At 73.0% G+C, this 230,686-nt stretch carries 197 protein-coding genes, 1 tRNA gene and 3 pseudogenes (2 of these 201 cut by a window edge); 120 read left to right on the top strand and 81 right to left on the bottom strand.

The window, feature by feature from the left end; translation table 11 throughout:
* The 5 genes from DDW44_RS03035 to DDW44_RS03015 all read left to right on the top strand — a co-directional run.
* Nucleotides 1–354, top strand: partial view of an MHYT domain-containing protein gene (locus DDW44_RS03035; RefSeq protein WP_240800378.1) — the final stretch only. The gene continues 522 nt to the left of window position 1, outside the view; only the last 354 of its 876 coding nucleotides appear in the window; its start codon lies off the left edge, out of view; the stop codon is at nt 352–354.
* Nucleotides 355–510: 156 nt separating this feature from the next.
* Nucleotides 511–2,670, top strand: coding sequence for an excinuclease ABC subunit UvrB (gene uvrB / locus DDW44_RS03030; protein WP_108905440.1), 2,160 nt, complete (start codon nt 511–513; stop codon nt 2,668–2,670).
* A 129-nt stretch (nt 2,671–2,799) separates the two neighbouring features.
* Nucleotides 2,800–3,414, top strand: coding sequence for a TerD family protein (locus tag DDW44_RS03025; RefSeq protein WP_017947572.1), 615 nt, complete (start codon nt 2,800–2,802; stop codon nt 3,412–3,414).
* A gap of 117 nt (nt 3,415–3,531) precedes the next feature.
* A complete protein-coding gene (locus DDW44_RS03020) occupies nt 3,532–5,487 on the top strand; it encodes a TerD family protein (RefSeq protein ID WP_108905439.1) in 1,956 nt (651 codons plus the stop codon).
* Nucleotides 5,488–5,880: 393 nt separating this feature from the next.
* Nucleotides 5,881–6,894: a TerC family protein gene (locus DDW44_RS03015; RefSeq protein ID WP_026281728.1), complete on the top strand. Its 1,014-nt coding sequence runs from the start codon at nt 5,881–5,883 to the stop codon at nt 6,892–6,894.
* A gap of 160 nt (nt 6,895–7,054) precedes the next feature.
* Here DDW44_RS03015 and DDW44_RS03010 read toward each other — a convergent pair whose 3' ends face one another.
* A complete protein-coding gene (locus tag DDW44_RS03010; protein ID WP_108905438.1) occupies nt 7,055–8,335 on the bottom strand; it encodes an MFS transporter in 1,281 nt (426 codons plus the stop codon).
* Between DDW44_RS03010 and DDW44_RS33135 the strand changes: the two genes are divergently transcribed.
* Nucleotides 8,334–8,459: a hypothetical protein gene (locus DDW44_RS33135; RefSeq protein ID WP_276323245.1), complete on the top strand. Its 126-nt coding sequence runs from the start codon at nt 8,334–8,336 to the stop codon at nt 8,457–8,459. The genes DDW44_RS03010 and DDW44_RS33135 overlap by 2 nt on opposite strands.
* Before the next feature lie 223 nt (nt 8,460–8,682).
* Here the strand turns inward: DDW44_RS33135 and DDW44_RS03005 are convergent, their stop codons facing one another.
* Both DDW44_RS03005 and DDW44_RS03000 read right to left on the bottom strand, forming a co-directional pair.
* Nucleotides 8,683–9,339: an MBL fold metallo-hydrolase gene (locus DDW44_RS03005; RefSeq protein ID WP_108905437.1), complete on the bottom strand. Its 657-nt coding sequence runs from the start codon at nt 9,337–9,339 to the stop codon at nt 8,683–8,685.
* 21 nt (nt 9,340–9,360) lie between these two features.
* On the bottom strand, nt 9,361–10,050 hold the full coding sequence (locus tag DDW44_RS03000; protein ID WP_017947582.1) for a maleylpyruvate isomerase family mycothiol-dependent enzyme: 690 nt from the start codon (nt 10,048–10,050) through the stop codon (nt 9,361–9,363).
* Nucleotides 10,051–10,275: 225 nt separating this feature from the next.
* On the opposite strand from DDW44_RS03000, the gene uvrA reads away from it, so the two are divergent.
* Complete coding sequence (gene uvrA, locus DDW44_RS02995; RefSeq protein ID WP_108905436.1) at nt 10,276–13,293, top strand: excinuclease ABC subunit UvrA; 3,018 nt, start codon at nt 10,276–10,278, stop codon at nt 13,291–13,293.
* A gap of 211 nt (nt 13,294–13,504) precedes the next feature.
* Here uvrA and DDW44_RS02990 read toward each other — a convergent pair whose 3' ends face one another.
* The gene (locus tag DDW44_RS02990; protein WP_108905435.1) at nt 13,505–14,422 is read right to left on the bottom strand and encodes a carbohydrate kinase family protein; all 918 of its coding nucleotides are present in this window, start codon (nt 14,420–14,422) and stop codon (nt 13,505–13,507) included.
* A 132-nt stretch (nt 14,423–14,554) separates the two neighbouring features.
* Here DDW44_RS02990 and DDW44_RS02985 point away from each other — a divergent pair, with 132 nt between their 5' ends.
* A complete protein-coding gene (locus DDW44_RS02985; RefSeq protein ID WP_017948787.1) occupies nt 14,555–14,983 on the top strand; it encodes a Rieske (2Fe-2S) protein in 429 nt (142 codons plus the stop codon).
* Nucleotides 14,984–15,209: 226 nt separating this feature from the next.
* Here the strand turns inward: DDW44_RS02985 and DDW44_RS02980 are convergent, their stop codons facing one another.
* On the bottom strand, nt 15,210–16,154 hold the full coding sequence (locus DDW44_RS02980) for a hypothetical protein (protein WP_018890253.1): 945 nt from the start codon (nt 16,152–16,154) through the stop codon (nt 15,210–15,212).
* 609 nt (nt 16,155–16,763) lie between these two features.
* Between DDW44_RS02980 and uvrC the strand changes: the two genes are divergently transcribed.
* From uvrC to DDW44_RS02900, 15 genes and pseudogenes are all read left to right on the top strand, one after another.
* Nucleotides 16,764–18,857 carry an excinuclease ABC subunit UvrC gene (gene uvrC / locus DDW44_RS02970; protein WP_017948789.1) on the top strand — a complete coding sequence of 698 codons (2,094 nt, stop codon included), beginning with the start codon at nt 16,764–16,766 and terminating at the stop codon, nt 18,855–18,857.
* Nucleotides 18,854–19,795, top strand: coding sequence for an RNase adapter RapZ (gene rapZ, locus DDW44_RS02965; RefSeq protein WP_026165429.1), 942 nt, complete (start codon nt 18,854–18,856; stop codon nt 19,793–19,795). Before uvrC ends, rapZ begins: the two co-directional genes overlap by 4 nt.
* Nucleotides 19,792–20,826, top strand: a complete 1,035-nt coding sequence (locus DDW44_RS02960) for a gluconeogenesis factor YvcK family protein (protein ID WP_018890251.1) — start codon at nt 19,792–19,794, stop codon at nt 20,824–20,826. The genes rapZ and DDW44_RS02960 overlap by 4 nt, the downstream gene beginning before the upstream one ends.
* Nucleotides 20,817–21,806: a DNA-binding protein WhiA gene (gene whiA, locus DDW44_RS02955; RefSeq protein ID WP_017948792.1), complete on the top strand. Its 990-nt coding sequence runs from the start codon at nt 20,817–20,819 to the stop codon at nt 21,804–21,806. The genes DDW44_RS02960 and whiA overlap by 10 nt, the downstream gene beginning before the upstream one ends.
* 662 nt (nt 21,807–22,468) lie before the next feature.
* Nucleotides 22,469–25,417, top strand: coding sequence for a M14 family metallopeptidase (locus tag DDW44_RS02950; RefSeq protein WP_108905433.1), 2,949 nt, complete (start codon nt 22,469–22,471; stop codon nt 25,415–25,417).
* A 193-nt stretch (nt 25,418–25,610) separates the two neighbouring features.
* Nucleotides 25,611–26,615 carry a type I glyceraldehyde-3-phosphate dehydrogenase gene (gene gap, locus DDW44_RS02945; protein ID WP_017948794.1) on the top strand — a complete coding sequence of 335 codons (1,005 nt, stop codon included), beginning with the start codon at nt 25,611–25,613 and terminating at the stop codon, nt 26,613–26,615.
* A gap of 111 nt (nt 26,616–26,726) precedes the next feature.
* Complete coding sequence (locus DDW44_RS02940; protein ID WP_017948795.1) at nt 26,727–27,938, top strand: phosphoglycerate kinase; 1,212 nt, start codon at nt 26,727–26,729, stop codon at nt 27,936–27,938.
* Nucleotides 27,939–27,945: 7 nt separating this feature from the next.
* Nucleotides 27,946–28,722 carry a triose-phosphate isomerase gene (gene tpiA, locus DDW44_RS02935; RefSeq protein WP_018890249.1) on the top strand — a complete coding sequence of 259 codons (777 nt, stop codon included), beginning with the start codon at nt 27,946–27,948 and terminating at the stop codon, nt 28,720–28,722.
* Nucleotides 28,723–28,905: 183 nt separating this feature from the next.
* Nucleotides 28,906–29,142: a preprotein translocase subunit SecG gene (gene secG / locus DDW44_RS02930; protein WP_170813917.1), complete on the top strand. Its 237-nt coding sequence runs from the start codon at nt 28,906–28,908 to the stop codon at nt 29,140–29,142.
* Nucleotides 29,143–29,251: 109 nt separating this feature from the next.
* Entirely contained in the window at nt 29,252–29,587 is a 336-nt protein-coding gene (locus DDW44_RS02925; protein WP_078503510.1) for an RNA polymerase-binding protein RbpA, read from the top strand.
* 173 nt (nt 29,588–29,760) lie between these two features.
* Nucleotides 29,761–31,425: a glucose-6-phosphate isomerase gene (pgi, locus tag DDW44_RS02920; protein WP_026165430.1), complete on the top strand. Its 1,665-nt coding sequence runs from the start codon at nt 29,761–29,763 to the stop codon at nt 31,423–31,425.
* A gap of 13 nt (nt 31,426–31,438) precedes the next feature.
* Nucleotides 31,439–31,963 carry a PH domain-containing protein gene (locus DDW44_RS02915; RefSeq protein WP_018890247.1) on the top strand — a complete coding sequence of 175 codons (525 nt, stop codon included), beginning with the start codon at nt 31,439–31,441 and terminating at the stop codon, nt 31,961–31,963.
* Nucleotides 31,960–33,558 carry a PH domain-containing protein gene (locus tag DDW44_RS02910; RefSeq protein ID WP_108905432.1) on the top strand — a complete coding sequence of 533 codons (1,599 nt, stop codon included), beginning with the start codon at nt 31,960–31,962 and terminating at the stop codon, nt 33,556–33,558. Before DDW44_RS02915 ends, DDW44_RS02910 begins: the two co-directional genes overlap by 4 nt.
* A 57-nt stretch (nt 33,559–33,615) precedes the next feature.
* Entirely contained in the window at nt 33,616–34,467 is an 852-nt protein-coding gene (locus DDW44_RS02905; RefSeq protein ID WP_199787361.1) for a poly-gamma-glutamate hydrolase family protein, read from the top strand.
* A gap of 325 nt (nt 34,468–34,792) precedes the next feature.
* Nucleotides 34,793–36,032, top strand: a pseudogene (locus DDW44_RS02900) (IS110 family RNA-guided transposase).
* A 36-nt stretch (nt 36,033–36,068) separates the two neighbouring features.
* Here the strand turns inward: DDW44_RS02900 and pgl are convergent.
* The 5 genes from pgl to tkt are packed head-to-tail and all read right to left on the bottom strand — an operon-like array spanning nt 36,069 to nt 42,814.
* Complete coding sequence (gene pgl / locus DDW44_RS02895; protein ID WP_018890244.1) at nt 36,069–36,875, bottom strand: 6-phosphogluconolactonase; 807 nt, start codon at nt 36,873–36,875, stop codon at nt 36,069–36,071.
* Complete coding sequence (opcA, locus tag DDW44_RS02890; RefSeq protein ID WP_018890243.1) at nt 36,872–37,978, bottom strand: glucose-6-phosphate dehydrogenase assembly protein OpcA; 1,107 nt, start codon at nt 37,976–37,978, stop codon at nt 36,872–36,874. The genes pgl and opcA overlap by 4 nt, the downstream gene beginning before the upstream one ends.
* Nucleotides 37,975–39,507: a glucose-6-phosphate dehydrogenase gene (gene zwf / locus DDW44_RS02885; protein WP_017948805.1), complete on the bottom strand. Its 1,533-nt coding sequence runs from the start codon at nt 39,505–39,507 to the stop codon at nt 37,975–37,977. Before zwf ends, opcA begins: the two co-directional genes overlap by 4 nt.
* Nucleotides 39,508–39,512: 5 nt before the next feature.
* Nucleotides 39,513–40,655 (bottom strand): transaldolase, encoded by a 1,143-nt coding sequence (tal, locus tag DDW44_RS02880; protein ID WP_108905431.1) that lies wholly within the window; start codon nt 40,653–40,655, stop codon nt 39,513–39,515.
* Between the two features lie 35 nt (nt 40,656–40,690).
* On the bottom strand, nt 40,691–42,814 hold the full coding sequence (tkt, locus tag DDW44_RS02875; protein WP_108905430.1) for a transketolase: 2,124 nt from the start codon (nt 42,812–42,814) through the stop codon (nt 40,691–40,693).
* Nucleotides 42,815–43,175: 361 nt separating this feature from the next.
* Here tkt and DDW44_RS02870 point away from each other — a divergent pair, with 361 nt between their 5' ends.
* From DDW44_RS02870 to DDW44_RS02860, 3 genes are all read left to right on the top strand, one after another.
* Nucleotides 43,176–44,123, top strand: coding sequence for a heme o synthase (locus DDW44_RS02870; protein WP_018890240.1), 948 nt, complete (start codon nt 43,176–43,178; stop codon nt 44,121–44,123).
* A 92-nt stretch (nt 44,124–44,215) separates the two neighbouring features.
* Nucleotides 44,216–44,557, top strand: coding sequence for a hypothetical protein (locus tag DDW44_RS02865; RefSeq protein ID WP_108905429.1), 342 nt, complete (start codon nt 44,216–44,218; stop codon nt 44,555–44,557).
* A 115-nt stretch (nt 44,558–44,672) separates the two neighbouring features.
* Complete coding sequence (locus tag DDW44_RS02860; protein WP_108905428.1) at nt 44,673–45,755, top strand: amidohydrolase family protein; 1,083 nt, start codon at nt 44,673–44,675, stop codon at nt 45,753–45,755.
* A 73-nt stretch (nt 45,756–45,828) separates the two neighbouring features.
* Here the strand turns inward: DDW44_RS02860 and DDW44_RS02855 are convergent, their stop codons facing one another.
* The 3 genes from DDW44_RS02855 to DDW44_RS02845 form a co-directional block, all read right to left on the bottom strand.
* Nucleotides 45,829–46,797, bottom strand: coding sequence for a COX15/CtaA family protein (locus DDW44_RS02855; RefSeq protein WP_108905427.1), 969 nt, complete (start codon nt 46,795–46,797; stop codon nt 45,829–45,831).
* An 80-nt stretch (nt 46,798–46,877) separates the two neighbouring features.
* Nucleotides 46,878–47,594, bottom strand: coding sequence for an ABC transporter permease (locus DDW44_RS02850; RefSeq protein ID WP_166802831.1), 717 nt, complete (start codon nt 47,592–47,594; stop codon nt 46,878–46,880).
* Between the two features lie 98 nt (nt 47,595–47,692).
* The gene (locus DDW44_RS02845; protein WP_108905425.1) at nt 47,693–48,619 is read right to left on the bottom strand and encodes an ABC transporter ATP-binding protein; all 927 of its coding nucleotides are present in this window, start codon (nt 48,617–48,619) and stop codon (nt 47,693–47,695) included.
* A 375-nt stretch (nt 48,620–48,994) separates the two neighbouring features.
* Between DDW44_RS02845 and DDW44_RS02840 the strand changes: the two genes are divergently transcribed.
* The 12 genes from DDW44_RS02840 (at nt 48,995) to DDW44_RS02785 (ending at nt 58,532) form a co-directional block, all read left to right on the top strand.
* Nucleotides 48,995–49,837, top strand: coding sequence for a helix-turn-helix transcriptional regulator (locus DDW44_RS02840; protein ID WP_108905424.1), 843 nt, complete (start codon nt 48,995–48,997; stop codon nt 49,835–49,837).
* Complete coding sequence (sufB, locus tag DDW44_RS02835) at nt 49,834–51,255, top strand: Fe-S cluster assembly protein SufB (protein WP_017948815.1); 1,422 nt, start codon at nt 49,834–49,836, stop codon at nt 51,253–51,255. The genes DDW44_RS02840 and sufB overlap by 4 nt, the downstream gene beginning before the upstream one ends.
* Nucleotides 51,256–51,318: 63 nt before the next feature.
* Nucleotides 51,319–52,533, top strand: coding sequence for a Fe-S cluster assembly protein SufD (gene sufD, locus DDW44_RS02830; protein WP_017948816.1), 1,215 nt, complete (start codon nt 51,319–51,321; stop codon nt 52,531–52,533).
* Entirely contained in the window at nt 52,533–52,850 is a 318-nt protein-coding gene (locus tag DDW44_RS02825; protein WP_017948817.1) for a non-heme iron oxygenase ferredoxin subunit, read from the top strand. The genes sufD and DDW44_RS02825 overlap by 1 nt, the downstream gene beginning before the upstream one ends.
* A 7-nt stretch (nt 52,851–52,857) precedes the next feature.
* Nucleotides 52,858–53,622: a Fe-S cluster assembly ATPase SufC gene (sufC, locus tag DDW44_RS02820; RefSeq protein ID WP_017948818.1), complete on the top strand. Its 765-nt coding sequence runs from the start codon at nt 52,858–52,860 to the stop codon at nt 53,620–53,622.
* Nucleotides 53,619–54,875 carry a cysteine desulfurase gene (locus DDW44_RS02815; protein WP_018890232.1) on the top strand — a complete coding sequence of 419 codons (1,257 nt, stop codon included), beginning with the start codon at nt 53,619–53,621 and terminating at the stop codon, nt 54,873–54,875. Before sufC ends, DDW44_RS02815 begins: the two co-directional genes overlap by 4 nt.
* Nucleotides 54,876–54,885: 10 nt before the next feature.
* On the top strand, nt 54,886–55,341 hold the full coding sequence (gene sufU / locus DDW44_RS02810) for a Fe-S cluster assembly sulfur transfer protein SufU (RefSeq protein ID WP_026165434.1): 456 nt from the start codon (nt 54,886–54,888) through the stop codon (nt 55,339–55,341).
* Nucleotides 55,338–55,733: a metal-sulfur cluster assembly factor gene (locus DDW44_RS32315; RefSeq protein WP_017948821.1), complete on the top strand. Its 396-nt coding sequence runs from the start codon at nt 55,338–55,340 to the stop codon at nt 55,731–55,733. Before sufU ends, DDW44_RS32315 begins: the two co-directional genes overlap by 4 nt.
* 420 nt (nt 55,734–56,153) lie before the next feature.
* The gene (locus DDW44_RS02800) at nt 56,154–56,474 is read left to right on the top strand and encodes a DMT family transporter (protein ID WP_017948822.1); all 321 of its coding nucleotides are present in this window, start codon (nt 56,154–56,156) and stop codon (nt 56,472–56,474) included.
* The gene (locus DDW44_RS02795; protein ID WP_018890231.1) at nt 56,474–57,055 is read left to right on the top strand and encodes a TetR/AcrR family transcriptional regulator; all 582 of its coding nucleotides are present in this window, start codon (nt 56,474–56,476) and stop codon (nt 57,053–57,055) included. Before DDW44_RS02800 ends, DDW44_RS02795 begins: the two co-directional genes overlap by 1 nt.
* 43 nt (nt 57,056–57,098) lie before the next feature.
* Nucleotides 57,099–58,100, top strand: coding sequence for a 2,3,4,5-tetrahydropyridine-2,6-dicarboxylate N-succinyltransferase (gene dapD / locus DDW44_RS02790; RefSeq protein WP_027731661.1), 1,002 nt, complete (start codon nt 57,099–57,101; stop codon nt 58,098–58,100).
* Between the two features lie 228 nt (nt 58,101–58,328).
* Nucleotides 58,329–58,532: a hypothetical protein gene (locus DDW44_RS02785; protein WP_017948825.1), complete on the top strand. Its 204-nt coding sequence runs from the start codon at nt 58,329–58,331 to the stop codon at nt 58,530–58,532.
* Here the strand turns inward: DDW44_RS02785 and dapA are convergent.
* On the bottom strand, nt 58,517–59,461 hold the full coding sequence (dapA, locus tag DDW44_RS02780) for a 4-hydroxy-tetrahydrodipicolinate synthase (RefSeq protein ID WP_108908711.1): 945 nt from the start codon (nt 59,459–59,461) through the stop codon (nt 58,517–58,519). The genes DDW44_RS02785 and dapA overlap by 16 nt on opposite strands.
* 526 nt (nt 59,462–59,987) lie before the next feature.
* Nucleotides 59,988–61,832 carry an endonuclease/exonuclease/phosphatase family protein gene (locus tag DDW44_RS02775; RefSeq protein ID WP_018890228.1) on the bottom strand — a complete coding sequence of 615 codons (1,845 nt, stop codon included), beginning with the start codon at nt 61,830–61,832 and terminating at the stop codon, nt 59,988–59,990.
* Between the two features lie 209 nt (nt 61,833–62,041).
* On the opposite strand from DDW44_RS02775, the gene DDW44_RS02770 reads away from it, so the two are divergent.
* Complete coding sequence (locus DDW44_RS02770) at nt 62,042–63,496, top strand: hypothetical protein (protein ID WP_108905423.1); 1,455 nt, start codon at nt 62,042–62,044, stop codon at nt 63,494–63,496.
* 276 nt (nt 63,497–63,772) lie between these two features.
* Nucleotides 63,773–64,000 (top strand): hypothetical protein, encoded by a 228-nt coding sequence (locus tag DDW44_RS02765; protein ID WP_017948829.1) that lies wholly within the window; start codon nt 63,773–63,775, stop codon nt 63,998–64,000.
* A gap of 61 nt (nt 64,001–64,061) precedes the next feature.
* On the opposite strand, the gene DDW44_RS02760 is transcribed toward DDW44_RS02765, so the two are convergent.
* Nucleotides 64,062–65,267, bottom strand: coding sequence for a TerD family protein (locus DDW44_RS02760; RefSeq protein ID WP_108905422.1), 1,206 nt, complete (start codon nt 65,265–65,267; stop codon nt 64,062–64,064).
* Nucleotides 65,268–65,593: 326 nt separating this feature from the next.
* Between DDW44_RS02760 and DDW44_RS02755 the strand changes: the two genes are divergently transcribed.
* Entirely contained in the window at nt 65,594–67,015 is a 1,422-nt protein-coding gene (locus tag DDW44_RS02755; RefSeq protein ID WP_108905421.1) for an NCS2 family permease, read from the top strand.
* Here DDW44_RS02755 and DDW44_RS02750 read toward each other — a convergent pair.
* From DDW44_RS02750 to DDW44_RS02740, 3 genes are all read right to left on the bottom strand, one after another.
* Nucleotides 67,008–67,427, bottom strand: a complete 420-nt coding sequence (locus DDW44_RS02750) for a hypothetical protein (protein WP_108905420.1) — start codon at nt 67,425–67,427, stop codon at nt 67,008–67,010. The two genes, DDW44_RS02755 and DDW44_RS02750, sit on opposite strands and share 8 nt — an antisense overlap.
* Before the next feature lie 105 nt (nt 67,428–67,532).
* Nucleotides 67,533–68,981 carry a peptidoglycan D,D-transpeptidase FtsI family protein gene (locus DDW44_RS02745; RefSeq protein ID WP_108905419.1) on the bottom strand — a complete coding sequence of 483 codons (1,449 nt, stop codon included), beginning with the start codon at nt 68,979–68,981 and terminating at the stop codon, nt 67,533–67,535.
* 120 nt (nt 68,982–69,101) lie between these two features.
* On the bottom strand, nt 69,102–69,572 hold the full coding sequence (locus tag DDW44_RS02740; protein WP_108908710.1) for a GNAT family N-acetyltransferase: 471 nt from the start codon (nt 69,570–69,572) through the stop codon (nt 69,102–69,104).
* 168 nt (nt 69,573–69,740) lie between these two features.
* On the opposite strand from DDW44_RS02740, the gene DDW44_RS02735 reads away from it, so the two are divergent.
* Nucleotides 69,741–70,784, top strand: coding sequence for an aminotransferase class V-fold PLP-dependent enzyme (locus DDW44_RS02735; protein WP_018890223.1), 1,044 nt, complete (start codon nt 69,741–69,743; stop codon nt 70,782–70,784).
* A 236-nt stretch (nt 70,785–71,020) separates the two neighbouring features.
* Here the strand turns inward: DDW44_RS02735 and DDW44_RS02730 are convergent, their stop codons facing one another.
* Nucleotides 71,021–71,593, bottom strand: coding sequence for a MarR family winged helix-turn-helix transcriptional regulator (locus DDW44_RS02730; protein ID WP_108905418.1), 573 nt, complete (start codon nt 71,591–71,593; stop codon nt 71,021–71,023).
* A gap of 167 nt (nt 71,594–71,760) precedes the next feature.
* Between DDW44_RS02730 and DDW44_RS02725 the strand changes: the two genes are divergently transcribed.
* The gene (locus DDW44_RS02725; RefSeq protein WP_108905417.1) at nt 71,761–72,840 is read left to right on the top strand and encodes an alkene reductase; all 1,080 of its coding nucleotides are present in this window, start codon (nt 71,761–71,763) and stop codon (nt 72,838–72,840) included.
* Nucleotides 72,841–73,099: 259 nt separating this feature from the next.
* On the opposite strand, the gene thpD is transcribed toward DDW44_RS02725, so the two are convergent.
* The 5 genes from thpD to DDW44_RS31915 all read right to left on the bottom strand — a co-directional run bounded on the left by thpD (nt 73,100) and on the right by DDW44_RS31915 (nt 76,901).
* Nucleotides 73,100–73,990, bottom strand: a complete 891-nt coding sequence (gene thpD / locus DDW44_RS02720) for an ectoine hydroxylase (protein ID WP_108905416.1) — start codon at nt 73,988–73,990, stop codon at nt 73,100–73,102.
* A 2-nt stretch (nt 73,991–73,992) separates the two neighbouring features.
* Complete coding sequence (locus DDW44_RS02715) at nt 73,993–74,421, bottom strand: ectoine synthase (protein WP_018890221.1); 429 nt, start codon at nt 74,419–74,421, stop codon at nt 73,993–73,995.
* A gap of 58 nt (nt 74,422–74,479) precedes the next feature.
* A complete protein-coding gene (gene ectB, locus DDW44_RS02710; protein WP_018890220.1) occupies nt 74,480–75,748 on the bottom strand; it encodes a diaminobutyrate--2-oxoglutarate transaminase in 1,269 nt (422 codons plus the stop codon).
* Nucleotides 75,749–75,869: 121 nt separating this feature from the next.
* On the bottom strand, nt 75,870–76,364 hold the full coding sequence (gene ectA / locus DDW44_RS02705; protein ID WP_208647928.1) for a diaminobutyrate acetyltransferase: 495 nt from the start codon (nt 76,362–76,364) through the stop codon (nt 75,870–75,872).
* A gap of 294 nt (nt 76,365–76,658) precedes the next feature.
* Nucleotides 76,659–76,901, bottom strand: a complete 243-nt coding sequence (locus tag DDW44_RS31915; RefSeq protein ID WP_167455472.1) for a hypothetical protein — start codon at nt 76,899–76,901, stop codon at nt 76,659–76,661.
* A gap of 44 nt (nt 76,902–76,945) precedes the next feature.
* On the opposite strand from DDW44_RS31915, the gene DDW44_RS02695 reads away from it, so the two are divergent.
* On the top strand, nt 76,946–78,034 hold the full coding sequence (locus DDW44_RS02695) for an amidohydrolase family protein (protein ID WP_108908709.1): 1,089 nt from the start codon (nt 76,946–76,948) through the stop codon (nt 78,032–78,034).
* Between the two features lie 311 nt (nt 78,035–78,345).
* A complete protein-coding gene (locus tag DDW44_RS02690; protein ID WP_108905413.1) occupies nt 78,346–79,266 on the top strand; it encodes an SCO1860 family LAETG-anchored protein in 921 nt (306 codons plus the stop codon).
* A 184-nt stretch (nt 79,267–79,450) separates the two neighbouring features.
* On the opposite strand, the gene cobC is transcribed toward DDW44_RS02690, so the two are convergent.
* The 8 genes and pseudogenes from cobC to DDW44_RS32310 form a co-directional block, all read right to left on the bottom strand.
* Nucleotides 79,451–80,500, bottom strand: coding sequence for an Rv2231c family histidinol phosphate aminotransferase CobC (cobC, locus tag DDW44_RS02685; RefSeq protein ID WP_027731677.1), 1,050 nt, complete (start codon nt 80,498–80,500; stop codon nt 79,451–79,453).
* On the bottom strand, nt 80,497–81,291 hold the full coding sequence (locus tag DDW44_RS31910) for a sirohydrochlorin chelatase (RefSeq protein ID WP_166802832.1): 795 nt from the start codon (nt 81,289–81,291) through the stop codon (nt 80,497–80,499). The genes cobC and DDW44_RS31910 overlap by 4 nt, the downstream gene beginning before the upstream one ends.
* A 201-nt stretch (nt 81,292–81,492) precedes the next feature.
* Nucleotides 81,493–81,816 (bottom strand): annotated as a pseudogene (locus DDW44_RS32510) (cobalamin biosynthesis protein); the annotation flags it as partial.
* 253 nt (nt 81,817–82,069) lie between these two features.
* A complete protein-coding gene (locus DDW44_RS02675) occupies nt 82,070–83,515 on the bottom strand; it encodes a cobyrinic acid a,c-diamide synthase CobB (RefSeq protein ID WP_108905411.1) in 1,446 nt (481 codons plus the stop codon).
* Nucleotides 83,516–83,534: 19 nt separating this feature from the next.
* On the bottom strand, nt 83,535–84,143 hold the full coding sequence (cobO, locus tag DDW44_RS02670; RefSeq protein ID WP_017948848.1) for a cob(I)yrinic acid a,c-diamide adenosyltransferase: 609 nt from the start codon (nt 84,141–84,143) through the stop codon (nt 83,535–83,537).
* The gene (locus DDW44_RS02665) at nt 84,143–86,311 is read right to left on the bottom strand and encodes a putative cobaltochelatase (protein ID WP_244224180.1); all 2,169 of its coding nucleotides are present in this window, start codon (nt 86,309–86,311) and stop codon (nt 84,143–84,145) included. Before DDW44_RS02665 ends, cobO begins: the two co-directional genes overlap by 1 nt.
* 38 nt (nt 86,312–86,349) lie before the next feature.
* A complete protein-coding gene (locus DDW44_RS02660; protein ID WP_244223949.1) occupies nt 86,350–88,143 on the bottom strand; it encodes a cobyric acid synthase in 1,794 nt (597 codons plus the stop codon).
* Entirely contained in the window at nt 88,140–89,033 is an 894-nt protein-coding gene (locus DDW44_RS32310; protein WP_244223948.1) for a CobD/CbiB family cobalamin biosynthesis protein, read from the bottom strand. Before DDW44_RS32310 ends, DDW44_RS02660 begins: the two co-directional genes overlap by 4 nt.
* Here DDW44_RS32310 and DDW44_RS33455 point away from each other — a divergent pair.
* Nucleotides 88,914–89,195, top strand: a pseudogene (locus DDW44_RS33455) (hypothetical protein); the annotation flags it as partial. The gene DDW44_RS32310 and the pseudogene DDW44_RS33455 sit on opposite strands and share 120 nt — an antisense overlap.
* 281 nt (nt 89,196–89,476) lie before the next feature.
* On the opposite strand, the gene DDW44_RS02640 reads toward DDW44_RS33455, so the two are convergent.
* Together DDW44_RS02640 and DDW44_RS02635 are read right to left on the bottom strand one after the other, a co-directional pair.
* On the bottom strand, nt 89,477–90,793 hold the full coding sequence (locus DDW44_RS02640) for a tetratricopeptide repeat protein (RefSeq protein ID WP_240800503.1): 1,317 nt from the start codon (nt 90,791–90,793) through the stop codon (nt 89,477–89,479).
* Nucleotides 90,790–92,316: a DUF4331 domain-containing protein gene (locus tag DDW44_RS02635; RefSeq protein WP_108905407.1), complete on the bottom strand. Its 1,527-nt coding sequence runs from the start codon at nt 92,314–92,316 to the stop codon at nt 90,790–90,792. Before DDW44_RS02635 ends, DDW44_RS02640 begins: the two co-directional genes overlap by 4 nt.
* A 280-nt stretch (nt 92,317–92,596) precedes the next feature.
* Here DDW44_RS02635 and DDW44_RS02630 point away from each other — a divergent pair, with 280 nt between their 5' ends.
* The gene (locus DDW44_RS02630) at nt 92,597–92,863 is read left to right on the top strand and encodes a hypothetical protein (RefSeq protein WP_170815049.1); all 267 of its coding nucleotides are present in this window, start codon (nt 92,597–92,599) and stop codon (nt 92,861–92,863) included.
* A 255-nt stretch (nt 92,864–93,118) separates the two neighbouring features.
* Here DDW44_RS02630 and DDW44_RS02625 read toward each other — a convergent pair whose 3' ends face one another.
* The 4 genes from DDW44_RS02625 to hmgA all read right to left on the bottom strand — a co-directional run bounded on the left by DDW44_RS02625 (nt 93,119) and on the right by hmgA (nt 98,131).
* A complete protein-coding gene (locus tag DDW44_RS02625; RefSeq protein ID WP_017945362.1) occupies nt 93,119–94,342 on the bottom strand; it encodes a CaiB/BaiF CoA transferase family protein in 1,224 nt (407 codons plus the stop codon).
* Nucleotides 94,343–94,622: 280 nt separating this feature from the next.
* Complete coding sequence (locus DDW44_RS02620; RefSeq protein ID WP_108905406.1) at nt 94,623–95,819, bottom strand: type ISP restriction/modification enzyme; 1,197 nt, start codon at nt 95,817–95,819, stop codon at nt 94,623–94,625.
* Complete coding sequence (locus DDW44_RS02615) at nt 95,816–96,565, bottom strand: GntR family transcriptional regulator (protein WP_017945364.1); 750 nt, start codon at nt 96,563–96,565, stop codon at nt 95,816–95,818. Before DDW44_RS02615 ends, DDW44_RS02620 begins: the two co-directional genes overlap by 4 nt.
* A gap of 237 nt (nt 96,566–96,802) precedes the next feature.
* Nucleotides 96,803–98,131: a homogentisate 1,2-dioxygenase gene (gene hmgA, locus DDW44_RS02605; protein WP_108905405.1), complete on the bottom strand. Its 1,329-nt coding sequence runs from the start codon at nt 98,129–98,131 to the stop codon at nt 96,803–96,805.
* A 451-nt stretch (nt 98,132–98,582) separates the two neighbouring features.
* On the opposite strand from hmgA, the gene DDW44_RS02600 reads away from it, so the two are divergent.
* The 4 genes from DDW44_RS02600 (at nt 98,583) to DDW44_RS02585 (ending at nt 104,350) form a co-directional block, all read left to right on the top strand.
* A complete protein-coding gene (locus DDW44_RS02600) occupies nt 98,583–100,823 on the top strand; it encodes a molybdopterin oxidoreductase family protein (protein ID WP_108905404.1) in 2,241 nt (746 codons plus the stop codon).
* 169 nt (nt 100,824–100,992) lie between these two features.
* Nucleotides 100,993–101,340, top strand: coding sequence for a hypothetical protein (locus DDW44_RS02595; RefSeq protein WP_240800504.1), 348 nt, complete (start codon nt 100,993–100,995; stop codon nt 101,338–101,340).
* Nucleotides 101,341–101,858: 518 nt separating this feature from the next.
* Entirely contained in the window at nt 101,859–103,250 is a 1,392-nt protein-coding gene (locus DDW44_RS02590) for an aldehyde dehydrogenase family protein (RefSeq protein WP_108905402.1), read from the top strand.
* Nucleotides 103,251–103,267: 17 nt separating this feature from the next.
* Nucleotides 103,268–104,350 (top strand): Zn-dependent alcohol dehydrogenase, encoded by a 1,083-nt coding sequence (locus tag DDW44_RS02585; RefSeq protein WP_108905401.1) that lies wholly within the window; start codon nt 103,268–103,270, stop codon nt 104,348–104,350.
* A 101-nt stretch (nt 104,351–104,451) separates the two neighbouring features.
* Here DDW44_RS02585 and DDW44_RS02580 read toward each other — a convergent pair whose 3' ends face one another.
* Nucleotides 104,452–105,033 carry a putative glycolipid-binding domain-containing protein gene (locus tag DDW44_RS02580; protein ID WP_017945370.1) on the bottom strand — a complete coding sequence of 194 codons (582 nt, stop codon included), beginning with the start codon at nt 105,031–105,033 and terminating at the stop codon, nt 104,452–104,454.
* Between the two features lie 143 nt (nt 105,034–105,176).
* On the opposite strand from DDW44_RS02580, the gene DDW44_RS02575 reads away from it, so the two are divergent.
* On the top strand, nt 105,177–106,511 hold the full coding sequence (locus DDW44_RS02575; RefSeq protein ID WP_108905400.1) for an MFS transporter: 1,335 nt from the start codon (nt 105,177–105,179) through the stop codon (nt 106,509–106,511).
* 147 nt (nt 106,512–106,658) lie between these two features.
* Here the strand turns inward: DDW44_RS02575 and DDW44_RS02570 are convergent, their stop codons facing one another.
* Nucleotides 106,659–107,345, bottom strand: a complete 687-nt coding sequence (locus DDW44_RS02570; RefSeq protein WP_108905399.1) for a TetR/AcrR family transcriptional regulator — start codon at nt 107,343–107,345, stop codon at nt 106,659–106,661.
* A 259-nt stretch (nt 107,346–107,604) separates the two neighbouring features.
* On the opposite strand from DDW44_RS02570, the gene DDW44_RS02565 reads away from it, so the two are divergent.
* The gene (locus DDW44_RS02565) at nt 107,605–108,228 is read left to right on the top strand and encodes a TetR/AcrR family transcriptional regulator (protein WP_017945373.1); all 624 of its coding nucleotides are present in this window, start codon (nt 107,605–107,607) and stop codon (nt 108,226–108,228) included.
* Nucleotides 108,229–108,361: 133 nt separating this feature from the next.
* Here the strand turns inward: DDW44_RS02565 and DDW44_RS02560 are convergent, their stop codons facing one another.
* The 4 genes from DDW44_RS02560 to DDW44_RS02540 all read right to left on the bottom strand — a co-directional run bounded on the left by DDW44_RS02560 (nt 108,362) and on the right by DDW44_RS02540 (nt 112,509).
* The gene (locus DDW44_RS02560) at nt 108,362–108,823 is read right to left on the bottom strand and encodes a MaoC family dehydratase (RefSeq protein WP_108905398.1); all 462 of its coding nucleotides are present in this window, start codon (nt 108,821–108,823) and stop codon (nt 108,362–108,364) included.
* Between the two features lie 150 nt (nt 108,824–108,973).
* A complete protein-coding gene (locus tag DDW44_RS02555; RefSeq protein WP_018891502.1) occupies nt 108,974–109,687 on the bottom strand; it encodes a YoaK family protein in 714 nt (237 codons plus the stop codon).
* A gap of 244 nt (nt 109,688–109,931) precedes the next feature.
* A complete protein-coding gene (locus DDW44_RS02550) occupies nt 109,932–110,543 on the bottom strand; it encodes a hypothetical protein (protein ID WP_167455471.1) in 612 nt (203 codons plus the stop codon).
* Between the two features lie 715 nt (nt 110,544–111,258).
* Nucleotides 111,259–112,509 (bottom strand): exo-beta-N-acetylmuramidase NamZ family protein, encoded by a 1,251-nt coding sequence (locus DDW44_RS02540; RefSeq protein WP_108905395.1) that lies wholly within the window; start codon nt 112,507–112,509, stop codon nt 111,259–111,261.
* 168 nt (nt 112,510–112,677) lie between these two features.
* Here DDW44_RS02540 and DDW44_RS02535 point away from each other — a divergent pair, with 168 nt between their 5' ends.
* The 3 genes from DDW44_RS02535 (at nt 112,678) to DDW44_RS02525 (ending at nt 115,754) form a co-directional block, all read left to right on the top strand.
* A complete protein-coding gene (locus DDW44_RS02535) occupies nt 112,678–113,439 on the top strand; it encodes an SDR family oxidoreductase (RefSeq protein ID WP_018891500.1) in 762 nt (253 codons plus the stop codon).
* A complete protein-coding gene (locus DDW44_RS02530) occupies nt 113,436–115,091 on the top strand; it encodes an AMP-binding protein (protein ID WP_244223947.1) in 1,656 nt (551 codons plus the stop codon). Before DDW44_RS02535 ends, DDW44_RS02530 begins: the two co-directional genes overlap by 4 nt.
* Before the next feature lie 69 nt (nt 115,092–115,160).
* A complete protein-coding gene (locus DDW44_RS02525) occupies nt 115,161–115,754 on the top strand; it encodes a TetR/AcrR family transcriptional regulator (RefSeq protein ID WP_108905393.1) in 594 nt (197 codons plus the stop codon).
* 350 nt (nt 115,755–116,104) lie between these two features.
* Here DDW44_RS02525 and DDW44_RS02520 read toward each other — a convergent pair whose 3' ends face one another.
* Both DDW44_RS02520 and DDW44_RS02515 read right to left on the bottom strand, forming a co-directional pair.
* The gene (locus DDW44_RS02520) at nt 116,105–117,319 is read right to left on the bottom strand and encodes an acyl-CoA dehydrogenase family protein (protein ID WP_108905392.1); all 1,215 of its coding nucleotides are present in this window, start codon (nt 117,317–117,319) and stop codon (nt 116,105–116,107) included.
* A gap of 5 nt (nt 117,320–117,324) precedes the next feature.
* Nucleotides 117,325–118,347 carry a phosphotransferase family protein gene (locus tag DDW44_RS02515; protein ID WP_108905391.1) on the bottom strand — a complete coding sequence of 341 codons (1,023 nt, stop codon included), beginning with the start codon at nt 118,345–118,347 and terminating at the stop codon, nt 117,325–117,327.
* Nucleotides 118,348–118,653: 306 nt separating this feature from the next.
* On the opposite strand from DDW44_RS02515, the gene DDW44_RS02510 reads away from it, so the two are divergent.
* A complete protein-coding gene (locus tag DDW44_RS02510; protein WP_017945383.1) occupies nt 118,654–119,592 on the top strand; it encodes an NADP-dependent oxidoreductase in 939 nt (312 codons plus the stop codon).
* A 57-nt stretch (nt 119,593–119,649) separates the two neighbouring features.
* Here the strand turns inward: DDW44_RS02510 and DDW44_RS02505 are convergent, their stop codons facing one another.
* From DDW44_RS02505 to DDW44_RS02495, 3 genes are all read right to left on the bottom strand, one after another.
* Nucleotides 119,650–119,967 (bottom strand): DUF202 domain-containing protein, encoded by a 318-nt coding sequence (locus DDW44_RS02505; protein ID WP_208647927.1) that lies wholly within the window; start codon nt 119,965–119,967, stop codon nt 119,650–119,652.
* Nucleotides 119,964–120,353 (bottom strand): YidH family protein, encoded by a 390-nt coding sequence (locus DDW44_RS02500; RefSeq protein WP_017945385.1) that lies wholly within the window; start codon nt 120,351–120,353, stop codon nt 119,964–119,966. The genes DDW44_RS02505 and DDW44_RS02500 overlap by 4 nt, the downstream gene beginning before the upstream one ends.
* 217 nt (nt 120,354–120,570) lie before the next feature.
* Complete coding sequence (locus DDW44_RS02495) at nt 120,571–121,131, bottom strand: NUDIX hydrolase (protein WP_108905389.1); 561 nt, start codon at nt 121,129–121,131, stop codon at nt 120,571–120,573.
* A 199-nt stretch (nt 121,132–121,330) separates the two neighbouring features.
* Between DDW44_RS02495 and DDW44_RS02490 the strand changes: the two genes are divergently transcribed.
* The 5 genes from DDW44_RS02490 to DDW44_RS02470 all read left to right on the top strand — a co-directional run bounded on the left by DDW44_RS02490 (nt 121,331) and on the right by DDW44_RS02470 (nt 127,508).
* A complete protein-coding gene (locus DDW44_RS02490; RefSeq protein ID WP_018891494.1) occupies nt 121,331–122,986 on the top strand; it encodes an FAD-binding dehydrogenase in 1,656 nt (551 codons plus the stop codon).
* Between the two features lie 284 nt (nt 122,987–123,270).
* Nucleotides 123,271–124,227, top strand: a complete 957-nt coding sequence (locus DDW44_RS02485; RefSeq protein ID WP_026281906.1) for a hypothetical protein — start codon at nt 123,271–123,273, stop codon at nt 124,225–124,227.
* Nucleotides 124,228–124,261: 34 nt separating this feature from the next.
* Complete coding sequence (locus tag DDW44_RS02480) at nt 124,262–125,827, top strand: APC family permease (RefSeq protein WP_108905388.1); 1,566 nt, start codon at nt 124,262–124,264, stop codon at nt 125,825–125,827.
* A 63-nt stretch (nt 125,828–125,890) separates the two neighbouring features.
* On the top strand, nt 125,891–126,901 hold the full coding sequence (locus DDW44_RS02475) for a molybdopterin-dependent oxidoreductase (protein WP_108905387.1): 1,011 nt from the start codon (nt 125,891–125,893) through the stop codon (nt 126,899–126,901).
* Nucleotides 126,843–127,508, top strand: coding sequence for a cytochrome b/b6 domain-containing protein (locus tag DDW44_RS02470; RefSeq protein WP_108905386.1), 666 nt, complete (start codon nt 126,843–126,845; stop codon nt 127,506–127,508). Before DDW44_RS02475 ends, DDW44_RS02470 begins: the two co-directional genes overlap by 59 nt.
* Nucleotides 127,509–127,593: 85 nt before the next feature.
* On the opposite strand, the gene DDW44_RS02465 is transcribed toward DDW44_RS02470, so the two are convergent.
* Together DDW44_RS02465 and DDW44_RS02460 are read right to left on the bottom strand one after the other, a co-directional pair.
* Nucleotides 127,594–128,991 (bottom strand): GntT/GntP/DsdX family permease, encoded by a 1,398-nt coding sequence (locus DDW44_RS02465; protein WP_108905385.1) that lies wholly within the window; start codon nt 128,989–128,991, stop codon nt 127,594–127,596.
* 9 nt (nt 128,992–129,000) lie between these two features.
* Nucleotides 129,001–129,510: a gluconokinase gene (locus DDW44_RS02460; protein ID WP_108905384.1), complete on the bottom strand. Its 510-nt coding sequence runs from the start codon at nt 129,508–129,510 to the stop codon at nt 129,001–129,003.
* Nucleotides 129,511–129,666: 156 nt separating this feature from the next.
* On the opposite strand from DDW44_RS02460, the gene DDW44_RS02455 reads away from it, so the two are divergent.
* The 4 genes from DDW44_RS02455 to DDW44_RS02440 all read left to right on the top strand — a co-directional run bounded on the left by DDW44_RS02455 (nt 129,667) and on the right by DDW44_RS02440 (nt 134,018).
* Nucleotides 129,667–130,368: a FadR/GntR family transcriptional regulator gene (locus tag DDW44_RS02455; RefSeq protein WP_017945394.1), complete on the top strand. Its 702-nt coding sequence runs from the start codon at nt 129,667–129,669 to the stop codon at nt 130,366–130,368.
* Between the two features lie 242 nt (nt 130,369–130,610).
* A complete protein-coding gene (locus DDW44_RS02450) occupies nt 130,611–132,074 on the top strand; it encodes an amino acid permease (RefSeq protein WP_108905383.1) in 1,464 nt (487 codons plus the stop codon).
* A gap of 232 nt (nt 132,075–132,306) precedes the next feature.
* Nucleotides 132,307–133,392, top strand: coding sequence for an S-(hydroxymethyl)mycothiol dehydrogenase (locus tag DDW44_RS02445; RefSeq protein ID WP_017945396.1), 1,086 nt, complete (start codon nt 132,307–132,309; stop codon nt 133,390–133,392).
* Nucleotides 133,389–134,018, top strand: a complete 630-nt coding sequence (locus tag DDW44_RS02440; RefSeq protein WP_108905382.1) for an MBL fold metallo-hydrolase — start codon at nt 133,389–133,391, stop codon at nt 134,016–134,018. The genes DDW44_RS02445 and DDW44_RS02440 overlap by 4 nt, the downstream gene beginning before the upstream one ends.
* Here DDW44_RS02440 and DDW44_RS02435 read toward each other — a convergent pair.
* From DDW44_RS02435 to DDW44_RS02420, 4 genes are all read right to left on the bottom strand, one after another.
* A complete protein-coding gene (locus DDW44_RS02435; RefSeq protein ID WP_108905381.1) occupies nt 133,991–134,908 on the bottom strand; it encodes an RluA family pseudouridine synthase in 918 nt (305 codons plus the stop codon). The genes DDW44_RS02440 and DDW44_RS02435 overlap by 28 nt on opposite strands.
* A 243-nt stretch (nt 134,909–135,151) precedes the next feature.
* A complete protein-coding gene (locus DDW44_RS02430) occupies nt 135,152–135,910 on the bottom strand; it encodes an MBL fold metallo-hydrolase (protein WP_108905380.1) in 759 nt (252 codons plus the stop codon).
* Between the two features lie 147 nt (nt 135,911–136,057).
* Nucleotides 136,058–137,044, bottom strand: coding sequence for a GlxA family transcriptional regulator (locus DDW44_RS02425; protein WP_108905379.1), 987 nt, complete (start codon nt 137,042–137,044; stop codon nt 136,058–136,060).
* Between the two features lie 373 nt (nt 137,045–137,417).
* Nucleotides 137,418–137,505: transfer RNA gene (locus tag DDW44_RS02420), tRNA-Leu, on the bottom strand.
* A 210-nt stretch (nt 137,506–137,715) separates the two neighbouring features.
* Here DDW44_RS02420 and DDW44_RS02415 point away from each other — a divergent pair.
* The 3 genes from DDW44_RS02415 to DDW44_RS32305 all read left to right on the top strand — a co-directional run bounded on the left by DDW44_RS02415 (nt 137,716) and on the right by DDW44_RS32305 (nt 140,452).
* On the top strand, nt 137,716–139,041 hold the full coding sequence (locus DDW44_RS02415; protein ID WP_018891484.1) for a M20/M25/M40 family metallo-hydrolase: 1,326 nt from the start codon (nt 137,716–137,718) through the stop codon (nt 139,039–139,041).
* 245 nt (nt 139,042–139,286) lie between these two features.
* Nucleotides 139,287–139,520, top strand: a complete 234-nt coding sequence (chpH, locus tag DDW44_RS02410; RefSeq protein ID WP_017945402.1) for a chaplin ChpH — start codon at nt 139,287–139,289, stop codon at nt 139,518–139,520.
* 137 nt (nt 139,521–139,657) lie between these two features.
* Entirely contained in the window at nt 139,658–140,452 is a 795-nt protein-coding gene (locus tag DDW44_RS32305; protein ID WP_108905378.1) for a chaplin, read from the top strand.
* A 67-nt stretch (nt 140,453–140,519) separates the two neighbouring features.
* Here the strand turns inward: DDW44_RS32305 and DDW44_RS02400 are convergent, their stop codons facing one another.
* Entirely contained in the window at nt 140,520–140,708 is a 189-nt protein-coding gene (locus DDW44_RS02400; RefSeq protein WP_017945404.1) for a DUF5703 family protein, read from the bottom strand.
* A 47-nt stretch (nt 140,709–140,755) separates the two neighbouring features.
* On the opposite strand from DDW44_RS02400, the gene DDW44_RS02395 reads away from it, so the two are divergent.
* A complete protein-coding gene (locus DDW44_RS02395; protein WP_027733012.1) occupies nt 140,756–141,415 on the top strand; it encodes a hypothetical protein in 660 nt (219 codons plus the stop codon).
* Nucleotides 141,416–141,975: 560 nt separating this feature from the next.
* On the opposite strand, the gene DDW44_RS02390 is transcribed toward DDW44_RS02395, so the two are convergent.
* Together DDW44_RS02390 and DDW44_RS02385 are read right to left on the bottom strand one after the other, a co-directional pair.
* Complete coding sequence (locus DDW44_RS02390) at nt 141,976–144,456, bottom strand: helix-hairpin-helix domain-containing protein (protein WP_108908708.1); 2,481 nt, start codon at nt 144,454–144,456, stop codon at nt 141,976–141,978.
* A gap of 44 nt (nt 144,457–144,500) precedes the next feature.
* The gene (locus tag DDW44_RS02385) at nt 144,501–145,484 is read right to left on the bottom strand and encodes an aldo/keto reductase (RefSeq protein WP_108905377.1); all 984 of its coding nucleotides are present in this window, start codon (nt 145,482–145,484) and stop codon (nt 144,501–144,503) included.
* Between the two features lie 200 nt (nt 145,485–145,684).
* Here DDW44_RS02385 and DDW44_RS02380 point away from each other — a divergent pair, with 200 nt between their 5' ends.
* Nucleotides 145,685–146,734 carry an LLM class F420-dependent oxidoreductase gene (locus tag DDW44_RS02380; protein ID WP_017945408.1) on the top strand — a complete coding sequence of 350 codons (1,050 nt, stop codon included), beginning with the start codon at nt 145,685–145,687 and terminating at the stop codon, nt 146,732–146,734.
* Nucleotides 146,735–147,035: 301 nt separating this feature from the next.
* The gene (locus DDW44_RS02375; protein WP_108905376.1) at nt 147,036–147,821 is read left to right on the top strand and encodes a hypothetical protein; all 786 of its coding nucleotides are present in this window, start codon (nt 147,036–147,038) and stop codon (nt 147,819–147,821) included.
* 81 nt (nt 147,822–147,902) lie between these two features.
* On the opposite strand, the gene corA is transcribed toward DDW44_RS02375, so the two are convergent.
* Nucleotides 147,903–148,892 carry a magnesium/cobalt transporter CorA gene (corA, locus tag DDW44_RS02370; RefSeq protein ID WP_018891478.1) on the bottom strand — a complete coding sequence of 330 codons (990 nt, stop codon included), beginning with the start codon at nt 148,890–148,892 and terminating at the stop codon, nt 147,903–147,905.
* Between the two features lie 212 nt (nt 148,893–149,104).
* Between corA and DDW44_RS02365 the strand changes: the two genes are divergently transcribed.
* The 4 genes from DDW44_RS02365 (at nt 149,105) to mshC (ending at nt 152,904) form a co-directional block, all read left to right on the top strand.
* On the top strand, nt 149,105–149,812 hold the full coding sequence (locus tag DDW44_RS02365) for a histidine phosphatase family protein (protein WP_018891477.1): 708 nt from the start codon (nt 149,105–149,107) through the stop codon (nt 149,810–149,812).
* An 86-nt stretch (nt 149,813–149,898) separates the two neighbouring features.
* Complete coding sequence (locus DDW44_RS02360) at nt 149,899–150,489, top strand: DUF3090 domain-containing protein (RefSeq protein WP_017945412.1); 591 nt, start codon at nt 149,899–149,901, stop codon at nt 150,487–150,489.
* On the top strand, nt 150,453–151,283 hold the full coding sequence (locus DDW44_RS02355; protein ID WP_208647926.1) for an SCO1664 family protein: 831 nt from the start codon (nt 150,453–150,455) through the stop codon (nt 151,281–151,283). Before DDW44_RS02360 ends, DDW44_RS02355 begins: the two co-directional genes overlap by 37 nt.
* A 391-nt stretch (nt 151,284–151,674) precedes the next feature.
* Entirely contained in the window at nt 151,675–152,904 is a 1,230-nt protein-coding gene (gene mshC / locus DDW44_RS02350) for a cysteine--1-D-myo-inosityl 2-amino-2-deoxy-alpha-D-glucopyranoside ligase (RefSeq protein ID WP_108905374.1), read from the top strand.
* Nucleotides 152,905–152,991: 87 nt separating this feature from the next.
* On the opposite strand, the gene DDW44_RS02345 is transcribed toward mshC, so the two are convergent.
* The 6 genes from DDW44_RS02345 to DDW44_RS02320 all read right to left on the bottom strand — a co-directional run bounded on the left by DDW44_RS02345 (nt 152,992) and on the right by DDW44_RS02320 (nt 161,092).
* On the bottom strand, nt 152,992–154,149 hold the full coding sequence (locus DDW44_RS02345; protein ID WP_108905373.1) for a PAC2 family protein: 1,158 nt from the start codon (nt 154,147–154,149) through the stop codon (nt 152,992–152,994).
* 1,027 nt (nt 154,150–155,176) lie between these two features.
* A complete protein-coding gene (locus DDW44_RS02340) occupies nt 155,177–155,851 on the bottom strand; it encodes a FadR/GntR family transcriptional regulator (protein WP_108905372.1) in 675 nt (224 codons plus the stop codon).
* Between the two features lie 117 nt (nt 155,852–155,968).
* Nucleotides 155,969–157,579, bottom strand: a complete 1,611-nt coding sequence (locus DDW44_RS02335) for a glycerol-3-phosphate dehydrogenase/oxidase (RefSeq protein WP_108905371.1) — start codon at nt 157,577–157,579, stop codon at nt 155,969–155,971.
* A 16-nt stretch (nt 157,580–157,595) separates the two neighbouring features.
* Nucleotides 157,596–159,125, bottom strand: a complete 1,530-nt coding sequence (glpK, locus tag DDW44_RS02330; RefSeq protein WP_017945418.1) for a glycerol kinase GlpK — start codon at nt 159,123–159,125, stop codon at nt 157,596–157,598.
* Nucleotides 159,126–159,162: 37 nt separating this feature from the next.
* On the bottom strand, nt 159,163–159,948 hold the full coding sequence (locus DDW44_RS02325; protein WP_017945419.1) for an MIP/aquaporin family protein: 786 nt from the start codon (nt 159,946–159,948) through the stop codon (nt 159,163–159,165).
* A 376-nt stretch (nt 159,949–160,324) separates the two neighbouring features.
* Nucleotides 160,325–161,092, bottom strand: coding sequence for an IclR family transcriptional regulator (locus DDW44_RS02320; RefSeq protein WP_018891470.1), 768 nt, complete (start codon nt 161,090–161,092; stop codon nt 160,325–160,327).
* Nucleotides 161,093–161,333: 241 nt separating this feature from the next.
* On the opposite strand from DDW44_RS02320, the gene metH reads away from it, so the two are divergent.
* The 4 genes from metH (at nt 161,334) to DDW44_RS02300 (ending at nt 169,411) form a co-directional block, all read left to right on the top strand.
* Nucleotides 161,334–164,885, top strand: a complete 3,552-nt coding sequence (gene metH / locus DDW44_RS02315; RefSeq protein ID WP_108905370.1) for a methionine synthase — start codon at nt 161,334–161,336, stop codon at nt 164,883–164,885.
* Between the two features lie 104 nt (nt 164,886–164,989).
* Nucleotides 164,990–165,691: an HAD family hydrolase gene (locus tag DDW44_RS02310; protein WP_017945422.1), complete on the top strand. Its 702-nt coding sequence runs from the start codon at nt 164,990–164,992 to the stop codon at nt 165,689–165,691.
* A gap of 472 nt (nt 165,692–166,163) precedes the next feature.
* Nucleotides 166,164–167,765 carry an ABC transporter substrate-binding protein gene (locus tag DDW44_RS02305; protein ID WP_108905369.1) on the top strand — a complete coding sequence of 534 codons (1,602 nt, stop codon included), beginning with the start codon at nt 166,164–166,166 and terminating at the stop codon, nt 167,763–167,765.
* Between the two features lie 59 nt (nt 167,766–167,824).
* Nucleotides 167,825–169,411: an ABC transporter substrate-binding protein gene (locus DDW44_RS02300; protein ID WP_027733000.1), complete on the top strand. Its 1,587-nt coding sequence runs from the start codon at nt 167,825–167,827 to the stop codon at nt 169,409–169,411.
* Between the two features lie 146 nt (nt 169,412–169,557).
* Here DDW44_RS02300 and DDW44_RS02295 read toward each other — a convergent pair whose 3' ends face one another.
* Nucleotides 169,558–170,229 carry a response regulator gene (locus DDW44_RS02295; RefSeq protein WP_017945425.1) on the bottom strand — a complete coding sequence of 224 codons (672 nt, stop codon included), beginning with the start codon at nt 170,227–170,229 and terminating at the stop codon, nt 169,558–169,560.
* A gap of 158 nt (nt 170,230–170,387) precedes the next feature.
* Nucleotides 170,388–171,446 carry a RecB family exonuclease gene (locus DDW44_RS02290; RefSeq protein ID WP_108905368.1) on the bottom strand — a complete coding sequence of 353 codons (1,059 nt, stop codon included), beginning with the start codon at nt 171,444–171,446 and terminating at the stop codon, nt 170,388–170,390.
* Between the two features lie 107 nt (nt 171,447–171,553).
* Between DDW44_RS02290 and DDW44_RS02285 the strand changes: the two genes are divergently transcribed.
* The 3 genes from DDW44_RS02285 (at nt 171,554) to DDW44_RS02275 (ending at nt 174,606) form a co-directional block, all read left to right on the top strand.
* Complete coding sequence (locus DDW44_RS02285; RefSeq protein WP_108905367.1) at nt 171,554–172,801, top strand: site-2 protease family protein; 1,248 nt, start codon at nt 171,554–171,556, stop codon at nt 172,799–172,801.
* 43 nt (nt 172,802–172,844) lie between these two features.
* The gene (locus DDW44_RS02280; RefSeq protein WP_108905366.1) at nt 172,845–173,732 is read left to right on the top strand and encodes a tRNA (adenine-N1)-methyltransferase; all 888 of its coding nucleotides are present in this window, start codon (nt 172,845–172,847) and stop codon (nt 173,730–173,732) included.
* Between the two features lie 298 nt (nt 173,733–174,030).
* Nucleotides 174,031–174,606, top strand: a complete 576-nt coding sequence (locus DDW44_RS02275) for a hypothetical protein (RefSeq protein ID WP_108905365.1) — start codon at nt 174,031–174,033, stop codon at nt 174,604–174,606.
* Nucleotides 174,607–174,635: 29 nt separating this feature from the next.
* Here DDW44_RS02275 and DDW44_RS02270 read toward each other — a convergent pair whose 3' ends face one another.
* A complete protein-coding gene (locus tag DDW44_RS02270; protein ID WP_017945431.1) occupies nt 174,636–174,914 on the bottom strand; it encodes a ferredoxin in 279 nt (92 codons plus the stop codon).
* A gap of 256 nt (nt 174,915–175,170) precedes the next feature.
* On the opposite strand from DDW44_RS02270, the gene arc reads away from it, so the two are divergent.
* The 5 genes from arc to prcA all read left to right on the top strand — a co-directional run bounded on the left by arc (nt 175,171) and on the right by prcA (nt 180,914).
* Nucleotides 175,171–176,937 (top strand): proteasome ATPase, encoded by a 1,767-nt coding sequence (gene arc, locus DDW44_RS02265; protein ID WP_026164890.1) that lies wholly within the window; start codon nt 175,171–175,173, stop codon nt 176,935–176,937.
* Between the two features lie 271 nt (nt 176,938–177,208).
* Nucleotides 177,209–178,720, top strand: coding sequence for a depupylase/deamidase Dop (gene dop / locus DDW44_RS02260; RefSeq protein ID WP_078509248.1), 1,512 nt, complete (start codon nt 177,209–177,211; stop codon nt 178,718–178,720).
* 132 nt (nt 178,721–178,852) lie between these two features.
* Nucleotides 178,853–179,071 (top strand): ubiquitin-like protein Pup, encoded by a 219-nt coding sequence (locus DDW44_RS02255; RefSeq protein WP_026164891.1) that lies wholly within the window; start codon nt 178,853–178,855, stop codon nt 179,069–179,071.
* A gap of 173 nt (nt 179,072–179,244) precedes the next feature.
* Nucleotides 179,245–180,090, top strand: a complete 846-nt coding sequence (prcB, locus tag DDW44_RS02250) for a proteasome subunit beta (RefSeq protein ID WP_017945435.1) — start codon at nt 179,245–179,247, stop codon at nt 180,088–180,090.
* Nucleotides 180,091–180,152: 62 nt separating this feature from the next.
* Entirely contained in the window at nt 180,153–180,914 is a 762-nt protein-coding gene (gene prcA / locus DDW44_RS02245; protein ID WP_078503324.1) for a proteasome subunit alpha, read from the top strand.
* Between the two features lie 529 nt (nt 180,915–181,443).
* Here the strand turns inward: prcA and DDW44_RS02240 are convergent.
* Nucleotides 181,444–182,481, bottom strand: a complete 1,038-nt coding sequence (locus DDW44_RS02240) for a LacI family DNA-binding transcriptional regulator (RefSeq protein ID WP_027732993.1) — start codon at nt 182,479–182,481, stop codon at nt 181,444–181,446.
* 139 nt (nt 182,482–182,620) lie between these two features.
* Here DDW44_RS02240 and DDW44_RS02235 point away from each other — a divergent pair, with 139 nt between their 5' ends.
* The 11 genes from DDW44_RS02235 (at nt 182,621) to DDW44_RS02185 (ending at nt 194,282) form a co-directional block, all read left to right on the top strand.
* Entirely contained in the window at nt 182,621–183,892 is a 1,272-nt protein-coding gene (locus tag DDW44_RS02235; protein WP_108905364.1) for an MFS transporter, read from the top strand.
* A gap of 9 nt (nt 183,893–183,901) precedes the next feature.
* Nucleotides 183,902–185,263: a Pup--protein ligase gene (gene pafA, locus DDW44_RS02230; RefSeq protein ID WP_017945439.1), complete on the top strand. Its 1,362-nt coding sequence runs from the start codon at nt 183,902–183,904 to the stop codon at nt 185,261–185,263.
* Between the two features lie 504 nt (nt 185,264–185,767).
* Complete coding sequence (locus DDW44_RS02225) at nt 185,768–186,700, top strand: FKBP-type peptidyl-prolyl cis-trans isomerase (protein ID WP_027732991.1); 933 nt, start codon at nt 185,768–185,770, stop codon at nt 186,698–186,700.
* Nucleotides 186,701–186,743: 43 nt separating this feature from the next.
* A complete protein-coding gene (locus tag DDW44_RS02220) occupies nt 186,744–187,118 on the top strand; it encodes an FKBP-type peptidyl-prolyl cis-trans isomerase (protein ID WP_017945441.1) in 375 nt (124 codons plus the stop codon).
* A 114-nt stretch (nt 187,119–187,232) separates the two neighbouring features.
* Nucleotides 187,233–188,189, top strand: coding sequence for a helix-turn-helix transcriptional regulator (locus DDW44_RS02215; RefSeq protein ID WP_018891459.1), 957 nt, complete (start codon nt 187,233–187,235; stop codon nt 188,187–188,189).
* A 17-nt stretch (nt 188,190–188,206) separates the two neighbouring features.
* Entirely contained in the window at nt 188,207–189,175 is a 969-nt protein-coding gene (locus DDW44_RS02210) for a helix-turn-helix transcriptional regulator (RefSeq protein WP_018891458.1), read from the top strand.
* Nucleotides 189,176–189,192: 17 nt separating this feature from the next.
* On the top strand, nt 189,193–189,447 hold the full coding sequence (locus DDW44_RS02205) for a CpXC domain-containing protein (protein ID WP_108905363.1): 255 nt from the start codon (nt 189,193–189,195) through the stop codon (nt 189,445–189,447).
* Between the two features lie 148 nt (nt 189,448–189,595).
* The gene (locus tag DDW44_RS02200) at nt 189,596–189,793 is read left to right on the top strand and encodes a hypothetical protein (protein ID WP_017945445.1); all 198 of its coding nucleotides are present in this window, start codon (nt 189,596–189,598) and stop codon (nt 189,791–189,793) included.
* 210 nt (nt 189,794–190,003) lie between these two features.
* On the top strand, nt 190,004–190,294 hold the full coding sequence (gene tatA / locus DDW44_RS02195; protein WP_017945446.1) for a Sec-independent protein translocase subunit TatA: 291 nt from the start codon (nt 190,004–190,006) through the stop codon (nt 190,292–190,294).
* Between the two features lie 42 nt (nt 190,295–190,336).
* Nucleotides 190,337–191,284, top strand: coding sequence for a twin-arginine translocase subunit TatC (tatC, locus tag DDW44_RS02190; RefSeq protein ID WP_017945447.1), 948 nt, complete (start codon nt 190,337–190,339; stop codon nt 191,282–191,284).
* 169 nt (nt 191,285–191,453) lie between these two features.
* Nucleotides 191,454–194,282 carry a DEAD/DEAH box helicase gene (locus DDW44_RS02185; protein WP_108905362.1) on the top strand — a complete coding sequence of 943 codons (2,829 nt, stop codon included), beginning with the start codon at nt 191,454–191,456 and terminating at the stop codon, nt 194,280–194,282.
* 245 nt (nt 194,283–194,527) lie between these two features.
* Here the strand turns inward: DDW44_RS02185 and DDW44_RS02180 are convergent, their stop codons facing one another.
* The 4 genes from DDW44_RS02180 to DDW44_RS02165 form a co-directional block, all read right to left on the bottom strand.
* Nucleotides 194,528–195,340 (bottom strand): anti-sigma factor, encoded by an 813-nt coding sequence (locus DDW44_RS02180; RefSeq protein ID WP_108905361.1) that lies wholly within the window; start codon nt 195,338–195,340, stop codon nt 194,528–194,530.
* Nucleotides 195,341–195,578: 238 nt separating this feature from the next.
* A complete protein-coding gene (locus DDW44_RS02175) occupies nt 195,579–196,163 on the bottom strand; it encodes a sigma-70 family RNA polymerase sigma factor (RefSeq protein ID WP_017945450.1) in 585 nt (194 codons plus the stop codon).
* A 503-nt stretch (nt 196,164–196,666) separates the two neighbouring features.
* The gene (locus DDW44_RS02170; protein ID WP_206307366.1) at nt 196,667–197,503 is read right to left on the bottom strand and encodes a siderophore-interacting protein; all 837 of its coding nucleotides are present in this window, start codon (nt 197,501–197,503) and stop codon (nt 196,667–196,669) included.
* A gap of 47 nt (nt 197,504–197,550) precedes the next feature.
* The gene (locus DDW44_RS02165) at nt 197,551–198,471 is read right to left on the bottom strand and encodes a 5'-3' exonuclease (RefSeq protein WP_108905359.1); all 921 of its coding nucleotides are present in this window, start codon (nt 198,469–198,471) and stop codon (nt 197,551–197,553) included.
* 402 nt (nt 198,472–198,873) lie between these two features.
* Between DDW44_RS02165 and DDW44_RS02160 the strand changes: the two genes are divergently transcribed.
* From DDW44_RS02160 to DDW44_RS02145, 4 genes are all read left to right on the top strand, one after another.
* On the top strand, nt 198,874–199,974 hold the full coding sequence (locus DDW44_RS02160; RefSeq protein ID WP_108905358.1) for a quaternary amine ABC transporter ATP-binding protein: 1,101 nt from the start codon (nt 198,874–198,876) through the stop codon (nt 199,972–199,974).
* A complete protein-coding gene (locus DDW44_RS02155; RefSeq protein WP_108905357.1) occupies nt 199,967–201,787 on the top strand; it encodes an ABC transporter permease/substrate binding protein in 1,821 nt (606 codons plus the stop codon). The genes DDW44_RS02160 and DDW44_RS02155 overlap by 8 nt, the downstream gene beginning before the upstream one ends.
* Before the next feature lie 165 nt (nt 201,788–201,952).
* Entirely contained in the window at nt 201,953–202,504 is a 552-nt protein-coding gene (locus DDW44_RS02150; RefSeq protein ID WP_017945455.1) for a helix-turn-helix domain-containing protein, read from the top strand.
* A gap of 59 nt (nt 202,505–202,563) precedes the next feature.
* A complete protein-coding gene (locus DDW44_RS02145) occupies nt 202,564–203,226 on the top strand; it encodes a helical backbone metal receptor (RefSeq protein ID WP_244224179.1) in 663 nt (220 codons plus the stop codon).
* On the opposite strand, the gene DDW44_RS02140 is transcribed toward DDW44_RS02145, so the two are convergent.
* Nucleotides 203,147–204,469: an SLAC1 family transporter gene (locus tag DDW44_RS02140; RefSeq protein WP_108905355.1), complete on the bottom strand. Its 1,323-nt coding sequence runs from the start codon at nt 204,467–204,469 to the stop codon at nt 203,147–203,149. The genes DDW44_RS02145 and DDW44_RS02140 overlap by 80 nt on opposite strands.
* Nucleotides 204,470–204,539: 70 nt before the next feature.
* On the opposite strand from DDW44_RS02140, the gene DDW44_RS02135 reads away from it, so the two are divergent.
* Complete coding sequence (locus DDW44_RS02135; RefSeq protein WP_026164893.1) at nt 204,540–205,463, top strand: LysR family transcriptional regulator; 924 nt, start codon at nt 204,540–204,542, stop codon at nt 205,461–205,463.
* Nucleotides 205,464–205,559: 96 nt separating this feature from the next.
* On the opposite strand, the gene DDW44_RS02130 is transcribed toward DDW44_RS02135, so the two are convergent.
* The 3 genes from DDW44_RS02130 to DDW44_RS02120 all read right to left on the bottom strand — a co-directional run bounded on the left by DDW44_RS02130 (nt 205,560) and on the right by DDW44_RS02120 (nt 209,085).
* Nucleotides 205,560–206,237 carry a gamma-glutamyl-gamma-aminobutyrate hydrolase family protein gene (locus DDW44_RS02130; protein WP_108905354.1) on the bottom strand — a complete coding sequence of 226 codons (678 nt, stop codon included), beginning with the start codon at nt 206,235–206,237 and terminating at the stop codon, nt 205,560–205,562.
* A gap of 282 nt (nt 206,238–206,519) precedes the next feature.
* Nucleotides 206,520–207,971 carry an ethanolamine permease gene (eat, locus tag DDW44_RS02125; protein WP_018891447.1) on the bottom strand — a complete coding sequence of 484 codons (1,452 nt, stop codon included), beginning with the start codon at nt 207,969–207,971 and terminating at the stop codon, nt 206,520–206,522.
* 385 nt (nt 207,972–208,356) lie between these two features.
* Nucleotides 208,357–209,085, bottom strand: coding sequence for a FadR/GntR family transcriptional regulator (locus DDW44_RS02120; RefSeq protein ID WP_017945461.1), 729 nt, complete (start codon nt 209,083–209,085; stop codon nt 208,357–208,359).
* A 78-nt stretch (nt 209,086–209,163) separates the two neighbouring features.
* Between DDW44_RS02120 and DDW44_RS02115 the strand changes: the two genes are divergently transcribed.
* Genes DDW44_RS02115 through DDW44_RS02105 form a run of 3 tightly spaced genes read left to right on the top strand, consistent with a single transcriptional unit; the run spans nt 209,164 to nt 212,708 of the window.
* Complete coding sequence (locus DDW44_RS02115) at nt 209,164–210,528, top strand: glutamine synthetase family protein (RefSeq protein ID WP_108905353.1); 1,365 nt, start codon at nt 209,164–209,166, stop codon at nt 210,526–210,528.
* An 8-nt stretch (nt 210,529–210,536) separates the two neighbouring features.
* A complete protein-coding gene (locus tag DDW44_RS02110) occupies nt 210,537–211,907 on the top strand; it encodes an aldehyde dehydrogenase family protein (RefSeq protein WP_018891445.1) in 1,371 nt (456 codons plus the stop codon).
* A gap of 6 nt (nt 211,908–211,913) precedes the next feature.
* On the top strand, nt 211,914–212,708 hold the full coding sequence (locus tag DDW44_RS02105) for a 3-oxoacyl-ACP reductase (protein ID WP_017945464.1): 795 nt from the start codon (nt 211,914–211,916) through the stop codon (nt 212,706–212,708).
* A gap of 289 nt (nt 212,709–212,997) precedes the next feature.
* Here DDW44_RS02105 and DDW44_RS02100 read toward each other — a convergent pair whose 3' ends face one another.
* A complete protein-coding gene (locus DDW44_RS02100) occupies nt 212,998–214,200 on the bottom strand; it encodes an amino acid deaminase/aldolase (protein ID WP_027732975.1) in 1,203 nt (400 codons plus the stop codon).
* A gap of 1,371 nt (nt 214,201–215,571) precedes the next feature.
* Between DDW44_RS02100 and DDW44_RS02095 the strand changes: the two genes are divergently transcribed.
* From DDW44_RS02095 to DDW44_RS02030, 13 genes are all read left to right on the top strand, one after another.
* Nucleotides 215,572–216,414, top strand: coding sequence for a hypothetical protein (locus tag DDW44_RS02095; RefSeq protein WP_108908707.1), 843 nt, complete (start codon nt 215,572–215,574; stop codon nt 216,412–216,414).
* Nucleotides 216,411–217,604, top strand: coding sequence for a type VII secretion-associated serine protease mycosin (gene mycP, locus DDW44_RS02090; RefSeq protein ID WP_108905352.1), 1,194 nt, complete (start codon nt 216,411–216,413; stop codon nt 217,602–217,604). The genes DDW44_RS02095 and mycP overlap by 4 nt, the downstream gene beginning before the upstream one ends.
* 333 nt (nt 217,605–217,937) lie before the next feature.
* Nucleotides 217,938–218,669 (top strand): SseB family protein, encoded by a 732-nt coding sequence (locus tag DDW44_RS02085; RefSeq protein WP_108905351.1) that lies wholly within the window; start codon nt 217,938–217,940, stop codon nt 218,667–218,669.
* A gap of 120 nt (nt 218,670–218,789) precedes the next feature.
* Nucleotides 218,790–219,170, top strand: coding sequence for a DUF1844 domain-containing protein (locus tag DDW44_RS02080; protein ID WP_017945469.1), 381 nt, complete (start codon nt 218,790–218,792; stop codon nt 219,168–219,170).
* Nucleotides 219,171–219,654: 484 nt separating this feature from the next.
* Entirely contained in the window at nt 219,655–220,302 is a 648-nt protein-coding gene (gene infC / locus DDW44_RS02070) for a translation initiation factor IF-3 (RefSeq protein WP_078503326.1), read from the top strand.
* A 104-nt stretch (nt 220,303–220,406) separates the two neighbouring features.
* Nucleotides 220,407–220,601, top strand: coding sequence for a 50S ribosomal protein L35 (gene rpmI / locus DDW44_RS02065; protein WP_017945471.1), 195 nt, complete (start codon nt 220,407–220,409; stop codon nt 220,599–220,601).
* 106 nt (nt 220,602–220,707) lie between these two features.
* Entirely contained in the window at nt 220,708–221,094 is a 387-nt protein-coding gene (gene rplT, locus DDW44_RS02060) for a 50S ribosomal protein L20 (RefSeq protein ID WP_017945472.1), read from the top strand.
* 152 nt (nt 221,095–221,246) lie between these two features.
* Complete coding sequence (locus DDW44_RS02055; protein WP_018891441.1) at nt 221,247–222,104, top strand: TrmH family RNA methyltransferase; 858 nt, start codon at nt 221,247–221,249, stop codon at nt 222,102–222,104.
* Nucleotides 222,105–222,378: 274 nt separating this feature from the next.
* Nucleotides 222,379–223,575, top strand: coding sequence for a sensor histidine kinase (locus tag DDW44_RS02050; RefSeq protein WP_108905350.1), 1,197 nt, complete (start codon nt 222,379–222,381; stop codon nt 223,573–223,575).
* Nucleotides 223,576–223,701: 126 nt separating this feature from the next.
* Nucleotides 223,702–224,838 carry a phenylalanine--tRNA ligase subunit alpha gene (gene pheS, locus DDW44_RS02045; protein WP_017945475.1) on the top strand — a complete coding sequence of 379 codons (1,137 nt, stop codon included), beginning with the start codon at nt 223,702–223,704 and terminating at the stop codon, nt 224,836–224,838.
* Complete coding sequence (gene pheT, locus DDW44_RS02040) at nt 224,838–227,372, top strand: phenylalanine--tRNA ligase subunit beta (RefSeq protein ID WP_108905349.1); 2,535 nt, start codon at nt 224,838–224,840, stop codon at nt 227,370–227,372. The genes pheS and pheT overlap by 1 nt, the downstream gene beginning before the upstream one ends.
* 545 nt (nt 227,373–227,917) lie before the next feature.
* A complete protein-coding gene (locus DDW44_RS02035; RefSeq protein ID WP_027732967.1) occupies nt 227,918–229,258 on the top strand; it encodes an NsdA family TPR-like regulatory protein in 1,341 nt (446 codons plus the stop codon).
* Nucleotides 229,259–229,344: 86 nt separating this feature from the next.
* Nucleotides 229,345–229,875, top strand: a complete 531-nt coding sequence (locus tag DDW44_RS02030) for an NUDIX hydrolase (protein WP_017945478.1) — start codon at nt 229,345–229,347, stop codon at nt 229,873–229,875.
* 60 nt (nt 229,876–229,935) lie between these two features.
* Here the strand turns inward: DDW44_RS02030 and DDW44_RS02025 are convergent, their stop codons facing one another.
* Nucleotides 229,936–230,193: a hypothetical protein gene (locus DDW44_RS02025; RefSeq protein ID WP_018891436.1), complete on the bottom strand. Its 258-nt coding sequence runs from the start codon at nt 230,191–230,193 to the stop codon at nt 229,936–229,938.
* Between the two features lie 304 nt (nt 230,194–230,497).
* Nucleotides 230,498–230,686 carry the final stretch of a 3-hydroxybutyryl-CoA dehydrogenase gene (locus DDW44_RS02020; protein WP_027732966.1) on the bottom strand. 672 nt of this gene lie beyond the right edge of the window, so 189 of the gene's 861 nt are visible here — the last part of the coding sequence; its start codon lies off the right edge, out of view — the gene reads right to left on this strand; its stop codon occupies nt 230,498–230,500.

Here is a 230,686-nt window from a genome sequence, read left to right as displayed (position 1 = left end):
CTCGGTGCCGGCCTGGTGATGGGCGTGGCGGTGAGCGGCATGCACTACACCGGCATGGCCGCCGTCACCGTCCATGTGCACGCCGCGCCGGCACTGCCGGCCGGGGACGACGCCCCTGCCACGCTGCTCGCGCCGATGCTGGTCGGGGCGGTGGTGTTCCTGGTCCTGGCGGCGGTGATCGTCATGTCCGACCGTGCGCTCCTGACGCCCGGCCCGGCGCGGCACGCCGACGCCGCGGGGCGCGTGGCGGCGGGTGTGCCCGCGCAGCGCCGGCCCTCCCACCGCGGGCCGGTGGAACGGTCCGGGACCGGCCGCGCGGCCCGCGGCGTGTCCCAGCGCGCGCGCCGGCCCTGACCGGCCGTCCGCCGGTCGCCGCGCCCCTCGCCGGTCGCCCGTCGCCTCGCCGTCCGCCGGTCGCCGTCCGCCGCGCCCGGCGGCCGTCCACGCCGCCGGTCCCGGCCCACGAGCGGTCCGGTCCGGTTGTCAGTGGGGGGTCGTACGGTTGATGGCATGCGGCCCGTTACCGAGATCCAACGCACCATGGCGCCCTTCGAGGTCGTCAGCCCCTACCGGCCCAGCGGCGACCAGCCCGCGGCCATCGCCGAACTGGACCGGCGCGTCCGCGCGGGGGAGAAGGACGTCGTCCTGCTCGGCGCGACCGGGACCGGCAAGTCGGCCACCACGGCCTGGATGATCGAGAAGCTTCAGCGCCCGACCCTGGTGATGGCGCCGAACAAGACACTGGCCGCCCAGTTGGCGAACGAGTTCCGCGAGCTGCTGCCGAACAACGCGGTCGAGTACTTCGTCTCGTACTACGACTACTACCAGCCCGAGGCGTACGTCCCGCAGTCGGACACCTACATCGAGAAGGACTCCTCCATCAACGAGGAGGTGGAGCGGCTGCGCCACTCCGCGACGAACTCGCTGCTCACCCGCCGGGACGTCGTGGTGGTCGCCTCCGTCTCGTGCATCTACGGCCTCGGCACCCCGCAGGAGTACGTGGACCGCATGGTGCCGCTGAGGGTCGGCGAGGAGATCGACCGGGACCGGCTGCTGCGCCGCTTCGTGGACATCCAGTACGCGCGCAACGACCTCGCCTTCACCCGCGGCACCTTCCGGGTCCGCGGCGACACCGTCGAGATCTTCCCGGTGTACGAGGAGCTCGCCGTCCGGATCGAGATGTTCGGCGACGAGATCGAGGCGCTCTCCACGCTCCACCCGATCACGGGCGAGGTCATCAGCGACGACGACGAGCTGTACGTCTTCCCGGCGAGCCACTACGTCGCCGGCCCGGAGCGCATGGAGAAGGCGATCACCGGCATCGAGCGGGAGCTCGGGGAGCGCCTCGCGGAGCTCGAGAAGCAGGGCAAGCTGCTGGAGGCCCAGCGGCTGCGCATGCGCACCACGTACGACATCGAGATGCTGCGCCAGATCGGCACCTGCTCCGGTGTCGAGAACTACTCGATGCACTTCGACGACCGCCTTCCGGGCAGTGCGCCGAACACCCTCCTCGACTACTTCCCGGAGGACTTCCTCCTGGTCATCGACGAGTCCCATGTCACGGTCCCGCAGATCGGCGCCATGTACGAGGGCGACGCCTCCCGCAAGCGCACCCTGGTGGAGCACGGCTTCCGCCTGCCCTCCGCGCTCGACAACCGCCCGCTGAAGTGGGAGGAGTTCCAGGAGCGCATCGGGCAGACGGTCTACCTGTCGGCGACCCCGGGCACCTACGAGCTCTCCCGCGCCGACGGCTCCGTCGAGCAGATCATCCGCCCCACCGGCCTGGTCGACCCGGAGGTCGTCGTCAAGCCGACCGAGGGCCAGATCGACGACCTCGTGCACGAGATCCGCACGCGCACCGAGAAGGACGAGCGGGTCCTGGTCACCACGCTCACCAAGAAGATGGCCGAGGACCTGACGGACTACTTCCTGGAGCTCGGCGTCCGGGTCCGCTATCTGCACAGCGACGTCGACACGCTCCGCCGGATCGAGCTGCTGCGCGAACTGCGCGCCGGCGAGTACGACGTGCTGGTCGGCATCAACCTCCTCCGTGAGGGCCTGGACCTCCCCGAGGTGTCGCTGGTGGCCATCCTCGACGCCGACAAGGAGGGTTTCCTGCGCTCCGGCACCTCGCTGATCCAGACCATCGGCCGCGCGGCGCGCAATGTCTCCGGACAGGTCCACATGTACGCCGACAAGATCACTCCGGCGATGGAGAAGGCGATCGAGGAGACCAACCGGCGCCGGGCCAAGCAGATCGCGTACAACGAGGCGAACGGCATCGACCCGCAGCCGCTGCGCAAGAAGATCAACGACATCGTCGCCACCATCGCCCGCGAGGAGGTCGACACCGAGCAGCTGCTCGGTACCGGCTACCGGCAGGGCAAGGACGGCAGGGGCGCCAAGGCGCCTGTTCCGTCGCTGGCCGCGCACCCGGTCAAGGGCGCCGACGCCAAGGGCGCCAAGGCGGGCAGGGCGGGCAAGGCGGGCAAGGGCGCGATCACGGGCGACCGGCCGGCCGCCGAACTGGCCGGGATCATCGAGGAGATGACGGACCGGATGCGCGCAGCGGCGGCGGAGCTCCAGTTCGAGGTGGCCGCACGGCTGCGCGACGAGGTCGGCGAGCTCAAGAAGGAGCTGCGTCAGATGAAGGAAGCCGGTATCGCCTGAGTCGTGCCCAGTGTCTCAACACCGACACAAAAACACACCAAGCCTGCTGCGCCGCCGGGGCGACTGCGTAGGGTGCAGGCAACCGCACACACGGACGGTTGCGGGGGAGCCATGGAGAGGGGACAGCGCGTGGTGGACGTATCCAAGGGCAATGCGCCCGGGGGTCCCGGCGTCAATCTGACCAAGGGACAGGCCATCAGCCTGGAGAAGAAGGACGGCGGCACCCTCACCGCGGTGCGGATGGGGCTGGGCTGGCAGGCGGCGCCCCGGCGGGGACTGTTCGGGTCGCGCACCCGGGAGATCGACCTGGACGCCTCGGCGGTGCTCTTCGCCGACAAGCAGCCGGTGGACGTGGTGTTCTTCCGGCACCTGGTGAGCGACGACGGCTCGGTCCGCCACACCGGCGACAATCTGGTCGGCGGCGCCGGCCAGGGCGGCGACGACGAGGCCATCCTCGTCGACCTGCAGCGGGTGCCGGTGCACATCGACCAGATCGTGTTCACGGTCAACTCCTTCACGGGCCAGACCTTCCAGGAGGTGCAGAACGCGTTCTGCCGGATCGTCGACGAGACCAACGGCCAGGAACTCGCCCGCTACACGCTGGACGGCGGCGGCCAGTACACCGCCCAGATCATGGCCAAGGTGCAACGCGCCGGCTCCGGCTGGCAGATGACCGCCCTGGGCAACCCGGCCAGCGGCCGGACCTTCCAGGACCTGATGCCGGCGATCCTGCCGCACCTGTAGGCAGCGGGCACGGCCACCGGGCCGGGGACCGCGGCGGCGTGGGCCGTGACCCCGCGGTTCCCGGCGGCGGCGGACCGCCGGGAGCCGATCCGCACACCACCGAGGGGGACAGAGGCGATGACGGCCGAGCTGGTCAGGGGGCAGAACCATCCCTTGCCCCACACCCGACTCGACATCGGGGTGTCGGCCGGCAGACCGGTCGTGGCCGCCGTCACATTGAGCGACGAAGACGGGCGGGTGCCGGGCACCGAGTGGGTCGCCCACCCGGCCCAGCCGGCCCTGCCCGGCGTCGAGGTCTCCCGCCAGGCCACCGCCGACCATCTGCTGGCCGTCGACCTGAACGCCGTGCCCGCCTCGGTGCACCGCGTGACGGTGCTGCTGGCGCTGCCGATGGGGCCCGGCTGCCCCGTCCGCTTCGGGGCCGTCGCCGCGCCCTTCGTCTCCGTAGGCGCCCCGGACGGCCCCGAGACCGCCAGCTACACCGTCACCGGCCTGGACTCCGAATCCGCCGTCGTGGCCATGGAGTTCTACCGCCGCCAGGGGGGCTGGAAGGTCCGCGCGGTCGGCCAGGGGTATGCGGGCGGCCTCGCCGCCTGCCTCGCCGACCAGGGACTCGACCGCGCCGGTGAACTCGCCGCCGTCGTCCACGAGGCCGTCGCGCCCGGCCTGTCCCGCACGGTCGGCACACCCCCGCCCCGCACCGCCGAGGTGCGGCGCAACGCCGCCGCGGCCGCCACCACGGGGGACCCGGGCCCCTGCGCCGACCACGGTCCGGCTCTCGGCACCACCTCGGACACGGGCCCGCGGCCCGTGGACCCCGCGAACCCGCAGCCCCCGGCCGGGACGCACGGCGGACCCGTCGACTACACCCACCCGCGCAGGCAGTCCGCCGCCCCGCCGCCGCCCCCGGCCGTGCCGCCCGCCGCGCCCGGCAGACCGCCGGTGCCCGTCGCGGGCGACGCCACCGGCTGGTCCATGGAGGAGCGGCTGTACAACCAGGTGTGGGGCATGTTCGAGGATCTCGCCCGGACGACGGCCGCGTACCGCAGCGCGGTGGACTTCGCCGACTCACGGCTCGACCAGGAGCTCGACCGCGCCCTCTCCGACCCGCACAGCCGCATCGCCGGCACCGCGGGCGGCGCCCGTGAGGCGGCCCGTGCCCGGCACGGCGAGCTGACGGGACGCGCCCGCGAGGTCCTCGACCGCGACCTCGACCAGCTGACCGCCGAGTCCGAGGTCGTCGAGCCCGCCCTGCCGCCGGCGTTCGCGCGCTGGGACAGCCCGGTCTGGCAGAGCTACCGCGTCCCGACGGAGATGCCCATGGCCCTCCGCCTCGGCGATCTCCACCTTCCCGAGCGACCCGGCCTCCGGATCCCCATGCTGGTCCGGCTGCCACTGGAGCGCGGCCTGTGGGTGGACAGCGGCCGGAGTGCGCCGGAGTCCGCCGTGGTCCCGGACGGTACGCGGCTGCGCGCGCTCGCCATGGACACCGCGGTCGCCCACGCGACCCGGCTGCTCGCGGTCCATCCGGCCGGGGAGTTCACCGTGCGGGTGATCGACCCCGCGGGCGCGGCGGCACGCTCGCTGACCCCGCTGGTGCGGTCGGGTGTGCTGGACGAGCCGCCCGCGGCGGGGGCCGGGGGCGTGTCCGCGGTGCTGGCGAAGCTCACACAGCGCGTGGACCTGGTGCAGATGGCCGTTCGCGGGGGCGCCGCCGACGCACTGCCGCCGGACCTCGACACCGCCCGGCAGCTGCTGGTCGTCAACGACTTCCCGCACGGCTTCGACGACCGGGCCGTGACACAGCTTCGCTACCTCGCCGACGAGGGCCCCGCGGTCGGCGTCCACCTGCTGATGGTCGCCGACCGGGAGGACGCCTCCGCCTACGGGCCGGTGCTCGATCCGCTGTGGCGCTCGCTGCTGCGGATCACCCCGGTTCCGGACGACCATCTGGCCGACCCGTGGGTCCAGCACCTGTGGACGTACGAGCCGCCCGCGGTCCCGGAAGGCCGCGATGTGCTCGGGCCGGTGCTGGCGAGGGTCGCGGAGGCACGGCGGACCTGGCGTCGCTGACCTCCGCACGGCAGCGCCCTCCGAGACCGCGCGCCGCCGCCCGGCTCCTCGCCGTACCGCCCGCTCCCCGCCGTACCGCCGGTGCACGGCCGGGTGCCCCTCGCCGGGCCCGGGGCCGGGGACGGTTCGGGGCCCGGGACGAATTGGGCCTTCACGCGCTGATCTGTGATTTTGACCCTCGTTTACCTCCGTCTTTACCTTCCTTTGGGCTTTCGGGTAGGGTTCCTCGGACGGAGGGGAGTACTCCCACCTGCGGCGTGCCCGTCAGTACGGACCGACAGACCAGAGCGGTCCCGGGGCGCCGGCCCGCGGTCCGGCGCACAGCCGACCCGGGTGGAAGAGACCTCCGGCAACGACGACGCTGGTGAGTAGCCGTACGACGCCGGAGGCGCAATGGACGTTTCGTTGACCATGTGGCTGGTGACCATTCTCGGTCTCCTCGCCCTGATCGCGGTCGACTTCTTCATCGGGCGCAAGCCCCATGACGTGTCGATCAAGGAGGCGGGAATCTGGACGATCGTCTGGATCGTCCTCGCCGCGATCTTCGGCCTCGCACTGCTGCTGGCGGGCGAGAGCCAGGCGTCGGGCGAGTTCTTCGCGGGCTACATCACCGAGAAGTCCCTCAGCGTCGACAACCTCTTCGTCTTCGTGCTGATCATGGCGAAGTTCGCGGTGCCGTCGCAGCTCCAGCAACGGGTGCTGATGTTCGGCGTGCTCATCGCGCTGGTGCTGCGGGCCGTCTTCATCGCCGCGGGCGCCGCGATCATCGCCAACTTCTCCTGGGTCTTCTACATCTTCGGCGCGTTCCTGATCTACACCGCCTGGAAGCTCATCCAGGAGGCGCGCTCCGACGAGGACGAGGACGACTTCGAGGAGAACCGGCTCCTCAAGTCCATCGAGCGCAAGTTCGGCGTCGCCGACAGGTACCACGGCACCAAGCTCTTCATCCGCGTCAACGGCAAGCGGGTTCTGACGCCGCTGATGGTCGTCATGCTCGCCATCGGCACCACCGACGTGCTGTTCGCGCTGGACTCGATCCCCGCGATCTTCGGTCTCACCCAGGACCCGTACATCGTGTTCACCGCGAACGCCTTCGCGCTGATGGGTCTGCGGCAGCTGTACTTCCTGATCGGCGGACTGCTCACCAAGCTGGTCCACCTCAGCTACGGCCTGTCGGTGATCCTCGGCTTCATCGGCATCAAGCTGGTGCTGCACGCACTGCACGAGTCCGGGGTCCACGTCCCCGAGATCTCCACCCCGTTCTCGCTGGCGTTCATCTGCGGTGTCCTCATCGTCACCACGATCACCAGCCTGCTCGCCTCCAGGAAGCAGGAGAAGAAGGCCGGGCAGGACAAGCCGGAGGCGGAGCCCACCGCCGACACCGAGAAGGACAGCATCGAGGCCTGAGTTGCCGCGGTGCGCTTCCCGTGGCGCACCGCGGAAGCGCACCGCACACCTCGGCACCGGCCGGGTCCGACCGGACCCGGCCGGTGCCGTCGTGTCCGCTACCCGCGGGGCGGCGCGGTCGCGAGAGACCGCGGGTGGCGCCCGGCGGGGTCCGGGAGCCTCACACGGCCGCCGCGTCCCCGGAGGGGCGGCGCGCCCGCTCACGTGCCGGTGCCGTTTCCGGCAGCAGCGCGAAGCAGCCGAGGCTCAGCACGGCGATCCCGCTCAGATACGCGGCCACACCCCACGGAGGTCCGCCGCCGCCCGCCACGACCGTGGCGACGAGCGGGGTGAGCGCGCCGCCGAGCACTCCCGCCAGGTTGTAGCCGACCGCCGCCCCGGTGCACCGCACCCTGGGCTCGTACAGCTCCGGCAGATACGCCGCCACCACCGCGAACATCGTGATGAACGCCAGCAGGGCGCCCGCGAACCCGGTGAACATCAGCAGCGGTTCGGCGGTGTGCAGCAGTTCCACCATCGGGAACATCCACAGCGCGCTCGCCGCGCATCCGGCGAGACAGAGCGGTTTGCGCCCGTAGCGGTCCCCGAGCATCGCCGCGAACGGTGTGACGGCCCCCTTGACGGCGACCGCAGCCATCACGCAGACGAGCATCACCGTGCGGCTCACCCCGAGCCGCTCGGTGCCGTACGCCAGCGACCAGGTGGAGACGGCGTAGAAGACCGCGTAGCCGACCGACAGCGCGCCGGCGGTGAGCAGCACCAGCCGCCAGTGCCCGCGCAGCACCTCGGCCAGCGGCAGCCGGGCCCGCTCGGTGATCCGCTCGAACTGCGGGGTCTCGGCCAGTGAGCCGCGCAGCAGCAGCCCGCCGGCCGCCAGCAGCCCCGCCGCCCAGAACGGGACCCGCCAGCCCCAGTCCCGGAACTGGGCATCGGTCAGCCCCGCGGACAGCGCCAGCATCACCCCGTTGGCCAGCAGGAAACCCACCGACGGGCCGATCTGCGGAAAGCTCGCCCACAACGCGCGCCGCCCGGGCGGCGCGTGCTCGGCCGTCAGCAGCACCGCCCCGCCCCACTCGCCGCCGAGGCCGAGCCCCTGGAGGAAGCGCAGCACCAGCAGCAGCACCGGCGCGGCCACCCCGATCGTCGCGTACGACGGGACGCACCCCACGCCGACCGTGGCCAGCCCCGTCAGCAGCAGTGAGGCGAAGAGGACGGGGCGCCGCCCGTGGCGGTCGCCGATGTGCCCGAAGAGCACCGAGCCCAGCGGGCGGGAGACGAAGCCGACGGCGAATGTTCCGAAGGCGGCGAGCGTCCCCGCGAGCGGGGAGAACTCGGGGAAGAACAGCGGCCCGAGCACCAGCGCCGCGGCCGTGCCGTAGACGAAGAAGTCGTAGAACTCCACGGCGGTCCCGGCGAGCGAGGCGGCCGCGAGCCGGGGCATGGAGACGGGGGCGGCGGGCGCTGCCGGACGCGGCGACGGTGAGTCCGCCGGCGGGGAGTCCACCGACGGCGAGTCCGCCGACAAGGGGTCCGCCGGCGGGGAGTTCTCCGGCGACGCGGTGTGACCATGGTGCATGTCGCGCCAACTACCCGTGCTCGGCGGCGGTTACGGGGGCGCGTGGACGCATGATCGGCGACGAGGTACGCGCCGGGTGCACGGCCTGTGCGCCCCGCGTGTGCGCCTCTCTCGTACGGTCGCCCTGAGCGGTCACCGGTGGTGGCCGAGCCCGTGGCCGTCGCCGGCGTGGTGGCCACGGGCCGTCCCGCAGCGGACGCCCGGGTCCGTCCTCACCAGCCGCGCGCGTGCCACTCGGGAAGATGGGGCCGCTCGGCGCCGAGCGTGGTGTCGTCGCCGTGGCCGGGGTAGACCCAGGTCTCGTCCGGCAGCACGTCGAAGAGCTTCGTCTCCACGTCGCGGATCAGCGAGGCGAAGGCCTGCGGGTCCTTCCAGGTGTTGCCCACGCCGCCCGGGAAGAGGCAGTCTCCCGTAAAAACGTGCGGGTGGCCGTGCGGGTCGTCGTAGACGAGCGCGATCGATCCGGGTGTGTGGCCGACCAGATGGCGGGCGGTGAGCTCGACATGGCCCACCCGGATGGTGTCGCCGTCGTCGACGAGCACATCGGTCGGCACCGGGATGCCGGCGGCGTCGTGGCGTCCCGCGTAGGTGCGCGCGCCGGTCGCGCCCACCACGTCCGCCAGCGCGCCCCAGTGGTCGCCGTGCCGGTGGGTGGTGACGACGGACGTGATCCCGTCGTCGCCGATCAGCCGGAGCAGGGTCTCGGGCTCGTCGGCCGCGTCGATCAGCAGTTGTTCGTCGGTGGCGCGGCAGCGCAGCAGGTAGGCGTTGTTGTCCATGGGGCCGACGGCGACCTTGGAGATCATCAGGGCCGCCAGTTCGTGGACGTCCGCAGGGCCGCCGACCTTCACCGCTCCGCTGTAAGTCATGGAGCCAGCGTACTCAGCCGGCTACAGCGGCGGCAGCACCGGCAGGGGGCCGCCGGTGACCTCGAGTGCCGCTCCGTCGCGCCGGCCGGCGAGCCAGCCGAGCAGGTCCGCGGCGGTTCCCCGGACCGTCACCGGACCGCCCGCAGCCCCGCCTCCCGTGGTCCAGGTCCGTCCGCCCCCGGCGACGACGGTGGTGGCCGGTACGTCCCGGTGCCCGTCGAACCGCTCCGCGAGGAACCCGGTCTCGCGCTCGGTGAAGCCGGCCGGGAGGTCCTCCAGCTCGTAGCCGATGCCGAGGTCCACGTGGTGCAGTTCGACCTCGATCAGCCGCCGGAACGGGACACGGGCCGCGGCGTCCTTCACGCCGTTGCGGAGCTCCACGGTCCGGGACCAGTCCGCGTCCGCCGCGGCCGCGGCCTGGAAGCGCTCACCCGATGCGCGCACGTCGTCGAGCTGGGCGGCGAGCGGCCGGGGCGCGTCGCGCTCGATGTCCGCCTCGCGGGCGTCGGCGCTCGGGTACATGGGGCGGCCCTCGAGGACGTTGACGAGGGCGTCGGCGTTGCGGGCGAGATGGGCCAGGACGTGCCCGCGGCTCCAGCCGGGGAGCCGTGACGGCCCGGCGGCCGCCGCGTTGTCCAGGGCGGCGGCCGCCCCCAGCAGCCGCTCGGTCGCTTCACGTACGGAGGCCAGGTCGTCCACGGGATCGATCATGGGGAAGACGATAGCCCCGCCACACGTTCGGGTGAAGGTGGGAGCGGACCGGCGTTAATCGAATACGCGTGCTATAGGCTCGGGGTGGAGGCATTCTGGAAGACCGGGCGTTCACCCGTCCGGCAGCCGTCGATCCCGTGGTCGTCCTAGCCTGGAGCAGTCCGGGCCGGGGGCAGTGCCCCCGATGCTTCTCACGACCTGTCTCAAGAAAGGTGCGGACCCGGCGTGGCCGACCGTCTCATCGTCCGTGGCGCTCGCGAGCACAACCTGAAGAACGTCTCGCTCGACCTCCCGCGTGACTCACTCATCGTCTTCACCGGGCTCTCGGGGTCGGGCAAGTCGTCGCTCGCGTTCGACACGATCTTCGCGGAGGGGCAGCGCCGCTACGTCGAGTCGCTGTCCTCCTACGCCCGGCAGTTCCTGGGCCAGATGGACAAGCCGGACGTGGACTTCATCGAGGGCCTCTCCCCGGCCGTCTCGATCGACCAGAAGTCCACGTCCCGCAACCCACGGTCCACGGTGGGCACGATCACCGAGGTCTACGACTACCTCCGGCTGCTGTTCGCCCGGATCGGCAAGCCGCACTGCCCCGAGTGCGGCCGCCCCATCACCCGCCAGTCCCCGCAGGCCATCGTCGACAAGGTGCTGGAGCTGCCCGAGGGGAGCCGCTTCCAGGTGCTGTCGCCGCTGGTCCGGGAGCGCAAGGGCGAGTTCGTCGACCTCTTCGCCGACCTCCAGTCCAAGGGGTACGCGCGGGCCCGGGTCGACGGGCGCACGATCCAGCTCACCGAGCCGCCGAAGCTCAAGAAGCAGGAGAAGCACACCATCGAGGTGGTCATCGACCGCCTGACCGTCAAGGAGAGCGCCAAGCGCCGGCTCACCGACTCCGTGGAGACCGCGCTGGGCCTGTCCGGCGGCATGGTGGTGCTGGACTTCGTCGACCTCCCCGAGGACGACCCCGAGCGCGAGCGGATGTACTCGGAGCATCTGTACTGCCCCTACGACGACCTCTCCTTCGAGGAGCTCGAACCCCGTTCGTTCTCCTTCAACTCGCCCTTCGGCGCCTGCCCCGACTGCACCGGCATCGGCACCCGGATGGAGGTCGACCCCGACCTGATCGTCCCGGACGAGGACCGCTCCCTCGACGACGGCGCCATCCACCCCTGGTCGCACGGCCACACCAAGGAGTACTTCGGCCGGCTGATCGGCGGGCTGTCCGACGCGCTCGGCTTCCGCACGGACATCCCGTGGGCCGGGCTGCCGCAGCGTGCCAGGAAGGCCCTGCTGTACGGCCACAAGACCCAGGTCGAGGTCCGCTACCGGAACCGCTACGGGCGGGAGCGCGCCTACACCACCCCGGCGTTCGAGGGCGCGGTGTCCTTCGTGAAGCGGCGCCACAGCGAGGCGGAGAGCGACTCCAGCCGCGAGCGCTTCGAGGGCTACATGCGGGAGGTGCCCTGCCCCACCTGCGACGGCACCCGGCTGAAGCCGATCGTCCTGGCGGTGACGGTCATGGACCGGTCCATCGCCGAGGTCTCGGCCATGTCGATCAGCGAGTGCGCCGACTTCCTGGGCCGGCTGACGCTGAACGACCGCGACAAGAAGATCGCCGAGCGGGTGCTCAAGGAGGTCAACGAGCGGCTGCGGTTCCTGGTCGACGTCGGCCTGGACTACCTCTCCCTCAACCGGGCCGCGGGCACCCTGTCCGGCGGCGAGGCGCAGCGCATCCGGCTGGCCACCCAGATCGGCTCGGGGCTCGTCGGCGTGCTGTACGTGCTGGACGAGCCGTCCATCGGCCTGCACCAGCGCGACAACCACCGGCTGATCGAAACCCTGGTGCGGCTCAGGGACATGGGCAACACCCTGATCGTCGTCGAGCACGACGAGGACACGATCAAGGTCGCCGACTGGGTCGTGGACATCGGCCCGGGCGCCGGTGAGCACGGCGGCAAGGTCGTCCACTCCGGACCGCTGAAGCAGCTGCTGGCCAACAAGGACTCGATGACCGGGCTCTACCTGTCCGGGAAGAAGTCCATCGCGACGCCGGGCATCCGGCGCCCGGTGGACCCCGCGCGGCAGCTCACGGTGCACGGAGCCCGGGAGAACAACCTCCGGGACATCGACGTGTCGTTCCCGCTCGGTGTGCTCACGGCCGTCACCGGCGTCTCCGGCTCGGGCAAGTCGACGCTGGTCAACGACATCCTGTACACCCACCTGGCCCGCGAGCTCAACGGCGCCAAGTCGGTGCCCGGCCGGCACACGCGGGTGGACGGCGACGACCTCGTCGACAAGGTCGTCCACGTCGACCAGTCGCCCATCGGCCGTACCCCGCGGTCCAACCCGGCGACGTACACCGGTGTCTTCGACCACGTCCGCAGACTCTTCGCGGAGACGATGGAGGCGAAGGTGCGCGGCTATCTGCCGGGCCGCTTCTCCTTCAACGTCAAGGGCGGACGCTGCGAGAACTGCTCCGGCGACGGCACCATCAAGATCGAGATGAACTTCCTGCCGGACGTGTACGTCCCGTGCGAGGTCTGCCACGGTGCGCGCTACAACCGGGAGACCCTGGAGGTCCACTACAAGGGCAAGTCCATCGCCGAGGTGCTGGACATGCCGATCGAGGAGGCGCTGCACTTCTTCGAGGCCGTGCCGACGATCTCCCGCCACCTCAAGACGCTGAACGAGGTGGGCCTCGGGTACGTCAGGCTGGGCCAGCCCGCGCCCACCCTCTCCGGCGGTGAGGCGCAGCGGGTGAAGCTGGCGAGCGAGCTGCAGAAGCGGTCGACCGGCCGCACCGTCTACGTTCTGGACGAGCCGACGACCGGTCTGCACTTCGAGGACATCTCGAAGCTGATCAACGTGCTGTCCGGGCTGGTCGACAAGGGCAACACCGTGATCGTGATCGAGCACAACCTCGATGTGATCAAGACCGCCGACTGGGTCGTCGACATGGGGCCCGAGGGCGGCAGCGGCGGTGGCCTGGTCATCGCGGAGGGCACGCCCGAGCAGGTCGCCGGGGTGCCGGCGAGCCACACCGGCAAGTTCCTGCGGGACATCCTGGGCCCGGAGCGCGTCAGCGACTCGGTGCCGCCCCAGTCGCGCAAGGCGGCGGCGAAGAAGGCCGCGTCCAGGAAGCCGGTGGTCTCCGCCAACTCCACCTCGGTGAAGAAGACGGTGACGGCCGACGCGACCCCGGTCAGGAAGAAGGCGGCCGCGTCGCGCAGCCGCACCCGCAAGGCCTGACCCGGGCTCCGGGCCCGCCGCCGGGGCCCGGCCCCGCCTCACCGCCGTCGTCCCGTCACCGGCCCCGGACGACGGCGGTGAGGCGTTCCCGTGCCCCGGACGGCGTTTCCGGGTGCCCCGGCCGCCGCGCCCCCGCGCCCCCGGGGCAGGGAACCCGGACGGCTTCCGGTGCACCGCCGTACCGGGTTCTCCGGCGGCTCGCGGCGCGGGGTCAGCCCAGTTCGGAGGCGTACGGAGGCTCCGCGCCCGCACGGGAGCAGGTGACGGCCGCGGCACGGGCGGCGAACCCCAGCACCTCGGTCCAGCCGTCGGCGTCCAGGGCGAGCAGACCGCGGTGGGTGAGGGCGCCACGCCGGTCCAGGTCGTGCAGCAGTGCCGCGTTCACGGTGTCGCCCGCACCGATCGTGTCGGCCACCGTCACGTCCACCGCGGGGACGGCCACCTCCACACCCGCCCGGGTGCGCACCGTGAGACCGCGGTCGCCGTGCGTCATGACCACCGCGGCGGGCCCTTCGGCAAGCCACCGGCCCGGGGAGCCGCCGAGCCACGCGGCGTCCTCCTCCGAGAGCTTCAGCAGCGACACCGAGGGCAGCCATCCCCGGAACCGTGCCCGGTGGGCACCGGCGTCCGGGATCAGCCCCGGCCGGATGTTGGGGTCGAGCAGCGTGAACACCCCGCGCCGCGCCTCGCGCCGCAGCAGGGCCTCATAGGCGCTCGCACCCGGTTCCAGCACCAGCGAGCAGGTGCCGAGGGCCAGCGCCCGTACCCCGTCCGGCAGTTCCGCGGGCAACGCGAACAGCCGGTCGGCGGTACCGGTCACATGGAAGCGGTAGCCGGCGGAGCCGTCCGCGCCGACCTCGGCGACCGCGAGGCTCGTCGGCTCCGGGCCCCGCTGCACCAGCGACGTCCGTACCCCCGCGGTACGCAGTCCCTCCAGCAGCGCCTCACCGAAGCGGTCCGCCGAGACACGGGAGCAGAAGGCCACGGGTGAACCCAGGCGGCCCAGGGCCACCGCCGTGTTGTACGGGCCGCCGCCGGGCCGGGGCAGCAGCGGCGGCAGCGGTGCGTCCGCGGCGGCCGTCCGCAGCGGGACCAGGTCGATCAGGGACTCACCGGCGACGACGATCACGGCTGAGAAGGTAGTCCATCGCTCCGGGGCGCGACAGTCCCGTCCCGGCCCGGCGGACCCGCCCGGAAGGGCCGCGATCTGCGCCGGTATCGTCGGTTTGGCCACCCGCGCCCCTCATCCGTGGAGATCCTCATGTCCGGCCGCCCCGCCGCCCGCCGTACCGTGCTGAAAGGCGCCGCCCTCGCCGGAGCGGCCGGGCTGGGGGCCGCCGCCTGCTCCACCGAGTCCAAGGTGGGTCACGCCCGGGTTCCGACGCCGACCGGGCCGGTCGACCTCGGCACCGCCGCGGAGGTCCCCGTGGGCGGCGCCCGGCTCTACCGCGAGCAGCGGCTCGTCGTCCACTGCCCGGCCGAGGGCCGGTACCGGGCGTTCAGCGCCCAGTGCACCCACGCCGGGTGCGTCCTCGACAAGGTGGAGGGCACGGAGGGCAACTGCCCCTGCCACGGCAGCCGGTTCGACGTCACCACCGGCACGGCACTCCAGGGCCCGGCGACCGTGCCGCTTCCGGAGGTCCCGGTGCGGGTGCGGGACGGGAAGCTGGTGGCGGGCCCGGAGGCCTGAGCCCGCTCGTACCGCCACGGTGCTGCCCGTACGCACCGCGCGACGCACCACGCGGCGCCCCGCGCACGGGCAGCCGGAAGCACCGGCGGTCCCGGCACGCCGTCCGTGCTGCCCGCAGGACCGCGCACGCCGGTCCGGGCCGGCCGCTCCGGCGCCCGGACCGCCCGCCGCGGCGGGTACGGACGTGCTCCCGACCGCGCGCGGTACCGCACGCGCCGGGCCCGCGTCAGCGTTCCCACTCCCAGTCGATCCCCTGGATGCCCGGCCGGACGCCCTGCTCGACCACGTGCACCGAGGGCTGCCGGCCGCTCGGCGTCAGTTCGGCCCGGCAGATCCGCGCCGCGCCGGGGGAGTTCTGGGCGAAGTGCCGGCACCGCACCGGCAGCGCCGCCGCGTCGAAGCGGACCTGCAGCACGTACTGGCCGCCGGACTCGCGGAAGCCGCGTACGTACTCACCGCTCGGTCCCGCCGTGCCGTCCTCGAACCCGTAGCAGAGGAGATACGTCTCCCCGGACCGCAGCCGGGCGTCGAGCAGCAGCTCCGCGACCAGCACCCCCGCGTCCCGGTCGTACCGGACGCGCCCCGGGCGGCAGTTCTCCGTCGCGCGCACCGCCACCCGCGCCGGGTCCCACCCGGCATCCCCGCGATGGACGGCCAGCAGGCGGTCGACGCCGTCGCGGTGGGCACGCACGATCTTCTGGGAGTCGCGGCCGAGCAGTTCGCGGCCCGGCCCGATCCGCACCCGCTCGTGGTGCCCCACGGTGTGCAGCCCGCCGTCCGCGGGCCGGCCGAGCGCGGTCAGCAGCCGCTCCACCGCACCGGACACCGCGGCGGGCGTACGCGGCGAAGGGGCCGCGGGGCGCTGGGGGCCGGACCCGCCGTCGCCGGGAAGGAGCCGCAGCAGCGAGTTCTCCGGCAGCCGCAGCACGTCCTCGAGCGCCCGGACCGCGCGCAGTGACTCGGGGCGCCGGGGCCGGCGGGCCCCTTGCTGCCAGTAACTCAGACTGGTCACCCCGACCTTGATCCCCCGGTGGGCGAGATGGTGCTGCACCCGCTGGAGCGGCAGCCCGCGCACCGCGAACGCGGCGCGCAGCGCGAGATGGAAGGGGCCCGTGAGCAGCACGCGCTCCAGTTCGGCCCGCGTGTGCCCGGGATGCGCGGCGTGCCCCATGGGACTCCTCGATGGACGTGCACGGCCCCCCGCTGGGCCCTCGCGCCGAGGGGCGGGGCAGGGCGTGCGGACACGACCGATGGCGGCGCTCCGGGCCCTCCCGGGCCACCGGCACGGCCGCGGGTCACCCCGCATTGAAGCGTGTCGGCCCTCTCCGGACAATGGCTGTCCGGGTACCGGTCCGAAAGGCGCGGGAGCCCGGCCGGGGCGTCCGGAACGCGCCGCCGGGCGGTGGGGGACCGCACACCGGGCGCAGCGGCGGGTCCCTTCCCCGGCTTCCTCCGGCTTCCTCCGGCTTCCTCCGGCTTCCTCCGGGTTCCGTCCTTCCCCGGGTGCCCGGCTTTCCGGTTCTCCCGGTTCTCCCGGTTCCCCCGAGTCCCTCGAGCATCTTCCGGCCGCTCCCGTTCCCTTCGGGGCTCGTCGTTCTTCATCCGGCCTCGTCCGGCTCCTTCCACCCGCTCCCGGCGCAAGCCGGGGTCCAGATCCTCCAGATCCTCCAGATCCTCCAGATCCTCGTGGTCCTCCAGCCCCGGAGCAGCGGCGCGACGGCTGGTCGTCCGCGCCCCTCGGACGGCCCGGCTGTCCGTGCCCGCCAGTAGGGTGGGCGGCATGGCAGACCCCTCCAGCTACCGCCCCAAGCCGGGACAGATCCCCGACTCGCCGGGGGTCTACAAGTTCCGCGACGCGCATCGCCGGGTGATCTACGTCGGCAAGGCGAAGAGCCTGCGGCAGCGGCTGGCGAGCTACTTCCAGGACCTGGCTGGTCTGCACCCGCGCACCCGCACGATGGTCACGACCGCGGCCTCCGTCGAGTGGACCGTGGTCTCCACGGAGGTGGAGGCGCTCCAGCTGGAGTACTCCTGGATCAAGGAGTTCGATCCCCGGTTCAACGTCAAGTACCGGGACGACAAGAGCTATCCGTACCTCGCGGTGACCATGAACGAGGCGTTCCCGAGGGTCCAGGTGATGCGCGGCGCCAAGAAGAAGGGCGTGCGCTACTTCGGCCCGTACGGGCACGCGTGGGCGATCCGCGAGACGGTCGACCTGATGCTCCGGGTCTTCCCGGTGCGCACCTGCTCCGCCGGGGTCTTCCGGAACGCGGAGCGGACCGGCCGGCCCTGCCTGCTGGGCTACATCGGCAAGTGCTCCGCGCCCTGCGTCGGCCGGGTCGGCGAAGGGGAGCACCGCGAACTGGCCGAGGAGTTCTGCGACTTCATGGCCGGCCGCACCGGCACCTACATCCGCCGCCTGGAGCAGGAGATGACGGCCGCGGCCGAGGACCTGGAGTACGAGCGGGCCGCCCGGCTCCGCGACGACATGGAGGCGCTGAAGCGCGCCATGGAGAAGAACGCGGTGGTGCTGGCCGACGCGACCGACGCGGACCTGATCGCGGTCGCCGAGGACGAGCTGGAGGCCGCCGTCCAGATCTTCCACGTACGCGGCGGGCGGGTGCGCGGCCAGCGCGGCTGGGTCACCGACAAGGTCGAGGCCGTCGACACGGCCGGCCTCGTCGAGCACGCACTGCAGCAGCTGTACGGGGAGGAGAGCGGCGACGCCGTCCCCAAGGAGGTCCTCGTCCCGGCCCTGCCCGACGACCTCGCCGCGGTCACCCAGTGGCTCGGCGACCGGAGGGGCTCGGCCGTGTCGCTGCGCATCCCGCAGCGCGGCGACAAGAAGGACCTGATGGCGACGGTCGGGCGCAACGCCCAGCAGGCCCTCGTCCTGCACAAGACCAGGCGCGCCAGCGATCTGACCACCCGCTCCAGGGCCCTGGAGGAGATCGCCGAGGCGCTCGGCCTGGACTCCGCGCCGCTGCGGATCGAGTGCTTCGACATCTCGCACCTGCAGGGCGAGGACGTGGTCGGGTCCATGGTGGTGTTCGAGGACGGGCTGCCCCGGAAGAGCGAGTACCGGCGCTTCCAGATCAAGGGCCGTGCCGGGGACACGCAGCTCTGGCACGGCGAGGGCCAGGACGACGTCCGCTCGATGCACGAGGTGATCAGCCGCCGCTTCCGGCGGTATCTCGCGGAGCGGGAGCGGACCGGCGAGTGGGCGGTCCCGGAGGACGGCGGGTCCGGCACGGGAGGCGAATCCGTGGCGGGAGGCGGGTCCGTGGCCGGGGGTGAGGTCCCGTCGGCCCCGGCGGACGACGGCAGGCCCAGGCGGTTCGCCTACCCGCCGCAGCTGGTGCTCGTCGACGGCGGGCAGCCGCAGGTGGCGGCGGCCCAGCGGGCCCTGGACGAGCTGGGCATCGACGACGTCGCCGTCGCCGGGATCGCCAAGCGCATGGAGGAGGTGTGGCTGCCGGGCGAGGACGACCCGGTCGTGCTGCCCCGCTCCAGCGAGGGGCTGTACCTGATCCAGCGGGTCCGGGACACCGCCCACGACTTCGCCATCCGCTACCAGCGCTCCAAGCGCACCAAGCGGCTGCGGACCAGCCCGCTGGACTCCGTGCCGGGCCTGGGCGCCGCCCGCAAGCAGACACTGATCAAGCACTTCGGCTCGGTGAAGCGGCTGCGGCAGGCCACGATCGAGCAGATCTGCGAGGTCCCGGGCTTCGGCAGGAAGACCGCCGAGTCCGTGGCCGCCGCCCTGGCGCAGGCCGCTCCGGCCGTCCCGGCGGTGAACATGGCGACAGGCGAGATCATTGAAGAGGATGACGGGGCAGCAGTGACGGAAGGGAACGGGGGAACCACGCAATGACCGAGCAGAACAGAGCAGAACACGGAGCAGGAGACGTGGATACGGGCACGACCGAGGCCGGGCAGGCCGCAGAGGCGGCCATCCCCGAGCTGGTGATCATCTCCGGAATGTCGGGCGCCGGCCGCAGCACCGCGGCGAAGTGCCTGGAGGACCTCGGCTGGTTCGTCGTCGACAACCTGCCGCCCGCGCTGATCCCCACCATGGTGGAGCTCGGCGCACGCTCCCAGGGCAATGTCGCCCGGATCGCCGTCGTCGTGGACGTCCGCGGCCGGCGGTTCTTCGACAACCTCCGCGAGTCCCTCGCGGACCTCGACGCCAAGCAGGTCACCCGCCGGATCGTCTTCCTGGAGTCGTCCGACGAGGCCCTGGTGCGCCGGTTCGAGTCGGTGCGCCGCCCGCACCCGCTGCAGGGCGACGGCCGGATCGTCGACGGCATCGCCGCCGAGCGGGACCTCCTCCGGGAGCTGCGCGGCGACGCCGACCTGGTCATCGACACATCCAGCCTCAACGTCCACGAGCTGCGCGCCAAGATGGACGCCCAGTTCGCCGGTGACGAGGAGCCGGAGCTGCGGGCCACCGTGATGTCGTTCGGGTACAAGTACGGCCTGCCCGTCGACGCCGACCTCGTGGTGGACTGCCGCTTCCTGCCGAACCCGCACTGGGTCCCGGAGCTGCGCCCCTTCACCGGCCTGAACGAGGAGGTGTCGGGCTATGTGTTCAACCAGCCCGGCGCCAAGGAGTTCCTCAACCAGTACACCGAGCTGCTGCAGCTGATCGCCGCGGGCTACCGCCGCGAGGGCAAGCGGTACGTGACGATCGCCGTCGGCTGCACGGGCGGCAAGCACCGCTCGGTGGCGATGTCCGAGAAGCTCGCCGCCCGGCTCGGTTCCGAGGGGATCGAGACCGTCGTCGTCCACCGGGACATGGGGCGCGAGTGACCGCACGCAATCCCCGGCTGCGCCGGCTGCGGGGCGGCGACACGCTCCGCACCCACCGCAGACGCGGAACCCAGCCCAAGGTCGTCGCGCTCGGCGGCGGCATGGGCCTCTCGGCCTCGCTCGCCGCGCTGCGCCGCATCACGGGCGACCTCACCGCCGTCGTCACGGTCGCCGACGACGGGGGCTCCAGCGGGCGGCTCCGCAAGGAGCTCGGGGTGCTGCCGCCCGGCGATCTCCGCAAGGCGCTGGCGGCGCTGTGCGGGGACGACGAGTGGGGCCAGACCTGGTCCCGGGTCATCCAGCACCGCTTCCAGTCCCAGGGCGAACTGCACGAGCACGCGGTCGGCAATCTGCTGATCGTCGCGCTGTGGGAGCAGCTCGGCGACCATGTGCAGGCCCTGGACCTGGTCGGCAGGCTGCTCGGCGCCCACGGCCGGGTGCTGCCCATGTCCGCCGTGCCGCTGGAGCTGCAGGCGCTGGTGAAGGGGCACGACCCGGCGCGCCCCGACGAGGTGGGCACGGTCCGCGGCCAGGCGACCGTCGCGCTGACGCCGGGCGAGGTGCAGTCCGTGCACCTGGTGCCGAACGACCCGCCGGCCGTCCCGGACGCCGTCGACGCCGTACTCGACGCGGACTGGGTGGTCCTCGGGCCCGGCTCCTGGTTCTCCTCGGTGATCCCGCACCTCCTCGTGCCCGACCTGCTGGACGCGCTCGTCGAGACCAAGGCCCGGCGGGTCCTCTCGCTCAACCTGGCTCCCCAGCCCGGAGAAACGGAGGGCTTCTCTCCGCAGCGTCATTTGGAGGTTTTGGGGCGACACGCCCCTAAACTCGCCCTGGACGTGGTGCTGGCCGACGAGGCCGCCGTGCCCGACCGCGAGTCCCTCGCCGACGCGGCGAAGCGGCTCGGTGCCGCGGTCGAGCTGGCGCCCGTGGCCAGACCCGACGGGGCTCCGAAGCATGATCCGGAGCTGTTGGCCGCCGCGTACGACCGTATTTTCCGGATGCATGGAAGGATCGGCCCATGGCGATGACGGCAGCGGTGAAGGACGAGATCTCCCGGCTCCCCGTCACCCGGACCTGCTGCAGAAAGGCGGAGGTCTCGTCGATCCTGCGGTTCGCGGGCGGGCTGCACCTGGTCAGCGGGCGCATCGTGATCGAGGCGGAGCTGGACACGGGTATCGCTGCGCGCAGGCTCCGCAAGGACATCCTGGAGATCTTCGGGCACTCCTCGGATCTCGTGGTGATGGCTCCCGGCGGGCTGCGGCGCGGTTCGCGCTACGTGGTACGCGTCGTGGCGGGCGGTGACCAGCTGGCCCGGCAGACCGGGCTGGTCGACGGCCGGGGCCGTCCCATCCGGGGGCTGCCGCCCCAGGTCGTCTCGGGTGCCACGTGCGACGCGGAGGCCGCCTGGCGCGGCGCGTTCCTCGCGCACGGCTCGCTGACCGAGCCCGGTCGCTCCTCCTCCCTGGAGGTGACCTGCCCGGGCCCGGAGGCCGCGCTGGCCCTGGTCGGTGCCGCGCGCCGGCTGTCCATCGGCGCGAAGGCCCGCGAGGTGCGCGGGGTGGACCGGGTCGTGGTGCGCGACGGCGACGCGATCGGTGCGCTGCTGACCCGGCTCGGGGCGCACGAGTCGGTGCTGGCCTGGGAGGAGCGGCGGATGCGCCGGGAGGTCCGCGCCACCGCCAACCGGCTGGCCAACTTCGACGACGCCAATCTGCGCCGCTCGGCCCGGGCCGCGGTCGCCGCCGGCGCGCGGGTCCAGCGCGCCCTGGAGATCCTGGGCGAGGAGGTCCCCGAGCACCTCGCCGCGGCGGGCCGGCTGCGCATGGAGCACAAGCAGGCGTCCCTGGAGGAACTGGGCGCCCTGGCGGACCCGCCGCTGACCAAGGACGCGGTCGCGGGCCGTATCCGCCGGCTGCTGGCGATGGCCGACAAGCGCGCCCAGGACCTGGGGATCCCGGGTACGGAGTCCAATCTGACGGAGGAGATGGCCGACGGCCTCGTGGGCTGAGCCCGCGCCGGGAGCGAGTGCCCTCCTCCGGGTCCCGGTGAGCGTCCGCCCCCGGTCTCCGGGGCGCCGCCTTCCCGGGCTCGCCCGTCCCGCGAGCCCCGCCCACCGCACCGCGTCCCCCGAGGGGCCCGCCGCGCCCGCGCGCCGGGGCCGCCCGTCCCGCGCACCCCGTCCCGCCCCGACACCGTCGTGCGCGGCACCCGTGTGCGCGGCCCCGCCGAGCCCTCCGAGAGCCCGCAGCGCGCCGCACCCCGTCCGCGCGCCGCGCCCCGTCCTGCGCGCGGCCGCGGGCAGCACGGCCCGTCCGGGTGTCCGCGTCCGGCGCCGGACGGGCTTCGCCCCGCCCTGCGGTCCCGCCCGGTTTGCACCGCCTCCTTCTCTGCCCGCCCTGCCCTGCCGCGCCGCGCCGCGTCGTCCGGCCCTTCCTGCCTGCCCCGCCGCTGCCCTCCCCGCCCCGTCCCGCCGCGGCCCCGCCCGCATGGAGTCCCGCATCGATGTCCCCCGATGCGCCCCGCGATCCCTCCCGGGACGTCCGCCGCCCATCCCCGCCCGTTCCGCTCCATCCCCGCCCGCCTGGCCGCCGGGCGCATCTTGACATGATCATGAAGTGTCATGAACCTGGCATCTGCTTCTTTCGCGACAGACGAAAGCAAGGGGGGCTCATGAGACGACGAGCGAGATCGATCCTCGCCGCGACCTCACTCCTGGTGGCCGGCCTGGCCGCCGCGCCGCTCGCCCGGGCGGACGGGGGTGCCGACGGCGCCGACGGCGCCGGACTCGCCGTATGGCAGGCCGAGGTCACCAGGGAGCAGGTGCCACTGCTCCTCCAGGCGGGTGCCGACGGTCACGAACTGACCGAGCAGGTACCGGCCAGGGGCACCGCCACGGTCGAGGTGTTCCTCACCGAGGACCAGGCGGGCGCGCTCCGCGACAAGGGCGTGAGCCTCACCGAGCACACCGTTTCCGGCGCGGCGAAGAAGCGCGTCGCCGCCGCCGGAGACGGCGTCTTCCGGCCGTACAGCGGGGAGGGCGGCCTCCGCGAGGAGATCCTCGCCGTCGCCGCCGCCAACCCGTCGATCACCAAGGTCGTCAGCATCGGCAGGACCGTGCAGGGCAAGGACATCCTCGCCCTCAAGCTGACCAAGGGCGCCAAGAAGCACCGGGACGGCGCCAAGCCGTCCACCCTCTACATGTCCAACCAGCACGCCCGCGAGTGGATCACCCCCGAGATGACCCGGCGGCTGCTCCACCACTACGTGGACGGCTACGGCAAGGACCGCCGCATCACCCGGATCGTGGACCGCACCGAGCTGTGGTTCCTGATCTCCGCCAATCCGGACGGCTACGACTTCACCCACGCCGCCGACGGCAACCGCCTCTGGCGCAAGAACCTGCGCGACAACAACGGCGACGGCAGGATCACCACCGGCGACGGCGTCGACCTGAACCGCAACTTCTCCTACAAGTGGGGATACGACAACGAGGGTTCGTCGCCCAACCCCACCGGCGAGACCTACCGCGGGCCCGGCCCCTCCTCCGAGCCCGAGACCGTCGCCCTGGACCGCTTCCAGAAGCGCATCGGTTTCGAGTACGGCATCAACTACCACTCCGCCGCCGAACTGCTGCTGTACGGCGTGGGCTGGCAGGTCGCCACCCCCACCCCGGACGACGTGATCTACAAGGCGCTGGCGGGCACCCCGGACAACCCGGCCGTCCCCGGCTACCACCCCCAGGTCTCGTCCGAGCTCTACATCACCAACGGCGAGGCGAACGGCCACGCGGCCAACGTCAACGGGACGATGATGTTCACCCCGGAGATGACGACCTGCCAGACCGTCTCGGCCGCGGACCCGAACGACCAGTGGCGGCCCGAGGACTGCCGCTCCGGCTTCAACTTCCCCGACGACGAGCGGCTGATCCAGGCGGAGTTCGCCAAGAACGTCGAGTTCGCGCTGTCCGTCGCCGAGACGGCCGCCCACCCCGACCAGCCGTCGTCCCCGGTCGGTCTGGAGGCCCCCGACTTCACCGTCGACCCGTTCACCACCTCCTACGCCCGCGGCGGTCACCAGGAGGTCTCCGTCGTCGCCCGCAAGTCCCTGCGGGACAAGGAGCTCAAGTACCGCGTCAACGGCGGCCGTACCCACGACATGGCGCTCAGGCCGTGGAAGGGCGGCGAGACCTACGGCGGCGAGGACAACATCCGCTTCGACGAGTACCGCGCCAAGGTCAAGGACGGGGGCGTCGGCGACCGGGTCGAGGTCTGGTTCACCGGCGAGACCAGAAGCGGCAAGCGCACCTCCAGCGAGCGCTTCACCTACACCGTCGCACCCCGGCCCAAGGCCGACACCCTGGTGGTGGCGGAGGAGGGCGCACCCGCCCGGCATGCCCAGGTGTACGTCGACGCCCTCCGGGCGAACGGCCGCAAGGCCGTGGTCTGGGACGTCGCCACCCAGGGCGCACCCCACCCGCTGGGCGTCCTCGGCCACTTCACCACCGCCGTCCACCACACCGGCGCGCAGGCACCCGGCGGACCCACCCAGCTCGCCCTGCGCGACTACCTCAACGAGGGCGGCAAGCTGATCGAGGCCGGTGAACTGGCCGGCGGCAGCGCCCAGGTCGGCAGGGCCCTGACCAACGACTTCAGCCAGTACTGGCTGGGTGCCTACGGCCGCGCCTCCGCGCCCGGGGCCAGCGGGTTCTCCGGGACGGGGGCACTGGCCGGGTCCGGCGGGCCGCTGTCCGGCGCGGACGGGAACCCGCTGAACGCGCCCGGCACGTACACCGTCACCTCCGACACCCTTCCGGCCGCGCAGTTCCCGCAGTTCGCGAGCGCGCAGGCGGGCCGCTACGCCGGTGTCACCAACCCCTACGCCCCGTACGCGGGCTCGTCGATGGCCTCGGCGACCCACGACGACAACGACTGGAAGCGGCTCACCCGCACCGTCGACCTCACCGGGGTCGGCGCGGCCGACGGTCCGCGGCTGAGGCTCGCGCTCAGCTGGAACACCGAGCCGGGCTACGACCACGCGCTCCTGGAGGCCCGCACCGCCGGCGCCGGGGACTGGACGACACTGCCGGACGAGGGCGGCCTCAGCGGCACGGCGGTGCCCGAGGACTGCGAGGCCGGGTACTTCCTCAACGGGCATCCCTTCCTGCGCCACTACCTGACCCGGGAATCCGGCGGCTGCACCGCGTCCGGCTCCAGCGGGTCCTGGAACAGCTTCACCGGCTCCTCCGCCGGCTGGAAGCAGGTCTCCTTCGACCTGAGCGCCTACGCGGGCAAGGAGGTGGAGCTCTCCCTCGCGTACGTCACCGACCCGGCCAGCGGCGGACGCGGGGTGTTCGCCGACGACGCCACCCTGGTCGTCGGCGGCGCGGAGAAGGAGATCGAGGGCTTCGAGACCTCGCTCGGCCCGTGGACCACCCCGGGGGCGCCGGAGGGCAGTCCCGTGCTCGGAGGTGACTGGGTGCGCACAGGTGAGCTGTTCGCCTCGTACGCGGCCGTCACCACCCGGGACACGGTCCTGCTGGGCTTCGGCCTGGAGCACGTCACCGCGCCCGCGGACCGCGCCGACCTGGTCGCCAGTGCGCTCGCCGCGATCCGGCGCTGACCCTGCGTAGCCGCCGAAAAGCGCCGGTGGCCCGTACTTGTCGGTAGGTACGGGCCGCCGGTTTTCGGCTCGATCCGGGGGCGTGCTCGATGCCACTCCGGCTGTCCCGGGGAGGTAGGGTCGTAAGCGGTCGGGGACATCCCATATCAGCTCGCCGGTGTCGAAACCGGCGTACCACTGAGGAGATCGGTTCGTGACGATCCGCGTAGGCATCAACGGCTTTGGCCGCATCGGTCGTAATTACTTCCGCGCGCTGCTGGAGCAGGGTGCAGACATCGAGATCGTGGCTGTCAACGACCTGGGTGACACCGCGACCACCGCTCACCTGCTGAAGTACGACACCATCCTGGGCCGCCTGAAGGCCGAGGTCAGCCACACCGCAGACACCATCACCGTCGACGGCCGCACCATCAAGGTGCTCTCCGAGCGCAACCCGGCCGACATCCCGTGGGGCGAGCTGGGGGTCGACATCGTCGTCGAGTCCACCGGCATCTTCACCAAGAAGGCGGACGCCGAGAAGCACCTCGCCGGCGGCGCCAAGAAGGTCCTCATCTCGGCTCCGGCCACCGACGAGGACATCACCATCGTGATGGGTGTGAACCAGGACAAGTACGACCCGGCGCAGCACCACGTCATCTCCAACGCGTCCTGCACCACCAACTGCGTGGCCCCGATGGCCAAGGTCCTCGACGAGAACTTCGGCATCGTCAAGGGCATGATGACGACGGTCCACGCCTACACCAACGACCAGCGCATCCTGGACTTCCCGCACAAGGACCTGCGCCGGGCCCGGGCCGCCGCGGAGAACATCATCCCGACCTCGACGGGTGCCGCGAAGGCCACCGCCCTGGTCCTGCCGCAGCTCAAGGGCAAGCTGGACGGCATCGCCATGCGCGTCCCGGTCCCGACCGGCTCCGTCACCGACCTCGTCCTGGAGCTCGACCGCGAGGTCACCAAGGACGAGATCAACTCCGCCTTCCAGAAGGCCTCCGAGGGCCAGCTGAAGGGCGTCCTGGAGTACACCGAGGACCCGATCGTCTCCTCGGACATCGTGAACTGGCCGGCTTCCTGCACCTTCGACTCGAAGCTGACCATGGTCCAGGGCAAGCAGGTCAAGGTCGTCGGCTGGTACGACAACGAGTGGGGCTACTCCAACCGCCTCGTCGACCTCACGGTCTTCGTCGGCGACCAGCTCTGATCACCTGCCGGTAAGCACCCCGATGTGAGCGGAGCAGGGCTCGGGCAGCGCAACGGCGCGCTGCGCGGGCCCTGTCGCTTGTCCCCGACCCCCCTCTAGGAGTCATCAAGCATGAAGACGATCGACGAACTCCTCGCCGAAGGCGTCTCCGGCAAGCGGGTTCTCGTCCGCGCCGACCTGAACGTGCCCCTCGACGGCACCACGATCACCGACGACGGCCGTATCCGCGCCGTGCTGCCGACCGTGAAGGCCCTGGCCGGCGCGGGCGCGCGGGTCGTCGTCGCCTCGCACCTCGGCCGCCCGAAGGGTGCCCCGGACCCGGCCTTCTCCCTCGCCCCGGCCGCCGCCCGGCTCGGTGAACTGCTCGGCGCCGACGTGGCGTTCGCGACCGACACGGTCGGCGAGTCCGCCCGCGCGACCGTCTCCGGCCTCGGTGACGGCGATGTCGCCGTCCTGGAGAACCTGCGCTTCAACGCCGGGGAGACGTCGAAGGACGACGCCGAGCGCGGCGCCTTCGCCGACCAGCTCGCCTCCCTCGCCGATCTGTACGTCGGCGACGGCTTCGGGGCCGTCCACCGCAAGCACGCCTCGGTGTACGACCTCCCGGCCCGGCTGCCGCACGCCGCCGGCTACCTGGTCGCGGCCGAGGTGGCCGTGCTGCGCAAGCTCACCGAGGACGTCAAGCGGCCGTACGTGGTCGTCCTCGGCGGCGCCAAGGTCTCCGACAAGCTCGCCGTCATCGACTCGCTGCTTGGCAAGGCCGACCGCCTGCTGATCGGCGGCGGGATGGCGTACACCTTCCTCAAGGCCCAGGGCCACGAGGTCGGCACCTCCCTCCTCCAGGAGGACCAGGTGCCGGCGGTGCGGGAGTACCTGGAGCGGGCCGGGAAGAACGGCGTCGAGCTGGTGCTGCCGGTCGACGTGGTGGCCGCGCCCGAGTTCCCGGACCTCAAGACCAAGGCGCCCGCCGAGCACGGCACGGTGGACGCCGACGCCATCCCCGCCGACCGGGAGGGGCTGGACATCGGCCCGAAGACGCGCGAGCTGTACGCGTCCAGGATCGCCGATGCCGGCACGGTGTTCTGGAACGGCCCGCTGGGCGTCTTCGAGCACCCCGACTTCGCCGGCGGCACCCGGTCCATCGCCCAGGCACTCGTGGACAGCACGGCCTTCACCGTCGTCGGCGGCGGCGACTCGGCCGCCGCGGTCCGCACCCTGGGCTTCGACGAAAACGCATTCGGCCACATCTCGACCGGTGGCGGGGCGAGCCTCGAGTACCTCGAGGGCAAGACCCTTCCCGGCCTCGCCGCACTGGAGGACTGAACCCCACATGAGCACCCGTACCCCGCTGATGGCGGGCAACTGGAAGATGAACCTCAACCACCTCGAGGCCATCGCCCACGTCCAGAAGCTCGCCTTCGCGCTCACCGACAAGGACTACGACGCCGTGGACGTCGCGGTCCTGCCCCCCTTCACCGACCTGCGCTCCGTGCAGACCCTGGTGGACGGCGACAAGCTGAAGATCACCTACGGCGCCCAGGACCTCTCGGCGCACGACTCCGGCGCGTACACCGGTGAGATCTCCGGCACCATGCTGGCGAAGCTGAAGTGCGCCTACGTGGTCGTCGGCCACTCGGAGCGACGCCAGTACCACGCAGAGTCCGACGAGCTGTGCAACGCCAAGGTGAAGGCGGCGTTCCGGCACGGTCTGACCCCGATCCTCTGCGTCGGCGAGGGCCTCGACGTCCGCAAGGCCGGCCAGCAGGTCCAGTACACGCTGAACCAGATCGACGGCGGCCTGAAGGACGTCACGGCCGAGCAGGCCGAGACCCTGGTGATCGCCTACGAGCCGGTCTGGGCCATCGGCACCGGCGAGGTCGCCACCCCCGAGGACGCCCAGGAGGTCTGCGGGGCCATCCGCGGCCGGCTCGCCGAGCTGTACGGCCAGGAGGTGGCCGACAAGGTCCGGATCCAGTACGGCGGCTCGGTGAAGTCGAACAACGTCGCGGCGATCATGGCGCAGCCCGACGTGGACGGGGCCCTGGTCGGCGGCGCGTCCCTCGACGTGGACGAGTTCGTCAAGATCGTGCGCTTCCGGGACCAGTGAGCGGAAGGTAGCGCCGGTCACCCGCCTCGTCACCTTCGGTGAGGTGGTCCGGTCGGCGGCGAGGGTCGTGGAAACGGGCAACCTCGTCGTACGCTTGCGGGGGCCGAGGCTTGCGGGCCCGGCCCCCGTTCTCCTGATCAGTTGTTCAGTCTGATTCGTTCGTCCGAGGAAGTTGGTCCAGCCGTGGTTATGGGGTTCTCGATCGCCCTGATCGTCTTCAGCCTGCTGCTGATGCTGCTGGTGCTGATGCACAAGGGGAAGGGCGGCGGCCTCTCCGACATGTTCGGTGGCGGTATGCAGTCGTCCGTCGGCGGCTCCTCGGTCGCCGAGCGCAACCTGGACCGCATCACCATCGTGGTCGGTCTGATGTGGTTCGCGTGCATTGTCGTACTTGCTCTGCTGATGAAGCTGGGCGGCTGACCCACCGAGAGCGTCCCGGGGGTGGGGTGTAACTCCAATCACTGGACGAGCGTTGGGCCTTACGTAGACTGGGGCATCTTCGAGCACCATCACGCAGGGAGTTACGACCGTGGCAAGTGGCAACGCGATCCGGGGAAGCCGGGTCGGCGCGGGGCCGATGGGGGAGGCCGAGCGGGGCGAGTCCGCGCCGCGTCTGCGCATCTCCTTCTGGTGCTCGAACGGGCACGAGACTCAGCCGAGCTTCGCCAGTGACGCACAGGTTCCGGACAGCTGGGACTGCCCGCGCTGCGGGTTCCCGGCCGGCCAGGACCGGGACAACCCGCCGGACCCGCCGCGCACCGAGCCGTACAAGACGCACCTCGCGTATGTGCGCGAGCGGCGCAGTGACGCGGACGGCGAGGCGATCCTCGCCGAGGCGCTCGCGAAGCTCCGGGGCGAGATCTGAGCAGCTGACGCCGGGCCCGGCCGGCGGCGGAATCCAGGATTCCGCCGCCGGCCGGGCCCGATGCGTTCCCGTTCCGCCCGCACGCCGTTGCGTCGCGCCGACCGCCCTTCCGATCAACTAGGTTGGTGGGGCAGCGGGGCATGCAGTCAGGTACGAGAAGAAGTGGGCTGAAGATGAACGCAATCCGGCTCAACCGGAGGCCCGAGTGGGCTGCTCTGACCAAGCACCGGGAGCAGATGGCGGACACGCATCTGCGGGAGCTCTTCGCCGCGGATCCCGAGCGCGGCAGCCGGTACACCCTGAGGGCCGGCGATCTGCACCTCGACTACTCCAAGCACCGGGTGACCGACGAGACGCTGGCGCTGCTGCGGGACCTCGCCGCCGCCACCGGGGTCGCCGAGCTGCGGGACGCCATGTTCCGCGGCGAGAAGATCAACATCACGGAGGACCGGGCGGTGCTGCACCTCGCGCTCCGCGCGCCCCGCGACGCGGTCATCGAGGTCGACGGCGAGAACGTCGTACCGGCCGTGCACGCCGTGCTCGACAAGATGAGCGCCTTCGCCGAGCAGATCCGCTCGGGCCGCTGGACCGGGCACACCGGCAGGCCCATCAGGAACGTCGTCAACATCGGTATCGGCGGCTCCGACCTCGGCCCCGCGATGGCCTATGAGGCGCTGCGCGCCTACACCGCGCGGGACCTGGCGTTCCGCTTCGTCTCGAACGTGGACGGGGCCGACATCCACGAGGCGGTCCGCGACCTCGACCCCGCGGAGACGCTGTTCGTCATCGCCTCCAAGACGTTCACCACCGTCGAGACCATCACCAACGCCACCACGGCCCGCGAGTGGCTCCTCACCGGGCTCGGAGCGGGCCAGGAGGCCGTGGCCAAGCACTTCGTCGCACTGTCCACCAACGCGGACAAGGTCGCCGGCTTCGGTATCGACGTCGCCAACATGTTCGAGTTCTGGGACTGGGTCGGCGGCCGCTACTCCTACGACTCGGCCATCGGGCTGTCGCTGATGATCGCCATCGGCCCGGAGCGGTTCCGCGAGATGCTGGACGGGTTCCACCTCGTCGACGAGCACTTCCGCACGGCGCCGCCGGAGCGGAACGCGCCCATGCTGATGGGCCTCCTCGGCATCTGGTACGGCGACTTCCTCGACGCCCAGTCGCACGCGGTCCTGCCCTACTCGCACTACCTGAGCAAGTTCACCGCGTACCTGCAGCAGTTGGACATGGAGTCGAACGGCAAGTCCGTCGACCGCGAGGGCGAGCACGTCGACTGGCAGACCGGCCCCGTCGTCTGGGGCACCCCGGGCACCAACGGGCAGCACGCCTACTACCAGTTGATCCACCAGGGCACCAAGCTCATCCCGGCCGACTTCATCGGCTTCGCCGATCCCGTCGACGAACTGCCGGCCGGACCGGCGGGACACCACGACCTGCTGATGGCCAACTTCTTCGCCCAGACCCAGGCGCTCGCCTTCGGCAAGACCGCGGAGGAGGTACGGGCGGAGGGCGTGCCCGAGGAGCTGGTGCCGCACAAGACCTTCCGCGGCAACCACCCGACCACGACGATCCTCGCCGGCAAGCTGACGCCCTCCGTCCTCGGTCAGCTCGTCGCGCTCTACGAGCACAAGGTCTTCGTCCAGGGCGCCGTCTGGAACATCGACTCCTTCGACCAGTGGGGCGTCGAACTCGGCAAGGTCCTGGCCAAACGCCTGGAGCCGGTGCTCACCGAGGGCCGCGGCGGCGGCGACCTCGACAGCTCCACCGCCGCGCTGGTGTCCACGTACCGCACGCTGCGCGGCCGGAGCCCGCTGGGCGGCGGGGCGTAGGGGCGGCGGTCCGATGACGGGGGACCTGCCCGGGGAGGGGCCGGGGGAGGGGGCCGTCCGGCTGAGGCCGCCGAGGAACACGCTGAACGCACGGGCCGTCTGGTGGTGGCGCGCCCGGTGCCTGCTGACGACGGCCGTGCCGGTGGCCGTGCTCGCGGCCCTGGGCGCGTTCGCCGGGCCCGCCGGGACCTGGCTGTGGTACGCGGCCGGGGTCCTGGCGGTCCTCGGCCTGGCCGGCACGGCCTTCCTCCCGTCCTGGTGGTACCGGGTGCACCGCTGGGAGATCACGGACGAGGCCGTGTACCTCCGTACGGGCGCGCTCTGGCAGGAGTGGCGGATCGCGCCGATGTCCCGGATCCAGACCGTCGACACCGTACGCGGCCCGCTGGAGCAGCTCTTCCGGCTGGCCTCGGTCACCGTCACCACCGCCTCCGCCAAGGGCGCGCTCCGGATCGAGGGCCTGGACCACGAGGTCGCGGCCCGGCTGGCCGAGCGGCTGACGCGGATCACCCAGGCCACCCCCGGGGACGCCACATGAGCTCCGAGGACGGGCCGGACGGGGGCTGGCGGCGGCTCGACCCGCGCACCGTGCTCGTCACCGCCGCCGTGACGGCGGGGGTGGCGGGCGGTGCCGGGCTGCCCGTGCTGCTGGGGCTCACCGGGAGCATGCCGTGGTGGCAGGCGCTCGGCTGGGTGCTCGCCGGGGCGCTGGTGCTCGTCGCCGGGGCAGCGGGCGCGGACTGGCTCCGCTGGCGGCGCACCCGGTACCGCATCGGACCCGAGCGCGCCGAACTCCGCACCGGGCTGCTGCTGGTGAAGCGGCGCTCCCTGGCCCGCGAACGCATCCGCACCGTCGATCTGACAGCCCGTCCGCTGCTGCGGATACTCGGCCTGGTCAAGGTGCGGATCGGCACCGGAGAGCACACCGGCGGCGGGGAGTCCACACTGGAACTCGACCCGGTCACCCGGACCGAGGGCGAGCGCCTGCGCCGGGAACTGCTGGCCGGGCGGTCCGCCCTGGCACCGCAGGCCGACCGGGACGGGGTGCTCGCGGCCCTCGACCCCCGCTGGGTCCGCTACGCGCCGCTGTCCTTCGTCGCCCCCCTGCTCGGCGGTGCCGCGGTCGGAGCGGTCATGCAGGTGAGCCAGTGGTTCGGCGTGCAGGCCGAGGTGGTCGGCTGGGTCGGCGAGCGGTTCCGGGACACCCCGCTGCTCTGGACGGCCGTGGTGCTGGGCGCGCTGGCGCTGGCCGCCGGGGCCGCCGGGGCGCTCGGACTCTGGGTGGAGATGTGGTTCGGCTACCGGCTGGAACGCGAGCCGGGCGGCACCCTGCGGCTGCGCCGGGGGCTGCTCACCTCCCGCTCGCTGTCGATCGAGGAGCGCCGGCTGCGCGGAGTGGAGCTCGTCGAGCCCCTCGGCGTGCGGCTGTGCGGTGCCGCACGGGTGGACGCCGTGGCGACCGGCCTGGTGAAGGACGACGAGGGCAGGAACGCCGACCACCGCACGCTGCTGCCGCCCGCGCCGCGGCCGGTCGCCGACGGCGTCGTGGCCCGGGTGCTGCGGGAGCCGGTCCCGCCGACGAGCGCGCCGCTCACCGCACATCCCCCCGCGGCGCGCTCCCGCAGACTGCGCTGGGCCCTGGCCGCCGCCCTCGCGCCCGTCCTGCTGCTCGTCGCGCTGGGCCTGCTGGTGACGGACGTGCCGCTGTACGCCGCCGCGGTGTGCGGTGCGTTGTCCGTGCCGCTCGCGGTGCCGGCGGCGCTGGACGCGTACCGGAGTCTCGGCCACGCCCTCGACGGCGACTACCTGGTCGCCCGCTCCGGGACCGTCCGGCGGGCCACGGTGGCGCTGCGGCGCGACGGGGTCATCGGCTGGACGCTGAAGCAGTCGTGGTTCCAGCGCCGTGCCGGGGTGCTCACCCTGATCGCCACCACGGCGGCGGGCGACGGCGCGTACCCGGTGTACGACGCCGACGAGCACGAGATCCTGGACTTCGCCTCCCGGGCGGTGCCGGGGCTGCTGGAGCCGTTCCTCGAACGACCGGGCGGGCACGGCGGTTACGGCGAGCGCGGAGACCGCGGCGGCCACGGCGGGCACGGCGACCGCGGTGGTCACGGCGGGCACGGGGAGTGAGCGATACCACGTCCGGAACGGGCAGTTCCGCCCACCGGGACCGTGATCATGACTCTCATGAACATCTCAGCAGATCGCCGTTCGGTGCTCACCGCACTCGTCGGGGCCGCCGTCAGCGGCTCCGTGCTCGGCGGATTCGGGGCCTCGCCCGCGTACGCCACCGGAGAGAACGACGTCTACGTCTCCAACACCGACCTCTACACCAAGCTCGCGGGCAAGGAGGGCACCGAGTTCGGCCGGCGCTGGAAGCGCCATCAGTACGCCGACGAGAGCCGGACCGGGACTGCGCCGTTCAGCCGGACGACGATCATGGCGCTGCACGGGGGCGGCATCGAGGGCGGCACCTCCGAACTCTGCCTCGCCATCGCCGGCTACCACCCCGCCACCCTCGAACCCGTGCAGGACGGCCGTCCCGTACACGACTACTGGATGTTCGAGGGACTGCGCTCCTCCGGCAACCGGGAACTGCATGTCACGTCCACCAACTGCGACGACCGGGTCGCCCTCTCCCTGGCCGGGGGCAGTCTCAACGTGCTGAGCCTGCACGGCTGTACGGCCGCTCAGGCCGGCGCCCCGGCCTCCTCTCCTGAGGCCGTCGTGGTCGGCGGCGGCAGCACCGACTTCAAGGCAGCCCTGCACCTGGAGCTCGGGAACGCCGGGTTCACCACGATCGACGGGTCCACAGTGAAGGACCTCGCGGGCGTCCAGGCAAACAATCCCTGCAACCGCACCGTGCTCGGCGAGGGCGGCCAGCTGGAGATCACCGCGGAGCTGCGCACCGCCATGTTCGGGGTGTACACCAACGCGGGACGCCCCGGGAGCACCACCGAGGTGTTCTGGCGGTTCACGGCCGCCGCGCGGGCGGCGGTGGCCCGCCTGGAAGCCGAGCCGGGCCAGGTCCTGCTGTGACGGCCCGCGCGCGCTGAGACGGCGCACGGCCCGGTCCGCCGGTGGGGGCGGACCGGGCCGTGTCGCACCGGGCGGTGAGGCCGGGTCAGTAGTCCGGTCGCCTGACGGCGACACCCTGTGTGCGTGAAAATCGGTGCGTGGTCGTCCGGCGGACGTCGTCTCGCCTTGGCGCGTTCCGAGCCCGTGGGTCAGTAGGACGCTGGGGGTCCACCGACAGGCACCCGGATGTGTTGCTCCGAGCACGTGAATCAGACTCTTCCGCCTGCCGGACCCCCGCCGGACGGTCGCGTGCTCGCGGCCGACGACTGGAGGGGGTGCTGACGGGATGGAAGTGATCCACGAACGCTGCGCAGGAATCGACATCAGCAAGATCGACGTGAAGGTCTGCATCCGCGTGCCCAGCGGCACCGGCACGAGGCGCCGCAGCGAGGTGCGGACCTTCTCCGCGGTGACCTCCAGTCTGCTGGCGATGCGGGACTGGCTGCTCGCCGAGGGCATCACCGTGGTCGGCATGGAAGCCACCGGCGTGTACTGGAAACCGGTGTTCTACCTGCTGGAACACGACATGGAGTGCTGGCTGCTCAACGCCCGGCACATGAAGTCGGTGCCCGGCCGCAAGACCGACGTCAAGGACTCCGAGTGGATCGCCACGCTTGTCGAACACGGCCTGGTCCGCCCCAGCTTCGTGCCCCCGGAGCCGATCCGGCAGCTGCGGGACGTCACCCGCTACCGCACCGAGATCATCCGCGAACGCACCCGGGAGACCCAGCGGCTGGAGAAACTGCTGGAGGACACCGGCATCAAGCTGTCCGCCACCGTCTCCAACATCCTGGGCGTCTCCGGCCGCGCGATGCTCGAGGCCCTCATCGCCGGCGAGCGCGACCCGCACGACCTCGCCGACCTGGCCAAAGGCAGCATGCGCCGCAAGACCGACGCCCTCGTCGAGGCCCTCACCGGGAACTTCACCGCCCACCACGCCTTCCTGGCCCGGGCGATGCTGGACCGGATCGACGCCTGCACCGCCACCGAGACCAAGCTCAGCGAGCACATCGAGGTGATGCTGCAGCCCTTTCGCCGCCGCATCGAACTCCTCGTGACCATCCCCGGCGTCGACACCCGGGCAGCACAGGTGATCCTCTCCGAGATCGGCGCCGACATCACCCGCTTCCCCAGTGCGGCCGACCTGGCCTCCTGGGCCGGGGTGTGTCCGGGCAACCACCAGTCCGGCGGCAGAACCGGCAGCGGCAAGACCCGCCGGCGATCCCTGGCTGAAGGCCGCTCTCGGCCAGGCCGCCGTGTCCGCATCGCGGACCAAGGACACCTACCTCGCCGCCCGCTACCGGCGCATCGTCGCCCGCCGCGGCAAGAAACGCGCGCTGGTCGCCCTGGAGCACTCGATCCTGACCGCCGTCTGGCACATGTTCACCCACGACGCCGAATACGCCGACCTCGGCGGCCACTACTTCATCGAACGCACCGGCCGGGCCAGGCAGACCCGACGCCTGGTGAGCCAGCTCAACCAACTCGGCTACCAAGTCACCCTCCAAACAGAAGGAGCTGCCTGACCAGCAGGTACAGACACGGGACGGTGGATTTTCGAATCAGGCGGAGGCGGGCGGGTAGAGGTCGCGCGGCAGCTGGGACGCGGCCGCCGCGTCCAGCAGCCACAGCGTCCTCGACCTGCCGTACGCGCCGGCCGCCGGGGCCTGGATCTCGCCCGCGCCCGACAGGGCGATGCGCGCGGCGCCCGCCTTGTCCTCGCCGGCCGCGAGCAGCCACACCTCGCGCGCCGACCGGATCGCCGGGAGCGTCAGGGAGACGCGCGTCGGCGGGGGTTTCGGCGCCCCGTGGACGCCGACGACCGTGCGCTCGGTCTCCCGGACGGCGGGAAGCTCGGGGAACAGCGACGCGACATGGGTGTCCGGGCCGACGCCCAGCATCAGCACGTCGAACGCCGGCACGCCGCCGCCCCCGGGGGCGGCTTCCGATCGGTAGTGCTCGGGCCCCGCGGCGGCGGCCAGCTCCGCCGCGTACGCCGCGGCCGCGGCGTCCGGGTCGTTGCCGTGCGGCCCGTCCGACGCGGGCATCGGATGCACCCGGGCCGGGTCGAGCGGCACCGAGTCCAGCAGGGCCTCGCGGGCCTGGGTGACGTTGCGCTCCGGGTCCCCTTCGGGGAGGAAGCGCTCGTCGCCCCACCAGAGGTCCAGCCGGGTCCAGTCGACGGCGTCCCGCGCGGGCGCGGCGGCGAGCGCGGCCAGCAGGCCGTTGCCGTTGCGCCCGCCGGTGAGGACCACCGACGCCGAGCCCCGGGCGGCCTGGGCGTCCACGATCTTCGTGATCAGCCGTGCCGCCGCGGCCTGGGCCATCAGCTCCTTGTCGCGGTGGACGACCAGTTGCGGGGTGCTCACTTCGACGCCGCCTTCCTCGCCGGGGCCTTCGCGGACGTCTTCGCTCCGCTCTTGTCCCCGCCCGCTGCCGCGCCCTGCTCCCCGGACCGCTCCGCGGCCGCCGCCGGGCGCCTCCCGGCGCTCCCCGCCGCGGTCTTCCCCGCGGCGGAGCCGCCGCCGGTGGCCGCCCCGGCGGTCTGCTCGTTGAGCCGGTCGACCCCGAACCGCAGCGTCGTGGCGTATATGTCGTCAGGGTCCAGCCGCCGCAGCTCCTCGGCCAGCAGCTCGGCGGTGTCACGCCGCTTCAGCGCCACCGCGCGGTCCGGCTGGCCCTCGATGGACAGCGTCGCCAGCGACCCGTCGGCGCGGTCCAGCACGATGGTGCCGCTGTCCGTCGCCAGCCGTACGGCCGTGAGGCCGGGACCGCCCGAGGCCGTGCGGCTGACGGGCACGTCCAGCCGGTCGCCGAGCCACATCCCGAGCAGCTCGCAGCTCGGGTTGAACTCCTCGCCCTCGACCTCGGCCCCGGTGATGCGCCAATCCACCTGGTCCAGCGCCGCCGCGAGCATCGAGCGCCACGGGGTGATCCGGGTCCAGGACAGATCCGTGTCGCCCGGGGTGTAGGCGTCGGCGCGCGCGGTCAGCTCGGCGACGGGCTGCTCGCAGGCGTAGGTGTCGGTGACCCGCCGCTGGGCCAGTGCCCCGAGGGGGTCGCCGGCCGGGTCCACCGGCGCGTTCACCGGCCACCACACCACCACCGGGGCGTCCGGCAGCAGCAGCGGCAGCACCACGGACTGGGCGTGGTCGGCGACCTCGCCGTACAGCCGCAGGACGACGGTCTCGCCGGTGCCCGCGTCCGCACCGACCCGCACCTCGGCGTCCAGGCGCGCCTTGGCCCGGTCGCGCGGCGAGCGGGAGACCCGCTTGATGACCACGAGCTTGCGCGAGGGGTGCTCGCGGGCCGCCTCGTTGGCCGCCTTCAGCGCGTCGTAGGCGTTCTCCTCGTCGGTGACGATGACGAGGGTGAGGACCATGCCGACGGCAGGGGTGCCGATCGCCCGCCGGCCCTGCACCAGCGCCTTGTTGATCTTGCCGGAGGTGGTGTCCGTAAGGTCGATCTTCATGGCCGGCGCCAGCTCCGTCCGTCTCGTGCGAGCATGTCGTCCGCCTCGACCGGACCCCATGTCCCGGCCGGGTAGTGCGCGGGCCTGCCGTGCTTGTCCCAGTACTCCTCGATCGGGTCGAGGATCTTCCAGGACAGCTCGACCTCCTCGACCCGGGGGAAGAGGTTCGAGTCGCCGAGCAGCACGTCGAGGATCAGCCGCTCGTAGGCCTCCGGGCTGGACTCGGTGAAGGACTCGCCGTAGGCGAAGTCCATGGAGACGTCGCGGACCTCCAGTGAGGTGCCGGGCACCTTCGAGCCGAAGCGCAGGGTCACGCCCTCGTCCGGCTGCACCCGGATGACCAGGGCGTTCTGCCCCAGCTCCTGGGTGGCCGTGCGGTCGAAGGGGGAGTGCGGCGCACGCTGGAAGACGACCGCGATCTCGGTGACCCGGCGGCCGAGCCGCTTGCCGGTCCGCAGGTAGAACGGCACTCCGGCCCAGCGCCGGTTGTCGATCTCCAGTTTTATCGCCGCGTAGGTGTCGGTCTTGGAGTGGCCGTCGATGCCGTCCTCCTCGAGGTACCCGACGACCTTGGCGCCGCCCTGCCAGCCGGCCGCGTACTGGGCGCGCACGGTGCCGGCGGCCAGGTCGCGGGGCAGCTTCACGGCTCCCAGCACCTTGGTCTTCTCCGCGGCCAGCGAGTCCGCCTCGAACGAGGCGGGCTCCTCCATCGCGGTCAGCGCCAGCAGCTGGAGCAGGTGGTTCTGGATGACGTCGCGCGCCGCGCCGATGCCGTCGTAGTAGCCGGCCCGGCCGCCGATGCCGATGTCCTCGGCCATGGTGATCTGGACGTGGTCGACGTACGAGCGGTTCCAGAGCGGCTCGAAGAGGGTGTTGGCGAAGCGGAGCGCCAGGATGTTCTGGACGGTCTCCTTGCCCAGGTAGTGGTCGATGCGGAAGACCTGGTCCGGTTCGAACACGTCGTGGACGAGCGAGTTGAGCTCCATCGCGGACGCAAGGTCGTGGCCGAACGGCTTCTCGATGACGGCGCGCCGCCATGAGCCGTCCTTCTGCTCCGCGAGCCCGTGCTTCTTCAGCTGCTTGACGACCTTGGGGAAGAACTTCGGCGGCACCGACAGGTAGAAGGCGAAGTTGCCGCCCGTCCCCTGCACCTGGTCGAGCTCCGTGATGGTCTTCTTCAGGTTCTCGAACGCGTCGTCGTCGTCGAACTCGCCGGGGACGAAACGCATGCCCTGGATGAGCTGCTGCCAGACCTCCTCCCGGAAGGGGGTGCGGGAGTGCTCCTTCACCGCCTCGTGGACCTCGTGTGCGAAGTCCTGGTCGTCCCACTCGCGCCGGGCGAAGCCCACGAGCGAGAAGCCCGGCGGCAGCAGCCCGCGGTTGGCGAGGTCGTACACGGCCGGCATCAGCTTCTTCCGTGACAAATCGCCCGTGACGCCGAAGATCACCAGACCCGACGGCCCCGCGATGCGCGGGAGCCGTCGGTCCGCGGCGTCACGGAGCGGATTCGCTCCGTGTGCGGAAGTCACGGTGTTCAGCCCTCCGAGGGAGCGAGGCGCTCGAGCTCCGCCTCGGTCGACTTGAGCAGGTCGTTCCAGGACGCCTCGAACTTCTCGACGCCCTCGTCCTCGAGCAGCTGCACGACGTCGTCGTACGAGATCCCGAGCGCCTCGACGGCGTCGATCTCGGCCCGGGCCTGCTCGTACGTCCCGTGCACCGTGTCGCCGGTGATCCGCCCGTGGTCGGCGGTCGCCTCCAGGGTGGCCTCCGGCATGGTGTTGACCGTGCCCGGGGCGACCAGCTGGTCCACGTACATCGTGTCCGGGTACGCAGGGTCCTTGACCCCGGTCGAGGCCCACAGCGGGCGCTGCGGGTTGGCCTGCGCCTTGTCGAGTGCGGCCCAGCGCTCCGACGGCGGCGTCGACGTGTCGGCCGAGCCGAACACCTCCTCGTAGGCCTGGTAGGCGAGGCGGGCGTTGGCGATGGCCGCCTTGCCGCGGAGCTGCTTCGCCTCGTCGGTGCCCAGGGCGTCCAGCCGCTTGTCGATCTCGGTGTCCACCCGGGACACGAAGAACGACGCCACCGAACGGATCTTGGAGAGGTCCAGGCCCGCGGCCTTCGCCTTCTCCAGGCCGGCCAGATAGGCGTCCATCACCTCGCGGTAGCGCTCCAGCGAGAAGATCAGCGTGACGTTGACGCTGATGCCGAGGCCGATGACCTCGGTGATCGCCGGAAGGCCGGCCCGGGTGGCCGGGATCTTGATGAACGTGTTCGGCCGGTCCACCAGCCAGGCCAGCTGCCTGGCCTCGGCGACGGTCGCCGCCGTGTGGTGCGCCAGCCGCGGGTCGACCTCGATCGACACCCGGCCGTCCTGGCCGCCCGTCGCGTCGAACACCGGGCGCAGCACGTCCGCGGCGTCGCGTACGTCCGCGGTGGTGATCATGCGGAGGGCTTCCTCCACGGTCACCCGGCGGGTGGCGAGGTCGGAGACCTGCGGCTCGTACCCGTCGCCGGACGAGATGGCCTTCTGGAAGATGGACGGGTTGGTGGTGACGCCCACGACGTGCTGCTGGTCGATGAGCTCGGCCAGGTTGCCGGACGTGATGCGCTTGCGCGACAGGTCGTCGAGCCAGATCGCGACGCCTTCGTCGGAGAGGCGCTTGAGTGCGTCTGTCATGAGAGTTGCATCTCCTACTGGTCGTAGTGACGGCGTCAGCCCGCGGTGGCGGCGGTCCCGGTCGTCGTCGAACCGAGCACGGCCCGCGCGGCGGCGGCCACCGCCTCGGGGGTGAAGCCGAACTCGCGGAACAGCACCTTGCCGTCGGCCGAGGCACCGAAGTGCTCCAGCGACACGATCCGGCCGGCGTCGCCGACGAAGCGGTGCCAGGTGAGCCCGACACCGGCCTCCACGGCCACCCGTGCCTTCACCGAGGGGGGCAGCACCGAGTCCCGGTACCCCTGGTCCTGCTCGTCGAACCACTCGACGGACGGCATCGAGACGACCCGCGTCGCGATGCCCTCGGCCTGGAGCTGCTCGCGGGCCTCCACGGCCAGGTGCACCTCGGAGCCGGTGGCGATCAGCACGACCTGGGGCTCCGCGCTCTCCCCGCCCGGGCCCTCGGCCTCGAACATGACGTAACCGCCCCTGGCCGCGTCCTCGTTGGGCTCGTACGTCGGCACGCCCTGGCGGGTCAGCGCCAGACCGTGCGGGGTGCCCACGCGGAACTCCTTCGTCCAGCGACGCAGGATCTCGCGCCAGGCGATCGCGGTCTCGTTGGCGTCGGCCGGACGGACCACGTTCAGACCCGGGATGGCGCGCAGCGAGGCGAGGTGCTCCACCGGCTGGTGCGTCGGGCCGTCCTCGCCGAGGCCGATCGAGTCGTGGGTCCAGACGTACGTCACCGGCAGGTGCATCAGCGCCGACAGCCGGACCGCGTTGCGCATGTAGTCGGAGAAGACGAGGAACGTACCGCCGTAGACACGGGTGTTGCCGTGCAGCGTGATGCCGTTCATGATCGCGGCCATCGCGTGCTCGCGGATACCGAAGTGGATCGTGCGGCCGTAGGGGTCCGCTTCCGCCAGCGGGTTGCCCTTCGGCAGGAACGACGAGGTCTTGTCGATCGTGGTGTTGTTCGAGCCCGCGAGGTCGGCGGAACCGCCCCACAGCTCCGGTACCACGCCGCCGAGCGCCTGCAGCACCTTGCCGGACGCGGCGCGGGTCGCGACCGCCTTGCCGGTCTCGAACACCGGGAGCTTCTCCTCCCAGCCGGCCGGCAGTTCGCCCGCGCGGATCCGGTCGAACTCGGCGGCGCGCTCCGGGTTGGCGGCGCGCCACTCGGCGAACGCCTTCTCCCACTCGTCGCGGGCGGTGCGCCCGCGGTCCAGGGCCTCGCGGGTGTGGCGGATGACCTCGTCGGAGACCTCGAAGGTCCGCTCCGGGTCGAAACCGAGGACCCGCTTGGTGGCCGCCACCTCGTCGTCGCCCAGCGCGGCGCCGTGCGCCGCCTCGGTGTTCTGCGCGTTCGGCGCGGGCCACGCGATGATCGAGCGGGCGGCGATGAAGGACGGACGCCCGGTCTCCTCCTTCGCCGCCTTCAGCGCCTCGTACAGCCCGACCGGGTCCAGGTCGCCGTTCGGCAGCTGCGCCACGCGCTGGACGTGCCAGCCGTACGCCTCGTACCGCTTCAGGGTGTCCTCGGAGACCGCGGTCTCGGTGTCGCCCTCGATGGAGATGTGGTTGTCGTCCCACAGCAGCACCAGGTTGCCGAGCTTCTGGTGCCCGGCGAGCGAGGACGCCTCGTGGGAGATGCCCTCCTGGAGGCAGCCGTCACCGGCGACGACCCACACGGTGTGGTCGAACGGGGAGGTGCCGGGAGCGGCGTCCGGGTCGAACAGGCCGCGCTCGTAGCGGGCGGCCATGGCCATGCCGACGGCGTTGGCGACGCCCTGGCCGAGCGGGCCGGTCGTCGTCTCCACGCCCGTGGTGTGCCCGTACTCGGGGTGGCCCGGGGTCCTGGAGTCCCACGTGCGGAAGGACTTGAGGTCGTCGAGCTCCAGGCCGTACCCGGCCAGGTAGAGCTGGATGTAGAGGGTCAGGCTGGAGTGACCCGCGGAGAGCACGAATCGGTCACGGCCGGTCCAGTCCGCGTCGGCCGGGTCGTGCCGCATCAGCTTCTGGAAGAGGACGTACGCCGCGGGGGCCAGGCTCATCGCCGTACCGGGATGGCCGTTGCCGACCTTCTGTACGGCGTCAGCGGCGAGGACGCGGACGGTGTCCACGGCCCGCTGGTCCAATGCGGTCCACTCGAGGTCTGTGGTGGTCGGCTTGGTGCTCACCCTGGGTCAGGGCTCCTCTCCACATGTTCAGGTCCCGGTGACAAGGGGTACCGGGCGGTGTCGAGCCTACCCTCGCAGCAACGTGCGTCCTTTCGGGTGCACGTCTCTCCAATCGGACACATCAACCAGCCTGCGGGTACCGGCGCGACTTCGCCTGTTGTCGACGGCTGACTCCGGTGATTACGGACGCGGCGGCGGCAGCGCTCAACACGACCCACCCCCGCGAAGATCGGCATGGGGCCAACGTCTAGAGTGGCGTGGTACGCGCAAGCCTTCACCGGGCATTCACGCCTCCACGACCCTCCCGGGTACGAGGGATGCCCCCGCGAAGCTTGCTGGGAATTCTCTGTCAGGGGTGTGCGTGACGGCCGTCGAGTCCCGACCCGCCGGGGTCGTCTTGACTCCCAGCCCGGGGGGCCGCCGGCCGTTCGGGGCCCGCGTCAAGGCATTCGTGGCGCTGACCAAGCCGCGGATCATCGAGCTGCTTCTCATCACCACCGTACCGGTGATGTTCCTGGCCGCGCAGGGCGTGCCGGACCTCTGGCTCGTGGTCGCCACCTGCGTCGGCGGATACCTCTCCGCGGGCGGTGCCAACGCGCTCAACATGTACATCGACCGCGACATCGACGCCCTGATGGACCGCACCGCGCAGCGCCCGCTGGTCACCGGCATGGTGTCGCCGCGCGAGGGCCTGGTCTTCGGCATCACCCTGGCCGTGGTCTCCACGCTCTGGTTCGGACTGCTCGTCAACTGGCTGTCGGCGGCCCTGGCGCTCGGCGCACTCCTCTTCTACGTCGTCGTCTACACGATGCTGCTGAAGCGGCGCACCGCGCAGAACATCGTCTGGGGCGGCATCGCGGGCTGCATGCCGGTGCTGATCGGCTGGTCCGCCGTCACCGACTCCGTGTCGTGGGCCGCCGTCGTCCTCTTCCTCGTCATCTTCTTCTGGACCCCGCCGCACTACTGGCCGCTGTCGATGAAGGTGAAGGAGGACTACGCGCGCGTGGGCGTGCCGATGCTCCCCGTCATCGCCTCCAACAAGGTCGTCGCCCGGCAGATCGTCGTCTACAGCTGGGTGATGGTGGGCGTCTCGCTGCTGCTGACCCCGCTCGGCTACACCGGCTGGTTCTACACGGCCGTGGCCCTGGCGACCGGCGGCTGGTGGCTCTGGGAGGCGCACGCCCTGCAGGGCCGCGCCAAGGCCGGCGTGACGGGCGGGAAGCTCAAGGAGATGCGGCTCTTCCACTGGTCCATCACCTATGTCTCGCTGCTGTTCGTCGCCGTCGCCGTGGACCCCTTCCTGCGCTGACCGGCCGCCCGGGGCCGACCCGGGCACGGCGTGGCCGAGGCCACGCGACCGGACGGTCGCCCGGCGATCTACCCGGGAGTAGCATCCTGGTCATGGCAGACACCCAGGTTGACGAGAAGCAGTCCGCGAAGGCCGAGCGGAAGGCCGCGAAGCTCGCCCGGCAGATCGGCGCCTTCGCAAAGGCGCACGGCGGCGCGGAGGGCCAGCTCGCCTACATCGGCCAGACGGGCACCCGGATCGTGCTCGTCGGCGAGGACGGCGGCTGGGGAGACCTGGTCGCGCCGACCCACGAGATCGCCGTCAGGGCCGCCGAGAAGTCCGGCATCACCCTGCACGAGTCCTTCGACGGCGAGTTCGCCCTGAAGGTCCGCACCGGACCGTACGAGTGGACCCGGATGGCGGGTATCCAGCTCGGCGGCCCGTCGAACGGCTGACCGCTCCGTGCCCGGTGAGGGCACCGGAGCACGGCCGTCGCGGCCCGGGGCAGCACCTCGCGCGGGGCTCACCCGTTAGGACGGGTGCAACGACGTCCTGCGCTGGGAGCCCCGGATGATCGACACCCCGTCCCTGGTGGATCAGTACTGCCACGGCGTCCTCCGCACGGAGCTGGGCCTCGGCACCTTCGAGGCCCACCTCGGGGGGACGGGCGGGCCGCCCGCGCCCGGCACCACCTTCTTCGACACCCAGACCGGCTTCGCCGTGCGCCGCTGGTGCCCGCCGCTGCTGGGCCTCGAACCCCACTGCCCGCCCGCGCGCTACCTCGCGCGCCGCCGGGAGCTCGGCGTCCTCGAATCCGGCAGACGGCTGCTGCGGGCGACCGGGATCTCCACCTACCTCGTGGACACCGGTCTGCCCGGCGACCTCACCTCGGTGCCCGAGACCGCCGCGGCGGGCATGGCGGACGCCCATGAGATCGTGCGCCTGGAACTGCTCGCCGAGCAGGTCGCCGACACCTCGGGCACCGTCGACGCGTTCCTCGCCAACCTCGCCGAGGCCGTGCACGGCGCGGCCGACTCGGCCGTCGCCCTCACCTCGGTCGCGGCACTGCGGCACTGCGCCTCCGTCGCCCCCGAGCCGCCGGGGCCGGGCGAGGTGCGCGGCGCCGCCGGGCGCTGGCTGGACGGGCGGACGGTCGGCGGCCGGCTCACCGACCCCGTCCTGCTCGGTCACCTGCTGTGGATCGCCGTCGCCGCGGGACGGCCGCTGCAGATCCACGTCGGGGTGGGCGATCCGCTGCCGCTGACCGGCTTCGCGGCGGCCACCGCCGGCCTCGGCACCGATCTGGTGCTGCTGCACGGCTACCCGTACCACCGCCACGCCGCGCATCTGGCGAGCGTCTTCCCGCATGTGTACGCCGATGTCGGGCCCGCCCTCGCCCGCACCGGCGCGGGCGCGGCCGCCGTCCTCGCCGAGACCCTGGAGCACGCCCCGTTCGGGAAACTGCTGTTCGCCAGCGGGTCCCGGGGGCTGCCCGAGCTCCATGTCGTCGGGGCGCGGATCTTCCGGGAGGCACTGGAGCGGGTGCTCGGCGGCTGGGTGCGCGACGGGGCCTGGTGCCGGGCGGACGCCCAGCGGGTCGCCGGGATGATCGCGGCCGGCAACGCCCGCCGCGTCTACGGCCTCGCCGGCTGAACGGGCCGGCTCAGGCCGCCGTGACCGCCTGAACGGGCCGGTCCAGGCCCGCCGTGGGCGCGTACGGGCCGGCTCAGGCCGCCGTCAGCGCGGCGTCCGGAGCGGCCGGCGCCCCCGGCGCGGCCACCGGACGCTCCCGCAGGCTCAGGGCCAGCCGCAGCACGGCGATCCACATCAGCGAGGAGCCGAGCATGTGCGCGCCCACCAGCAGCTCCGGAACGTCGGTGAAGAACTGCACATAGCCGACGGCGCCCTGCGCGACCAGCACGCCGATGAGCTCCCGCGCGCGCGCCCGGGTGTCGTCGGGCGCGTCCACGATCCGCAGCGCCAGCCACATCGCCACGCCGAGCAGGCACACCAGCCAGGCCAGCGCCGCGTGCACATGGGCCGCGTCCACCCAGTCGAACGGCATCCTCGGCACGTCGCTGCTGTCGCCCGCGTGCCGGCCGGAGCCGGTCACGGTGGTGCCCGCCGCGATCAGCAGCCCCGCCGCGCCGGTCAGAGCCCAGGACAGCCGCCGTACCGGGCGGGGGACCCGGGGGCGGGGCGCGGTGTCGCCCTCACCCGCCCGGATCCAGGTGACGGTGGCGACGGTCAGCAGCGCGTTGGCCGCCAGGAAGTGCCCGGCCACCGACCACGGGTTGAGGCCCGCCCACACGGTGATGCCGCCGAGGACCGCGTTGCTCATGACCACCCAGAACTGCGCCCAGCCGAGCCGGGTGAGCCCCCGCCGCCACGGCTTGGTGGAGCGCGCCGCGACGATGGCCCAGCCGACCGCCGCGCACAGCACGTACGTCAGCATCCGGTTGCCGAACTCGATGGCGCCGTGGATGCCCTGCTCGGGTGTCGCGAACAGGCTGTCGTCCGTGCACTTGGGCCAGGTGTCGCAGCCGAGACCGGATCCGGTCAGCCGGACCGCGCCGCCGGTGACGATGATGACCACGCTCATCACGACGGGTGCGAGCGCGGCACGCCGGAGGGCCTTGGGTGACGGCGTCCAGCGCCGGGCGATGGAGGCGAGGGGGGTCTGCACGGCGACCATCGTAGAGGGGCGCTTGTGCGCGTTTTCACGAGGGGCCCCCGGGGAGGCACCCCGGGCCGCGCCCGCGGCCCGGGAAGCGCTCACTCCCAGCGGAAGAACCTCGCCGCCGCAGCGAGTCCCAGCACCGCCCAGCCCGCCAGGATCCCCAGCGCGCCCCACGGCATCGCCGCGCCGTGCTGGAGCACGTCGCGCAGCCCCTCGGACAGCGCGGAGATCGGCAGCAGCGCCAGGGCCGGCTGCGCCGCGTCCGGGAACCTGTCCAGCGGCACGATCACCCCGCCGCCGGCCAGCAGCAGCAGGAAGACCAGATTCGCCGCGGCGAGCGTCGCCTCGGCCCGGAGCGTGCCGGCCATCAGCAGGCCCAGGCCCGAGAAGGCCGCGGTGCCCGCGACCAGCAGCAGCACCACGGCGACCGGACCGCCCCGCGGCGACCAGCCCAGCCCGAAGGCGATCAGCGTGAGCAGCGCGACCTGCAGGATCTCCGTGACCAGGACGGAGAGCGTCTTGGCCGCCATCAGCGCCCAGCGGGGGAGCGGGGAGGCGCCCAGCCGCTTCAGCACGCCGTAGCGGCGCTCGAAGCCGGTGGCGATCGCCTGGCCCGTGAACGCGGTGGACATCACGGCCAGGGCCAGCACCCCGGGGGCGAGGAAGTCGACGGCCCGGCCCTCGCCCGTGTCGACGATGTCGACCGCGGAGAAGAGCACCAGCAGCAGCGACGGAATGATCACCGTCAGCAGCAGCTGCTCCCCGTTGCGCAGCAGCATCCGCGTCTCCAGCGCCGCCTGTGCCGCGATCATCCGCGCGACGGGTGCGCCGCCGGGCCTCGGGGCGTACGTACCCGTGCCGCGGGGCGAGCCCGGCCCGCCGGGCGCCCTGTCCGTGGTCACCTCAGCGGTCACGACCGCAGCTCCTTCCCCGTGAGCTCCAGGAAGACGTCCTCCAGCGTGCGGCGCTCCACCGAGATGCCGTCCGGCATGACCCCGTGCTGCGCGCACCAGGAGGTGACGGTGGCGAGCAGCTGGGGGTCGACCGTGCCGCCGATCCGGTACGCGCCCGGTACCACCTCCGCCGCGGCGCTGCCGTCCGGCAGCGCCTTCAGCAGGGAGCCGAGGTCCAGGCCGGGACGGCCGGTGAACCGCAGCGTGTTCTCCGCGCCGCCGCGGCACAGCTGCTCGGGGCTGCCCTGGGCGGCGACCCGGCCCCCGTCGATGATCGCGACGTCGTCGGCGAGTTCCTCGGCCTCGTCCATGAAGTGCGTGGTCAGGACGACCGTCACCCCGTCGGCTCGCAGCTCGCGCACCAGGTTCCAGGTGGCGCGGCGGGCCTGGGGGTCGAGTCCGGCGGTCGGCTCGTCCAGGAAGACCAGTTCGGGGCGGCCGACGACGGCCATGGCGAGCGCCAGCCGCTGCTGCTGCCCGCCCGAGAGCCGCCGGTACGCCGTCCGTCCGCACGAACCGAGGCCGAGCCGTTCGATCAGGGCGTCCACGTCGAGGGGGTGGGCGTGCAGTCTCGCCGTGTGGCGCAGCATCTCGTCGGCGCGGGCGCCCGGGTAGACGCCGCCGGACTGCAGCATCACGCCGATCCGGGGGCGCAGCCGCGCCGCGTCGGCGACCGGGTCGAGGCCGAGGACGCGGACGGTGCCGGAGTCGGGGCGGCGGTAGCCCTCGCAGGCCTCGACGGTGGTGGTCTTCCCGGCGCCGTTCGGTCCGAGGACGGCGGTGATGGTACCGGTGCGGACGTCGAGGTCGAGCCCGTCCACCGCGGTCCTGGCGCCGTACCGCTTGACCAGGCCCCGTACCCGGACGGCGGAGTCGCTGTTCATGCCGGGGACTCGTTGTTCATGCCGGGCAGTCTAAGGAGGGGCGACGGGCCGCCGGGGCCCCGGGGCGGGATCCCGCCCCGGCGGAGGGGACCGATCCGGCCACCCGTTCGGGTGGGTGCGGGGGAGCGGCGGCGGTTCGGGCGAGCCCGGCGGGGACGGCCGCCCGGCGGGGACGAATCGCCGGTCAGGCGGGGTGGGCGGGGTGCGCGGGAGCCCTTGGGGGGACGGCCGGGGACCTGCGGGGCCGCTCCGGAATTCATCCCACGACTGATCGTTTCCGCAGGTCAGGTTAGGTTTCCCTAAGTGATGCACGGCACCGTCCGCCGGATGGGACGCGGCTTGTCAGTCTCTCCGGAATTACGCAACAATGGCGTTGTGAAAAACGGCGGAGCTGTGGGGGAGACCCCCCAGGAGGAGCTCGCGACCGGGGAGCGGTCCACCCGCACCCGGGTCGCGCGGTCGATCCTGGACCACGGCCCGTCCACCGTCGCCGATCTCGCCGGGCGCCTCGGGCTCACCCAGGCCGCCGTGCGCCGTCATCTGGACGCGCTCGTCTCCGACGACGTCGTCGAGCCCCGCGACCAGCGCGTGTACGGCACGCGCACCCGCGGCAGGCCCGCCAAGGTGTTCGCGCTCACCGACTGCGGCCGGGACGCCTTCGACCAGTCCTACGACGTGCTCGCCGCGGACGCCCTGCGCTGGATCGAGGAGAACGCGGGAGGCGAGGCCGCCGTCGCGGCGTTCGCCCGCGACCGCATGGAGGCCCAGGCCGGGGCGTACCGCCGGGCCGTGGAGGCCGCCGATCCCGCGGCGCGCACCGAGGCCCTGGCCAAGGCGCTGACCGCGGACGGGTACGCTGCCACGGCGCGTAACGCACCGGTCGGCGAGCAGCTGTGTCAGCACCACTGCCCCGTCGCCCATGTGGCGGAGCGGTATCCGCAGCTGTGCGAGGCGGAGACCGAGGTCTTCTCCCGTCTGCTCGGGACCCACGTCCAGCGTCTGGCCACCATCGCCCACGGCGACGGCGTGTGCACGACCTTCATCCCGAAGGCCGCCCACCGGCCCACCCGCCGGTCCGGCGACCGGCCGGGCGGCGGGCCCGGAGGGGCCGGCACGACCGGCGACCCCGTCAAGAGCGGCAAGAACGTCAAGACCGACAAGACCGACAAGACCACTTCGCAAGCATCTGCAAGCACGGCCGGGAGGAACCCCGCATGACTCTCCCCACGGAGACTGCCCACCCTGAGCTCGAGGGCCTGGGCAAGTACGAATACGGCTGGGCCGACTCCGACGTCGCGGGCGCCGCAGCGAAGCGCGGCCTCTCGGAGGACGTGGTCCGGGACATCTCCGCGAAGAAGTCCGAGCCCGAGTGGATGCTGAAGATGCGTCTCAAGGGCCTGAAGCTCTTCGAGAAGAAGCCCATGCCCAACTGGGGCTCGGACCTCTCCGGTATCGACTTCGACAACATCAAGTACTTCGTGCGGTCCACGGAGAAGCAGGCGGAGTCCTGGGAGGACCTGCCCGAGGACATCAAGAACACCTACGACAAGCTGGGCATCCCCGAGGCCGAGAAGCAGCGCCTCGTGGCCGGTGTCGCCGCGCAGTACGAGTCCGAGGTCGTCTACCACCAGATCCGCGAGGACCTGGAGGAGCAGGGCGTCATCTTCCTGGACACCGACACCGCGCTCAAGGAGCACCCGGAGCTCTTCAAGGAGTACTTCGGCACGGTCATCCCGGCCGGCGACAACAAGTTCGCCTCGCTGAACACCGCGGTGTGGTCCGGCGGCTCCTTCATCTACGTGCCGAAGGGCGTGCACGTCGAGATCCCGCTCCAGGCCTACTTCCGGATCAACACCGAGAACATGGGCCAGTTCGAGCGGACGCTGATCATCGTCGACGAGGACGCCTACGTCCACTACGTCGAGGGCTGCACCGCCCCGATCTACTCCTCGGACTCGCTGCACAGCGCCGTGGTCGAGATCATCGTCAAGAAGGGCGCCCGCTGCCGCTACACGACCATCCAGAACTGGTCGAACAACGTCTACAACCTGGTCACCAAGCGCGCCGTGGCGTACGAGGGCGCGACCATGGAGTGGGTCGACGGCAACATCGGCTCCAAGGTCACGATGAAGTACCCCGCCGTGTACCTGATGGGCGAGCACGCCAAGGGCGAGACCCTGTCCATCGCCTTCGCGGGCGAGGGGCAGCACCAGGACGCCGGCGCCAAGATGGTCCACATGGCCCCGAACACCTCGTCGAACATCGTCTCCAAGTCGGTGGCGCGAGGCGGCGGCCGCACGTCCTACCGCGGCCTGATCGAGATCGGCGAGGGCGCCCCCGGAGCCAAGTCCAACGTGCTCTGCGACGCTCTGCTCGTCGACACGATCTCCCGGTCCGACACCTACCCGTACGTCGACGTCCGCGAGGACGACGTCTCCATGGGCCACGAGGCCACCGTCTCCAAGGTCTCCGAGGACCAGCTCTTCTACCTGATGAGCCGCGGCCTCTCCGAGGACGAGGCGATGGCGATGATCGTGCGCGGCTTCGTCGAGCCGATCGCCAAGGAGCTGCCGATGGAGTACGCCCTGGAGCTGAACCGGCTGATCGAGCTGCAGATGGAGGGCGCGGTCGGCTGACGCCGCCGCCCCCGCCCGCAGCGACGCAGATCTCTCACGTAGGAAGCGAGCAACACGACAGCCATGGCTGAGGCTCAGAACTCCCCCGCCCCCGACTCCGCCCGGGCGGGGGCACTCCCACCGGTGGGCTCCACCACCGCCGGCTCGATCGCGGTGGCCGCGGAGTCGACCGTCGCCACGCGCATGAGCGCGCCCCCGTCCTTCGACGTGGCGGACTTCCCGGTCCCGCACGGCCGCGAGGAGGAGTGGCGGTTCACGCCGCTGGAGCGCCTGCGGGGCCTCCACGACGGCAGCGCCACGGCGGACGGTTCGCTCAGGGCCGAGGTGAACGCCCCCGACGGCGTCACCGTCGAGTCCGTCGGCCGCGACGACGCGCGCGTCGGCAGGGCGGGCACGCCCGTCGACCGGGTCGCCGCGCAGGCGTTCTCCTCGTTCGAGAAGGCCACCGTCGTCTCGGTCCCGAAGGAGACGGTCCTGACCGAGCCGGTGCGGGTCACCCTGCACGGCGAGGGGGGCACCACCTTCGGGCACACGGTCTTCGAGATCGGGGCCTTCGCCGAGGCCGTCATCGTCATCGACCACACCGGCGACGCCGTGCGCGCCGCCAACGTGGACTTCCTGATCGGCGACGGCGCCAAGGTCACCTTCGTCTCCGTCCAGGACTGGGACGACACGGCGGTGCACTGCTCGCAGCACAACGCGCTGGTCGGCCGTGACGCCACCTTCAAGTCGGTGGTGATCACCTTCGGCGGCGACGTCGTGCGTCTGCACCCCCGCGTCGCGTACGCCGGCACCGGCGGCGAGGCCGAGCTGTTCGGCCTGTACTTCACCGACGCCGGCCAGCACCAGGAGCACCGCCTGCTGGTCACCCACAACACGCCGCACTGCAAGTCCAACGTCGTCTACAAGGGCGCGCTGCAGGGCGACGACGCGCACGCCGTATGGATCGGCGACGTCCTCATCGAGGCCGCGGCCGAGGGCACCGACACCTACGAGATGAACCGCAACCTGGTCCTCACCGACGGCGCCCGGGTCGACTCCGTGCCCAACCTGGAGATCGAGACCGGTGAGATCGTCGGCGCCGGCCACGCCTCCGCCACCGGCCGCTTCGACGACGAGCAGCTCTTCTACCTGATGGCCCGGGGCATCCCGGCGGCCGAGGCCCGCCGCCTCGTCGTCCGCGGATTCTTCGCCGAGCTGGTCCAGCAGATCGGCCTGCCGGACGTGGAAGAGCGCCTCATCGCCAAGATCGAGGCGGAGCTGGAGGCGTCCGTCTGATGGCCTTCGTCCGCGCCTGTGGGCTGAGCGAGCTGGAGGAGGACACCCCGAAGCGGGTGGAACTCGACGGCACGCCGGTCTCCGTCGTCCGCACGGAGGGCGAGGTGTTCGCGATCCACGACATCTGCTCGCACGCGAACGTCTCCCTCTCCGAGGGCGAGGTGGAGGACTGCCAGATCGAGTGCTGGCTGCACGGCTCCAGCTTCGACCTCCGCACCGGAAAACCGTCCGGCCTTCCCGCGACGCGCCCCGTCCCCGTGTACCCCGTAAAGATCGAAGGGGACGATGTGCTCGTCTCCGTCACCCAGGAGTCCTGAGTCACCCATGGCAACGCTTGAAATCCGCGACCTGCACGTCTCCGTCGAGGCCGAGAACGGCCCCCGGGAGATCCTCAAGGGCGTCGACCTGACCGTGAAGCAGGGCGAGACCCACGCCATCATGGGCCCCAACGGCTCCGGCAAGTCGACCCTCGCCTACTCCCTCGCGGGCCACCCCAAGTACACGATCACCGGTGGCACCGTGACCCTGGACGGCGAGGACGTCCTGGAGATGTCCGTCGACGAGCGCGCCCGCGCCGGCGTCTTCCTCGCCATGCAGTACCCGGTCGAGGTCCCCGGCGTCTCGGTCTCCAACTTCCTGCGCACCTCCGCCACCGCCCTCCGCGGCGAGGCCCCCAAGCTGCGGACCTGGGTGAAGGAGGTCAAGGAGACCATGGAGCGGCTCCAGATGGACCCCTCCTTCGCCGAGCGGAACGTCAACGAGGGCTTCTCCGGCGGTGAGAAGAAGCGCCACGAGATCCTGCAGCTGGAGCTCCTCAAGCCGAAGATCGCAATCCTCGACGAGACCGACTCCGGCCTCGACGTCGACGCGCTGCGCACGGTCTCCGAGGGCGTCAACCGCGTCCGGGAGACCGGTGAGGTCGGCACCCTGCTGATCACGCACTACACGCGCATCCTGCGCTACATCAAGCCCGACTTCGTCCATGTGTTCGCGAACGGCCGCATCGCCGAGTCCGGTGGCGCCGAGCTCGCCGACAAGCTCGAGGCCGAGGGCTACGAGGCATACACGAAGGGTGGCGTATCCGCGTGACACAGCTGCCGGGCCTCCTCGACACCGAGGCGATCCGCAAGGACTTCCCGATCCTCGACCGCGTGCTGCACGACGGCCGGAAGCTCGTCTACCTGGACAACGCGGCGACCTCGCAGAAGCCCCGCCAGGTGCTGGACGCCCTCGCCGAGTACTACGAGCGCTACAACGCCAATGTCCACCGCGGTGTGCATGTGCTCGCCGAGGAGGCCACGGCACTGTACGAGGGCGCGCGCGACAAGGTCGCCTCCTTCGTCAACGCGCCGAGCCGCAACGAGGTGATCTTCACCAAGAACGCCTCCGAGTCGCTGAACCTCGTGGCGAACATGCTGGGCTGGGCCGACGAGCCCTACCGCGTGGACCGCGAGACCGAGATAGTCATCACGGAGATGGAGCACCACTCCAACATCGTGCCGTGGCAGCTGCTCGCGCAGCGCACCGGCGCGAAGCTGAAGTGGTTCGGACTCACCGACGACGGCCGCCTGGACCTCTCCGACATCGAGGAGGTCATCACGGAGAAGACGAAGATCGTCTCCTTCACGCTGGTCTCCAACATCATGGGCACGGTCAACCCGGTCGAGCAGATCGTCCGCCGGGCGCAGCAGGTCGGTGCGCTCGTCCTGGTCGACGCCTCGCAGGCCGCCCCGCACATGCCGCTGGACGTCCAGGCCCTCGGTGCCGACTTCGTCGCCTTCACCGGCCACAAGATGTGCGGCCCGACCGGTATCGGCGTGCTCTGGGGCCGCCAGGAGCTGCTGGAGGACCTCCCGCCGTTCCTGGGCGGCGGCGAGATGATCGAGACCGTCTCGATGCACTCGTCGACGTACGCCCCGGCGCCGCACAAGTTCGAGGCCGGTACGCCCCCGATCGCCCAGGCCGTAGGCCTCGGCGCCGCCGTGGACTACCTCGGCGCGATCGGCATGGACAAGATCGCACAGCATGAGCACGCGATCACCGAGTACGCGGTCCAGCGGCTGCAGGAGGTCCCCGACCTGCGGATCATCGGCCCGGTCACGGCCGAGGACCGCGGCGCGGCGATCTCCTTCGTGCTCGGGGACATCCACCCGCACGACGTGGGTCAGGTGCTGGACGAGCAGGGCATCGCCGTCCGGGTCGGCCACCACTGCGCACGGCCGGTGTGCCTCCGGTACGGAATTCCCGCGACCACGAGGGCGTCGTTCTATCTGTACTCCACGCCGGGCGAGGTGGACGCACTGATCGACGGCCTGGAGCACGTCCGCAACTTCTTCGGCTGAGGGGCCTGACGTGAAGCTTGATTCGATGTACCAGGACGTCATTCTGGACCACTACAAGCACCCGCACGGGCGGGGCTTGCGGGACGGTGACGCCGAGGTGCACCACGTCAACCCCACCTGCGGCGACGAGATCACGATGCGGGTGAAGTACGACGGCACACGCATCGCGGACGTCTCCTACGAGGGCCAGGGCTGCTCCATCAGCCAGGCGTCCGCCTCCGTGCTGAACGAACTGCTCGTCGGCAAGGAGCTCGCCGAGGCGCAGAAGATCCAGGCGACGTTCCTCGAACTGATGCAGTCCAAGGGCCAGATCGAGCCGGACGACGCGATGGAGGAGGTGCTGGAGGACGCGGTGGCGTTCGCCGGCGTCTCCAAGTACCCGGCGCGCGTGAAGTGCGCCCTCCTGAGCTGGATGGCATGGAAGGACGCGACGGCGCAGGCGCTGTCCGAAGGGAAGACCGCATGACTGAGAACCCCGAGACCACGGCGGAGAAGGACTGGCCGGACGAGGAGACCTTCTCCTCCAAGGCCGCGGCGCCGACGAGCACCAAGGCGTCCGAGGAGGAGGTCCGGGAGGCCCTGTACGACGTCGTCGACCCCGAGCTGGGCATCGACGTGGTCAACCTCGGGCTGATCTACGGCATCCACATCGACGACGCCAACATCGCCACTTTGGACATGACACTGACGTCCGCGGCCTGCCCGCTGACGGACGTGATCGAGGACCAGGCGAAGGCGGCGACGGACGGCATCGTCAACGAGCTGAAGATCAACTGGGTCTGGATGCCGCCGTGGGGACCGGACAAGATCACGGACGACGGCCGTGAGCAGCTGAGGGCGCTCGGCTTCAACGTCTGACGGCGCCCGGCTCCGGCGTCCCCCACCGGGGCGGCGTCGTGATCGGGAGAGCCCGGGGCGGGGCGGTTTCCGGGCGGGGCGGGTTCCGCAGTGGACCGCCCGCCGTGGGAGCACCGCCCGTCGCGGGAGCACCGTCCGTCGCGTGGAGGGATCCGGTACGTCCGCGGCGCGGAGTGTCCGGGACCCGAGGCGTCCGCCGGGTCCCCCGTACCGGCCCAGGGAGTTCGGGAACGGCCGTGCCCGCCAGGCAGACTGGCGGGCACGGCCGTTCGCGTGGTGCCGCCCGGCCGGCCGGCGTCCGGGCCCTTCCCGCGTCCGGTCGCGCGGGGCGACCGGGCCACGGTGACCGCGCCGCGTTCCGTGGACGGCGTGCCCGCGCGCCGTGTACGGCCGCACCCCTCGTTGTGTACGGTCGTACACATGGCTTACGGACTGCTGGCCGCGGCGATCGCGGCCGAGGTCGCCGGCACCACGGCGATGAAGTACAGCGAGGGCTTCACCCGGCTCTGGCCCTCGGTGGGCACCGTCATCGGGTACGTGATCGCCTTCGCGCTGCTCGCGCAGACGCTCAAGACGCTCTCCGTCGGCACGGCGTACGCGATCTGGGCCGGGGTCGGGACCGCCGCCGTCGCGGCGATCGGCATGGTGTTCCTGCACGAGTCCACCAGCCTGGTGAAGATCACCGGGATCGCCCTGGTCGTCGCGGGCGTGGTCGTGCTCAACCTCGGCGGCGCGCACTGATGGTGCGCCGGCACGACCCCGAACGGCGCCGGCGCATCATCGACGCCGCCATACGGGTCGTCGGACGCCGGGGTATCGCCGGGCTGAGCCACCGCACGGTCGCCGCCGAGGCGCAGGTCCCGCTCGGCTCGACGACCTACCACTTCGCCTCGCTGGACGAACTGCTGGTCGCCGCGCTTCGCCAGGCCAACGAGGGCTTCGCCGCCGCCGTCAGGGACAGCGCGGTCCTCGCCGACCCCCGCAGTGATCCGGCGGGGGAACTGGCCCGGCTGCTGGGGGAGTGGCTCGGGGGCGAACGGAGCGGAGTGGAGCTGGAGTACGAGCTCTACCTCGCCGCCCTGCGCCGCCCCGCCCTGCGCCCCGTCGTCGCGGAGTGGACCGAGGGCGTCACCGAGGCGCTCGCCCGCCGCAGCGACCCGGTGACGGCGCGGGCCCTGGTGGCTTTCATGGACGGGATCTGCCTCCAGGTCCTGCTCACGGACACCGCCTACGACGAGGAGTACACCCGCGCGATGCTGGCCCGCATCCTGGCCGGGGGAACGACGGCAGACCCGGACGCGGACGCCGCGACCGGCACCTGAGACCGGTTCGCCCCCGCCCGCCCCCGCCGGTTAGGTTCTCCTCATGACTGACTCGCCCGACAGCACCACCGCACCCCGCCCCACCGGCGCCGTCGCCGCCGGCCTCGCCACCATCGCCGGCGACGGCACCGTGCTCGACACCTGGTTCCCCGCCCCCGAGCTCTCCGCCGAGCCCGGCCCGGCCGGGACCGAGCGGCTCACGCCCGACCAGGCGGTCAACCTGCTCGGTGAGGGCGCCGCCAGGGCCGTCGGCGTGGACGCCCGGCGCGAGGTCGAGATCGTCGCCGTCCGTACGGTCATCGCCTCACTCGACGAGAAGCCGATCGACGCGCACGACGCCTACCTGCGTCTCCACCTGCTCTCCCACCGGCTCGTGCGGCCGCACGGCCAGAGCCTCGACGGGGTCTTCGGCCTGCTCGCCAACGTCGCCTGGACCTCCCTCGGCCCGGTCGCCGTCGACAACGTCGAGCGGGTGCGGCTGAACGCCCGTGCCGAGGGCCTTCACCTCCAGGTGACCTCGATCGACAAGTTCCCGAGGATGACGGACTACGTCGCGCCCAAGGGCGTCCGTATCGCCGACGCCGACCGGGTCCGGCTCGGGGCGCACCTCGCCGACGGCACCACCGTCATGCACGAGGGCTTCGTCAACTTCAACGCGGGCACGCTCGGCACCTCCATGGTGGAGGGCCGCATCTCCGCGGGCGTCGTGATCGGCGACGGCTCCGACATCGGCGGCGGCGCCTCCACCATGGGCACCCTCTCCGGCGGCGGCAATGTGATCATCTCCGTCGGCGAGCGCTGCCTGATCGGCGCCGAGGCGGGCGTCGGGATCGCGCTCGGCGACGAGTGCGTCGTCGAGGCCGGCCTGTACGTCACGGCGGGCACCCGCGTCACCATGCCGGACGGCCAGATCGTCAAGGCCCGTGAGCTCTCCGGCGCCTCGAACATCCTCTTCCGCCGCAACTCGGTGACCGGTGCCGTCGAGGCCCGCCCGAACAACGCGGTCTGGGGCGGCCTCAACGAGGTGCTGCACAGCCACAACTGAAGTCCCGCGCGCCGCCCCGGGGCCGGCCCGGCCCCGGGGTCCGCCTGCTCCGGGTCCGGCCCTGGGCCCGGCCCTGGGCCCGGCCCTGGGTCCGGCCCGCCCCGGGTCCGGAGGACCGCTCCCCGGGGCAGCCGACGCTTTCGTGTGACTCCGCGTGACCTCCGGCGCCGCCGGACGGATAAGCAGGTGACCGTGGAGTCGGACGACATGCCAAGGCGAGGAGAAGACATGAGGACCAGGGTGGCCGCGATCGGCATGCTGACGCTGTGGGCGTCGGCGGGCCCGTGCGGACTCGCGTACGCCGACGAGACGCACACCGACTCGCACAACGCCCCGGTGGTGGCGCTGGTCTCGACCGGCCAGATCGACGATCCGCTCGAGGACGTCCTGGAGCATGCCGCGGTGCTCGGCACGACCTACGTGTACGACTGAGCCGGGCCGGGGCCCGCCGGGAACAGCCCGGCCAGTTCCCCGTACGCCGCCAGCAGCCCGTCCGCCGTCTCCCGGCCGGCGGGCCGCAGCGGTTCCCGGACCGGTCCGGCCGGCAGTCCCATCGCCTCCAGCAGGGCCTTCGCGGTCACCGTGCCCGGCAGCCCCGACGCCGTCATCAGCTCGGCCAGCGGCAGCGTGAGCCGGTTGAGCGCGGCGGCCTCCGCCGTCCGGCCGGCGTCGAAGGCGTCGAGGACGGCCCGCATCGGGCGCGGGGCGGCGTTCGCGACGGTACTGACGAACCCGGCGGCGCCCACGGCGTAGAGGGGGAGGTTCGTCTCCTCGCAGCCCGAGTAGTACGCGAGCGAGGTCCGGGCGATCACCTTGGTGCTGCCGAGGAGGTCGTACGCGCAGTCCTTCACCGCCACGATCCGAGGATGGGCGGACAGGCGCACCAGGGTGTCCGGCTCGATACGGGTGCCGGTGCGGCCCGGGATGTCGTACAGCATCAGCGGGATGCCCACCGCGTCCGCGACCTGCCGGAAGTGGGCCGCCAGGGCGTCCTGCGGCGGCCTGCTGTAGTACGGGGTGACCACCAGCAGACCGTCCGCCCCCGCGTGTTCGGCGGCCCTGGCCAGCTCGACGGTGTGCCGGGTGCTCGCACTGCCGACTCCGGCGACGACGGCCGCGCGATCGCCCACGGCCTCGCGCACCGCCCGCACCAGAGCGGTCTTCTCGGCGTCGGTGGTGGTGGGCGACTCGCCGGTGGTGCCGTTCAGCACGAGTCCGTCACAGCCCTCGGCCACCAGGTGGGCGGCCAGCTTCCGGGCGCCGTCCAGGTCGGGCCCGCCGGTCGCGGTGAAGGGCGTGATCATCGCGCAGAGCGCGCGGCCGAACGGGCGTGGCCGTGGCCGTGGCCGGAGTCGTGGCATCGTCATGACCGGAGTGTCCGCCCTGATGACGGTGAAGGTCTACTTAGACCTGCTAGGGGTCATGGGAAAGCATCGCTGAAGAGTTCCGGTGCGGGAGGCGGAGGCCGCCGGCGATGGCGGCTGCCGATGCCGATGCCGATGCCGGTTGCGGATGTCGAGCTACGCGGTGCCCATGCCGGTTGCCGATGTCGACGTACGCGGCGGCGGTGGAGGTGGAGGTTGCTGGTCGCGGTCGCGTTCGCGGGCCGTGGACGGCACCCGCGTCCTCGGCGACACCGTGCGGGAGCGTGGGCGGGCCCCGTCGGGAGGCGCGAGAGGGCCCGGCACCGGGCAGTGCGAGCGGTGCCGGAGCCGCCGTGGTCTCAGGAGCCTGGGCTCAGGGGTGTCCGGGTGACACGCCGGACGCCCGCGCTCGGGGAGAGCGCGGGCGTCCCCGGCCGCCGTGGCCGGCTCGCGGTGCCGCCGCAGCGGCACCGCGAGGGGCGGACGGCCCCGCCGTCCCTACGGGCGGGCCTGCCGCCGGGCCCTACGGGCGGAAGCGGAGCACCTGCGGGTCGTGGTCGCTGTTCTGGTCCGCGAACTCCGCGTTGATGTGGACGCTGTCGTAGCTGAAGTCGTCGATCGACGGGCTGACCAGGATCTGGTCCAGCACCTGGCTGTTGCCCTGGTACACGTACGAGTAGCGCTCCGCGCGCGGCAGCGACTTGATGGCCGGGTACAGCGCACCGCCGTCCGTCAGCGCCTTCGTGGTCTCCGAGAACTCGAAGTCGTTGATGTCCCCGAGCACCACCACGTCGGCGTTGCGCTGGGCCTTCAGGATGTCCTTCACGAAGGCGTTCACGGTCTGCGCCTGCTGGAGGCGCTTGACCTCGGAGGAGCGGGCCGGCGGCTGGTGATGCGAGGTCAGGCTCTCGTCGCCGCCCTTCGACCCGAAGTGGTTGGCGATGACGAACACCGTGCGGCCGCGGAAGACGAACTCCCCCGCGAGCGGCTTGCGGCTGCTCTCCCAGGCGGCGTTCGCCGGGTCGACCCGGCCGGGGGAGAGGGTGAGGGCGGCCCGGCCGTACTCCCGGACGACGCCGGTCGCCGCGGTCGCGCTGCCGCCCGCACGGTCGGTGAAGGAGACCCGCTCGGGGTTGAAGAGGAACACCTGGCGGATGTTGCCGCCGGGCTGGCCGCCGTCCTTGTTGTCCTCCGGGTCGACCGAGCGGAAGTCGTACGCCGGTCCCCCGGCCGCGACGATCGCGTCCGTGAACTTGCGGACGGTCTCGTCCGCCGCGACCACGCCGTCGTTCTTCGTCCCCGTGTTGTCCTGGATCTCCTCCAGGGCGATGATGTCCGGCGTCGCGAGGTTCTCGACGACGGCCGCGGCCAGCGCGTCGAACTTCTCCTGCGGGTCGGACGGGTCCAGGTTCTCGACGTTGTACGTGGCCACGGACAGTTCGCCGCGGCGCTCCTGGCGGGTGCGCTCACGCTCCAGGCCGCGGTCCTGCACCGTGCCGAGGGTGCGGGCCGTGAGGGTGTAGCCGCCGTACTGGCTGAAGTCCAGCGGGCCCTCGGTGGTGCCGGACAGCACGTCGCCGACGTTCGCCTTCGGGAACGGCTGCTGAGCGGTCGGCACCAGCGACTGGATCTGCAGCCGGCCGGGGTTCTGGGAGGCGTACGAGCCGTAGCGGGTGCCGCCGCGCGCGGTGGGGTTCTCCCACGGCTTCACCGTGACCCACAGCTCCGCGTACGGGTCGGTGGCGCCGACGATCCGCGAGGACCCGATGCGGACGTTGCTGCCCTCCAGGGACTCGTAGTAGTCCAGGGCGTAGCTGCGGGGCCGCAGCGGCAGCGCGTTGATGCTGTTGCCGGCGGCGGGGTCGCCCTCGGGCGCGTACGCCGACGGCACGGACCAGCCGGTGATGGTCACGGGCGCGGGCAGCGCGTTGCCCGAGGAGACCACGGTGACGGCCGGCTTGGAGATCTGGGTGATCGACTGGTTGCCGGAGTTGAGACCGCCGGGGACGTACTCGCCGACCGTGCCCGAGACCTTGACCGCGTCGCCGGTGGCGACCGTCGGCGTGGAGCCCGTGTAGACGAAGACGCCCTCGCTGGTGGCCGGGTCGGCGTCGGGCTGTGGGTCCTGCATCCAGAATCCGCGTGAGGAGCCGTAGGTGCGGACACCGATGACGATGCCCTCGACGTCCGTGACCTGCCGGCCGACGAGCGGGGAGGTACGGGTCGTGCCCTGGATGTCGTGAACGCGGACGGCCGGGTCGGCGTTCTCGGCATCGGCGGCGGCCGAGGAGGAACCGGCGAGCAGACCCGCGGCCAGTGCGGCGGCCACGACGGCCGCGACGGCGGCGGATCTCGGTATGGAAGGCATCAGGGAACTCCGGTCTGAGGGTTGGGGGGTGGCTTTGGGACCACTGATGGTTCTACGCGCGTCAATGTCTTGTGTGGACGCACGGCTTGTCAAGAGGTGCCGGGTGTACGGGGATTGACGGGTCCATGAATCGGAAGGCATCGGGCGAATTGCGTCTACGCTGGGGGCCGCCACGAGCCGGAGACGACCAGAGCCGAGGAGAGCCCCACATGCCAGAAGACCGCCCCGCCGGACGCCGTGCACTGCCGCCGGTGCGACTGCCCTCGGATGCGGAACTGGCGCGGGACGCCCTCGGCGCGCCCCTGCTCGCCCGGGCCGTCCGGCTGGCGCGCTGGGCCGGGCCGGAGACCAGGGTCGGCGCGGGGGGCGAACTCGCCGACGAGCAACTCGCACCGGCGGCCGAGTCGTTGGGCCTGCCCTCGGACGAGGACGGCCGGGCGTACGCGAGCGAGGCCTGGCGGATCGCCGTGGACACCGGGCTCGTCGAGGTCACGGATCCGGAGGACGACGGCGCCGAGTACGGCACGGCCACCGCCGGCGGCGCGCTGCCGCTGGTCACGGGCGGCGGCCCGCAGGACGTGCTGGCACTCTGGCAGGACGCCTTCGACGCGGTCTTCGCCGACGCCATCGCCCCCGTGCTGGAGGACCCCGACGCGATCATCGGTCCGGACGGCGAGATCGACTTCGACGCGCTCGGCTGGGATCCCGAGGCGGAGACCGAGTTCCTCGACGGCGTCCTCGGCAATCTCTACCTGCTGACCGTCGGCGAGACGGGCGCGGTGGAGGGGCAGGTCCCGCTGCCGGCGCTGGCCGCCTCGATGATCGTGCCCGACGACATGCGGGAGCCCACGGACGCCGTGCTGGAGCAGGTGTCCGACGCGATGATGCGCCTGGACGACCAGTTCCGGGTGCTGGAGCCGATCGGACTGGTGGAGTACCGGCCCGTCGACGAGGCGCTGATGGTCGAGGAGGGCGCCGAGTCCGCGCTCCCGGCCGAGGAGGAGGACTTCTCCCGCTACGGGCTGGTCAAGCTCACCCCGCTCGGGCTGTACGGGGTCCGGAACCGGCTGATCGAGGGCGGGGAGTCGGTGCCGGCCCTCGGCGACCTCGCGGACAAGGACGCGGACGCGCTGCTCGACGGGGTCGCCCACTACCCCGACGGCGCGGCGCAGGCGGAGACCGCGCAGTGGCTCGACGGGCGCGCCCCGCTGCAGGCCGCGCGCGAGCTGCTCACCGCCGCCCGGGGCGCCGACCCTGGCGCGCCGCTGCGCCGCCTGCGCTGCCAGCAGGCGCTGGCGCTGGCCGGCCCGGAGGCGGAACCGGCGGTCCGGGACGTCCTGGACGATCGCGAACTCGGCGGTCTGGCCCGGGTCTGGCTGGCCGAGCGCGGATCCCCGGACGTGCCGCCGCCGCCGGAGGCCATGGTCTTCTGGCTCGCCGTCGACACCATCGCGGCCCAGCTCGACGCCGAGGTCGACCTGGCGGAGCTCCAGGACCTGATCGTGGGCCTCGCGGGCCGGCACGGCGGCTTCTTCGACGCGGTCTGGCGCGTCGACCACCCGGCCACCGTCGACGTCCTCGAGGCGATGGGCCGCCTCCACCCCGACAAGAAGACGGCGAAGGACGCCCGCAAGGCGGCGTTCAAGGCCCGATCGCGGCGCTGACACCGCCGCGATCGGGCCGGGCGTTACCGGGGCCGCACCGGGCGGCCCCCGCGCGTGGCGTGTGGGCGGTGCCTTCGTGGGGGCGCCGCTCCGCGCGGGCGACGGTGTGAGGTGCGGGCCCCGCCGCCGGGCCCCGCCGCCGGGCGCCCCGCAGCCGGCCGTCGGCCGGGCCGGAGGTGGACAAAACGCCCATGCGGCCCGTCGCGAGGACGGGAACCACGCGGACCGGCCGGGGGGATTGAACAGAGGGCGGGGGGAGGGCACATACTGCAGGCGATGACTGAATCCTTCGCCTCCCGGCGTCACCTGCCCACCAGCCCCTTCCACCGCCCCGGCCCGGCCGCCCCACCGATCGAGCAGTTCGAGGTCGGAGACCGGGTGTCGCATGATCAGTTCGGACTCGGAAGAGTCACCGGAGTCGAGGGCGCCGACGCCGTCCTCGTCGACTTCTCAGGGCGGCAGGGGAGGATCCTGAGCCCGTTCACCAAACTGGTCAAGCTCTGATCCCACCCGCCCGGGCCGCCGCGGTACCGGCGGCGGCCCGGACTCAGGCGTGTGCCGGGACTCACAGTGCCTGGGCCGCCGGCTTGACCATGCCCCGGACCGTGCGCGACTTCACGAACTCGCCCATCGCGGTCATCTCCCACTCGCCCGAGAACTGGCGGATGAGCTTCGCCATCATCACCCCGGTCTGCGGCTCGGCGCTGGTGAGGTCGAAGCGGACCAGCTCCTCGCCCGTCGCGGCGTCGATCAGCCGGCAGTACGCCTTCGCGACCTCGGTGAACTTCTGGCCCGAGAAGGAGTTCACGGTGAAGACCAGTCCCGTGGCGTCGGCCGGGAGCCTGCCGAGATCCACGACGATGACCTCGTCGTCGCCCGCCCCCTCGCCGGTCAGATTGTCGCCGGAGTGCTTGATCGCGCCGTTCAGGATGGACAGCTTTCCGAAGTAGCAGCTGTCGAGGTGGTTGCGCTGCGGGCCGTACGCGATCACGGAGGCGTCCAGGTCGATGTCCCGGCCCCGGTAGGCGGGCTCCCAGCCCAGACCCATCTTGACCTGGGAGAGCAGCGGGCGGCCGCCCTTGACGAGCGAGACGGTCTGGTTCTTCTGGAGGCTGACCCGCCCCTTGTCGAGGTTGATCTTGCCGGAGCCGGGCGCGGGCGCGGGCGCGGCGGGGGCGGGGGCGGCCGCTGGAGCGGACGCGGGGGCAGGGGTTGCCGCGGCCGCCGGAGCCGGCGGCGCGACCGCCGGTGCGGCCGGAGCGGGCGCGGCGGCCGGCTCCTCGTCGACCGAGACCCCGAAGTCGGTGGCGATACCGGCCAGCCCGTTCGCGTACCCCTGGCCGACGGCACGCGCCTTCCAGGCCCCGTTCCGCAGGTAGATCTCCACGACGACCAGGGCGGTCTCCGCGCCCAGCCGCGGCGGGGTGAAGGTCGCCAGCGCCGTGCCGTCGTCGGCGTTGCGGATCGTGGCGGTGGGCTCGATGCCCTGGAAGGTCTGCCCCGCGGCGTCCGGGCTGGCGGTGACGACGATCTTCTCGATGCCGGACGGAACGGCTGCGGTGTCGACGACGATCGCGTCCGGCGCGGAGCCGCCGCCTGACCGGTATGTCACCCCGGGGCCCGAGGGCTGGTTGTAGAAGATGAAGTCGTCGTCGGAGCGCACCTTGCCGTCGGCGGTGAGCAGCAGGCCCGATACGTCGAGCCGCACCGGAGCGGCGACGTCCACCGCCACGCGGGCGGCGGCCAGGGGGATGTTCGAGCCGGGGGTCATAGCTGTCATGACTGGGGTAACGAGCGAGGTCGCTTTGCCGTTCCCTTACCTTGGGCCGAACCGGTGCCGGTACCTTGGGCCGAACCGGTGCCGGCCCCGGGCGGAGTCCTCTCCTCCGGTTCGGCCGCCCCATCGACGCCGCCCCGAACCCGGACACGGGCGGCCCCTGTTCCGGCGCGTTCCCACGCTGTAGGCTCCGGCGCCCCCGGGGGTCCGGTCGGGTCACGCCACGGCCGGGTAACGTGGCGAAAACCCGAGAGGCCCTCCCGGCGGGCACAATCCAGCCGTCCGATACGCGCGGAACCGCCACCCGTCGAGGAGTGCCCATGCCGGAAACGCAGACGCGAAACGCGCTCGACCGCTACTTCCGCGTCTCCGAGCGGGGATCGACCGTCGCCCGCGAAGTGCGGGGCGGAATCGCCACGTTCTTCACGATGGCCTACATCCTGGTACTCAACCCGATCATCCTCGGCAGTGCCCAGGACAAGTTCGGCAACCAGCTCTCCGCTCCCCAGCTGGCCACCGTCACCGCACTGGTCGCCGCCGTGATGACCGTGATCATGGGCGTCGGCGGCAACGTCCCCATCGCCATCGCGGCCGGCCTCGGCCTCAACGCCCTGGTCGCCTACCAGATCGCACCCTTGATGAGCTGGCCCGACGCGATGGGCCTGGTGGTGATCGAGGGCATCGTGATCTGCGTCCTGGTCGCCACGGGTCTACGGGAGGCGATCATGCACGCCATCCCGCAGCAGCTCAAGCAGGCCATCAGCGTCGGCATCGGGATGTTCATCGCCTTCGTCGGGTTCGTCGGCGCCGGCTTCGCGACCCGTATCCCCGGCGAAACGGGTACCGTGCCGGTCCAGCTCGGCTCCACCGGCCATCTGACCGGCTGGCCGGTGCTCGTCTTCTGCCTCGGGGTGCTGCTGACCGTCTCCCTGGTGACCCGGAAGGTCCGCGGCGCGATCCTGCTGTCCATCGTCACGATGACCGTCGTCGCCGTCGTCGTCGACGCGATCGCCGACATCGACCCGGCCGCCTGGGGGCTGACCGTCCCGGCCGTCCCGGACGACCTGGTGGCCCTCCCGGACTTCGGGCTCGTCGGCTCCTTCAGCCTCTTCGGAGCCTTCGAGCAGGTCAGTGCCGTCACCGTCGTGTTGCTCGTCTTCACCCTGGTGCTCAGCGACTTCTTCGACACCATGGGCACCGTCGTCGGCGTCTCCAACGAGGCCGGGCTGCTCGACGAGAAGGGCGACGTGCCGCACCTGGGCCGCATCCTGCTCATCGACGGCGCGGCCGCGGCCGCCGGCGGTCTGGCCTCCGCCTCCTCCGCCACGTCCTACGTCGAATCCGCCGCCGGTGTCGGCGAGGGCGCCCGCACGGGCTTCGCCAACGTGGTCACCGGCGCGCTGTTCGGTCTGGCACTGCTCCTCACCCCACTGGCCACGATCGTGCCCGCCCAGGCGGCCGCACCCGCCCTGATCGTGGTCGGCTTCCTGCTGATGACCCAGGTGCGGCACATCGACTGGCTGTCGTTCGAGATCGCCATTCCGGCGTTCCTGACCATCGCCGTGATGCCGTTCACGTACTCCATCACCAACGGCATCGGCGCGGGCTTCATCGCCTACGTCGTCCTCAAGACGGTGCTGGGCAAGGCGCGTGAGGTGCACGCGCTGCTCTGGGCCACGGCGGCCCTGTTCGTCGTGTACTTCGCGATCGACCCGATCGAGCAGCTGATCGGCCTCAGGTAGCCGCGCGCCGTGCGTCGGCGCGGAGGGCCAGGCCCGTCGCGAGCGCGCCGAGGCCCTCCCAGAGGGCCACGCCGAGGAACGGGGCGGGCGCGCGGCCGGCGAGCACCGCGAGGCCGAAGACCAGGAAGGTGAGCAGCCGGAACGGAACGGTCCAGCGGAAGAAGGGCTTCCAGTCGGACAGGGCCGCGAGTACGTAGTACACGCCCATGTTGAGCGCGGCCATCGAGGAGGCGGTGACGAACGCGGCCGTGTGATCGCCCGCGGCGCTGCGCACCGGCTCCCTGCCGGAGCCGAGACCGAGGACCGCGAGCTGGAGGTCCGGCGAGACGAGCCCCACGAGGCCCATGACCGCGGCCATCGCACCGAACACCGCCATGGTCCAGCCGGCCAGGGAACGGGGCAGCCGTCGCACGAGGTCCTCCCCGGAGCCGGGACACGTAATCGATGAAGGACCCTGCATACCGCGCCCCGTGCCCCGTCCGCCAACCGGATTCGGTCCTTCCGGCGCCGCTGCCCGCTATGCCAGTGCCGCCCGCATCATCTTCGCCGCGATCGGCGCCGCGAGTCCGTTGCCGCTCACCTCGGAGCGCGCCGCCCCGGAGTCCTCGACGACGACGGCGACCGCCACCTTCGTGCCGGACCCGCCGTCCTCGGCGTACGAGGTGAACCAGGCGTACGGCGTCGCGCTGTTGTTCTCGCCGTGCTGGGCCGTGCCCGTCTTGCCGCCGACCTCGGCGCCGTCGATCCGGGCGTTGCTGCCCGTGCCGTCCTCGACGACCGTGACCATCGCGCTGCGCAGCTGCTCCGCCGTCCTCGACGACACGATCCGCTCGGTGTCGGAGTCCGGGTACTCCCGCAGGGTGTTCCCGTCCGCGTCCACGACCTTGGACACCATATGCGGCGACGCCATGAGCCCGTCGTCGGCCAGGGCGGCCGACACCATGGCCATCTGCAGCGGAGTGGCCGTGACCTCGAACTGCCCGATGCCCGTCAGCGCCGTCTGCGCCTCGTCCATGTCCGACGGGTACACACTCGTGGCGGCACGCACGGGGACGTCCTGCTCGGAGTCGTTGAAGCCGAACTTCTCCGCCGTCGCCCGGAGCTTGTCCTTGCCGAGCTGCTCCGCCATCCTGCCGAAGACGTTGTTGCAGGAGTACCGCAGAGCGGTGCGGATCGTGGCGTTCTCGCAGGGCGCGGACTCGTTCTCGTTCACCAGCACCGTCCGGGTGTTCGGCAGCGTGTAGGGCTGGGGGCTGTCGGTCGGCTCGTCGACCGACGAGTACCAACCGTCCTCCAGCGCCGCGGCGGCGACCACCAGCTTGAAGGTCGAGCCGGGCGGCAGCGGCTGCCGCAGAGCCCGGTTGAGCATCGGCTGGTCCTCGTCCTCGGTGAGCTGCCGCCACGCCTCGCCGTCCGTGGTCCCGCTGATCCGCGACGGGTCGTACGACGGGGTGCTCACCACGGCCAGGATCCGACCGGTCACCGGGTCGATGGCGACCGCGGCGCCCTTCTTGCCGCCGAGCGCCTCGAAGCCGGCCTTCTGGACCGCCGGGTCGATGGTGGTGAGGACGTCCCCCGGCGGCGCCTGCTTGCCGGTGAGCACGTCCAGCGGGTTCTTCAGCCGGTTGTCCGTGCCGTCGAGCACGTCGCCGTAGATGCCTTCGAGTTGAGTGGCCCCGTACGCCTGTGAGCTGTAGCCGGTGACGGGTGCGTACAGCGCGCCCTCCGTATACGTGCGCTGGTACGCGAGATCGCCTCCCTCCGTCCGCTGCGAGCCGGTGACCGGGGAGCCGGCCACGACGATGTCGCCGAGCGGCTGCGCGTACTGCGCGATGGTGTTCCGCCGGTTGTGCTGGTCGTCCGCGAGTGCCTTGGCCTCGTAGGCCTGCACCCAGGTCGCCCGCAGCAGCAGGGCGAACACCAGGAGCAGGCTGAAGACCGCGGTGCGCCTGATCGTCTTGTTCATCCCGCATGAGGACGAACGGCACGGGGAGCGCCGTTCCGGACGGGCCGGTTTTCTCACCGAACCCTCATCCGGCCGTCCGGCCGTCCGGCCGTCCGGCCGGAGGAGCCGGGCCCGCGGGCCTCAGCCGTCGAGCCGCAGCAGCAACTCCTCGGTCTCCCCGCCCCGCGCGTGCGCGAAGCCGGAGTCCCGCCCGGTCACGGTGAACCCGCACTTGGCCAGCACGCGCAGGGAACCCGCGTTGTCGGCTGCCGCGCGGGCGTGCAGCGGCCGTTCCGGCACGAGCAGCAGCAGTGCGCGCAGCGCCGACGTCGCCACACCGCGCCCCCAGAAGGCACGGTCGATCCAGTACGTCACCTCACGCTCGCCGGGCGGCCCGTACACGGCGGCGTGCCCCGCCACGACGCCGTCGGCGACGACGGTGCGGTGGACGCCGTCCGTGCGCAGGACCCGCTCCCAGTGGGCGTCGAACCGTGCCCGGTCGCCCGGGTCCTCGGGGGTGAACGCGGCCATCCGCACGGCCTCCGGGTCCTGCATCAGCGCGAAGAAGGTGTCGAGGTCGGGGTGCCGGACCTCGCGGAGGACGACCTCCATCGGAGCCATCAGAGCCTCCTGGCGACGGAGCAGGCCGGTCCCGGGCGCGAACGGCGCGTCCTTGACCGTCTGCTCGTGGGCGGGGGCCGGCCGGGCCGCCCCGGAGCGCGCGGGCCTGGTGCACGGCCGTCATCCGGCGCGGCCGGACGCCCCGTTAGGGTACGGGACATGGAGACCCTGGGAGGCGCCGAGTTCGCGCCCACGTCGACGTATCTGAACACCTCCTTCTGCGGTCTGCTGCCGAGGCGTTCGGTGGAGGCCGCCGGCAGGCTCGCCCGGGAGCTCGCCGAGGGCCGCCCGGAGGGTTCGGGGAGCACGGCGGCCGTCGAGACCGCGCGAGCGTCCTTCGCCCGGCTGATGGGCGTGTCCGCGGACCGGGTCGCGCTCGGCGGTTCGGTCGCCGTCCATGTGGGGCTGATCGCGGCCTCCCTCCCCGCCGGTGCCGAAGTCCTGGTGCCCGAGGGCGAGTTCAGCTCCATGGTCACCCCCTTCACCACCCGGGACCTGAAGGTGCGGTACGCCCCGCTCGACTCGCTCGCCGAGGCGGTGGGGCCCGGTACCGCGCTGGTGGCCCTGTCCGCGGTGCAGTCCGCCGACGGCCGGGTCGCGGATCTGCCGGCGGTGCGGGCCGCCGCGGCCGTGCACGGCGCGCGCGTGCTGCTGGACGCCAGCCAGGCCGCCGGCTGGCTGCCGCTGGACGCGGGACGGTACGACTACACGGTCACGGGCGGGTTCAAGTACCTGCTGTGCCCGCGCGGCGCGTCCTTCCTCACCGTCACCGAGGAGGCGCAGGAGTCGCTGGCCCCGGTGCACGCGGGTCTGTACGCGGCGGAGGACCCGGAGGGGAGCACCTACGGGCCCGTCGAGGAGTTCGCCCGCTCCGCCCGGCGCTACGACGAACCGCCCTCGTACCTCTCCTACCACGCGGCCGCGCAGTCCCTGCCGCTGCTGGAGGAGACCGGCATCGCGGCGGTCCATGCGCACGACACCGCGCTGGCGGCCCGGTTCCGGGCGGGGCTGGTGGGACTCGGGCACGAGCCCGTCCCCGGCGACTCGGCGATCGTCGGGGTGCCCGGACTCGGCGAGCGCAAGTCCCTGCTCGCCCGTGCGGGAATCGTCGTGTCGGCCCGCGCGGGCAATCTGCGGGCCTCGTTCCACCTCTACAACTCGGCCGCCGACGTCGACCGGGCCCTCGACGTGCTGTCGGGCTGAGCGGGCGTGCCCGGCGGGCGGGGGCCGGTGCGCCCGCCGGCCGGGGGAGGCCGTGCCTGTCGGCGAGGGGAGGGCCTGCCCGCCGGCCGGGGAGGGCGTGCCCGTCGGCCGTGGAGTGGGCGTGGTCCCGGGCCGGGTGCGGTCCTCCCGGGCTCGCCGCCGGTGTGTCCGCGGGCGGGCCGGGCGGGGATCCTCGCGTCCGGCCGTGACGTCCCGTTCCGGCGCCCGATGCGGCACTAGCGCCGGGTGCGGTCCCCCTCCTGCCGGTCGGGCGTGCTGCCGGGGCGGGCCGGCCGCGCCGTCGGGAGATCGCGGCACTCCGCCAGGGCCTCGGTGCAGAGGTTGCCCTCGACCTTGGCCAGCAGCCGGGCCAGTTCCGCGCGCTCGGCCGGGTCGAGCCCGGCCAGCGTCACCTCCTCCAGCGTGCTCCAGGCCCGGCTGACCTCGGCGAGCAGCGCACAGCTGCCCTCGGTCGCCTCGACCAGCACCGCACGCCGGTCGGCGGGGTCCGGGCACCTGCGGACATGGCCGGACTGCTCCAGGCGCTGGAGCATCTTGGTGACGGTCGACGGGTCGAGCTCGCTGGCCTTGATGAGTTCGGACTGCCGGACCGGCCCGGCCTCCCAGAGGTACATCATCACCATCTCCTGGCCCGGATAGAGCCCCGCCTGCCGCAGCAGCCTGCCCGCCGCGACGCGGTGGAGCCGGGCCACCCGGGAGACGGCATGGCTGACCGGGCCGCCGCGGGCGGCGGCCGGCAGCTGTCCGCCCCCCGCCCCGGGACAGAAGGAGCCGGCCTCCGGGTTCATCGGGCCTCCTCGGTGCTCTCGCTGCGGATCGCGTGGACCGCCCCGACGGTCCCACACATCCACCGGACCAGATTACCTTGGTCGGCCAATCAATGCGTTACAGTGGCAGCCGCGGCCAATGCTTGGCCGACCAACATTGTCTTGCGTCCGTCCCTGTGGGAGCTGTCATGACCATCGCCTTCGACCCGATCGACCTCCGCGGCACACCGCTCGCCAACCGCATCGCCATGGCGCCGATGACCCGCAGCCGCGCCTTCGGCCCGGGCCTCACCCCGACCGACTCCACCGTCGAGTACTACACGCAGCGCGCCTCCGCCGGGCTCATCATCACGGAGGGCATCCAGCCCTCCCCCGTCGGCCAGGGCTACCCGGACACTCCCGGACTGCACTCGCGGGAGCAGGTCGCGGCCTGGCGCCGGGTCACCGACGCGGTGCACGCGGCGGGCGGGCGGATCTTCGCGCAGCTCATGCACGCGGGCCGGATCGGCCACCCGTCGCTGCTGCCCGACGGGCTCGTACCGGTCGGCCCCTCCCCGGTGGCCGCCGCGGGTCAGGTCTTCACCCACGAGGGCCCCCTGGACCTGGTCACCCCGCGCGAACTCACCGCGGACGAGGTACGCGCCACCATCGCCGACTTCGTCACCGCCGCGCGCAACGCGATCGAGGCGGGCTTCGACGGGGTGGAACTGCACGGCGCCAACGGCTACCTCATCCACCAGTTCCTGGCGCCCAACACCAACCTCCGCGAGGACGAGTGGGGCGGCTCACCCGAGTCCCGCACCCGATTCGCCCTCGAGGTCACCCAGGCCGTCGCCGCCGCGATCGGCGCCGGGCGCACCGCCATCCGGATCTCGCCCACCCATGGGTACAACGACATCGCCGAACCCCTGGAGGAGGCCGAGCTGGCCTACCCCGCGCTGGTCCGCGGGCTCGACTCGCTGGACCTGGCGTACCTGCACGTCCTGGAGGGCGGGCCGGAACTGCGGGAGCTCACCCTCGCCCTGCGCAAGGAGTACTCCGGCACCCTCGTCCTCAACGCGGCGACCGAGGGGCCGACCGGACCGGACGCGCTCGGCCTGATCGAGGACGGGGTGGCCGACATCGTGTCGTACGGCGCGCTGTTCCTGGCCAACCCCGACCTGCCGGCCCGGCTGAGGGCGGGCGGCCCGTTCAACACCCCCGACCCCGGCACCTTCTTCGGCGGCGGCGACAAGGGCTACGTCGACTACCCGGCGCTGGGCGGCTGACCGCGGTCCGGGCACGGCCGGGCGGCTGACGGCGGTCCGGGTACGCGCGGGCGGCTGACCGGGGTCCCGGCACGGGGTGAGGGGCCCGGGCCGCGGTCCGGGCACGGCCGGGTGCCCGGACACCGAGGCCCGGGCGCGGGGAAGGGGCCGGCCGCATAAGCGGCCGGCCCCCTGCCCGCATCTCACGGCGGCCCACCGAGGTGCGGCCACCGCGCTCCGACGCCGTGTTCCGGGGCGTCCCCCGGAACCGGCCCCGAGCTCACCTCACCGGCGTGAAGTCCCGCGCGCCGATGAACGCCGGACGCGGCACCGGTGCCGCGAACGGCTCCCGCGCTGCGTTCTCCACGCTGTTGAACACGATGAAGACGTTGCTGCGCGCGTACGGGGTGATGTTGTCCCCGGAGCCGTGCATCGCGTTGCAGTCGAACCAGGTCGCCGAGCCGGCCTTGCCGGTGAACAGCCGGATGCCGTGCCGGTCCGCGAACGCGGTCAGCGCCTCGTCCGAGGGGGTTCCGGCGTCCTGCATCTGCAGCGACTTCTTGTAGTTGTCCTTGGGCGTCTCACCGGCGCAGCCCAGGAACGTCTTGTGCGAGCCGGGCATGATCATCAGCCCGCCGTTGGTGTCGTAGTTCTCGGTGAGCGCGATCGACACCGACACGGTCCGCATGTTCGGCAGCCCGTCCTCGGCGTGCCAGGTCTCGAAGTCCGAGTGCCAGTAGAAGCCCGACGCCCCGAAGCCCGGCTTGACGTTGATCCGCGACTGGTGGACGTAGACGTCCGAGCCGAGGATCTGCCGCGCCCGGCCCACGACGCGCTCGTCGCGCACCAGGGCCTCGAAGATCTCGCTGATCTTGTGGACCTCGAACACCGAACGGACCGACTGCGACTTCGGCTCGACGATCGAGCGCTCGTCGGCGCGGATCAGCGGGTCGTTGACCAGCCGGTCCAGCTCGGCGCGGTAGACCTCCACCTCGGCCGGGGTGAGCAGCTCCGGCATCGCGAGGAAGCCGTCGTGCTCGTAGCCCTGGAGGTCGGCCGCGGAGATCGGGCCCGGCGCTCCGGGCGCCGACCACACCACGGGGTCCCGGCGGGGGACGGCCGTCTCCGTGGCGCCGCGGGTCGGGTAGAGATCGGTGATCGCGGTGGTCATCGTCAGCCCTCCTCGGTGTGCTGGGGGTCCCCCCAGGCCTCGGGCTCTGGGGGAGGGTAGGTGCCGTTCTCGTCGTGGTCCTCGCGCCCGGTGACGGGCGGGTTGAAGACGCAGACGCAGCGGAAGTCCGTCTTGGGACGCAGTGTGTGGCGCTCGTGACCGTCCAGCAGGTACATCGTGCCGGGCTCGATCCAGTGCGCCTCACCGGTCTCGTCGTTCGTCAGCTCCGCCTCGCCCTCCACGCAGAGGACGGCCTCGATGTGGTTCGCATACCACATCGACGTCTCCGTACCCGCGTACAGCACGGTCTCGTGGAGGGAGAAGCCCGCCTTCTCCTTGGCGAGCACGATCCGCTTGCTCTCCCAGGTGCCGGACTTCGACCGGACATGCCGGTCGGTGTTCTCGATGTCCTTGAGCGATCGGACGATCACGGTGCGTTCAGAACCTTTCTTTCCTCGCCGTACGGGGTGGGGCGGCGCCGCGGGGGCGTCAGGCCGTCTCGCGGACGGAACGGGCCAGCGTGCGCAGGCCCTCGTCCAGTTCGTCGGGCGTCACGGTCAGCGGCGGCAGCAGCTTCACCACCTCGCTCTCCGGACCCGAGGTCTCCAGCAGCAGGCCGAGCTCGAACGCCCGCGCGCAGACCGCCGACGCACGGCTCTTGTCGGTGAACTCCAGGCCCCAGACCAGACCGCGGCCGCGGTAGTGGGCGCCGAGGGCGGAGTTCTCGTCGCAGATGCCCAGGAGGGCCTGCTCGACCTGCTCGCCGCGGGCGATGGTCTGCTTCTCCATCTGCCCGTCGGCCCAGTAGGCGTCCAGCGCGGCGGCCGCCGTGACGAAGGCCGGGTTGTTGCCGCGGAAGGTGCCGTTGTGCTCGCCGGGCTCCCAGAGGTCCAGCTCCGGGGCGAACAGGCAGAGCGACATGGGCAGGCCGTAGCCGCTGATGGACTTCGACAGGGTGACGATGTCCGGGGTGATGCCCGCCTCCTCGAAGGAGAAGAAGGCACCGGTGCGGCCGCAGCCCATCTGGATGTCGTCGACGATGAGCAGCATGTCCTGACGCCGGCAAAGGTCGGCCAGCGCCCGCAGCCACTCGGCGCGGGCGACGTTGATGCCGCCCTCGCCCTGCACGGTCTCGACGATGACCGCGGCGGGCTTGTTCAGCCCGGACCCCTGGTCCTCGAGCAGGCGCTCGAACCAGAGGAAGTCCTGGACCTGGCCGTCCAGGTAGTTGTCGAACGGCATCGGGGTGCCGTGCACCAGCGGGATGCCGGCGCCGGCGCGCTTGAAGGCGTTGCCGGTCACGGCGAGGGAGCCGAGCGACATCCCGTGGAAGGCGTTGGTGAAGGAGACGATCGACTCGCGGCCCTTCACCTTGCGGGCCAGCTTCAGCGCGGCCTCGACGGCGTTGGTGCCGGTCGGGCCGGGGAACATCACCTTGTACGGCAGGTCACGCGGCCGCAGCACGACGTTCTGGAAGCTCTCCAGGAAGGCCCGCTTGGCGGTCGTCGCCATGTCCAGGCCGTGGGTGATGCCGTCGCGCTCCAGGTAGTCCAGCAGCGCGCGTTTCAGCACGGGGTTGTTGTGGCCGTAGTTGAGCGACCCTGCGCCGGCGAAGAAGTCGAGGTAGGTGTGGCCGTCCTCGTCGGTGAGGCGGGCGCCCTGCGCGCGGTCGAAGACGGCGGGCCAACCGCGGCAGTAGCTGCGCACCTCCGACTCCAGGGTCTCGAAGACACTCAGGGCGGGCGGGGTGATGGTCACAGCGTTTCACTCCTGATGTGGGGTCGGACGGAGCTGGGATGCGGGTCGTGCGGGGGTCGCGCGGGCAGGCCGGAGGCGGCCCGCGCGGAACGGGTGTCCGGGACCGGCCGGTCCACCGGTCTCAGTCGCCGATGGGGCCGATGCGGTACAGCACCTCGGGCTGGTGTCCCCCGTCGGGGAAGAGCCCGCCGTCGAACAGGACCTCGCGGTCCAGTGACGCGCCGTGCCGGGTCGCATACGAGGTGAAGAGGCGGTCCGAGGCGGTGTTGTCCGGGGTGACGGTCGTCTCGATCGCGCGGATGCCGCGCGGGACGACCCGGTGGGTGAGCGCGTCGAGGAGCGTGCCGGCCAGTCCGCGGCCGCGGTGCTCCCCGTCGACGGCGACCTGCCAGACGACCAGCACATCCGGGCGCTCGGGCCGGATGTAGCCGGTGACGAAGGCGATCGGCTCACCGCCCGGGCCGCGGGCGACCACGGAGGTCGCGGCGAAATCGCGGCACCACAGCAAATAGCTGTACGAGGAGTTGAGGTCCAGGACCTCGGAGTCGCGGGCTATGCGCCAGATGGCGGCTCCGTCCTCCACGCTCGGGCTGTCGATGCTCAATGCGGTGGTCATGCGGATTTAATTTACCGAGCAAATTCATAAATTGCATCGTGGAGAGGGGTTGGCGAGTCTCGCTCGATGTGTTATCGCGCGGGCGCGCACCCTGGCGTGAGGACGAGGTGAATTATGCGCTTTTGACCGGGAGTTATCGGACAGAACGACGTTTGTGTGGTGTCTGTCACATCGTCTTGACGCCCGTGGAATGACTCGTGGATCTCATCCCAACTGATGCGTTTAGGCTCTCGGGAATCGGGCAGACGAACTCAGGAAGCGACTCTCGGAAAAGCGACTCCCCGCATTCTCTTATTAATGCACTGTTTGCTTTCCGGTGTGGTTGGGGGAATGGGTTCTGGTGAGCATTCGAAGGCCGTGCTGCATGCTGCGCGAGGCCGGCGTCGGCGATATCCGCGATGTGGACGGCACCACGGACGTGTGCCGGTCCGCGGCGTTCGCGATGTCTGCGGTGTCCGCGGCGCTCGCGGTGTCGTCGATGTCGTCGGCGTCGGCGTCGGCCTCGGCGTCGACGTCGGCGGCGGCCTCGGCGGCCACGGTCGCGGGACGGCCCTCGGGGCGGGGCTCGTAGAGTGCTCGTCATGAGCGATCACGCGGTGCTGCACGTGAAGGGGCGGGTGCTCGTCGGACCGGACGACGTACGGGACGAGCTGTGGGTGGTCGGCGGGCGGGTCACCTACCGGCGCCCGGCCGCCGGGGACGTGCGCACCGTCCGGGGCTGGGCGCTCCCCGGCCTGGTCGACGCGCACTGCCACGTCGGGCTCGACCGGCACGGCGCGGTGGACGAGGCGACCAGCGAGAAGCAGGCGCTGACCGACCGCGACGCGGGGACCCTGCTCATCCGCGACGCCGGATCCGCCGCCGACACCCGCTGGATCGACGACCGCGAGGACCTGCCGAGGATCATCCGCGCCGGGCGCCACATCGCGCGCACCCGCCGCTACATCCGCAACTACGCCCACGAGATCGAGCCCGAGGACCTCGTCGCCTACGTGGGCCGGGAGGCCCGGCGCGGTGACGGCTGGGTCAAGCTCGTCGGCGACTGGATCGACCGGGAGGTGGGCGACCTCACCGCCTGCTGGCCGCGCGGTGCGGCCGAGGCCGCCATCGCCGAGGCGCACCGCCTCGGCGCCCGGGTCACCGCGCACTGCTTCGCCGAGGACTCGCTGCGCGACCTCGTGGAGGCGGGCATCGACTGCATCGAGCACGCCACCGGACTCACCGAGGACCTGATTCCGCTGTTCGCCGAACGCGGCGTGGCCATCGTCCCGACGCTGGTCAACATCGCGACCTTCCCGCAGCTTGCGGCCGGTGGCGAGACCAAGTTCCCGCGCTGGTCGGACCATATGCGACGGCTCCACGCACGCCGCTACGACACCGTCCGCTCGGCCTGGGACGCGGGCATCCCCGTCTACGTCGGCACCGACGCCGGGGGCTCCCTGCCGCACGGGCTGGTGGCCGCCGAGGTCGCCGAACTGGTCAAGGCCGGGCTCCCGGCGGTGGCCGCGCTCTCCGCGACGACCTGGGGCGCACGGGACTGGCTCGGGCGGCCGGGCCTGGAGGAAGGCGCCCCGGCGGACCTGGTCGTCTACGAGGCCGACCCGCGGGCGGACGTACGGGTGCTGGCGGCGCCGAGCGCGGTGGTCGTGCGGGGGCGCGTCGTCGGCTGACGGACCGCGGCGCGCACCACGCCGCCGCACTTCCGCCGCACGCACCCCGCTGACGACCGCGCGCAGGCACCACCCCGCCGGAGACCGCCCTGCGCCCTTCACGCCCACCCCACGGGGGACACGGGGGAACGCCAGTGCGCCGGCAATCGAACGTGGGCGCGGAAATGTCACTTTGGAGTGAACCCGCTTCGGGTGTCTGACGGTTCACTCCCGGTGGGCGAGTATTCCGGTGTTCCCGGTCGCCGCCGCCCGCACCGGTCCCCGTCGTGGGCGTGCGGCGCCGTCGTGTCTCCCGTGGGGGTTCCACCACCGTGAAGAGCAACACCTTCCGCATGCCCGTACGCCGTGCGACGGCCGTCGCGGCCGCCGCCGCACTGGCCGTCGGACCCGTGGCGCTCGCCGCTCCGGCCCGGGCGACGGGCGGCGGCGACGGGCGAGCGAGCGCGGTCGTCCTGCGGACCGGCCTGGACGTCTCCCTGCTCGACAAGAGCGTCCGGGTACCGCTGAAGGCGTCCCTCAACGAGGTCCAGGCGCCCGCGAGCGCCGAGAGGACCGCGCTGACCGTGCAGCTCGAAGGTGTCGACCAGGGCAGGCCGTTCAGCGTGCTGCAGGCGGAGGTGGCCACCGCCGAGGCCACCGCCGACCGGGACGGCGCGGCGGCCCGCGCCGAACTCGCCGGGGCCAGGGTGCACATACCCGGGCTTCCGCTGCTACCGCTCGTCGAGGTCGGCCAGGTCACGTCGGAGGCGGTCTGCGAGGCGGGGAAGAAGCCGGTCGCCCGCGCCGACGTGCCCGGTTCCGTCACGGTCCTCGGCAGGAAGACCACGCTGACGGCGGGCGGGACGACCGCGGTCGCCGTGCCGGGTGTCGGCGTCGTCACCCTCGGCCTCTCCCGTACCGCCACGGCCTCAGGCACGGCCGCGGCCACGGCGCTCGAACTCGAGGTCTCCGTGAACCCGCTGAAGCTGAACGTCGCCGAGGTCGACGGCACGCTGACGCTGGCGGAGGCGACCTGCGCGACGCCGGCGGGCGAGCCCGTCGCCGAACCGTCCGTGAAGACGGCGCCGCCCGACGTCCGGCCCCAGACCGGCGGGGAGGCGGCGGAGCCGTCGGACGACCTGGCGGCGACGGGCGGGGACACGTCGACGCCGTGGTTCGCGGCGGGCTCGGTGGTCCTCCTCGCCGCGGGCGCCGCGGCGGTCGCCCTGTCCCGCCGCCACGCGCCGCACTGAGGGCCTGAGGGGCAGCGGCACCCCGGTTCCCCGCAGGCCCTGGAGGGACTGCGGGCCCGCCGGTGCGGCCCGACGGCCCGCGGGTGCGCGGAGGCGCCGCGCCCGCCGTGGCGAGTCCCCGCCCGGACGCGCCCCCATCCACCCGCGCGCCGCCCTGCCTCGCCCTCGCCCCGTCGCGTGGCGGCTACGCTCCGACGAGGGTCAGGGCCTGGTCGAGTGCCTGCAGGAAGCGGTTCGTCGTGGCGCGGTCGCGGACCGCGAGCCGCAGCCAGTCGCGGTCCAGCCCCGGGAAGGTGTCCCCGCGCCGGGCCGCGAACCCGAGTGCGCGCAGCCGTCCGCGCACCTCGTCCGCGCGGTCGATGCGGACGAGGACGAACGGACCCGCGGCCGCCGGCACCGTCCGTACCTCGTCGAACTCCGCGAGCCCGGCGAGCAGATGTGCCCGGTCCGCCGCGATCCGGTCCGCCGCGCGGGCGGCCTCCGCGAGCGCCCGCGGCGACATGCACGCCTCGGCCGCGGCGAGCGCGGGGGTCCCCACCGGCCAGAGCGGCTGGGCCCGTTCGAGCCGGGCGACCGTCCCCGGCCCGGCGAGCACATAGCCGATCCGCAGCCCCGCGAGCCCCCATGTCTTGGTGAGGCTGCGGACCACCACCAGCCCGGGCACGTCGGTACGCGGCGCGAGGGCTTCCGGTTCGCCGGGAACCGCGTCCATGAACGCCTCGTCGACGACCAGGATCCGCCCGGGCCGGGCGAGCCGGGCCAGTTCGGCGGCCGGGTGCAGGACCGAGGTCGGATTGGTGGGATTGCCGACGACGACGAGGTCCGCGGACTCGGGCACGGCCGCCGGGTCCAGCCGGAAGCCGTCCTCGGCGCGCAGCACCACGCGCCCCACCTCGTACCCCGCGTCCCGCAGCGCCGCCTCGGGCTCCGTGAACTGGGGGTGCACCACCACCGGCCGGCTCACCCGCAGGGCCCGCGCGATCAGTACGAAGGCCTCCGCCGCGCCCGCCGTCAGCAGCACCCGCTCCTCCGGCACCCCGTGCCGCGCCGCGACCGCCGCCCGTGCCGCACGGCCGTCCGGGTAGGCGGCGAGCGACATCAGCGACGCCGCGATGCGCTCCCGCAGCCACACCGGAGGCGTGCCGGTGCGGACGTTGACCGCGAGATCGGTCAGTCCGCCCTCGCGGACCTCCGCGTCACCGTGGTGCCGCAGGTCGTGGAAGTCGGCGCTCATGGCCGCCCCGCCCGGGCCGGGACCGGCGAGGCCACGGCCTCCCGGTAGCGGTCGACGACCAGATCGGCCAACTCGTCCACCGGGCCGATCACTTCGGCGCAGCGGACCTCCGTGTCCGGGTGCGCCGCTGCCCACCCCTCGGCGTGCAGCCTGGCCCGCTCGGCCGGGCCGCCGTGGAACAGGGCGTACGGCAGCACCACGATCCGCCGTGCGCCGAGCCGTTCGCACCGGTCGAGCCCCGCGGGCACGTCGGGCGCGGCCGTCGACACGAACGCCGTCTCCACCCCCGCGTACCCCCGGCCTTCCCAGAGCAGCCGGGCCGCCCGGTGCACCTCCGCGTTGGCCTGTGGATCCGCGGAGCCGGGTCCGACCAGCAGCACGGTCACCCCGGCGCGGTCGCGCGGTGAGCGCGCACCGCCGCCCAGCACCTCGTCGAGCCGTCGCTCCAGCAGTGCGAGCAGCGCCGGTCCGGGGCCGAAGGCACCGCTCACGGTCACGGCGAGCCCGGGCCGGTCCCCACGGACGGCGTCGAGCGCGGCGGCCAGGGCGTCCTCGGCCCGCCGGTCCGGTGCCAGCGCCAGAGGGACGGCGGCCAGCCGGTCCGCTCCGGCGGACACGAGCTCGCCCACGGCCGTCGCGAGCGGCCACCGGCCGTCGCCGACGAGCCCGGCCGCGACGGGGATTCCGGGATGGCGGCTGCCCAGGTGCTCCACGAAGTCCAGCAGTGCCTCGGCGCCGGCGTCGTCCAGAGCGCCGTCCGCGGCGATGAGCAGTGCGGGCGGGGAAGTCACACATTCTCCTTGCGGTGGTGGCGATGCCGCCGGTGCTGTCCGACCGGTCCGCCGTCGTTCACGTCGGGGATCAGATCCGGCGCCACCGGCTCCCCTTGCGGCGGGGACCGGTGCCGGAGCCGAAGGATCCGCAAGCCGCACGATGGCACAGGTCACCGCGCCCGGTCGCCCCTGACCTCCGGATTTTCGTTTCCCCACCACGAGTTCTCCCCCCTCGGCGAGGGCCGCCGCCTCCGCCACCGACGGGGTGCCCACCGCGACGGCCGCCGCGGACGGGTTCGGCACGGGTACGCGGGCGAGCTCCGCGGCGGGGTACGTGCGCAACGGGACGCCGAGCGCGGCCGCCGCGGCCGCGACACCGGGCTCGTGCGCCTTGGCGGCCACGGTCGCCACGGCCACGACCGAGCCCGCCGCCGCCCCCGCCTCCCGCAGCGCGTCCCGGACCAGACCGAGCACCTCGTCCGCGGGCGCGCCCCGGCGTGCCCCTACCCCCACGACGAACCGGCCCGCACGTCGGCCGGTCATGGCGCGGCACCCGGCGGGGCGGGCCCGGTCGGGACGTGGTGCGAGGGCAGGGTCGTTCGCCCGCGAGGTGGGGGCACGGAAGTCGTCCGGTGCGTACGGTCCCGGGCCGGCCGGACTCGCCGTGCACGGTCCCGGGCCGGTCGGACTCGCGGTGCAGGGTCCCGGACCGGCCGGACCCGCCGTGCACGCTCCCGGGCGCGCCGTTCCTCCGGCCGGCGACGGGCCCTGGGGAGCGCCCCCGGACCACCGGTACCTATGCCCGCGCGTCCCACGCCGCGCACCCCTCCGTGAACCGGCGTGCCGCGCCCGGCGCACCCGCCCAGTGCGTGTGCACATAGCTCGCGTGCACACCGCCCTGTACGAAGCCCTCGACCCGGGGCTCCGGCTGCCTGAGCCCCCAGGCCGGGGTCGCTCCCGCGCCCGGCTCCGTCACGGTGCGGTGGAACTCGTGGCCCCGCATCCGGGTCCCGGCGGGGGCGAGGACGCCGTCGCTCACCGCCACGGCGTCCCGGTAGCCCAGCGTCAGCCGCTCGGTCATCCGGGCGTCCGCGTCCAGCACCCCGCACATGGGCGTGCCGTCCAGGGAGCGCGCGAGGTACAGCAGCCCGGCGCACTCGGCGGCGACCGGCGCCCCCGAGCGGGCGAACTCGGCGACCGTCTTGCGGAGGCGGGAGTTGGCGGACAGCTCCGGGGCGTACACCTCGGGGAAACCGCCGCCGATGACCAGGCCGGCCGTACCGTGGGGCAACTCCTCGTCGCGGAGCGGGTCGAAGGCGACGACCTCCGCGCCCGCGGCCGTCAGCAGCTCCGCGTGCTCGGCGTACGAGAACGTGAACGCGGCGCCTCCGGCCACGGCGACGACGGGCCGCCGGTCCCGGGCCCCGACGCGCGCGCGGTCGCCGGTCCCGGCGGGCGGCCGCTCCCGGGCCCCGAGGGGCCTCTGGTCCGCGGCGCCGGCGCCGGGGGAGTCCAGTGCCGCGCCGGGGTCCCAGGGGTCCCCCGCGAGCGGCGGCGCGCTGCGCGCCAGGGCCAGCAGCGCCCGGAGGTCGCAGCCCGCCCGTATCTGTTCGGCCTGCGCGGCGACCGCGTCCACCGCATCGGTCCGCCGCTCGGCGACCGGCACCAGTCCCAGGTGCCGTGACGGCGTCGCCACCGCGGGCGCACGGCGCAGCACTCCCAGCACCGGCACCCCGGACTCCTCTAGGGCGTCCCGCAGCAGGGCCTCGTGGCGGTCGGTTGCGACCTTGTTGAGGATCACCCCGCCGATCCGTACCTCCGGGTCCCAGGACGCGAACCCGTGCACCAGCGCCGCCACCGACCGGGACTGCGACGAGGCGTCGACGACCAGCACCACCGGCGCCCGCAGCAGCTTGGCGACCTGGGCCGTCGAGGCCAGTTCACCGGCTCCCGCCGCCCCGTCGTACAGCCCCATCACGCCCTCGACGACCGCCAGGTCGCACCCGCGCGCGCCGTGCGCGAACAGCGGGGCGATCAGCTCCGTGCCGCACATGTACGCGTCGAGGTTGCGGCCCGGCCGCCCGGTGGCGAGCGCGTGGTACCCGGGATCGATGTAGTCGGGCCCCACCTTGTGCGGCGACACGGTGAGACCGGCGGCCGTGAAGGCCGCCATCAGACCGGTCGCGACGGTGGTCTTGCCGCTGCCGGACGCCGGCGCGGCGACGACGAGGCGCGCTACCACGTTCTGCCTGCCGACCGCGTCACCACTCGATGCCCCGCTGACCCTTCTGGCCCGCGTCCATCGGGTGCTTGACCTTGGACATGTCGGTCACCAGGTCGGCGAACTCCACGAGTTCCCGCGGGGCGTTGCGGCCGGTGACGACGACGTGCTGGGTCCCGGGCCGGTCGCGGAGCACCTCGACCACCTCGGCCGTGTCGATCCAGCCCCAGTGCAGCAGGTAGGCGAACTCGTCGAGCACGTAGAACCGGTACGTCTCGGCGGCCAGATCCCGCTTGACCTGCTCCCAGCCCTCGCGCGCCTTGTCCTCGTGGGACTGCTCGCCCTCGGCCGGAGGGCGCTGGATCCAGGACCAGCCCTCGCCCATCTTGTGCCAGTGGACGGTGCCGCCCTCGCCGCTCGCGCCGAGGACCCGGAGCGCGTTCTCCTCGCCGACCCGCCACTTCGCCGACTTGACGAACTGGAACACCCCGACCGGCCAGCCCTGGTTCCAGGCGCGCAGCGCCATCCCGAAGGCGGCGGTGGACTTCCCCTTGCCGATGCCCGTGTGCACCATCACCAGCGGCCGGTTGCGGCGCTGGCGGGTGGTGAGACCGTCGTCCGGGACGACGTCCGGCTTTCCCTGCGGCACTACGCTGCCCTCCTGTCGCGGACCCTGCTGCCCGTTGCCGTTGCCTTTGCCGTTCCGGTTCCGGTTCCGGTTCTCGGTCCGGTTCCCGTTCCCGCCGCCCGTACGTCCCGGACCAGCCCCGCGATGCTGTCGGCGCGCAGCTCGTCCAGGGTGACGGCGGTGCCGCCGAGGTCACGGGCGAGACTCCCGGCGAGGCCGAGCCGCACCGGGCCCGCCTCGCAGTCCACGACCACCGCGGCCGTGCCCTCGGCGGCGTGCAGCCGGGCGGCGCGCCCGGCGAGCGCGAGGGCGTCGCCGCCGCCCGCCCCGGTGGCGCGGCCGTCGGTCACGACCACCAGGAGCGGGCGCCGCGACGGGTCGCGCAACCGCTCCACCCGCAGCACGTCGTGGGCCCTCAGCAGTCCGGCGGCCAGCGGGGTCCGGCCGCCGGTCGGCAGCTCCCCGAGCCGTGCCGCGGCGGCGTCCACGGACGAGGTCGGCGGCAGCGCCACCTCCGCCCCGGCGCCCCGGAAGGTGACCAGACCGACCTTGTCCCGGCGCTGGTAGGCGTCGAGCAGCAGCGACAGCACCGCCCCCTTCACCGAGCCCATGCGCCGGCGCGCCGCCATGGAGCCGGAGGCGTCGACGACGAAGAGCACGAGATTGCCCTCGCGGCCCTCGCGGGTGGCCTGCCGCAGATCGTCCCGGCGCACCACGAGGCCCGGTCCGGAACGGCCCCGGGCTCGCTGGTGCGGCGCCGCCGCCCGTACGGTCGCCGCCAGGTGCAGCCCGGTCAGCGCCCCCCGCGGCCGGCGCGCTCCGGTGGTCCTGCCGTGCTCGGTTCGGGCCCGGGAGCGGCGTCCGGCGGCGCCCTCACCGAGACCGGGCACGCTGAGGGTCCTGGTACGGAACGGCTCCCCGGCCCGTTCGGCGGCCCGCTCGGCCGCGCCCGCGGCGGGCGTTCCGGAGGGCTCCGGCTGCCCGGCGGGCGGCGCGGACGGCTCGGTCGGTTCGGACGGCCCGGACGGCCCGGACGGCTCCGACCGCTCGGGCTGTCCCGCGGAGGCGGCGGAGTCCGGCCCCTGGCCCTGGGGCGGGACGCCGTTGCCGCCGGGGCCGCCGGGGCCGCCGTCCGGGCCGGACGGGTCCGTGCCGGGATCCGGGTCCGGATCGGGGTCCGGATCGGGGTCGGGATCGGCGTCCGGCCGGTCGTCCCCGCCGAACCGCTCCAGGGTCTCGTCGAGTTTGCCCTCGTCGAGGCCGGGCGCGTCGAAGGGGTTGCGCCGGCGCCGGTGGGGGAGCGCGAGGAGCGCGGCCTGCCGCACGTCCTCCTCGCGTACGTCCGTACGGCCCGCCCAGGCGGCCAGGGCCGCCGCGGTACGGGCCATCACGATGTCGGCGCGCATGCCGTCCACCTCGAACGCCGCGCAGGTGGCGGCGATCTGCCGCAGCGCCGCGTCCCCGAGCTCCACCCGGGGCAGTGTCGCCCGCGCCGCCGTGATGCGTGCGCGCAGCGCGGCCTCCTCCGCCGCCCAGCGGGCGGCGAAGGCCGAGGGGTCGTCGTCGTACGCGAGCCTGCGCCGCACCACCTCCACCCGCTGCTCCGGCTCCCGGGAGGCGGCGACCTCCACCGTCAGCCCGAAGCGGTCCAGCAACTGCGGCCGCAGCTCGCCCTCTTCGGGGTTCATCGTGCCGACGAGCAGGAAACGCGCCGCGTGCCGTACGGACACGCCCTCCCGTTCCACGTAGGAGGCGCCCATCGCGGCCGCGTCCAGCAGCAGGTCGACCAGGTGGTCGTGGAGCAGGTTGACCTCGTCGACGTAGAGCACGCCCCGGTGCGCGTCGGCGAGCAGGCCCGGCTCGAACGACTTCACCCCGTCCGCCAGGGCCCGTTCGATGTCGAGCGCGCCGACCAGCCGGTCCTCCGAGGCGCCGACGGGCAGTTCGACCATCCGGGCCGGGCGCGCCGTGCCCGGGGCGGCCTCGTGCGGTCCGTCCGGGCACTCCGGGTCCGGCGCGCCGGGCGCGCAGGAGAACCGGCAGCCCGCGACCACGTCGACATCGGGCATCAGCGCGGCGAGGGCGCGCACCGCCGTCGACTTGGCGGTGCCCTTCTCCCCGCGCACCAGCACACCGCCGACGGCGGGGCTGACCGCGTTCAGCAGCAGGGCGAGCCGCAGGTCGTCCATGCCGACGACCGCCGTGAACGGATAGTGGGGTGCGTTGCTCACTGTGCGGCTCCTGGGGTTCCGGCGGCGTTCGCGGCGTTCGCAACCTTCGCGGCGTTCGCAACGGTTGCAGCGGTCGCGGCGGTTGCAGCGGTTGCGGCGGTTGCAGCGGTTGCGGCGTTCGCAGCGGTTGCAGCGGTCGCGGCGTTCGCAACGGTCGTGGCGGTCGTGGCGGTCGTGGCGGGGAAGTCGGGTGCGCCCGGCGGGATGAACGGAAGGCCCGAGGGCGCGCCGCCCTCGATGAGGCGGAGCAGCGCGTCGGTGTCCGCGTGCTCCTCGACGAGGTCGCCCAGCCGGTCGAGCTGGGCCTCGCGCAGATCGGCGAAGGAGGTGTCCGGGGCGGGGACGAAGCGGCGCCCCGCCGCCGCGGCGACGGCCCGCAGGAAGGCCCGGCGGAACCCGTCGCTCTCCAGCGACCCGTGCCAGTGGGTGCCCCACACCTCACCGACCCGGCAGCCGTCGAGGAAGGGCTCGCCGCCGAGCACCTCGGCGACGCCGTGATGGATCTCGTACCCCTCGACGGGCTGCCCCAGCGCTTCGCCCGACGGGCGGGCGAGGGTCTTCTCCGCGGCGAACCGCACCCGGACGGGGAGCAGTCCGAGCCCCGGCACCGCTCCGGCCCGCGACTCGACGTCATCGTCGATGTGCTCACCGAGCACCTGGAAGCCGCCGCAGATGCCGAGCACGGGCCGGCCCTCGGCCGCCCGCCGGGCGAGCGCGCCCGCGAGGCCCCGCTCGCGCAGCCACTCCAGGGCGCGCACGGTGCCGCGGGTACCGGGCACGATCACCAGGTCGGCGTCGGCCAGCTCCTCGGGGCGGTCGACGAAGCGCACGATCACGCCCGGCTCGGCCGCCAGCGCGTCCACGTCGGTGAAGTTGGACATCAGCGGCACGGCGCAGACGGCCACCCGCAGCACGTCCTCGCCGACCGGCGGCGCCACCACCGACTCGCGCACGGCGCCGCGCAGGGAGACCCGCAGCCCGTCCTCCTCGTCGATGCCGAGCCCGTGTGCGTACGGCAGCACGCCGTACGTCCGCCGTCCGGTGAGCCCGTGCAGCATCTCCAGCCCCGGCTGCAGCAGCGAGACGTCACCGCGGAACTTGTTGACGAGGTAGCCCGCGACCAGCTCCTGGTCCTCGGGGGCCAGCAGCGCCGTGGTACCGAAGAACTGGGCGAAGACCCCGCCCCGGTCGATGTCGCCCACGACCAGCACGGGGAGGCGCGCGGCACGGGCGATGCCCATGTTGACGATGTCCGTACGCCGCAGATTGATCTCCGCGGGGCTGCCGGCGCCCTCGCAGATCACCGCGTCATAGGTGCCGCGGAGCTCCTCGAGGCAGGCCATCACCGGTTCGAACAGCGCCTCCTGGCGCCCTCCGCGGAGCATCCCCCCGGGTGGGCCCCCGGTCCCGCCCGGCAGGCCCCCGGGGGCCTGCGCACCGTGCTCCGGCCGCGCCGCGGGTCCCGGCCTCCCGAAGAACCCGCGTGCGCTCAGCTCACCCACCGGCCTGCCCATCAGCACGACCTGGCTGGAGCGGTCGCCGCCGGGCTTCAGCAGCACCGGGTTCATCAGGGCCGTCGGCTCCACCCGGGCGGCCTGCGCCTGCATGGCCTGCGCCCGGCCGATCTCGGCGCCCTCACGCGTGACGAAGGAGTTGAGGGACATGTTCTGCCCCTTGAACGGCGCGACCTTCACGCCCCGGCGCACCAGCCAGCGGCAGATCCCCGCCGTCACGACGCTCTTGCCGGCGTCCGAGGTGGTGCCGGCGACCAGCAGTCCGCCCCCGTTCATGCGCGCCTCCGCCGCAGGGCCCGGGCCGCGAGGCGCCCGCCCGCGCACACCGCGAGGGCCAGCACTCCCACCCGCCGGGAGAGCCGCACCGCCCGCTCGATGTCGGCGAGCTCGACGGCCCGCCCGCCGTCGCCGTTGAGCACGGGCCGGTGCTCTACCCGTCCGCCGTACGACAGCGTCCCGCCGAGCCGTACGCCGAGGGCCCCGGCGAACGCGGCCTCCACGGGCCCCGCGTTGGGGCTCGGGTGCTTCGCGGCGTCCCGGCGCCAGGCGCGGGCCGCGCCGCGCGGGTCGCCGCCCGCGACGGTCGCCAGCGCCGCCGTGAGCCTGGCCCCGGGCCAGCCCGCGAGGTCGTCGAGCCGGGCCGACGCCCAGCCGTACCGCCGGTAGCGCGGTGACCGGTGACCGACCATCGCGTCCAGGGTGTTGACGGCGCGGAACCCGAGCAGGCCCGGGACCCCGCCGATCGCGCCCCAGACGAGAGCGCCCACGACGGCGTCCGAGGTGTTCTCGGCGACGGACTCGACGACGGCGCGGGCGATGCCGGGGCCGTCCAGTGCCTGCGGGTCGCGTCCGCACAGGTGCGGCAGCCGCTCCCGGGCGACGTCGAGGTCCCCGGCCGCCAGCGCCCCGGCGACCGCGCGGGCCTCCCGGCCCAGCGAGGTGCCGCCGACGACGGCCCAGGTGGCGGCCTGCCGCACTGGTTCGGCAGCACGGGGAAGGGCCCGGTCGAGGTCCTCAGCATCTTCGGCCGCCAGGGCGAGCGGATCCCGAAGCCGCTGCGGGAGAAGTTCCCCGAGGCCGTCGACGGCCATGCGCTGCGCCGCGAGATCGTCACCACCGTGCTGGTCAACGACACCGTCAACACGGGTGGTTCGACCTTCCTGCACCGCCTTCGCGAGGAGACGGGGGCGTCGATCGAGGAGATCGTCCGGGCGCAGACCGCGGCCCGTGCGATCTTCGGCCTCGGCGCGGTGTGGGACGCCGTGGAGGCGCTGGACAACAAGGTCGCCGCCGACGTCCAGATCCGGATGCGGCTGCACTCGGGGCGGTGCGCGTGCCGGTCACCGCCGCCCCCTCCCGCGCGCCGGCGGCTTCCCGCGCCGTGGCCGGCACCGCCCGCCCGGAGCCGGGCGCGGGGACGCGGGTCAGGCACCCCCGTGCACCGGCGGCCAGTGCCAGGAGCGCGAGCAGCGCCGCGAGGGTGCCGAGGATCGGATCGGTCATCGGGAACCTCCGAGGAAGCCCCCGGCTTCGGGCGGGGGAGGGGCCGGACTCCTGCGGAGCAGGGCGTGGGAGGGCGCATCGCCGCCGGGCCGGCCCGGTGTCCGGGTCATGTCGCCTCCAGTCCGTCGAGGGCGCGGCGCGCCTCGCGCGCGCCGAGGGGGGAGAAGGCGGGATTGAGCTCCAGGGCACGGGACAGCGAGGCACGCGCGGCTGCCCGCTCGCCCGCGGCGCGTTCGATCATGCCGCGGTGATAGAGGAAGGTCGCGTCCCGGTAACCCGTCGCGGTCGCCGCCCGCGCATGGGGCAGGGCCTCCTCGGAGCGCCCCGCGCGATGCAGCGCCCAGGCGAGGGCGTCCTCGGTGTGCACGGTGCGGCGGCGCTGCCATTCGGCGCGGGCCGCCCGCAGGGCCTCGGCGCGGTCGCCGTGGTCGGCGGCGGCGAGCGCCGTGTCCAGGTCCGGGTTCACCCCGCCCGCCTTGGCGAGCCCGGCCCAGGTGCCGAGCACCTCGTACTGGCGACGGGCGGGCCCGGGCCTGCCGCTCGCCTCGTAGAGCTCGCCGAGCGCGACCAGCCGCCCCGGCAGCGGGGACCGGTCGACGATCTCCTCGAACTCCGCGATGGCGGCGGCAAGCTGCCCCTTTCCGGTGAGGGCCCGGGCACGGCACTCGCGGGCCTCCAGATGGTCCGGTTCGGCCTTCAGGGCCTGGCCGCACTGCCGCAGCGCCTCGTCGTACCCGCCCTGGGACCAGGCGAGCCGGCCGAGCGCCGTCGCCGTGTAGGCGACGTCGGCCCGGGTGGTCGCCGCGTTCCGCGCCAGCTCCAGCACGCGCCGCGCCTCCTTGGTGTCCCCGCGCAGTTCCCGCACATAGGCGAGCCGGGTGAACACCGGGATGCCCGGCCGGCGGGCGTCCGCCCGGCGCGCCGCGTCCAGCGCCGCCGGATAGCGGCCGAGTTCGACGAGCGCGTCGATCCGCACGGCGAGGCCGTGCTCGCTGTACGGGTTGACCACCAGCGCCCGGTCGGCGTCCCGGAGCGCCGCGGGGAAGTCGTGCCGTGCCGCCGCCAGGGCCGCCCGGCCGGCGAGCGCGTCGGCGTTGCCGTCGGGCCGCAGCCGCAGCGAGCGGGCGAACGCCTCTGCGGCCTGCGGATACCGCGACGGGTCGCCGCCTGCCCGGGCTTCCTCGACGTAGGCCGCGCCGAGCGCAGCCCAGGCGCCCGCGTCCTTGGGCTGCGCCTTCAGCCGGGCCTGGAGGGCGCGCACCCCCTGCCCGGGAGCCGCCCCGGGGGTCACCGCCCCCGCGGCGGCCGGGGCCGCGGGCACCTCGTCCGGGCCGCCCAGCACCGCTCCCGCGGCGGTCAGCACGAACGCCAGTCCCACCACCCCGGCCCCCAGGCGCCACCCGGACCGCATGGTCCGCGTCATGACCACCTGCCGCGACGCCGCGTCCGCCACCACACGAGTCCGAGTACGGCGAACACGGCGCCCGCGCCTCCGGCTCCGGCCCAGACCGCCATCATCGTCCGGTCGTCCGCGATACCGCCCGAGGTCAGCTCGGCGCCGTCGAGCTGGGTGCGGTTGCCGCCGGCCTCGGCCAGGGGCCCGTCCGAGCCCGATGTCGGCAGTGCCACGTACGGGAAGGCCTTCTCGAACTCCACGTCGTTCTTGTCCACGGCGTCGCCCAGGTCGTTCTTCTTGCCGACGAGTTCGCCCTCGACGACCTGGAGCGCGATGTCCAGGACGTCGTCGGTCAGCCGGCGCCCGTTCGGGAAGCCCGCGTTGTCGCCGTCCAGCACGCCCAGCCGCTTCGGCGCCCCCGTGGGCGGCACGGCCGTGTTCAGCCGCAGTGCCTCGGCGGGGCGCACGTGCGGCGGCTGGTTGAGGTCCTTCACCCCGGTGAGGAACACCGACACCAGGTCGTCGCGCGGCTCCTCGGGTGCTTCGATCTTGAAGATGCCCTCGATGAGCTTGGGGAGCTCCGGGTTGGTGACGGACTTCAGGAAGTCCCCGTCGTTCAGCGGGTTGGACGCGTTGAACTTGTCCTTGTCCTTGAGCGGGATGACGACCTCGTTCACCAGCGGCATGCCCAGCCGGGAGACCTGCGTCCAGTCCCCGCCCGCGGTCCTGCGGTGCGTGGTCGTCCAGATCCCGACCACGGGCTGGCCCACCGACTGCCGGATGTGCTCGGAGGGCACCTGCAGGGCGATGCTGTTGACGTTGTAGCCCTTCAGGGTGTCGCGCCCGACCTCGGACAGGTCGCCTCCGTACAGCAGGTCGAACACCCGGAGGTCGAGGAAGAACGGGTCGTCGGCCTGGCCGGCGAAGACGGTGGTGCCGCCCTTCAGCTCGCGTACCGCCTCCTTCCGGAGCTTCGCGTAGTCCGGCATGGACGCCTTGCCCACGTTGGACGGGGCGACCGGCACATCGTTCGCGATCTTCGTGGTGGAGACCACGCGGTGGCCCCGCAGCCGGATCATCTCCAGGTCGTAGGTCTGGGTGATGTTGAGGTCCGGGTCGTCCAGGCTGGTCACCGGGCCCGTGTTGAACAGGAACGTGTCGCCGTTCTTGACCTGGTCGTGGAAGGTCCAGCGGTAGAGCAGGTCGGCCCGGGCGTCGCCGTCGGAGTCGATGTTGACGTCGTAGCGGGCGTCGTTCGCGAAGCGGTAGAAGTTCGGTCCGCCCGCCGGCTCCTCGAACGGCAGCCAGTTCGCGATGATCGTCGTGGTGTCCGGCCGGTCGGGGCTGACGAACGCGTACACGTCCGTCGTGTCGTACTGCGGCTGCCCGGAGATCAGCGGGGCCTCCCGGTGGCTGGACGCGCTGGCGGTGCCCGGTGCGAGTGCGGAGCTCACTCCGGCGGCCGCGAGCCCCCCTGCCGCCAGCGCACCACACACGAGCGCGGCGAGGTTCCTGCGCCCCTGTGTGCTCCTGATGAGATGAGAGAACATGTCTCGGTCCCGTCCTGTCGTGGACTCTCGTCGACTGCGTGGACTGTCGTGTACGAGGCGGTCCTTGCTGCCTGGTGACAGGTGTTCGGGGCTGTGCGGCCGGAGGTTTGGTCGACTTCACGGAGTGTCCAACTCGCCCTGGAATCAGGTGGATTCACGCCGATGTCGTCAACCCCCGTACGTGTGTGCTGAATCGCTCAGGCGGGATACACGAGTGTGAGGCCGGGGCGATAGGGTTAATCTGCCCGGGCCGGGTGCCCTCGTACGGGTGGGGAGTGACATGGAACAGATAACGATGCGCAGCAGGGCGCGGGTCCCTGCGATCACCTGCGGGACGAGCACGACCAGCTCGCGTCTCGACCGCCATCTCGCGGTGCTCGGCGGACCTGCCGTGCCGCAGCGCGAAGCGGCCGAGGCGACCTCCCTGATGCGTGAGCTGACCACGCGTGACGTCGCGCACAGCCGCGGCAGCAAGAGCGCGCGCGTCTCGCTCTTCGCGCCGCTGCGGCGGCTGCGCCGTTCGCTGTTCGGCAGCCGAGGCCTGTGACCGGCGGGGTGGCCGGCCGGCGGACCGGGCACGCGTGATTCGTTCACGCGCACCCGTCCCCCTCGCTCCCGTCCGGTCACCGTAGGCCCGACCACCCCGCCGAGCCACACCTCGCGCCGCTTGTCCGCGCCCCGGTCCCGGCCGGGGTCCGCGTGCGTACGCCACGGGCTCCGGTCCGCCCCGCACCGGCCCAGGGGCCACCGGCCGGGCCGTCGCGTCCCGTACGGAGCCGCTGGTCCGCCGCGCGAACCCGGGTCACCCGAGGTGCCCGCCGGGCGGGTGCTCCGCCGGCACCACCCCGTCCCGATGCAGCTCGGCGACCTCCGCCGCGGTCAGTCCCGCCTCGCGCAGCAGGGCGCCGGTGTGCTCGCCGAGCGCGGGCACCGCGCCCATGCCCGGCTCCGGCCCGTCCGGGAAGGTGATCGGCGGCAGCATCGCCCGCAACGGGCCGGCGGGCGTGGCCACGTCCCGCCAGCGGTCCCGGGCCGCCAGTTGCGGGTGGGCCGCCAGGTCGGCCACGCTGTTCAGCCGGGCGCAGGCGATGCCCGCCTCCTCCAGCGCCGCCACCGCCCCCGCGGTGTCCAGCCGGGCCAGCGCCCGTGCGACCACCGCGTCCGTCCTGCCGCGGTTCGCCGTCCGCGCCTTGTTGGTCGCGAAGGCCGGGTCCTCGGCCAGCTCGGGCCGGCCCAGTACCCGCTCGGCCAGCCGCTGCCACTCCCGGTCGTTCTGCACCGACAGCAGCACCTGGCCGCCGTCGGCCGTGGGGTACGCGTCGTAGGGCGCGATGACCGCGTGCGCCAGACCCGTGCGCTCCGGGGCCTCGCCCCCGTGCATCCCGTGGTGCAGGGGGTGCCCCATCCACTCCGCGAGCGACTCCAGCATCGAGATCTCCACCGGGCCGCCGCGTCCGGTCGTGCCCCGCCGCAGCAGGGCCGCCAGCACCCCCGAGAAGGCGTACATCGCCGCCGCGACGTCCGCCGCCGGAATGCCCGCCTTCACCGGCTGCTCGGCGGTGCCGGTCACGGACACCAGTCCGGCCTCGCACTGCACGAGCATGTCGTAGGCCCGTTTGTGGGCGTACGGGCCGTACCCGCCGTACCCGGAGATGTCCACGGCGACCAGCCGCGGGTGCGCGGCACAGAGTGTGGCGGCGTCCAGTCCGAGCCGGGCGGCCGCGCCCTGGGCGAGGTTCTGGACGAAGACGTCGGCCCGCGCGACCAGCCGGCGGACCGCGTCCAGGCCCCGGGGGTCCTTGAGGTCCACGGCGAGGGACTCCTTGCCGCGGTTGCACCAGACGAAATGCGAGGCGAGGCCGCCCGCCGCGGTGTCGTAGCCGCGGGCGAAGTCGCCGCCGTCGGGCCGCTCCACCTTGATCACTCGAGCGCCGAGGTCGGCGAGCTGACGGGTCGCGAACGGGGCCGACACGGCCTGTTCGACGGCGACGACGGTGATGCCTTCCAGAGGCGGCGGCTGGCTCATGCCAGCCGTTCATACCGTGTAGACGCCATCCGTGTCACCCCGGTACGGGAGGCGGCCGGCCGGCCATTGGCCGACCCGGGGGCCGGGGCGGCGCCGGGCGACCGGGCGGCAAGGCGGTACTGCGACCGGACGGCAAGGCGGTAGGGCGCCGGAGTCTTCGTGCGGCGGCGCGGGTGTGCGGGGCGGTCGGGTGGGAGCTCCTGCGGCCCGCGGTCCGCCGGGCCCCGGGCCACCGGCGGAACCTGCGCGTGGCGGCGCGGGTTCCCCACGAGGGCAGGTCTCAGAGCAGCACGAACTGCCCGCCGGGCCCCTCCTCGCGGTGGTCGAGCACGGAAGCGGGGGCGCGGGCGGACCTCGGTGCCGGGGGTACGCGCAGGTCGTGCCAGCCGGTACGGGCGATGTCCGCTCCCAGTTCCGCGCGCGGCTGGTCCAGTTGCCCGAGCAGCGCGAGCACCGTGACCAGCTCCAGCAGCTCCGAGGTCCACTCCTGCGGCCAGGCGGACGGTCCGAGCGCCTCCAGCGTGCCCGCCGCGGGCTCCGCGGTCCGCCGGGCGAACCAGTCCTCGAGCACCCGGACACCGCCCACCCGGAAGTCCCAGGCCCCGGCCGGCACCGGTGCGATCCGTCCCCCGTCGAGGAGCAGGGCCTCCTCCTGCGGGTCGTAGACCAGCGTCGCCGGCCGGGAGGGGACCGCGGCCCGGACGTACGGCCGCCGTCCGCCTGGCAGCCGGGGCCGCTCGCCGTCCCGCGCGCCCCTGAGCTGGATGCCGATGAGCCGCCGGCCCAGCCGCACCCCTCGCTCCCACACGCCGGGGTCCGCCGTGAACGGCACCTCGCAGCCCCCCGCCGTGGGCCGTCCCGCCGCGGCCACCCAGGCGAGGACGTCGCCGGGTTCGGCCGCGTCCGGGAAGCGCTCGCGCAGCGCGGCCAGCAGCCCCGGCGCCAGGTTGGGCTCCCGTGCGCCGGGCCGCCGGTACAAGGGCCGTATGCGGCCGGGTCTCCCGGTGCCGCGGCCCTCCGGGAGGGCGCCGGTGACCAGTACGGCGGGGCCGCCGTCGCCCGGGACGCGGCCCTGCTCCACCGCGAAGAGCTGCCGGCCGTCGGCGACCCGCCACAACTCCGGCCGTGCCACGTCGATCAGCCGGTGGTCGGGGATGATCCACTGCTGGTCGAACGGCGCGTGCGCGATGCGCACCGGTTCCGGGCAGGTCCCGCGCTCCGCGGCGAACCGGCCGGTCCCGGTCGCCTGCCCGGGCAGCGCCGCGACCGAACTGCCCAGACCGCGGGCCCGGGTCTGCTGGAAGAGGGCGGCCCGTTCCCGGCCGCCGGCCGCGACCAGCGCGTCCCACCGGGCCCGCAGCGTCCCGGCGTCGGGCGCGACGATCCAGCCGCGGCCTAGCCGCAGCGGCCCGGTCGACCACGGCATGACGTCGTCCAGCGGGACGGCGCCGCCCGCGCCGCCCTCCTGACCGCTCACTCCGCCTCGATGGTCACGGAGAACGAGAACCGGTCGCCCCGGTACCGGATCCGTGCCACGTCCACCACCCGCCCCTCCGCGTCGTAGGTCACGCCCGTGTAGTGGAGGATCGGCGACAGCAGCGGCACCTGCAGCAGTTCCGCCGTCTCCGGGTCGGCGAGCCGGGCCTCCACCGTGTCCGTGATGCGGCTGATCCGTACCCCGACGACGTCCCGCAACACCTTGGTCATCGGCCAGCGCTCCAGGTCCGCCACGTCCAGCCGGGCCGCGACATCGGGCCGTACCGCGTTCTCCGCCCAGTTCGTGGGCTCGCCGCTGTCGCCGTCGCACCGCAGCCTGCGGTAGGTGACGACCTCGTCCCCGTCCGGGAAGTACTCGGCGAGCTCGCCCGGCACGGGTTCCGCGGCGTGGCCGAGGACCGTGGTCCGCTCGCCGGACTGCTGGGCCACGATCGCGTCGATCGAGCCCAGCAGCCTCCGGGGCGCACTGCGCCGGGCGCCCGGCTCGATGAAGGTGCCGCGCCGCCGGTGGCGGCTGATGAGCCCTTCCGACTCCAGCTCCTTGAGCGCCTGCCGCATGGTCAGCACGCTCACCCCGTAGTGCTCGGCCAGCTGCTCCTCCGTCGGCAGGCGCAGCGGGTCGTGCGGTCTGCGCCCGAGTATGGAGGCACGCAGCGACTGCGAAACCTGGTACCAGAGGGGCAGCTTGCGATTCAGGACGAGCGAGTCGGGGGCGAAGGCGGTCACCGGTTTCCTCCGAGGACGCCCCGGCCTTCCGGCCGGAGAGAGTCGTGCACCGCGTGCGGAGCCGTGTCCCCCAGGGGACCGGAACTCCGCCCGCGTGATGCTCGTCCGGGCTGGTCTCAGCCCGGCTGGTGCTGATCGTGCAGGCCCTGCCCCCTTCCGGGCCGGGCGATGTGAACCGGGAATCCCGGGTCCTGTGCGGCAGGGAGGACGTCAGGACACTCCGTACCAGATCCGGCCTCAGGACCGGAAGTGGCGCTCCAGACCCTGCCACACGTCGTCGTACCCCGTCTGCAGGTGGTCGGCGTTCGCCGCCTGGGCGGTGGCGGTCACCGGCCAGCGCGTCTCGAACATGAACGCCAGCCCGTCGTCGATCCTCTGCGGCACGAGGTCGGCGGCGCTCGCCCTGTCGAAGGTCTCCCGGTCGGGTCCGTGCGCGGACATCATGTTGTGCAGCGAGCCGCCGCCCGGGACGAAGCCGCCCTCCCCGGAGGTCTTCGCGTCGTAGGCGCCCTCGATCAGACCCATGTACTCGCTCATCACATTGCGGTGGAAGTACGGCGGCCGGAAGGTGTCCTCACCGACGAGCCAGCGCGGCGCGAACACCACGAAGTCGACGCCCGCGAGCCCCGGGGTGTCGCTGGGCGAGGTGAGCACGGTGAAGATCGACGGGTCGGGGTGGTCGTACGAGATGGTTCCCATCACGTTGAACGTCCGCAGGTCGTAGACGTACGGCACATGACTGCCGTGCCAGGCGACGACGTCGAGCGGCGAGTGGTCGTAGGTGGCGGTCCACAGGTTGCCGCAGAACTTGTTCACCACCTCGACGTCGCCCTCGACGTCCTCGTACGCCGCGACCGGGACCCGGAAGTCCCTGGGGTTGGCGAGCCCGTTGGCCCCGATCGGGCCCAGCTCGGGCAGGGAGAAGGGCTGTCCGTAGTTCTCGCAGACATAGCCGCGGACGGTGTCGTCGAGCAGTTCGACCCGGAAGCGCACACCGCGGGGGACCAGCGCGACCTCACCGGGCCGGACGGACAGCAGGCCCAGCTCCGTACGCAGCAGCATGCCGCCGCGCTCGGGCACGATCAGCAACTCGCCGTCCGCGTCGCCGAACACCCGCCGCTCCATGGAGGTGTTGGCGTGGTACAGGTGCACCGCCATGCCGGTGCGCTGGGTGGCGTCGCCGTTGCCCCCGAGGGTCCACAGGCCGGACAGCCAGTCCGTGCCGGGCGCGGGCTCCGGCAGCGGGTCCCAGCGGAGCCGGTTCGGGTCCGGCACGGTCTCGGTGAACGGCGCGGTGCGCAGGGCGCCGTCGCCGGTTCGGACGAACGGGGGGTGGGCGGCCGACGGCCGGATGCGGTACAGCCACGAGCGCCGGTTGAGCGCGCGGGGCTCGGTGAACGCGCTGCCGCTCAGCTGCTCCGCGTACAGCCCGAGGGGGGCGCGCTGCGGTGAGTTCCGCCCGAGCGGCAGGGCGCCCGGGACGGCCTCCGAGCTGTGTTCGTTGCCGAATCCGGACAGGTACTCCAGCCCTTCGGCCGCCTTCCTCGCCTGCTCGATGCCGCTCATCCGCACTCCCGATGCGTCCGGTCCAAGGAATCCTATGCTGAACAATAGGATTCCTGGTGTACCCAGTCAACGGCCTCGCCCGGCCGCGTGGCGCGGGCGCGGGCCCGGGCCCGGCTCCGGGCGGGGTGGGCGACGGGCGGCCGGGCCGGCGGTGCGCGCGGGGCCGATCGCGCGGGGGAGGGTCGCGCGGGGCGGGGTGGGGCGGCGCGGCTGCGGGCGGGCGCGGTCGATGTGCTTGCGGGCTCGGCCAAGGCGCTCGCGGGCTCGGCCGAGGCGCTCGCAGGGACGGCCAAGGCGCTCGCGGGGACGGTCAAGGCGCTCGCGGGGACGGCCAAGGCGCCGGCGGGCGCCGGCGGGGTGCTGCGGGACGGCCCCTCCACAACGTGCGTACCGGTCGGTATGCTCTGGGTGCCCGTGCGCCACCGCTGCCGCCGCCCCGGGGAGGACCCCCATGCCAGGAACCGACGCCACCCGTACCGCCCTGCGGATCTGCCCGCTGTGCGAGGCCACCTGCGGACTGGTCCTGACCGTCGAACGCGACGGCGCCGGGGAACGGGTCGATACCGTCCGCGGGGACCGCGCGGACGTCTTCAGTGGGGGGTTCATCTGCCCGAAGGGCGCCTCCTTCGGCGAACTCGACTCCGATCCCGACCGGCTGCGGACCCCGCTCGTGCGCGACGCGCACGGCGAACTGCGCGAGGCGGGCTGGGACGAGGCGTTCGACGTCATCGCCGCCCGGATACGCCCGCTGATCGAGGAGCACGGGCCGGACGCGGTGGGCCTCGTCCTCGGCAACCCCAACGTCCACACCATGGCCGGCGGGCTCTATCCGCCCGTGCTGCTGTCCACGCTGGGCACCCGCAACCTCTTCACGGCCAGCACCCTCGACCAGATGCCCAAGCACGTCTCGAGCGGACTGCTCTTCGGCAACCCCCTGGCGATCCCCGTACCGGACCTGGACCGCACCGACCACCTGCTGCTCCTCGGCGCCAACCCCCTGGACTCCAACGGCAGCCTGTGCACCGCGCCCGACTTCCCGGGCCGGCTCAAGGCGCTGCGCCGCCGCGGCGGCCGGCTCACCGTGGTCGACCCGCGCCGCACCCGCACCGCGCGGCTCGCCGACCGGCACGTGGCCATCCGCCCCGGTACGGACGCGCTGCTGCTCGCCGCCCTCGTCCACGTGCTGTTCGAGGAGGACCTCACCGCTCCCGGCGCGCTCGCCGGGCAGGTCGACGGCATGGACGGAATACGCGAGGCGGTACGGGACTTCACCCCCGAGGCCGCCGCCGCGGCCTGCGACATGGACGCGGCCGTCATCCGCACGATCGCGCGCGAACTCGCCTCCGCGCCGACCGCCGCCGTCTACGGCCGCATCGGCAGCTGCACCGTCGAGCACGGCACCCTCGCCGGCTGGCTCGTCGACGTGCTCAACATCCTCACCGGAAACCTCGACCGGCCCGGCGGAGTCCTCTTCCCGCTCGCCGCGCACGACCGCGCCCCCCGGCCCGCGACCGAACCCGCCCGGCCCGGCAAGGGCTTCGCCCTCGGCCGCTGGACCAGCAGGGTCGCCGGACACCCCGAGGCCAAGGGCGAACTGCCCATCGCGGCCCTCGCCGAGGAGATCGAGACACCCGGCGAAGGGCGGATCCGCGCCGTCATCACCATCGCCGCCAACCCGGTGCTGTCCGCCCCCGACGGCGACCGCCTGGACCGGGCGCTCGGCGGGCTCGACCTCATGGTCAGCGTCGACCCCTACCTCAACGAGACCTCCCGCCACGCCGACGTCGTCCTGCCGCCGCCGCCCCCTTCGCGCAGCGGGCACTACGACTTCTCCTTCAACGGACTCGCCGTCCGCAACCAGGTCCGCTACACCCCTCCCGCCATCCCGCTCGACGAGGGCGCACTGGACGAGTGCGAGATCCACGCCCGGCTGATCCTGGCGGTGGGCGGTATGCACGGCGCCGAGCCCTCGGCGGTCGACGACATGGTCGTCTCGGGCTCCCTCGCCAGGGCCGTCGCCGACCCCCGTTCACCGGTGCACGGCCAGGACGCCGAGGAGCTGGCCGCCCGGCTGAACGGCCGTAGCGGCCCGGAACGGCGCCTGGACATGATGCTGCGCCTCGGCCCGTACGAGTTGACCCTGGACGATCTGCTCGCGCACCCCCACGGCATCGACCTCGGGCCGCTGCGGCCCCGGCTGGCGCAGGTGCTCAGGACCCGCAGCGGACGCGTGGAACTGCTGCCCGGCCCGATCGCGGCGGACCTGCCGCGGCTGCGGAGGGCACTCGGGGTGCGGGGTGACGGGCTGGTCCTCGTCGGCCGCCGCCATCTGCGGTCCAACAACAGCTGGATGCACAACATCCCGGCACTCCAGGGCGGCTCGAACCGCTGCACCCTCCAGGTCCACCCCGACGACGCCGCCCGGCTGGGGCTCGGCGACGGCGCCCTCGCCCGGGTCAAGGCGGCCGGGGGAGAGCTGGAGGTCCCGGTCGAGATCACCGACGAGGTGCGTACGGGGGTGGTGAGCCTTCCGCACGGCTGGGGGCACGACCGCCCCGGCACCCGGATGCGGGTGGCGGCGGCCCGTCCCGGGGTCAACGTCAACCAGCTGCTCGACGGTTCGCTGCTCGACCCGCTCTCCGGCACCTCGGTGCTCAACGGCTTCGCCGTGGAGGTGGCCCCGGCCCGCTGAGGTGGTCCTGGAGATCGCACCGGCCCGCTGAGGTGGTCCGCGCTCCCCTCGCGCGTTCCCTTCGGCTCTCCGTGGTCCGGGCGGTCCGCGGTGAACATCCGGAGGGGGCGCTGCGTACTAGAGGGCACCCGGGAACTCGAGCGTCTGTGCCTCAACGACAGGAGCGGCAATGACTGATGGTGACGGGCCGATCATGAGGGGGCTCGCCGACGGCGGGGCCGAACTCGCCGTGGTGCTCAGGCTGCGGTGGGACGACGTCGCGGCGCTCGGCCGCGAGGCGAGCCGGCTCGCGGAGCAGCGCGGGGCGCCGGTGACTCTCGACGAGGCGGCCAGTCACCGGCTGCGCACCTGGTCGTCGGTGTCCAAGTCCCAGGAGGAGAAGGGCCAGCAGGCGCCCGCGGCGATCAGCGGGGGCCAGCAGGTGGACCGTACACGTTCCCAGGTCGCGTCCATCTCGCCGCCGACCGTCCGCCCGCCGCAGCACAGCCCGACGGCACTCGGCCAGACCCCGGCCTGAACGCTCCCGCGGGTACGGGACCCCCCACCCTCGTATCCGCGGGCCCGGCCGCCGGACGGGCCTGGCCGCCCGACGGCGCCGGAGAACGGTCCGGCGTGCGGCAGGCGTCGCCGCTGCGACCTCGGCCGGCCCTGCGCTGGAGCGGCGGCCGGCGCCGCCCCTGCCGCCGCCGGCCGCTGTCCGCGGCGCCGGGACGCGGGGACCACCGGCGCCGACGGGCGCCGGTCGTGCCACCCGGACCGGCCGCCGGGCGCGCCGGGCGCGGAGCCTGCCGGCGCCGTCCGCGCCGCCGGGCGCACCAGCGGCGGGCGCGCGGCGGCACCACCGCGCACGCCACCCGCGCACCCGCCAGCACCGCCCACGAACACCGCCGCGAACTCGCGAAGCACCGCCCGGGAGCACCGCCCGTGCCGTGGGACAGAATCACACCGTTCCGCACCCGGCGGCCCTGGCGCCAGAAAACTAACGTCGCTAGTTTGGGCTGCGGTCACCTCTTGCCACGCACGAAGGAGCAGCCGTTGAAGGCCCACGACGGGATGTACATCGGCGGCGTGTGGCGTCCCGCCCTCGGCGCCGGCACCATCGCGGTGGTCGACCCCGCGGACGAGCAGGTCATCGCCCATGTGCCGGCCGGGTCCCCGGAGGACGTCGACGCGGCGGTGGTCGCGGCCCGGGACGCCTTCCCCGGCTGGGCCGCCACCGCGCCCGCGGACCGCGCCGCGCGCATCGCCGCGCTCCGCGATGTGCTCGCGGCCCGCAAGGACGAGGTCGCCGCGACCGTCACCGCCGAACTCGGTGCACCGCCCAGGCTCGCCGAGGCCGTCCACGCCGGTCTGCCGGTCCTGGTCGCCGGTTCGTACGCGGAGCTGGCCGCCTCGTACGCCTTCGAGGAGACGGTCGGCAACTCCACCGTGCTGCACGAGCCGGTGGGCGTCGTCGGCGCGATCACCCCGTGGAACTACCCGCTCCACCAGATCGTGGCCAAGGTCGCCCCCGCCCTCGCCGCCGGCTGCACGGTGGTGCTCAAACCCGCGGAGGACACTCCGCTCACCGCCCGGCTGTTCGCCGAGGCCGTCCACGAGTCGGGGCTCCCGGGCGGGGTGTTCAACCTCGTCACCGGTCTCGGCCCGGTCGCCGGTCAGGCCCTCGCCGAGCACCCCGGCGTGGATCTGGTCTCCTTCACCGGCTCCACCGCCGTCGGCCGCCGTATCGGCGCCACCGCCGGCGGGGCGGTCAAGCGGGTCGCCCTGGAACTCGGCGGCAAGTCCGCCAACGTGATCCTCCCCGGGGCCGACCTCCCCCGCGCGGTGAACGCCGGCATCGCCAACGTCATGTCCAACTCGGGCCAGACGTGCAGCGCCTGGACCCGGATGCTGGTGCACCGGGACCGGTACGAGGAGGCCGTGGCGCTGGCCGCCGAGGCCGCCGCCAAGTACGTCCCCGGCGACCGCCTCGGCCCGCTCGTCAGCGCCCGGCAGCGGGATCGGGTCCGCGGCTACATCGAGCAGGGCGTGGCCGAGGGCGCCCGGCTCGTCGCCGGCGGTCCCGAGGCCCCGCGGGAGACGGGCTACTACGTCTCGCCGACGGTCTTCGCCGACGTCACCCCGGACATGACCATCGCCCAGGAGGAGATCTTCGGGCCGGTCGTCTCGCTCATGAGGTACGAGGACGAGGACGACGCCCTGCGGATCGCCAACGGCACGGTCTACGGCCTCGCGGGCGCCGTGTGGGGCGAGCGGGACGAGGCCGTCGCCTTCGCGCGCCGGATGGACACCGGGCAGGTCGACATCAACGGCGGTCGCTTCAACCCGCTGGCCCCCTTCGGCGGGTACAAGCAGTCGGGCGTGGGCCGCGAACTCGGTACCCACGGCCTCGCCGAGTATCTGCACACCAAGTCCCTCCAGTTCTGAACCGGGAGACAACCACCGTGGTCCGCGCCGCAGTCCTGCCCGCCGTCGGCTCCCCTCTGGAGATCACCCGCATCGAACTCCCCGAGCCCGGTCCCGGCCGGGTGCGGGTGCGCCTGACCGCCGCCGGGGTCTGCCACTCCGATCTGTCGCTCTCCAACGGCACCATGCAGGTGCCGGTCCCCGCCGTCCTCGGCCACGAGGGCGCGGGCACCGTGGTGTCCGTCGGCGAGGGCGTCACCCATGTCGCCCCCGGTGACGGGGTGGTGCTCAACTGGGCCCCGTCCTGCGGGCACTGCCACCACTGCTCCCTCGGCGAGGTGTGGCTGTGCGCCGGCGCGCTCAAGGGCGCCGGCGCCGTCCACGCCGTCACCGAGGACGGCACCCAACTCCACCCGGGGCTGAACGTCGCCGCCTTCGCCGAGGAGACCGTGGTCGCGGCGAACTGCGTGCTGCCGCTCCCGGAGGGGGTGCCGCCGGCCGAGGCCGCCCTGCTCGGGTGCGCGGTCCTCACCGGCTACGGCGCGGTCCACCATTCGGCCCGGGTCCGTGAGGGGGAGACCGTCGTCGTCCTGGGCGTCGGCGGTGTCGGACTCGCCACCCTCCAGGCGGCCCGGATCGCGGGCGCGTCGAGGATCATCGCCGTGGACGTGTCGCCCGGGAAGGAAGGCCTCGCCCGCGCCGCAGGCGCCACCGACTTCGTCGTCGCCTCCGACGCCACCGCCCGCGAGGTCCGCGCCCTGACCGGCGGCCTGGGCGCGGACGTGGCCGTGGAGTGCGTGGGCCGCGCGGTGACGATCCGTGCCGCCTGGGACTCGACGCGGCGCGGCGGGCGGACGACGGTGGTCGGCATCGGCGGCAAGGACCAGCAGGTCACCTTCCACGCTCTGGAGCTCTTCCACTGGGGCCGTACCCTCTCGGGCTGCGTCTACGGCAACTCCGACCCGGCCCGGGACCTCCCGGTGCTCGCGGAGCACATCCGGGCCGGCCGGCTCGACCTGAGTGCGCTCGTCACCGAGCGGATCGGCCTCGACGGCATCCCGGCCGCCTTCGAGAACATGGTCGCGGGCAAGGGCGGCAGGGCGCTCGTCGTCTTCCCTTAGCCCCGGCCCGGGGACTGCCGTCGGCACGATCGGACGGGCGGCCGGTGCACGGGGCGGCCGTCACAGCGCGCGGACGCGGCAGCCGGTGCACGGGGCGGCCGTCACAGCGCGCGGACGGCGATCCCGGGGTACTCCAGCGGCAGCCCGGACTCGTCGCTGACGATGCGGGACGAGAACCCGTAGGCCGGGGCCGCGTAGTCGTGGCAGGTGTGCGTGCCCCGGTCGGTGGAGCGGGTGTAGGTCTGCTCCAGCCGCTCCACGGTGAGGTCGCGGGCGCGCACCCATGCGGCCGGCGCGGACGCCCGGGCGCCCTGCGGCAGGGACAACCTGCGCACGGGCAGGGCGTTGGTCAGGGCCGACGCCTCCAGATCGACGTCGAGGCAGCCTTCCAGGTACGGCGCCCGCTTCCCGTCGACCGCCCAGTGGCCCGAGCCGTCCGTCTCCAGGACCACCGTGCGGCTGCCCGACGGCGAGCGGCCGCGGACCCGTGCCGTCCGGGTGCGCCAGTCGGGATCCAGTTCGATCTCGTACTCGACGGCGAAGGCGTCGCCGTCCTCCGCCACCGCCGCGTGGCCGTCGATCCGCAGGCCGTCGTCCGTGACCCGGAAGAACGCCACTTCGAAGCCCTGCCGTGAGTCCTGGTGGAGCCAGGCCGCGCCGGCGGGAGGGTGCGTGAATTCCACGGGCCCACCCTGGCACGCCCTGCGCGCTACTGACGGGTAATGATCGAGCGAAAAGTACTGTCGCGCGACCCGTTGACCTCCATACCATCCGGTCGGTACGGTCCCCGCACCTTCGTCCCCCGCACCCACCGGAGTGTGCACGCATGGACACGGCACCCCCTTCCCCGCTCGCCGGCGACCCCCAGCTGACCGCTCCCACCGACCGGCACCGCCGACGCGTGGCCGGCGCCGCCGCCCTCGCCTCGGCAGTCGAGTGGTACGACTACTTCGTCTTCGGCATCGCGGCCGCACTGGTGCTCGGCGACCTCTACTTCCCGGCGGGCAGCGCCTCGGCCGGCGTGCTCGCCGCCTTCGCGACCTTCGCCGTCGGCTTCCTCGCACGCCCCGTCGGCGGGATCATCGCCGGACAGTTCGGCGACAAGCACGGCCGCAAGCCGATGCTCGTCCTCGCCCTCACCCTCATGGGCCTCGCCACCACCGGCATCGGCCTGCTGCCGACGTACGAGTCCATCGGCATCGCCGCACCCCTGCTCCTCGTACTGCTGCGGGTGATGCAGGGCCTGGCGGTCGGCGCCCAGTGGGGCGGCGCGATGCTCATGGCCACCGAGTACGCACCGGAGGGCAAACGCGGGCTGTACGGCAGCCTCGTGCAACTCGGCGTACCCATCGGCGTGGTGACCGCCAACACCGTGTTCCTCGCGGCGGGCGCCCTCACCGACGACGCCGCGTTCGCGTCCTGGGGCTGGCGGGTGCCGTTCCTCGTCGGCTTCCTGGTGCTCGGCCTCGCCTGGTACATCCACGCACGGGTCGAGGAGACCCCCGAGTTCCGGGAGGCCGAACGGGCCCTGGCCGAGAAGGAGAAGAGCGAGCCCCGCTCGCCGCTGCGGACCATCCTGCGACGGCACCTCGGCACGGTCTTCCTGGCGGGTGGCTCCTTCGCCGTCAACACCGCGACGTTCTACATCATCATCACCGGTGTGCTGGACTACTCGACCCGCGAACTCGGCATGGAGCGCGAGGCGGTGCTCACCGTCTCCCTGTGCGTCAGCCTCACCCAGCTCGCGCTGATACCGGCCGCCGCGGCCCTCTCCGATCGCGTCGGCCGGCTGCGCATCTACGCGGCGGGCGCGGTCGGCCTGCTGGCGTGGGCGTTCCCGCTGTTCCTGCTGATCGACACCGCGTCGCTGCTCTGGCTGGCCGTCGGCACCTTCGTCACCAGCTGTTTCCTCAGCATCATGTACGGGCCGCAGGCCGCCCTGTTCGCCGAGCTGTTCACCCCCGAGATGCGCTACACCGGCGCCTCGCTCGGCTACCAGATCGCGGCCGTGTTCGGCGGCGGCCTGGCGCCGTTCATCATGGTGCTGCTGCTGGAGGCGACGGGCACGTCGATGGCCGTCTCCGCCTACATCACCGTGCTGGCCGCCGTCGCTCTCGGCTCGATCAGGGTGCTCGCGAAGCGGGCGGCCGCCCGGGAGTGAGGCGACGCCGGCCCCGGTCCCGTCCGCCCGCCGGCCCGTGACGAACGGACCGGCGGGCCGGGGCGTCGGAGGACGCACGGGCCGGCGGGCAGGCGGGGCGGTGGGCAGACGGGCGGCCATGCGGACGAACGGACCGGCGGGCCGGTGCTACGGGCCGTCCGCCCGGCTCCGTCCCGCCCCGCCCGCCCTTGCCGCCGTTGCCGCCGTTGGGTACTGCGCCGTCAGGCCGTCCAGCAGGGCCCGCAGCCCCGTCTCGAACGCCCCCTCGTCGATCTCCTCCTGGCGGTCGGCGAGGAGATGGGCCTGCCCCAGGTGGGGGTAGTCGCCGGGGTCGTAGGCGGTCTCGTCGTCGACGAAGCCGCGGGCGAACGAGCCGAGGGCGGAGCCGGTGATGAAGTAGCGCATCAGGGCGCCGATGCGGGTGGCCTGGGCGGGCGGCCAGCCCGCGCGGACCATCGCGCCGAAGACCGCGTCGGCGACCCTCAGCCCGGCCGGGCGGCGGCCGGGCCCGCGGGCCAGGACCGGGACGATGTTGGGGTGTTCGGTCAGGGCCGCCCGGTAGGAGACGGCCCAGTCGTGCAGCGCGGTGCGCCAGTCGCGTGGGTCGGACTCGTCGAACATCGACAGATCGACCTTGGCGCTGACGGCGTCGGCCACGGCGTCCAGGATCTCGTCCTTGTTCCGGAAGTGGTTGTAGAGCGAGGGGCCGCTCACGCCGAGCTGTGCGGCCAGGCGCCGGGTGGAGACGGCGTCCAGACCCTCGGCGTCGACCAGCGCGCTCGCCGCCCCGACGATGCGTTCTCTGCTCAGGAGCGGCTTGCGCGGTCGGGCCATGCGGCACATGGTAGGCCCTGCCGATCGGAAACTAGCAGTGTTAGTCAAGGCGGGGTCGGGGCCGGGCACCGGGGCGCAGCCGGACCGGGTACGGGGTGACCGGCCCGGCCCGTCCGCCGTGCCGTACGGCTCTGCCGTGCCCGCATCGCTCCCGGCCGCCTCGCCGCAGATGCGGCGCCCGCTCCCTAAGCGCTTGCTCAGGTTCGGGGTATGGTGTTCGTCCCGCACTCACAGGGACGGCGGGCAGAAGGGGTGAGCCATGACTGCGGCGCAGGACACGACGGCCGAGGACGCGCCGTGGGGCGAGGTCGCGCCCGACGCCGCCCGCAAGCTCCTCGTCGCCGCCGTCGAGGCCTTCGCGGAGCGGGGCTACCACGCGACGACGACCCGGGACATCGCAGGCCGGGCGGGCATGAGCCCGGCCGCCCTGTACATCCACTACAAGACCAAGGAGGAGCTGCTCCACCGGATCAGCCGGATCGGGCACGACAAGGCGCTCGAGGTGCTGTCGGCCGCGTCGGGACGCGGTGGAACGCCGGGCGAGCGACTCGCCGAGGCGGTGCGCTCCTTCGTCCGCTGGCACGCCGGCCGGCATGACACCGCACGCGTGGTGCAGTACGAGCTCGACGCCCTGTCCGAGGAGCACCGGGCCGAGATCATGGCGCTGCGCCGGCGCAGCGACGCCGTGGTGCGCGAGATCCTGCGCGACGGCGTGGAGTCGGGCGAGTTCGACGTCCCCGACGTACCCGGCACCACGGTGGCGGTGCTCTCGCTCTGCATCGACGTGGCGCGCTGGTTCAACGTCCAGGGGCGCAGGACGCCGGAGGAGGTCGGCGAGCTGTACGCCGACCTCGTCCTGCGCATGGTGTCCGCGGGGAAGTAGCGGTGCGCGCGAGGCGGGGCGGCCGTGCCCGGCCGCCGACCCGGGGCGGCGGCTGCGCGGAAGCGGCAGCCCTCCCATCCGGGCGCCGCGGGGGTGCGCTCGCGCCCTCGGGGCAGCGGGCCCGCTCGGCGGTTCAGAAGAAGTAGCGGGACACCGACTCGGCGACGCACACCGGCTTCTCGCCGCCCTCGCGCTCCACGGTGACCGCCGCCGTCACCTGCACACCGCCGCCGATCTGCTCGACGCTCCTGAGGACCGCCGTGGCCCGCAGCCGTGAGCCCACCGGGACGGGGGCGGGGAAGCGGACCTTGTTGGTGCCGTAGTTGATGCCCATCTTCATGCCCTCGACCCGCATGATCTGCGGGACGAGGGCCGGAAGCAGCGAGAGCGTCAGATAGCCGTGCGCGACGGTCGTCCCGAACGGCCCGGCGGCCGCGCGCTCGGGGTCCACATGGATCCACTGGTGGTCGCCCGTGGCCTCCGCGAAGAGGTCGATCCGCTTCTGGTCGACCTCCAGCCAGTCGCTGGGCCCCAGCTCCTCGCCGACCCCGGCGGTCAGCTCCTCGGCGGACGTGAAGATCCTCGGCTCGGCCATGTTTCCTGTCCCTGCCCTTCTCACCCGGTCTCCGCAGATGTCTAAGCGACTGCTTAGTCTGGCCGGGTCGGCGGCCACTGTCAACGGGGGCCCGAAGGTTTCTCGGCCCGGCGGCGGAACCCGTCCGCCCCGACGGCCCGTGACGTGCCGTCAGTCGGCCTCGGACGTCCTCTCCCGCGGCACCAGGGTGAAGGCCAGTGCGACGGCCACCCCGAGGACCGCGGTGCACAGCAGCACCGCGCCCGCGCCGATCCGGCCGTCGTGCAGCAGCCACGCACCGAGCAGGCCGCCGGCGAACATGGCCAGCACCGACACGGCCCGCCGTACCTGGTCGCCCGCGCCGGGCGCCAGGCGCGTGTCCACCGCCAGCGGGGACCCGCCGATGAGCGCCGCCAGAGCCCGCGTGGTGACCGTCACCGGCATGCCCCGCACTCCCGCCCGGAGCGTGGAGACGTTCCTGATCCCCATGGCCAGCGCCACCAGCCCGGCCGCCGTGTAGTGGTGTGCCGTGAGCGGTTCACCGGGCCGCTCGATACCCCAGGCCACCGAGGCGGCGACGGCCAGCACCAGGCTCTCCGCGATCAGCGCCTCCCGGAACCACCGGTGGCCCTTCAGCCGGGACCGCGACTCGAACCGCGCGGAGAGCGCGGCGCCCACGGTGAACCCCGCCACCGAGGCCAGACACGGTACGACGGCCAGTCCGGCCACTCCGACCAGTGCGAACGACAGCAGCAGCATGGTCCCGGTCTGGACGGCGGTGAACACCGGCCCCAGCGCGAGGAAGCTGACCGCTTCGACCATCCCCGTCGTCACCGTGAGCGCCATCATCGCCCACGTCAGGAAGGTCACGCGTTTCGCCTGCATCCCGCCGAGTCTGCGCCCGTCCGGCCCGGCCGAAGGCCATTGCGCCGACCGTGGGCCCGGGCCGTGCCCACGGCCCGGGCTCCCCGGCCCGGACTTCCCGGGAGGGACGCGCACGCTCGGCGGGCCCGCACGGAAGGGGCGCACACGCACGGCGGGCCCGCACCGACGGCGGGCCCGCACCGAAGTCTTCCCACCGCGCGGGGCGATCTCGCTTCGCCGGCTCCCGGCTCGCCCGTCGCCTCCGTCAGGCCACCGACGCCAGCGCCCCGACGGGCGCCCGCTTCGCGGCCCACAGTGCCTCCCGGGTGAGGACGGGCTGCGGCACCACGATCCCGCAGCCCGAGCACACCGGGCCGACCCAAGGCTCCTGGTCCAGGTCCTGCCGCCAGACGATCCCGGGGTCCGCGCACACCGGGCAGACTGCCGAGGGCGCCGCCTCCAGCGCGGTGATCAGCCGGCGCAGCACGTCGGCGAGCGGATCCGTCGGGTGCACCCGGGGGTCGTCGCACCGGGCGATGCCGTTGCCGCCCCAGGTGCGCCGGTGCCAGTCGTCGAAGGAGCCCGGCCGCCGCAGGCCGTCGTGCTTCTCGCGCTTGCGTCGCTCCGCGAAGTCCCTTTCGTACGCGAGCCACACGGCCCGCGCCTCCTCCAGTTCGGCGAGCGCGGCCACCAGCCGCGCCGGATCGGGATCTCTGTCGTCGGGATCGATCCCGTGCCTGGTGCACAGATGGTCCCAGGTCGCCCGGTGCCCGTAAGGGGCGAACCGCTCCAGGCACTTGCGCAGTGAATAGCGCCGCAGCGCCGGATCGCACCGCGGGTCGCGCACCTGTCTCGCAAGACTCCGGAATCCGGCCATGGTCCTGCCACCTCCGTCGCTCGAACGCCGTCGCTGGTACTTCCGCGTCAAGGAATGGACGTACGAGTACCCCGAACGGCTCCCTCGAACGTCCGTCATACGAGACGGGTGTGGCGATTCGGAAAGTGAGGCGAGCCGGCGCAGCGATCCGGCCGGGGTGGCGCGGTGGAGAAGAACGGCGATATGACGGCGCTCCGGCGAGCCGCGCCGGGGCCCCGGATCCTGCTCCCGGCCAGCTCCCGGCCAGCTCCCGGCCAGGTCCCGGCCAGGTCGTACCGGGAGACCCACCGGGCGGCGCGCACCGACCGGCCGCCGCGCGGCACCGCGGAGGGAGCACGCTTCCGGCGGCACGCCGTGCCGGGCGACCCGGTCCGGGGGTGCCGGCACGGGCCCGCGGGCCGCGGCGACGAACGTGAACGTCCGTAGCGGAAGCCCCGGTTCAAGGCCCGGTTCGCGGAGGTCGGGCGGGCTGGAGGGGCCTCGTCCGAAGTCCACGCCGGGCGCTCACCCCGCCCCCGCCCCGGGTGTCCCTCGGGAACGCGCCCTGAAGTCGCGGGTGCCGGCGGGACTTGGCCGATTCGCCACCCGCGGAGCCCTGTCGGCGAGGGGCCCGGTTCCGGTGGGTTCCACGGCACACTCCGGTCCCGGTGGGCGGCCGGCGGGCCGCCGGGGCCCGCCGGCCCGCTCCCACCCCACGGGGTGGGAGCCTCCGCGGTCACCGGTAGAGCAGATACTCCCGCCGCAGCGCGCGGAACGCCGCCAGGTCCTGCTGCCACGCTCCGACGACCTCGTCCGTCCCGGCGCCCGCGTCGATCATCGTGCGCACCCGGGTGGACCCGGTGAGCTTGTCGATCCAGTGGTCGGGCCGCCAGGCGAAGCCGCCCCAGCTCCGTTTCGCGGTCATCAGCAGTCCGATGCCGGTGCGGACCGGGTCGAACGCCTGGCGGTCGTGCACATGGAGCTGCACCCCGCCCACCGTCCTGCCCTGGAACTTGGAGAAGGTGGGGGTGAAGTAGGCCTCGCGGAAGCGGACCCCGGGCAGGCCCAGCGCGTTCGCCGCCTCCGCCCAGACGCGGTCGATTCCCTCCGCGCCCAGCAGTTCGAACGGGCGGGTGGTGCCGCGGCCCTCCGAGAGGTTGGTGCCCTCGAAGAGGCAGGTTCCGGAGTAGACGAGTGCGGTGTCCGGCGTCGGCATGTTGGGGCTCGGCGGCACCCAGGGCAGGCCGGTGGCGTCGTGGAAGTCGTCCCGGCGCCAGCCCGACATCCGCACCACGTCCAGCTCCGCCGGTGCGGCCAGGAACTCGGCGTTGAACAGCAGGGCCAGTTCGGCGACGGTCATCCCGTGCGCCTGGGCGATCGGCTCGCGGCCGACGAAGGTGGCGAACGCCTTGTCCAGGACCGGTCCGTGGGCGGCGCGGCCGGTGACCGGGTTGGGGCGGTCCAGCACCACGAAGCGCTTCCCGGCGAGCACCGCCGCCGCCATGCAGTCGTACATCGTCCAGATGTAGGTGTAGAAGCGGGCGCCGGCGTCCTGGATGTCGAACACGACCGTGTCCACGCCGGAGGCGGTGAAGATGTCGGCGAGCGGCTGTCCGCTCTTGAGGTACGTGTCGTAGACCGGGAGCCCGGTCGCGGGGTCGTCGTAGCGGCCCTCGGAGCCGCCCGCCTGGGCGGTGCCGCGGAAGCCGTGCTCCGGCCCGAAGACGGCGACCAGGTCCACGCGGTCGTCCGCGTGCATCACGTCGACCAGATGGCGGGCGTCGCGGGTGATGCCGGTGGGGTTGGTGACGACGCCGACCCGCTCGCCGGAGAGCAGCCGGTAGCCGTCGGCGGCGAGCCGCTCGAAACCGGTGCGGACCCGGCTCCGCCCGCCGTGCGCCGCCGCGGGCGTGGCCGCGGCCGCGGACGCCGCCAGGGCGCCCGCGGCACCTCCGGCGGCCAGCAGACCTCGTCTGGACAGGCTCATCGCACCACCTCCGTGATCGCTGCGACTGTCATGGTCATGCACGCTAGCGCGGGGCCGGGCCGCCGGGAACGCCCCCGGCGCCATGTCCGGGCAGGACCCTCTTTCGCCTGCACATACCGACTGGTTAGTCTGCCCTTCTGAGTGAGCCGCGACGGAGAGGCAGGTCCGATGAGTACGGTTCAGGGCGCGAACGTGGTGGTCACCGGCGCGGGCGGCGGCATCGGCGCCGCCCTGGCACGCCGCTTCGCGGCGGAGGGCGCACGCGTCGCCGTCAACGACATCGACCCGGGCCGGACCCGGGCCGTCGCGGAGGAGATCGGCGCCCTCGCCGTCCCCGGCGACGCCTCCGCCGTCGTCGAGGAGGCCAGGGAGGCCCTCGGTGGCACCGTCGACGTCTACTGCGCCAACGCCGGACTCGCCTCACCGGGCGACGCCTTCGCCGACGAGGACGTGTGGGCCTCCGCCTGGGACGTGAACGTGATGGCGCACGTGCGGGCGGTGCGCACCCTGCTCCCCGGCTGGCTGGAGCGGGGGAGCGGCCGCTTCGTCTCCACCGTGTCCGCCGCCGGCCTCCTGACGATGATCGGTGCCGCCCCGTACAGCGTCACCAAGCACGGCGCGCTCGCCTTCGCGGAGTGGCTGTCGCTGACGTACCGTCACCGCGGACTCAAGGTGCACGCCGTCTGCCCGCAGGGGGTGCGCACCGACATGCTCGCCGCGGCGGGATCGGCGGGCGAACTCGTCCTCGCCCCCGGCGCCATCGAGCCCGAGGACGTCGCCGACGCCCTGTTCGAGGGGATCGAGGCCGACCGCTTCCTCATCCTGCCGCACCCCGAGGTCGCCGGGTACCATCAGGCCCGCGCCGGCGACCCCGACCGCTGGCTGGGCACCATGAACCACATCCAGCAGAAGTGGGAGGCCGCCCGGTGAGCGCCTCCCGCTACGCGGCCCGGCCCTGGCTCTCCCAGCTGACCGCGGCGCAGCGCGCACCCGTGCACCCGCCCGCGAGTGTCGTCCACTCCTTCCGCGCCGCCGCCCGGCGGGCCCCGGACCGCACCGCCCTCGCCTACTTCGACGGACGCCTGAGCTACCGCGAGGCCGACGCGCTCTCCGACTCCGTCGCCGGCCGTCTCGCCGCCCGCGGAGTGGCCCGGGGCGACCGGGTCGCCCTGATGCTCCAGAACACCCCGCACTTCGTCCTCGCGCTGCTCGGCGCGTGGAAGGCCGGGGCGACCGTCGTCCCGCTGAACCCCATGTACAAGTCGGCCGAGGTGACCCACGCCCTCGACGACTCGGGCGCGACGGTGCTGATCTGCTCGGACCGCGCCTGGGAGACGCAGCTGCGCGGCACCGCCGCCGCCACCCCCGTACGCTTCGCCGTCACCGCCTGCGAGCTGGACCTGCAGACCCGCGACGACAGCCGGGTCCTCGGCTTCGAGCGGCTGCCGCCGCCCGGCGACACCGACGACCTGGTCGCCGTCGCCCGCGCCGGGTACGCCGCACCGGAGGGCCGGGACCCGGCCGCCGGCGACGTGGCGCTGATCAGCTACACCTCCGGCACCAGCGGCAGACCCAAGGGCGCCATGAACCTGCACGGCGGCATCACCTACAACGCCGAACGCCAGCGCACCGGACACCCCGTCCCCGAAGGCGCCTGCTACTTCGCCCTCGCACCGCTCTTCCACATCACCGGCCTGGTGTGCGAACTGGCGGCCTGCGCGGCCAACGCGGGCACGCTCGCGCTCGCGTACCGCTTCGAGGCGGGCGTCGTCCTCGACGCCTTCCTGGAGCACCGGCCCGCCTACACCGTCGGCCCCTCCACCGCCTTCATGGCCCTGGCCGCCCACCCCGCCGCCGGGCCCGACCACTTCGCGTCCTTCGCCGTCGTCTCCTCCGGCGGCGCGCCCGTACCGCCGGCCCTGGTGGAGAGGTTCCGCGCGGAGTTCGGCCCCTACATCCGCAACGGCTACGGGCTCACCGAGTGCACGGCGCCCTGCGCGTCGGTGCCCCCGGGGAGGGAGGCCCCGGTGGACCCCGCCTCCGGCGCCCTCTCCGTCGGCCTCCCCGGGGCGGACACCGTCGTACGGATCCTCGACGACCAGGGCCGGGAGGTCCCGTTCGGCGAGCACGGCGAGATCGCCGTCCGCGGGCCGCAGGTCGTGCCCGGCTACTGGCGGCTGCCCGAGGCCACCGCGGCGGGCTTCCCGGACGGCGAGCTGCGCACCGGGGACATCGGCTTCATGGACCCCGACGGCTGGCTCTACGTGGTCGACCGCAAGAAGGACATGATCAACGCCTCGGGCTTCAAGGTCTGGCCGCGGGAGGTCGAGGACGTCCTGCACACCCACCCCGCGGTACGGGAGGCGGCGGTCGTCGGCGTGCCGCACGCCTACCGCGGCGAGACCGTCAAGGCGTACGTCAGCCTCCGCCCCGGCACGGCGGTCGGCCCCGACGAACTCGCCGGATACTGCGCCGACCGGCTCGCCGCGTACAAGTACCCGCGGCAGGTCGAGATCCTCGAGGAGCTCCCGAAGACGACTAGTGGGAAGATCCTCAGGCGGGAACTGCGTTCCCGCGCATGAGACACCGCCGGACCCCGGAACCGGGGGAGCGCGGCACAGGACGACCGAGCGGAAAGGCGGGTGGCGGCAATGGCCAGGACGACGGACGGGAACGGCACGCCCGTCCCCCAGAGGCTGCTGGCCACCGCCACCCGGCTGTTCGCGGAGCAGGGCTACGACCGTACGTCCGTCCAGGAGATCGTCGAGGCGGCGGGCGTCACCAAAGGGGCCCTGTACCACTACTTCGGTTCCAAGGAGGACCTCCTCCAGGAGGTCTACTCCCGGGTGCTCAGACTCCAGCAGGAACGCCTGGACGCCTTCGCCGAGGCGGACGCCCCGGTCGAGCGGCGGCTGCGGTCGGCCGCCGCCGACGTCGTCGTCACCACCATCGAGAACCTCGACGACGCCTCGATCTTCTTCCGTTCCATGCACCACCTCAGCCCGGAGAAGAACAAGCAGGTCCGCGCCGAACGCCGGCGCTACCACGAGCGGTTCCGCGCGCTGATCGAGGAGGGGCAGCAGAGCGGGGTGTTCTCGGCCGCGACCCCTGCCGACCTCGTGGTGGACTACCACTTCGGCTCGGTGCACCACCTGTCCACCTGGTACCGCCCCGACGGTCCGCTCAGCCCGCAGCAGGTGGCCGACCACCTCGCCGACCTGCTGCTGCGGGCACTGCGCCCCTGACGCCCGCGGGGCCGTGACCGCACGGCGCCCCCGACGCGCGGGAGGCGCTGCGCGGGGCGCGCCGCGCGGGCGGCGTGGTGCGGGGGTGTCGTACGGGGCGGTCGTACGGGGCGCGTCGTACGGGCGGCGTGGTGCGGCCGGCGTGGTGCGGCCGTCCGGGTGCCGGAGGCCCGGAGCCCTCGGTGACCGGTACGGCCGCCTCCCACCCGCCCCACCGGCAGGGCAGCGCCGGTACTGCCGTACCGGTACTGCCCCACCGGTACGGGCCTCCCACCTGCCCCACCCGTGCTGCCCCACCCGTGCGGGCCTTCCCGCGCTGCCCCACCGGCAGGGCAGCGCGGGTGCCGCCCCTACCGGTACTGCTTCAGCTCACGCCGCGCCAGCGAGCGCTGGTGCACCTCGTCCGGGCCGTCCGCCAGCTGCAACGTCCGTGCCCCGGCCCACAGCTCGGCCAGCGGGAAGTCCTGGCTCACCCCGCCCGCGCCGTGCACCTGGACCGCCTTGTCCAGGATGTCCACGACCGCGCGCGGTGTGGCGATCTTGATGGCCTGGATCTCCGTGTGGGCACCGCGATTGCCGACCGTGTCCATCAGCCACGCGGTCTTCAGCACCAGCAGCCGCATCTGTTCCACCGCCACCCGGGCGTCGGCGATCCAGTTCTGCACGACGCCCTGCTGGGCGATCGGCTTGCCGAACGCCGTACGCGACAGGGCCCGCCGGCACATCAACTCGATCGCCCGCTCGGCCATGCCGATCAGCCGCATGCAGTGGTGGATGCGCCCCGGCCCCAGACGTGCCTGGGCGATGGCGAAGCCGCCGCCCTCCTCGCCGACCAGGTTGGACACCGGTACCCGGGCGTCCTGGAACACGACCTCGGCGTGGCCGCCGTGGGAGTGGTCCTCGAAGCCGTACACCCGCATCGCCCGGCGCACCTCGACACCGGGGGTGTCGCGCGGGACCAGGAGCATCGACTGCTGGCGCCGGATGTCCGCGCCCTCCGGATCGGTCTTGCCCATCACGATGAAGATGCGGCAGTCGGGGTTCATGGCCCCGGAGATGTACCACTTGCGGCCGTTGACGACGTACTCGTCGCCCCGGCGCTCGATCCGCGTCTCGATGTTCGTCGCGTCCGACGACGCCACGTCCGGCTCGGTCATCGCGAAGGCGGAGCGGATGTCGGCCGCCAGCAGCGGCTCCAGCCACTGCTTCTTCTGCTCCTCGGTGCCGAACTGGGCCAGCACCTCCATGTTGCCGGTGTCGGGCGCGGCGCAGTTCAGCGCGATCGGTGCCAGATGGGGGCTGCGGCCGGTGATCTCGGCGAGCGGCGCGTACTGGAGGTTGGTCAGCCCGGCGCCGTGCTCGGAGTCGGGCAGGAAGAGGTTCCACAGACCGCGCCGACGGGCCTCGGCCTGGAGCTCCGCCACGACGGCCGGGGTGTCCCACGGCGAGGCGAGCTCCGCACGCTGTGCCTGCTCGACCGGTTCGGCCGGGTAGACGTGCTCGTCCATGAAGGCGAGCAGCCTGGCCCGCAGTTCCTCGGTGCGGGCGTCGAACGCGAAGTCCATGGTGATCAGCCTTCCTGCAGGGTGGTGAGGCCGTGCTCGATGAACAGGGGGACCAGTTCGCCGATCCGGTCGAAGCCGGCGCCGACGGTCTGGCCGAGGGTGTAGCGGTAGTGGATGCCCTCCAGGATCACGGCGAGTTTGAACCAGGCGAACGCCGTGTACCAGGAGACGGCGGAAGTGTCCCGGCCGGAGCGGACCGCGTAGCGCTCCACGAGCTCGGCGGCGTCCGGGTGTCCAGCGGCCCCGGCCGTGGTGCTGATGGGGGAGTCGGGCAGCTCCAGCTTCTGGCTGTACATCACCAGCAGCCCGAGATCGGTGAGCGGGTCGCCGAGGGTGGACATCTCCCAGTCGAGCACCGCCCTGATCCGGTCGTCCTCGCCCACCAGCACGTTGTCCAGGCGGTAGTCGCCGTGGACGACGGCCGGTGCGGGGGAGTCCGGCAGGGCGCGCCCGAGGGCGGCGTGCAGCTCGTCGATGCCCGCGAGTTCCCGGCCCCGGGAGGCGGCGAGCTGCTTGCCCCAGCGGCGCAGCTGGCGGTCGAGGAAGCCCTCCGGGCGGCCGAAGTCGCCCAGCCCCACGGCCTCCGGGTCCAGGGCGTGCAGGTCGACGAGCGTGTCGACGAGGGCGAGGACGGCCGCGCGGGTGCGCTCGGGGCCGAGGGGCGCGAGTTGCTCGGCCGTCCGGTACGGGGTGCCCTCGACGAACTCCATCACGTAGAAGGGCGCGCCGAGCACGTCCTCGTCCTCGCACAGCAGCAGCGGCTCGGGCACCGGGACGGCCGTCGGGTGCAGGGCGCTGATGACCCGGTGCTCACGCCTCATGTCGTGGGCGGTGGCGAGCACATGGCCGAGGGGCGGGCGGCGGACGATCCACCGGCCGCTGCCGTCGGTGACGGAGTAGGTGAGGTTCGAACGGCCGCCCTGGATCCACCGGGCCTCGAGCGGTCCCCTCACCAGGCCCGGCAGTGCGCGGTCGAGATGGACCCGCAGCTTCTCGGGGTCGAGGCCCGGGGGGTGGACTGAGCTCATCGGTGATACCTCCGGTGGCGCGGCAGATCGTCGCACTCATCATGACCGACCGGTCGGTATGTCGTCCAGAGCGGGGGGTGGCGGGTGCACCGGCGGGGGCCCGGGACCAGGTGGGCGCGACGCGCGACGGCGCGGCTTCGCGCTGCTCCGCGGCGCTGTTCCGCGGTGCCGCGCCGCGGTGCCGCGCCGCGGTGCCGCGCCGCGAGGTTCGGCGCGAGGCGTGTCGCGGGTGGTGTCACGGGGCGTACCCCGCGACGCGCGGCGCTCCGCTTGCGCGCGGCACCGGCGGGCCGGAGTGTCGGACGTATGAAGGCGATCAGCTACCGCCGCTACGGCGGCCCGGAGGTCCTGGAGTTCGGCGAGCGCCCGATGCCCAGGACCGGCCCGGACTCCGTCCTGGTCAAGGTCGTCGCGGCGGCCGTCAACCCGGTCGACTGGAAGTGCCGCGAAGGCCGCCTGGCCCCGGTCCTCGACGCCGTCTTCCCCGTCGTCCCGGGCTGGGACCTGTCCGGTGTCGTCGTCAGGCCGGGGGTGTCGGTCCCCGAGTTCTCCGAGGGCGACGAGGTCATCGGGTACGTCCGCGAGGACTTCCTGTCACGGGGCACGTTCGCCGAGTACGTCGCGGCCCCGGTCCGCACCCTCGCGCGCAAGCCGCGCAACCTGGGCTTCGAAGAGGCCGCCGGTCTGCCGCTGGCCGGCCTCACCGCCTATCAGGTGATCACCCAGGGGCTGGGCGGCGTGGGCCACGGCGACACCGTCCTGATCCATGCGGCGGCCGGCGGGGTGGGGTCGCTGGCGGTCCAGCTGGCCCGGCACTTCGGCGCACGCGTGATCGGCACCGGAAGCGCCTCGTCGCACCCGTACCTGCGCGCCCTGGGCGCCGAACCCGTGACGTACGGCGAGGGGCTGGCCGAGCGGGTACGGGCCCTCGCCCCGGACGGGGTGAGCGCGGTGGTCGACTGCGTGGGCGGCGAGGCCCTCGAGGCCTCGGTCCCGGTGCTCGCCGAGGGCGGCAGGATCGCCTCCGTCGCCGACCCGGGGGTCGCCGCGCTGGGCGGGCGCTACCTGTTCGTACGGCCGAACACGGCCGACCTCTACCGGCTGAGCGAACTCGCGGAGGAGGAGGTCGTCTCCGTGCGCGTGGCACGGGTCCTCCCGCTGGAGCGCGCGGCCGAGGCCCACCGACTCAGCGAGGAAGGCCACCCCCAGGGCAAGATCGTCGTATCGGTCGCGGACGCGGGCTGACACCGGACGCCGTCTGGCACCGGCTGGCACCGGTCGCCGCCTGACACCGGGCACCTCTCACCACACGATCGCGACGGCGAACCCGGCGAGCGCGAGCGTGCACACCGTCGCGACCGCCGCCTCGGCGAAGGGCATGGCCCCCGGCGGCCGCCGCAGGGCCATCGCGCGGATGCGCCGGTGCGCCACCGCGAGGAAGCCGAGCCACACCACCGTGCTCAGCGCGAAGGCGACGACATCGCCCGCCGTCACCGATCCGTTCCGCACCACCTGCCGGACCGCGAGGACCGCCGCCACCGTGAACGCCAGTGTCGTACGCCGCCAGGCCAGCCGGGTCCGCTCCGGCTGAAGCCCCGGATCACGCACGAGCGCGCTCATCCGCGCCCCGAGGCCACGACCACCACCATGGTGACCGAGACGGCCCCCACCGCCAGCGCGAGCAGCGACGGAAAGCGCGACAGCGGCAGGTCCTCACCGCGCCGCATCGCCAGTTCACAGCGCACCCAGTGGTGGACCGACCGGAACGCGCACAGCACCCCCGTCCCGATCAGCGCGAGCGACAGCCCGACCCGGATCCCCCACCGCAGGCCGGGCAGGAACTGGTCGACGGCGAAGCCCCCCGCGATCAGCGCGAGCGCGGTCCGGATCCAGGCGAGGAAGGTGCGCTCGTTGGCGAGTGAGAAGCGGTAGTCGGGGGTCTCGCCCTCGTCCTGGATCCGGCGCGGCGCGAGCCACAGCCCCAGGTTGCGTACGAAGTCGCTCACCCGCGGCACCCTACCCGCGCGCCGCCGCACCCCACCCGCGCCGCGGCGCGGGTCCGCTCGGCGCCGCCGCTCCCGCTCCCGCCCGGGGCCACCTCGGCGGCTCTCCCTCGCGCCCGCTGCTTCCGCCCGGCGCCGCTTCGACCGCTCTGGCGTCCGCTCCGGCACCGTGCCCCGGACCCGGCCCCGGCGCCCCGTCCTCAGCCCCAGCCTCCCGGCCTCAGCGCCCCGGGCGACGGTGGTGCCGCAGCCGCTCGTACGCCGCGAGGCCGTCCGGGACCCACTCCCATTCGGCGAGCCGCGCCTCGAGCTCGGACTCGGGCAGGAACCGGTACCAGGCGACCTCCTCGGCCTGTGGCCGTACGGGGACGTCGCAGCGCACCTCGTAGACCGCGGACCACCAGGTGTGCCACACGGGTTCCGGTCCGCCGGCGGGCGCCGGGACGGACGCCTCGTACAGGAACTTGAACAGCGGGACCGGCCGGGGCAGCCCGGACACCCCGAGCTCCTCCTCGGCCTCGCGCAGCGCCGCGTCGTCGTACGACTCGCCCGCGCCCACGACACCGCCGACGAACATGTCGTACAGCGACGGGAAGACGAGCTTCGTCGCCGTACGGCGGTGCACGAAGACCCGCCCGCCGGCGTCCCGGGCGAGGACGAACACACAGCGGTGGCGCAGGCCCCGCGCGTACGCCTCACCGCGCGGTGCCTGGCCCACGACCTCGTCGAACTCGTCGACGATGTCGAGGATCTCCTCGGCGGGACGGCCGGCGCTGCTCATGCCCCCATCCAATCAGCCGTACTGCCGGGAGGCGCGGCCGGGACGGGAGGCGACGCCGCACCGGTCCCGTCCCGGCCGCACCGGCCCCGGCGATCTCTCCCGGTGGGAACGGTTGACGAGTTACCGCCGCGTAAAGAAGATCGGAGCCCATCGCACTGGGCCGCGCCGCCGGGCGCCCGCTCCGAGAGGGACAGCAACCATGGCGTACGACGCTGATGTCATCGTGATCGGGGCAGGGCTGGCGGGGCTCGCGGCCACCGCCGAACTCGCCGACGCCGGGCGGAAGGTGCTCCTGCTCGACCAGGAACCGGAGCAGTCGATCGGCGGGCAGGCCCACTGGTCGTTCGGCGGGCTCTTCCTCGTCGACTCGCCGGAGCAGCGCCGGATGCGCATCCGGGACAGCCACGCCCTGGCACGGCAGGACTGGCTCGGCACGGCCGGGTTCGACCGCGAGGAGGACCACTGGCCGCGCCGCTGGGCGGAGGCGTACGTCGACTTCGCCGCGGGGGAGAAGCGGCCCTGGCTGCACGCCCAGGGCGTGAGGTTCTTCCCCGTCGTCGGCTGGGCCGAGCGCGGCGGCTACGACGCCGGCGGACACGGCAACTCGGTGCCCCGGTTCCACATCACCTGGGGAACCGGGCCCGGTCTGGTGGAGCCGTTCGAGCGCCGGGTGCGGGAGGGCGTCGCCCGCGGACTGGTCGAACTGCGCTTCCGGCACCGGGTGACCGGGCTGGGCCGGACCTCCGGCGCCCTCGACACCGTCACCGGTGAGATCCTGGAGCCGTCCGCGGTGCCGCGCGGGGAGGCGAGCAGCCGCGAGGCCACCGGCTCCTTCGAACTGCGCGCCCAGGCCGTCGTCGTCACCTCCGGCGGCATCGGCGGCAACCACGACCTGGTGCGCGCCCAGTGGCCCGAACGGCTCGGCACCCCGCCCGGGAAGCTGCTCTCCGGCGTCCCGGCCCACGTCGACGGGCTGATGCTCGGCATCGCCGAGTCGGCCGGCGCCCGCCACATCAACCGCGACCGCATGTGGCACTACACCGAGGGCATCGAGAACTGGAACCCCATCTGGGCCCGGCACGGCATCCGCATCCTGCCGGGGCCGTCGTCGCTGTGGTTGGACGCGCGCGGACGGCGGCTGCCGGTCCCGCTGTTCCCGGGCTTCGACACGCTCGGGACACTGGAGCACATCACGCGGTCCGGACACGGCCACACCTGGTTCGTGCTCAACCAGCGCATCATCGGCAAGGAGTTCGCCCTCTCCGGCTCCGAGCAGAACCCGGACCTCACGGGCCGCTCCGTCCGGGGCGTCATCGGCCGGGCGCGCGCCGGAGTGCCCGGCCCGGTCAGGGCGTTCATGGACAACGGGGCGGACTTCGTCGTGGAGAAGGATTTGGCGGCGCTGGTACGCGGGATGAACGCGCTCACCGGGGAACCCCTCATCGACGAGGCGGCGCTGGGCCGCGAGATCACCGCCCGCGACCGGGAGATCGCCAACCCGTTCACCAAGGACCTCCAGGTCACCGCCATCCGCGGAGCCCGGAGGTACCTCGGCGACAAGCTGATCCGCACCGCGGCCCCGCACCGCATCCTCGACCCGGCGGCCGGACCGCTCGTCGCCGTACGGCTCAACATCCTCACCCGCAAGTCGCTCGGCGGCCTGGAGACGGACCTCTCCTCCCGGGTCCTCGCCGACGACGGGGAGCCGCTGCCGGGACTGTACGCGGCGGGTGAGGCGGCCGGGTTCGGCGGCGGCGGGGTCCACGGCTACCGCTCCCTCGAGGGCACCTTCCTGGGCGGCTGCATCTTCTCGGGCCGGACGGCGGGCCGGGCGGCGGCGAAGGCCGTGTCCTAACCGGAGCGGACCTGACCGAACCGAATCGGACTGAAACCGAACCAGACTGAAGCGAACCGAACCGAACCGGAACGGGCCGGCGCGGACGAACCGGAACGGGCCGGCGCGGCGTTGACGCGGCGCCGCGCGGCGGCCCTGCCCGACTCCCCGCACACCGGGAGGACATGGACGATCCGCATGGCGCGGACGGGCGGCGCGGGGGCCGGCCTTGACGCAGAGCCTTCCCTACCGCTTTGCTGAGAGCGATCATTCGCTCACTGCCTGATGTGAAAGTAGCAACGCGGATGCCCCCACCTCCGCCTCCGCTCGGCCGCCGCCGTCGCGCAGGGCGTTCCGGTCAGTCCTTCGACCCCGCGCTCGACGACACCGAACTCATAGCCGTGCGGGCCCAGTTGGCCCAGGGACGGTGGAGCGCGGTGCGCTCGCTGCTCTCGGCCACCGGCGACGACTGGGACCGCCGCGGCCACCGTCTCGTCGTCCTCGGCGAGCCGCCCTCCAGCGCCGCCTGGGCGCGTGACTGGCTCCTCGCCGAACCCGACAGCACCGACGCAGCCGCGCTGCTCGCCTGCGCCGCGGTCCGGGCCGCCCTGCGCGGCAAGGAACGGCCGGAGTCCGCCAGGGCCGCCTGCCTGGTCGCCGCGGGACGCGCGCCCCACGACCCGACCCCGTGGCTCGCCCAACTGCTCCTCGCCCGCACCCTGGGCACGGAGGAGGAGGTCGTACGCCTCTTCGACGAGGTACGGGTCCGCCACCCCGAACACCACCACGCCCACCATCTGATGGTGGCCCGGCTCGCCGAACGCCACGTCGCCGCCGGACAGGACCCGCTCCACGAGGTGTACGACTTCGCGTCCTGGGCGGCCGAGCAGGCCCCGGCCGACTCCCCGCTCGCCGTCCTGCCCGTGGTCGCGCACACCGAGCGGTACCGGGTGCTGGCCGCGGCCGCGGGCCGGCCCGCCGACCCCGTCACCTCGGGCCACTGGACCAGCCGGCGCGCCCGCCAGGTGATGAAGGCGGCCTTCGACTGGTGGCTGGAGTGGGAGGGCGAGGACCACCCGCGCAACCGTCTCGACCTCAACTTCCTCGCCCACGCCAAGTACTGCGAGGGCCGCTCCGCCGAGGCTGCCGCCCTCTTCCACCGCATCGGGCCGCACGCCACCCCAGACCCCTGGTCCTACCCGGACCGGGACCCGCACCACGCCTTCCAGGCCGCGCGCGACTCCGCGCTCGGCTCCGTCTGAACCGCCCCCATCCCCGAGAAGGGACCGCCCCGCCATGCCGCCGGCCAGTTCGAGCACCAGCACGAGCGCCACCAGCACGAGCGAGATCAACACCTACAAGGGCCAGGACCGGGCGCTGCGCGCCGACCGGCTCGGGACCGCGGGCCTGCTGCTCTCGGTCCTCGCCGCCAGCGCACCGCTGATGGTCGTGGCCGGGGTCATGCCCACCGTCTACGGGGTGATGGGCATCGTCGGCCAGCCCCTGCTGTACGTGGTCCTCGGCCTCGTCCTGATGCTGTTCAGCGTCGGATACGCCGAGATGAGCCGCCACGTCCACAACGCCGGTGCCTTCTACGCCTACATAGCCCGCGGCCTCGGACCCACCTCGGGCGCCGGGGCCGCGCTCGTCGCCCTGGTCGCGTACAGCGCGATGCAGGTCGGCATCTACGGCATCCTCGGATTCGAGGTCTCGGGGCTGCTCGCCACCCACCTCGGCCTGACCGTCGCCTGGTGGGTCCCCGCGCTCGCGGCCGCCGCCGTCGTCGCCGTGCTGGGCTGGCTGAAGATCGATCTCAATGCGAGATTGCTCGGCGTCCTCCTCGTGGTCGAGTGCGCCCTCGTCGTCGTCTTCGACGTCGCCGCCGTGGCCGAGCCCGGCCCCGAGGGACTCTCGCTGACCGCCTTCGACCCCGCCACCCTCACCGGAGCGGGCCTCGGCACCGCCCTGTGCTTCTGCATCGCCGCGTTCGTCGGCTTCGAGCAGTCCCCGGTGTACGCGGAGGAGACCAGCCGCCCCCAGGTGGTCGTCTCGCGGGTGATGTTCCTCGCGGTCGGCTACGCCGCGGTGTTCCTCGCGCTCAGCGCCTGGGCGATCACCGTCGCCACCGGTCCCGGCGCCGTCACCCGCGAGGCGGCCGAGCAGGGGCCCGGGCTGCTGTTCTCGCTCACCGGCAGCCGGCTCGGCACCACCTTCACCGACGTACTGCACGTCCTCTTCCTCACGGGCATGTTCGCGGCGCTGCTCAGCTTCCACAACGTCGTCGCACGCTACGCGTTCGCCATGGGCCGGGAGGGGCTGCTGCCCGCCGCGTTCGGCCGGACCACCCGTACCAGCGGCGCCCCCGCCACCGGTTCGGTGCTCCAGTCCGTCGTGTCGGTCGCGGTGATCGTGGCCTTCGCCGCCACCGACGGCCGGCCCGCGGGCGACCCGACCACTCCGGTGCTGCGCCTGTTCACCTGGATGGGCAACATCGGGGCCCTCGGGGTGATCCTGCTGATGGCCGCGGCCTCCTTCGCCGTGATCGCCTTCTTCGTCCGCCGCGGCGCGGCCGGCCCGCAGGCCTGGCGGCTGGTCTGCTCCGCACTGGCGGGGCTCGCGCTCCTCGCGATCGCCGTCTACACGCTGAAGGACTTCGACGTCCTGATCGGCGCGGGTCCCGGCTCCGCGCTGAGCTGGGTACTGCCCGGCATCATCGGCGTCGCCCTGGCGGGCGGGCTCGTCTACGGCGTGGCCCTGAAGTCGCTGCGGCCCGAGGTGCACGCCCGGATCGGACTAGGCAACGAGGCCTTCCGGCTGGAGCAGGCCGCGGAGCAGGACCCGGCGCCCCGCGCCAAGGTGTGACGGAATTCTGACGGACGCCCGCGGCCGCTGGATCCCGGCGGCCGCGGGTGCTCGAATCGAAGGGTGAACGAAACCACCCCGCCCCCGGGTTCGGCCTCCTCCGGTCCACCGGACCCGGCCGCGCCGCATGCCCCGGAAGCGCCGGCGGACCCGGGCACGTCCCGGGCGACGGGCCTCCCGCCGGCCCCGGCACCGGACCCGGCACCGGACCCGGCACCGGACGGGGCACCGCCACCGGCCGCTTACCCGGCCGCTGAGCCGGCGCCGGCGGCCCCGGGCCCGGCTCCAGCACCGGCACCGGCACCGGCACCGCACGCGACACCGGCCCCGGCCCCGACGCCGACACCGCCACCGGCCGCGGACCCGGACGCGGAGGGTGCGCCCGTCGGGCGGCGCACGGTACTCGCGGTCCTGGGCCTCGGCGCCGCCGGCGTCGCCGCCGCGCCCTGGCTCCAGCGCGGCCTCGAAGGGTTCCTCGGTTCGGTCGCCGGCTCGGACCCGACGAAGCTCACCGGCCTGCTGCCGGGCGGCGGCGGCTTCCGCTACTACTCGGTCGCCGCGTCCGTGCCCCGCAAGACCGCCGCCGACTACCGGCTCACCGTCGGCGGACTGGTCGAGCGGCCCGCCGAGTTCACCCTCCGCGCCCTCCGCGCACTGCCGCAGACCCGTCTGGTGCGCGACGTGCAGTGTGTGACGGGCTGGCGCGTCCCCGACACCCCCTTCGAGGGCGTCCGGCTGTCGGAACTGCTGGACGCCGTCGGCGTCCGGCCGGAGGCCGGGGCGGTCCGGTTCACCTGCTTCGACGGCGTGTACAGCGAGAGCCTGACCCTCGACCAGGCCCGCCGCTCCGACGTCCTGGTCTGTCTGCGGATGCGGGACGAACCGCTCTCCCACGCGCACGGCGGCCCGGTGCGGCTGTACGTCGCGCCCATGTACTTCTACAAGTCAGCGAAGTGGCTCTCCGGGATCTCCCTGACCCGGGACGTGCGCCCCGGGTACTGGGAGGAGCGAGGCTATGACATCGACGCCTGGGTCGGCCGGTCGAACGGCCGCGACGACACCCCCACCGCCTGAACCCCCCGGCCGCGTCACGCGGTTCAGCCCCGCCGAACGCCTGGTCCACCGCGCCACCGCGGCGCTGATGCTGCTGTGCGTCGCGACGGCCGCATGCCTGTACGTGCCGGTGCTCGCCGAACTCGTGGGCCGCCGCCGCCTCGTGGTGACCCTGCACCAGTGGTCGGGACTGCTGCTCCCGGCGCCGTTCCTGCTGGGACTGGCCTCCCGTCCGTTCCGGAGGGACCTGCGGCGGCTGAACCGCTTCGGCCCGCACGATCGCGCCTGGCTGCGGGCCGCGCTCCGCCGCCGGCGCGGTCCCCGGGACCGCCCGGCCGGGAAGTTCAACGCCGGGCAGAAGCTGTACGCCGCGTGGATCGCGGGCGCGGTGCTGGTGATGCTCGGCACGGGCCTGCTGATGTGGTTCACCGACCTCGCCCCGCTGGTCTGGCGCAACGGCGCGACCTTCGTGCACGACTGGCTGGCGCTGACGATCGGAGTCGTACTGGCCGGGCACATCAGGATGGCGCTCGCCGACCCGGAGGCACGCCGTGGCATGCGCTCCGGGTCGGTCGGGCGCCCCTGGGCCCGCCGGGAGCACCCGCTGTGGGACCCCGACCGGGACTGACCGCCGCCACCGGCGCGGCAGGCGGGAATCTCCCCTCTGAAGGGCCCTGAAGGGCCCTGAAGGGCCCTGACGGAGGGACCGGACGTCACAGCACGAGGGACAGCAGCAGCACGAGGACGATGCCGACGACCGAGATGATGGTCTCCATCACCGACCAGGTCTTCACCGTCTGGCCGACGTTCATCCCGAAGTACTCCTTCACCAGCCAGAATCCGGCGTCGTTGACATGGCTGAAGAAGAGCGAGCCGGCACCGATGGCCAGCACGAGCAGGGCCGACTCCGCGGTGCCCATGTCCGCGGCGAGCGGGGCGACCAGACCGGCCGCGGAGATCGTCGCCACGGTCGCGGAACCCGTCGCCAGCCGGATCGCCACCGCGATCAGCCAGGCCAGCAGCAGCGTCGGCACGGCCCAGTCCGCGGAGAGGTCCAGGATCATCCGGCCGACGCCGAGGTCGATCAGGGTGGTCTTGAAGCCACCGCCCGCGCCGACGATGAGCAGGACACCGGCGATCGGGGCGAGCGACTTCTCCACGGTGGTGCCGATCCGCTCCTTGGAGAAGCCGGCGGCGCGGCCCAGCGTGAAGATGCCGACGATCACGGCGGCGAGCAGCGCGATCAGCGGGGAGCCGATGACCGCGGTGACCCGCTGGAGCGGGTTCCCGGGGTCGTCGACGACGATCTCGACCAGCGCGTGGGACATCATCAGCGCGACCGGCAGCAGCACGGTGAAGACCGTGGCGCCGAAGCCCGGGCGCTGGTCCGGGTCCTCGGTCGCCCGCGGCGGGATCATGCCTTCGGGCGCCTCGATGTCCACCCAGCGGGCCGCGTACCTGGAGAACAGCGGACCGGCGATGACGACGGTGGGTATCGCGACGACGAGGCCGAGCGCCAGGGTGACGCCCAGGTTCGCGCCGACGGCGTCGATCGCCACCAGCGGGCCGGGGTGCGGCGGTATGAGGCCGTGCATCACGGAGAGTCCGGCGAGGGCCGGGATGCCGATCCGCATCAGCGAGTAGCCGCCGCGCCTGGCGACCATCAGCACCACGGGGATCAGCAGGACGATGCCGACCTCGAAGAACAGGGGCAGGCCGATGATCGAGGCGATCAGGACCATCGCCCACGGCATCGCCCGGCCGCCCGCCCTGGCGAGGATGGTGTCGACGATCTGGTCCGCGCCGCCGGAGTCGGCGAGCAGCTTGCCGAGGATCGCGCCCAGCGCGATCAGCACGCCGACACCGGCGACGGTGGTGCCCAGTCCGGTGCTGAACGACACGATGGTCTTGTCCAGCGGAGCGCCGGCGAAGGCGCCCAGCGCCAGCGAGCCGATGGTCAGCGCCAGGAAGGCGTGCACGCTGAAGCGGGTGATGAGCACGACGATGACGGCGATTCCGGCGAGTACCGCGATGCCGAGCTGGGCGTCGCCCGCCGAAGTGATCGGTTCGGTGGCGTCCGCTGCCAGCATCTCGACGCTGAGACGGGTCAAGGTGTTTCCTCAGTTCTCGAGCCGGCGCAGCGCGGCGACGGCCCGCTCGGTGATTTCCTGGGGGGAGCCGGCGACGTCGACGGCGACGCCGGCCTCGTCGCCCTGCAGGGGCTGCAGGGTGGCGAACTGCGAGTCGAGCAGCGCGGTGGGCATGAAGTGGCCCTTGCGCTCGGCCATCCGGCGCTCGATCAGGGCGCGGTCGCCGGTCAGATGCAGGAACTCGACGTCCGGGGCGGCGGCCCGCAGGCGGTCCCGGTAGGTCCGCTTGAGCGCGGAGCAGGCGACGACACCGCCGAGGCCGGTCCTGCCGTGCGCCCACCGGCCGATGGCGTCGAGCCACGGCTCGCGGTCGGCGTCGTCCAGCGGGACGCCCGCGGACATCTTGGCGATGTTGTCCGCGGGATGGAAGTCGTCGCCCTCGGCGTAGGGAACGCCCAGTGACGCGGCGAGCAGGGGACCGATGGTGGTCTTGCCGGTCCCTGCCACGCCCATCACCACGACGACGTGGGGGGTGCTCATGGATGGGTGCCTCGCTGTCCTCGTCGACATCGGCCCGGACGCCGGCCGGACGCCGGGCCGTGGGCTACTGAAACCTATGAGGTACGACGTATTCAAGAGTCTGAGATGTAAACGTCATACTTTTTCTCCCCGGGCGTGCCCCCGTACCCTTGGGCCATGACCACAGAGGGCCACGGGCTGCACACCCACGTACTGGACAGCCTCGGCCTGGCGATCACCGCGGGTGAGTACCCGCCCGCGAGCGTGCTGCGCACCGACGAGATCGCCCGGCGCTTCGACGTCTCGCGCACCGTGGTCCGTGAAGTGGTCCGGGTGCTGGAGTCGATGCACCTCGTCGAGTCCCGGCGCCGCGTCGGGGTGACGGTCCGCCCGGCCGACGAGTGGAACGTCTACGACCCGCGCGTCATCCGCTGGCGGCTGGCCGGTGCCGACCGGCCCCGCCAGCTGCGCTCGCTGACCGTGCTGCGCTCCGCCGTCGAGCCGGTCGCCGCCGGGCTCGCCGCGCGCAACGCCACGGCCGTGCAGTGCGCCGCGCTCACCGAGTGCGCCCTGGGCATGGTCGCCACGTCCCGCGGCCATCAGCTGGAGGGCTACCTCCGGCACGACATCGCGTTCCACCGCATCGTGCTCAGCGCCTCCGGCAACGAGATGTTCGCCCGTCTCGGCGACGTCGTCGCCGAGGTGCTCACCGGCCGCACCCACCACCGGGTGATGTTCGAGAACCCGGACCCGGCCGCCGTCACCCTCCATGTCCGGGTCGCCGAGGCCGTTCGCGAAGGCGACGCCGACCGTGCCGAGCGGCTGACCCGGGAGATCGCCGCCGGGGCCCTCCAGGAGCTGGACGTACTCGCTCCCTGAAGGTCAGGGCTCCTTTGATGCGGCGAGATGACCTTGCTTCATCTTGTCGCAACCTCTGAAATACCTCAGATATGTGTCTGAGTGAGGTTCGCCACTGCCAAAATCCCAGGGCAGCCCTGACCATAGGGTGTCGGGTCGTCTGTGCCCGCCCGGCCTCGCCGCGGTGACCTTCGTCCACACCGCAGAAAGGCCGCCGGAGGACCTCCGGCACCGCACATCCCCTCACGAAGGCGAACATCTACATGAGTGACCGCACCATGACTGCGGCCGACACGCCCGTCGCCCCCACCCCGGCGACCGGCACCCCCCACGTGGACGCCGGAGACGCCGGGTACCGCAAGGACCTCAAGTCGCGGCACATCAACATGATCGCCATCGGCGGCGCCATCGGTACGGGCCTCTTCCTGGGAGCGGGCGGCCGGATGGCCAGCGCCGGCCCGTCGCTCTTCATCGCGTACGCCCTCTGCGGCGTCTTCGCGTTCTTCGTCGTCCGCGCGCTCGGCGAGCTGGTCCTCTACCGCCCCTCCTCCGGGGCCTTCGTCTCCTACGCGCGTGAGTTCATGGGCGAGAAGGGCGCCTTCACCGCCGGCTGGCTGTACTTCCTGAACTGGTCGACCACCGCCATCGCGGACATCACCGCCGCCGCGGTGTTCGCCCACTACTGGGCGGCCTTCAGCGACGTCCCGCAGTGGGTCCTCGCGCTGATCGCCCTCGCGGTGGTGCTCACCGCCAACCTCATCTCGGTGAAGTACTTCGGGGAGATGGAGTTCTGGTTCGCGATCGTCAAGGTCGGCGCACTGGTGCTCTTCATGCTGATCGGCATCTTCCTCGTGGTCACCCAGCACGAGGTCGGCGGCCACACCCCGGGCCTGTCCACCATCGCGGACAACGGCGGCGTCTTCCCCGGCGGTGTCATGCCGATGCTGCTGCTCATCCAGGGCGTCGTGTTCGCCTACGCCTCCGTCGAGCTGTGCGGCGTCGCCGCCGGTGAGACCGAGAACCCCGAGAAGATCATGCCGAAGGCGATCAACTCGATCATGTGGCGGGTCGGCATCTTCTACGTCGGCTCCGTGGTGCTCCTCTCGCTGCTGCTGCCGTACACGGCCTACACCGGCGACCAGAGCCCCTTCGTCACCGTCTTCAACAAGCTCGGCATCCCCGGCGCCGCGAGCATCATGAACCTCGTCGTGCTCACCGCCGCACTCTCCAGCCTCAACTCCGGCCTCTACTCCACCGGCCGCATCCTGCGCTCCATGTCCCTGTCGGGTTCCGCGCCGAAGTTCACCGGAGTCATGAACAGGGGCGGCGTCCCGTACGGCGGCATCCTGCTCACCGCGGGCTTCGGCGTCGTCGGCGTCTTCCTGAACTACGTGATGCCGGGTGACGCCTTCGAGCTGGTGCTGAACTTCGCCTCCATCGGCATCATCGGCACCTGGGGCATGATCATGGTCTGCTCGCTGCTGTTCGTGAACCGCTCCAAGGCGGGCCTGGTCGGCCGGCCGTCCTACCGTCTGCCCTGGGCCCCCTGGACCCAGCTCGTCACGCTGGCCTTCCTGGCCTCCGTCCTGGTCCTGATGTGGATGGACGGCGGCATCAGCCGCACCACCGTCAACTGCCTGCCGCTGATCGCGCTCGCCCTGGTCGCCGGCTGGTACGTCGTCCGCAACCGGGTCCGGCGGATCGCCGCCGGGGACCGGGACGCCTGATCCGCCGGGGCGCCGCACGGCACCCCCCGGCGCGTCCCGCCGGGCCGCCCCGAGCCCGGGGCGGCCCGGATGCCGCACGAGCCCGATGCCGCACGAGCCGGACGCCCCTTCGGCGTCCGGCTCGCGCCGGCTCGCGCCGGCTCGCACGTACCGCGCCCACCGCACGCCGGAGGCCCACCGCACGCCATAGTGGGGGACGACGTCCACTGCGCGACGAAGGGCAGGTCTGGCAATGCCGCAGCAGGTGCAGGGTGTGATCGCACCCGGGAAGAACGAGCCGGTGCGGGTCGAAACGATCGTCGTCCCCGACCCGGGACCCGGGGAAGCCGTGGTGAAGGTGCAGGCCTGCGGGGTCTGCCACACCGATCTGCACTACAAGCAGGGCGGGATCAACGACGACTTCCCGTTCCTCCTCGGGCACGAGGCGGCCGGCGTCGTCGAGTCGGTCGGCGACGGGGTGACCGAGGTCGAGCCGGGGGACTACGTGGTCCTCAACTGGCGCGCCGTGTGCGGCCGCTGCCGCGCCTGCTCCCGCGGACGCCCGTGGTACTGCTTCGACACCCACAACGCCCGGCGGAAGATGACCCTCACGGACGGCACCGAACTGTCGCCCGCCCTGGGCATCGGCGCGTTCGCCGAGAAGACCCTGGTCGCCGCCGGCCAGTGCACCAAGGTCGACCCCGCGATCTCCCCGGCCGCGGCGGGCCTGCTCGGCTGCGGCGTGATGGCCGGCATCGGCGCCGCCGTCAACACCGGACAGGTCGGCCGGGGCGACTCCGTCGCCGTCATCGGCTGCGGCGGAGTCGGCGACGGGGCCGTCGTGGGCGCGCGGCTGGCCGGGGCCACCACCGTCATCGCCGTCGACATCGACGACCGGAAGCTGGAGACCGCGAGGACGATGGGCGCCACCCACACCGTCAACTCCCGTACCGGCGACCCGGTGGAAGCCGTCCGCGGGCTGACCGGCGGCTTCGGCGCGGACGTCGTGATCGACGCCGTCGGCCGGCCCGAGACCTACCGGCAGGCCTTCTACGCCCGCGACCTCGCCGGCACGCTCGTCCTCGTCGGCGTCCCCACCCCCGACATGAAGCTGGACCTCCCGCTCCTCGACGTCTTCGGCCGGGGCGGGGCGCTCAAGTCCTCCTGGTACGGCGACTGCCTGCCCTCCCGCGACTTCCCCATGCTCGTCGATCTGCACCTGCAGGGGCGGATCGACCTCGACGCCTTCGTCACCGAGACCATCGGACTCGGCGACGTGGAGAAGGCCTTCGCCCGTATGCACGCCGGCGACGTACTCCGCTCGGTGGTGGTCCTGTGACCGCCCGCGTGGACCTGCTGGTCACCTCCGGCACCTTCTCCCTCGACGGCGGCACCTGGGAGGTCGACAACAACGTCTGGATCGTCGGTGACGACGAGGAGGCGATCGTCGTCGACGCCGCCCACGACGCCGACGCGATCATCGCCGCCCTCGGCGGCCGGACCCTGCGCGCCGTCGTCTGCACCCACGCGCACAACGACCACATCGACGCGGCCCCGGCACTCGCCGACGCCACCGGAGCGCCGGTGCTGCTGCACCCGGACGACCTCCCCCTGTGGAAGCAGACCCACCCCGGCCGCGCCCCCGACGGCGAACTCGCCGACGGGCAGACCCTGACCGTCGCCGGCGTCGCACTGACCGTCCTGCACACCCCCGGCCACGCACCCGGCGCGGTCTGCCTCCACGTCCCCGAGCTGGTCACCGTCCTCACCGGGGACACCCTCTTCCAGGGCGGCCCGGGAGCGACCGGCCGGTCGTTCTCCGACTTCCCTACGATCATCGACTCGATCCGCGGCAGGCTGCTCACGCTTCCGCCGCGGACGCTGGTCCGCCCGGGGCACGGCGAGACGACCACCATCGGCGCCGAGGCGCCGCACCTTCAGGAGTGGATCGACCGCGGCCACTGAGCCAGCCGGCGGCGGCTGCCGAAGAACCGCCGCTCACCGGTGAAGGGGTCGGTGAACTCCAGCGTCCGCGCCAGCAGTTGCAGCGGGCGGGAGAAGTCCTCCGGCCCCTCGGGGAGCACCGCCGGATACAGCGGGTCGTTCAGGATCGGCAGCCCGACGCCGTTCATGTGCACCCGCAGCTGGTGGGTACGGCCGGTGGCCGGCAGCAGCCGGTACCGGCCCAGCCCGCCCCGCCGCTCCAGCAGCTCGATCCGGCTCTCGCTGTTCGGCTCGCCCGGCACCACCCGCGCCGCGGGCACCCCGCGCTCCTTCTCGATGCGGCTGCGTACCGTCACGGGCAGCGCCACCCCCGGGTCGTACGGGGCCACCGCCTCGTACTCCTTGCGCACCCGGCGGTCGCGGAACAGCGTCTGGTACGCGCCCCGGTCCCCGGGACGCACGACGAACAGCACGAGCCCCGCGGTGAGCCGGTCCAGCCGGTGCGCCGGCTGGAGTGCGGGCAGCCCCAGCTCGCGCCGCAGCCGGGCCAGCGCGGTCTCCGTGATGTGACTGCCACGCGGCGTGGTCGCCAGGAAGTGCGGCTTGTCGGCGATCACCAGCCGCTCGTCGCGGTGGACGATCCCGACCTCGAACGGCACCGGGACCTCGGGCGCGAAGTCGCGGTGGAACCAGACGCAGCGCCCGGCGGTGTACGGCTCGTCCGCGGTGAGCGGACCCTCCGTACCGACGAACCGCCCCTGCCGCAGCATGGCGTCCACCCGCCCGGCGCCCACCGTCCCGGCGAACCGGTGGACGAGGTGGTCCCGCACGGTGGGCCAGGCCCCGTCCGGGTCCGCGGGCAGCCGGAGCCGCACCGGGTCGATCCCGTCCCGCTGCGGCAGCGGAGCCACCGGCGCCGCCCGTCGTCCGCGTCCCACAGCTCCCGCACCTCGTCCCCGTACCGGCCGGGGCGCGCCCCCGGCACCAGCAAGAAAGGATTCCGTCCCCGGCACCGGCAAGAAGGGTTTCCGTCCCCGGTCGGCCAGCCGGTCGGCCACCCCGGTCGGGGCACCCGGACGGCGCCTCGGGCTACGCCCAGTCTGCCCGGACCCGTGGGTGAACGCGTACCGGGGGGTGGGCCCGGGCGGCCGTGGTCAGACCGCTTCCGTCTCCGTACGGGTGGGGAGCCGCCCGGCTGCCGCGAGCCGGGTCAGCCGCCTGTGCTCCCGGGCCGCCCAGCGCCGGACCCGGTCGGGCTCCAGCGGGGTGCCGTGCCCGACGTGGAGCCTGGTGGGGTCCAGGTCGAGCATCCTCCGCAGACTGGCCAGGTTGTGCAGCGGATCGTCGTGGAAGGGAGGGTTGGCCGGTCTGCCGGGGACGAGTCCCATGAAGGAGTTGGCGACCAGGTCGCCTGCGACGAGGTCTCCCCGGCCGGTGAGGACGGAGATCGAACCGGCGGTGTGCCCGGGGGTGGGCATGATCCGCGCGTCGATCCCGAAGTCCTCCAGGTCCGTCTCGCCCCGCACCAGTACGCCGGGTTCGAGCGGTTCCGCCTTCAGGTGCAGCTTCCTGCTCCTCGCCATGAGGCGGCCCATCGGACCGGTGGGCAGATAGGGTTCGCGGGCCCGGCCGCTGCGGTAGGGCCCGAGGTCGGCGATGTGCCCCGCCACCGGCGCTCCGGTCAGGCGGTGGAGTTCGGCGGCGGAACCGAAGTGGTCGATGTGGCCGTGGGTGATGACGATCAGCGACACGTCGGTCGGGTCCACACCGTGTGCGGCGATCTGATCGCGGATCCTTCCGCCGCTGCCGGGTGTACCCGCGTCGACGACGACGGGCCGGCGGCCCAGCAGCAGGTAGGCGTTGATGCTGTGCCGGCCCATGACGGGGATCGGGACGACCTTGGTGGGGGACACGGGCTTCTCCCTGGTTGATTCCTGGCGTGCCGCCGGTGCGGGCAGGACGGCCCTCCGTGCGGCGGCGGTCCGCGGCACGGCCGGGGACGGGGTGGGTCGAGGTGGGGCGGTCGGTGGGGCGGTCGTTGGCGTGGCGGTGCTCCGAGGTCAGCGGAAGCGGCGCCGGTACTCGGCGGGGGTGGTGCCCAGGCGACGCCGGAAGGAACGGTGCAGGCTCTCCACGGAGCCGAGGCCGCTGACGGCGGCGATCTCCGGCAGGCCGTGGTCGCCGTCCTGGAGCAACCGGCGGGCTTCCTCCAGCCGGACGGACTCGACGTAGGCGGCCGGGGTGGTGCCGGTGCGCCGGCGGAACAGCCGGGAGAAGTGGCGCACGCTCAGGTGCAGCCGGGTGGCCAGGGCGTCGGCGGACAGATCCTCGGTGAGGTGCTCGCCGATCCACGTACGCAGGTCGTCGAAGCGGTCGCCGGGAGCGGCCGGCACCGCGAGCGGCACACTGAACTGGCTCTGGCCCCCGGCGCGTTTGACGTACATGACCATCATCCGGGCCGTGGCCAGGGCCAGTTCGGGTCCCCGGTCCTCGGCGACCATCGCCAGCGCCATGTCCATCCCCGACGTGATACCGGCGCAGGTCCACAGCCGGCCGGCCCGGATGAAGATCGGGTCCGGATCGACGCTGACCCGCGGATGGTCGGCGGCCAGCCGCGCGGCGGTCACCCAGTGGGTCGTGGCGGAAAGGCCGTCCAGCAGGCCCGCAGCGGCCAGTAGGTGTGCGCCGGCGCAGACGGAGCCGATCCGGTGGGGCCCGGGCTCCGCTTCACGCAGCCGGTCGAGCCAGTCGATGATCCCGCGGTCGAGCACCGGCTCCACCTGGTGGCCCTCCACATGGACCGCTCCCGCCACGAGCAGGGTGTCCACGTCGCCGATCACCTCGTCCAGCGTCAGGTCGGCCAACAGCCGGATGCCGCTGGAGGTGGCCACCGGTTCACCGTCGGCTGTCGCGATCCGGACGGTGTAGCCGGATCGGCCGTTGCCGCCGACTCGTGCGGCGACCGAGAAGACCTCGGCCGGACCCGTGACGTCGAGCAGTTCGACACCCGGAAAGGCGGCGATGACGACCCTGTGCGGTGGGAGCATGCGTCAATCGTTTCCGCTCGCCGCGGTGGCCGCAATGACCATGTTCTGTCAGATCCGGACACGGGTGGACGGTCGGGCCCCCGGCCGGCCAGCGAGCGGCGATCCCATGGGCACCGTCGGTCTCCTGGTCAGGCAGCCGGTCCCTGCCGCCCCGGCCGCGCGGCCGGTCCCGGCCTCTTCGGCCGCGCGGACCGGCCGCCTCCGGTGCGGCGCCGGCCCAGTCCGTCGTCCCCGGTCCGGGCCCGGGGCCCGCCCGGCCGCCGGTCACGCCACCGCCGGAAACGCCCAGCCGGAACAGCCCGCCCAGCCGGAACAGCCCGCACTGCCGAAACAGCCGAAAAGCAGAGAACCCCACATGAAGTGGGGTTCTCACTGGTGTCCGAGGGGGGACTTGAACCCCCACGCCCGATAAAGGGCACTAGCACCTCAAGCTAGCGCGTCTGCCATTCCGCCACCCGGACAAGGTGTCCGTCTCCCGGCCGCAGGCCGTTCCGACGTGGAAAACCATAGCAAACATTCGACGTGCCCGATCACCCCCTGCTCCCGGGCCGGGGAGCCTCCGGCGGTCCCCGGCCACGGTGCACGGGCGCCGTCCGGAGCCGCCCTTGGGGAGCGGCCCCGGGCGGGGCAGGATGTGGAGGACCACCAGAGCGACAGCGGGAGGAATCAGCGTGAGCGAGACGGACACCGCCCGGAAGGTCTCCGGCGAGGACGAGGTCGTCGATCTCTGCCGCGATCTGATCCGGATCGACACCAGCAACTACGGTGACCACTCGGGACCGGGCGAGCGGGCGGCCGCCGAGTACGTGGCGGAGAAGCTCGCCGAGGTCGGTCTGGAGCCCAGGATCATCGAGTCGCACCCGGGCAGGGCCTCCACCGTGGCCCGGATCGAGGGCGAGGACCCCTCCCGCCCGGCGCTGCTCATCCACGGCCACACCGATGTCGTCCCGGCCGACGCCGGCGACTGGACCCACCACCCGTTCTCCGGAGAGATCGCCGACGGCTGCGTCTGGGGCCGGGGCGCGGTGGACATGAAGGACATGGACGCGATGACCCTCGCCGTCGTACGCGACCGGCTGCGCAGCGGCCGCAGGCCGCCGCGCGACGTGGTGCTGGCGTTCCTCGCGGACGAGGAGGCGGGGGGTACGTACGGCGCCCGCCACCTGGTCGACCGGCACCCCGACCTGTTCGAGGGCGTCACCGAGGCGATCGGCGAGGTCGGCGGCTTCTCCTTCACCGTCAACGAGAACCTGCGGCTCTACCTCGTCGAGACGGCCCAGAAGGGCATGCACTGGATGCGGCTCACGGTCGAGGGCACCGCCGGGCACGGGTCCATGACGAACCACGACAACGCCATCACCGAGCTCTGCGAGGCCGTCGGCCGGCTGGGCCGGCACACCTGGCCGGTACGGGTGACCAAGACCGTGCGGTCCTTCCTGGACGAGTTGTCGGACGCGCTGGGCACCCCGCTCGATCCCGAGGACATGGAGGCGACCCTCGCCAAGCTCGGCGGCATCGCCAAGATGATCGGGGCCACGCTCCGCAACTCCGCCGCGCCCACCATGCTGGGCGCCGGCTACAAGGTGAACGTCATCCCCGGACAGGCGACCGCGCACGTGGACGGGCGCTTCCTGCCCGGTCACGAGGAGGAGTTCCTCGCCGATCTCGACCGGATCCTCGGCCCCCGGGTCCGCCGCGAGGACGTCCACGCCGACAAGGCGCTGGAGACGAGCTTCGACGGCGACCTCGTGGACGCCATGCAGTCGGCCCTCCGCGCCGAGGACCCGATCGCCCGGGCCGTGCCGTACATGCTCTCCGGCGGCACCGACGCCAAGTCCTTCGACGATCTCGGCATCCGCTGCTTCGGCTTCGCGCCGCTGAAGCTGCCGCCGGAGCTGGACTTCGCCGGCATGTTCCACGGAGTGGACGAGCGTGTTCCGGTGGACGGCCTGAAGTTCGGCGTACGGGTGCTGGACCGCTTCCTCGACGCGAGCTGAGCCTGCCCCGGCGCGGGCCGAGCCGGCGGCGCCGCGTCCGGGGCCCGGCGCGGGCCCCGGCGCGCGTCCACCCCGCCCGCGGGCGGGGTGGACGCGCGGTGCGGAAACGTGACGCGGACATTCGTCCGTGCGTGCGCATGCGACTGAGAAGAGTGAATGGGCTCATACGCTAGTAGCCCCATTAGCCCCTCCTCGTTACAGGTGTGCGGTCCGCAGCTGGGATCGCTTACCAACGAGGAGGAATAATGATCAAGAAGGTCGTCGCCGTCGCGGCTGCCACCGGTGGCCTGGTTCTCGCGGGTGCGGGCATGGCCGTCGCCGACTCCGGTGCCCAGGGTGCCGCCGTGAACTCGCCCGGCGTGCTCTCGGGCAACGTCGTGCAGGCGCCCGTCCACGTGCCGGTGAACGTCTGCGGCAACACGATCTCCGTGATCGGTCTGCTGAACCCGGCCTTCGGCAACGTCTGCGTCAACGACTGACGTTGCGACTTGCCCCTGTGAGGGATTGACCCGGCGGCCCCGGAGCGCACGCCGTGCGCTCCGGGACCGCCCGCATTGACCCCGCTCCCGGGCACCGAGCCCGGGGCAGTCCGGAAGTCAGAAGGCAGGAACCAGCTATGCGACAGGTCACGCGCAAGGGCCTGATCACCGTGGCGGCCGCGGGCGGCGTGCTCGTCCTCGGCGGCGGCTACGCACACGCGCACGGAGGCGCGGGCGCCCACGGCGGCGCCTCCGACTCCCCGGGCGTGCTCTCCGGGAACTCGGTCCAGGTGCCGGTCCACGTCCCGGTCAACGTCTGCGGCAACACCGTCAACGTCATCGGCGCCCTGAACCCCGCGTTCGGCAACAAGTGCGCCAACACGTCGGAGAACGGCGGCGGCGCGCACGCGGAGGGCGGCACGGCGAACTCCCCCGGCGTCGCTTCCGGCAACAGCGTCCAGGTCCCGGTCCACGTGCCCGTGAACGTCTGCGGCAACAGCGTCAACGTCATCGGCGCGCTGAATCCGGCGTTCGGCAACGAGTGCAGCAACGGTGACGACGGGAACAACCCGGGAGAGCCCGGTGAGCCCGGTGAGCCCGGTGAGCCGGGGGAGCCCGGTGAGCCGGGGGAGCCTGGTGAGCCGGGAGAACCTGGTGAGCCCGGGGAGCCGGGAGAGCCGGGTGAACCTGGTGAGCCGGGGGAGCCCGGTGAGCCCGGGCAGCCGGGGACGCCCGCCGAACCCGGATCGCCGGGCACGCCGGTGGAGCCCACCACCCCGAACACCCCGGGTGCCCACACCGTCACACCGCCCAAGGCCACCGACGAGCTCGCCCGAACCGGCGCCGGCTCGCTCGGGCTGGGGGCCTCCGCGGCCGCCGGTCTGCTGCTCGGCGGAGCGGTCCTCTACCGCAAGGCTCGTGCCTCCGCGTGACGGAACGGCAACGCAACGGAGCGGGCCCGCGATCGCGGGCCCGCTCCGTACATCGAGCGGCAGGTGCTCACCAGGTGGCACGGACCTGACGGATGATGCGACGGCGGAGCCGTACGCGGCGGCTGCCGTCACGGAGCAGAGTCAGCCTGTCCAACTCCCAGTGTCCGTACTCGGCATGGTCGGTCAACAAGCGGGTGGCCTCCGTACGGGAGACCCCACGAGGCACGTGCACGTCGACAAATTCGTATTCCGGCATCGCATCTATTGTGCGGGCACGGGCCGAGTACGGATAGCGTCTGCACTATGTCTGATGCTTCCGCTCCTGCGCAGCCCACGGCTGCCGAGGTCCGCGCCGCCGCCGAGGCGGTCAAAGCCGCGCTGGACCGCCACCTCGAAGCGGTCGAACGCCGCACGGGAGAGGACGACCCGGCGGTGTACGCGGCCTTCAACGCCCTTGCCGCCGCGGCCGAGGCGTACGACGAGCGGCTCTACGACCGCTACGACGAGGTCACTCCGTTCGAGATCCCCGGCGCGGACGACTCCATGCCGCCGTACACGGGACCGGACGAACCGAACGCGCTGAGTGTCCTCATTCGCCGTGACTACGCCGTCGTGGAGCCGCAGCGGCTGCTCGCACAGGCCCAGCGGATCGCGGACCTCGACAGGGACGAGACCGCGGACGACACCTCCGCGGCCGTCGTGGGAGCCAGCGTGCACGCCGCGCTCGGGGTGCTGTTCGGCGAGTTCGAGCCGGACGAGATCGCATCGCGGCACAAGGAGTTCGGTCTGGAGGAGGGCGACTCCACCCTGTGGGTCTCCGCCGCCGACGAGCTGCCAGAGCCCGGTGAATGGCTCAGCACGCCCTTCGACCAGGCGGATCCGGAGCGCGTCGTCTGCCGCTTCGACGTCAGCGCCGTCTTCGACGAGGAGGACCTGGACGAGGGCGACCTCGACTCCGCGTAGCGGGAACCGTTCGGAGCGGAGCGAGAGGCGCCGTACGACGACGGAGGTCCGGTCCGTCCCGGCGCGCGGGTGGCGGTCGCCCCGCGCCGCCGAGCGGGACCACGGGTCTCCGCACGGCGCCTCTCGCCGTGCCACGGCATCGCTGTCCCGCCCGTGTTGTGACCCGGCCGCCGCCGGGCGCGCGAGGAGCGGGCCGGGCATGCCGTCCCGGCGGCGCCGGGCAAGCCGTCCCCGGAGATGCCCGCTGCTGCCGCCCCGCGCCCTGCCGCGAACCGGCTGACCGGCTGCCGCCGGCGCCGCACACCCGGCCGTGGCCCCCCGGCCCCCGCTCCGCGGACGTGCCGTGGCGGCCGGGGAGCCGTGGCCGTCCGAAGTGCGGGCCGCGCGGCGCCGGTGCCGCGCGGCACCGGCGGTTGCGCATACCCGGGGCCTGCCCTGCGCCGGACATGGCCTGGCATCCCGGGGTGGCGGCACCACTTACGCCACCTGGGTGTTCTGTCCGGGGAGGGTGTGGACGGGTGGCGCGGCAGAGGCCTCTCCGGAACGGGGTGGCGGTCCGCTCAGCCGGAGGAACCCCCGGCTTCGCCGGGCGGGAGCAGCCCTTCCAGTAGCGAGCGCAGCCGTGTCGTCCGGACCTCGGACGGGATCTCCGCGACCGCGCGCGGCAGTGCCTGCTCCATGCCGTGGACCACGGAGAGATGGCGTTCGCCGCGGCTGAACGCGGTGTAGACCCACGGGCGGTTCAGGCCCTGGGCCGCGTCCCCCGGCAGCACCACCACGACCGCGGGCCAGCGCATTCCGGCCGCCTGGTGCGCGGTGATCGCCCAGCCGTGCCGCAGTACCGACGCCACCGGGTCCTGCGGGACGAGGACGGCGGTGCCCTCGCAGTCGACGCGCAGACCCTCCGCGTCGGCCGAGACCACCGAGCCGGTCAGGGTCCGCCCGGGGGCGGGGGAGTAAGTGACGCGGTCGGCCGGGTCGAAGCCGCCGAAGCGGCCGGGACCGGGGTTGAACCGCTCCTTGAGCGCCGTGTTCAGCGCCCTGGTGCCCGCGGAGCCGCCATGGCCGACCGTGATGACCTGGGTCTCGGCCGGCGGCACCCCGATCGCCCGCGGGACCGAGTCGGCGACCAGCTGGACCGTACGGTGCACGGCCTCGCCCGCGTCCCGAACCGGAACGATCACCACCTCCTTGCCGGGGGCGTCGACCCGGACGAGTTCGCCGACGCCGATCCCGGAGACCAGCTCACCCAGTGGCCCGGGGTCGGGCGTGCGGGAGGCGACGACCGGGCACACCCGGGCGGCCAGCACGTCGGCGAACACCCGTCCCGCGCCCGCGGACCACAGCACACCCGGGTCCCCGCTCAGCACCAGCCGGCAACCGTCCGGCAGGGACTCCACCAGCGCGGCCGCGGTCTCGACATCGAGCTGCGGCGCGTCGAGGACCGCGAGCAGATCCACGGCCAGTGCGCCGTCGCCGTCCCGGCCGGGGCCCTCCGCCCCGGAGAGCAGTCCCTGCACCGTGACCGCGCCGCCGCCCGTCCTGCGCCGCCCGTTCTCGCTGTGCACGGCGGCGACCGCGCGCAGGCCGAGGGAGCGGGCGGCCGCGACCAGTGCGGCCGGCTCGGCGCGGGCCGTCTCGCCGCCGGTGTGCGCGACCAGGCCGTGTCCGGCGGCGGCGCGGATCAGCTCCGCGGCCGACGGCGATCCGGCAGCCCCGGCCGCGTCCTCCCACGACGCCGGCTGCGCGGTCCTGACCAGCCGGGCAAGACCGTCCGCGAGGCTCTCCTCCGCGAGGGCGTACCGGTCCAGGCCGAGCAGGACCGGGACCGGCTCCCGCAGCCCGGCGGGCTCTTCGTCCTCCTGCGCCTCGTGCCCGTCGGCCGTTCCGGCTTCCTCGGCCTCCGCCGGCCCTCCGGCGGCGTCGACGCCGTCCTGGAAGACCAGCACGGCCCCCTCGGCGACGGCGTGCCGCAGCGCCTCCCCGGGGTCCGGCACGGAGTACCCGTCGAGCGCCGTGCGCACCGTCGCCGACTCCAGTGCCGTGTGGCCCCGGAGTGCGGCGCGCTCCAGCAGCCAGCCCACCAGCGCCGCGGCCCGCCGGCCGTCGTCCGGCCGGCACTCCGAGCCGAGCAGCGCCCGGGCGAAACCGTCCGCCTGCTCGGGCTGCACCCCGGGCACCGCCAGCAGCCGCCAGGGGTCCTCCCGGAGGGCGTCCGCGGCCTGCTCTCCCAGCACCCCGGCGACCCGCGTGGCCAGTCCCTCCGGCGCACCGCCCGACACCAGGACCTCCAGAACGGCCTGCACCGTGCCCGGACCGGGCTGCCTCGGGGCGGGCTCGGGCATCGGCACCCGTGGCCTCCCGGGCCCGGCCAGGGACGTCGGGGCGGGTTTCCGCGGCGCGGCGGACGCCTCGAAGAACGTGCCCGACGGCGTGGCGCCGCTCTCCACCGCCCGCACCGCCGCCAGCAGGTCGGCCGCGGTGCCGCTCAGCTTTCCGCCGGCCGCGATCGGCCCTGACTTCCCGGCCTTGCGCTTCTCGATCCGCGACCGCAGTTCCTGCTGCGCCGCCAGCTCCGCCTGGGCCTCGGACAACTCGGAGCCGCCGCCGGTGGCCCCGGTCTCGGCCACGCCGGACGTCTCGTCGCCCAGGGACCCGTCCGCTCCGCCGTCCTTCCCCCTGCCCGCGGGCTGCCCGGCTTCCGCTCCCGCCGCCTCTTCGTCCGCCGTCGATCCGTTCGCCGCTTCCCCGTCCGCCGTCGCTCCGCTCGCGGCCTCGCCGGGCACCCCGTCCGGGGCCGTCCCGGCACGGCTCGCCGCCGCGCCGGCGGGCGTGCCCGGCCCGGAGCCCCCGGCCGAGGAGGCCTCGCGCCCGGATTCCGGCCGGGAGCCGCCGACCACGGGCTCCTCGGCCGCCGCGTCCCCGTGCCCGGAGTGCTGCCCCGAATGCTGCCCGGCGTGCTGCCCGGAGTGCCCGTGCCTGGACTCCCTGGCCACGGGGTCCTCGGTCGCGGCGCCGCCGTGCCCGGAGTCCTCGGCCACGGGGCCCTCGGAGGGGGTGCCGGGGCTCGCCCCGGGAAGCGCAGTCACAGCGTGCTCCAGTCCTGGTCGGGATAGCGGTGCACGGGGGCCGAAACGTCGTCCAGCGCCCGGCGGATCTCGTCAGGAAGACTAAGACCCTCCACTGACAACGCCTGCGTGAGCTGCTGCGCGTTGCGGGCGCCGACGACGGGCGCCACCACGCCCGGCCGGTCGCGGACCCAGGCGAGCGCCACTTCCAGGGGGGTCGCCGCCAGCCCGTCGGCGGCCGTGGCGACCGCCTCCACGATGCGCGTCGCCGACTCGTCCAGATAGGGCTCCACGAAGGCCGCCAGCTGCTCCGACGCCCCGCGCGAGTCCGTCGGCGTCGCGTGCCGGTACTTGCCCGTGAGCACCCCCCGGCCCAGCGGTGACGACGGCAGCAGCCCCACGCCGAGGTCGAGTGCCGCGGGCAGCACCTCCCGCTCGACGCCGCGCTGCAGCAGCGAGTACTCCATCTGCGTACCGGCGAGGCGGGTCCGCGTGCCCGGCGCCGCGAGCTGCCAGGTGGCGGCCTTGGCGAGCTGCCAGCCGCAGAAGCCCGACACCCCCGCGTACCGCGCCCGGCCGCTGCCCACCGCGATGTCGAGCGCCTGGAGGGTCTCCTCCAGCGGCGTGTACGGATCGAAGCCGTGGACCTGCCAGAGATCCACGTGGTCGGTGCCCAGCCGCTCCAGCGAGGCGTCCAGGGCCGCCAGCAGATGGCCGCGCGAGCCGTCGTACCGCCGCGACGGGTCGAGCACGCTGCCGGCCTTGGTGGCGATGACCAGGTCGCGCCGGGGGACCAGCCGCTCCACCAGCTGGCCGAGCAGGTACTCGGCCTCGCCGCCGCCGTAGACATCCGCCGTGTCGACCAGTGTGCCGCCCGCCTCCCAGAAGGCCTTCAGCTGGTCGGCGGCGTCGTGCTCGCCGGTGTCCCGCCCCCAGGTGAGGGTGCCGAGCCCGATCCGGGACACGCGCAGACCGGTACGGCCGAGATGCCTCTGCTCCATGGGCGCGAGATTACTGGCCACGGCCCCACCCGGAGCGACCCTGTGGACAACTCGCCCGCGAAGCCGTCAGCCGCCCACCCCCTGACGGGACGCCGCTCCCCGCGCTAGAGTCCCGACCCAGGACGTTACTCGTCGGTAAATCGGCACATCCGACGTGGTGCGGTACATCCGGAGCAGTGCGGAGCGGTAAGGGGAGCGGTATGCGGCTGGGCATCAACCTCGGTTACTGGGGCGCGGGCATGGACGGCGACAACCTCGCCGTGGCCCAGGAAGCGGACCGCCTCGGCTACGACGTCTGCTGGGCGGCCGAAGCCTACGGATCCGACGCGCCGACCGTGCTGTCCTGGGTCGCCGCGCAGACCGAGAGGATCGACGTCGGTTCGGCGATCCTGCAGATCCCCGCCCGTCAGCCCGCGATGACGGCGATGACCGCCGCCACTCTGGACTCGCTGTCCGGCGGACGATTCCGCCTCGGTCTCGGCGTCTCGGGACCGCAGGTGTCCGAGGGCTGGTACGGCGTCACGTTCGACAAGCCCCTGGCCCGCACCCGCGAGTACGTCGAGATCGTCCGCAAGGCCATGACCCGCGAGCGCCTGACCTACGAGGGCGAGCACTGGACGCTCCCGCTCCCCGGCGGTCCGGGCAAGCCGATCAAGCTGACCGTCCACCCCGAGCGCGAGCGGATCCCGCTGTACATCGCCGCCATCGGCCCGAAGAACCTGGAGCAGACGGGCGAGATCGCCGACGGGGCGCTGCTGATCTTCCCGTCCGCCGACCACCTCGAGGACACCGCGATCCGGTACATCCGCGAGGGCCGCGAGAAGGCCGGGAAGACGATGGACGGCTTCGACGTCTGCCCCACCGTGCCGCTCGCGGTCGGCGACGACGTCCGGGCGCTGGCCGACACGTTCCGCCCGTACACCGCGCTGTACGTCGGCGGCATGGGCAGCCGCAAGCAGAACTTCTACAACCGGCTGGCCCAGCGCATGGGGTACGAGAAGGAGGCCGCGGAGATCCAGGACAAGTACCTCGCCGGGGACAAGGCCGGGGCGGCCGCGGCCGTGCCGCACGAGCTGATCGACTCCACCGCGCTGCTCGGCACCGTCGACCGGATCGCCGACCGCATGCGGGCCTACGCCGCCGCCGGCGTGACCACCCTGACCCTCGCTCCCGCCGGCTTCACCCTCGACGAGCGGCTGAGCGCTCTGCGGGCCGGCACCGAGGCCCTGGAGCGGGCGGGACTCGCGTAGCCGGCATCCGTTCCGGGCCCGCGTAGCCGGGCGCCCGGAGCCGGACATGCCTGCGGCCGTGGTGGGGGCTCGGGGTCATCCCCGCCACGGCCGTCACACGGTCTAACGCCTTACCCCGTCTCCGGTCACGCCCGGACCTCCGCGGACAGGCCCGTACGCCCTCCCGAGTGCCCCGGGCGACCGTGTGCTCCCTCTTTCGGCGGAGTTGTCCAGGTCACCTGTTGCCTGACTGCCTGGTCCGCATTTGACTCGTTCTCTGCGGACGCCCGTCGCCCACGGGTGCCTCACGGAGGTGGCAGTGATGCTCTCGGCCCGAAGTCTCTTCCAGGAGATCCTGGAGAACGACGATTCCTACCGGCTCTTCTGCTCGATCGCGGCCAGTGGCGAGGCCCAGGGCGGCTGGGAGAACGGCCGTATCGCGGCGCTCGTCCCCGACAGCATGCGCGGGCTCGCGCCGAAGATCGCCCGGCATGGCGCGGACGAGGACAAGCACGGCCGGATCTTCAACGCACTGCTGAAGAAGCGGGGTCTGGAACCGGTCGACGTGCCTCCCGAGACCGACTACACGATGCTCCTGGAGAAGCAGGGCATCGGACTGGCACACGAGAAGCTGCGCCGCGACGAACGGCTGACCGAGCGGGACATCGTGGTCTACCTCTCGCACAGCCGGGTCACCGAGCAGCGCGCCGCGGACCAGATGGACATGCTGGTCAAGTTCTTCGGGGAACACCCCGAGGTCGGCAAGGCCGTCAGGCAGATCTGCCACGACGAGGACAACCACCTCGCCTACTGCCACGAGGAACTGCTCCGTCTCGCCCGCGCCGGGCACGGCCGCGCCATCCAGGGCACCCTGCGCGAGTGCGCCCTCACCGAGATCGCCGTCCACCGGGACGTCAGCCTCGCCGTCATGTCCCACATGGGGCGGATCCTGAACTGGCCCGGGGTCAAGTCGGCGGCGCTGGCGGCCGGCATCCACGCCGTGTACGCCTTCGAACGCGCCGGTGGCTGGCGGCGCATGGTGTCGCTCCGGATGCCCGAGCGGCGCGACGCCCTCGGCGGCCCCGCGACCGCGGCCCCCGTCGTCTGAGACCGTCACGTCCGGGGCCGCTCCGGAGGCCGCCGCGCCCCGGCCGTGCGGGCCGCGACGCGGGGGACCGGTGCGCCGCTGCTACAGCCAGCCCCGGCGCTTGAACAACCGGTACAGCCCGAACACCACCAGGGCCATCAGCACGATCGCCGCCGGATAGCCCCACTCCCGGCGCAACTCGGGCATGTACTCGAAGTTCATGCCGTAGATGCCGGCGACCAGCGTCGGCACCGCCGCCATGGCCGCCCACGCCGAGATCTTGCGCATGTCGTCGTTCTGCCGGACGCCCGTCTGCGCGAGGTGGGCGGACAGCACGTCGGACAGCAGCCGGTCCAGGCCCTCCACCTGCTCGTTGGCCCGTGTCAGATGGTCGTGGACGTCGCGGAAGAACGGCTGGGAGTGTCCGTGCACGAACGGCACCGACCCCCCGGCGAGCCTGGCCATCGGCGCGGCGAGCGGCCCGGTGGCCCGCCGGAACTCGAGCACCTGCCGCTTGAAGCCGTAGATCCTGGCCGCCGTGTGCCGGGTGTCCCCGTCGGGCGCGAAGACGGCGGCCTCCAGGTCCTCGAGGTCCACCTGGAGCTCGGCCGCCACCTCGATGTAGTGGTCGACGACGGCGTCGCTCACGGCGTAGAGCACGGTCGTCGGGCCGTGCCGGAGGATGTTCGGGTCGGCCTCCAGCCGCTGCCGCACGGTCCGCAGGGGGGCACCGTCCCCGTGCCGCACCGTCACGACGAAGCAGTCGCCGACGAAGACCATCACCTCGCCGGTGCCGACCGTGTCCGACTCCGGCTCGTACACGACGGGCTTGAGGACCACGAACAGCGAGTCGTCGTAGACCTCCAGCTTGGGCCGCTGGTGGGCCTTGAGGGCGTCCTCGACCGCCAGCGGGTGCAGGCCGAACTCACTGCTGACGCGGCCGAACTCCGCCTCGTGCGGTTCGTGCAGCCCGATCCACAGGAACGTGTTCTCGGACGCACGGGCCAGGGCCAGCGCTTCGGAGAGGTCCTCGGGGCCGTCGGTCCGGCGGCCGTCCCGGTAGATGGCACAGTCCACGATCACGGCGGGCATTCTGCCGCTCCCGCGCCCCACGCGCACTCCGGGCGGCACGTGCGGCCCGGGGCACCGCTCGGTTCAGGTCGGGCGAACCGCCGGTCGGCCGTGCGGGCGGCCGGCCCTGCGTGCGTGCGGGCCTGCGTGCGTGCGGCCGGGCCGGTGGGAGCGCCGGGGAGCGCTTGCGGCGGGAGGTCCGTCACCTGGACACAGCCCCTAGGCTGGCCGGCATGGCCACGTTGATCCTCGTACGGCACGGACGTTCCACCGCCAACACCGCGGGGGTGCTCGCCGGCTGGACGCCGGGCGTCGCCCTCGACGAGCGCGGTACCGCGCAGGCGGCCGCCCTGCCCGCCCGGCTCGCCGGGCTGCCCCTCGCGGCCGCGGTCACCAGCCCGCTCGAGCGGTGCCGCCAGACCCTGCAGCCGCTGCTCGACGCACGGCCGGGCCTCCCGCTCCACAGCGACGAGCGGATCGGCGAGTGCCGTTACGGAGACTGGTCCGGCCGCAAGCTCGAGGAACTGGCGGGCGAGCCGCTGATGGAGGTCGTCCAGCGGCACCCCGCCGCCGCGGCCTTCCCCGGCGGCGAGTCGATGCGGACCATGCAGAACCGGGCCGTCGACGCCGTACGCGACTGGAACGCCCGGATCGAGCAGGAGCACGGCGAGGAGGCCGTGTACCTCATGTGCTCCCACGGCGACATCATCAAGGCCGTGGTGGCGGACGCCCTCGGCATGCACCTCGACCTGTTCCAGCGGATCCACGTCGAACCGTGCTCCGTGACGGCGATCCGCTACACCCGCCTGCGGCCGTTCCTGCTGCGGCTCGGCGACACCGGTGACCTGGACTCCCTCCGCCCGCGCGAGACCGCGCAGGAGCCCCGCGAGGGCGGTGACGACGGGACGGCGGTGGTCGGCGGCGGCGCGGGCGCACCGTGATCGCCGGGAGCAGTAGGGTGGACGGGCCGAAACCCGGAAGCCCGCTTCCGGCACCGAAGAACCTCTGAATCCCTAGGGAGCAGGACGTGACCCGTCAGGTGTTCCTGTACGACCCGCCGGAGCGATTCGTGGCCGGTACGGTCGGGCTGCCTGGACGTCGTACGTTCTTCCTGCAGGCTTCCGCAGGGGGTCGGGTGACCAGCGTCGCGCTGGAGAAGACCCAGGTGGCCGCGCTTGCCGAGCGGATGGACGAACTGCTGGACGAGGTGGTGCGGCGAACCGGGGGCAACGCCCCCGTCCCCGCCGTCGCCCCCACCGACGTCGCCGACACCGCGCCCCTCGACGCGCCCGTCGAGGAGGAGTTCCGGGTCGGCACGATGGCGCTCGCCTGGGACGGCGAGGAGCAGCGCATGATCGTCGAAGCCCAGGCGCTGGTGGAGCTGGACGCGGACTCCGAGGAGGACCTCGCGGAGGCCGAGGAGAGGCTGCTGCAGGACGAGGAGAACGGTCCGCCGATGCTGCGCGTGCGGCTGACCGGCGCGCAGGCGAGGGCCTTCGCCAAGCGCGCGCTGGACGTCGTGAACGCGGGAAGGCCGCCGTGCCCGCTGTGCAGCCTGCCGCTCGACCCGGAGGGACACGTATGCCCGCGCCAGAACGGATACCGCAGGGGAGCGTGACCACGCACGACGGCGTCCTGGAACTGCTCACCCGGGGCGAGATCACCGTGCGCGGCCGTATCCGCGAGGCGTCCAACGCGGCGCTGTACTGCTCCGTCGCCCTCGACGGCCGGGAGGCGCACTGCGTCTACAAGCCCGTCGCCGGGGAGCGCCCGCTGTGGGACTTCCCGGACGGAACGCTGGCCCAGCGCGAGGTGGCCGCGTACGAGCTGTCCGAGGCGACGGGATGGGGGCTGGTGCCGCCCACCGTGCTCCGTGACGGGCCGTACGGAGAGGGCATGTGCCAGTTGTGGATCGAGGCCGACCCGGCCCGGTCCCTGCTCGCACTCGCCGACGGCGACGAACCCGGGGACGGCTGGAAGGCGGTCGGCCTCGCGGAGGTCGGGGAGGGGCGCACGGCGCTCCTCGTCCACGCGGACGACCCGCGGCTGCGGCGGCTCGCCGTGCTCGACGCGGTCATCAACAACGGGGACCGCAAGGGCGGTCATCTGCTCCCGGTGGCGGACGGACGTCTGTACGCGATCGACCACGGCGTCACCTTCCACGTGGAGGACCGGCTGCGGACCCTGCTGTGGGGCTGGGCGGGGGAGCCGCTGACCGAGGAGGCCCTCGCGGCCCTGGAGACCCTCGACGCCTCCCTCGATGGCCGGTCCGCGCTGGCCGGGCGGCTGGCCGAACTGATCACCCGGGACGAGGTGTCCGCCGTGCGGAGCCGGGTCCGCGCCCTGCGCAGGAGCGCCCGCCACCCGGAGCCGGCGGGCAACTGGCCCGCGATCCCGTGGCCGCCCGTGTAGGCCGGCGATCCCGCCGGAAGCCGGCACCCGACCCCGGCGGGCGCGCCGGCCCGACGGTGACGGCCCGCCGCCCGGCCGGTCGGGCGGTCCGGCCGCCGAGCGGTCACCGCCGCGTCGTGGCGTGGCCGGAAAGGGCCGCCGGGCAGACCGCGGCGCCCCGTGCCATCCGATCCCCGACCCTGGGCCGCCGAGGGGGAAGGACCGCCCGGCAGAGCCCCGCTCGCACCGGACGTACCCGGGTGATGCGGCAACTCCGCGAGGTGCCGTGCGGTCGCGCCGCGAGCCGGTGAACCCGCCCGGTGACCGCACCGGCCGGGCGCAAGAGTGCCCGACCGGCCAAGAGCGGGTGTCCGGTTCGTATCCGGAACCGGCATCCGGTTACGCTCATGACATGCATGCCTGGCCCGCTTCCGAGGTCCCCGCCCTGCCCGGCACGGGCCGCGACCTCCGGATCCACGACACCGCGACCGGCGGTCCTGTGACCCTCGCCCCCGGTCCCGTCGCCCGCATCTACGTCTGCGGCATCACTCCGTACGACGCGACCCACATCGGTCACGCGGCGACCTACAACGCGTTCGACCTCGTCCAGCGCGTGTGGCTCGACACCAAGCGGCAGGTTCACTACGTCCAGAACGTCACCGACGTGGACGATCCGCTCCTGGAGCGCGCCGAGCGCGACGGCCACGACTGGACCGAGCTCGCGGAGCGCGAGACCGCCCTGTTCCGCGAGGACATGACCGCGCTGCGGATGCTGCCCCCGCGGCACTACATCGGAGCCGTCGAGGCCATACCGGGAATCGTCCCGCTCGTCGAGCGCCTCCGTGACGCCGGTGCCGCGTACGAGCTCGACGGCGACGTCTACTTCTCCGTGGAGTCGGACCCCCACTTCGGCGGGGTGTCGCACTACGGCACCGACGTGATGCGCGCGCTGTCCGCCGAGCGCGGCGGCGACCCCGACCGCCCCGGCAAGAAGAACCCGCTCGACCCGATGCTGTGGATGGCGGCCCGGGACGGCGAGCCGAGCTGGGACGGCGGCAGCCTCGGGCGCGGCCGGCCCGGGTGGCACATCGAGTGCGTGGCCATCGCCCTCGACCACCTCGGCATGGGCTTCGACGTACAGGGCGGCGGCTCCGATCTCGCCTTCCCGCACCACGAGATGGGCGCCTCGCACGCCCAGGCGCTCACCGGCGAGCACCCGTTCGCCCGTGCCTATGTGCACGCCGGCATGGTCGCCCTGCACGGCCAGAAGATGTCCAAGTCCAAGGGCAACCTCGTCTTCGTCTCGGCGCTGCGCCGCGACGGCGTGGATCCGGCCGCCATCCGGCTGGCGCTGCTGGCGCACCACTACCGTGCCGACTGGGAGTGGACCGACGAGATCCTCCAGGAAGCGGTGGACCGCCTGGCGCGCTGGCGCGCCGCCGTCTCCCGGCCCGACGGGCCCTCCGCCGACGCCCTCGTCGAGGAGATCCGCGGGGCGCTCGCCGACGACCTGGACGCCCCGGCGGCGCTGGCCGCCGTGGACCGCTGGGCCGAGACGCAGCGGACCGAGGGCGGCACGGACGAGGGCGCGCCCGGTCTGGTGTCGCGCGCCGTGGACGCCCTTCTCGGGGTCGCGCTGTAACCCTGACGGTCGCCGGAAGGTTCGCTCCGGTGGCGCCGGAAACGCCGCCGGGCGCTCACGGCGGCGTTTCGCGTGGCCTCGGAGGAGTCAGTCCTCCGGGGAATCGGATGACCCCGGCGACCCCGGCGACCCCGGCGACCCAGGCGTCCCCGGCGCATCCGGGGAACCGGGCGCGCCGGAGGGCCCGTTGGACTCCGGCCCGCCGGAACCGCCGTCGTCCGCCCGGCCCGTTCCGGATTCCACCGTTCCGGATTCCGCCGTTCCGGATTCCGCCGTCCCGGTCTCACCCGTCCCGGAGTCGGCCCGCGGCGGCCTGGGCGGCTTCGTCAGTCCACCGGCCGTGTCCCGCAGGTACGATCCGTCGCCGCCCTCGGTGGCATGCCCACCCGGTCCCGGCCCGGGTCCGCCGTCCCGCCGGCGCAGATAGCGCTCGAACTCCCGGGCGATGGCCTCGCCGGACGCCTCGGGCAGCTCGGCGGTGTCCCGCGCCTCCTCCAGCGTCTGGACGTACTCCGCCACCTCGCTGTCCTCGGAGGCGAGTTGGTCGACACCGAGCTGCCAGGCCCGTGCGTCCTCGGGCAGTTCACCGAGCGGGATGCGGAGGTCGATGAGGTCCTCCAGCCGGTTCAGCAGCGCCAGGGTCGCCTTGGGGTTCGGCGGCTGGGAGACGTAGTGCGGCACCGCGGCCCACAGCGACACGGCCGGGACCCCGGCATGTGTGCAGGCCTCCTGGAGAATGCCGACGATGCCGGTCGGGCCCTCGTAGCGGGTCTCCTCCAGGTCCATCGTCCTGGCCAGATCCGGATCCGAGGTGACACCGCTCACCGGAACGGGACGCGTGTGCGGGGTGTCGCCGAGCAGTGCGCCCAGGATCACCACCATCTCGACGCCCAGCTCATGGGCGAAGCCCAGCAGCTCGTTGCAGAACGAGCGCCAGCGCATCGAGGGCTCGATCCCGCGGACCAGCACCAGATCGCGGGGCTTCTCCCCGCCGACCCGCACCACGGAGAGCCGCGTCGTGGGCCAGGTGATCTTCCGGACCCCGCCGTCCAGCCACACCGTGGGCCGGTTGACCTGGAAGTCGTAGTAGTCCTCGGCGTCGAGCGCCGCGAAGACCTCGCCCTTCCACTCGCGGTCCAGGTGCGCGACCGCGGTGGAGGCGGCGTCGCCTGCGTCGTTCCAGCCCTCGAACGCGGCCACCATGACCGGGTCGATCAGCTCGGGAACCCCCTCGAGCTCGATCACCCAGGCCTCCTTCCGACGTTCCCTTTCGTACGCCCCAACCTTACGGCTTCACGGGCGCCCACCTGCAGTCCCCGTGCGCGGCGCGGGGAACTTCCATACGGCAGCGGCAGGGGCCGGAGGAATACCGGTTCCGGCCGAAGATCGGTCCGAGCTGTCATCGGAGGTCCCTCCGCCGAACCAGGTCCTGCGGCCTCCTGCGGCGCCATACATCGGATGACCGGGAGGGCTCGTCCCCGGCGGCGTGCGAGCCGGTCCACCACCGCCCGAGGCCGCCGGGGGGCGCGCGCCGGACTCCGCCGTGCCCGGCGTCCGGGGGCGTGGACGCGCCTGGCCGCCGCGCGGCACGGGGTCCTCGACGCCCGCTTCGCGCTGCGGATCGGCCCGGCGACTCGGCGCCCGGATCGGCCCGGCGGCTCGGGCGCCGTTCGTACCGCCGAACCCCGGGAGCCGGGCAGGTTCCCACCCGTGCGGCAGCCGTCGGCACCCCTCGGTGAGCCGTCGGTGCCCGGCCGCGGCTCCGTCCCCGCCTTCAGCGAGGCCCGGGCATCCAGTACGTCGACCACCTCCACGGGTACGCCACCGGACCGGCGTCGTCGGGCGCCGGGCAGCCGTATGCCGCCAGCCGTACCCGTTTTCCCCTCTCCCACTCCCATGCGACCCGAGTCGTTCGACGCGCTGTTCGCAGCGAGGCCGTGGCCTCGGCGCACCCGTGCGACGGCCGGCCCGTGCGCGAACGGCCGGAATCCGGCGCCGCGGTCCGGGCGGCGGCGTCCGGGCGGCGGCGTCCCGGCCTGCCGCGGACGCCGGGGTCCAACGCCCCGTTCGCGAGCCGGGAGAAGCAGCAACGGGGCGCGGTGGGACGGGTCTTGGCGGCGGCGGGACGGTGGGACGGGGCGCGACGTACCGGGGGGAGAGCGGGACGGGTCACGTTGTACGCAGGGAGAGCGGGCCGGGGCGCGACATACCGGGGGGAGAGAGCGGGGCTCGGGCGCGGTGGACGAGCGGGACAGCCGACGGGGCTGCGGCGTCAGAGCGCGGACCTCAGCTCCCGTTCCACGCTCGCGATGTGCACCGTCGCCCATGACCGGGCCGCCTCGGCGTCCCGGTCGCGCAGCGCCGCCAGGATCGCCCGGTGCTCGTGGAGCATCCGGCCGGCCGCGCCCTCCTGGGTGGGGCCGGGCCACACCCGGGCCCCGGCGGTCGGCCCGGAGAGCCCGTCAAGCAGGGCGCAGATCACCGAGTTGCCGGACGCCCGCACGATCCTCCGGTGGAACTCCACCTCGGCGGCGGCCAGTTCGGCCGCGGGGGAGTGCGTACCGAGGGCGTCGAGCCGTGCGGAGAGCCGGCCGAGTTCGTGGTCGCCGATGGCGGACGCCGCCATCGCCGTGGCGGCCGGCTCCAGGACCCGGCGAACGGCCAGGAACTCGAGGACCGCGTCCTCACGGTGGAAGTCGACGACGAAGCCCAGCGCCGCCGCCAGCAGGAGCTGCGGATCCAGGCTGCCGACGTAGGTACCGTCGCCCTGGCGCACGTCGAGGATGCGGAGCAGTGACAGCGCCCGGACGGCCTCGCGGAGCGAGTTCCTCGACAGGCCCAGCCCGGCGGCGAGTTCGCTCTCCCTGGGGAGCCGGTCGCCGGGCCTCAGCGCACCGGAGACGATCATGCCCTTGATCTTCTCGATGGCCTCGTCGGTGACGGCCACGGCCTCCCCCCTTCGCCCCCTCGCCCTCGCGCCATCCGCTGCCCGAGCGTACAACGAGGGCGGCTCCCCACAGGAAGCCGCCCTCGCCGTGCGGACCGTGCCCGCTACGGTCCCGTATCAGGCCCGCTTCTTCAGCAGGTCGTCGACCTTCCCCCGGACCTCGTTGGTGGCGAGACCACGGATCGTCAGCGTGGTGCGGCGGCGGAGCACGTCGTCCGCCGTCTCGGCCCACTCGTGGTCGCGCGCCCACACCACCTGGGCCCAGATCTCCGGCGCGTCCGGGTGGATCCGCTCGGCCAGGTCGGGGTTCTCGTTCGCCAGCCGCGCGATGTCGAAGGACAGCGAGCCGTAGTGCGTGGCGAGGTGGCGCGCGGTGTCGGCCGCCATCCGGGGCCCGGGCGCCGGCGCGTCCACCAGCAGCCGGTGCGCCACGGCGCGCGGGTTGGAGATGCCGGGCAGCGGGAGCTTCTTCGGCAGTTCCGAGATCGGCTCCATGTCGTCGGCGAGCGGCCGGCCGGGCAGTTCGGCCAGCTTGTTCAGCACCGTGCGGCCGATGTGGCGGAACGTCGTCCACTTGCCGCCGGCCACCGACAGCATGCCGCCGCGGCCCTCGGTGACCACGGTCTCCCGCTTGGCCTTGGAGGTGTCGCCGGGACCGCCCGGCAGCACCCGCAGCCCCGCGAAGGAGTAGGTGATCAGATCGCGCGACAGCTGCTGGTCGCGGATGGAGAAGGCGGCCTCGTCGAGGATCTGGGAGATGTCCTTCTCGTTGACCGCCACGTCCGCCGGGTCGCCCTCGTACTCCTCGTCGGTCGTGCCGAGCAGCAGCATGTCCTCCCAGGGGAGGGCGAAGGTGATGCGGAACTTGTCGATCGGGGTGGCCAGCGCGGCCTTCCACGGCGAGGTGCGCTTGAGCACCAGGTGCGCGCCCTTGGAGAGACGGATCGAGGGTGCCGCGTTCGGGTCCTCCATCCTGCGCAGGTGGTCCACCCAGGGGCCGGTCGCGTTGAGGACCAGACGGGCGGTGACGCCGAACTCGGTGCCGTCCGTGCGGTCCTTCAGCTCGGCGCCGGTGACCCGGCCCTCGGTGAAGCGGAGCCCGGTGACCTCGGCGTGGTTGAGGACGACCGTCCCCGACTCGGCGGCCGCGCGGACCGCCATCAGGGCCATGCGCGCGTCGTTCATCTGGTCGTCGCCGTAGACGGCGACCGCCTTCAGGTTCTCCGTGCGCAGCTCGGGCACGTCGCGCTGGGCCTTGGCGGGGGATATGACGTGGCCGACGCCGTCGCCGAACGCGGAGAGGGCCGAGTAGGCGAAGACACCCGCGCCGAGCTTGGCGGCGCCGTGCGGCCCGCCCTTGTAGACGGGCAGGTAGAAGGTGAGCGGGTTGGACAGGTGGGGGGCAACCTCCCGGGAGAGGGCGCGGCGCTCGAAGTGGTTCTCCGCCACCAGCTTCACGGCGCCGGTCTGCAGGTAGCGCAGACCGCCGTGGAGCAGCTTGGAGGAGGCGGAGGAGGTGGCGCCGGCGAAGTCGCCGGCCTCCACCAGCGCCACCCGCAGCCCGGCCTGCGCGGCGTGCCAGGCCGTGGAGATGCCCAGGATGCCGCCGCCAATCACCAGGAGGTCGTAGGTCGCCCTCGCAAGCTGCTCCCTCGTCTCGGCGCGGCTCGGGAGTGAACCGGAGGCCGGGTGCGTCCCCAGCGAGGGGACGCTCTGCAGGGTGGTCATTCTCGATTGCTCCTCGTCAGCTGTCGTCGTGCTCGAGCCAGCCCATGGTCCGTTCGACGGCCTTGAGCCAGAACTTGTACTCGTGATCGCGCTTGGCAGCGTCCATGTGGGGGGTCCACTCGGCTGCCCTGCGCCAGTTGGCGCGGAGCGCGTCGGTGTCGGGCCAGAAGCCGACGGCCAGGCCGGCGGCGTAGGCGGCGCCGAGGCAGGTGGTCTCGGCCACCATCGGACGCACCACGGGCACGTCCAGGAAGTCCGAGAGGGTCTGCATCAGCAGGTTGTTGGAGGTCATTCCGCCGTCGACCTTCAGCGCGGTCAGCTCGACGCCGGAGTCCTTGGTCATGGCGTCCGTGATCTCGCGCGTCTGCCAGGCCGTGGCCTCGAGCACGGCGCGCGCGATGTGCGCCTTGGTGACGTAACGGGTCAGGCCGGCGATCACACCGCGGGCGTCGGAGCGCCAGTACGGGGCGAACAGGCCGGAGAACGCCGGGACGAAGTAGGCGCCGCCGTTGTCCTCGACGGACGCGGCGAGCGTCTCGATCTCGGGCGCGCTGTTGATCAGTCCCATCTGGTCGCGCATCCACTGCACCAGGGCACCGGTGACGGCGATGGAGCCCTCGAGCGAGTACACCGGGGCCTCGTCGCCGATCTTGTAGCCGACGGTGGTGACCAGACCGGAGTAGGAGTTGATGATCTTGCTGCCGGTGTTCATCAGCAGGAACGTGCCGGTGCCGTAGGTGGACTTCGCCTCACCCTCGGAGAAGCACGTCTGGCCGAAGAGCGCGGCCTGCTGGTCGCCCAGCGCCGAGGCGACCGGGACGCCCGCCAGGACGCCCTCCTTGACCTCTCCGTACACCTCGGCGGAGGAACGGATCTCCGGGAGGACCTCCATCGGCACCTCCATGGACTGGGCGATCTTCTCGTCCCACTCCATGGTGTGGAGGTTCATCAGCATGGTGCGCGAGGCGTTGGTGACGTCCGTGACGTGCCGTCCGCCGTTGACACCGCCGGTCAGGTTCCAGATGACCCAGGAGTCCATGGTCCCGAAGAGGATGTCGCCGCGCTCGGCGCGCTCGCGCAGTCCCTCGATGTTGTCGAGCATCCAGCGGACCTTGGGTCCGGAGAAGTAGCTCGCCAGCGGCAGTCCGGTCTCGCGGCGGAAGCGGTCCTGGCCGACGTTGCGCCCCAGCTCCCGGCAGAGCGCGTCGGTGCGGGTGTCCTGCCAGACGATGGCGTTGTGGACGGGCTCACCGGTGTTCTTGTCCCAGAGGAGCGTCGTCTCGCGCTGGTTGGTGATGCCGACGGCCTTGACGTCCGCCGCGGTGATGCCGCCCTTCTCGATGGCCCCGGCGACCACCTCCTGGACGTTGTTCCAGATCTCGGTGGCGTTGTGCTCCACCCAGCCCGGCTTCGGGAAGATCTGCTCGTGCTCCTTCTGGTCGACGGAGACGATCCGGCCGTCCTTGTCGAAGACGATGCAGCGGGACGAGGTGGTGCCCTGGTCGATGGCCGCGATGAACGGGCCGGCGGTGTGTGCGTCGGTCACGGTGTGCTCCTGGAGGTTCTGAGGGGAGGCGTACGGCTCACGCGAACGCGATGTTGTAGATACCCGCGGCGATGGCCGCGCCGATCAGCGGTCCCACGACCGGCACCCAGGCGTAGCCCCAGTCGGAGCCGCCCTTGTTCGGCATCGGGACCAGCGCGTGCACGATGCGCGGGCCGAGGTCGCGGGCCGGGTTGATGGCGTAACCCGTCGGACCGCCGAGGGAGAAGCCGATGGAGACCACGACGAACGCGACGATCAGTCCGCCGAGGGTGCCGAGGCCCTTGCCGCTGTCGTTCAGGCCCATGGTGAGCACCGCGAGGACCAGCACGACGGTCGCGATGATCTCGGTGACCAGGTTCTGCCAGTAGACCCGGATCTCGGGACCGGTGGAGAAGACGCCGAGCACGGGGCCGGCGTTCGGGGCGGACCGCTCGTCGACCAGGCCCTCCTCGAGCGGCGGCGGAACGAGTTCCGGATCCATCAGGTGGGCCTTGAACTGGCCGTAGTAGGTGAGCCAGGCCAGGAAGGCACCGAGCATGGCGCCGATCAGCTGGCCGGCGAAGTAGATCGGGACGTTGCCCCACTCACCGCTGGTGATCGCGATGCCGAGCGTGACCGCCGGGTTGATGTGCGCACCGGACATGGGGCCGGCGATGTAGACCGCGGTCATGACCGCGAAGCCCCAGCCGAGTGCGATGGCGACCCAGCCGGCGCCCTGCGCCTTGGAGCGCTTCAGTACGACGGCGGCGACCACGCCGGCGCCGAGCAGGATGAGTACGGCGGTACCAATGATCTCGCCGATGAAGATGTCGGAGCTGGACACCCGCGACTCCTTTGTCCTTCGTCCAGGGGAAGGCGAACCAACGGGTCCCTCCGTGGTCCGCGCCCTCGGGGTGAGAGCGATACCGGCCCTTGGCGTTGCCACACTCTAGCGCTTATTGCCGGTAGGTGTTCGACAATGCCGACCGATGAACGGCAGTTTTGTCCTCTGGTTAACACGGCGTCAAGGGTTGTGTGGCCGAAAACCGTTTCGTTATCGATGGTGCGCCCGGACGGGCGAAATCGCCCGCTGTGGGGGTATCGGCCGGTCGGGTGCGAGTGACGGCCGTGTTACGGAACGGCACCGGAGGGGTGCGCCCGCGGTGTGTGCGGCGGACGGGGACGCCCGGCGCCCGCGGGGGTGCCCGGACGGGGCGCGCTCAGAAGCGGCCCGCGCCCAGGTCCCGGGAGACCGCGCGGGCGCAGTCCCGCACCGCGGCGACCAGCTCCGCCCGGAGCTCCTTCCCGTTGTCGCACACGCGTTCGACGGCGCCGGTGATGGCGATGGCGCCGACCGGCATCCTCCGCCGGTCGTGGATGGGCGCCGCCACGGCCGCGACGCCCTCCCAGGTCTCCTCCACGTCGCAGGCCCACCCCCGTGCCCGGGTCAGGTCGAGCTCGCCCTCGAAGGCCCGCAGGGCGGTCACGGTGCGCGGGGTGAACGCCTCCCGGTCGATCTCCAGTACCTCGCTGTGCGCGACCGGGTCGTAGGCGGAGAGCACCTTGCCCAGGGCCGTGGAGTGCAGTGGCTGCATCGCGCCCACCTCGAGCACCTGCCGGCTGTCGTCCGGCCGGAAGACGTGGTGGACGATCAGGACGCCCTGCTGGTGCAGCACGCCCAGGTGGACGCTCTCGCCGCTGGAACGGGCCAGGTCGTCCGTCCAGACCAGGGCCCGGGCCCGCAGCTCGTGGACGTCCAGGTAGCTGTTGCCGAGCCTCAGCAGCTCCGCGCCCAGCTGGTAGCGCCCGGAGGCGGGGTCCTGCTCGACGAACCCCTCCGCCTGGAGGGTGCGCAGGATGCCGTGGGCGGTGCCCTTGGCCAGTTCCAGAGAGGAGGCGATGTCCGACAGGCCGAGACGGCGCTCGCCACCCGCGAGCAGGCGCAGCATCGCCGCCGCCCGTTCCAGTGACTGGATGTTCTTCGCCATCGTCCCGGCCCTTCTACCCAACCTCGTTCGACAATGCTGAACACTATCGGCCGATGCCGAATCGGTGTTACTGCCCGAACAGTGTGGCAACACCATGCTCACGCGGTCATCACCAGGGACACACGGAGTCCACCTCCTGGACCGCTCCGCCGCGGCGGGTCCGGCACGGCTACGCTGGCCGGGTGCGCCTTCCACGGGAAGCCGCAAAGCCGACAGCCGTCGCACTCCAGGGAGCACCTTCATGGACTCGTTGCCCACCCCTTCCGCCGACAGCCCGACCTCTCCGGGCAGCGGTACCCCCCAGGACAGCCGGACCCGCTCCGAGGCGCTGCGTCACGCGCTGGCGACGCGCGTGGTGGTCGCGGACGGCGCGATGGGCACCATGCTGCAGGCGCAGGATCCGAGTCTGGAGGACTTCGAGAACCTGGAGGGCTGCAACGAGATCCTCAATGTGACCCGCCCGGACATCGTCCGCTCGGTCCACGCCGCCTACTTCGATGTGGGGGTGGACTGTGTCGAGACCAACACGTTCGGGGCGAACTTCGCGGCGCTCGGCGAGTACGAGATCGCCGACCGGGTCCACGAGCTCTCGGAGGCCGGCGCCAGGATCGCCCGCGAGGTCGCGGACGAGTTCACGGCCGCCACGGGGCAGCAGAGGTGGGTGCTCGGTTCGATGGGGCCGGGGACGAAGCTGCCCACGCTCGGTCACGCCCCGTACACCGTGCTGCGCGACGCCTACCAGCAGAACGCGGAGGGGATGATCGCGGGGGGTGCCGACGCCCTGCTGGTGGAGACCACCCAGGACCTTCTGCAGACCAAGGCGTCCGTCCTCGGCGCCCGCCGTGCCATGGCCGCCGTCGGCGTCGATCTGCCGCTGATCTGCTCGGTCACGGTGGAGACGACGGGGACGATGCTGCTGGGTTCGGAGATCGGCGCGGCGCTGACGGCGCTGGAGCCGCTCGGCATCGACATGATCGGGCTGAACTGCGCCACCGGCCCGGCGGAGATGAGCGAGCATCTGCGCTACCTGGCCCGGCACGCGCGGGTGCCGCTGTCCTGCATGCCCAATGCCGGCCTGCCGGTGCTGGGCAAAGACGGTGCGCACTACCCGCTGACCGCCGCCGAACTGGCCGATGCCCAGGAGACGTTCGTGCGTGAGTACGGGCTGTCCCTGGTCGGCGGCTGCTGCGGTACGACGCCGGAGCATCTGCGGCAGGTGGTGGAGCGGGTGCGGGACCTGACCCCGGGCGAGCGCCGCCCGCGGCCCGAGCCGGGTGCCGCGTCGCTGTACCAGACGGTGCCGTTCCGCCAGGACACCTCCTACCTGGCCATCGGCGAGCGGACGAACGCCAACGGGTCGAGGAAGTTCCGCGAGGCGATGCTGGAGGGCCGCTGGGAGGACTGCGTCGAGCTGGCCCGGGAGCAGATCCGCGAGGGCGCGCACATGCTCGACCTGTGCGTCGACTACGTGGGCCGGGACGGCGTGGCGGACATGGAGGAGCTGGCGGGCCGGTTCGCCACGGCCTCGACGCTGCCGATCGTGCTGGACTCCACCGAGGTGGAGGTCATCCGGGCCGGTCTGGAGAAGCTCGGCGGCCGCGCGGTGATCAACTCGGTGAACTACGAGGACGGCGACGGGCCCGAGTCGCGGTTCGCGAAGGTCACGGCGCTGGCCCGGGAGCACGGCGCCGCGCTGATCGCGCTCACCATCGACGAGGAGGGCCAGGCCCGGACCGCGGAGAAGAAGGTCGAGATCGCGGAGCGGCTGATCGCGGACCTGACCGGCAACTGGGGTGTCCTTGAGTCGGACATCCTCATCGACACGCTCACCTTCACCATCTGCACCGGCCAGGAGGAGTCGCGCGGGGACGGCATCGCCACCATCGAGGCGATCCGCGAGCTCAAGCGCCGCCACCCGGAGGTGCAGACCACACTGGGCCTGTCGAACATCTCCTTCGGGCTCAACCCGGCCGCGCGGATCCTGCTGAACTCGGTGTTCCTGGACGAGTGCGTGAAGGCCGGGCTGGACTCGGCGATCGTGCACGCGAGCAAGATCCTGCCGATCGCCCGCTTCGAGGAGGAGCAGGTCGCCACCGCGCTGGACCTGATCTACGACCGCCGCGCCGAGGGGTACGACCCGCTGCAGAAGCTGATGGCGCTGTTCGAGGGTGCGACGGCGAAGTCGCTGCGGGCGGGCAAGGCCGAGGAACTGGCCGCGCTGCCGCTGGAGGAGCGCCTGAAGCGGCGGATCATCGACGGGGAGCGCAACGGCCTGGAGGCCGACCTGGACGAGGCCCTGCGGGAGCGGGCCGCGCTGGACATCGTCAACGACACCCTGCTGGACGGGATGAAGGTGGTCGGCGAACTGTTCGGCTCCGGGCAGATGCAGCTGCCGTTCGTACTCCAGTCGGCCGAGGTGATGAAGTCGGCGGTCGCCCACCTGGAACCGCACATGGAGAAGTCGGATGCCGAGGGCAAGGGCACGATCGTGCTGGCCACCGTGCGCGGTGACGTGCACGACATCGGCAAGAACCTGGTCGACATCATCCTCTCCAACAACGGCTACAACGTGGTCAACCTCGGGATCAAGCAGCCCGTGTCGGCGATCCTGGAGGCCGCGGAGGAGCACCGGGCCGATGTGATCGGCATGTCCGGGCTCCTGGTGAAGTCCACCGTGATCATGAAGGAGAACCTGGAGGAGCTCAACCAGCGCAAGCTGGCCGCCGACTACCCCGTCATCCTCGGCGGCGCGGCCCTCACCCGCGCCTACGTCGAGCAGGACCTCCACGAGATCTACGAGGGCGAGGTCCGCTACGCCCGCGACGCCTTCGAGGGCCTCCGGCTGATGGACGCCCTCATCGCGGTCAAGCGCGGCGTCCCCGGCGCCGCCCTCCCCGAGCTGAAGCAGCGCCGGGTGCGCAGTGCCGCCACCGCGGTCGTCGAGGAGCGGCCGGCGGAGCAGGGCGCCGCGCGCAGCGACGTCGCGGTCGACAACCCGGTGCCGGAGCCCCCGTTCTGGGGCACGCGGGTCGTCAAGGGCATCCAGCTCAAGGAGTACGCCTCCTGGCTGGACGAGGGCGCGCTCTTCAAGGGCCAGTGGGGCCTGAAGCAGGCCCGTACCGGCGACGGTCCCTCCTACGAGGAGCTGGTGGAGAGCGAGGGCCGCCCGCGGCTGCGGGGCTGGCTCGACCAGCTGCACACCCGGAACCTGCTCGAAGCCGCCGTCGTCTACGGCTACTTCCCCTGTGTGTCCAAGGGCGACGACCTGATCCTGCTCGACGAGGCCGGCAACGAGCGCACCCGCTTCACCTTCCCGCGCCAGCGCCGCGGCCGCCGGCTGTGCCTCGCCGACTTCTTCCGCCCCGAGGAGTCCGGCGAGAGGGACGTCGTCGGCCTCCAGGTCGTCACCGTCGGCTCCAGGATCGGCGAGGCCACCGCCGAGCTCTTCGCCTCCGACTCCTACCGCGACTACCTCGAACTCCACGGCCTGTCCGTCCAGCTCGCCGAGGCCCTCGCCGAGTACTGGCACGCCCGGGTGCGCGCCGAACTCGGCTTCGGCGGCGAGGACCCGGACCAGATCGAGGACATGTTCGCCCTGAAGTACCGCGGAGCCCGCTTCTCCCTGGGCTACGGCGCCTGCCCCGACCTGGAGGACCGCGCCAAGATCGCCGAGCTGCTGCAGCCCGAGCGCATCGGGGTGCAGCTCTCGGAGGAGTTCCAGCTCCACCCCGAGCAGTCCACCGACGCCATCGTGATCCATCACCCGGAGGCGAAGTACTTCAACGCGCGGTGACGTATCGCGCGCTTCGGCCGCGCGCGACGTACACTGGTCGGTCCCATACAGGCCGGTCGCCCGATTTGGCGGCCGGCCTGCGCGTCCCCGATGGAGGTGTCCGGATGACCAGTACGGTCCCCGCGTCCCTGGCCCGTGCGGCGGGCGGCTCCGCCCTGCAGGCCGTCTTCCTCGACATGGACGGCACTCTGGTGGACACGGAGGGCTTCTGGTGGGACGCCGAGCGTGAGGTCTTCGCCGACCTCGGGCACGAGCTGGACGAGGCATGGCGTGACGTGGTGGTGGGCGGCCCGATGACCCGGAGCGCCGGCTACCTGATCGAGGCGACCGGCGCCGACATCACCCTCGCCGAGCTGACGGTGCTGCTCAACGAGCGCTTCGAGCACCGCATCGCCCGCGGTGTGCCCCTGATGCCCGGGGCCGAGCGCCTGCTGGCCGAGCTGGCCGCGCACAACGTGCCCACGGCCCTGGTCTCCGCCTCCCACCGGCGCATCATCGACCGGGTGCTGGCCTCGCTGGGCCGCGATCGCTTCGCGCTGAGCGTCGCGGGGGACGAGGTGCCCCGTACCAAGCCCCACCCCGACCCGTATCTGCTCGCGGCCCGCGGGGTGGGCGCCGACCCCTCCCGCTGCGCCGTCATCGAGGACACGGCCACCGGAGTGGCCGCCGCCGAGGCGGCCGGCTGCCGGGTCGTGGCGGTGCCGTCCGTGGCGCCGATCGCGCCTGCCGACGGCCGTATCGTCGTCGGCTCGCTCGAGGAAGTGGATGTGTCCTTTCTGCGCACACTGATGACGCGGATGAACTGAATCTTTCACGGAGCGTGCAGAGGAATATCCACGGGAACCAAGGGCAGTGAACCGTGTATTTTCCGTGACCATCCAGCTTTCGTGATGTTCGTCACGCGTGCCGCTGCATAAACAGCGCGGCCATGACAGCGGCGGTCCGATGTGCGGTGATTCGGGTGGGCCCATGTGTCCGCATTGGTGGATGCGTGTACGAATCATTCCCGCGCGTGAATATCGACTCCCCGCCATGCCCGCTCATTGCCGCGCGGTCCCCAACTGGGGCCCGGTCGGGCGTTCCTGGCTCAGCCACTAATCTCGTCGCGAGAGCTTCGCCGCACCACCGACGTGTCACGGGGACCACCTTCGTCACCGTGTCCGCAGGACCGATCGCCCCGTATTCCGGCCCGATCGCACCGCCCCGAACGGGCGGCCGCGGCGGAGCATCCCGCAACCGCTGTACCCCAGTGAGGGAACCGAGGGAGAAACGTCCAGGATGGACCGCAAGACACTGGTGCTGCCGGCCCTGGCCGGCCTGCTCGCCCCCGTGCTCGCCGCCTGTGGCACGACGCCCGGGGCGCCGGACGGAGGCGACGCCATTGTCGTCGGGACCACGGACCGGTTCGTGGCCGGCAGCGGGACCCCCGCACCCTTCGACCCCGCCTTCGCCTACGACACCGGCGCCTGGAACATACTGCGCCAGACCGTGCAGACGCTGATGCACATACCCCGCGGCGGCGGCCGGCCGGTCCCCGAGGCCGCCTCGCGCTGCGAGTTCACCGACACCCGCAGCCAGACCTACCGCTGCCTCCTGCGCGACGGACTCACCTTCGCCGGGGGCGAGCCCGTCACCGCCGAGGACGTCGTGTTCTCCATCGAGCGCGTGCGGGACATCAAGTCCGACAACGGCACGGCCGCGCTGCTCTCCACCGTCGACACCGTCGAGGCCAGGGGGGAGAAGGAGATCGTCTTCCGGCTGACCGCGCCGGACGCGACCTTCCCGTACAAGCTCTCCACACCGGTCGCCGGCATCGTCAGCCGCGACAGCTACGACGCCGGGGAACTGCGCGAGGGCTTCCGGGTCGACGGCTCGGGCCCGTACACGATGACCGCCGAGACCGACGGCGACAGGCTCGTCCGGGCCGTCTTCACCAGGAATCCCGACTACAAGGGCGATCTGAGGGTCCGCAACGACCAGGTCGAGCTCCGCACCTTCGCCGACGCCGAGGCCATGGGGGAGGCCCTGGCCTCCGGCGAGATCGACATGATGGCCCGCACCATGTCCCCGGAGCAGATCAGGGACCTGCAGGAGCACCCGAAGGACGGCGTCGAGCTCACCGAGGTCCCCGGGCTGGAGATCCGCTACCTCGGCTTCAACACCGAGCACCCCTCCGTCAGGGACAAGGCGGTCCGCCAGGCCGTCGCCTCCGTCGTGGACCGGGGCAGGATCGCCGGCAAGGTGTACGGCGCCACCGCCGAGCCGCTGTACTCGCTGATCCCCACGAGCATCACCGGCCACACCAACGCGTTCTTCGAGCGCTACGGCGAGCCCGACCGCCGCAGGGCGGCCCGCATCCTGGAGAAGGCCGGCATCGCCACCCCGGTGAAGCTCGACCTCCACTACACGACGGACCACTACGGCTCCGCCACCGCCGAGGAGTTCGCGGCGCTGCGCGACCAGCTCAACGCCGGCGGGCTCTTCGACGTGACGGTCGAGGGCACGGAGTGGTCCGAGTACCGTCCCGCGCAGAAGCGGGGCGACTACGCCGTCTACGGCCTGGGCTGGTTCCCCGACTTCCCGGACCCGGACAACTACATCGCCCCGTTCCTGGACGAGGACAACTTCCTCAACACCCCCTATGTGAGCACCGCCGCGCGCAATCAGCTCATCCCGGAGTCCCGCCGCAAGGCCGACCGCAGTGCCGCCGCCCTCCCCTTCGCCAGGCTCCAGGACATCGTCGCCGACGATGTCCCGGTGCTGCCGCTGTGGCAGGGCAAGCAGTACGTCGCCGCCCGGACGGACGTCAACGGAGTCGAGTGGACGCTGAACGCCTCCTCCGACCTCCAGTTGTGGGAACTCGAGCGCGGCACCGCCTGACCCTTCATGACCCGGTCGCGAAGGGCGCGGCCGGAAACGAGAGCAAGAGGCAAGGTTCTGTGAAGGCACGATTCACGCGCACGACGGCGCCGCTGGCCGCGGGGCTGTCCGCCGTACTGCTGGCCGGCTGCGGCTCGGAGCAGGGCGACGGGTCCGACGGAGACGGCGTCCGCGTCGCCGTCGGCATCTCCGACGACGTCCTCGCCACGGACCCCGCGGACGGTTACGACCCCGGCTCCTGGCTGCTGTTCAACAACGTCTTCCAGTCCCTGATGAGCTTCCCCAAGGGCGGATCCACCCCCCAGCCCGAGGCCGCGGAGAAGTGCGGCTTCGCCAGCGGCAGCACGGTCTACCGCTGCACCCTGCGCGAGGGCCTCAAGTTCAGCAACGGCAACGATCTGACCTCGAAGGACGTGAAGTTCTCCTTCGAGCGCGCGATGAGGATCGCCAGCGACTCCGGCCCCGGCCCGCTGCTCTCCACCATCGACAGCATCGAGACGCCCGACGAGCGCACGGTCGTCTTCAACCTGAAGGTGCCCGACGCCACCTTCCCGAGCAAGATCGCCTCGGGTGCGGGCTCCATCGTGGACCACCGCGAGTACGAGGCCGACTCCCTGCGCACGGACGGCAAGGCCGTCGGCTCCGGCCCGTACCGGCTCGACTCCTTCAGCAAGCAGAAGGCCGTGTTCTCGGTCAACCCCGAGTACCAGGGCAACGCCCAGGTCCGCAACAGCGGCGTCACCCTGACGTTCTTCCGCGGCGACCAGAAGGGCCTCGGCACGGCCCTGAAGCAGGGCGACGTCGACGTCGCCTACCGAGGCCTCACCGCCCAGGACATCGACGGGCTCCAGGCCTCCGTGGAGGCCGGCAACCAGGGCATCGAGGTCGTCGAGGGCAACAGCGCGGAGGTCCAGCACCTGGTCTTCAACATGGACGATCCGGTCGCCGGCAAGCTCGCCGTCCGCCAGGCCTTCGCCTACCTCGTAGACCGGGACGCCCTGGTCCGCGACGTCTACAAGGGCACCGCCGAGCCGCTGCACTCGATCGTCCCCGCCGGTATCGCCGGTCACAACACCGCGTTCTTCGACCGCTACGGCGGCCAGCCGCAGCCGGACAAGGCCCGCAAGGCCCTGCGCGAGGCGGGCATCGACGAGAAGGTGAAGATCACCCTCTGGTCCACGCCGAGCCGCTACGGCCCGGCCACCGACCTGGAGATGGCCGCGATCGCCCAGCAGCTCAACCAGAGCGGCCTGTTCCAGGCGGACGTCAAGTCCGTCGAGTTCGAGCAGTACGAGAAGGGCATTCAGGCGGGCGAGTACGGCGTCTACGTCAAGGGCTGGGTCCCCGACTACCCGGACGCCGACAACTTCACCCAGCCGTTCTTCGGCGACGGCAACGTCCTCGGCAACGGCTACGAGAACAAGCAGATCACCGGCAAGATCATCCCGGAGACGGCGGCCGTCGCGGACCGCTCCTCCACCGGTGACAAGTTCGCCCGGCTCCAGGACATCGTCGCGGAGGAACTGCCGATCCTCCCGCTGTGGCAGGGCAAGCAGTACGCCGTCTACAACGGGAACATCACGGGCCTGGAGTGGACGCTCGACGCCTCCACGGTCTTCCGCTTCTGGGAGATCAAGAAGGGCTGACGCCCGCCGGACGGCGGGGCCCGGACCCCCGGGCCCCGCCGGGCCGCACCGCGACGGCCCCGGGAGCCGAGTCGCGCTTTCCAGGGGCCGTTCCGCCCCCGGCCGCGCGTTGCGCGCACCGCTCTGCCGCGCGTTCGGCGCGCCGGCTACTGCGCGCCGGGGCGCACCAGTCCGCTCTCGTACGCGTACACCGCCGCCTGGACCCGGTCGCGCAGGCCCAGCTTGGTCAGGACATGGCCCACGTGCGTCTTCACCGTCGTCTCGCTGACGAAGAGGTCCGCCGCGATCTCCGCGTTCGACAGGCCGCGGGCCACCAGCCTGAGGACCTCGAGCTCGCGCTCGGTCAGGGTGTGCAGCGTGTCCGGCATCGGCTCCTCGCCGGAGGGGAGATGGCCCGCGTACTTGTCCAGCAGCCGGCGCGTGATGCTCGGCGCGAGCATCGCCTCGCCCGCCGCGACCACCCGGATCGCCTGCACCAGCTCGTTCGCCGGGGCGTCCTTCAGCAGGAAGCCGCTCGCACCCGCCCGGAGCGCCTCCACGACGTACTCGTCGAGGTCGAACGTGGTCAGCACCAGCACCTTGGCCGGTCCGTCCCGCTCCGGGCCGGTGATCTGGCGCGTCGCCTCGACCCCGTCCATCCGCGGCATCCGGATGTCCATCAGCACCACGTCGGGCTGCAGCGCCCGTACCTGGTCCAGTGCCTGCAGACCGTCCCCGGCCTCACCGACCACGGCGATGTCCTGCTCGGCCTCCAGAATCATCCGGAAGCCCGTGCGCAGCAGCGGTTGGTCGTCGACGAGCAGGACGCGGATAGCCACGGAATCTCCTCAAGCAATACGGGACCGGGCCCATTCTGCCCTGCCCGCCCACGGCGGCCCGCACACCGGGTCCCGCACCGGCGGCCCGTCCGGGTGGCCCGCCAGGCACGGGCCCGCCGTCACCCGCCCCCGCCCGTCGCGTCACCCCGCCCCGTGCGTCACCCCGCGGGGACCACCGGCAGCGGGTACACCGGCGGCGTCCCGCCGAACTCCGGGCACCGGGCCTGGTGGTCGCACCAGCCGCAGAGTTTCGTCGGCCGCGGCCGCCAGTCGCCGGTCTCGGTGGCCCGCACGATGGCGTCCCACAGCGCCAGCAGCTTGCGCTCCACCCGCTCCAGGTCGGCCGGGACCGGGTCGTAGGTGAGCACCTCCCCGCTGCCCAGGTACACCAGCTGCAGCCGCCGCGGCACCACGCCCTTCAGCCGCCAGACCACCAGGGCGTAGAACTTCATCTGGAACAGCGCGCCCTCGCTGTACTCGGGGCGGGGCGCCTTGCCCGTCTTGTAGTCGACGATCCGCACCTCGCCGGTGGGAGCCACGTCCACCCGGTCGATCACCCCGCGCAGCCGCAGCCCCGACTCGAGCTCCGTCTCCACGAACAGCTCGCGCTCGGCCGGCTCCAGCCGGGTCGGGTCCTCCAGCGAGAACCAGCGCTCCACCAGCGCCTCCGCCTCGGACATCCAGCGGGCCAGCCGCTCACCGTCCTCGTCCTGCGCGAACAGCCCGGCCAGCTCCGGCCGCGCCTCCAGCAGCCGGTCCCACTGGCCGGGAATGAGCGCCCTGGCCCGGGGCGGCGTGCGCTCCGCCGCGGGCGCGTCGAAGAGCCGTTCCAGCACCGCGTGCACCAGGGTGCCCCGGGTGGCCGCCTCACTCGGCTTCTCCGGCAGCCTGTCGATCACCCTGAAGCGGTAGAGCAGCGGGCACTGCATGAAGTCGCTCGCACGCGAGGGCGACAGCGACGCCGGCGGCCGGCTCCCGTGCGCGGAGGCCGGATCCTCCGGCGGGGCCGGATGCCCGTCAGCGGAGCGCGGCACCTCCACCGGAACGGGCCGCGGCCCGCCGGCCGGACCCCGCGCGTCCGCCGGCAGGGGCTGTGACGGCACCCCGGCGGCCGTCGACGGCACCCCGGCGGCGGGGGCGGGCGTCTCCCCGGCGGACGACGGCGTCCGCTCGGGGCGCGGCGGGCCTTCCGGGACGGGCGGCTGACTCGTACTCATGACTCAGACCCTACGGCCCGCCACCGACAGCGAGCGGCATACCATCGACGGCAGACCCTCCCGCACTGCATGATCGAGCGAGCGACGCCTCGCGACGAAGGGAACACGTGAAGAAGGACGAGGAGAGCGGCGAGCGTGAGCGCGCGCGGCCCGGCACGGGGGCAGCGGACCCCGGCGGCGGAAAGCGGGACCGCTCCGCGGAGCCCGGCGGCGGCCTCCTCATGGGCCGCCCCTTCGGCGTGCCGGTGTACGTCGCCCCGAGCTGGTTCGTGGTCGCGGCCCTCATCACCTGGGTGTTCGGCGGGCAGCTCGACCGGGTCCTGCCGGAGCTCGGCGGCGCCCGCTACCTCGTCTCGCTGTTCTTCGCGGTCGCCTTCTACGCCTCCGTGCTGGTCCACGAACTGGCCCACACGGTCGCGGCTCTGCGCTACAAGCTGCCCGTACGCCGCATCCAGCTCCAGTTCTTCGGCGGCGTCTCGGAGATCGAGAAGGAGTCGGAGACCCCGGGCCGGGAGTTCGTCCTCGCCTTCGTCGGACCGCTGCTGTCGCTGGTGCTGGCCGCCGTCTTCTACGCCGGTATGCGGGCCGTGGAGCCCGGCACCGTCCCCGGCGTGCTGCTCGCCGGTCTGATGATCTCCAACCTCATCGTCGCCGCCTTCAACCTCCTCCCGGGACTGCCGCTGGACGGCGGCCGGATGCTGCGCGCGGTCGTGTGGAAGATCACCGGCAAGCCGATGAGCGGCACCGTCGCCGCCGCCTGGGTGGGCCGGGCCCTCGCCGTCGCCGTACTGATCGGCCTGCCGCTGCTCACCCACACCGGCGCCCTCGGGAACTCCACCGAGGACATCGGGGGCATGGAGACCGTGACCGACGCCCTGCTCGCCGCCATCCTCGCCGCCATCATCTGGACCGGCGCGGGCAACAGCCTGCGCATGGCGCGCCTGCGGGAGCACCTGCCCGGACTGCGGGCCCGGGCCCTCACCCGGCGGGCCGTGCCGGTGACCTCGGACACCCCGCTGTCCGAGGCGCTGCGGCGCGCCAACGAGGCCGGGGCCCGCGCCCTGGTCGTGGTCGACGGGCACGGCGACCCGAAGGCCCTGGTCCGCGAGGCCGCGATCGTCGGCGTCCCCGAGCACCGCCGCCCCTGGGTCGCCGTCGGCGGCCTCGCCCAGGACCTCACCGACGGCATGAAGGTCCCGGCCGAACTGGCCGGTGAGGCGCTCCTGGACCGGCTGCGCGCGAACCCGGCCTCCGAGTACCTGGTGGTGGAGGAGACCGGCGAGATCTACGGAGTGCTCTCCACGGCGGACGTCGAGCGCGCCTTCGTGGCGGCGATGGCCCGTCCCGGCTCCTGACCGCGTGGCACGGGCGGGTTCCCGCACCCCATACACTGGTCACATGTCCGAACCGACCGGTGCCGCCCGCCGTCGCGGGCCCTTCGAGGTCGGGGACCAGGTCCAGCTCACCGATCCCAAGGGACGCCACTACACGTTCACGCTCGAGGCCGGGAAGAACTTCCACACCCACAAGGGTTCCTTCCCGCACGACGAGCTGATCGGCGCCCCCGAGGGCAGTGTGGTCCATACCACGGGAAACGTCGCCTACCTCGCGCTGCGCCCCCTGCTCCCCGACTACGTCCTGTCCATGCCCCGCGGCGCTGCCGTGGTCTACCCCAAGGACGCGGGGCAGATCCTGGCCTTCGCCGACATCTTCGCCGGCGCGCGCGTCGTGGAGGCGGGGGTCGGCTCCGGCTCGCTGAGCGCCTTCCTGCTGCGGGCCGTCGGCGACGAGGGCATGCTGCACTCCTACGAGCGCCGCGAGGACTTCGCGGAGATCGCCAGGGGCAACGTCGAGCGCTACTTCGGCGGACCGCACCCGGCCTGGACGCTCACGGTCGGGGACCTCCAGGACAACCTGTCCGACGCCGACGTCGACCGCGTCATCCTGGACATGCTCGCGCCCTGGGAGTGCCTGGAGGCCGTCTCCAAGGCCCTCGTCCCCGGCGGCATCCTGTGCTGCTACGTGGCGACGACCACACAGCTGGCGCGGACCGTCGAGTCCATCCGCGAGATCGGGTGCTACGCCGAGCCGCAGCCGTGGGAGTCCATGATCCGCAACTGGCACGTCGAAGGGCTGGCCGTGCGCCCCGACCATCGGATGATCGGCCACACCGGCTTCCTGGTCACCGCCCGGCGGCTGGCGGACGGCGTGGAGCCGCCGATGCGCCGCCGCCGCCCCGCCAAGGGCGCCTACGGCGAGGACTACGAAGGCCCGAACAAGGGCTGAGTGCCCGTCAGGCCTCCGCCCCGCACCCCGCCCGGGCTGCGGGGCGGAGGTGTTCCCGCAACGCTGCCGGGCCGCCGAGCAGTTCCGCCCGGCGCCGGGGAACTCCACCGCGGTCCCTCTCCGTTGGACCGCCGGGTGGAGCTCGCAGGCATCCGCCCCGGTGCCCCGCCCGGTCGTCCCGGCCCGGGGTCGGTCGTCCCGCCCCCGCGGTTTCGCACCCTGCTGTTCCCGCGGCCTGTGACGTGTGGCACCATGCGGGGCACCCCCACCGGAACCGCCGCCCACAGGAGACGCCTCGGTGCAGACCTCCGCCGTCCCGGACCTCGCGCACAACCACGCCCGCCCGGTCCACTGGCTGGCCACCGCGACGGCCATGGCGGCGGTCGTCGCCGCTGCGGGGCTGCTTCAGCCGGACCACGCCAGAGCCGGGCAGGCCGGGGGCCGGGAGGCCGCCGCGGCCGCCGCGCCCGCGCCCGAGGCCACCGGCGTGCCGCTGCCCCTGGAGTGCGCGGGAGCGCCCACCGTGGTGGTGGAGCGGGCGACGGGGGACCTGGACGGCGACGGCGGCCCGGAGACGGTCGTGGCGGCGCGCTGCGAGGCCGGCTCCGGCACCCCGCCCAGCGGGATCTACGTACTGGCCCGGTCCCGCACCGGGGAGCCCCGCGTCGTCGCCACCCTGCTGGAGCCCGCGCGGCGGCAGAGCGCCGCTGGGCTCGCCGTCCGTGACGGAGTCGTCACGGCCGTCCTCCTCGGCTACTCGTCGCCGGAGGTGCCGCGCTGCTGCCCGGACGAGCGGGAGACGGTCAAGTGGCGGTGGAGCGGGGGGAAGTTCGCCGAGTCCGCCGAGGGCGGTGGCGGCACCGGGAGTGCGTGAGGGGTCACCCTCGGTCCACAACGGAGCGGCTACCCGGCGTCGGGCCCGTACACCTCGACCCCGTCCGAGACGCGTCGGACGTGGATGCAGTCGCCCGGGCACTCCTTGGCCGAGTCGATGACATCGGTCAGCAGCGGCAGCGGCACGGGCGTTGTGGCGCCCGGCTCCTGCAGCAGCTCGTCCTCGGCGCTCTTCACATAGGCCAGGCCGTCGATGTCCAGCTCGAACACCTCGGGCGCGTACTGGGCGCAGATGCCGTCGCCGGTGCACAGCCCCTGGTCGATCCAGACTTCGAGAGCCTCGTTCATGTCGCCTGCCGTTCCTGCGCGGTGTGCATCGAGCCTGTTGTATGAATACGGGCCAGCCCTGACGGGTGTTGACCGTTCCGACGATACAACCGCCCGCTTTCCGATGTTGATGGGTGGGTATTCCCCTGGCGTGAGGGAGAGCGCAAGGGTGAAGATCGGACACACCCCTACCGTCTTTGTGATCTAGGGGTTTCAATCACCACCAGCCCAGGTAGGGTCAGGAAGCGTCCAGCTCCCCTTGGAGGAGGTGAGGACCGTGGCAGCCCACGACGACGACAACAACCGCGGCTTCCGGCCGGGGCGGGGGTCTGAAGACCCCGCCGGCCAGGTCGCCTATCTCGAGCAGGAGATCGCCGTCCTGCGCCGCAAGCTCGCCGACTCTCCGCGCCATACGAGGATTCTCGAAGAGCGGATCGTCGAGCTGCAGACGAACCTGGCCGGCGTGTCCGCACAGAACGAGCGACTGGCGAACACGCTCCGTGAGGCCCGAGACCAGATCGTGGCCCTCAAGGAGGAGGTCGACCGGCTCGCGCAGCCGCCGGCCGGCTTCGGTGTCTTCCTGCAGGTCAACGAGGACGGCACCGCCGACATCTTCACCGGGGGCCGCAAGCTCCGGGTGAACGTCAGCCCCGGCGTCGAGGCCGAGGAGCTCCGGCGCGGCCAGGAGGTCATGCTCAACGAGGCGCTCAACGTGGTCGAGGCCATGGAGTTCGAGCGCACCGGGGACATCGTCACCCTCAAGGAGATCCTGGAGGACGGCGAGCGCGCCCTGGTGATCGGGCACACCGACGAGGAGCGGGTGGTGCGGCTCGCCGAGCCGCTGCTGGACGTCACCATCCGCCCCGGCGACGCCCTGCTGCTCGAGCCCAGGTCCGGGTACGTGTACGAGGTCGTGCCGAAGAGCGAGGTCGAGGAGCTGGTCCTCGAAGAGGTCCCGGACGTCGACTACGGCAAGATCGGCGGCCTCGGCGGCCAGATCGAGATGATCCGGGACGCCGTCGAGCTCCCGTATCTGTACCCCGACCTCTTCAAGGAGCACGAACTCCGGCCGCCGAAGGGCATCCTGCTCTACGGTCCGCCCGGATGCGGCAAGACGCTGATCGCGAAGGCCGTCGCCAACTCCCTTGCCAAGAAGGTCGCCGAGGTGACCGGCCAGCCCGCGGGGAAGAGCTACTTCCTCAACATCAAGGGCCCCGAGCTCCTCAACAAGTACGTCGGCGAGACCGAGCGGCACATCCGCCTGGTCTTCCAGCGTGCGCGGGAGAAGGCCAGTGAGGGCACACCCGTCATCGTCTTCTTCGACGAGATGGAGTCCCTCTTCCGCACCCGCGGCTCCGGTGTCAGCTCGGACGTTGAGAACACGATCGTCCCCCAGCTGCTCGCCGAGATCGACGGTGTGGAGGGCCTGGAGAACGTCATCGTGATCGGCGCCTCCAACCGCGAGGACATGATCGACCCCGCGATCCTGCGGCCCGGCCGGCTCGACGTCAAGATCAAGATCGAGCGTCCGGACGCGGAGGCGGCCAAGGACATCTTCGCGAAGTACCTCACGCCGTCGCTGCCGCTGCACGCCGACGACCTCTCGGAGCACACCGGCTCCAAGGAGGCCGCCGTCCAGGGCATGATCCAGTCGGTCGTCGAGCAGATGTACGCGGAATCCGAGGAGAACCGCTTCCTGGAGGTCACGTACGCCAACGGCGACAAGGAAGTCCTGTACTTCAAGGACTTCAATTCCGGCGCCATGATCCAGAACATTGTGGACCGGGCCAAGAAGATGGCCATCAAGGCCTTCCTCGACCACAACCAGAAGGGTCTCCGCGTCGCGCACCTGCTCCAGGCCTGCGTCGACGAATTCAAGGAGAACGAGGACCTGCCGAACACCACGAACCCGGACGACTGGGCCCGGATCTCCGGAAAGAAGGGCGAGCGGATCGTGTTCATCCGCACGCTCGTCACCGGAAAGCAGGGTGCGGACACCGGACGCTCCATCGACACGGTGGCGAACACCGGTCAGTACCTGTAGATCGCAGCCCGGCTGCGGATGTCCTGGGGCTCCCCCTTGGAAAGTGGGGGAGGGCATCCGCAGCCGGCTGCTTTCCGAGGGTTTCCGGACGGGTAATCGCACCACACAGGGCAATGACCGAATTGATCTCCCCACCAGCGCAGAGGCGTTCTAGGCTCGTCCGTACCGCCGCGTCGCGCCGTGCGGGGACGGGCACCGCACACGCAACGGAGAACGAGCGGTACTTGAGCGCCGCTCCCGGAGGGGAGCGCCGCCGGGCAAGGAGGGCCGCATGACCGTACGGCGAGTAATGGGCATCGAGACGGAGTACGGGATCTCCGTCCCCGGCCACCCGAACGCCAATGCCATGCTCACCTCGTCCCAGATCGTCAACGCCTACGCGGCGGCGATGCACCGGGCGCGGCGCGCCCGCTGGGACTTCGAGGAGGAGAACCCCCTGCGGGACGCCCGGGGCTTCGACCTGGCCAGGGAGGCCGCCGACTCCAGCCAGCTCACCGACGAGGACATCGGCCTGGCCAACGTGATCCTCACCAACGGCGCCCGGCTCTACGTGGACCACGCCCACCCCGAGTACAGCGCTCCCGAGGTCACCAATCCCCGCGACGCCGTGCTCTGGGACAAGGCCGGCGAGCGGATCATGGCGGAGGCGGCCGAGCGCGCCGCCCAGCTGCCCGGCGCCCAGCCCATCCACCTGTACAAGAACAACACCGACAACAAGGGCGCGTCCTACGGCACGCACGAGAACTACCTGATGAAGCGGGAGACGCCCTTCTCGGACATCGTGCGGCACCTGACGCCGTTCTTCGTGTCCCGGCAGGTCGTGACCGGTGCCGGCCGGGTCGGGATCGGCCAGGACGGCCACGAGCACGGCTTCCAGATCAGCCAGCGGGCCGACTACTTCGAGGTGGAGGTGGGCCTGGAGACCACCCTGAAGCGGCCCATCATCAACACCCGGGACGAACCGCACGCCGACGCGGAGAAGTACCGCCGGCTGCACGTGATCATCGGCGACGCCAATCTGTCGGAGATCTCCACCTACCTCAAGCTCGGCACGACCGCGCTGGTGCTGTCGATGATCGAGGACGGCTTCATCAACGTCGACCTGGCCGTCGACCAGCCGGTGCGGACACTGCACCAGGTCTCCCACGACCCGTCCCTGCAGCGGCTGGTCACGCTGCGCAGCGGCCGGACACTCACCGCCGTCCAACTGCAGATGGAGTACTTCGAGCTGGCCCGCAAGTACGTCGAGGACCGGTTCGGCGTGGACGCGGACGAGCAGACCAAGGACGTCCTGGTGCGCTGGGAGGACACCCTCAACCGGCTCGAGAACGACCCGATGAGCCTGTCCGGCGAGCTCGACTGGGTCGCCAAGCTGGAGATCCTGGAGGGCTACCGCAGGCGCGACGACCTGGACTGGGACGCGGCCCGGCTGCACCTGGTGGACCTGCAGTACGCGGACGTGCGCCCGGAGAAGGGGCTGTACAACCGCCTGGTGGCCCGGGGCAGGATGAAGCGGCTGCTGGACGAGGCCGACGTCGAGCGCGCCGAGAGCAAGCCCCCGGAGGACACCCGGGCCTACTTCCGGGGCCGCTGCCTGGAGCAGTACGCGGACGACGTGGCCGCCGCCTCCTGGGACTCGGTGATCTTCGATCTGCCGGGCCGGGATTCCCTGCAGCGCGTCCCGACGCTGGAGCCGTTGCGTGGTACACGCAACCATGTCAAGGAGCTCCTTGACCGGTGCCGGACCGCGGAGGACCTGGTCCGCGTCCTCTCCGGGGGCTGAAATGCCCCCGGTCCGGGAATCATGAAGGCGGGCCCCGGACGTTCAGGAAAGTGCGGGGCCGATGTCGGACCCTCCTTGTAGGGTCTGATCTTGAGTCCGATCCATGCGGGCAAACCGAGCGGGGTGAGGGATATGGCGACCAAGGACACCGGCGGCGGGCAGCAGCGGGCCACGCGTTCCACCGAGGAGACCGAGGAGCAGGCGCAGGACGCGCAGGCCTCCGAGGACCTCAAGGAGCGCCAGGAGAAGCTGTCCGACGACGTCGACTCCGTGCTGGACGAGATCGACGACGTCCTGGAGGAGAACGCGGAGGACTTCGTTCGGAGCTTTGTGCAAAAGGGCGGTCAGTAGCGCCCCCGGCGCCCTTGGGGACAGCCCGTCGTCCGCCCCGGCAGCGGTCCGCGCAAGGCGGCCGGTGCCGGGACGGATGACCGGCGGCGGCACGGGTAAGGTCCGTGCAGTGCATGCAAGATCGGCCCGCGGCTCGTCAGCAGGCGGGCCGCCGCCTATCCGGAAGGAAACGCGTGGAAGCCAACCCTCGTAGCACCGGGCGTCTGCCGGCAGCCTTCCTGACGCCCGGCTCGTCGTCGTTCATGGATTTCCTCGGCGAGCACTCACCCGAGCTGCTCCCGGGCAAGCGCGTCCTGCCCCCCGTGCAGGGCGTGATCGAGGCACCCCACGGCACGACGATCGTGGCCGCGTCCTTCCCCGGAGGGGTGGTGCTCGCCGGCGACCGGCGGGCCACCATGGGCAACATGATCGCCCAGCGCGACATCGAGAAGGTCTTCCCGGCCGACGAGTACTCCGCCGTCGGTATCGCCGGCACCGCCGGCCTGGCGGTGGAGATGGTCAAGCTGTTCCAGCTCGAGCTGGAGCACTTCGAGAAGGTGGAGGGCGCCCAGCTCTCCCTCGAGGGCAAGGCGAACCGCCTGTCCACGATGATCCGGAGCAATCTCGGCATGGCCATGCAGGGCCTCGCGGTGGTCCCGCTCTTCGCCGGCTGGGACGTCGACCGGGAGAAGGGCCGCATCTTCTCCTACGACGTCACCGGCGGCCGCTCCGAGGAGCACGGCTACGCCGCGACGGGTTCCGGGTCGATCTTCGCCCGGGGATCGATGAAGAAGCTCTACCGCGAGGACCTGACCGAGGAGCAGGCGCTCACCCTGGTCATCCAGGCGCTGTACGACGCGGCCGACGAGGACTCCGCCACCGGCGGACCCGACGTGGGCCGGCGCATCTACCCGATCGTCACCGTCATCACCGACGAGGGCTTCCGCAAGCTGACCGAGGCCGAGGCCTCCGAGATCGCCCACGCGGTCCTGGAGCGCCGGAGGGAGCAGCCGGACGGCCCGAGGGCCTCGCTGCTCTGACGTTCCCCGGGGCACCGCTGGGCGGTGACTCCTCGCCACTGACAGAAAGGGACGGATAGCCGGTGTCGACGCCGTTCTATGTCTCACCACAGCAAGCGATGGCCGACCGGGCGGAATACGCCCGCAAGGGCATCGCGCGCGGCCGAAGCCTGGTCGTGATGCAGTACGCCGACGGCATCGTGTTCGTCGGCGAGAACCCGTCCCGCGCGCTGCACAAGTTCAGCGAGATCTACGACCGGATCGGCTTCGCCGCGGCCGGCAAGTACAACGAGTACGAGAACCTGCGCATCGGCGGCGTCCGCTACGCCGACCTGCGCGGCTACACCTACGACCGCGACGACGTGACGGCCCGCGGCCTGGCGAACGTCTACGCGCAGACACTGGGCACGATCTTCTCCAGTGCCGGCGAGAAGCCGTACGAGGTCGAGCTGGTCGTCGCCGAGGTCGGCACCTCGCCCGAGGGCGACCAGATCTACCGGCTGCCGCACGACGGCTCGATCGTGGACGAGCACGGCTCGGTCGCGGTCGGCGGCAACGCCGAGCAGATCAGCTCCTTCCTCGACCAGCGGCACCGTGACGGGATGTCGCTCGCCGAGGCGCTGAAGCTCGCGGTGCAGGCCCTGTCCCGCGACACCAACGGCGGCGAGCGGGAGATCCCCGCGGAGCGCCTCGAAGTCGCGGTCCTGGACCGCACCCGCCCCCAGCAGCGCAAGTTCAAGCGGATCGTGGGCCGCCAGCTCTCCCGCCTGCTGGGAGCCGCCGACGCAGCCTCCGCTCCGACGGAGGCCCCGTCGGACGAGGAGACCCCGGAGGAGGAGGCGTAGCCCGCACCCCCGTCCGCCGCGCCCCGCCCGCGATCCCCGGGTTCTCCCGATCGCCGGCGGGGCGCGGGCGTGTGGGGGCGAGGAGCCGGTACGGCGGGATGCGGACGTGCCCGATCGCGGTCGCACACACCGGGCAGCGTCGCCTCCGCCCGCGGGCGTACGGCGCACCGTTCGCCGCGAGCCCCGCCGGAACGCGTCCGCAGGGCGGGCGGTGCGTGGCCGTGTGCGCCGCGGCGGTTCGCGTCCGGGGCCGGATCGCCCCTCGCCCACACTCCGGCGGACCGCGTCCGGAGGGCGGGCGGTGCGGGCGGTGCGGGCGGTGCGGGCGGTCTTGTGCGCACGGGGAATCCGCCCGCGGTCCGGCCTGAGCGGCGCGGACCGCGCCCACCCCACCGCCGGGCGCGGGGCGGCACGCGCCGTGCAGGCCCGGCGGGTCTTCTCCCAGGGCCGCGCAGGCCGTCCGTGTCTGCTCCCCCGGGCGCGGAGGCGCCCACGCGCCGGGGCGCTCCGCATCCGCCCCGGCGCGCCCTCAGACCGCCGGTGCGGGGCCCGTGGAGCCCCGCGGGACCAGGGTGACCGGCAGGGCTCCGGAGGCCGGAGGGCGGGACGAGGGAACGTCGAGGAGCGCGAGGAGCGCGGTCATGCCCTCCCGGCCGATCCGTTCGGCCGGGAGGCGGACCGTGGTGAGCTCCGGCTCCACCGCCGTCGCCAGGGCCAGATCGTCGAATCCGGTCACCGAGACGTCCTCCGGCACCCGCAGGCCCATGCGGCGGACCGCCTTGCAGGCGCCCGCCGCGAGGATGTCGTCGTCGCAGACCAGGGCGGTGGGACGCGGCCCCGGAGCGCCGAGCGCCCGCCCGGCGGCCTCCAGTGCACCGGTCACGTCGAGCGGCGACGGAACCGTCCGGAGTTCCGCCTCGGCAACCGCCCCCAGAGCTTCCTCCAGCGCCCGCGCCCGCACCGCGAACGTCCAGGACGGCACCGCGGACGCGAGATGGACGAAGCGCCGGTGACCGAGGCCGAGCAGATGATCAGCCACCTGCCGCATGCCGTCCGCCACGTCCAGGTTCACCTGGGCCGCGGACGCCGGGTCCGCGGGATCGCTGTCCAGCATCACCAGCGGCAGATCGGACCCGCGGATCGCGTCCAGCGCCCCCGCCGCCATCGAGGAGGCGATCACCCCGTCCAGGGCGGCCCGTGCGGACGGGAAGGGATCCCGTGCGGGTCCCACGCCCCCGGGGGAGGGGTACAGCACCACGCCGAAACCGTGCTCGGCGGCGACCGCCGCCGCACCTCCGTACACCCGTGCGAAGAACTCGTTGGTCAGTGCGGGGACCACCAGCAGCGCCGTCCGCGTCCGGCCGAGCCGCAGATTGCGAGCGGCGAGATTCGGCCGGTAGCCGAGCTCGGCCGCCGCGTCGCGCACCAGACCCGCGGTGCGCTCGGACACCCGGCCGCGCCACTTCCCGCCCAGCACCAGCGACACGGTGGCCTGGGACACCCCGGCCGCCCGCGCCACGTCCCTGCTGGTCGGCCGCGCCCCGCCGGTGGGTTCCCGGGTCTGCACACTCGCCTCCGCGCTCGGTCCCCGTACACCGCGGGAGTGGACTCGCGGCATCTGACATGGTACGTATGACGCAGCTAGTTATACGTAAAACTTCCCTGGCCGGGGCACCCGACCGGGCGGCAGCGAAGAGGCGGAAGCGATGGGCACCGGACTCGCCGGGTACACGGACATCCTCAAGGCCCCCCATGCGGCGCGTCTGCTCACGGGCACGCTGGTGGGCCGGCTGCCCAACGCCGTCGCACACATCGCGATCGTGCTCTTCGCCCGCGCCGAGGGCGGCAGCTACACCCTCGCCGGCGCCCTCGCGGCCGTCTACGGACTGACCACGGCAGCCGGCCAGCCGCTCCTCGGCCGCATGGTCGACCTGTACGGGCAGCCCCGCGTCCAGTTCCCCGCCGCCGTCCTCTCGGCTGCCGGCATGGCCGTACTCGCCGCCTCCGGCATCGGTTCGCTCGCCGTGGCCTACAGCGCCGTCGCCGTCGCCGGGTTCTTCACCCCGCCGCTGGAAGGCGGGCTGCGTGCCCTCTGGCCGGACGTGCTCGGCCGCCGGGAGGACCGGGTGCACCGCGCGTACGCCATGGACGCGATAGCCCAGGAGATCATGTTCACGGTCGGGCCGCTGCTGGTCACGCTGCTGGTCTGGCTGATGTCGCCCGCCGCCGCGCTGCTCGCCGTCAACGCGCTGGGCGTCCTCGGCGCACTCTCCGTGGTGGTCTCCGAACCCTCCCGGTCCTGGCGGTCCGCGCCGCGTGAGGCCCACTGGCTCGGCGCCCTGCGCTCGCCCGGGCTGCTCGCCCTGCTCGGCTGCTTCTTCTTCGTCGGCCTCGCCCTCGGCTCCATCACGGTCGCCGCCCTCGCGTACGCCGACGACCGCGGCGGTGACGCCGTGTACGGCTGGTTCATGGCCGCCCTGGGCCTCGGCGCGCTCGTCGGCGGCGTCGCCTACGGCGCACGGGACTGGGCCGGTGCGCCGGAACGCCGGCTGCGAGTGATCACCGGGCTGCTCGCCCTCGGCTATCTGCCGCTGATGCTCACCCCCGGCGTCCCCGCCATGACCGCGCTCGGTGTCGTCTCCGGGCTGTTCCTCGCGCCCGCGATCGCCTGCGCCTTCATCGTCGTCGACCGGCACGCCCCGCGCGGCACCGTGACCGAGGCGTTCTCCTGGCTGGTGACCACCTTCGGCGTCGGCGCCGCCGTCGGTACGGCCGCCGCCGGCCCCGCCGTGCAGTACGGAGGGACCGCCGCGGGCTTCGCCGTCGCCGGCTGCGGCGGGGTCGCCGCGCTGCTGGTGCTGCTGGCCACCGGACGGGTCCTCGCAGTTCCCGGCGGCGGCGCACATCTCGCGTCGGCGGGGGAAAATGATCGAAGCGGTGCCGCCGAACCCGGTTTCAGCTCAGGCCATCGGGCGTAATGTTCCCTCATGGACCGCCGCATTTTCGGGCTGGAGAACGAGTACGGCGTCACGTGCACGTTCAGGGGACAGCGCCGACTGTCACCTGACGAAGTGGCGCGCTACCTCTTCCGCCGAGTCGTGTCATGGGGCCGCAGCAGCAATGTCTTCCTGCGCAACGGGGCCCGCCTCTACCTCGACGTGGGTTCGCATCCGGAATACGCAACTCCCGAATGTGACAACGTGACCGAACTGGTCACCCACGACAAGGCCGGGGAGCGCATCCTCGAAGGCCTGCTCGTCGACGCCGAACGCCGCCTGCACGAGGAGGGGATCGCGGGCGACGTCTATCTCTTCAAGAACAACACCGATTCGGCGGGAAACTCCTACGGATGCCATGAGAACTACCTCGTGGCCCGGCACGGAGAGTTCTCCCGGCTCGCGGACATCCTCATTCCGTTCCTCGTCACCCGGCAGCTGCTCTGCGGCGCGGGAAAGGTGCTCCAGACCCCTCGTGGCGCCGTGTTCTGCGTCAGCCAGCGCGCCGAGCACATCTGGGAGGGCGTCAGCTCCGCGACCACCCGCTCCCGGCCCATCATCAACACCCGGGACGAGCCGCACGCCGACGCCGAGCGCTACCGCCGCCTGCACGTCATCGTCGGCGACTCCAACATGTCGGAGACGACCATGCTGCTCAAGGTCGGGGCCACCGACCTGGTGCTGCGCATGATCGAGGCGGGCACGGTCATGCGCGACCTGACGCTGGAGAACCCGATCCGGGCCATCCGCGAGGTCAGCCACGACATCACCGGCCGGCGCAAGGTGCGCCTGGCCAGCGGCCGCGAGGCCTCCGCCCTGGAGGTCCAGCGCGAGTACTACGAGAAGGCGGTGGACTTCGTCGACCGCCGGGGCATCCGCACCGGCACGGTCGCGCAGGTCCTGGAGCTGTGGGGGCGCACCCTCGACGCCATCGAGCAGGAGGACCTCGACAGCATCGGCACCGAGATCGACTGGGTGATGAAGTACAAGCTCATCGAGCGGTACCGGGCCAAGCACAACATGACGATGTCGCACCCGAGGGTCGCGCAGATAGACCTCGCGTACCACGACATCCACCGCAGGCGCGGCCTCTACTACCTCCTGGAGAAGAAGGGCCAGGCCACCAGGATCTGCAACGACCTCAAGATCTTCGAGGGCAAGTCCGTGCCCCCGCAGACCACCAGGGCGCGGCTGCGCGGCGACTTCATCCGCCGGGCGCAGGAGCAGCGGCGGGACTTCACCGTCGACTGGGTGCACCTCAAGCTCAACGACCAGGCGCAGCGCACCGTGTTGTGCAAGGACCCGTTCCGCTCCGTGGACGACCGGGTGGAGAAGCTGATCGCCGGAATGTAGGGGTCCGGTCCGCCCGGCGGGACGCGGCGGGCGGACCGGGACGCCACCCGAGCCCCGTACGGGATCCGTACGGGGCTCTCTGCACGGCCCAAGAGCCCTCCCGCAGCCCCGGCGCACCGGCGTGCGGCACCGGCTGCCATGCCGTACGCGAGGGGCCTACCGGGGTCCACCCGTGGTTCCGGGGTGGCGCCTTCCGGGGCCTGCGGGGTTCCAGGGTGTGGGGTCTCCCCGGGCCTGTAGAACCTCGGGGGTGGGGTCTCCCCGGGCCGGCGGGCCTCAGGGGGTGGGCCTTCCCGCGTCGACGGGCCTCAGAGGGTGGGGTCTCCCCGGGCCCTCAAGGCCCAGGGGAATGCCGCGGCGGAGAGTCGTCCTCGTACCGTCCGTATTCGGCTGGTTCGGCCACGCGGCGAGGTGCCGCGGCCCGCGTCGTGTGCCCGCCGGGGAGGCGAGGACTGCCCTTAGAGTGTCGAGCGACCGATGTGCCGTCTGAGATCTGAGGAACACGTGCGCCGACTTGCCGGCCTGCTCGTCGTGCCCCTGCTGCTGCTCTCCACAGCGGCGTGCGGCGACGACAAGGGCTCCAACTCCGCCCAGACGTCGAACGGACTGCCCGCCATCACCGCGGGTGCGAAGTTCGGCGAGAAGCCCACGCTCGCCAAGGGCGAGGGCGAGCCGCCCAAGGACCTCAAGGTCGAGGTCGTCAGCGAGGGCAAGGGCCAGGTCCTCAAGAAGGGCGACCAGGCCCAGGTCGACTACCTCGGCCAGGTGTGGGACGGCGACAAGCCGTTCGACAACAGCTTCGACCGCGGCGAGCCGTTCGCCGTGACCATCGGCGGCGGCGGCGTCATCGAAGGCTGGCAGAAGGCTCTCACCGGCCAGAAGGTCGGCAGCCGTCTGGAGGTGTCCATCCCGCCGTCGCTCGCCTACGGCAGCAGCGGTCAGGGCGACATCCCGCCGAACGCGACGCTGGTGTTCGTCATGGACATCGTCAAGGGCACCACCCTCCCCGTGTCCGCCAAGGGCACCGAGGTCGCCCAGGACAACATCGACCTGCCCAAGGTCGGCACGAACACCGACGGCAAGGCGCCCTCGCTCACCGTGCCGAAGAAGCCCGCGCCGACCAAGCTGGTCTCCAACTACGTCATCGAGGGCAGCGGTCCCGCGGTCAAGGCCGGCGACACGGTGGCCGTCCAGTACAAGGGCGTCCTGTGGAACGACGGCAAGGAGTTCGACAGCAGCTACTCCAAGGGCGCCCCCGTCACCTTCCCCCTCTCCGGCGTGATCCCCGGCTGGTCGAAGGGCCTGGAGGGCAAGAAGGTCGGCAGCCGGGTGCTGCTCGTCGTGCCGCCGGACATGGCCTACGGCGACCAGGGCCAGGGCCCCATCCCGGCGAAGTCCACGCTGGTGTTCTCCGTGGACATCCTGGCGGTTCTGTAAGACTGTCCGCGTTGACTCGCACAGAGAGCGCAAGGAGCAACACGTGAGCATCGAGAAGCCCGAGATCGACTTCCCTGGCGGCGAGCCGCCGGCCGACCTTGAGATCAAGGACATCTGGGAGGGCGACGGGCCCGAGGCCAAGGCGGGGGACACCGTCTCCGTCCACTACGTGGGCGTGGCCTTCTCCACCGGCGAGGAGTTCGACGCCTCCTGGAACCGCGGCACCCCGCTGCAGTTCCAGCTCGGCGTCGGCCAGGTCATCAAGGGCTGGGACCAGGGTGTGCAGGGCATGAAGGTCGGCGGCCGCCGTCAGCTGACCATCCCCGCGCACCTCGCCTACGGCGACCGGGGAGCCGGTGGCGGCCGTATCGCCCCGGGCGAGACGCTGATCTTCGTCTGCGACCTGGTCGCGATCTGATCGCAACCGGTCCTTCGGGGCCCACGCCCGCACGGGCGTGGGCCCCGCGCTTTTGCCACGACGCTCCGTAGCGGTAGGTTCGACGATCAGAAGAACGGGTGAGGAAGGGCGTCGATGGCCATTGCCAAGGCCGAGCGGCTGATGAATCTGGCGCTGTGTCTGCTCGGGACGCGGCGGCCGCTCAGCAAGCGGGAGCTGCGCGGCTCCATCGAGGCCTACCTGGAAGCCGCCTCCGACGACGCGTTCAACCGGATGTTCGAGCGCGACAAGGACGACCTGCGCGAACTCGGACTGGTCATCGCCACCGTGGACAACCTCGACGGCGAGACCGGCTATCTCGCCCGCCGCGACTCCAACCGGCTGCCGCCCATCACCCTCGACGCCGAGGAGGCAGCGGCGCTCGGGCTCGCCGCCAAGGTCTGGCAGCAGGCCCGGCTCGCGGGAGCGGCCAGCGGCGCCCTGCAGAAGCTGCGCGCCGCCGGCATGCCCGAGGCGCGGGACCCGTACGAGGCCCAGCACAGCGCACTCGAACCGCGCATCCCCGTCCACGAGGCGGCCTTCGAGCCGCTGATGCTCGCCTGCCGGGACCGGCGCCCCGTCGTCTTCGACTACCGCAAGTCCAACGCCGTCCGCCCCGAGACCCGCCATGTCGAGCCCTGGACGCTGGAGTGCTGGCGCGGGCACTGGTACCTCGCCGGCTGGGACCGCGACCGCGGCGCCGAACGCGTCTTCCGCCTCTCCCGCATCACCGGGAGGGTCCGCTCCCGCGCCGGCTCCTTCACCGCGCCCGTACCCGACGTGGTCACCGTCCGGGAGACGGTCGAGAGCTGGGCCGGCGAGACCGCCACCAGGTCCGCCCGGATCAGGCTGCGGGCGGGTTCCGGCTACCCGCTGCGCGCCCGCGCCACGTCCGTGCGGGAACTCGGCGACGGCTGGGACGAGTTGGAGATTCCGTACGGACACGGCCTGGACGCCTGGCTGGTGGAGTTCGGACCGGACGTCGTCGTACTCGAGCCCGCGGACCTGCGGGCCGACGTGGTGGACCGGCTGCGCGCCGTGGCCAAGGGCTGAGGGGGACTCGTACAGGCATGGCCGCCAACGCCATCGACCAGACCCGGCGGATGCTCTCGCTGGTGACATATCTGCGGGAACGCCCCGGAGCGCGTGTCGGGGATGTCGCCCGGGCCTTCGGGATCACCGAGGACGAGCTGATCTCCGACCTGGACGTGCTGCCCATGTGCGGGACCAGCTTCCGCGGCGGCGATCTCCTGGACATCGACACCGACGGCGAACGCATCTGGTGGCACAACCCCGACGACGTCGCCGAGCCGCTCCGGCTGGCCGCCGACGAGGCGACGGCGCTGCTGGTCGCCGCACGCGCCGTCGCCACGCTGCCCGGGTTGCGGGAAGGCGACCGCGAGGCGCTAGTCCGGGCCACCGCCAAGCTGGAGGCCGCGGCCGGCGAGTCCGCCGGCGCCAGCTCCCGGCTCTCCGTGACCTTCGAATCCGAGGGGGGCGTCTTCGCCGACGTCGACCGCGCCATCTCGGAGCGCCGCAGACTGTGGCTGCGCTACTACTCCCCGGCGCGGGACGAGCTCACCGAGCGCGAGGTCGACCCGATCCGCCTCTTCGCCGTCGGCCATACCTATATGGAGGGCTGGTGCTACCTCTCCGAGGCGCGCCGGACCTTCCGGCTCGACCGGGTGGCCGAGATCCGGCTGCTGGACGAGCCGTCGGCACCGCCCGAGACGGAGCTGCGCGATCTGTCGGAGGGGCTGGTGCAGCCCTCGGCCGAGGACCCCGAGGTCGTGGTCGAGGTCGGCCCGGGCGGCCGCTGGGTGGCCGAGTACTACCCCCACGACAGCGCGGAGGAGCAGCCCGGCGGCGGCCTGCGGATCAGCCTGCGCACCCCCGACCCGGCGTCCCTGCGGCGGCTCGCGCTCCGGCTCGGGCGCGACGGCCGGATCGTGTCGCCGCCCGGCCTCGCGGAGAGCGCGCGGCAGGCGGCACGTGAGGCGCTCGCCGCGTACGACAGCCAGGACGGGCGGCCCGAATGAGGGGGAACAGGACCGATATGCCCTCTCTGGCCGGGATCCCGGCACCGAGGGTCCCCATCCTCTTCAAGGCCGCCTGCCCCGACTGCCGCGGCCGCTTCGAACTGGCGGCGGGCGCGCTGCGCCTCGCGATCGGCGCGAGCCGCCGGACCACCTTCTACTCCTTCACCTGCCCCGGGTGCGGGGCCGCCGTACGCAAGCCGGCGGGGGAGCGGATCGTCGAGCTCCTCACCGGCGGCGGGGTGCGGACCCTGCGCCTCCACTCCACCGTCTGATCCCCTCCACTCCTCCTCCGGTCGCTCCTCCCTCCGCTCCTCCCACCGCTCCTCCGCTGCCGTGCCCGGCGGCGCCCGCCCGTCGAGGCACCTGCCGGCCGGCGGGACGGGGCGGAGACCGCCGGAAAGGGGCACTAGGCTCTGCTCCATGTTCTGGCCCATGCTCGCCATCGCCCTGGGGTTCCTCGGGATCGCCGTCCTCGGTGTCCTCGGTGTCCGCGTCTTCCTGGAGGCCCGGCGGCTGGGCCGGCAGGTGGCCGCCACCGCGGAGCGCGTCAGCCGCGCGGCCGAGGACCTGGAGAGAGCGGCGGCGGGCCTGGCGCGCACCGGCGAGGCCCTGCGGTAGCGCGGGCGGGCTCCTCCGGGGAACGGCCCGGAGGTACCCTGCCTCTGATGCGCCTGCTGTCCGTTCGGGTCGCAATCGTCCGTATGCACAGGCATTGCCCTGCGTTTACTCCGGCGGGTTACGATCGCAGTCACACTGGTGATCGGACTCCTGTCCGACCGTCCCCCGGGCAGCCCGCCCTTCAGTCGCCCAGTCAGAAGGAAGTCGCACATGATCGGCAATCTGAAGCCCCTCGAGATCATTCTGATCATCGTGGTGATCCTGTTGCTGTTCGGCGCCAAGAAGCTGCCCGACATGGCCCGCTCGCTCGGCAAGTCCGCCCGGATCCTGAAGAGCGAGGCGAAGGCGATGAAGAAGGACGGCGAGTCCTCGGACGGCCAGTCGGCGCCCGGCACCGGCACCGCCGCCCAGAACGAGGCCCCCCGCACCATCCAGGCCGCCCCCGGCGATGTGACGAGCAGCCGCCCGGTCTCGGAGCCGAACCGCACCACCCAGAGCTGACCCGGTTCCCCTGACGGTTCCCGCACGAGACGAGGAAGTGGGTTGCTCAAGTCTGCCCGCAAGCAGGACAAGGACGTCGAGGGGCGGATGCCTCTCGGAGAACACCTGCGTGAGTTGCGCAACCGGCTGCTGAAGTCGGTGCTGGCGATCGCGGTGGTCACGATCGTCGCGGCCTTCTTCCAGAAGGACATCTTCGCCTTCCTGATGCGGCCGATCCTGGAGTCGGTCGGCTGCGCGAACGGTCAGGTCGTCATGCGCAACGGCCAGCTCTGCGCCGAGATGACCACACAGGGTCTGCTGTCACCGTTCACCATCGCGCTGAAGGTCGCCCTGATGGCGGGCGTCCTGGCGGCTACCCCGGTCTGGCTCTACCAGCTCTGGGCGTTCGTCGCCCCCGGGCTGCACAACCACGAGAAGCGCTACGCGCTGAGCTTCGTGGCCGCCGGCGTACCGCTGTTCCTGGGCGGCGCCTACCTGGCGTACTCGATCCTGCCGCAGACCGCCGAGATCATGCTCGGCTTCGCGCCGTCCGGCGCGAGGCCCCTGCTGCCGCTGGACGACTACCTGGACCTGATCACCCGCATGGTGATCGTCTTCGGTATCGCCTTCGAGCTCCCGCTGCTCCTCATCCTGCTCAACATGACCGGTGTGCTGACCGGCAGGCGGATGCTGCGCTGGTGGCGCGGAATGATCATCGGCCTCACCGCCTTCGCCGCGATCGCCACGCCCGGCGGCGAGCCCATCTCGATGCTGCTCCTCGCGGGCCCGCTGGCCGTCCTCTACTTCATCGCCGTGGGCTTCTCCTTCCTCAACGACGCCCGCCGCGGACGCAAGAACCCGGACGCCGGCCTGAGTGACGACGAGGCCTCCGAGCTCGATCTCACCCCCGAGGCCGTCGGCGAGGTCGAGGCCGTCCCCGCCGCCCGCGCGCTCCCCGAGCAGCAGAGCGGCGACCGGGACCGGATCAACGGGTACGACGACGTCACCTGACCGGGGTTCCCGAGGGGTGGGCGCGCCTCCCGCACGAGCAGGGCCGCGACCTCACCCCACGGGACCCCCGAGGGCGGGCGCGCCCCTCCCGCGCTCGCTCGCCCCGAGCCCGCCGCCTCGAATAAGCTCGCGCCCACTGTCGGACCCGGCGGGTAGGCTCGACTGCAAGATGACACAGGACCTCTCACCCGCTGAGCGCTACGCCGCCGCTCGGATCCGCGCCGCCGAGCGGGCCACCGCGCTCGCTCCCTTCCGCGAGATGTACGACTTCGAGCTGGACCCGTTCCAGATCGAGGCCTGCGAGGCGCTCGAGGCCGGCAAGGGCGTGCTCGTGGCGGCTCCCACGGGTTCCGGAAAGACGATCGTCGGCGAGTTCGCCGTGCACCTCGCCCTCTCGCAGGGGCGCAAGTGCTTCTACACGACCCCGATCAAGGCGCTGTCCAACCAGAAGTACTCGGATTTGGTGAAGCGGTACGGCCCCGGGAAGGTCGGCCTGCTCACCGGCGACAACAGCGTCAACTCCGAGGCGCCGGTGGTCGTCATGACCACCGAGGTTCTGCGCAACATGCTGTACGCGGGCTCCCAGTCGCTGAGCGGCCTCGGATACGTGGTCATGGACGAGGTGCACTACCTCTCCGACCGCTTCAGAGGCGCCGTCTGGGAGGAAGTGATCATCCACCTCCCCGAGTCGGTGACCCTGGTGTCGCTCTCGGCGACGGTGTCCAACGCGGAGGAGTTCGGTGACTGGCTGGACACCGTCCGCGGCGACACCGAGGTGATCGTCTCCGAATCGCGCCCCGTGCCCCTGTGGCAGCACGTGCTGGCCGGACGCCGGATGTACGACCTCTTCGAGGAGGAGACCGACCACGGCGGCCGCGGCGCGGCCCGGCGCGAGGTCAACCCCGACCTGGTCCGGCTGGCCAGGATGGAGAACTCGCGCACGTACAACCCGCGTGATCGCCGCCGCGGCAAGATGGTCCGCGAGGCCGACCGCGAGCGGGAGCGCCGGCAGCGCGGCCGCATCTGGACCCCCGGAAGACCCGAGGTCATCGAACGGCTGGACGCGGAAGGGCTGCTGCCCGCCATCACGTTCATCTTCAGCCGGGCCGGCTGCGAAGCCGCCGTCCAGCAGTGCCTGTTCGCCGGACTGCGGCTCAACGACGAGGAGGCGCGCCTGGAGGTACGGGCGATCGTCGAGGAGCGCACGGCCTCCATCCCGCGCGAGGACCTCCACGTCCTCGGCTACTACGAGTGGCTGGAGGGCCTGGAGCGGGGCATAGCCGCGCACCACGCCGGAATGCTCCCCACGTTCAAGGAAGTCGTCGAGGAGCTCTTCGTCCGCGGCCTCGTCAAGGCCGTCTTCGCCACCGAGACCCTGGCCCTCGGCATCAACATGCCCGCCAGGTCCGTGGTGCTGGAGAAGCTCGTCAAGTGGAACGGCGAGCAGCACGCCGACATCACCCCCGGCGAGTACACCCAGCTGACCGGACGCGCCGGGCGCCGCGGCATCGACGTGGAGGGCCACGCCGTCGTGCTCTGGCAGCGCGGCATGGACCCGGGCGCGCTCGCCGGCCTCGCCGGCACCCGTACGTATCCGCTGCGCTCCAGCTTCAAGCCGTCGTACAACATGGCGGTCAACCTGGTGCAGCAGTTCGGCCGGCACCGCTCACGGGAACTGCTGGAGACCTCCTTCGCGCAGTTCCAGGCGGACAAGTCGGTCGTCGGCATCTCGCGTCAGGTGCAGCGCAACGAGGAGGGGCTCGAGGGCTACCGGGAGGGCATGACCTGCCACCTGGGCGACTTCGAGGAGTACGCGCGGCTGCGCCGCGAACTGAAGGACCGTGAGACCGAACTGGCCAAGCAGGGCGCCGCCCAGCGCCGGGCGGCCGCCGCGGACTCGCTGGAGAAGCTCAAGCCGGGCGACGTCATCCACGTCCCCACCGGCAAGTTCGCCGGGCTCGCCCTGGTCCTCGACCCCGGGCTGCCGGCGGGCCGATCCAACGGCCACCGCGGGTACGAGTACCACGACGGGCCGCGCCCCCTGGTGCTGACCGCCGAGCGCCAGGTCAAGCGGCTCGCCTCGATGGACTTCCCGGTCCCCGTCGAGCCGTTGGAGCGAATGCGCATCCCCAAGTCCTTCAACCCGCGTTCGCCCCAGTCCCGGCGCGACCTCGCGTCCGCCCTGCGGACCAAGGCCGGGCACATCGTGCCCGACCGGCACCGCAGGCCGCGCGCCGCCGCCGCGGACGACCGCGAGATCGCCAGGCTGCGCCGGGAGATCCGCGCCCATCCCTGCCACGGCTGCGACGAGCGCGAGGACCACGCCCGCTGGGCCGAGCGCCACCACCGGCTCCAACGCGACACCCGCCAGCTGGAGCGGCGCATAGAGGGCCGGACGAACACCATCGCCCGGACCTTCGACCGCATCGTCGCGCTGCTCACCGAGATGGACTACCTCCGCGGCGACGAGGTCACCGAGCACGGCCGCCGGCTCGCCCGGCTCTACGGCGAACTGGACCTGCTGGCCAGCGAATGCCTGCGCGACGGAGTGTGGGAAGGGCTGAACCCGGCCGAACTGGCCTCCTGCGTCTCGGCGCTGGTGTACGAGGCGCGGCAGGCCGACGACGCCGTGGCCCCGAAGCTGCCCTCCGGCAAGGCGAAGGCCGCGCTCGGCGAGATGGTCCGGATCTGGGGCCGGCTGGACGCGCTGGAGGAGGAGTTCCGCATCAACCAGGCCGAAGGCGTGGGGCAGCGCGAGCCCGACCTCGGATTCGCCTGGGCGGTGTACCAGTGGGCCTCGGGCAAGGGCCTGGACGAGGTGCTGCGTGAGGCGGAGATGCCCGCGGGCGACTTCGTGCGCTGGAGCAAGCAGGTCATCGACGTCCTCGGCCAGATCGCGGCCGCGGCGCCCGGCGGGGACTCCACGGTGGCGCGCAACGCGCGCAAGGCCGTGGACGCGGTGCTGCGCGGCGTGGTGGCGTACAGCTCGGTCGGCTGACCGCCGGGGCGGTCCGGCACGCCACCCGTCCGAGGGCCACGCGCACCAGCTGCCCGTGGACCCGCAGCCACCGGCGGCCCGGCGGGCCGGCGGCCCGGTGGGCCGGCCCCGGGCACGGCCGGAGCGCGCCCCCGTCCCGGCCGGCGTACGCATGCTGTCCGGCCCGCCCGTGCCCGGACCCGGCCGCCCCGGCCGTTCGCACGAGCGGCGAGGACCGCTGGAACCCAAGCCGCCGTGCCGGGCCCCTACCTGGCCGAGAAGCTCAGCAGCCCCAGCGGCTCGGAGGTGGGAGCGGTGGAGCCGCCGGCCGGCTCGACGGTGATGCCCATGCCCGTCGCCCGGCCGACGCCACCGTCCATGAGCAACGCCTCCGCACTGCCCGTCGACGCGAGCAGCCCGGCCGGGCGCATCGTGCCGTCGTCCGCGAACCAGAGCTGGTACACCCGGCCGTCGTCCGGCCGCGGCAGGCCCGACGCGAGGAACACGGCGCGATCCCGCTCGCGGGAGAAGGCGACCGTACCGGTCGCCCCCTGACCGAGCGCCGTGCTCCGCGTGCGCACATCGGGCGCGGTGAGCACGTCCGCGAGCGCCTGGGTGTGCTGCTGCGCCAGTTCGACCGCCGCGCGGGCCTCGACCCGTGCCTCGTCGGCGGCTCGCTGCTGCACCACCGCCACCCCGCCCAGCGCCGCGAGCCCGGCGACGCACGCGGCGAGGACGAACCCGGCGAGCCTGCGCCGGCCGGCCGGGCGAGCCCTGTGCACCGGGGGCGGGATGCGGCCCGCCTCCGCCGCGGCGACCTTGGGCGGCTCCTGGCGCACGGCCGAGATCCGCGCCATCACCTGGGACTTCATCGCGGACGGCGGGATCTCGGTCGCGGCGAGGCCGAGCCGTACCGCCGTCGCACCCAGCTCCCGTACCTCCTGCGCACACGCCTGGCACACGGCCAGATGCCGCTCGAACCGGGCGCGTTCCCGGTCGCCCAGCGCGTTGAGGGCGTACGCGCCGGTCAGCGTGTGCAGTTCGGCGTCCCGCCCCGCTCCCTTCGCGGCGGCGCTCATCGCAGGACCGTCCGTTCCGCAGCCGTCGCAGCCGTCGCAGCCGTCGCGGTCAGGGCCGCGGCCTCCCGGCCCCGCCGGGTGCACGGCCGGTGGCCCGCGCCGGGCGAAGGCCGCCGCGGACCGCGACGGCCACGCCCGGTCGCGGGCGCCCGGTCCGCTGCGGGAGCACTCCCCGGCCAGGGCCGGTCGACGGGCTTCCGGCAGCCGTCCTCCACCGAGCGGCGCTCCTTCCCCCAGCTCATGCGTTCACCCCCAGGCAGTCGCGCAGGCGGATCAGTCCGTCGCGCATCCGTGTCTTCACGGTGCCCAGTGGCACCGCGAGCAGTTCGGCGACCTCCCGGTAGGCGAGGCCGCGGTAGTACGCCAGGGTCACCGACTGGCGCTGGAGCTCGGTCAGCGTCCGCAGACAGCGCCGTACCTGCTCCCGTTCCAGCCGGGCCTCGACCTGTTCGACGACGTCGTCGAACGCCGGTGTGCCGCCGAGCCGGGCGGCCTTCCGCTCGCGTTCGGCGGCGGCCTGCGCGGAGCGTACGCGGTCCACGGCGCGGCGGTGGGCGAGGGTCAGCGTCCAGGTGAGAGCGGAGCCGCGCGACGGCTGGTAGCGCGCGGCGGTCCGCCACAGCTCCACCAGGACCTCCTGGGTGACTTCCTCCGACTGTGCCGGATCGCGCAACACCCCGCGCACGACGCCGAGTACGGGTCCGCAGACCGCGTCGTACACACGCGAGAAGGCCTGCTGATCGCCGCGCGCGACCCGGACGAGCAGTTCGTCCAGCCCCGGCCCCGCCGATGGTGCCCCTGTGATGTGTATCGCTTCCTTCACCGCTCTCCCCTCGCCGCGGCCCGCTCCGGCCGGTCCCTCTTTCCCGGACCTGCGTCGCCGCGGGTGTCACCTCCCCTATACGGAGCGGAGACGGGTCTTGACTGCCGTCGCGCCGAACTTTTTACACGCCTGTGCCCCGACCGGGACCCACACCGCCCACCCGGGCCGGACCGGCGGCGGGGTCGAGGCGGTGAGCAGCGGAAACGGGCCCGCGGCCGGGCCCGCGGCCGGGCTCGGGACCGGGCTCGGGGGAGGGGCGGCGACACGGGTACGGGGAGGCCCTCCAAGCGTGCGCCCCGGCAGGCGGAGCGGCCGGGGCGACGGCATCGGTGGGTGGCGAGCGGTCCCGTCACCCGGGCCGGGGGTCCGGGGCGCCGGGCACGGCGCCGGTGCACGTCCCCCGCGGCCGGGGCGGCACCTGCCCGGCGCTCTCGTGCGACCGGCGCGACGCGTTCGTCCGGTCCGCGTTCGTCCGGACCGGGTTCGTCCGGTCCGCCCGGACGCTACGCCTCCTGCTCGCGCTCCACTTCCGCGTTCCAGTCGCGCTTGACGGCCCGCCAGGCCTCGTCGGACTTGCCCAGCCGCCAGTAGCCGGACACCGACAGCCGCTCCCGGGGGATGCCGCGCTCCAGCCGGAGGTGGCGGCGCAGTTCGCGTACCGCGCCCGCCTCGCCGTGCACGAAGGCGTGCACATCGCCCTCGGGGAAGTCCAGTTCGCGCACCGCGGCGATCAGCGCCTCGCCGACGGGACGGGCGCCCCGGTGCAGCCAGGTGACGGCGACCCCGTCCGGGGTGGCGATCTTCTGCTCCTCCTCGGGGCCGGCGATCTCGACGAAGGCATGGACCCGCGCGCCCACCGGCATCCGCTCCAGCGAGGCGGCGATGGCCGGGAGCGCGCTCTCGTCCCCCGCGAGCAGGTGCCAGTCCGCCGCCGGGTCGGGTGCGTAGCCTCCGCCGGGGCCCAGCAGCCGCACGGTCTCGCCGGGCTGCACCCGGGCCGCCCACGGCCCGGCGAGGCCCTCGTCGCCGTGGACCACGAAGTCGATGACGAGCTCGCGGTGGACGGCGTCCCAGGAGCGGACGGTGTACGTCCGATTGCTCGGCCACCGGTCGCGTGGGAACTCCTCGCGGATCCGGGCCATGTCGAACGGCTCGGGGTAGGGCACACCGGGCACCGGGAAGACGACCTTCACATAGTGGTCGGTGAACCCCTCCAGGGCGAACGAGGCCAGTCCCTCACCACCGAGGACGAGACGGACCATGTGCGGCGTGATCCGTTCCGCGCGCAGCACCCGCGCCTCGTGGACCTGCGGTGCCCTGCGGGCGGCTGTCTCTGCCACGGCGGTCTCCCCTGACGTAGATGCTTAGGCTTGCCTAAGTTAACACCTCAGTGCGGGGGATTCGTGCCCGCCAGCTCGGTCCGCAGCCGGCCCACCACCCTGCCCAGACCCCAGCGCGCGGCGAGCTCGTCGAGCCCGGCCGGGTCGCGTGCCTCCCTCGGCAGGGCCGGGTCGAAGCGGGGCAGCGGCACGTCGTCCGCGACCCGGACCACCTTCGGGGCGACCGCCAGGTAGGGCCGCGCCTCGTCCAGCCGCCTGCGCTGGGCCGGCGTCAGCCCGGACGCCGGGTCGTCCACCGCGGCCATGATCCCGGCCAGGTCCCCGTGCGCGGCCAGCAGCTTCGCCGCCGTCTTCTCACCGATGCCCGGCACCCCGGGCAGCCCGTCGCTCGGGTCGCCGCGCAGCAGGGCCAGGTCGGCGTAACCCGGGCCGTCCACACCGTACTTCTCCCGCAGCACCGCCTCGTCGGTCGCCTGCATCATGCCGACGCCCTTCAGCGGGTAGAGCACGCGGATCCCGCGGGCGTCGTCCACGAGCTGGTACAGGTCGCGGTCGCCGCTGACGATGTCGACCGGGCCCGTCGCCCGCGCCGCGAGCGTGCCGATCACGTCGTCCGCCTCGTACCCCGCGACGCCGACCCGGGCGATGCCGAAGGCGTCCAGCATCTCCTCGATGACGGGGACCTGTGGCGAAAGGGTGTCCGGGACCTCCTCCTCGTCCGGCCCCGCCACGGTCTCCACCGCCACCCGGTGGGCCTTGTACGAGGGGATCAGCTCGACCCGCCAGTGCGGCCGCCAGTCCGCGTCCATGCAGGCCACCAGCTCGTCCGGGCGGTGGTCCTGGACCAGCCGGGTGATGAACTCCAGGAGTCCGCGGACGGCGTTGACGGGCGTGCCGTCGGGGGCGCGCACGGAGTCCGGCACCCCGTAGTAGGCGCGGAAGTACAGAGAGGCGGTGTCGAGGAGCATCAGGCGTCGCGTCACAGTCCGCAATCATGCCGTACGCCGCCGACAACGCCCCGGCGCCGGGCGCACCGCACCCAGGGGCCCTGAACCAGGGGCCCTGCACCCAGGCACCCTGTGCGCGCGGGCGCGCCGCCCGGCGTGCGCCACGGCCCTCCGCGGACGGGTGCCGCGCGGCTCCGGCCGGCCGCCGGACCGCCGGGCCGCCCGTGACCGACCGCCCGGCCGGCCCGTGAACTGGATCACTGTCGTGTTTGCCCTCGCGAAGGCCGGGGCAGGCGCGGCGCCGGAGCGGACCCGGCGTGCCCTCGAGCGGAGACGACGCGGGGAGGCGGGAAGAGCCCGCCCGCTCCACGGCCCGCCGGCGGGGGAGGCGGGCCGTTTCCCGGTTCGACGCGTGAGGTGTATGTGTCCAGGCTCCAGGCGGAGCACCTGTACAAGGTGTTCGGCAGACGACCCGACGAGGCGGTGCGCAGGCTCGGAAGCGGCTCCGGCCGCGACGAGCTCCGCGCCGAGGGAACGACGGCGGCGGTGATCGACGCCTCCTTCTCCGTCGAGCCGGGTCAGATCTTCGTCGTCATGGGTCTGTCCGGGTCCGGCAAGTCCACGCTGCTGCGCATGCTCAACGGACTGCTGGAGCCGACCGCCGGACGCGTCCTCTTCGACGGCCGGGACCTGACCGCCCTCGGTGCCCGCGGGCTCCGCGAGGTGCGCGCCCACAGGATCAGCATGGTCTTCCAGCACTTCGCGCTGTTCCCCCACCGCAGCGTGCTGGAGAACGCCGCCTACGGCCTGGAGGTCCAGGGCGTCGCCCGCGCCGAGCGCGAGCGCCGTGCGGCCGAGGCCCTGGAGCTCGCCGGTCTCGCCGGGTGGGAGCAGTCCTGGCCGGACGAGCTGTCCGGCGGTATGCAGCAGCGCGTGGGTCTCGCCCGCGCCCTGGCCACGGACGCGGACCTGCTGCTGATGGACGAGTCCTTCAGCGCCCTCGACCCGCTCATCCGCCGCGACATGCAGGACCAGCTGCTCGAGCTCCAGAAGCGGCTGAAGAAGACCATCGTCTTCATCACCCACGACCTCAACGAGGCCATGCGCCTGGGCGACCGCATCGCCGTGATGCGCGACGGGCGGATCGTCCAGCTCGGCACCGCCGAGGACATCCTGGTCCGGCCGGCCGACGACTATGTGGCGTCGTTCATCCAGGACGTGGACCGCTCCCGGGTGCTGACGGCGTCCGCCGTCATGACCGAGCCGCTGAGCACCGGCGCCGGCGGGTGCGGCTGCGAGACCGTCACGCCCGACACCCTCGTCGCGGACGTGTGCGCCGTGAGCGCGCGCGTTCCGCATCCGGTGGCCGTCAAGGAGGACTCCGGCGACGTGGTCGGCGTCGTTCCGCAGTCCCGGCTCGTCGGCCTCGTCGGCCTCGTCGGCGACGAGCGGGCCGAGCCGGTGCCCTGCGGCGCACCGGTCCGCCGCCTGCCGCAGCAGAAGGAGGTGCGTGCGAGTGCCTAGGCTTCCCCTCGGCGACTGGGTCGACGGCGGCGTCGACTGGCTCCAGTCCCGCCTCTCCTGGCTGTTCGACGCCGTCAGCGCGGCCGTCACCGGCATGTACGACGGCATCGACGCGGCGCTGTCCGCACCCGAGCCGCTGCTCTTCGCGGGCATCCTCGCCGTCGCGGCCTGGTGGCTGCGCGGCCTGCTCGCGGGCGGCCTGGCCTTCGCCGGCTTCGCGGTGATCGACTCCGTCGAGCTGTGGGACGACGCCATGTCGACCCTCTCGCTGGTGCTCGTCGCCACCGTCGTCACCCTGCTGATCGCGGTGCCCCTGGGCATCTGGGCGTCGCGCTCCAAGACCGTCAGCGCCGTGATCCGCCCGGTCCTGGACTTCATGCAGACCATGCCGGCCATGGTCTACCTGATCCCCGGCATCATCTTCTTCGGCGTCGGCGTCGTCCCCGGCATCATCGCCACCATCGTCTTCGCGCTGCCGCCGGGTGTGCGGATGACCGAGCTCGGCATCCGCCAAGTCGACAAGGAGCTGGTGGAGGCCGCGGAGGCGTTCGGCACCACGCCGCGCGACACGCTGGTCCGCGTGCAGCTGCCGCTCGCCCTGCCCACGATCATGGCCGGTGTCAACCAGGTGATCATGCTGGGCCTGTCCATGGTGGTCATCGCCGGCATGGTCGGCGGCGGCGGTCTCGGCGGCGCCGTCTACCGCGCCATCGGCAACGTCGACATCGGGCTCGGCTTCGAGGCGGGCGTCTCCATCGTCATCCTCGCCATGTACCTGGACCGGATGACCGGCGCGCTGGGCCGCCAGGTCTCACCCCTCGGGCGCCGGGCCCTGGCGCGGGCCAGGACCGCGGCCAGCGGGCCGAGGATCTGGAACCACCGCCCCCAGCCCGTGGTCGCCCTGGCCGGTGCCGTGGTCCTCGCGCTCGTCGCGGGCGGCATGGGCGTGTTCGGCGGCGCCACGCCCGCCGGGGCCGGCGGCGCCGGCGACATCGGCCGGGGCAAGAAGATCTCCGTGGGCTACATCCCGTGGGACGAGGGCATCGCCTCCACCTTCCTCTGGAAGGAGCTGCTGGAGCGCCGCGGCTTCGAGGTCGAGGCCAGGCAGCTGGAGGCCGGCTCGCTCTACACCGGTCTCGCCGGCGGGCAGATCGACTTCCAGACGGACTCCTGGCTCCCGGTCACCCACGCCCAGTACTGGGACAAGTACCGCGACAAGCTGGAGGACAAGGGCTCCTGGTACGGCCCGACCTCCCTGGAGCTGTCGGTGCCCTCGTACGTCAAGGGCGTCGACTCCCTGGACGACCTGAAGGGCAAGGCCGGCCAGTTCAAGGGCCGCATCGTCGGCATCGAGCCGAGCGCCGGAATGATGGGGCTGCTCAAGGACAAGGTCCTCAAGGAGTACGGCCTGGAGGGCGAGTACGACGTCGTCGACGGCTCCACCCCCGGCATGCTCGCCGAGCTGAAGCGGGCGTACGACAAGAAGGAGCCCGTCGTCACCACCCTGTGGTCGCCGCACTGGGCCTACAGCACCTACGACCTGAAGAAGCTCGAGGACCCCAAGGGCAGCTGGGGCAAGGGCGACGGCATCCACACCCTGGCCCGCAAGGGCTTCTCCGAGGAGAACCCCCGGGTCGGCAAGTGGCTCCAGGACTTCAAGATGACCGAGGACCAGCTCACCGGCCTGGAGGCGAAGATCCAGGAGACGGGCAAGGGCAAGGAGCAGGACGCCGTCCGCGCCTGGCTGAAGGAGAACCCCGGCCTCGCCGACGCATGGACACCGGTCCCCGGGAAGGCGTCGAACGGCTCGTAGCCGCACCGGACCGGCCGAATCCCCCACACGGTGAGGGCCCCGTCACATAACGTGGCGGGGCCCTCACCGTCGTGCGGCGCGGCCCCGACCGCTGTCACGGGGCGACGATGGGTTGCGCGGGCCGGAACGTGCGTAAGGTACAGAGAGGAGGGAGGGACCTCAGCCATGGGAGACAAGGAAGCGCTCCGTGTCGGCTCCGCCGTCCGCCGAAGGCGCCGGGCCCTGGATCTCACGCTCGCCGCCGTCGCGGGGCGCAGCGGCCTGTCCGTGCCCTTCCTCAGCCAGATCGAGAACGAACGGGCACGGCCCAGCATGCGCTCGCTCCACCGCGTCGCGGACGCGCTGGAGACCACCGCCGCCGAACTGCTCGCCGCCGCCGACTCCTGCCGGGTCGTCGACGTCGTCCGGGCGGACGACGCCACCCTCGCCGCCCGGCCGGGCGTGCGCCATCTGGTGCGCGGTCACCACCAGCTCCACGCCGTGGAGTTCACCGGCGAGCAGGACGCCGGGGGCGAGCACCAGCACCGCAACGACGAGCTGATGTACGTGGCCGACGGGGCCGCCGAGGTCGAGGCCGAGGGACGCGCCCACCGGCTGGAGAAGGGCGACACGCTCTTCCTGTCCGGCGGTGTGCTCCACCGCTGGCGCGCCACCCGTCCCGGCACCCGCCTCCTCGTGGTCGCCGTCGCCGACCACATCGAGGCCGTCGCCCCGTGACGAGGGTCGTCTCGCTGGTGCCCTCGCTCACCGAGGCCATCGCGGTCAGCGCGCCCGGGATGCTGGCCGGTGCCACCCGCTGGTGCACCCACCCCGCGGACCTCGGCGCGGCCAGGATCGGCGGCACCAAGAACCCCGACGTGGAGGCGGTCGTCGCGCTGCGGCCCGATCTCGTCGTCGCCAACGAGGAGGAGAACCGGGAGCCCGACCTCGCCGCGCTGCGCACCGCGGGGCTGGAGGTGCTCGTCACCGAGGTGCGGACCCTGCCCCAGGCCTTCGGCGAGCTGCAGCGGGTCCTGTCCGCCTGCGGGGTGCCCCGCCCCCGATGGCTCGACGACGCCGAGGCCGCATGGGACGCCGTCGAACCGGACGCGGAGCCGCGCCGCGCGGTGGTGCCGGTCTGGCGGCGCCCCTGGATGGTCCTCGGCCGCGACACCTTCGCCGGCGATCTGCTCGCCCGCCTCGGCGTCGGCAACGTCTGCGCCGCACACCCGGACCGCTATCCCCGTATCCCGCTCGACGAGCTGAACGCCGCGGGCGCGGACCTCGTGGTCCTCCCCGACGAGCCCTACCGCTTCGGCGCGGACGACGGCCCGGAGGCGTTCCCGGCGATCCCCGCCGCGCTCGTCGACGGCCGCATGCTCACCTGGTACGGCCCGTCGCTGGCGGCGGCTCCGACGGTGCTGCGGGCAGCGCTCCGCCGGCGAGACCCCGCAGCGTGAGGGCCCCGGCCACGGCCCACGCCGCGACCAGGAACGCGTAGAGCCCGGCCGCCGCCCACCCGGGAGCCGCCGTACCGGTACGGGCGGACAGCGCCGCCGCCCCCGTGACGCAGGTGCCGACCGGGAAGGTGAACGCCCACCAGGTCATCGCGAAGGGCATGCCCCGGCGCGCCGCCCGCACCACCAGGGCGGCGGCCGGGACGAGCCACAGCAGGGCGAGGCCGAGGGCGGCGGTCCCGTAGGCGGTCGCGAAGGACCCGAGGGCCGCCGCGTCCGCCCCTCCGACCGCCGAGGGAGCCGCGTCCGCCAGCCGGTGCACGGCGGTGGTCGACTGGCCCAGGGGCCCGAGCACCAGGAACAGGGCCGGCGTCAGGGCGAGCGGCGGAGGGCCCTCGCGGAGGAGCCGCGCCGTCACCAGCGGCAGGACGGCGAGCACGGCGACCAGGCTCAGGACGAACAGCCCGTAGCAGCCCAGCAGCGCGGTCCTGCGCCACCCTCCGGCGGGCACCCGGCCCACGAGCATCGCGCCCAGTGTCGCCGCCACCATCGGGGCCACCACGGGCAGCAGCCACACCGGGGACGCGTCCCCCGCCGTGACCCGGCGCCGGGTCAGCAGCAGGTACGGGACCGCCAGCGCGGCGGTGAGCCCCGCCGCGGTGCCCGCGGCGAACAGCACCCACGCCGTCACGACCGCCGCGTGCTCGCCGATCACACCGCCGCCGACCGTGAGCGAGCCGATGCCGACGGCGAGGAGCGCCATCGCCATGCAGCCCTGGAACGGGGCGACCGCCGGGTCCAGGAGGTCGGCGCGCGCCTGGTCGCGGTGCCGGACCCAGTGCGCGGCGCGCGCGGCGAGCAGGGCCGCGAGGGCCAGCGCGGACAGCACCCACACCGCCTCCAGTACGTCCTGCAGTCCCGCCGGAGCGGGCAGAGCCACCGGAGACACCGCGGTGACGGGAGCCGCAGCCACGGGAGCCGCAGTCACCGGAGCCGCAGTCACGGAAGCCGCAGTCACGGAAGCCGCAGTCACGGGAGCCGCCGGAGCAGCGGGGGCCACCGCGATCGTGGACGCCGGCAGCGACGCACCCGCGATGGCCACCGATGCCGTGCCCATCACGGCGGAGTACCAGTTCGGTCCGAGACGGCGCAGCCGCGGAACGGGGGTGACGCGGCGGAGCGGACCGGAGGGCGCGCAGCGGGAAGCGGAGCGGGAGGCGGAGCGGGGATGGGCGGCGGTGACCATGGCCCCACTGTCCGGCCCCGATCGGCGCCCCACCAGGCACACCCTCGCTATGGCCCCATAAGCTGGCTTTATGAGCGATGGGGAACGCGGGCCGGTGGCCCACCGGGTGCCCGACCTTGCCGCGCTGGAACTGCTGCTCGCGGTGGCCCGTCACGGGAGCCTCGGGCGCGCCGCCCGGGAACTCGGTGTGACCCAGCCCGCGGCGAGCAGCCGGATCCGCTCCATGGAGCGGCAGTTGGGCGTCGCGCTGGTGGACCGCTCGCCGCGTGGCTCCCGGCTGACCGACGCGGGGGCGCTGGTCACGGACTGGGCGCGGCGGATCGTGGAGGCGGCCGAGGCCTTCGACGCCGGGGCGCAGGCGCTGCGGGACCGGCGCGACTCCCGGCTGAGGGTCGCCGCCAGCATGACCATCGCCGAGTACCTGCTCCCCGGCTGGCTGATCGCACTCCGCCAGCAGCGCCCGGGCACCGCGGTGTCCCTGCTCGCGGGCAACTCGGCGGCGGTCGCCGAGCGCCTGCTGCGGGGCGAGGCGGATCTCGGCTTCGTCGAGGGCCTCGCCGTGCCGGAAGGACTCGACGGCGCGGTCGTCGGGCACGACCGGCTCGTCGTCGTCGCGGCGCCTGGGCACGAGTGGACGCGCCGGCGCTCTCCGCTGCCGCCCGAGAAGCTCGCCGCCGCCCCGCTGGTGCTGCGCGAGCGGGGCTCCGGCACCCGGCAGGTGCTCGACTCGGCGCTCGCCGCCCACGGCGGTCTGGCCGAGCCCCTGCTCGAACTCGCCTCCACCACCGCGGTGAAGGCCGCCGCGGTGAGTGGTGCGGGTCCCGCGGTCCTCAGCGAACTGGCGGTGACGGAGGAGCTGGCGTCCCGCCGCCTCGTCCGCATCCCCGTCGAGGGGGTCCGCCTCCGCCGCGACCTCCGCGCGGTCTGGCCGCACGGCCACCGTCCGACGGGCCCGGCCCGCGACCTGCTGTCGCTGACGCGGTCCGCGGGCTGAGGGGCGGGCCGGGACGTCCCTCGGCCCGCGGACCGCTTTCGGCGGTTCGCCGTACGGGTTCGGCGGTTCGCCGCAGGGAGCGCGGCGCGCCTTCGATCAGGAGGCGGCGCGCACGAGACCCGCCATGACACGGGTGTCCTCGGCCATCTCCGGGTGCCACTGCACTCCGAGCACCCAGGAGGGGTCCGGGAGCTCGACGGCCTCCACGGTGCCGTCGTGCGCGTGCGCGGAGACGACGAGACCGGCGCCGAGTCGGTCCACGGACTGGTGGTGGTATGTCGGGACCGACGATTCTTCCGGCACCAGCGAGGCGTACCGGGTGCCCGCGACGGGCGTCACGGCGTGCCGGCCGAAGACCCCGACGGCGTCCACGTGCCCGTCGAGGTGCTGGACGAGCGTGCCGCCGAGGGCGACGTTCAGCAGCTGCATGCCCCGGCAGATCCCCAGCAGCGGGGTGCCGGTGTCGAGCGCCGCGCGGATCAGGGCGAGCTCCCAGGCGTCCCGCTCCCGGGCCGGCGGTCCGGTACGCGGATCCGGGTGGGCCCCGTACCGCACGGGCTCGACGTCGGGCCCGCCCGCGACGACCAGCCCGTCGAGCCGGGCCACGGCCGCCGCGGCCCGGCCGGGTTCGTCCGGCGGCAGCATCGCGGCGATGCCGCCGGCCGACTGGACGAGGCGCGGATAGCCGGCGGGCAGCAGCGCGGCGGGCAGTCGCCACACGCCCCACGAGGCGTCCTCCAGATAGGTGCTGACGCCGATGAGCGGCTGGGTCACGGTCGTGGGTCCTCCGGTCGTGGTGTGCGGGTGGCGGGTGCCTGGTGGTGTGCGGCGTTCCCGGCCCCGGGGGGTGCGGCTCCGATCGCCGGTGCCGGATGGGCGGCACCGGTCGTCCATGGTCCGGCGTAGGGTGTACGGCTTTTGTCATTTGTCATTTGTCATTTGTCATCTGTCATCTGTCATCTGCCGTCCGGCGTCCGGCACCTGTCGTCCGGTCTCCGGTCTCCGGCGTCTGTCGTCCGGCCTCCGGGTCCCCGCACCCGGAGGCCGGACCGTCCGTCAGTCGCGGGCCAGCTCCGCCTCGGCCGCGGCGAGGGCCGCGAACTCCTCCTCCGGGGCGCGGGCGACCAGACGGTGCCGACTGTAGAAGGCGAAGTACGCGAGGGCGACCCCGTACACGGCGAGCGCGATGAACGCGGCGTCCCGGTCCACCAGGAAGGTCGCCACCAGCGCGGACAGTGCGAGGGTGAAGGCGACGGACGAGGTCAGCACGCCGCCGGGGGTGCGGTACGGACGCGGCAGGTCCGGCTCGCGACGGCGCAGCACGATGTGGGACAGCGCCATCAGCGCGTAGCTGATCGTGGCGCCGAAGACGGCGATGTTCAGCATCCGCGCCCCGTCCCCGGTGCCCGCGGCCAGTGCGAAGCCGATCGCGCCGGGGATCAGCAGCCCCAGGTACGGCGACTTGCGGCGGCTCGTCAGCGACAGGAAGCGGGGCAGGTAGCCCGCCCTGGAGAGGGCGAACAGCTGGCGCGAACCGGCGTAGATCAGTGAGAAGAACGAGGCGACCAGGCCGGCGAGTCCGGCGTAGTTGACGAAGCGGCTCAGTGCGGTCGGGTCGCCGTCGCCCTGGAGCGCCACCACCAGCGGGTTGCCCGCCTCCTGGATCGCGGCCGAGCCGCGGGCGCCCGTGGCGGCGAAGAACGTGATCAGGGCGAGCAGTACCAGGATCGACATGGACAGCGCGAGGGCCTTCGGCATGGACCGGACCGGGTCCTTGGCCTCCTCCGCGGCGAGCGGCACCCCCTCGACACCGAGGAAGAACCACATGCCGAACGGGAAGGCGGCCCAGATGCCGAGCAGTCCGAACGGCAGCCACGAGCTGGCACCCAGCGCGCTCTCGTCGACCGGGATGTCGTCCAGCCCGCTCACCTGGAAGTCGGTGAACGCGCCCACGGCGAAGATCAGCAGCGCGGCGACCGCGATCGCGGTGACGACGAGGCTGAACCGCAGGGCCTCGCCCACGCCCCACAGATGGATGCCGATGAATACCGCGAAGCAGGCGAGGTACACGGGCCAGCCGGATTCCAGCCCGAAGAGCCCGAGCGATTCGACGTAGTCACCGATGAAGATCGAAATGGCGGCGGGGGCGAGGATGTACTCGATGAGGATGGCCGTACCGGTGAGGAAGCCGCCCCAGGTGCCCAGTGCCCGGCGGGCGAACCCGTAGCCGCCGCCGGCGGTCGGCAGGATGGCCGACAGCTCGGCGAGCGCGAAGACGAGACAGGCGTACATCACGCCCATCAGCACGGTGGCGGCGGCGAGTCCGCCGAAGCCGCCCTTGGACAGGCCGATGTTCCAGCCGGAGAAGTCGCCGGAGACGACGTAGGCGACGCCGAGCCCGGTGAGCAGCAGCCAGCCCGCGCTCCCCCGGCGCAGGGTCCGGCGTTCGAGGTAGTCGTCCGGTGGGGTGTTGCCGCTCCCGGTGGTGTCGGTGTCTTCCAGCGTCATGGCAGAGCTCCCGCGTCGGGCCCAATGGAATGGAGCCATACCTTTGCGGTGACCGTGGGGGTAGCGCAAGACCCGTGCGTTACTTTCGGATTACGGCGGCCGGCTCGCGGCGGTGCGGAGTGCGCGGCCCGGCTTGCGGCGCTCCGGCGACGCGTCCCGGCTTCCGGCGGCGTGCGGCGGCCGCCGGGACACCCTCACTCCCGCCGGCGTCGCCCGCGGTTCCCGGATGCCTGTATCCCTGCCCGCGCCGCCCGCAGCCTCTCCCGCCCGCAGCCTCTCCCCGCGACGCGGGTCCTGCCGCGCCGCAGCCTCTCCCCCCGAGGCGGCCCCTCCCGCCCGTCAGCCCCCTCCCGCCCGTCAGCCCCCTCCCGCCGGGCGGATCCCCTCAGGCGAGGAAGCCGCGCAGCAGGGCCGCCGTCCCCTCGCAGTGCTCGCGCATCACCTCGCGCGCCGTGTCCGCGTCGCCCGCCAGGACCGCGTCCACCAGCGCGACGTGCTGCTGCTGGGAGTGCTCCAGATTGCGCACCAGCAGCGGGATGCAGTCGAGCAGATCGTTCACGGCCGCCCGGACCGCCGCGTACTGCGTGGTCAGGGTGGGGGAGCCGGACAGTTCGGCGAGCGTGAGGTGGAAGAGCGTGTCGCACCGCCGGTAGGCGCCGAGGGGCGCGTCGTGCGTGGCCGTCAGCGCCGTGCGCAGCCGCCCCGCGCCCTCGTCGGAGAGCCCGTGCGCCGCGCACAGCCCCGCAGCGCCGACCTCCAGCACCTCCCGGAAGCGCAGGGTGTCCTCGACGTCGACGGCCGCGATCCGGCGGCGCAGCTCGTCCTCGCCCTCGGTGTGCGGGCGGTGCCGGACGAAGGTTCCGCCGTAGCGGCCGCGGCGGCTCTCCACCAGGCCCTCCTCCTGGAGGACCTTGAGCACCTCGCGCAGGGTGACCCGGCTGATGCCCATGCGCTCGGCGAGTTCCCGTTCCGCGGGCAGCCGCTCGCCGCCGGGCACCAGTCCCAGCCTTACGACCTGCAGGATCTGTTCCAGGGCCTCCTCGAAGCCGTTGCCCCCGCGCACCGGTCGCAGCACGGACGTGAGCCGGTCCCCGGACTCGCTCTTCTCCGCCACGTTGCGGTTTCCCCTTCCCAAGCAATGGTCTTCGGCAATACCTTATGGCTCCCGGCTGACCTTAGGAGGCGCAATCCCGTGGCAGACCGCACACCCCCGCTGACCGTCGAGGAGCTCGGAGCCCTCGTCGCGAGCGGTGAGATCGACACCGTAGTCCTGGCCTTCCCCGACATGCAGGGCAGGCTCCAGGGCAAGCGGTTCGCCGCCCGGTTCTTCCTCGACGAGGTCCTGGAGCACGGTACGGAGGGCTGCAACTACCTGCTCGCCGTCGACACCGAGATGAACACCGTGGACGGCTACGCGATGTCCTCGTGGGAGCGTGGCTACGGCGACTTCGCCATGCACCCCGACCTGGCCACCCTGCGCCGTGTCCCGTGGAACGAGGGCACGGCCATGCTCATCGCCGACCTGGCGTGGAACGACGGCACCCCGGTCGTCGCCGCTCCCCGCCAGATCCTGCGCCGCCAGCTGGAGCGCCTGGCCGAGTACGGCTGGACCGCGCAGGTCGGCACCGAGCTGGAGTTCATCGTCTTCAAGGACACCTACGAGCAGGCCTGGGACCGCGGCTACCGGGGCCTGACCCCGGCCAACCAGTACAACATCGACTACTCGGTCCTCGGCACCGGCCGCATCGAGCCCCTGCTGCGCCGGATCCGCAACGAGATGGCCGCCGCCGGGCTGACCGTCGAGTCGGCCAAGGGCGAGTGCAACCCCGGCCAGCACGAGATCGTGTTCCGCTACGACGAGGCCCTCGTCACCTGCGACCAGCACGCGATCTACAAGACCGGCACCAAGGAGATCGCCGCGCAGGAAGGCGTCTCCATCACCTTCATGGCCAAGTACAACGAGCGCGAGGGCAACTCCTGCCACATCCACCTCTCGCTCACCGATGCCGACGGACGCAACGCCATGGCGGGTGACGGACCGGACGGCATGTCGGACATCATGCGGCACTTCCTCGCCGGGCAGCTCGCCGCCCTGCGCGACTTCTCCCTGCTGTACGCGCCGAACATCAACTCCTACAAGCGGTTCCAGCCCGGTTCCTTCGCCCCGACCGCCGTCGCCTGGGGCCACGACAACCGGACCTGCGCGCTGCGCGTCGTCGGCCACGGCCGCTCGACGCGCTTCGAGAACCGGCTGCCCGGCGGCGACGTCAACCCCCATCTCGCCGTCGCCGCACTGGTCGCCGCCGGCCTGTACGGGATCGAGCAGAAGCTGGAGCTGCCAGAGGCCTGCGCCGGCAACGCCTACAGCGCCGGCTACGAGCACGTCCCGACCACCCTCCGCGAGGCCGCCGAACTCTGGGAGAACAGCCCCATCGCCAAGGCCGCCTTCGGGGACGAGGTCGTCGCCCACTACCGCAACATGGCGCGGGTCGAACTCGACGCGTTCGACGCCGCGGTCACCGACTGGGAGCTCCGCCGCTCCTTCGAACGCATGTGAGGCACCCCGTGTCGCAACCGTACGCACTCGATGTGCTCAACCCGGCCACCGAGGAAGTCATCGCCACCGTCCCCGGCGCGGACGCCGCCGACGTCGACGCCGCCGTGCGCCGCGCGGCGCGCGCCCAGCGGGCCTGGGCGGCCGCTGCCCCCGCCGACCGGGCCAGGCTGCTGCGCCGCTTCGCGGCCGCCGTGGACGACCACATCGAGGAACTCGCCCTGCTCGAGGTCCGGGAGGCCGGGCACACCCTCGGCAACGCCCGCTGGGAGGCCGGCAACGTCCGCGACCTCCTCGACTACTCCGCCGGGGGAGTGGAACGCCTCACCGGCCGCCAGATACCCGTCTCCGGCGGCATCAACCTGACCATCCTCGAACCGCTCGGCGTGGTGGGGGTCATCGCCCCCTGGAACTTCCCCATGCCGATCGCCGCCTGGGGCACCGCGCCCGCGCTCGCCGCCGGCAACGCCGTCCTCCTCAAGCCCGCCGAGACCACCCCGCTGACCGCGCTGCGACTGGCCGAACTGGCCCTGGAGGCGGGCCTCCCCGAGCACCTCTTCCAGGTGCTGCCCGGCCACGGCGCGGTGGCGGGCGACGCGCTGGTGCGCCACCCCGGCGTCGCCAAGATCGTCTTCACCGGATCCACCCGGGTCGGCAAGCAGATCATGGCGCTCTGCGCCGAGCGTGTGAAGCGCGTGACCCTCGAACTCGGCGGCAAGAGCCCCAACATCGTGTTCGCCGACGCCGACATCGAGGCCGCCGCCGCCGCGGCACCGATGGCCTTCCTGGACAACAGCGGACAGGACTGCTGCGCCCGCACCCGCATCCTGGTGCAGCGCCCCGTGTACGACGACTTCCTCGACCGCCTCGCCCCCGCGCTGAAGTCGGTCGTGGTCGGCGACCCCGCGGACGAGGCCACGCAGATGGGCCCGCTCATCTCGCGCGCCCAGCTCGACCGCGTCCGGTCGTACGTCACCGACGACCTCGCGACGGTGCGGGGCAGCGCGCCCGCGGGTCCGGGCTTCTGGTTCCCGCCCACCCTCGTCACCGGCGTCGCGCCCGAGGCCCCCGTCGCCACCGAGGAGGTCTTCGGGCCGGTCGCCGTCGTGCTGCCCTTCGACGACGAGGACGACGCCGTACGCCTCGCCAACGCGACCGAGTACGGGCTCTCCGGCTCCGTCTGGACCCGTGACGTGGGCCGGGCCCTGCGGGTCTCCGGCGCGGTCGCCGCGGGCAACCTGTCCGTCAACTCCCACTCCAGCGTCCGCTACTGGACCCCCTTCGGCGGATACGGGCAGTCCGGCCTCGGCCGGGAACTCGGCCCCGACGCCCTCACCGCTTTCACCGAGACCAAGAACGTCTTCATCAGCACGGAGGCCTGAGATCCCATGAGCACTGCCCACAACGACACCCCCGTCTGCCGCCGGCTCGTCGGCCGCACCGCCGTCATCACCGGTGCCGGGAGCGGCATCGGACTGGCCACCGCGCGCCGCCTGGCCTCCGAAGGGGCCAATGTCGTCTGCGGTGACGTCGACGAGACCGCCGGCAAGTCCGCGGCCGAGGAGGTCGGCGGGACCTTCGTGAAGGTGGACGTGACCGACGCCGAGCAGGTGGAGGCGCTGTTCCGGACCGCCTTCGACACGTACGGCAGCGTCGACATCGCCTTCAACAACGCCGGCATCTCGCCCCCCGACGACGACTCCATCCTGGAGACGGGCCTGGACGCCTGGAAGCGGGTCCAGGAGGTCAACCTCACCTCCGTGTTCCTGTGCTGCAAGGCCGCCATCCCCTACATGCGCCGGCAGGGCCGGGGCTCCATCATCAACACGGCCTCGTTCGTGGCCCGGATGGGCGCCGCGACCTCGCAGATCTCGTACACCGCGAGCAAGGGCGGCGTCCTCGCCATGTCCCGCGAGCTGGGCGTGCAGTTCGCCCGCGAGGGCATCAGGGTCAACGCGCTGTGCCCCGGCCCGGTCAACACCCCGCTGCTGCAGGAACTGTTCGCCAAGGACCCCGAGCGGGCGGCCCGCCGGCTGGTGCACATCCCCGTCGGCCGGTTCGCCGACGCGGAGGAGATCGCCGCGGCCGTGGCGTTCCTCGCCAGCGACGACTCGTCCTTCGTCAACGCCACCGACTTCCTCGTGGACGGCGGCATCTCGGGCGCGTACGTCACCCCCGTGTAGGCCGCTGCCCCGCCGCGCGGAGGAACGGCCGGGGCACACGACGCCCCGCTGGTCCCCGGACGGGCGGGTCCCCGGACGGGCCGGTCCCCTGGGGGTGCGGGTTCCGGGCGGCCGGGGCGCCGGGGCACAGGGGCTCCCGGGGCCGGACCGGGCAGTGCGGCCGCGCCTCCGGCCGACCGCCCGCGCGCCCCGTCCGGCGGCCCCGGGACCCCGGCGCGGCGGGCTCACCGGCGGGGCGGTTCCCGTGGCCGGGGCGGTCACCGGCCGAGCCGTCCCCGTCACCGGCGGCTCAGAGGAACGTACGGCCCTCGCCCCGGTACGTCGGCACGGTGGCCGTCACCCGGCCGTCCTCGACCAGGTGCAGCGAGGGGAAGCGCTCGCACAACTCCCCGGCCTTCGCGTGCCGGAACCACACCTTGTCGCCGATGAGCAGGTCGTCCGCCGGCGGCCCCAGCAGAGGCGTCTGCACCTCGCCCGGTCCCTCCATCGGGTCGTAGCGCAGCCCCTCCGGCAGGTACGGCACCGGCAGCCGGTCCCGCCCGGCCGCGCCCGAGGCGGGATAGCCGCCGCCGAGCACCGTCACCACACCGACGCCCGGCCGCCGCACGACGGGCTGGGCGAACAGCGCGGCGGGCCGCCCGCTGAACGACGTGTAGTTGTCGAACAGCCTCGGCAGGAACAGTCCGGAGCCCGCGGCGACCTCCGTGACCGCGTCCTCCGCCGCGGTGTGCTGCACACTGCCGGTGCCGCCGCCGTTCACGAACTCCAGATCCGGCGCCACCGCCCGCACCGCGCGTACCACGGCCGCTCGCCGCAGGGCGAGTTCGCGCCGGGCCGCGGACTGCATCAGGCGGACCGCACGAGAGCGCAGCGGACTGCCCGGGACCGCGTCACCCACTCCCGCGACATGCCCCTCGTACGCCATCAGCCCCACGACCCGGAAGCCGGGCCTGGCGACGATCGCGCGGGCGAGCTCGGCGAGGTCCTCGGGTGAGCGCAGGGGTGAGCGGCGAGCACCGAAACGGATCCGGCCGCCCAGCAGACGGAGCGAGGTGTCCAGTTCCAGGCAGACCCGGATCTCCTCCGCGCCGCCGCCCCGGGCCCGGTCGATCAGGTCGAGCTGCGCGGGGTCGTCGACCATGACCGTCACGGCGGACGAGAGCTTGGCGTCGCCCGCCAGTTCGGCGAAACCGGCGCGGTCGGCGGACGGATACGCCAGGAGCACATCGCCGAAACCCGCCCGGGTGAGCCAGATCGACTCCTCCAGCGTGTAGGACATGATCCCCGCGAACCCGTCCTTCGCCAGTACCCGCTCCAGCAGCGCCCGGCACCGCACCGACTTGCTGGCCACCCGGACCGGTTTCCCGCCGGCCCGCCTGACCAGATCCGCCGCGTTGGCGTCGAACGCCTCCAGGTCCACGACGGCCAGGGGTGCGTCGAGGTGCGCGGTGGCCCGGTCGTACCGGGTCCTGAGAGCGGCACGGGGAGTCATGCGCAGAGCTTGCCAGACCGGTCTACCCGAGGGTAGGGGGACCTTCTGCGCAGATCCCCCGGGGGCGCGGTCCCGTTCCCTTCCGGCGTGCTCAAGCCCGTAGAGTGAGGGGCCGCGACGACGAACGGGCCTGCCCCGAAAGGCGATGCGGCGGCGGTACGGGCACCAGGAAACGGGGGGCGGATGAGCACCGAGGCGCAGCGCCCACGCGTCCCGTCCCGCCCGCCCCACGTCCCGCCGAACCAGCCGCCCGCCTCCACCGAGACGACGACCCGTCTCCGCCCGATCACGGACTCCACCCCGGACCCCCGCGCCGGCTCCGCCTCCCCGGCCCCCCGCCCTCGCACCGCACCCTCTGACGCCGCTTCAGCCCCGGGGCCGGGGTCCCGCCCGGCCGTCACCACGGGCCATGCGGTCCCGGCGCCCGGCGCCCGGGCGGGGAGCGGCCCGGCCGGTGCCGGGAGGGACCCGTTCGGCAACGCACCCGGCTCGACCGGCCCGGCTCCCGGCCGGCAACCCGCCCTCCCGCAGCCGTCGCCCGCCCCTCGGGCCGGGGCGAGCCGCCCGAGCGCTCCCGCGCCCCGCGGCGCGCTCCCGGACGGTGCCAATGGCCGGCCGTACCCGCCCCCCGCCGGTCCGGCTGTAGGCAGCGGTGCGGATTCACCCGCGCCCCGCGGCGCGCTCCCGGGCGCACCGGCCGCGCGCTCGGGCCCGCCGCCCGGCCCGACACCGTCGCCCGCCCCGATACCGCACTCCGCCCCGACGCCGCACTCCGTCCCGGGCACGCGCGCAGTCTCGGCCCCCGAGTCCGTTCCGGCCCCCGAGCGGGTATCCGCCCCCGGGTCCGCCTCCGCCCCCGCGTCCGTCCCGGGCACGCCGTCCTCGCCGGGCAGGCGGACCTCGCCGGGTTTCCGGGCGGGCGTGACCGCCGAGCCCGACGCCCCCGGTGCACCCCACGCACCGGTGCCACCCGGTGCACCCGCTGCACCCGCCGCACCCGCGCCCCATGCCCCGGGCCGGTCCGTGCCGCCGCCCCCCGGCGACGGCCGGCGCCCCGGCGCTCCCGTACGCCGCCTCGCCGAGGAGATACCCCCGCGCCCCCTGGTACCGCCACGCTTCGCCGGGGCGCCCGCCGCACCCGGAGCGTCTCCGGTACCCCCGGCGCCTCCGGTACGCCCAACGCCTTCCGTACCCCCAGCGCCTCCGGCCCCGATGACGGCGACCGCGCCCGGGACCCTCCCTGCTGCCGCGGCGCCCCCCGTGCCCAGGGCACCCGTACCCGCTCAGCCCTCCGCTCCGGGGGCGTCCGCGGGCGGGCCCGAAACCGGTCCCACGAACACCCCGGGCACCCCGGGCAGCCCGTGGCCCTGGATGACGCACGCGGCGCCGCCACCACCCCACCCCGGCGCCTTCCCCGAGACCCCCGCCGAGATCACCACCCGGCTGCGCCCGGTCCGGGACCGGCGTCCCGCAAGGGCCGTGGCCGCCCTCGCCTGCGTCGTACTCGGCCTGGGGCTGATCGGCGGAGCGGTCACCGGGAGCTGGCTCGTGGACGATCCGGCCGCGTCGCCCGCCACCCAGCCCCGCTACGCCGACGTACGCACGCTCTGGCACAGCGTCCCCGTCGACACGCTCTTCCCGCGGACGATCAAGGGCGACGGAGCGGGACCCGGCGGCGCGGACCGGGTGTGGACCCGCGTCGCTGTCGCGCCCGACGGCCCGTGCACCGGGGCGTTCGACCCGCTGCTGCTGAAGGCCCTCCGGCCGGTCGGCTGCCTGCGCGTGCTCCGCGCCACCTACACCGACGCCACCACCTCCGGCGTCACGACCGTCGGCATGGTCGTCACCGAGGCCGACCGGGACGCCATGGCGGCCCTGCACTCCAGGTTCTCCCGGGAGGACCTGGACGAACGGGCCGACCTGATGCCCCGCACCTACCCGGTCACCGGCACCGTCGCCGCGCGCTTCGGCGACCGCCAGCGGGCCAGCTGGACCATCAGCGTGCTCACCGACGCGCCCGTCGTGGTCTTCGCCGTCTCCGGGTTCGCCGACGGCCGCCCCGTGGCCGACCCCGTGCCGGCCGCCGAGGCCACCGTGCCCGGCGGTACGTCCGCCGCCGCCCAGGCCGGCCTCGGCCACGAGGCCAAGGGAATCGCGGACCGCATCGAGCGCGCCCTGCGCGAGTCCGCCACCACACGGGAGCGCCCCGAATGACGGCAGCACGCCTCCGCAACCGCGCCAGGCCCGGGCGGCTCCTGGGGGCCGTCGCCGCGGCCGTCGCCTTCTCGCTCGTCTCCGCCGCACCCGCGCAGGCCGACGGCATCCGGGTCCGGCAGTGGGCCCTGGAAGCCCTGCACACCGAGGAGGCGTGGCGCACGACCAAGGGCGCGGGCATCACCGTCGCGGTGCTCGACACCGGCGTCGACGACAGCCATCCGGACCTGGTGGGCAGCGTCCTCCCCACCAAGGACCTCATCGGGTTCGGGGCGAAGCGCGGCGACCGCGCGTGGGCCCGGCACGGCACCGCGATGGCCGGGATCATCGCGGGTCACGGCCATGGCCCCGGCCGTGATGAGGGAGTGCTGGGCATCGCACCCGAGGCCAGGATCCTCCCCGTGCGGGTGATCCTCGAAGGTGCCGATCCCGCCCGCGCCAAGGCCCGCAAGACCCGCGGCACCGCACTCGCCCAGGGCATCCGCTGGGCCGCCGACAACGGTGCCGACGTCATCAACCTCTCCCTCGGTGACGACAGCGAGTCCGCGCACCCGGACGCAGGCGAGGACGCAGCCGTCCAGTACGCCCTCGCCAAGGGCGCGGTCGTCGTCGCCTCGGCGGGCAACGGGGGCGAGAAGGGCGACCACATCTCGTACCCGGCGGCCTACCCCGGTGTCATCGCCGTCGCGGCCGTAGACCGCTATGGCACCCACGCCTCCTTCTCCACCCGGCGCTGGTACGCCACCGTCAGCGCGCCGGGCGTCGACGTCGTCATCGCCGACCCCGACCGCAGGTACTACGAGGGCTGGGGCACCAGCGCGGCGTCCGCCTTCGTCTCCGGCGCCGCCGCACTCGTCCGGGCCGCGCACCCCCGGCTCACCCCCGCCCAGATCAAGCGGCTCCTCGCCGCCACCGCCCGCGGCGGCCCGAAGAGCGGACGCGACGACTCCACGGGGTACGGCATCGTCGACCCGGCCGCCGCGATCGAGCAGGGCGGCAAGCCGGTCCCGGGCGACACCGACCCGAAGACCGCGTCCCTCCAGGGCCATCGCGAGCGGTACTTCGGCACCGGCCCGGACGGCGCCTCGGCGGAGTCGGGCGGCGGATGGCTCGCCCCGGTCACCGGCGGCCTCGGCGCGCTGCTGCTGGCCGCGGCGGCGGTGCTGTGGCGCGGCGGCCGCCGGACGTGACCCCGTCCCGCCGAGCGTGATCCGGCGCGGCCGGGCGTGATCCGGTGCGGCCGGAGGTGATCCGGTTCCGCCGGACGTGACCCCGTCGCCGGGCGTGACCCGGTGCGGCCGGAAGTGCGCCGCTTCCGCCCGGGGGGTGCTCCGCCGCCGGAGGTGATCCGCCCGGCCCGGCCGTGCCCCTCGGCTCCTCTCTGTGCCCCCAAGCCCCTCTCGGCTCCCGTCCGTGCCGCCTCTGCGCGCCTCTCCGTGCCTTCCCGTGCCTTCCCGTGCCTTCCCGTGCCTCTTCGCGCCCCCGCGCCCCGGGCGCCGCCGCCGACGAACTAGGCTCGTCGCGTGGCGCTCAAGAACATCCCCGACTCCGGCTACTCCGACGACGACGGCACCGCCGACCCGGCGCTGGCCGCGGCACTCGCCGCCTGGGCGCAGGACCGGAGCGCGGAGCGCCCCGTGCTGGAGGCGCTCAGGGGCGCCCGGCTCCTCGTGCCCGTCGTCGCCGTGCTCGGCGAGGCCGAGGTGGACGAGAAGGGCCTGCGCCGCGAGAAGACCAGCGACATGGCGGTGCCCACGCTGACGGCGGGCGGCCGCCGCGCGCTGCCCGCGTTCACGTCGACCGCTTCGCTCGCCCGGTGGGATCCGCAGGCGAGGCCCGTCGCCGTGCCCCTGCACCAGGCCCTCCAGGCCGCCGCCCACGAGAAGGCCGACACCGTGGTCCTGGACCTCGCCGGGCCGGTGCCGTACGAGCTGACCGGCGCGGCGCTGCTGGCCCTCGCGGAGGGCCGCACGAGCACCGACCCGCTGGCCGACCCGTCCGTCACCGCGGCGGTCCGGGCCGTGGTGGCCGCCGAACCTGCGGTGCTCCGCGCCCATCTCGGCCCCGGTGACGCCGACGGCACCCTGGCCCTCGTCCTCGACCGGGGCGCGCCCCCCGCGGGAGCCGCTCAGCGTGTCGCCCGCGCCCTGGCGGCGGACGAGACGCTCAGGGCCCGGCTGGTGCGCGGACTCGACCTCGCCCTGCTGCCCGTGTCGGCGGTGCCGCCCGGAGAGCCCCTCTACGTACGGGGCTGAGGAGGGGATGGCGGTCCGGCGTGACCGGCCGCAGTGCCGGGAGAACCCCGGGAACGCCGGGAGAACCCCGGGAGAACCCCTGTACGTACGGGGCCGAGGGCACCGCATATCGTGTGCCCCATGAGTGACGCGACCCCCACCCCCGAGCAGCCCGCGGGCGAGCCGGCTCCCGACTTCGCCGCCATGGCCCGCGACATCGCGGAGGTCCCCGCCGTCGAGGTGATCGTCACGGTCGCGGTGAACCTGATGAGCGCCGCCGCGGTGAAGCTGGGACTCACCGAGGACGGCGACGAGCACAAGGACCTGGACGAGGCCAGGAAGCTGGTCCACGCGCTCGCCGGTCTCCTGGACGCGGGTGTCACGGAGATCAGCTCCTTCCACGCGGCCCCGCTGCGGGACGGGCTGAAGTCCCTCCAGCTGGCCTTCCGCGAGGCCTCGGTCGTCCCCGACGAGCCGGGCCAGGGCCCGGGTGAGAAGTACACCGGCCCGGTGTACGGCTGACTGAGCCGCGCCGGCCGCGCCGGCCGTCCCTGCCACGTGCCGCCGCGGGCCCGGTACACCGCACCACGGTCCCGGTGCCGTCGCCGCGGGCCCGGTACGGTGCCGCCGGCCCGGTAGATCCCGGGCCCGGTACGGGGACCGGCACCGCGCACCCGCCGGGCGGCCCGCCCGCAGCCCGGTTCGCCCCTTCGGGCCGGAGCTGCTAACCTTGTGTAACGACCGGTCGGACACCGACGTGCCCGACCCACAAGTGGAGGCTCCGATCTCCCACCTGGCCGCCTTCAGGGGCGGCGGGTCACCGGTCAGACGGCGACCATCGTTCCGTACGGACGATGGAGCCGTCCGAGACGCGCCCCGCGGCCGACGCGGCGGTGCTCCGGTATCGCGAGGAGCCCCGCCTGTGTCCCGTCGGGGCATTTTTCTTGCACCGGTGCGGTTGGTCCCATACAGAAACAGACGTTACGCGGCTGTCCGCCAGACCGCCGTGTGGTGCTACCGAGGAGGATCCATCAGCGCCGAGCCCCGCATCAACGACCGGATTCGCGTTCCCGAGGTGCGACTTGTCGGTCCCAGCGGCGAGCAGGTCGGGATTGTCCCGCTTGCCAAGGCCCTGGAGCTTGCGCAGGAGTACGACCTCGACCTCGTCGAGGTGGCGGCCAACGCCCGTCCGCCGGTCTGCAAGCTCATGGACTACGGGAAGTTCAAGTACGAGTCGGCCATGAAGGCCCGTGAGGCGCGCAAGAACCAGGCGCACACGGTCATCAAGGAGATGAAGCTCCGGCCGAAGATCGACCCGCACGACTACGACACCAAGAAGGGTCACGTCGTCCGGTTCCTCAAGCAGGGTGACAAGGTCAAGATCACGATCATGTTCCGCGGTCGTGAGCAGTCGCGGCCGGAGCTCGGCTACCGGCTGCTGCAGCGGCTGGCGGAGGACGTCCAGGACCTCGGTTTCGTGGAGTCGAACCCGAAGCAGGACGGCCGAAACATGATCATGGTTCTCGGTCCGCACAAGAAGAAGACCGAGGCGATGGCCGAGGCCCGCGAGGCGCAGGCCGCCCGCAAGGCGGAGCGCCAGGGGGACCGGTCCGCCCAGGCCGGGGCCTCTCCCGAAGAGCCCGCCGAGGCCTGATTCCGGGACGGCCGTCCCGGACATCAACCGATACATCTGACGCTTTCGGCTGCCGGTTCACCGACCGGCGACGGAAGCGCCACTGACGAGGAGAGAACGGCGCGATGCCGAAGAACAAGACGCACAGCGGTGCCAAGAAGCGCTTCAAGATCACCGGCTCCGGCAAGGTGCTCCGCGAGCGCGCCGGCAAGCGCCACCTGCTCGAGCGCAAGTCGTCCAAGCTGACGCGTCGCCTCACCGGCAACGCCGAGATGGCCCCGGGTGACGCCGCCAAGATCAAGAAGATGCTCGGCATCTGATTGACCTCCCGCCTCCGTACGACCGGGGGCTTCCGGTCAGAACCGGGACCAATTCGTTTCCGGGCCGTGTGAGGACAACCACGGCCCCGCTACAAGGAGTCAACAAGTGGCACGCGTCAAGCGGGCAGTCAACGCCCACAAGAAGCGCCGGGCGATCCTCGAGCAGGCCAGCGGCTACCGCGGTCAGCGCTCTCGTCTGTACCGCAAGGCGAAGGAGCAGGTCACCCACTCCCTCGTCTACAACTACAACGACCGCAAGAAGCGCAAGGGCGACTTCCGCCAGCTGTGGATCCAGCGCATCAACGCCGCTGCCCGCGCGAACGGCATCACCTACAACCGCTTCATCCAGGGTCTGAAGGCCGCCAACGTCGAGGTGGACCGCAAGATCCTGGCCGAGCTCGCGGTCAACGACGCCAACGCGTTCGCCGCGCTCGTCGAGGTCGCCCAGAAGGCGCTCCCGAGCGACGTCAACGCCCCGAAGGCCGCGGCCTGACGGTCGCGTCCCACCGGACCAAAGCCCGGACCCGCAGGCCGACGGTCTGCGGGTCCGAGTGTGTTCCGGACCGATCCCGCGCGAGCCCGCACCACCCCGACGAGAACCGCCGACCGCCCACCGCCGAACGGCGCAAGGAAGTGAGAGCCCCCATGGGGACCCCCGAGCTGATCTCCCCCCGGTCCCCGCGGGTCGTCGCCGCGCGGCGGCTCGCCAAGCGGAACTTCCGTTCCAAGGAGCGGCTGTTCCTCGCCGAGGGGCCGCAGGCCGTGCGCGAGGCGGTCGCGCACCGGGGCGGCGACGGCCGGCCGACGCTCGTCGAACTGTTCACCACCGTCGAGGCCGCCGAGCGGTACGCGGACATCGTCGAGGCCGCCCGAGCCGCCGGCGCCCGCGTCCACCACGCCCCCGACACCGTGCTGGCGGAGGTCTCCCAGACCGTGACGCCGCAGGGCCTCGTCGGGGTCTGCCGCTTCCTGGACGCGCCGTTCGAGGAGATCCTGGCCGCGGGCCCGAGGCTCGTGGCGGTGCTCGCGCACGTCCGCGACCCGGGGAACGCCGGCACGGTGCTGCGGTGCGCCGACGCGGCCGGTGCCGACGCGGTCGTGCTCACCGACGCCTCGGTCGACCTGTACAACCCCAAGTCGGTCAGGGCCTCGGTCGGCTCGCTGTTCCACCTCCCGGTCGCGGTCGGCGTCCCCGTCGAGCAGGCCGTCAGCGGGCTGCGAGGCGCCGGGGTGCGCGTCCTCGCCGCCGACGGCGCCGGGGAGGACGACCTGGACGACGAGCTCGATGCCGGGAGCATGTCCGGGCCCACCGCGTGGATCTTCGGGAACGAGGCATGGGGCCTTCCGGAGGAGACCCGGGCGCTCGCCGACGCCGTCGTACGCGTGCCGATCCACGGCAGGGCGGAGAGCCTCAACCTGGCCACCGCCGCCGCCGTCTGCCTCTACGCCTCCGCACGCGCCCAGCGTTCCCCCGGCGGTTGCAGCGCCGCCCCCGCCCGCTGACGCCGCCTCCGCCGCCTCCGCCGCGCCCGCCCGCTGACGCCGCCCCCACCGCGGCCGGCGCCTCCGCCCACGGCATCACCGTCGCCTTCGGCCACGGCACCGCCGACGCCGCCCCCAGGACGCCGCCACCGGCACCGGTGCCGTCCTCCGGGCAGGGCGCCGCGCCGCGGACACGGGCCGCCCCGGGGACGCAGGGTGTCGCTCCGTCACCCCCGGCTAGTAGGGTGACGGACTCGGGGACCCACTGCACCGGTTCGAGAGGTGGGGTACGGGGATGACAGTCGGCACGAGCGGGCCGTCGGACGCGTTCCCGGCGCCGGCGAGCGCCGAGGGGGGCGCGGGCGTCGGCCCGGACGGCCCTCCCGACGGCCTTCCCGACGGCATCGGCGTAGGCGTAGACCCGGACGGCCTTCCCGACGGCATCGGCATCGACCCGGACGACCTCCCCGACGGGCTCGTCGTCGCCGACGAACACGGCCGCATCATCTGCTTCAACGCCGCTGCCGCGCGCATCACGGCCCTCCCCGCTCACCGTGCCCTCGGCCGTCCGCTGGACCACGCGCTGCCCCTGGAGGACCTCAAGGGCCGCCGCTGGTGGCCGCTCACCGACCCGTACGGCGGCCTCGCCACCCGGGTCGGCCAGCCCGAGCGCAATCTGCTGCTGCCCGGCGGCCGCGAGGTCCTGGTCTCCGCCCGCTACGTGCGCCAGGTGCCCACGGGCCCCGTGCGGCGGGTCGTCGTCAGCATCCGCGGCACCGAGGCGCGCCGCCGCACCGAGCGCAGCCACGCCGAGCTGATCGCCACCGTCGCCCACGAGCTGCGCTCCCCGCTGACCTCCGTCAAGGGCTTCACCGCCACCCTCCTCGCCAAGTGGGAACGCTTCACCGACGACCAGAAGCGGCTGATGCTGGAGACCGTCGACGCCGACGCCAACCGCGTGACCCGGCTGATCGCCGAGCTCCTCGACATCTCGCGGATCGACTCCGGCCGGCTGGAGGTGCGGCGCCAGCCCGTGGACCTCGCCGCCGCCGTCGGCCGCCACGTCCAGGCGTACACCGCCGGCGGCCAGTCCCCGGACCGCTTCTTCGTCCGCGTCCACCACGACCTGCCCGAGCTGTGGGCGGATCCCGACAAGATCGACCAGGTGCTCGGCAACCTCCTCGAAAACGCGGTGCGCCACGGCGACGGAACCGTCACCATCGAGGTGGCGCCGACGTCCGGCGAGAACGACGAGAAGGGAACGGCCGTCACCGTGAGCGACGAGGGCCCCGGTATCCCCGAGGAGTCGATGAGCCGCGTCTTCACCCGCTTCTGGCGGGGGAGCAAGCGCGGTGGGACCGGCCTCGGCCTGTACATCGTGAAGGGCATCGTCGAGGCGCACGGCGGGACGATCACCGTCGGCCGCGGACCCGGCGGCGGCGCCGAGTTCCGATTCACCCTGCCCGTCGGGACGCCCGCCTATCTCACCTGATAAGCGCACCGGCGGCCCACGGGCTCATTCGCGTACCGTCACCCCGCTAGACTCGTCCTTTGGCACCTTTGCGTCCTCGGTCGTCGAGCGGGGGCCCCAGCCACCCCATCGGAAGCACGGGAAGAGATGTCGGCACCCAACAAGTCGTACGACCCAGTCGAGGTCGAGGCACTGAAACCGGAAGAGATCGAGCGCATGCGGGACGGGGCGCTCGCCGCCTTCGCCGCCGCGGGCGACCTCGACGCGCTCCACGAGGCGAAGATCGCGCACACCGGTCCCACCTCGCCGCTCGCGCTCGCCAACCGTGAGATCGGCGCCCTGCCCCCGCACGCCAAGGCCGAGGCCGGCAAGCGCGTGGGCCAGGCCCGCGGCGCCGTGAACAAGTCCCTGGCCGCCCGTCAGGCCGAACTCGAGGCCGAGCGCGACGCCCGGGTGCTGGTCGAGGAGGCGGTGGACGTCACACTGCCGTACGACCGCACCCCCTCCGGCGCCCGCCACCCGCTGACCACGCTCTCCGAGCGCATCGAGGACATCTTCACGGCCATGGGCTACGAGGTCGCCGAGGGCCCCGAGGTCGAGACCGAATGGCTGAACTTCGACGCGCTGAACATCGCGGCCGACCACCCGGCCCGCGGTGAGCACGACACCTTCTTCGTGAAGGGCGCCGAGGGCACCGGTGGCGAGGCGGCCGAGTCCGGTGTGGTGCTGCGCACCCACACCTCGCCCGTGCAGGTCCGCTCGATGCTGGACCGCGAGCCCCCGCTGTACGTGATCTGCCCCGGCCGCGTATACCGCACCGACGACCTGGACGCCACCCACACCCCGGTGTTCCACCAGGTCGAACTGCTCGCCGTGGACGAGGGCCTCACCATGGCCGACCTCAAGGGCACCCTGGACCACATGGTCCGCGCGCTCTTCGGCGGCGAGGGCATGAAGACCCGGCTCCGGCCCAACTTCTTCCCCTTCACCGAGCCGTCCGCCGAGATGGACATGGTCTGCTACGTCTGCCGCGGCGAGTCCGTCGGCAACCCGGACCGGCCCTGCCGCACCTGCTCCAGCGAGGGCTGGATCGAGCTCGGCGGCTGCGGCATGGTCAACCCGAAGGTGCTCACCGCCTGCGGCGTCGACCCGGAGAAGTACAGCGGATTCGCCTTCGGGTTCGGCATCGAGCGGATGCTGATGTTCCGCCACAACGTCGAAGACATGCGAGACATGGTCGAGGGTGACGTCCGGTTCACCCGGCCCTTCGGGATGGAGATCTGATGCGGGTCCCGCTTTCCTGGCTGCGGGAGTACGTCGACCTGCCGGCGACGGAGACCGGCCGCGACGTACAGGCCAAACTCATCTCGGCCGGCCTCGAGGTCGAGACCGTCGAGCAGCTCGGCGCCGGCCTGACCGGCCCGCTGGTCGTCGGCCGGGTGCTGACCGTCGAGGAACTGACCGAGTTCAAGAAGCCCATCCGCTTCTGCACGGTCGACGTGGGCCGGTCCAACCAGACCGGCGAGCCGCAGGAGATCATCTGCGGCGCCCGCAACTTCGCCGTCGGCGACAAGGTCGTCGTGGCGCTCCCGGGCGCCGTCCTGCCGGGCGACTTCCGCATCGCCGAGCGCAAGACGTACGGCCGGATGTCCCGCGGGATGATCTGCTCCGCCGACGAGCTCGGCATGGGCGACCTCGGCGGAGCGGCACACGGCATCATCGTGCTGCCGCCGGAGATCGAGGTCGGCATCGACGCCACCGAACTGCTGGAGCTGTACGACGAGGTCCTCGACATCGCCGTCACCCCCGACCGCGGCTACTGCCTGTCGATGCGCGGGGTCGCCCGCGAGACCGCCACCGCCTACGGGCTGCCGCTGCGCGACCCGGCCCTGCTCGACGTCCCCGCGCCGAACTCGTACGGCTACCAGGTGCGGATCGCCGACCCGGACGGCTGCGACCGGTTCACCGCGCGGACCGTCGTCGGTCTCGACCCCGAGGCCCGCTCGCCGATCTGGATGCAGCGCCGGCTGCAGAAGGCCGGCATGCGGCCGATCTCGCTCGCCGTCGACATCACCAACTACGTGATGCTCGAACTCGGCCAGCCGCTGCACGCCTACGACCGCAACCGGCTCGAAGGCCCCATCGGTGTGCGCCGCGCCGAGGCGGGCGAGAAGTTCACCACCCTCGACGGTGTCAAGCGCGTCCTGGACGCACAGGACCTGGTCATCACCGACAGCCGCGGGCCGATCGGCCTCGCCGGTGTGATGGGCGGGGCGAACACCGAGATCGCCGACTCCGAGACCGACCCGGAGACGGGCCAGGTCCGCGGCACCACCGAGATCGTCGTCGAGGCCGCGCACTTCGACCCGGTCTCCGTCGCCCGCACGGCCCGCCGCCACAAGCTGTCGTCGGAGGCGTCCCGGCGCTTCGAGCGCGGAGTCGACCCGCAGGCCGCCGCCGCGGCCGCCCAGCGCACCGTCGACCTCCTGGTGCTGCTGGCCGGCGGCACCGCCGAGGCCGGAGTCACCGAGGTCGTCGCCCCGTCCGCGCCGCGCACCATCACGATGCGCGCCGACCACCCCGACCGGGTCGCCGGTGTCGCCTACGGCCGCGAGACCGTGGTCCGCCGGCTGCAGGAGGTCGGCTGCGACGTCCACGGCCAGGACGAGCTCGTCGTGACCGTCCCGTCGTGGCGTCCCGACCTGCACGCGCCGAACGACCTGGCGGAGGAGGTCATCCGGCTGGAGGGGTACGAGAACCTCCCCTCCACGCTGCCCACCCCGCCGTCCGGCCGCGGGCTCACCCCCCGCCGCCGGCTGCACCGCCGCGTCGGCCGCGCACTCGCCGGCGCCGGCTACGTCGAGGCCCTGAACTACCCGTTCATCGGCGAGGCGGTCCTGGACCAGTTCGGCCTGGACGCCGACGACCCCCGGCGCACCGTGGTCACGCTGGTCAACCCGATCTCCGACGAGGAGCCGGCGCTGCGCACCACGCTGCTGCCGGGACTGCTCTCCGCGCTGCGCCGCAACGTCGGCCGCGGCTCGCACGACCTCGCGCTGTTCGAGACCGGGCTGGTGTTCCGGCCCACCGGCGAGGAGACGGTCCCGGGCGTGCTGCCGGTCGACCGCCGCCCCACCGACGCGGAGATCGCGATGCTGAACGCGGCGCTGCCGCACCAGCCGCGCCGGGCCGCCACCGTCCTGGCGGGCGCGCGCGAGCAGGCCGGCTGGTGGGGCGAGGGCCGTTCCGCGGACTGGGCGGACGCGGTCGAGTCCGCCCGTACGATCGCCGCCGAGGCCGGTGCCGAACTCACCGTCCGCGCCGACCGGCACGCGCCGTGGCATCCGGGCCGCTGCGCCGCGCTGTACGCGACGGTGGACGGCGAGGAGACCCTCGTCGGCCACGCGGGCGAGCTGCACCCGCGCGTCATCAAGGCGCTCGGGCTGCCGGAGCGCACCTGCGCCATGGAGGTGGAGCTGGACCTGCTGGAGCGGGCCGGTGAGGCCGCCCTCCAGGCACCGCGGATCTCCACCTTCCCGGTGGCCACGCAGGACGTCGCGCTGGTCGTCTCCTCGGACGTGCCCGCCGCCGACGTGGAACGGGCGCTGCACGAGGGCGCCGGCGAACTGCTGGAGTCCATCCGCCTGTTCGACGTCTTCGAGGGCGAGCAGATCGGCGAGGGCAGGAAGTCGCTGGCGTACGCGCTGCGGTTCCGCGCCCCCGACCGCACGCTGACCGTCGAGGAGGCCTCGGCCGCCCGCGACGCCGCCGTCGCGCTCGCCGGCGAGCGCACCGGGGCGGTGCTGCGCGGCGCCTGAGCACCCGCCGCCGACGGCGAAAGGGGCGTGTCCGGACCCGGTCCGGGCGCGCCCCTTCGTGCGTGCCTGCCGTCCGTCCTACTCTCCGTCCTCCTCTCCGGCTCACCGGTGTTCGTGCCGACGAGGGGCGGGCCCGCGGCCCCGTTGGGGACCCGGGCGCGCCGGCCGGCGGTCCGCACACGGCTACCGGCGCGGGTCCGGCGTCGGCGTGGGTCCGGGGACGGCGCGGGTCCGGGGCCGGAGCCGCGCCGTCCCGTCCGATCCCTCCCATCGCCGGCGGGCAAGGGGCAATCGCTCGCGGCCGGCGCCGTCCGTCCTGCCGCGGAGTGTCGGGCAGATCAGCAGGACGGACGGCGCGGGTACGGGCCGCCGTACTGTACGAGGGGGAGCCGGCGGCCCGGCCGCCTCCTTGAGAGGAGGAACAGTCAACCGGCGCGAGAGGGACGGCGGCAGAGCGCGCACGCCACGGATATATGCACTTGTTTCACACCCCGTGCGAAGCCCGCTCCACTACTCTGGGCCACACCGAGCCAACGGAGGGCCCCATGCAGCCCAACACCCTGCTCGACGCGCTGCTGGACGAGGCGGGCATCTCGCACGCCGGCCTGGCCGCCCATGTGAACCAGGCGGGCCGGGCCAGAGGCCTCGCACTCCGCTACGAGCACACCGCGGTGGCACGCTGGCTCAAGGGCCAGCGCCCCCGCGGTCAGGTACCCGACCTGATCTGCGAGGTGCTCGCGGGCCGGCTGCGCCGCCCGGTCACCCTCGACGACATCGGCCTCGGCGTACCGGGGGAGTCGGCGGCCGAGCACGGCTCACCGCTCTCCGGCTTCGTGGAGCGCGCCACGGCGCTGTGGCGCTCCGACGAGCAGCAGCGTCCCCATGTCATCGGCGCGCCCGCGGTCACCGGCACTCCCGCCGTGATGCCCGTCTGGGAGTGGGAGAACCCGCCGGAGGACGCGGACGTCTCACGCGACGGACGCACCCGGGTCGGCATGGCCGACATCAAGCTGCTCCGTGCCGCCCGGGCCCACTACGAGCTGATGTACCGCAAGGCCGGGGGCATCGCCACCCGCTCCCGGATCGTCGGCTTCCTCAACAGCGAGGCGGCGCCGCTGCTGCGGGGCGCCTACAGCGACGCCCTCGGCCGCCAGTTGCACCGGGCGACCGGTGGACTGGTGGCCGTCGCCGGGATCTGCGCCTACGACTCGGACGCCCACGGACTCGCCCAGCGCTACTTCCACCAGGCGCTGCGGCTCGCCAAGGCGAGCGGCGACCGGGGGCTCGGAGCGTATGTGATCGCGCTGCTGGTGAACCAGTCCCTGTTCCTGGGGGAGTACCGGCAGGCGGTCGCGTTCGCCGAGGCGGCGTTGCGGTCGGCCGGCGGGCAGATCACCCCGGCGCTGGCCACCGACCTCTATGCGATGCAGGCGAAGGCCTACGCCCATCTCGGCGACGGGGGCGCGGCGTTGGGCCGGGTCCGGCGCGCCGAGGAGGAGGCGGAGCGGATCCTGCCGGGGCACGAGCCGGATGAGACGGGTTATGTGCAGCCGGGGCTGGTGAACGTCCAGGTGGCCGAGGCGCTGCTGTGCCTGGGGGAGCTGAGGGCGGCCAGGGAGCACGCGGCGGCCGCGGCCGCCGTGCCGTCCCACGACCGGGGGCGGGTGCACCGGCTGGCCGTGCTCAGCCAGATCGAGCTGCGTCAGGGCGAGGCCGACCGCGCCGCGCGGACCGCCGTCGAAATGACCGAACGGGCCAGGGGGATGGAGTCGCAGCGGCTCAGGGACCGGCTCCGGGCGGTGCGGGCGAAGCTGGCGGCGAACGGCTCCATCCCGGCCGCGGAGGCGGCCGATGTCATCGAAGGGGCCCTGCGCGTCCCCCTGTGAGCCCTCCCGCGGCCTCTGCGGGCGTTCCCCTCGGCCCGGGCTCCTGCTGCGATATTGCCACCTACGCGTCGGAAGGTGGCAGAACCGTGCAGTGGACGAAGCTGAGTGAGCAAGCCGTCTATGAGAACCGCTGGTTCAGGGTCAATCTGGCGGATGTCGAGTTGCCGGACGGCCGGCATCTCGACCACTTCCTGATCCGGCTCCGCCCGGTCGCCGTCGCGACCGCCGTCAACGAGGCCAACGAGGTGCTGCTGCTGTGGCGGCACCGGTTCATCACCGACAGCTGGGGCTGGGAACTCGCCGCGGGCGTCGTGGAGGACGGTGAGGACATCGCGTTCGCCGCGGCCCGGGAGATGGAGGAGGAGACCGGCTGGCGCCCCGGACCGCTGAGGCATCTGCTGACCGTGGAACCGTCGAACGGGCTCACCGACGCCCGGCACCATCTCTACTGGTCGGAGGGTGCCACCTACATCGGCCCTCCCGAGGACGCCTTCGAGTCCTCGCGCCGTGAGTGGATACCGCTGAAGCTGGTGCCCGACATGATCGCCCGGGGCGAGGTCCCGGCCGCCAACATGGCGGCCGGGCTGCTGATGCTGCACCATCTGCGCCTGGGGTGAACCCGGGACGGACCGCCGGCCGTCGTGGGCCGGCGCCGCGGGCCGGAGGCGGGACGGCCCTCAGCCTGCGACCGCCTGCCAGACCGCCACCGCCAGCGCGCCCATCGCGGTGAGTGCGGCGACCGCGGGCAGCGGCCATCTGCTGTGCTCGAGCACCACCACGCGTGCGGCCAGATCGTCGAGGTCCCGGTCGATCCGGTCGTGCCGCTGGGCCAGCAGGGCGAGGTGCCCGTCGATACGGGCGAGGCCGACGTCGAGGGAGCGTCGCAGTTCGGCGAACTCCTCGACGGCGGCTAAGTGATCGGGGTCGGTGGTCACCTGTCTGCTCCTGTTCACGATGGTCGTCCGGTGGTCCCTCGGCCGAGCGATCCCGAGTCAACACTCCCTGGTGGGAGCAGGGGAGCGTGTGCGCACGGCATATGCGGACACGCTCCTCACACCCCGTGTGAAACACCTGTGCGAATCGTGCGCGGCGCGGCGGGCCGCACGGTGCCGCGCGGCGCCGGCGCGTGGAACGGGTGCGGTGGGCGGAACCGGCGCGTGGCCCGGGTACGGAGTGCGGGGACGGCGTCCGACCCGGGGGACGCGCCGCGTACGCCCGACCCGGGGACGCGCCGCGTCCTCAGGAGTACGTGTAGAAGCCCGAGCCCGTCTTGCGGCCCAGCCGCCCCGCGTCCACCATCCGCTGCAGCAGCGGCGGAGCCGCGTACAGCGGCTCCTTGAACTCGGCGTACATGGAGTCGGCCACCGAGGCGACCGTGTCCAGGCCGATCAGGTCCGAGAGCTTCAGCGGGCCCATCGGGTGGGCGCA

This window comes from Streptomyces tirandamycinicus, from assembly GCF_003097515.1.
In the GTDB taxonomy this organism is placed as follows: Bacteria; Actinomycetota; Actinomycetes; order Streptomycetales; family Streptomycetaceae; genus Streptomyces; species Streptomyces tirandamycinicus.
This window is presented reverse-complemented; position numbering and strand designations above follow the sequence as displayed.

What these genes read in the sequence shown, in the direction of transcription:
- DDW44_RS03015 (WP_026281728.1), top strand. Translation starts at nt 5,881, where the DNA reads ATGGACGTTTCGTTGACCATGTGGCTGGTGACCATTCTCGGTCTCCTC.
- DDW44_RS02570 (WP_108905399.1), bottom strand. Translation starts at nt 107,345, where the DNA reads ATGGCCCGACCGCGCAAGCCGCTCCTGAGCAGAGAACGCATCGTCGGG.
- DDW44_RS02215 (WP_018891459.1), top strand. Translation starts at nt 187,233, where the DNA reads ATGGCCATTGCCAAGGCCGAGCGGCTGATGAATCTGGCGCTGTGTCTG.
- DDW44_RS02600 (WP_108905404.1), top strand. Translation starts at nt 98,583, where the DNA reads ATGCCAGGAACCGACGCCACCCGTACCGCCCTGCGGATCTGCCCGCTG.
- DDW44_RS02940 (WP_017948795.1), top strand. Translation starts at nt 26,727, where the DNA reads ATGAAGACGATCGACGAACTCCTCGCCGAAGGCGTCTCCGGCAAGCGG.
- DDW44_RS02625 (WP_017945362.1), bottom strand. Translation starts at nt 94,342, where the DNA reads ATGAGCCAGCCGCCGCCTCTGGAAGGCATCACCGTCGTCGCCGTCGAA.
- DDW44_RS02525 (WP_108905393.1), top strand. Translation starts at nt 115,161, where the DNA reads ATGGCCAGGACGACGGACGGGAACGGCACGCCCGTCCCCCAGAGGCTG.
- DDW44_RS02460 (WP_108905384.1), bottom strand. Translation starts at nt 129,510, where the DNA reads ATGAGCACCCCCCACGTCGTCGTGGTGATGGGCGTGGCAGGGACCGGC.
- DDW44_RS02105 (WP_017945464.1), top strand. Translation starts at nt 211,914, where the DNA reads ATGAGCACTGCCCACAACGACACCCCCGTCTGCCGCCGGCTCGTCGGC.
- DDW44_RS02055 (WP_018891441.1), top strand. Translation starts at nt 221,247, where the DNA reads ATGGGGACCCCCGAGCTGATCTCCCCCCGGTCCCCGCGGGTCGTCGCC.
- DDW44_RS02635 (WP_108905407.1), bottom strand. Translation starts at nt 92,316, where the DNA reads ATGTTCTCTCATCTCATCAGGAGCACACAGGGGCGCAGGAACCTCGCC.
- DDW44_RS02205 (WP_108905363.1), top strand. Translation starts at nt 189,193, where the DNA reads ATGCCCTCTCTGGCCGGGATCCCGGCACCGAGGGTCCCCATCCTCTTC.
- DDW44_RS02730 (WP_108905418.1), bottom strand. Translation starts at nt 71,593, where the DNA reads ATGAACCCGGAGGCCGGCTCCTTCTGTCCCGGGGCGGGGGGCGGACAG.
- DDW44_RS02725 (WP_108905417.1), top strand. Translation starts at nt 71,761, where the DNA reads ATGACCATCGCCTTCGACCCGATCGACCTCCGCGGCACACCGCTCGCC.
- DDW44_RS02770 (WP_108905423.1), top strand. Translation starts at nt 62,042, where the DNA reads ATGCCAGAAGACCGCCCCGCCGGACGCCGTGCACTGCCGCCGGTGCGA.
- rapZ (WP_026165429.1), top strand. Translation starts at nt 18,854, where the DNA reads ATGACCGAGCAGAACAGAGCAGAACACGGAGCAGGAGACGTGGATACG.
- opcA (WP_018890243.1), bottom strand. Translation starts at nt 37,978, where the DNA reads ATGAAGATCGACCTTACGGACACCACCTCCGGCAAGATCAACAAGGCG.
- DDW44_RS02695 (WP_108908709.1), top strand. Translation starts at nt 76,946, where the DNA reads ATGAGCGATCACGCGGTGCTGCACGTGAAGGGGCGGGTGCTCGTCGGA.
- DDW44_RS02485 (WP_026281906.1), top strand. Translation starts at nt 123,271, where the DNA reads ATGCCCCCACCTCCGCCTCCGCTCGGCCGCCGCCGTCGCGCAGGGCGT.
- DDW44_RS02425 (WP_108905379.1), bottom strand. Translation starts at nt 137,044, where the DNA reads ATGCTCCCACCGCACAGGGTCGTCATCGCCGCCTTTCCGGGTGTCGAA.
- DDW44_RS02865 (WP_108905429.1), top strand. Translation starts at nt 44,216, where the DNA reads ATGGCAGACACCCAGGTTGACGAGAAGCAGTCCGCGAAGGCCGAGCGG.
- DDW44_RS02915 (WP_018890247.1), top strand. Translation starts at nt 31,439, where the DNA reads ATGACGGGGGACCTGCCCGGGGAGGGGCCGGGGGAGGGGGCCGTCCGG.
- DDW44_RS02980 (WP_018890253.1), bottom strand. Translation starts at nt 16,154, where the DNA reads ATGGGGCACGCCGCGCATCCCGGGCACACGCGGGCCGAACTGGAGCGC.
- DDW44_RS02510 (WP_017945383.1), top strand. Translation starts at nt 118,654, where the DNA reads ATGAAGGCGATCAGCTACCGCCGCTACGGCGGCCCGGAGGTCCTGGAG.
- DDW44_RS02540 (WP_108905395.1), bottom strand. Translation starts at nt 112,509, where the DNA reads ATGAGCCTGTCCAGACGAGGTCTGCTGGCCGCCGGAGGTGCCGCGGGC.
- DDW44_RS02785 (WP_017948825.1), top strand. Translation starts at nt 58,329, where the DNA reads ATGAGGACCAGGGTGGCCGCGATCGGCATGCTGACGCTGTGGGCGTCG.
- DDW44_RS02180 (WP_108905361.1), bottom strand. Translation starts at nt 195,340, where the DNA reads ATGAGCGCCGCCGCGAAGGGAGCGGGGCGGGACGCCGAACTGCACACG.
- DDW44_RS02385 (WP_108905377.1), bottom strand. Translation starts at nt 145,484, where the DNA reads ATGGAGCAGAGGCATCTCGGCCGTACCGGTCTGCGCGTGTCCCGGATC.
- DDW44_RS02255 (WP_026164891.1), top strand. Translation starts at nt 178,853, where the DNA reads ATGGCGACCAAGGACACCGGCGGCGGGCAGCAGCGGGCCACGCGTTCC.
- mycP (WP_108905352.1), top strand. Translation starts at nt 216,411, where the DNA reads ATGACGGCAGCACGCCTCCGCAACCGCGCCAGGCCCGGGCGGCTCCTG.
- DDW44_RS02145 (WP_244224179.1), top strand. Translation starts at nt 202,564, where the DNA reads ATGCTGGCCGGTGCCACCCGCTGGTGCACCCACCCCGCGGACCTCGGC.
- DDW44_RS02555 (WP_018891502.1), bottom strand. Translation starts at nt 109,687, where the DNA reads ATGCAGGCGAAACGCGTGACCTTCCTGACGTGGGCGATGATGGCGCTC.
- DDW44_RS02950 (WP_108905433.1), top strand. Translation starts at nt 22,469, where the DNA reads ATGAGACGACGAGCGAGATCGATCCTCGCCGCGACCTCACTCCTGGTG.
- DDW44_RS02305 (WP_108905369.1), top strand. Translation starts at nt 166,164, where the DNA reads ATGGACCGCAAGACACTGGTGCTGCCGGCCCTGGCCGGCCTGCTCGCC.
- DDW44_RS02290 (WP_108905368.1), bottom strand. Translation starts at nt 171,446, where the DNA reads ATGAGTACGAGTCAGCCGCCCGTCCCGGAAGGCCCGCCGCGCCCCGAG.
- DDW44_RS02280 (WP_108905366.1), top strand. Translation starts at nt 172,845, where the DNA reads ATGTCCGAACCGACCGGTGCCGCCCGCCGTCGCGGGCCCTTCGAGGTC.
- DDW44_RS02910 (WP_108905432.1), top strand. Translation starts at nt 31,960, where the DNA reads ATGAGCTCCGAGGACGGGCCGGACGGGGGCTGGCGGCGGCTCGACCCG.
- DDW44_RS02550 (WP_167455471.1), bottom strand. Translation starts at nt 110,543, where the DNA reads ATGGCCGGATTCCGGAGTCTTGCGAGACAGGTGCGCGACCCGCGGTGC.
- DDW44_RS03000 (WP_017947582.1), bottom strand. Translation starts at nt 10,050, where the DNA reads ATGATCGATCCCGTGGACGACCTGGCCTCCGTACGTGAAGCGACCGAG.
- DDW44_RS02745 (WP_108905419.1), bottom strand. Translation starts at nt 68,981, where the DNA reads ATGAACAAGACGATCAGGCGCACCGCGGTCTTCAGCCTGCTCCTGGTG.
- DDW44_RS02850 (WP_166802831.1), bottom strand. Translation starts at nt 47,594, where the DNA reads ATGATCGCGGCACAGGCGGCGCTGGAGACGCGGATGCTGCTGCGCAAC.
- DDW44_RS02825 (WP_017948817.1), top strand. Translation starts at nt 52,533, where the DNA reads ATGGCCTTCGTCCGCGCCTGTGGGCTGAGCGAGCTGGAGGAGGACACC.
- DDW44_RS02660 (WP_244223949.1), bottom strand. Translation starts at nt 88,143, where the DNA reads ATGAACGGGGGCGGACTGCTGGTCGCCGGCACCACCTCGGACGCCGGC.
- dapD (WP_027731661.1), top strand. Translation starts at nt 57,099, where the DNA reads ATGACTGACTCGCCCGACAGCACCACCGCACCCCGCCCCACCGGCGCC.
- DDW44_RS02445 (WP_017945396.1), top strand. Translation starts at nt 132,307, where the DNA reads ATGCCGCAGCAGGTGCAGGGTGTGATCGCACCCGGGAAGAACGAGCCG.
- DDW44_RS02150 (WP_017945455.1), top strand. Translation starts at nt 201,953, where the DNA reads ATGGGAGACAAGGAAGCGCTCCGTGTCGGCTCCGCCGTCCGCCGAAGG.
- DDW44_RS02380 (WP_017945408.1), top strand. Translation starts at nt 145,685, where the DNA reads ATGCGGCTGGGCATCAACCTCGGTTACTGGGGCGCGGGCATGGACGGC.
- tatA (WP_017945446.1), top strand. Translation starts at nt 190,004, where the DNA reads ATGATCGGCAATCTGAAGCCCCTCGAGATCATTCTGATCATCGTGGTG.
- tpiA (WP_018890249.1), top strand. Translation starts at nt 27,946, where the DNA reads ATGAGCACCCGTACCCCGCTGATGGCGGGCAACTGGAAGATGAACCTC.
- DDW44_RS02800 (WP_017948822.1), top strand. Translation starts at nt 56,154, where the DNA reads ATGGCTTACGGACTGCTGGCCGCGGCGATCGCGGCCGAGGTCGCCGGC.
- DDW44_RS02480 (WP_108905388.1), top strand. Translation starts at nt 124,262, where the DNA reads ATGCCGCCGGCCAGTTCGAGCACCAGCACGAGCGCCACCAGCACGAGC.
- DDW44_RS02765 (WP_017948829.1), top strand. Translation starts at nt 63,773, where the DNA reads ATGACTGAATCCTTCGCCTCCCGGCGTCACCTGCCCACCAGCCCCTTC.
- uvrC (WP_017948789.1), top strand. Translation starts at nt 16,764, where the DNA reads ATGGCAGACCCCTCCAGCTACCGCCCCAAGCCGGGACAGATCCCCGAC.
- pheS (WP_017945475.1), top strand. Translation starts at nt 223,702, where the DNA reads ATGTCGGCACCCAACAAGTCGTACGACCCAGTCGAGGTCGAGGCACTG.
- DDW44_RS02210 (WP_018891458.1), top strand. Translation starts at nt 188,207, where the DNA reads ATGGCCGCCAACGCCATCGACCAGACCCGGCGGATGCTCTCGCTGGTG.
- DDW44_RS02565 (WP_017945373.1), top strand. Translation starts at nt 107,605, where the DNA reads ATGACTGCGGCGCAGGACACGACGGCCGAGGACGCGCCGTGGGGCGAG.
- DDW44_RS02775 (WP_018890228.1), bottom strand. Translation starts at nt 61,832, where the DNA reads ATGCCTTCCATACCGAGATCCGCCGCCGTCGCGGCCGTCGTGGCCGCC.
- DDW44_RS02905 (WP_199787361.1), top strand. Translation starts at nt 33,616, where the DNA reads ATGAACATCTCAGCAGATCGCCGTTCGGTGCTCACCGCACTCGTCGGG.
- DDW44_RS02365 (WP_018891477.1), top strand. Translation starts at nt 149,105, where the DNA reads ATGGCCACGTTGATCCTCGTACGGCACGGACGTTCCACCGCCAACACC.
- chpH (WP_017945402.1), top strand. Translation starts at nt 139,287, where the DNA reads ATGATCAAGAAGGTCGTCGCCGTCGCGGCTGCCACCGGTGGCCTGGTT.
- DDW44_RS02470 (WP_108905386.1), top strand. Translation starts at nt 126,843, where the DNA reads ATGACATCGACGCCTGGGTCGGCCGGTCGAACGGCCGCGACGACACCC.
- dapA (WP_108908711.1), bottom strand. Translation starts at nt 59,461, where the DNA reads ATGCCACGACTCCGGCCACGGCCACGGCCACGCCCGTTCGGCCGCGCG.
- DDW44_RS02080 (WP_017945469.1), top strand. Translation starts at nt 218,790, where the DNA reads ATGAGTGACGCGACCCCCACCCCCGAGCAGCCCGCGGGCGAGCCGGCT.
- DDW44_RS32315 (WP_017948821.1), top strand. Translation starts at nt 55,338, where the DNA reads ATGACTGAGAACCCCGAGACCACGGCGGAGAAGGACTGGCCGGACGAG.
- DDW44_RS02560 (WP_108905398.1), bottom strand. Translation starts at nt 108,823, where the DNA reads ATGGCCGAGCCGAGGATCTTCACGTCCGCCGAGGAGCTGACCGCCGGG.
- DDW44_RS02535 (WP_018891500.1), top strand. Translation starts at nt 112,678, where the DNA reads ATGAGTACGGTTCAGGGCGCGAACGTGGTGGTCACCGGCGCGGGCGGC.
- DDW44_RS03005 (WP_108905437.1), bottom strand. Translation starts at nt 9,339, where the DNA reads ATGACTTACAGCGGAGCGGTGAAGGTCGGCGGCCCTGCGGACGTCCAC.
- DDW44_RS02310 (WP_017945422.1), top strand. Translation starts at nt 164,990, where the DNA reads ATGACCAGTACGGTCCCCGCGTCCCTGGCCCGTGCGGCGGGCGGCTCC.
- DDW44_RS02450 (WP_108905383.1), top strand. Translation starts at nt 130,611, where the DNA reads ATGAGTGACCGCACCATGACTGCGGCCGACACGCCCGTCGCCCCCACC.
- DDW44_RS02165 (WP_108905359.1), bottom strand. Translation starts at nt 198,471, where the DNA reads ATGCTCCTCGACACCGCCTCTCTGTACTTCCGCGCCTACTACGGGGTG.
- tal (WP_108905431.1), bottom strand. Translation starts at nt 40,655, where the DNA reads ATGACAGACGCACTCAAGCGCCTCTCCGACGAAGGCGTCGCGATCTGG.
- DDW44_RS02860 (WP_108905428.1), top strand. Translation starts at nt 44,673, where the DNA reads ATGATCGACACCCCGTCCCTGGTGGATCAGTACTGCCACGGCGTCCTC.
- DDW44_RS02395 (WP_027733012.1), top strand. Translation starts at nt 140,756, where the DNA reads ATGTCTGATGCTTCCGCTCCTGCGCAGCCCACGGCTGCCGAGGTCCGC.
- sufC (WP_017948818.1), top strand. Translation starts at nt 52,858, where the DNA reads ATGGCAACGCTTGAAATCCGCGACCTGCACGTCTCCGTCGAGGCCGAG.
- DDW44_RS02665 (WP_244224180.1), bottom strand. Translation starts at nt 86,311, where the DNA reads ATGGACGACCTGCGGCTCGCCCTGCTGCTGAACGCGGTCAGCCCCGCC.
- DDW44_RS03010 (WP_108905438.1), bottom strand. Translation starts at nt 8,335, where the DNA reads ATGCCCCGGCTCGCGGCCGCCTCGCTCGCCGGGACCGCCGTGGAGTTC.
- DDW44_RS02035 (WP_027732967.1), top strand. Translation starts at nt 227,918, where the DNA reads ATGCAGCCCAACACCCTGCTCGACGCGCTGCTGGACGAGGCGGGCATC.
- DDW44_RS02095 (WP_108908707.1), top strand. Translation starts at nt 215,572, where the DNA reads ATGACGCACGCGGCGCCGCCACCACCCCACCCCGGCGCCTTCCCCGAG.
- DDW44_RS02985 (WP_017948787.1), top strand. Translation starts at nt 14,555, where the DNA reads ATGTCCGGCCGCCCCGCCGCCCGCCGTACCGTGCTGAAAGGCGCCGCC.
- sufD (WP_017948816.1), top strand. Translation starts at nt 51,319, where the DNA reads ATGGCTGAGGCTCAGAACTCCCCCGCCCCCGACTCCGCCCGGGCGGGG.
- DDW44_RS02455 (WP_017945394.1), top strand. Translation starts at nt 129,667, where the DNA reads ATGACCACAGAGGGCCACGGGCTGCACACCCACGTACTGGACAGCCTC.
- DDW44_RS02235 (WP_108905364.1), top strand. Translation starts at nt 182,621, where the DNA reads ATGGGCACCGGACTCGCCGGGTACACGGACATCCTCAAGGCCCCCCAT.
- DDW44_RS02270 (WP_017945431.1), bottom strand. Translation starts at nt 174,914, where the DNA reads ATGAACGAGGCTCTCGAAGTCTGGATCGACCAGGGGCTGTGCACCGGC.
- DDW44_RS02185 (WP_108905362.1), top strand. Translation starts at nt 191,454, where the DNA reads ATGACACAGGACCTCTCACCCGCTGAGCGCTACGCCGCCGCTCGGATC.
- pgi (WP_026165430.1), top strand. Translation starts at nt 29,761, where the DNA reads ATGAACGCAATCCGGCTCAACCGGAGGCCCGAGTGGGCTGCTCTGACC.
- uvrB (WP_108905440.1), top strand. Translation starts at nt 511, where the DNA reads ATGCGGCCCGTTACCGAGATCCAACGCACCATGGCGCCCTTCGAGGTC.
- DDW44_RS02355 (WP_208647926.1), top strand. Translation starts at nt 150,453, where the DNA reads ATGCCCGCGCCAGAACGGATACCGCAGGGGAGCGTGACCACGCACGAC.
- DDW44_RS02375 (WP_108905376.1), top strand. Translation starts at nt 147,036, where the DNA reads ATGCTCTCGGCCCGAAGTCTCTTCCAGGAGATCCTGGAGAACGACGAT.
- DDW44_RS02740 (WP_108908710.1), bottom strand. Translation starts at nt 69,572, where the DNA reads ATGGAGGTCGTCCTCCGCGAGGTCCGGCACCCCGACCTCGACACCTTC.
- DDW44_RS02760 (WP_108905422.1), bottom strand. Translation starts at nt 65,267, where the DNA reads ATGACCCCCGGCTCGAACATCCCCCTGGCCGCCGCCCGCGTGGCGGTG.
- DDW44_RS02320 (WP_018891470.1), bottom strand. Translation starts at nt 161,092, where the DNA reads ATGGCGAAGAACATCCAGTCACTGGAACGGGCGGCGGCGATGCTGCGC.
- mshC (WP_108905374.1), top strand. Translation starts at nt 151,675, where the DNA reads ATGCATGCCTGGCCCGCTTCCGAGGTCCCCGCCCTGCCCGGCACGGGC.
- ectA (WP_208647928.1), bottom strand. Translation starts at nt 76,364, where the DNA reads ATGACCACCGCATTGAGCATCGACAGCCCGAGCGTGGAGGACGGAGCC.
- DDW44_RS33135 (WP_276323245.1), top strand. Translation starts at nt 8,334, where the DNA reads ATGGAGACGGGGGCGGCGGGCGCTGCCGGACGCGGCGACGGTGAGTCC.
- eat (WP_018891447.1), bottom strand. Translation starts at nt 207,971, where the DNA reads ATGACGCTGGAAGACACCGACACCACCGGGAGCGGCAACACCCCACCG.
- DDW44_RS02135 (WP_026164893.1), top strand. Translation starts at nt 204,540, where the DNA reads ATGAGCGATGGGGAACGCGGGCCGGTGGCCCACCGGGTGCCCGACCTT.
- DDW44_RS02795 (WP_018890231.1), top strand. Translation starts at nt 56,474, where the DNA reads ATGGTGCGCCGGCACGACCCCGAACGGCGCCGGCGCATCATCGACGCC.
- DDW44_RS02520 (WP_108905392.1), bottom strand. Translation starts at nt 117,319, where the DNA reads ATGGACTTCGCGTTCGACGCCCGCACCGAGGAACTGCGGGCCAGGCTG.
- thpD (WP_108905416.1), bottom strand. Translation starts at nt 73,990, where the DNA reads ATGACCACCGCGATCACCGATCTCTACCCGACCCGCGGCGCCACGGAG.
- rpmI (WP_017945471.1), top strand. Translation starts at nt 220,407, where the DNA reads ATGCCGAAGAACAAGACGCACAGCGGTGCCAAGAAGCGCTTCAAGATC.
- DDW44_RS02595 (WP_240800504.1), top strand. Translation starts at nt 100,993, where the DNA reads ATGACTGATGGTGACGGGCCGATCATGAGGGGGCTCGCCGACGGCGGG.
- DDW44_RS02575 (WP_108905400.1), top strand. Translation starts at nt 105,177, where the DNA reads ATGGACACGGCACCCCCTTCCCCGCTCGCCGGCGACCCCCAGCTGACC.
- DDW44_RS02100 (WP_027732975.1), bottom strand. Translation starts at nt 214,200, where the DNA reads ATGACTCCCCGTGCCGCTCTCAGGACCCGGTACGACCGGGCCACCGCG.
- DDW44_RS02505 (WP_208647927.1), bottom strand. Translation starts at nt 119,967, where the DNA reads ATGAGCGCGCTCGTGCGTGATCCGGGGCTTCAGCCGGAGCGGACCCGG.
- DDW44_RS02640 (WP_240800503.1), bottom strand. Translation starts at nt 90,793, where the DNA reads ATGACGCGGACCATGCGGTCCGGGTGGCGCCTGGGGGCCGGGGTGGTG.
- DDW44_RS02140 (WP_108905355.1), bottom strand. Translation starts at nt 204,469, where the DNA reads ATGGTCACCGCCGCCCATCCCCGCTCCGCCTCCCGCTCCGCTTCCCGC.
- DDW44_RS03020 (WP_108905439.1), top strand. Translation starts at nt 3,532, where the DNA reads ATGACGGCCGAGCTGGTCAGGGGGCAGAACCATCCCTTGCCCCACACC.
- DDW44_RS02630 (WP_170815049.1), top strand. Translation starts at nt 92,597, where the DNA reads ATGGAACAGATAACGATGCGCAGCAGGGCGCGGGTCCCTGCGATCACC.
- pheT (WP_108905349.1), top strand. Translation starts at nt 224,838, where the DNA reads ATGCGGGTCCCGCTTTCCTGGCTGCGGGAGTACGTCGACCTGCCGGCG.
- DDW44_RS02400 (WP_017945404.1), bottom strand. Translation starts at nt 140,708, where the DNA reads ATGCCGGAATACGAATTTGTCGACGTGCACGTGCCTCGTGGGGTCTCC.
- metH (WP_108905370.1), top strand. Translation starts at nt 161,334, where the DNA reads ATGGACTCGTTGCCCACCCCTTCCGCCGACAGCCCGACCTCTCCGGGC.
- whiA (WP_017948792.1), top strand. Translation starts at nt 20,817, where the DNA reads ATGGCGATGACGGCAGCGGTGAAGGACGAGATCTCCCGGCTCCCCGTC.
- cobC (WP_027731677.1), bottom strand. Translation starts at nt 80,500, where the DNA reads ATGAGCGCCGACTTCCACGACCTGCGGCACCACGGTGACGCGGAGGTC.
- DDW44_RS02200 (WP_017945445.1), top strand. Translation starts at nt 189,596, where the DNA reads ATGTTCTGGCCCATGCTCGCCATCGCCCTGGGGTTCCTCGGGATCGCC.
- DDW44_RS02735 (WP_018890223.1), top strand. Translation starts at nt 69,741, where the DNA reads ATGGAGACCCTGGGAGGCGCCGAGTTCGCGCCCACGTCGACGTATCTG.
- DDW44_RS02845 (WP_108905425.1), bottom strand. Translation starts at nt 48,619, where the DNA reads ATGAACAGCGACTCCGCCGTCCGGGTACGGGGCCTGGTCAAGCGGTAC.
- DDW44_RS02855 (WP_108905427.1), bottom strand. Translation starts at nt 46,797, where the DNA reads ATGGTCGCCGTGCAGACCCCCCTCGCCTCCATCGCCCGGCGCTGGACG.
- corA (WP_018891478.1), bottom strand. Translation starts at nt 148,892, where the DNA reads ATGCCCGCCGTGATCGTGGACTGTGCCATCTACCGGGACGGCCGCCGG.
- pafA (WP_017945439.1), top strand. Translation starts at nt 183,902, where the DNA reads ATGGACCGCCGCATTTTCGGGCTGGAGAACGAGTACGGCGTCACGTGC.
- DDW44_RS02335 (WP_108905371.1), bottom strand. Translation starts at nt 157,579, where the DNA reads ATGACCACCCTGCAGAGCGTCCCCTCGCTGGGGACGCACCCGGCCTCC.
- hmgA (WP_108905405.1), bottom strand. Translation starts at nt 98,131, where the DNA reads ATGAGCGGCATCGAGCAGGCGAGGAAGGCGGCCGAAGGGCTGGAGTAC.
- sufB (WP_017948815.1), top strand. Translation starts at nt 49,834, where the DNA reads ATGACTCTCCCCACGGAGACTGCCCACCCTGAGCTCGAGGGCCTGGGC.
- DDW44_RS02495 (WP_108905389.1), bottom strand. Translation starts at nt 121,131, where the DNA reads ATGAGCAGCGCCGGCCGTCCCGCCGAGGAGATCCTCGACATCGTCGAC.
- DDW44_RS02490 (WP_018891494.1), top strand. Translation starts at nt 121,331, where the DNA reads ATGGCGTACGACGCTGATGTCATCGTGATCGGGGCAGGGCTGGCGGGG.
- DDW44_RS02515 (WP_108905391.1), bottom strand. Translation starts at nt 118,347, where the DNA reads ATGAGCTCAGTCCACCCCCCGGGCCTCGACCCCGAGAAGCTGCGGGTC.
- DDW44_RS02755 (WP_108905421.1), top strand. Translation starts at nt 65,594, where the DNA reads ATGCCGGAAACGCAGACGCGAAACGCGCTCGACCGCTACTTCCGCGTC.
- DDW44_RS32305 (WP_108905378.1), top strand. Translation starts at nt 139,658, where the DNA reads ATGCGACAGGTCACGCGCAAGGGCCTGATCACCGTGGCGGCCGCGGGC.
- dop (WP_078509248.1), top strand. Translation starts at nt 177,209, where the DNA reads ATGACCGTACGGCGAGTAATGGGCATCGAGACGGAGTACGGGATCTCC.
- DDW44_RS02050 (WP_108905350.1), top strand. Translation starts at nt 222,379, where the DNA reads ATGACAGTCGGCACGAGCGGGCCGTCGGACGCGTTCCCGGCGCCGGCG.